Annotated in this window: 186 protein-coding genes, 1 tRNA gene and 1 pseudogene (1 of these 188 running past the window's edge); 132 read left to right on the top strand and 56 right to left on the bottom strand. The window is 57.6% G+C overall.

The annotated features are described in order from the left end of the window. Nucleotides 1-428: the 3' portion of a DedA family protein gene (locus H663_RS23590; RefSeq protein WP_053176544.1), read on the top strand. It extends 211 nt beyond the left edge of the window; the window shows 428 of its 639 coding nt (coding positions 212-639); its start codon lies off the left edge, out of view; the stop codon is at nt 426-428. A gap of 117 nt (nt 429-545) precedes the next feature. Here H663_RS23590 and H663_RS23595 read toward each other — a convergent pair whose 3' ends face one another. From H663_RS23595 to H663_RS23605, 3 genes are all read right to left on the bottom strand, one after another. Then, nucleotides 546-1,475: a PfkB family carbohydrate kinase gene (locus tag H663_RS23595; RefSeq protein ID WP_053176542.1), complete on the bottom strand. Its 930-nt coding sequence runs from the start codon at nt 1,473-1,475 to the stop codon at nt 546-548. A gap of 24 nt (nt 1,476-1,499) precedes the next feature. Next, a complete protein-coding gene (locus H663_RS23600; protein ID WP_053176540.1) occupies nt 1,500-2,444 on the bottom strand; it encodes an ABC transporter permease in 945 nt (314 codons plus the stop codon). A 158-nt stretch (nt 2,445-2,602) separates the two neighbouring features. Further along, nucleotides 2,603-3,607 carry a sugar ABC transporter substrate-binding protein gene (locus H663_RS23605; RefSeq protein WP_053176538.1) on the bottom strand — a complete coding sequence of 335 codons (1,005 nt, stop codon included), beginning with the start codon at nt 3,605-3,607 and terminating at the stop codon, nt 2,603-2,605. A gap of 167 nt (nt 3,608-3,774) precedes the next feature. On the opposite strand from H663_RS23605, the gene H663_RS23610 reads away from it, so the two are divergent. The 5 genes from H663_RS23610 (at nt 3,775) to H663_RS23630 (ending at nt 8,259) form a co-directional block, all read left to right on the top strand. After that, a complete protein-coding gene (locus H663_RS23610) occupies nt 3,775-4,563 on the top strand; it encodes an ATP-binding cassette domain-containing protein (RefSeq protein WP_053176536.1) in 789 nt (262 codons plus the stop codon). Further along, a complete protein-coding gene (locus tag H663_RS23615; RefSeq protein ID WP_053176534.1) occupies nt 4,557-4,997 on the top strand; it encodes an RbsD/FucU family protein in 441 nt (146 codons plus the stop codon). The genes H663_RS23610 and H663_RS23615 overlap by 7 nt, the downstream gene beginning before the upstream one ends. Before the next feature lie 20 nt (nt 4,998-5,017). After that, on the top strand, nt 5,018-6,241 hold the full coding sequence (locus tag H663_RS23620) for an ROK family protein (RefSeq protein WP_053176532.1): 1,224 nt from the start codon (nt 5,018-5,020) through the stop codon (nt 6,239-6,241). Further along, nucleotides 6,238-6,912: a transaldolase family protein gene (locus tag H663_RS23625; RefSeq protein WP_053176530.1), complete on the top strand. Its 675-nt coding sequence runs from the start codon at nt 6,238-6,240 to the stop codon at nt 6,910-6,912. The genes H663_RS23620 and H663_RS23625 overlap by 4 nt, the downstream gene beginning before the upstream one ends. Before the next feature lie 162 nt (nt 6,913-7,074). After that, nucleotides 7,075-8,259 carry a YbfB/YjiJ family MFS transporter gene (locus H663_RS23630; RefSeq protein ID WP_053176528.1) on the top strand — a complete coding sequence of 395 codons (1,185 nt, stop codon included), beginning with the start codon at nt 7,075-7,077 and terminating at the stop codon, nt 8,257-8,259. Nucleotides 8,260-8,334: 75 nt separating this feature from the next. Here the strand turns inward: H663_RS23630 and H663_RS23635 are convergent, their stop codons facing one another. Together H663_RS23635 and H663_RS23640 are read right to left on the bottom strand one after the other, a co-directional pair. Next, a complete protein-coding gene (locus H663_RS23635) occupies nt 8,335-9,042 on the bottom strand; it encodes a VOC family protein (RefSeq protein ID WP_053176526.1) in 708 nt (235 codons plus the stop codon). Then, nucleotides 9,039-9,590 (bottom strand): C40 family peptidase, encoded by a 552-nt coding sequence (locus H663_RS23640; RefSeq protein WP_053176525.1) that lies wholly within the window; start codon nt 9,588-9,590, stop codon nt 9,039-9,041. Before H663_RS23640 ends, H663_RS23635 begins: the two co-directional genes overlap by 4 nt. A gap of 123 nt (nt 9,591-9,713) precedes the next feature. On the opposite strand from H663_RS23640, the gene H663_RS23645 reads away from it, so the two are divergent. The 10 genes from H663_RS23645 to H663_RS23690 all read left to right on the top strand — a co-directional run bounded on the left by H663_RS23645 (nt 9,714) and on the right by H663_RS23690 (nt 22,891). Beyond that, nucleotides 9,714-10,319 (top strand): isochorismatase family protein, encoded by a 606-nt coding sequence (locus H663_RS23645; RefSeq protein ID WP_053177021.1) that lies wholly within the window; start codon nt 9,714-9,716, stop codon nt 10,317-10,319. Nucleotides 10,320-10,483: 164 nt separating this feature from the next. Then, nucleotides 10,484-12,382, top strand: a complete 1,899-nt coding sequence (locus tag H663_RS23650; protein ID WP_053177019.1) for a propionate--CoA ligase — start codon at nt 10,484-10,486, stop codon at nt 12,380-12,382. 216 nt (nt 12,383-12,598) lie between these two features. Beyond that, nucleotides 12,599-15,466, top strand: coding sequence for a 2-oxoglutarate dehydrogenase E1 component (locus H663_RS23655; RefSeq protein ID WP_053176523.1), 2,868 nt, complete (start codon nt 12,599-12,601; stop codon nt 15,464-15,466). A gap of 44 nt (nt 15,467-15,510) precedes the next feature. After that, complete coding sequence (gene odhB / locus H663_RS23660) at nt 15,511-16,788, top strand: 2-oxoglutarate dehydrogenase complex dihydrolipoyllysine-residue succinyltransferase (protein WP_053176521.1); 1,278 nt, start codon at nt 15,511-15,513, stop codon at nt 16,786-16,788. Nucleotides 16,789-16,795: 7 nt separating this feature from the next. Next, a complete protein-coding gene (locus tag H663_RS41240; protein ID WP_133239954.1) occupies nt 16,796-17,581 on the top strand; it encodes a hypothetical protein in 786 nt (261 codons plus the stop codon). A 13-nt stretch (nt 17,582-17,594) separates the two neighbouring features. Then, nucleotides 17,595-19,022, top strand: a complete 1,428-nt coding sequence (gene lpdA, locus H663_RS23670; protein ID WP_053176517.1) for a dihydrolipoyl dehydrogenase — start codon at nt 17,595-17,597, stop codon at nt 19,020-19,022. Between the two features lie 113 nt (nt 19,023-19,135). Next, nucleotides 19,136-20,233, top strand: a complete 1,098-nt coding sequence (gene zapE, locus H663_RS23675; RefSeq protein ID WP_053177017.1) for a cell division protein ZapE — start codon at nt 19,136-19,138, stop codon at nt 20,231-20,233. After that, entirely contained in the window at nt 20,230-20,568 is a 339-nt protein-coding gene (locus H663_RS23680) for a hypothetical protein (protein ID WP_053176514.1), read from the top strand. The genes zapE and H663_RS23680 overlap by 4 nt, the downstream gene beginning before the upstream one ends. Further along, a complete protein-coding gene (locus H663_RS23685) occupies nt 20,565-20,783 on the top strand; it encodes a DUF465 domain-containing protein (protein ID WP_053176512.1) in 219 nt (72 codons plus the stop codon). The genes H663_RS23680 and H663_RS23685 overlap by 4 nt, the downstream gene beginning before the upstream one ends. Then, nucleotides 20,780-22,891, top strand: a complete 2,112-nt coding sequence (locus H663_RS23690) for an ATP-dependent DNA helicase (protein ID WP_053176510.1) — start codon at nt 20,780-20,782, stop codon at nt 22,889-22,891. The genes H663_RS23685 and H663_RS23690 overlap by 4 nt, the downstream gene beginning before the upstream one ends. Here H663_RS23690 and H663_RS23695 read toward each other — a convergent pair. Next, nucleotides 22,857-23,663: an outer membrane protein assembly factor BamD gene (locus tag H663_RS23695; RefSeq protein ID WP_053176508.1), complete on the bottom strand. Its 807-nt coding sequence runs from the start codon at nt 23,661-23,663 to the stop codon at nt 22,857-22,859. The genes H663_RS23690 and H663_RS23695 overlap by 35 nt on opposite strands. A 23-nt stretch (nt 23,664-23,686) precedes the next feature. Here H663_RS23695 and H663_RS23700 point away from each other — a divergent pair, with 23 nt between their 5' ends. From H663_RS23700 to H663_RS23810, 22 genes are all read left to right on the top strand, one after another. Further along, nucleotides 23,687-24,721 (top strand): RluA family pseudouridine synthase, encoded by a 1,035-nt coding sequence (locus H663_RS23700; RefSeq protein WP_053176506.1) that lies wholly within the window; start codon nt 23,687-23,689, stop codon nt 24,719-24,721. Nucleotides 24,722-24,863: 142 nt separating this feature from the next. Beyond that, complete coding sequence (gene scpB, locus H663_RS23705) at nt 24,864-25,730, top strand: SMC-Scp complex subunit ScpB (protein ID WP_083451344.1); 867 nt, start codon at nt 24,864-24,866, stop codon at nt 25,728-25,730. Further along, nucleotides 25,727-26,932, top strand: a complete 1,206-nt coding sequence (locus H663_RS23710; protein WP_053176504.1) for a pseudouridine synthase — start codon at nt 25,727-25,729, stop codon at nt 26,930-26,932. Before scpB ends, H663_RS23710 begins: the two co-directional genes overlap by 4 nt. Nucleotides 26,933-27,056: 124 nt before the next feature. Further along, complete coding sequence (gene ndk, locus H663_RS23715) at nt 27,057-27,482, top strand: nucleoside-diphosphate kinase (RefSeq protein WP_053176502.1); 426 nt, start codon at nt 27,057-27,059, stop codon at nt 27,480-27,482. A gap of 32 nt (nt 27,483-27,514) precedes the next feature. Beyond that, a complete protein-coding gene (gene rlmN / locus H663_RS23720) occupies nt 27,515-28,660 on the top strand; it encodes a dual-specificity RNA methyltransferase RlmN (protein WP_053176500.1) in 1,146 nt (381 codons plus the stop codon). Continuing rightward, on the top strand, nt 28,660-29,598 hold the full coding sequence (locus H663_RS23725; protein ID WP_053176498.1) for a helix-turn-helix domain-containing protein: 939 nt from the start codon (nt 28,660-28,662) through the stop codon (nt 29,596-29,598). Before rlmN ends, H663_RS23725 begins: the two co-directional genes overlap by 1 nt. Then, nucleotides 29,595-30,893, top strand: a complete 1,299-nt coding sequence (ispG, locus tag H663_RS23730) for a flavodoxin-dependent (E)-4-hydroxy-3-methylbut-2-enyl-diphosphate synthase (RefSeq protein WP_053176496.1) — start codon at nt 29,595-29,597, stop codon at nt 30,891-30,893. The genes H663_RS23725 and ispG overlap by 4 nt, the downstream gene beginning before the upstream one ends. Next, entirely contained in the window at nt 30,890-32,227 is a 1,338-nt protein-coding gene (gene hisS / locus H663_RS23735) for a histidine--tRNA ligase (RefSeq protein WP_053176494.1), read from the top strand. Before ispG ends, hisS begins: the two co-directional genes overlap by 4 nt. A 24-nt stretch (nt 32,228-32,251) precedes the next feature. Beyond that, the gene (locus tag H663_RS23740; protein WP_053176492.1) at nt 32,252-32,923 is read left to right on the top strand and encodes a YfgM family protein; all 672 of its coding nucleotides are present in this window, start codon (nt 32,252-32,254) and stop codon (nt 32,921-32,923) included. Then, on the top strand, nt 32,920-34,047 hold the full coding sequence (gene bamB, locus H663_RS23745) for an outer membrane protein assembly factor BamB (protein WP_053176490.1): 1,128 nt from the start codon (nt 32,920-32,922) through the stop codon (nt 34,045-34,047). The genes H663_RS23740 and bamB overlap by 4 nt, the downstream gene beginning before the upstream one ends. 19 nt (nt 34,048-34,066) lie before the next feature. Continuing rightward, nucleotides 34,067-35,407 carry a ribosome biogenesis GTPase Der gene (gene der, locus H663_RS23750; protein ID WP_053176488.1) on the top strand — a complete coding sequence of 447 codons (1,341 nt, stop codon included), beginning with the start codon at nt 34,067-34,069 and terminating at the stop codon, nt 35,405-35,407. Nucleotides 35,408-35,494: 87 nt separating this feature from the next. Next, the gene (gene hfq / locus H663_RS23755; protein WP_053176486.1) at nt 35,495-35,740 is read left to right on the top strand and encodes an RNA chaperone Hfq; all 246 of its coding nucleotides are present in this window, start codon (nt 35,495-35,497) and stop codon (nt 35,738-35,740) included. A gap of 54 nt (nt 35,741-35,794) precedes the next feature. Continuing rightward, the gene (gene hflX, locus H663_RS23760) at nt 35,795-36,982 is read left to right on the top strand and encodes a GTPase HflX (protein ID WP_053176484.1); all 1,188 of its coding nucleotides are present in this window, start codon (nt 35,795-35,797) and stop codon (nt 36,980-36,982) included. A 56-nt stretch (nt 36,983-37,038) separates the two neighbouring features. Then, on the top strand, nt 37,039-38,415 hold the full coding sequence (gene hflK / locus H663_RS23765; RefSeq protein WP_053176479.1) for an FtsH protease activity modulator HflK: 1,377 nt from the start codon (nt 37,039-37,041) through the stop codon (nt 38,413-38,415). A gap of 11 nt (nt 38,416-38,426) precedes the next feature. Continuing rightward, entirely contained in the window at nt 38,427-39,326 is a 900-nt protein-coding gene (hflC, locus tag H663_RS23770; RefSeq protein ID WP_053176477.1) for a protease modulator HflC, read from the top strand. Between the two features lie 3 nt (nt 39,327-39,329). Then, the gene (locus H663_RS23775) at nt 39,330-39,515 is read left to right on the top strand and encodes a DUF2065 domain-containing protein (RefSeq protein WP_053176472.1); all 186 of its coding nucleotides are present in this window, start codon (nt 39,330-39,332) and stop codon (nt 39,513-39,515) included. Between the two features lie 66 nt (nt 39,516-39,581). Beyond that, nucleotides 39,582-40,742, top strand: a complete 1,161-nt coding sequence (locus H663_RS23780; protein WP_053176470.1) for an ATP phosphoribosyltransferase regulatory subunit — start codon at nt 39,582-39,584, stop codon at nt 40,740-40,742. Between the two features lie 17 nt (nt 40,743-40,759). Next, nucleotides 40,760-42,088 carry an adenylosuccinate synthase gene (locus H663_RS23785; RefSeq protein ID WP_053176468.1) on the top strand — a complete coding sequence of 443 codons (1,329 nt, stop codon included), beginning with the start codon at nt 40,760-40,762 and terminating at the stop codon, nt 42,086-42,088. Between the two features lie 57 nt (nt 42,089-42,145). Next, the gene (locus H663_RS23790; RefSeq protein ID WP_053176466.1) at nt 42,146-42,670 is read left to right on the top strand and encodes a phosphoribosyltransferase; all 525 of its coding nucleotides are present in this window, start codon (nt 42,146-42,148) and stop codon (nt 42,668-42,670) included. Nucleotides 42,671-42,742: 72 nt separating this feature from the next. Beyond that, the gene (locus H663_RS23800) at nt 42,743-43,999 is read left to right on the top strand and encodes a PLP-dependent transferase (RefSeq protein ID WP_053176463.1); all 1,257 of its coding nucleotides are present in this window, start codon (nt 42,743-42,745) and stop codon (nt 43,997-43,999) included. Nucleotides 44,000-44,115: 116 nt separating this feature from the next. Further along, a complete protein-coding gene (locus tag H663_RS23805) occupies nt 44,116-44,985 on the top strand; it encodes a DUF2189 domain-containing protein (protein ID WP_053176461.1) in 870 nt (289 codons plus the stop codon). A gap of 10 nt (nt 44,986-44,995) precedes the next feature. Then, on the top strand, nt 44,996-45,193 hold the full coding sequence (locus tag H663_RS23810; RefSeq protein WP_053176458.1) for a hypothetical protein: 198 nt from the start codon (nt 44,996-44,998) through the stop codon (nt 45,191-45,193). Between the two features lie 19 nt (nt 45,194-45,212). On the opposite strand, the gene mnmH is transcribed toward H663_RS23810, so the two are convergent. Then, entirely contained in the window at nt 45,213-46,271 is a 1,059-nt protein-coding gene (gene mnmH, locus H663_RS23815; protein WP_053176456.1) for a tRNA 2-selenouridine(34) synthase MnmH, read from the bottom strand. Beyond that, nucleotides 46,268-46,918 (bottom strand): arylesterase, encoded by a 651-nt coding sequence (locus H663_RS23820; protein WP_053176455.1) that lies wholly within the window; start codon nt 46,916-46,918, stop codon nt 46,268-46,270. The genes mnmH and H663_RS23820 overlap by 4 nt, the downstream gene beginning before the upstream one ends. Here H663_RS23820 and H663_RS23825 point away from each other — a divergent pair. Both H663_RS23825 and H663_RS23830 read left to right on the top strand, forming a co-directional pair. Next, nucleotides 46,917-47,606 carry an ABC transporter ATP-binding protein gene (locus H663_RS23825; RefSeq protein ID WP_053176453.1) on the top strand — a complete coding sequence of 230 codons (690 nt, stop codon included), beginning with the start codon at nt 46,917-46,919 and terminating at the stop codon, nt 47,604-47,606. The genes H663_RS23820 and H663_RS23825 overlap by 2 nt on opposite strands. 586 nt (nt 47,607-48,192) lie before the next feature. Further along, complete coding sequence (locus tag H663_RS23830) at nt 48,193-48,690, top strand: hypothetical protein (protein ID WP_053176451.1); 498 nt, start codon at nt 48,193-48,195, stop codon at nt 48,688-48,690. A gap of 30 nt (nt 48,691-48,720) precedes the next feature. Here the strand turns inward: H663_RS23830 and H663_RS23835 are convergent, their stop codons facing one another. Both H663_RS23835 and tsaE read right to left on the bottom strand, forming a co-directional pair. After that, nucleotides 48,721-50,127 (bottom strand): N-acetylmuramoyl-L-alanine amidase, encoded by a 1,407-nt coding sequence (locus H663_RS23835; RefSeq protein WP_053176449.1) that lies wholly within the window; start codon nt 50,125-50,127, stop codon nt 48,721-48,723. Further along, nucleotides 50,117-50,617 carry a tRNA (adenosine(37)-N6)-threonylcarbamoyltransferase complex ATPase subunit type 1 TsaE gene (tsaE, locus tag H663_RS23840; RefSeq protein ID WP_053177015.1) on the bottom strand — a complete coding sequence of 167 codons (501 nt, stop codon included), beginning with the start codon at nt 50,615-50,617 and terminating at the stop codon, nt 50,117-50,119. The genes H663_RS23835 and tsaE overlap by 11 nt, the downstream gene beginning before the upstream one ends. 138 nt (nt 50,618-50,755) lie before the next feature. On the opposite strand from tsaE, the gene queG reads away from it, so the two are divergent. Continuing rightward, on the top strand, nt 50,756-51,808 hold the full coding sequence (gene queG / locus H663_RS23845) for a tRNA epoxyqueuosine(34) reductase QueG (protein WP_053177013.1): 1,053 nt from the start codon (nt 50,756-50,758) through the stop codon (nt 51,806-51,808). Nucleotides 51,809-51,974: 166 nt separating this feature from the next. Here queG and H663_RS23850 read toward each other — a convergent pair whose 3' ends face one another. Next, nucleotides 51,975-52,880, bottom strand: a complete 906-nt coding sequence (locus tag H663_RS23850; protein ID WP_053177011.1) for an AEC family transporter — start codon at nt 52,878-52,880, stop codon at nt 51,975-51,977. Between the two features lie 154 nt (nt 52,881-53,034). Here H663_RS23850 and H663_RS23855 point away from each other — a divergent pair, with 154 nt between their 5' ends. The 3 genes from H663_RS23855 to H663_RS23865 all read left to right on the top strand — a co-directional run bounded on the left by H663_RS23855 (nt 53,035) and on the right by H663_RS23865 (nt 56,034). Continuing rightward, on the top strand, nt 53,035-54,009 hold the full coding sequence (locus H663_RS23855; RefSeq protein ID WP_053176447.1) for a tripartite tricarboxylate transporter substrate binding protein BugE: 975 nt from the start codon (nt 53,035-53,037) through the stop codon (nt 54,007-54,009). Continuing rightward, on the top strand, nt 54,009-54,917 hold the full coding sequence (gene xerD / locus H663_RS23860) for a site-specific tyrosine recombinase XerD (protein ID WP_053176446.1): 909 nt from the start codon (nt 54,009-54,011) through the stop codon (nt 54,915-54,917). Before H663_RS23855 ends, xerD begins: the two co-directional genes overlap by 1 nt. A gap of 400 nt (nt 54,918-55,317) precedes the next feature. Then, a complete protein-coding gene (locus H663_RS23865; RefSeq protein WP_053176443.1) occupies nt 55,318-56,034 on the top strand; it encodes an MgtC/SapB family protein in 717 nt (238 codons plus the stop codon). Nucleotides 56,035-56,568: 534 nt separating this feature from the next. On the opposite strand, the gene H663_RS23870 is transcribed toward H663_RS23865, so the two are convergent. After that, nucleotides 56,569-56,970 carry a luciferase domain-containing protein gene (locus H663_RS23870; RefSeq protein ID WP_053176441.1) on the bottom strand — a complete coding sequence of 134 codons (402 nt, stop codon included), beginning with the start codon at nt 56,968-56,970 and terminating at the stop codon, nt 56,569-56,571. A 43-nt stretch (nt 56,971-57,013) separates the two neighbouring features. Beyond that, nucleotides 57,014-57,898 (bottom strand): NmrA family NAD(P)-binding protein, encoded by an 885-nt coding sequence (locus H663_RS23875; protein WP_053176439.1) that lies wholly within the window; start codon nt 57,896-57,898, stop codon nt 57,014-57,016. A 74-nt stretch (nt 57,899-57,972) separates the two neighbouring features. Between H663_RS23875 and H663_RS23880 the strand changes: the two genes are divergently transcribed. Both H663_RS23880 and H663_RS23885 read left to right on the top strand, forming a co-directional pair. Beyond that, nucleotides 57,973-58,971 (top strand): LysR family transcriptional regulator, encoded by a 999-nt coding sequence (locus tag H663_RS23880; protein WP_133239955.1) that lies wholly within the window; start codon nt 57,973-57,975, stop codon nt 58,969-58,971. Between the two features lie 156 nt (nt 58,972-59,127). Further along, nucleotides 59,128-59,352, top strand: coding sequence for a hypothetical protein (locus H663_RS23885; RefSeq protein ID WP_133239956.1), 225 nt, complete (start codon nt 59,128-59,130; stop codon nt 59,350-59,352). Nucleotides 59,353-59,510: 158 nt separating this feature from the next. Here the strand turns inward: H663_RS23885 and H663_RS23890 are convergent, their stop codons facing one another. Next, nucleotides 59,511-60,287 carry a ferritin-like domain-containing protein gene (locus H663_RS23890; RefSeq protein WP_053177009.1) on the bottom strand — a complete coding sequence of 259 codons (777 nt, stop codon included), beginning with the start codon at nt 60,285-60,287 and terminating at the stop codon, nt 59,511-59,513. 86 nt (nt 60,288-60,373) lie between these two features. Between H663_RS23890 and H663_RS23895 the strand changes: the two genes are divergently transcribed. Beyond that, nucleotides 60,374-60,898, top strand: a complete 525-nt coding sequence (locus H663_RS23895; RefSeq protein WP_053176434.1) for a gamma carbonic anhydrase family protein — start codon at nt 60,374-60,376, stop codon at nt 60,896-60,898. Between the two features lie 66 nt (nt 60,899-60,964). After that, nucleotides 60,965-61,951 (top strand): Hsp33 family molecular chaperone HslO, encoded by a 987-nt coding sequence (hslO, locus tag H663_RS23900; protein WP_053176432.1) that lies wholly within the window; start codon nt 60,965-60,967, stop codon nt 61,949-61,951. 616 nt (nt 61,952-62,567) lie between these two features. Here hslO and H663_RS23905 read toward each other — a convergent pair. The 7 genes from H663_RS23905 to H663_RS23935 are packed head-to-tail and all read right to left on the bottom strand — an operon-like array spanning nt 62,568 to nt 68,225. Beyond that, entirely contained in the window at nt 62,568-63,233 is a 666-nt protein-coding gene (locus H663_RS23905) for an AAA family ATPase (protein ID WP_053176430.1), read from the bottom strand. Beyond that, nucleotides 63,230-63,802: a nicotinamide riboside transporter PnuC gene (pnuC, locus tag H663_RS23910; protein WP_053176427.1), complete on the bottom strand. Its 573-nt coding sequence runs from the start codon at nt 63,800-63,802 to the stop codon at nt 63,230-63,232. Before pnuC ends, H663_RS23905 begins: the two co-directional genes overlap by 4 nt. Next, a complete protein-coding gene (gene ftsB / locus H663_RS23915; RefSeq protein ID WP_053176426.1) occupies nt 63,799-64,074 on the bottom strand; it encodes a cell division protein FtsB in 276 nt (91 codons plus the stop codon). Before ftsB ends, pnuC begins: the two co-directional genes overlap by 4 nt. Before the next feature lie 6 nt (nt 64,075-64,080). Then, nucleotides 64,081-65,367, bottom strand: coding sequence for a phosphopyruvate hydratase (eno, locus tag H663_RS23920; protein WP_053176424.1), 1,287 nt, complete (start codon nt 65,365-65,367; stop codon nt 64,081-64,083). Nucleotides 65,368-65,416: 49 nt separating this feature from the next. Beyond that, the gene (locus H663_RS23925; RefSeq protein ID WP_053176422.1) at nt 65,417-65,704 is read right to left on the bottom strand and encodes a DUF1330 domain-containing protein; all 288 of its coding nucleotides are present in this window, start codon (nt 65,702-65,704) and stop codon (nt 65,417-65,419) included. Further along, the gene (gene kdsA, locus H663_RS23930; RefSeq protein WP_053176420.1) at nt 65,701-66,555 is read right to left on the bottom strand and encodes a 3-deoxy-8-phosphooctulonate synthase; all 855 of its coding nucleotides are present in this window, start codon (nt 66,553-66,555) and stop codon (nt 65,701-65,703) included. The genes H663_RS23925 and kdsA overlap by 4 nt, the downstream gene beginning before the upstream one ends. Before the next feature lie 23 nt (nt 66,556-66,578). Continuing rightward, entirely contained in the window at nt 66,579-68,225 is a 1,647-nt protein-coding gene (locus H663_RS23935; protein WP_053176419.1) for a CTP synthase, read from the bottom strand. Nucleotides 68,226-68,527: 302 nt separating this feature from the next. Here H663_RS23935 and coaBC point away from each other — a divergent pair, with 302 nt between their 5' ends. From coaBC to dut, 3 genes are read left to right on the top strand one after another with little or no spacing between them, the layout of a single operon-like run. Beyond that, the gene (gene coaBC, locus H663_RS23940; protein WP_053176417.1) at nt 68,528-69,739 is read left to right on the top strand and encodes a bifunctional phosphopantothenoylcysteine decarboxylase/phosphopantothenate--cysteine ligase CoaBC; all 1,212 of its coding nucleotides are present in this window, start codon (nt 68,528-68,530) and stop codon (nt 69,737-69,739) included. A 54-nt stretch (nt 69,740-69,793) separates the two neighbouring features. Next, nucleotides 69,794-69,925 (top strand): hypothetical protein, encoded by a 132-nt coding sequence (locus H663_RS42370; RefSeq protein WP_276309812.1) that lies wholly within the window; start codon nt 69,794-69,796, stop codon nt 69,923-69,925. Further along, entirely contained in the window at nt 69,922-70,371 is a 450-nt protein-coding gene (dut, locus tag H663_RS23945) for a dUTP diphosphatase (RefSeq protein WP_053176415.1), read from the top strand. The genes H663_RS42370 and dut overlap by 4 nt, the downstream gene beginning before the upstream one ends. A 154-nt stretch (nt 70,372-70,525) precedes the next feature. Here the strand turns inward: dut and H663_RS23950 are convergent, their stop codons facing one another. After that, on the bottom strand, nt 70,526-71,059 hold the full coding sequence (locus H663_RS23950; RefSeq protein WP_053176413.1) for an FKBP-type peptidyl-prolyl cis-trans isomerase: 534 nt from the start codon (nt 71,057-71,059) through the stop codon (nt 70,526-70,528). 86 nt (nt 71,060-71,145) lie between these two features. On the opposite strand from H663_RS23950, the gene H663_RS23955 reads away from it, so the two are divergent. Both H663_RS23955 and H663_RS23960 read left to right on the top strand, forming a co-directional pair. Continuing rightward, nucleotides 71,146-72,273, top strand: a complete 1,128-nt coding sequence (locus tag H663_RS23955; protein WP_053176411.1) for a JmjC domain-containing protein — start codon at nt 71,146-71,148, stop codon at nt 72,271-72,273. Nucleotides 72,274-72,629: 356 nt separating this feature from the next. Continuing rightward, nucleotides 72,630-72,809, top strand: coding sequence for a hypothetical protein (locus H663_RS23960; protein WP_053176409.1), 180 nt, complete (start codon nt 72,630-72,632; stop codon nt 72,807-72,809). A 108-nt stretch (nt 72,810-72,917) separates the two neighbouring features. Here H663_RS23960 and bamC read toward each other — a convergent pair whose 3' ends face one another. The 5 genes from bamC to H663_RS23980 all read right to left on the bottom strand — a co-directional run bounded on the left by bamC (nt 72,918) and on the right by H663_RS23980 (nt 76,997). Then, nucleotides 72,918-74,042: an outer membrane protein assembly factor BamC gene (bamC, locus tag H663_RS23965; protein ID WP_205872672.1), complete on the bottom strand. Its 1,125-nt coding sequence runs from the start codon at nt 74,040-74,042 to the stop codon at nt 72,918-72,920. 13 nt (nt 74,043-74,055) lie between these two features. Next, entirely contained in the window at nt 74,056-74,952 is an 897-nt protein-coding gene (gene dapA, locus H663_RS23970) for a 4-hydroxy-tetrahydrodipicolinate synthase (RefSeq protein ID WP_053176407.1), read from the bottom strand. A 107-nt stretch (nt 74,953-75,059) separates the two neighbouring features. Continuing rightward, on the bottom strand, nt 75,060-75,605 hold the full coding sequence (locus tag H663_RS23975) for a class I SAM-dependent methyltransferase (protein WP_053176406.1): 546 nt from the start codon (nt 75,603-75,605) through the stop codon (nt 75,060-75,062). A 9-nt stretch (nt 75,606-75,614) separates the two neighbouring features. Next, on the bottom strand, nt 75,615-75,770 hold the full coding sequence (locus tag H663_RS41515) for a hypothetical protein (RefSeq protein WP_165803850.1): 156 nt from the start codon (nt 75,768-75,770) through the stop codon (nt 75,615-75,617). Nucleotides 75,771-75,785: 15 nt separating this feature from the next. Then, nucleotides 75,786-76,997 carry an MFS transporter gene (locus tag H663_RS23980; RefSeq protein WP_053176404.1) on the bottom strand — a complete coding sequence of 404 codons (1,212 nt, stop codon included), beginning with the start codon at nt 76,995-76,997 and terminating at the stop codon, nt 75,786-75,788. 121 nt (nt 76,998-77,118) lie between these two features. On the opposite strand from H663_RS23980, the gene H663_RS23985 reads away from it, so the two are divergent. The 6 genes from H663_RS23985 to parC all read left to right on the top strand — a co-directional run bounded on the left by H663_RS23985 (nt 77,119) and on the right by parC (nt 83,510). After that, nucleotides 77,119-79,110: a DNA topoisomerase IV subunit B gene (locus H663_RS23985; RefSeq protein WP_053176401.1), complete on the top strand. Its 1,992-nt coding sequence runs from the start codon at nt 77,119-77,121 to the stop codon at nt 79,108-79,110. Between the two features lie 76 nt (nt 79,111-79,186). Beyond that, nucleotides 79,187-79,423, top strand: coding sequence for an AbrB/MazE/SpoVT family DNA-binding domain-containing protein (locus tag H663_RS23990; protein WP_108331973.1), 237 nt, complete (start codon nt 79,187-79,189; stop codon nt 79,421-79,423). After that, complete coding sequence (locus tag H663_RS23995; RefSeq protein WP_053176397.1) at nt 79,420-79,857, top strand: type II toxin-antitoxin system VapC family toxin; 438 nt, start codon at nt 79,420-79,422, stop codon at nt 79,855-79,857. The genes H663_RS23990 and H663_RS23995 overlap by 4 nt, the downstream gene beginning before the upstream one ends. A gap of 20 nt (nt 79,858-79,877) precedes the next feature. After that, nucleotides 79,878-80,471 carry a plasmid pRiA4b ORF-3 family protein gene (locus H663_RS24000; protein WP_053176395.1) on the top strand — a complete coding sequence of 198 codons (594 nt, stop codon included), beginning with the start codon at nt 79,878-79,880 and terminating at the stop codon, nt 80,469-80,471. Then, a complete protein-coding gene (locus H663_RS24005) occupies nt 80,468-81,052 on the top strand; it encodes a BRO-N domain-containing protein (RefSeq protein WP_053176394.1) in 585 nt (194 codons plus the stop codon). Before H663_RS24000 ends, H663_RS24005 begins: the two co-directional genes overlap by 4 nt. A gap of 88 nt (nt 81,053-81,140) precedes the next feature. Beyond that, nucleotides 81,141-83,510 carry a DNA topoisomerase IV subunit A gene (parC, locus tag H663_RS24010; RefSeq protein ID WP_053176392.1) on the top strand — a complete coding sequence of 790 codons (2,370 nt, stop codon included), beginning with the start codon at nt 81,141-81,143 and terminating at the stop codon, nt 83,508-83,510. A 182-nt stretch (nt 83,511-83,692) separates the two neighbouring features. Here parC and H663_RS24015 read toward each other — a convergent pair whose 3' ends face one another. Continuing rightward, nucleotides 83,693-83,968 carry a type II toxin-antitoxin system RelE/ParE family toxin gene (locus H663_RS24015; protein ID WP_053176390.1) on the bottom strand — a complete coding sequence of 92 codons (276 nt, stop codon included), beginning with the start codon at nt 83,966-83,968 and terminating at the stop codon, nt 83,693-83,695. A gap of 19 nt (nt 83,969-83,987) precedes the next feature. Next, nucleotides 83,988-84,260, bottom strand: coding sequence for a prevent-host-death protein (locus H663_RS24020; RefSeq protein WP_053176388.1), 273 nt, complete (start codon nt 84,258-84,260; stop codon nt 83,988-83,990). Nucleotides 84,261-84,613: 353 nt separating this feature from the next. On the opposite strand from H663_RS24020, the gene ptsP reads away from it, so the two are divergent. The 5 genes from ptsP to nagB all read left to right on the top strand — a co-directional run bounded on the left by ptsP (nt 84,614) and on the right by nagB (nt 91,210). Beyond that, nucleotides 84,614-87,193, top strand: coding sequence for a phosphoenolpyruvate--protein phosphotransferase (gene ptsP / locus H663_RS24025; RefSeq protein ID WP_053176386.1), 2,580 nt, complete (start codon nt 84,614-84,616; stop codon nt 87,191-87,193). Between the two features lie 18 nt (nt 87,194-87,211). After that, nucleotides 87,212-87,613 carry a PTS sugar transporter subunit IIB gene (locus tag H663_RS24030; protein ID WP_165803851.1) on the top strand — a complete coding sequence of 134 codons (402 nt, stop codon included), beginning with the start codon at nt 87,212-87,214 and terminating at the stop codon, nt 87,611-87,613. A 95-nt stretch (nt 87,614-87,708) separates the two neighbouring features. Beyond that, the gene (nagE, locus tag H663_RS24035) at nt 87,709-89,271 is read left to right on the top strand and encodes an N-acetylglucosamine-specific PTS transporter subunit IIBC (RefSeq protein ID WP_053176382.1); all 1,563 of its coding nucleotides are present in this window, start codon (nt 87,709-87,711) and stop codon (nt 89,269-89,271) included. Between the two features lies 1 nt (nt 89,272). Beyond that, a complete protein-coding gene (gene nagA, locus H663_RS24040; RefSeq protein ID WP_053176380.1) occupies nt 89,273-90,385 on the top strand; it encodes an N-acetylglucosamine-6-phosphate deacetylase in 1,113 nt (370 codons plus the stop codon). A gap of 54 nt (nt 90,386-90,439) precedes the next feature. Further along, complete coding sequence (nagB, locus tag H663_RS24045) at nt 90,440-91,210, top strand: glucosamine-6-phosphate deaminase (protein ID WP_053177005.1); 771 nt, start codon at nt 90,440-90,442, stop codon at nt 91,208-91,210. Nucleotides 91,211-91,360: 150 nt separating this feature from the next. Here nagB and H663_RS24050 read toward each other — a convergent pair whose 3' ends face one another. After that, nucleotides 91,361-92,587 carry a type II toxin-antitoxin system HipA family toxin gene (locus H663_RS24050; protein WP_053176378.1) on the bottom strand — a complete coding sequence of 409 codons (1,227 nt, stop codon included), beginning with the start codon at nt 92,585-92,587 and terminating at the stop codon, nt 91,361-91,363. Then, nucleotides 92,584-92,916: a helix-turn-helix domain-containing protein gene (locus H663_RS24055; protein WP_053177003.1), complete on the bottom strand. Its 333-nt coding sequence runs from the start codon at nt 92,914-92,916 to the stop codon at nt 92,584-92,586. Before H663_RS24055 ends, H663_RS24050 begins: the two co-directional genes overlap by 4 nt. Nucleotides 92,917-93,108: 192 nt before the next feature. Between H663_RS24055 and H663_RS24060 the strand changes: the two genes are divergently transcribed. Beyond that, nucleotides 93,109-93,516, top strand: coding sequence for a hypothetical protein (locus H663_RS24060; protein WP_053176377.1), 408 nt, complete (start codon nt 93,109-93,111; stop codon nt 93,514-93,516). A 71-nt stretch (nt 93,517-93,587) separates the two neighbouring features. On the opposite strand, the gene H663_RS24065 is transcribed toward H663_RS24060, so the two are convergent. From H663_RS24065 to H663_RS41520, 5 genes are all read right to left on the bottom strand, one after another. Further along, complete coding sequence (locus H663_RS24065; RefSeq protein ID WP_053177001.1) at nt 93,588-94,925, bottom strand: type II toxin-antitoxin system HipA family toxin; 1,338 nt, start codon at nt 94,923-94,925, stop codon at nt 93,588-93,590. A gap of 1 nt (nt 94,926) precedes the next feature. Then, complete coding sequence (locus tag H663_RS24070) at nt 94,927-95,196, bottom strand: helix-turn-helix domain-containing protein (RefSeq protein WP_420844034.1); 270 nt, start codon at nt 95,194-95,196, stop codon at nt 94,927-94,929. 155 nt (nt 95,197-95,351) lie between these two features. Next, nucleotides 95,352-96,146: a hypothetical protein gene (locus tag H663_RS24075; RefSeq protein WP_053176375.1), complete on the bottom strand. Its 795-nt coding sequence runs from the start codon at nt 96,144-96,146 to the stop codon at nt 95,352-95,354. A 29-nt stretch (nt 96,147-96,175) separates the two neighbouring features. After that, nucleotides 96,176-96,646, bottom strand: coding sequence for a hypothetical protein (locus H663_RS24080; protein WP_053176373.1), 471 nt, complete (start codon nt 96,644-96,646; stop codon nt 96,176-96,178). A 25-nt stretch (nt 96,647-96,671) separates the two neighbouring features. After that, the gene (locus tag H663_RS41520) at nt 96,672-96,830 is read right to left on the bottom strand and encodes a hypothetical protein (RefSeq protein ID WP_165803852.1); all 159 of its coding nucleotides are present in this window, start codon (nt 96,828-96,830) and stop codon (nt 96,672-96,674) included. Between the two features lie 414 nt (nt 96,831-97,244). Between H663_RS41520 and smc the strand changes: the two genes are divergently transcribed. The 4 genes from smc to def are packed head-to-tail and all read left to right on the top strand — an operon-like array spanning nt 97,245 to nt 104,571. Further along, nucleotides 97,245-100,772 (top strand): chromosome segregation protein SMC, encoded by a 3,528-nt coding sequence (gene smc / locus H663_RS24090; protein WP_053176367.1) that lies wholly within the window; start codon nt 97,245-97,247, stop codon nt 100,770-100,772. Nucleotides 100,773-100,807: 35 nt separating this feature from the next. Continuing rightward, nucleotides 100,808-101,842, top strand: coding sequence for a cell division protein ZipA C-terminal FtsZ-binding domain-containing protein (locus tag H663_RS24095; protein WP_053176999.1), 1,035 nt, complete (start codon nt 100,808-100,810; stop codon nt 101,840-101,842). Between the two features lie 14 nt (nt 101,843-101,856). After that, nucleotides 101,857-103,977 (top strand): NAD-dependent DNA ligase LigA, encoded by a 2,121-nt coding sequence (gene ligA / locus H663_RS24100; RefSeq protein WP_083451375.1) that lies wholly within the window; start codon nt 101,857-101,859, stop codon nt 103,975-103,977. 54 nt (nt 103,978-104,031) lie between these two features. Then, entirely contained in the window at nt 104,032-104,571 is a 540-nt protein-coding gene (gene def, locus H663_RS24105; protein WP_053176365.1) for a peptide deformylase, read from the top strand. A 6-nt stretch (nt 104,572-104,577) separates the two neighbouring features. Here the strand turns inward: def and H663_RS24110 are convergent, their stop codons facing one another. Genes H663_RS24110 through lptG form a run of 4 tightly spaced genes read right to left on the bottom strand, consistent with a single transcriptional unit; the run spans nt 104,578 to nt 108,294 of the window. After that, the gene (locus H663_RS24110; protein WP_053176363.1) at nt 104,578-105,747 is read right to left on the bottom strand and encodes a pyridoxal phosphate-dependent aminotransferase; all 1,170 of its coding nucleotides are present in this window, start codon (nt 105,745-105,747) and stop codon (nt 104,578-104,580) included. A gap of 54 nt (nt 105,748-105,801) precedes the next feature. Then, a complete protein-coding gene (locus H663_RS24115) occupies nt 105,802-106,743 on the bottom strand; it encodes a CysB family HTH-type transcriptional regulator (RefSeq protein ID WP_053176361.1) in 942 nt (313 codons plus the stop codon). 43 nt (nt 106,744-106,786) lie between these two features. Beyond that, complete coding sequence (locus H663_RS24120; protein WP_053176359.1) at nt 106,787-107,191, bottom strand: sirohydrochlorin chelatase; 405 nt, start codon at nt 107,189-107,191, stop codon at nt 106,787-106,789. Then, a complete protein-coding gene (gene lptG, locus H663_RS24125; protein ID WP_053176357.1) occupies nt 107,188-108,294 on the bottom strand; it encodes an LPS export ABC transporter permease LptG in 1,107 nt (368 codons plus the stop codon). The genes H663_RS24120 and lptG overlap by 4 nt, the downstream gene beginning before the upstream one ends. Before the next feature lie 167 nt (nt 108,295-108,461). Here lptG and H663_RS24130 point away from each other — a divergent pair, with 167 nt between their 5' ends. From H663_RS24130 to H663_RS24145, 4 genes are all read left to right on the top strand, one after another. After that, complete coding sequence (locus tag H663_RS24130; RefSeq protein WP_053176355.1) at nt 108,462-109,985, top strand: leucyl aminopeptidase; 1,524 nt, start codon at nt 108,462-108,464, stop codon at nt 109,983-109,985. 11 nt (nt 109,986-109,996) lie between these two features. Next, nucleotides 109,997-110,431: a DNA polymerase III subunit chi gene (locus H663_RS24135; RefSeq protein WP_053176353.1), complete on the top strand. Its 435-nt coding sequence runs from the start codon at nt 109,997-109,999 to the stop codon at nt 110,429-110,431. Further along, a complete protein-coding gene (locus H663_RS24140; protein WP_053176351.1) occupies nt 110,428-110,712 on the top strand; it encodes a hypothetical protein in 285 nt (94 codons plus the stop codon). Before H663_RS24135 ends, H663_RS24140 begins: the two co-directional genes overlap by 4 nt. 106 nt (nt 110,713-110,818) lie before the next feature. Beyond that, nucleotides 110,819-111,985, top strand: a complete 1,167-nt coding sequence (locus H663_RS24145) for a branched-chain amino acid ABC transporter substrate-binding protein (RefSeq protein ID WP_053176349.1) — start codon at nt 110,819-110,821, stop codon at nt 111,983-111,985. A gap of 116 nt (nt 111,986-112,101) precedes the next feature. On the opposite strand, the gene H663_RS24150 is transcribed toward H663_RS24145, so the two are convergent. Continuing rightward, nucleotides 112,102-112,192: transfer RNA gene (locus H663_RS24150), tRNA-Ser, on the bottom strand. 190 nt (nt 112,193-112,382) lie between these two features. Here H663_RS24150 and H663_RS24155 point away from each other — a divergent pair. Beyond that, a complete protein-coding gene (locus tag H663_RS24155; RefSeq protein WP_053176347.1) occupies nt 112,383-114,656 on the top strand; it encodes an arginine/lysine/ornithine decarboxylase in 2,274 nt (757 codons plus the stop codon). A 72-nt stretch (nt 114,657-114,728) separates the two neighbouring features. On the opposite strand, the gene fabI is transcribed toward H663_RS24155, so the two are convergent. Next, on the bottom strand, nt 114,729-115,544 hold the full coding sequence (fabI, locus tag H663_RS24160) for an enoyl-ACP reductase FabI (protein WP_053176344.1): 816 nt from the start codon (nt 115,542-115,544) through the stop codon (nt 114,729-114,731). A gap of 49 nt (nt 115,545-115,593) precedes the next feature. On the opposite strand from fabI, the gene H663_RS24165 reads away from it, so the two are divergent. The 12 genes from H663_RS24165 to H663_RS24220 all read left to right on the top strand — a co-directional run bounded on the left by H663_RS24165 (nt 115,594) and on the right by H663_RS24220 (nt 131,627). After that, nucleotides 115,594-117,465, top strand: a complete 1,872-nt coding sequence (locus H663_RS24165; RefSeq protein WP_053176343.1) for an extracellular solute-binding protein — start codon at nt 115,594-115,596, stop codon at nt 117,463-117,465. 3 nt (nt 117,466-117,468) lie between these two features. Beyond that, nucleotides 117,469-118,506 (top strand): microcin C ABC transporter permease YejB, encoded by a 1,038-nt coding sequence (locus tag H663_RS24170; RefSeq protein ID WP_053176340.1) that lies wholly within the window; start codon nt 117,469-117,471, stop codon nt 118,504-118,506. Then, nucleotides 118,503-119,558, top strand: a complete 1,056-nt coding sequence (locus tag H663_RS24175) for an ABC transporter permease (RefSeq protein WP_053176339.1) — start codon at nt 118,503-118,505, stop codon at nt 119,556-119,558. Before H663_RS24170 ends, H663_RS24175 begins: the two co-directional genes overlap by 4 nt. After that, a complete protein-coding gene (locus tag H663_RS24180; protein ID WP_053176337.1) occupies nt 119,555-121,159 on the top strand; it encodes an ABC transporter ATP-binding protein in 1,605 nt (534 codons plus the stop codon). The genes H663_RS24175 and H663_RS24180 overlap by 4 nt, the downstream gene beginning before the upstream one ends. Nucleotides 121,160-121,317: 158 nt before the next feature. Then, nucleotides 121,318-121,881 carry a ribosome maturation factor RimP gene (gene rimP, locus H663_RS24185; protein WP_053176335.1) on the top strand — a complete coding sequence of 188 codons (564 nt, stop codon included), beginning with the start codon at nt 121,318-121,320 and terminating at the stop codon, nt 121,879-121,881. A 72-nt stretch (nt 121,882-121,953) separates the two neighbouring features. Continuing rightward, nucleotides 121,954-123,438 carry a transcription termination factor NusA gene (gene nusA / locus H663_RS24190; protein WP_053176333.1) on the top strand — a complete coding sequence of 495 codons (1,485 nt, stop codon included), beginning with the start codon at nt 121,954-121,956 and terminating at the stop codon, nt 123,436-123,438. 26 nt (nt 123,439-123,464) lie between these two features. Next, complete coding sequence (gene infB, locus H663_RS24195) at nt 123,465-126,446, top strand: translation initiation factor IF-2 (protein ID WP_053176331.1); 2,982 nt, start codon at nt 123,465-123,467, stop codon at nt 126,444-126,446. After that, complete coding sequence (gene rbfA / locus H663_RS24200) at nt 126,447-126,827, top strand: 30S ribosome-binding factor RbfA (RefSeq protein WP_053176329.1); 381 nt, start codon at nt 126,447-126,449, stop codon at nt 126,825-126,827. It abuts the gene before it with no gap. Further along, nucleotides 126,824-127,807, top strand: coding sequence for a tRNA pseudouridine(55) synthase TruB (gene truB / locus H663_RS24205; protein WP_053176327.1), 984 nt, complete (start codon nt 126,824-126,826; stop codon nt 127,805-127,807). The genes rbfA and truB overlap by 4 nt, the downstream gene beginning before the upstream one ends. Nucleotides 127,808-127,818: 11 nt before the next feature. Further along, on the top strand, nt 127,819-129,636 hold the full coding sequence (gene typA / locus H663_RS24210; RefSeq protein WP_053176325.1) for a translational GTPase TypA: 1,818 nt from the start codon (nt 127,819-127,821) through the stop codon (nt 129,634-129,636). A 34-nt stretch (nt 129,637-129,670) separates the two neighbouring features. After that, nucleotides 129,671-130,552: a DMT family transporter gene (locus tag H663_RS24215; protein WP_053176322.1), complete on the top strand. Its 882-nt coding sequence runs from the start codon at nt 129,671-129,673 to the stop codon at nt 130,550-130,552. Continuing rightward, complete coding sequence (locus H663_RS24220; RefSeq protein ID WP_053176320.1) at nt 130,545-131,627, top strand: enoyl-CoA hydratase/isomerase family protein; 1,083 nt, start codon at nt 130,545-130,547, stop codon at nt 131,625-131,627. The genes H663_RS24215 and H663_RS24220 overlap by 8 nt, the downstream gene beginning before the upstream one ends. A gap of 530 nt (nt 131,628-132,157) precedes the next feature. Here H663_RS24220 and smpB read toward each other — a convergent pair. Further along, nucleotides 132,158-132,646, bottom strand: a complete 489-nt coding sequence (smpB, locus tag H663_RS24225; protein ID WP_053176318.1) for an SsrA-binding protein SmpB — start codon at nt 132,644-132,646, stop codon at nt 132,158-132,160. A gap of 105 nt (nt 132,647-132,751) precedes the next feature. Here smpB and H663_RS24230 point away from each other — a divergent pair, with 105 nt between their 5' ends. The 3 genes from H663_RS24230 to H663_RS24240 all read left to right on the top strand — a co-directional run bounded on the left by H663_RS24230 (nt 132,752) and on the right by H663_RS24240 (nt 135,060). Continuing rightward, nucleotides 132,752-133,192, top strand: a complete 441-nt coding sequence (locus H663_RS24230; protein ID WP_053176316.1) for a type II toxin-antitoxin system RatA family toxin — start codon at nt 132,752-132,754, stop codon at nt 133,190-133,192. Beyond that, nucleotides 133,185-133,550, top strand: coding sequence for an RnfH family protein (locus tag H663_RS24235; protein ID WP_240620349.1), 366 nt, complete (start codon nt 133,185-133,187; stop codon nt 133,548-133,550). The genes H663_RS24230 and H663_RS24235 overlap by 8 nt, the downstream gene beginning before the upstream one ends. Before the next feature lie 580 nt (nt 133,551-134,130). After that, the gene (locus H663_RS24240; protein WP_053176313.1) at nt 134,131-135,060 is read left to right on the top strand and encodes a class I SAM-dependent methyltransferase; all 930 of its coding nucleotides are present in this window, start codon (nt 134,131-134,133) and stop codon (nt 135,058-135,060) included. A gap of 657 nt (nt 135,061-135,717) precedes the next feature. On the opposite strand, the gene H663_RS24245 is transcribed toward H663_RS24240, so the two are convergent. The 4 genes from H663_RS24245 to H663_RS24260 all read right to left on the bottom strand — a co-directional run bounded on the left by H663_RS24245 (nt 135,718) and on the right by H663_RS24260 (nt 138,217). Beyond that, nucleotides 135,718-136,323: a 3'-5' exonuclease gene (locus H663_RS24245; RefSeq protein WP_053176311.1), complete on the bottom strand. Its 606-nt coding sequence runs from the start codon at nt 136,321-136,323 to the stop codon at nt 135,718-135,720. A gap of 226 nt (nt 136,324-136,549) precedes the next feature. Then, complete coding sequence (gene ylqF / locus H663_RS24250; protein WP_053176309.1) at nt 136,550-137,476, bottom strand: ribosome biogenesis GTPase YlqF; 927 nt, start codon at nt 137,474-137,476, stop codon at nt 136,550-136,552. 124 nt (nt 137,477-137,600) lie between these two features. After that, the gene (locus tag H663_RS24255) at nt 137,601-137,921 is read right to left on the bottom strand and encodes a hypothetical protein (protein WP_053176992.1); all 321 of its coding nucleotides are present in this window, start codon (nt 137,919-137,921) and stop codon (nt 137,601-137,603) included. Nucleotides 137,922-137,926: 5 nt separating this feature from the next. Then, nucleotides 137,927-138,217, bottom strand: coding sequence for a hypothetical protein (locus tag H663_RS24260; RefSeq protein WP_053176308.1), 291 nt, complete (start codon nt 138,215-138,217; stop codon nt 137,927-137,929). Between the two features lie 200 nt (nt 138,218-138,417). Between H663_RS24260 and H663_RS24265 the strand changes: the two genes are divergently transcribed. Both H663_RS24265 and H663_RS24270 read left to right on the top strand, forming a co-directional pair. Next, nucleotides 138,418-138,723 (top strand): hypothetical protein, encoded by a 306-nt coding sequence (locus H663_RS24265; protein ID WP_053176306.1) that lies wholly within the window; start codon nt 138,418-138,420, stop codon nt 138,721-138,723. Further along, nucleotides 138,724-140,811, top strand: coding sequence for a RecQ family ATP-dependent DNA helicase (locus H663_RS24270; RefSeq protein WP_053176304.1), 2,088 nt, complete (start codon nt 138,724-138,726; stop codon nt 140,809-140,811). It begins immediately after the preceding gene. A 593-nt stretch (nt 140,812-141,404) separates the two neighbouring features. Here H663_RS24270 and H663_RS24275 read toward each other — a convergent pair. After that, nucleotides 141,405-143,645 carry a YjbH domain-containing protein gene (locus H663_RS24275; RefSeq protein WP_053176303.1) on the bottom strand — a complete coding sequence of 747 codons (2,241 nt, stop codon included), beginning with the start codon at nt 143,643-143,645 and terminating at the stop codon, nt 141,405-141,407. A gap of 68 nt (nt 143,646-143,713) precedes the next feature. Then, a complete protein-coding gene (locus H663_RS24280; RefSeq protein WP_133239957.1) occupies nt 143,714-144,649 on the bottom strand; it encodes a hypothetical protein in 936 nt (311 codons plus the stop codon). A 480-nt stretch (nt 144,650-145,129) separates the two neighbouring features. Between H663_RS24280 and H663_RS24285 the strand changes: the two genes are divergently transcribed. From H663_RS24285 to H663_RS24380, 23 genes and pseudogenes are all read left to right on the top strand, one after another. After that, a complete protein-coding gene (locus H663_RS24285; protein WP_053176299.1) occupies nt 145,130-147,502 on the top strand; it encodes a polysaccharide biosynthesis/export family protein in 2,373 nt (790 codons plus the stop codon). 494 nt (nt 147,503-147,996) lie between these two features. After that, nucleotides 147,997-149,172 (top strand): GumC family protein, encoded by a 1,176-nt coding sequence (locus H663_RS24290; RefSeq protein ID WP_053176298.1) that lies wholly within the window; start codon nt 147,997-147,999, stop codon nt 149,170-149,172. 756 nt (nt 149,173-149,928) lie between these two features. After that, entirely contained in the window at nt 149,929-150,186 is a 258-nt protein-coding gene (locus H663_RS24295; RefSeq protein WP_053176292.1) for a FitA-like ribbon-helix-helix domain-containing protein, read from the top strand. Further along, nucleotides 150,183-150,617, top strand: coding sequence for a type II toxin-antitoxin system VapC family toxin (locus tag H663_RS24300; RefSeq protein ID WP_053176290.1), 435 nt, complete (start codon nt 150,183-150,185; stop codon nt 150,615-150,617). Before H663_RS24295 ends, H663_RS24300 begins: the two co-directional genes overlap by 4 nt. Nucleotides 150,618-150,679: 62 nt before the next feature. Continuing rightward, entirely contained in the window at nt 150,680-150,931 is a 252-nt protein-coding gene (locus H663_RS24305; RefSeq protein WP_053176288.1) for a UPF0175 family protein, read from the top strand. After that, nucleotides 150,928-151,404, top strand: a pseudogene (locus H663_RS24310) (PIN domain-containing protein). The gene H663_RS24305 and the pseudogene H663_RS24310 overlap by 4 nt, the downstream one beginning before the upstream one ends. A 256-nt stretch (nt 151,405-151,660) precedes the next feature. Further along, a complete protein-coding gene (locus H663_RS24315; protein WP_053176286.1) occupies nt 151,661-151,894 on the top strand; it encodes an AbrB/MazE/SpoVT family DNA-binding domain-containing protein in 234 nt (77 codons plus the stop codon). After that, nucleotides 151,891-152,292: a PIN domain-containing protein gene (locus H663_RS24320; protein ID WP_053176284.1), complete on the top strand. Its 402-nt coding sequence runs from the start codon at nt 151,891-151,893 to the stop codon at nt 152,290-152,292. Before H663_RS24315 ends, H663_RS24320 begins: the two co-directional genes overlap by 4 nt. Nucleotides 152,293-152,442: 150 nt before the next feature. Next, on the top strand, nt 152,443-152,697 hold the full coding sequence (locus tag H663_RS24325; protein WP_053176282.1) for an antitoxin: 255 nt from the start codon (nt 152,443-152,445) through the stop codon (nt 152,695-152,697). Next, entirely contained in the window at nt 152,694-153,005 is a 312-nt protein-coding gene (locus H663_RS24330) for a type II toxin-antitoxin system RelE/ParE family toxin (RefSeq protein WP_053176280.1), read from the top strand. The genes H663_RS24325 and H663_RS24330 overlap by 4 nt, the downstream gene beginning before the upstream one ends. 364 nt (nt 153,006-153,369) lie before the next feature. Then, the gene (locus tag H663_RS24335) at nt 153,370-154,515 is read left to right on the top strand and encodes an MraY family glycosyltransferase (protein ID WP_053176278.1); all 1,146 of its coding nucleotides are present in this window, start codon (nt 153,370-153,372) and stop codon (nt 154,513-154,515) included. A gap of 579 nt (nt 154,516-155,094) precedes the next feature. Further along, nucleotides 155,095-156,564: a mannose-1-phosphate guanylyltransferase/mannose-6-phosphate isomerase gene (locus H663_RS24340; RefSeq protein ID WP_053176276.1), complete on the top strand. Its 1,470-nt coding sequence runs from the start codon at nt 155,095-155,097 to the stop codon at nt 156,562-156,564. Nucleotides 156,565-156,580: 16 nt separating this feature from the next. Beyond that, nucleotides 156,581-157,702: a DegT/DnrJ/EryC1/StrS aminotransferase family protein gene (locus tag H663_RS24345; protein WP_053176274.1), complete on the top strand. Its 1,122-nt coding sequence runs from the start codon at nt 156,581-156,583 to the stop codon at nt 157,700-157,702. Then, nucleotides 157,699-158,415, top strand: a complete 717-nt coding sequence (locus H663_RS24350) for a WbqC family protein (RefSeq protein ID WP_053176272.1) — start codon at nt 157,699-157,701, stop codon at nt 158,413-158,415. Before H663_RS24345 ends, H663_RS24350 begins: the two co-directional genes overlap by 4 nt. A 16-nt stretch (nt 158,416-158,431) precedes the next feature. Further along, nucleotides 158,432-159,358 (top strand): DegT/DnrJ/EryC1/StrS family aminotransferase, encoded by a 927-nt coding sequence (locus tag H663_RS24355; protein WP_083451341.1) that lies wholly within the window; start codon nt 158,432-158,434, stop codon nt 159,356-159,358. Between the two features lie 41 nt (nt 159,359-159,399). Beyond that, nucleotides 159,400-159,822 carry a GNAT family N-acetyltransferase gene (locus tag H663_RS24360; protein ID WP_053176268.1) on the top strand — a complete coding sequence of 141 codons (423 nt, stop codon included), beginning with the start codon at nt 159,400-159,402 and terminating at the stop codon, nt 159,820-159,822. Between the two features lie 83 nt (nt 159,823-159,905). Further along, nucleotides 159,906-161,405: a lipopolysaccharide biosynthesis protein gene (locus tag H663_RS24365; RefSeq protein ID WP_053176266.1), complete on the top strand. Its 1,500-nt coding sequence runs from the start codon at nt 159,906-159,908 to the stop codon at nt 161,403-161,405. Nucleotides 161,406-161,491: 86 nt separating this feature from the next. After that, entirely contained in the window at nt 161,492-162,331 is an 840-nt protein-coding gene (locus H663_RS41245) for a hypothetical protein (RefSeq protein WP_133239958.1), read from the top strand. A 3-nt stretch (nt 162,332-162,334) separates the two neighbouring features. Continuing rightward, on the top strand, nt 162,335-162,892 hold the full coding sequence (locus tag H663_RS24370; protein WP_083451340.1) for an HAD family hydrolase: 558 nt from the start codon (nt 162,335-162,337) through the stop codon (nt 162,890-162,892). Further along, nucleotides 162,889-163,647 carry a hypothetical protein gene (locus tag H663_RS24375; RefSeq protein ID WP_053176263.1) on the top strand — a complete coding sequence of 253 codons (759 nt, stop codon included), beginning with the start codon at nt 162,889-162,891 and terminating at the stop codon, nt 163,645-163,647. Before H663_RS24370 ends, H663_RS24375 begins: the two co-directional genes overlap by 4 nt. 42 nt (nt 163,648-163,689) lie before the next feature. Beyond that, nucleotides 163,690-164,940: an oligosaccharide repeat unit polymerase gene (wzy, locus tag H663_RS41250; RefSeq protein WP_165803853.1), complete on the top strand. Its 1,251-nt coding sequence runs from the start codon at nt 163,690-163,692 to the stop codon at nt 164,938-164,940. A gap of 66 nt (nt 164,941-165,006) precedes the next feature. Then, nucleotides 165,007-166,005, top strand: a complete 999-nt coding sequence (locus H663_RS41255) for a glycosyltransferase family 1 protein (protein WP_133239960.1) — start codon at nt 165,007-165,009, stop codon at nt 166,003-166,005. Between the two features lie 45 nt (nt 166,006-166,050). Further along, complete coding sequence (locus tag H663_RS24380; protein ID WP_083451339.1) at nt 166,051-166,782, top strand: glycosyltransferase; 732 nt, start codon at nt 166,051-166,053, stop codon at nt 166,780-166,782. Nucleotides 166,783-166,816: 34 nt separating this feature from the next. On the opposite strand, the gene H663_RS24385 is transcribed toward H663_RS24380, so the two are convergent. From H663_RS24385 to H663_RS41525, 4 genes are all read right to left on the bottom strand, one after another. Further along, a complete protein-coding gene (locus H663_RS24385; RefSeq protein ID WP_133239961.1) occupies nt 166,817-168,196 on the bottom strand; it encodes a hypothetical protein in 1,380 nt (459 codons plus the stop codon). Beyond that, nucleotides 168,175-169,473 carry a methyltransferase domain-containing protein gene (locus H663_RS24390; protein WP_053176259.1) on the bottom strand — a complete coding sequence of 433 codons (1,299 nt, stop codon included), beginning with the start codon at nt 169,471-169,473 and terminating at the stop codon, nt 168,175-168,177. The genes H663_RS24385 and H663_RS24390 overlap by 22 nt, the downstream gene beginning before the upstream one ends. Beyond that, nucleotides 169,466-169,762 (bottom strand): hypothetical protein, encoded by a 297-nt coding sequence (locus H663_RS24395; RefSeq protein ID WP_053176257.1) that lies wholly within the window; start codon nt 169,760-169,762, stop codon nt 169,466-169,468. Before H663_RS24395 ends, H663_RS24390 begins: the two co-directional genes overlap by 8 nt. 163 nt (nt 169,763-169,925) lie before the next feature. Continuing rightward, nucleotides 169,926-170,072, bottom strand: coding sequence for a hypothetical protein (locus H663_RS41525; protein ID WP_165803854.1), 147 nt, complete (start codon nt 170,070-170,072; stop codon nt 169,926-169,928). A 279-nt stretch (nt 170,073-170,351) separates the two neighbouring features. On the opposite strand from H663_RS41525, the gene H663_RS24400 reads away from it, so the two are divergent. From H663_RS24400 to H663_RS24420, 4 genes are all read left to right on the top strand, one after another. Further along, nucleotides 170,352-170,717, top strand: a complete 366-nt coding sequence (locus H663_RS24400; protein ID WP_053176990.1) for a toxin-antitoxin system TumE family protein — start codon at nt 170,352-170,354, stop codon at nt 170,715-170,717. Beyond that, a complete protein-coding gene (locus H663_RS24405; RefSeq protein WP_053176255.1) occupies nt 170,714-171,061 on the top strand; it encodes an HVO_A0114 family putative DNA-binding protein in 348 nt (115 codons plus the stop codon). Before H663_RS24400 ends, H663_RS24405 begins: the two co-directional genes overlap by 4 nt. Nucleotides 171,062-171,521: 460 nt before the next feature. Then, nucleotides 171,522-171,812 carry a CopG family ribbon-helix-helix protein gene (locus tag H663_RS24415; protein WP_053176988.1) on the top strand — a complete coding sequence of 97 codons (291 nt, stop codon included), beginning with the start codon at nt 171,522-171,524 and terminating at the stop codon, nt 171,810-171,812. Then, nucleotides 171,800-172,090: a type II toxin-antitoxin system RelE/ParE family toxin gene (locus tag H663_RS24420; protein ID WP_053176251.1), complete on the top strand. Its 291-nt coding sequence runs from the start codon at nt 171,800-171,802 to the stop codon at nt 172,088-172,090. The genes H663_RS24415 and H663_RS24420 overlap by 13 nt, the downstream gene beginning before the upstream one ends. A 378-nt stretch (nt 172,091-172,468) precedes the next feature. On the opposite strand, the gene H663_RS42375 is transcribed toward H663_RS24420, so the two are convergent. Then, nucleotides 172,469-172,744: a toxin-antitoxin system HicB family antitoxin gene (locus H663_RS42375; RefSeq protein WP_083451337.1), complete on the bottom strand. Its 276-nt coding sequence runs from the start codon at nt 172,742-172,744 to the stop codon at nt 172,469-172,471. Between H663_RS42375 and H663_RS24430 the strand changes: the two genes are divergently transcribed. The 9 genes from H663_RS24430 to guaA all read left to right on the top strand — a co-directional run bounded on the left by H663_RS24430 (nt 172,667) and on the right by guaA (nt 182,502). After that, a complete protein-coding gene (locus tag H663_RS24430; protein WP_053176249.1) occupies nt 172,667-173,401 on the top strand; it encodes a type I phosphoribosyltransferase in 735 nt (244 codons plus the stop codon). The genes H663_RS42375 and H663_RS24430 overlap by 78 nt on opposite strands. Nucleotides 173,402-173,576: 175 nt before the next feature. Beyond that, nucleotides 173,577-173,855, top strand: coding sequence for a type II toxin-antitoxin system RelE/ParE family toxin (locus H663_RS24435; protein ID WP_053176247.1), 279 nt, complete (start codon nt 173,577-173,579; stop codon nt 173,853-173,855). 13 nt (nt 173,856-173,868) lie between these two features. Beyond that, nucleotides 173,869-174,177, top strand: coding sequence for a HigA family addiction module antitoxin (locus H663_RS24440; RefSeq protein ID WP_053176245.1), 309 nt, complete (start codon nt 173,869-173,871; stop codon nt 174,175-174,177). A gap of 987 nt (nt 174,178-175,164) precedes the next feature. Next, complete coding sequence (locus H663_RS24445; protein ID WP_053176242.1) at nt 175,165-176,313, top strand: ATP-binding protein; 1,149 nt, start codon at nt 175,165-175,167, stop codon at nt 176,311-176,313. 329 nt (nt 176,314-176,642) lie between these two features. Further along, the gene (locus H663_RS24450; protein WP_053176241.1) at nt 176,643-177,413 is read left to right on the top strand and encodes a YdcF family protein; all 771 of its coding nucleotides are present in this window, start codon (nt 176,643-176,645) and stop codon (nt 177,411-177,413) included. 1,420 nt (nt 177,414-178,833) lie between these two features. Continuing rightward, nucleotides 178,834-180,303 carry an IMP dehydrogenase gene (gene guaB / locus H663_RS24460; protein ID WP_053176237.1) on the top strand — a complete coding sequence of 490 codons (1,470 nt, stop codon included), beginning with the start codon at nt 178,834-178,836 and terminating at the stop codon, nt 180,301-180,303. A 28-nt stretch (nt 180,304-180,331) separates the two neighbouring features. After that, on the top strand, nt 180,332-180,592 hold the full coding sequence (locus H663_RS24465; RefSeq protein ID WP_053176236.1) for a DUF4160 domain-containing protein: 261 nt from the start codon (nt 180,332-180,334) through the stop codon (nt 180,590-180,592). 3 nt (nt 180,593-180,595) lie between these two features. Then, nucleotides 180,596-180,880, top strand: a complete 285-nt coding sequence (locus tag H663_RS24470) for a DUF2442 domain-containing protein (protein WP_053176234.1) — start codon at nt 180,596-180,598, stop codon at nt 180,878-180,880. An 8-nt stretch (nt 180,881-180,888) separates the two neighbouring features. After that, nucleotides 180,889-182,502 (top strand): glutamine-hydrolyzing GMP synthase, encoded by a 1,614-nt coding sequence (gene guaA, locus H663_RS24475; protein WP_053176232.1) that lies wholly within the window; start codon nt 180,889-180,891, stop codon nt 182,500-182,502. A 28-nt stretch (nt 182,503-182,530) separates the two neighbouring features. Here the strand turns inward: guaA and H663_RS24480 are convergent, their stop codons facing one another. Both H663_RS24480 and H663_RS24485 read right to left on the bottom strand, forming a co-directional pair. Further along, nucleotides 182,531-182,872 (bottom strand): HigA family addiction module antitoxin, encoded by a 342-nt coding sequence (locus tag H663_RS24480; protein WP_053176231.1) that lies wholly within the window; start codon nt 182,870-182,872, stop codon nt 182,531-182,533. Between the two features lie 11 nt (nt 182,873-182,883). After that, entirely contained in the window at nt 182,884-183,162 is a 279-nt protein-coding gene (locus tag H663_RS24485; RefSeq protein WP_205872676.1) for a type II toxin-antitoxin system RelE/ParE family toxin, read from the bottom strand. A gap of 104 nt (nt 183,163-183,266) precedes the next feature. Here H663_RS24485 and H663_RS24490 point away from each other — a divergent pair, with 104 nt between their 5' ends. The 5 genes from H663_RS24490 to H663_RS24510 all read left to right on the top strand — a co-directional run. Continuing rightward, the gene (locus tag H663_RS24490) at nt 183,267-183,881 is read left to right on the top strand and encodes an FMN-binding negative transcriptional regulator (RefSeq protein WP_053176227.1); all 615 of its coding nucleotides are present in this window, start codon (nt 183,267-183,269) and stop codon (nt 183,879-183,881) included. Continuing rightward, complete coding sequence (gene tadA, locus H663_RS24495) at nt 183,851-185,257, top strand: tRNA adenosine(34) deaminase TadA (protein WP_205872674.1); 1,407 nt, start codon at nt 183,851-183,853, stop codon at nt 185,255-185,257. Before H663_RS24490 ends, tadA begins: the two co-directional genes overlap by 31 nt. Before the next feature lie 70 nt (nt 185,258-185,327). Next, entirely contained in the window at nt 185,328-186,239 is a 912-nt protein-coding gene (locus H663_RS24500; RefSeq protein ID WP_053176222.1) for an LD-carboxypeptidase, read from the top strand. A 174-nt stretch (nt 186,240-186,413) separates the two neighbouring features. Further along, nucleotides 186,414-188,894 carry a penicillin acylase family protein gene (locus H663_RS24505; protein ID WP_053176220.1) on the top strand — a complete coding sequence of 827 codons (2,481 nt, stop codon included), beginning with the start codon at nt 186,414-186,416 and terminating at the stop codon, nt 188,892-188,894. Nucleotides 188,895-189,205: 311 nt separating this feature from the next. Next, on the top strand, nt 189,206-189,517 hold a 312-nt coding region (locus tag H663_RS24510; RefSeq protein ID WP_133239963.1), incomplete at its 3' end, for a transposase family protein.

The following is a 189,517-nucleotide window of genomic DNA, read 5'->3' on the forward strand; positions in this document are numbered from 1 at the left end:
TGACCATGGGGCTGTTGCTGGCGGCGGCCATTTTGGGTGATCAGACCAACTACACCATCGGTCGGTACTTCGGTCCCAAAGTCTTTCGTTGGGAAAACTCCCGTTTTTTCAACCGGCAGGCCTTCATGCAGGCCCATGCTTTTTATGAAAAATACGGCGGCGTCACCATCATCCTGGCCCGTTTCATGCCTTTTGTTCGCACCTTTGTGCCCTTTGTCGCAGGCGTGGCTGAGATGACGCGCAGCAAATTCACGTTCTTCAACGTGGTGGGCGGGGTGATTTGGGTGGTGGGCCTGATGCTGGCAGGTTATTTGTTCGGCAACTTGCCCTTTGTGCAGACCCACCTGTCCAAAATCATTTGGGCTTTGATTCTGGTGCCCGGACTGATCGCGATTTTCGGTGCCTGGCGGGCGCGCCAATCGGTTTGAGGCCCAGTTCGGGTAGGCATGTTCTTCAGTTCATGCCCGCCCGCGTCGGTGCAAAAGCCGCCGATCGATCAACAAACCATCGCGTAGGTCGGTAGCCTCAGCCCCGACATGGGGCGCTCAAAACGCCAGCACTTCAGCCCAGGTCGGCGGCTGGCAGCCCTGGCGGGTGCAATTGATGGCGGCAGCTTTCATGGACAGCTCGAGTGTCTTGTCCACACGCCCTGCGGCATCGGCAGGCTGCAATGCCCAGTCGGCAAGGGTGTTGCCCCAAAAGGTATCGCCTGCGCCCACCGTGTCGGCCACCTTGACAAGGTGTGCAGGCAGGTTGTGGTGTTGGCCGTCAATGTCCAGATCAGCACCATCACCCCCAAAGGTCAGGGCAATGCGGCTCAATGCACCGGGCCTCGCCATGGAGCGCAGTGCAGCAAGCACGGTGGCCGATTGGGTCCGTGTGACGTTCTCAAAGCCCAGCGTGTGCAGGTCTTCGTCGCTGGCCTTGAGCCAGTCGGCGTGCACCATGACCGATCTCACCGCCGCCACGTAGGCTGCTGGATCGTCGGCTAGTTTGGGGCGCAGGTTGATGTCCACGCTCACGGTCCAGCCCAGGGCTTTGACGCCCTGCACGATGGCCAGCACTTTTTCGTTCTCGGGGGGCACCAGGGCCAGAGAGCCTGTGTGCAGGATGCCGGGCGGGGCGTTTTTCAGTTGGGCCAGCAGACCGTCCACGCTGTAGTCGCGGTCGGCAATGCCTTCGCGGTAAAAGCCGTAGCTGGGCTGGCCATTGGTGACTTGCACCACGGCCAACGAGGTGGGTTTTGTCGAGGCCAGGGTCAGCACCTGAACGCCATTGGCCACCAGCTGCGCATGCAGTTGCTGGCCAAAGTGGTCGGCGGACAGCGGGTTCAGGTAGCTCACCGCGGCGCCGCGCAATGCGGCAGCACGGGCCATGTTGAAGGGGCTGCCGCCCATGAGGGGCAAGAGTCGACCGTCAGGCTGGGCGATGCAGTCCATCAGGGCTTCGCCCAACACAAAAATGGAAGTTGTCATGTTAAAAATCAGAAGAGGGGAGATTCACTTTTTGAGCAGGTGTTTGCGGCGCACCACGTCGATCCACACCGCGATGATCACCACCGCACCGATGGCCATCATTTGTTTGAACTGCGAGACTTCCATCAGGTTCATGCCGTTGCGGATCATGGTGATCAACACCGCGCCCAGCAAGCTGCCCCAGATGCTTCCGCGCCCGCCAAACAAAGAGGTGCCGCCCAAAATGACAGCGGCAATGGCGTCCAGCTCAAACATTTGTGCCATCTTGCCGCTGGACGAATCCATGCGCGCCATCAGCACGATGGCCGCCATGGCACAGGCCAGGCCCGAGATGACGTACACGCCCAGCTTGTACCAGCGGATGTTGATGCCCACTTGGCGGGCGCCCATTTCGTTGGAGCCCATGGCGTACACATAGCGGCCGATCTTGGTGCTCGACAGCACGCAGGCCATCACCACAAAAAAGATGCCCGTGATCAAAGTCGGCATGGGAATGCCGAACACGTCGCCATAGCCGATGAAAGGGAAGGGTGCGGGCAGGCCTGCGTTGTCAAAGCCGCCGGTCAGATCAAAAGCCAGGCCGCGCCACAGCGTCAGGCCGCCCAGGGTGACGATGAACGCGGGGATGCCCACGAACGCCACCAAATACCCGTTGAACAGCCCCACGGAAGCGCCAATGGCCAGCGCCACGAGCATGGCCAGGTAGGGGTTGACGCCGAGTTTGACCATCATGTAACCCGCCACAGCCCCCGCCAAAGCGGTCAGGGCGCCCACGGCCAGGTCGACACCGCCCGTGAGGATCACAAAGGTTTGTCCACCCGCGAGCAAGGCAATGACCGAGGCCTGCACCAGGATGTTGGACAGGTTGCCGGTGGTCAAAAAGTAGGGCGAGGCCAGGCTGAGCAAGACGCCCAAAACCAGCACGGCCACCAGTGCGCCGAACCACTCTTGTCGGGTGATGGATTTCATAAATTCTCGATGTTCATTGCGGGTTTTCTGCAGGAGCCCACCCCTGTGGGCGAATGCTCGCGGGGGCACAAACGCCCATTCGCCCACAGGGGGGGGCTCCTGCATCAAAAGGTCAGCCCGAACACGCAGGTCCGGGCGCGCCATTTCTCGGCCTTGACTTATTTGGCCTTGACCTTCATGAACTGGCCCACGCCGGAGTCGGTCGCGAACTTGTCCACGTTGGCCGGCAGCACCAGGAAGGAGCCGGTGTCGATGCGGGCTTCGACTTTTTCGCCTTTGGCTGCGGCAATGGCGGTTTGCACGCCCACTTCGCCGATCTTGGCCAGCATCTGCGCGGCGTTGGCTTGTTGCCAGCCGTCTTTCATCATGTCCAGGCCGCCGGGTGATCCATCAAAGCCCGCGATCAGGACCGCGCCGGGCTTTTTGCCTGCGGCCATCAAGGCTGCCTTGGCACCCAATGCACCGCCATCCCAAGCGCAAGCAATCACCTTGGCTTTGGGGTTGGCGCGCAGGGCTGATTCGACACCGTTTTGGGCCATGGTCTGGTCCCAGGTGGTGGGCACTTCCACGATCTTCACGTTCTTGCGCACTTCGTTGAGAGCGTCCACAAAGCCTTTTTTGCGCTCTTGTCCGGTGGACTGGCCTAGATCGCCGGTGACATAAATCACGGTGTCGCCGTCCTGGATTTGCTCGGCCGCCCACTTGCCCTGCACGTTGGCCGCTTTGATGTTGTCGGTGGCTACATACGAGGTGATGTTGGCACCGGTGATGCCGGTGTCCACTGCGATGACGGGGATGCCTGCAGCCAGGGCCTTGCTCACGGCAGGGGCGATGCCTGCAGAGTCCACCGGGGCGATGGCAATGGCGTTGACTTTGCGGGTGATCATGTCTTCGACGATGGCCAGCTGCTTGGACAGCTCGCCTTTTTCAGCGGCCAGCTCAATGAACTTCACACCGGGCACGGTACCCGCCTTTTTGGCCCCACCGTTGATCAGGGTCCAGCCTTCGTTGGTGTTGCCGTTGGTGATGTAGGCAATGGTCAGCTCGCTGGCCGCAGGCGCTGCGGCTGCGGGCTTGGCTTCTTCTTTTTTGCCACAGGCGATCAAGGAGGCGGCGACGGTGGCGGCCAGGGCCATGTGGCCGAGTGTGCGTTTGCTGATCATGGGGGTTATCTCCGTTGTTGAGGTGTTGTTTGGTCGTGAAAGCGCGTTTTCTGACCGCAAACGGATTGGAAGCGAAAAAGTCGACTAAGTAAACCTAGTAGTTTTACTAATGCGCATTGGCATGTGTTCCGGCATGCTTGCGCCCATTCACCGCGAAAGTAGCCGCCATGTCGACACCCACACCTGTTCTTGAAATTCAGAAACTGACCAAGCATTACGGCGGCGTCAAAGCGCTGACTGACGCGCAATTTCGCCTTCTGCCGGGCGAGCACGCCGCCATCGTGGGCGACAACGGCGCAGGCAAAAGCACCTTTGTGCGCCTGATCACCGGGGCCGAGCAGCCCAATTCAGGCGACATCCTGCTGGACGGCGGCAAGGTGAATTTCGAGTCACCCCTCGATGCGAGAGAGCAGGGCATCGAAACCGTGTACCAGACGCTTGCACTGGCCGAAGACCTGGATGTGCCAGCCAATATTTTTTTAGGCCGAGAGATCACCCGCCTGAACTTGGGGCCGCTGTCCATCCTCAACCACAAGGCCATGCGCGAAAAATCGGCGGCCATGTTGTCCACCACGGGCGTGAAGATTCAGGACATGTCCGAAAGCCTGCGCGGCATGTCGGGCGGTCAGCGCCAGTGCGTGGCGATTGCCCGTGCCGCCGGTTTTGCCAAAAAACTCATCATCCTGGACGAGCCGACCGCCGCGCTGGGGGTGCAGGAGACGGCCCGCGTGGAAGAAATCATCAAGGGCCTCAAGCAGCGCGGCATTCCACTCATCATCATCAGCCACAACCTGCGCCAGGTGTTTGATCTGGTGGACCGCATCTGGGTGTTCCGCCAAGGCCGCATCATCTGCAGCCGCCTGACCCGCGAGACCAGCCCCGAAGAAATCGTGGGCCTGATCACCGGGGCGATTGACCCGGCCAGCCTGCGCTCTGAAGAGGCCGCCACATGCTGAAGGGGATCGACCCGCTGCTCACACCCGAGTTGCTGATGCACCTGTGCGCCATGGGGCACGGTGAATGGGTGGCGGTGGTGGATGCGAACTTCACCGCCGACCATTTGAGTCAGCGCAAGCCCGTGGTGCGCCTGCCTGGCAACAGCCTGGAGCGGGTGAGCCGCGCCGTGCTGTCGGTGATTCCGCTGGCGGTGGATGTGGCGAAACCTGCGGCTTTCATGCGGGTGTGTCACAGCCCAGACGGTCACCGCACGCCTGCTCAGCAGGCCGTGGTGGATGTCGTGGTGGCCGAAGGCTTTCAACCCGAACAGGTCGAGGCGGTGGATCGCTATGCGTTTTACGAGAAAATCAAAGGGGCCAGCCTGATCGTGCAAAGCGGTGAAGGCACGGCCTATGGCAACGCCTTGTTTTGTAAGGGCGTGATTCTTGTTTAACTTATTCCAGCATTTCTGACATGAACAGCGCCACCCCGAATTCAGCCATGCGTGGGTCCAACCACGTCGGGATGCGCCAATTCAACGAGCGCATCGTGCTGCAGGCCATCCGTCACCACGGGGCCATCCCCAAAGCCGATTTGGCCCGCCTGACCCAGCTGTCCACCCAGACAGTGGCCATCATCGTGGGCCGTTTGCTCGACGATGGTCTGCTGCTCAAACAAGACCGGGTGCGCGGCAAGATCGGCCAGCCTTCGGTGCCGCTGTCGCTCAACCCGCAAGGGGCCTTCAGCGTGGGCATTCAGGTGGGGCGGCGCAATCTGGAGCTGTTGGTGGCCGATTTCACGGGCCAGCCGGTCCATCGCGTAGAGGTGCTTTACGACTATCCAGACCCCGACGAGCTGTTTCAGTCCATGGCGCAAGGCTTGCAGACTTTGCAAGCACGCATGGGCGATCTCTGGCCTCGCACCGTGGGGGTGGGCCTGACCGCGCCGCTGTCGCTGCACAAATGGGCTGACCTGATGGGCGGGCAAGCCGCACAGGCCTTGGCCCTCTGGGAACACATCGACTTGCTTGCACAAGTGCAGCGCCTGACCGATTTGCCGGTGGTGTTTGCCAAAGACACCACCGCCGCCTGCGTGGCCGAGCTGCTGCAAGGCCATGGTCGCAGCGAGCGCAGCTTTTTGTACGTGTTTGTGGGCACCTTCATCGGAGGTGGCCTGGTGCTGTCGGGCCACATCATGAACGGAGAGCGCGGCAACGCCGGGGCGATTGGCTCACTCCCCGTGGGTTTGGCCACGTCCGAGTCCAAGGGCTCAGGCATGCCGCCGCAGCTGCTGCAAAAAGCCTCGGGCTGGCAGCTCGAACAAGCCTTGCTGGCCGCAGACCACAACCCTTTGCTCATTCACCAAAGCGCCATCATGGATGCGGCTTATGCCGAATTCACCGGTCCGTGGATCGCCCAAGCCAGTCAAGCTTTGGCCATGACCGTGGCCAGTGCCGCCGCCTTGCTCGACCTGGACGCGGTGGTGATGGACGGCTCGCTCGGTGCACCCCTCATGACCGCCTTGATGGCTGCCACGCAAGATGCGCTGGGCCAGTACCGGTTTGACGGCATGCACCAACCCCCGCTGTTGGCGGGGCAGGTGGGGGCGCATGCCCGTGCTTTGGGCGGGGCCTTGTTGCCGCTGCACAGCCAGTTTTTTCCGGACAAAGACATCTTCCTGAAACAGGACGCCGCATGAAGTTCTACCTCGACTCGGCCGATGCAAGCCAATGGGCGCTGCCCGCAGGCTGCCCGCCTGTGCAGGGCGTGACGACCAACCCCACACTGGTCATGCAAGCCGGTTTGCCGGTCAGCCTGAGCGCTTATCTGCAATTGGTGGCGCAGGCGGGCGAGGCCCGCATGCCCGAGCTGATGCTGCAACTGCCCCGCGCCGACGTGGGCGAAGCCGCCCACTGGCTGGAAGTGCTGCTGCCTGCCGCCGTGCAGGCCCGCGTGCGCCTGAACATCAAGTTGCCGTGCCACCCCGACTGGCAGCCGGTACTGCGCGAGGTGCAGGCCTGGGGCGTGCCCACCTTGCTGACGGGCTTGTCCAACCCGGTGCAGTTGCTTTGGGCGCTGGCGCAGGGTGCCAATTTCGTCGCGCCTTATGTGGGCCGTCTGCAGGCCGATGGCCGTGATGTGTGGGCCTTGATCGAGGCTTGTGTCGCGGTACAGTCCGACGGCTTGCAACTGCTGGCCGCCAGCATCAAATCGGCCGATGTGCTCTCGCGCCTGATCGCCTGTGGTGCCCACGCGGTCACGGTGCGCCCGGAGTTTGCAGCAGGCTTGGCCACCGACCCCGTGACCCTGGATGCGATGGCGCAGTTTGACCGGGATGTGCAAGCTGGCTGGGTGCGCTCCTGTTCATGACAGGCAGCCTTCGGCAACAACGCTGACAAGCAAGGGGTCACAGACTCACAGGTCCTGGCTGCACAGGCTTGTCAGGGCGGCAACAGCTTGGGTCAGTGGGCTGCGTCACAATGTGCGCCCGAGGCTGCCGCAATGGCACTTGGTATTGAACACGAACAACACATGAGCACTGACGCATCGCATCTTCGACCCTGGCAGGTCATCATTGGCGGTATTTTTGGCTTGGTGCTGACCATCGGCCTGGCCCGTTTTGCCTACACCCCTTTATTGCCTGCTTTACAAATGCAAACCGGGCTGAACGACGCGAGTGCCGGGGCCTTGGCGGCGATCAATTACGCAGGCTACATGTCGGGCGCGCTGGCCGCAGCCTGGATCGACGACGTGCGCTGGCGGCACCGGCTCTACAGCATGGGCCTGTGGCTGTCACTGCTCACCGTGGCGGGCATGGCCTTGTCGAGCTGGATGCCCGCCTGGGCGCTGTGGCGTTATCTGGGCGGTTTGTGCGGGGCCACAGGCATGTTGTTGGGTGCCGGTCTGGTGTTGGGCTGGCTGATGCGTCAAGGGCGACGGCCCGAGCTGGGGGTGCATTTCATTGGTCTGGGTCTGGGCATTGTGGTGTCGGCGGTGGGTGTTTGGGCCGTGTCCAAAATCTGGGCTTTGTGGTCAGACCAGTGGTTGGCCATGGCGGCTATCGGGTTGGTGTTTTTTGTGCCCGCCTGGGCCTGGCGGCCACCCGTGCCGCCAGCACCCGCTGTGGTCAGTGGTGCGCAGCTCTCCAATAAGGTGTCGCGCCGCTGGATGCTGACCATGGCGGGCAGCTACTTTGCCGCCGGTTGGGGCTTTGTGATCAGCGCTACTTTTACGGTGGCGATTGTGGAGCGTGAACCGGCTTTGGCCGGGCAGGGCGCACTGGCCTGGGCGCTGGTGGGTTTGGCGGCCATGCCTGCGGTGTTTTTGTGGGACAAGGTGGCCCGGCGTTGGGGTGACACACGGGCTTTGTTGTTGGCTTTTGGCTTGCAGACGGTGTCGGTGATCTTGCCTGCGTTGTCGGGGACGCTTGCGGCTGCATTGGGCGGTGCCATTGGTTACGGTGCAACTTTCATCGGGATCGTGAGCATGACGCTGGCTTTGGTGGGGCGCCGGGCGCCGCAAAACCCCGGCAAAGCCATGGCCCGCCTGACTTTGAGCTATGGGGCCGCACAAGTGATTGCGCCTGTGGTGGCCGGGGCCATGGCGCAGGCCACTGGCACATTCAAGGGGGCTCTGTGGCTCACTGCGGCTGTCATGGCGGCGGGTATGGCCTTATTGGCCACGCTGCCCAACGACACGCACAAGCCAAGGGCTTGAGCCCTTGACTGCGCGGTGAGCAGCCCCAGTATTGACTGGATTGCCGGGCTTCGCTTGCAATAACTGCCTGTGGCCTCAGATGCCGAAACTGTGCAGCTGCACCAGGCCTTTGGGGGTCTTGAGGCTGGCCACGATGTCTGCAGGGCCGCTGTCAATGGGGATGCCTTCCAGGCCGATGGCGGCATAGGCCGTTTGCAGCTTGGCTCCGCTGGGGTGGCTCACCGTCAGACTTTGCAGGGTCACGCCCGATCGGGGCAGGCTGTTGCGCGGATGCAGGCGCAGCGGTTCGGTCGCGTCAGGTTTGCCCCATTGGATCAGGGTGGGCAGAGCACCATTGAAGAGGCGTTCGCCGTCTTCACGCACGGTGATTTGCCAGTTCAAAATACCTTTGCTGGATTTGCGGCTGGCGTGCACGATTTGGCCGCGCTCGATACCTTGCGTGCGCAGAGCATGCCGCGCGGCCTTGATGTCATCGGTGCTGGCCACAAAGGTGACGAGTCGGGGTTCATGTGCCACCGCCTTTTGCAAGATCGGATCGTCCATGTCAAACCAGCGGGCCACTTGTGTTCGCTTGGGCATCACGGCTTCGGGGTTGATGGCAATGATTTCAAAATAGGCCAGTGGATGGGCGGGCGAGGCGATTTTGAACAGGCGGTTGTGGGTGCCGTATTTTTCGTGCTCGCCGCCTGCGGCCGGTGTGATGCCCAGCGTGGCTTCACACCATGCTTGGCCTTGTTCCAGTGTGGCGGCCATGACCACCAGGTGGTCGATTTGTGTCTTCATGGTTTGGAGGATTCGGCTTCTACGGGCACCCTGCGGGCACCATTGAAGCGATTTTGCCAATAAGCGCTGCGCATGTCTTCAATCTTGACGGATTTGCCAGCTCTTGGGGAATGGATGAATTTGCCGTCACCGACATAAATGCCCACGTGGCTGAAGGCACGTTTCATGGTGTTGAAAAACACCAAGTCACCGGGCTGGAGATCGCTGCGGTCAATCACATCGGTGCTGCGAGCTTGCTCTTCTGCCCGGCGGGGCAAAATTTGGCCCACCGATTTTTCATAGAGGTGACGCACAAAACCACTGCAATCGAACCCGGAAGTTTCGCTGCTGCCGCCACGCCTGTAGGGCACGCCCAGCAAATCCATGGCCTGGGTGATGAGGCCCGTGGCCTTGTCACCGGCTTTGTCTTTGGTGTTGTAGAGGTGGCCCGTCAATTGAGACACCAAACCCTTGTCCGCCAAGGGTTTGAAGGCATCTTCGTCCACAGGGGCCGCCAGGGCGGCAGAGGACGACAAGAGCCAGAAAAGTGAAACGATGAACCTGCGCATAACGCCTGAGCATAACGGAAGTCGTTTATTGAAAATCGGGTGTACACCTTTGCTGTGCATGTTGATCGTTCATGGGGCGTGTTGGCTCCTGCGACAATCTCACCCATCAAAGATGGGGTGTTTATGTTGATGGATGTTCAAGCGTGTCAGTTGGTGTTAGTCGATTTGCAAGCCAAACTCAAACCCGTAATGGTCGACGCCGACGGCGTGTGGGCCAATGCCGCCCGGTTGGCGCAGTTGGCTCAAGTGCTGGAAGTGCCGACCTGGGGCACGGAGCAAAATCCTTCCCGTTTGGGTGCCATGCCGCCTGAAATCCGCAGCCATTGCCGTCAAGTGCTGGCCAAAATGCAGTTCAGTGCTGTCGAGGAGGGCTTGGGGGAATGGCTGCAGCCTGAACCTCCTCAGGCTCTGCGTGGCAATGCGCGCAGTTTGCCGCGCCATCTGCAAAAAAACCAAGCAGCCGTGCAGGAGCGCAAGAGCATTGTGCTGGCCGGTTGTGAGGCGCACATTTGTCTGATGCAAACCGCACTCGACTTGCTGGAAGACGAGTTCGAGGTGTGGGTCGTGACCGATGCCTGCGCATCTCGCACCGAGCGCAACCGCGATGCCGCCTATGACCGTCTGGCCGGAGCAGGGGCGGAACTGGTGACCGCCGAGATGGTGGCTTTTGAATGGTTGCGCTCGGCTGAACATCCAGACTTCAAGCTGCTGCAAAGCTTGTTCAAGTGAGTAAGTTGTTGCGGCTTTGAGGGTGAAGCCGGTACAGTCTTTCGGGTGACAAAGTCAGCTTCTTGCAAGTCCTTTGCTCATAATTATGAATTCAGAAGAGTGGAGTGACTGGCCGATGGCGCACACTCGATGAATTCATTTACGCAGGCATTCAGGAGACCTTCATGGGCAGCTTTGCTGACTTTCACGCACGCTCGATCAACGACCGCGACGCTTTCTGGGCCGAGCAGGCCAAGCTGGTGGACTGGAAAGTCCAGCCCCAGCAAATTTGCGACTACAGCAATCCGCCGTTTGCCAAGTGGTTTGTGGGCGGTGAAACCAACCTCTGCCACAACGCTGTTGATCGCCACTTGGCCGAGCGTGCCGATCAGCCCGCTTTGATCTTTGTGTCGACCGAAACAGACACGGAAAAAACCTACTCCTACCGTGAGCTGCACGCCGAAGTGCAGCGCATGGCCGCCATCTTGCAAGACCTGGGTGTGGTCAAAGGCGACCGCGTGCTGATCTACATGCCCATGATCGCCGAGGCGGCTTTTGCCATGCTGGCCTGCGTGCGCCTGGGGGCCATCCATTCGGTGGTGTTTGGCGGTTTTGCCTCACACTCATTGGCCTCCCGCATCGAAGACGCTTCGCCCAAAGTCATCATCAGCGCCGACGCGGGCTCGCGCAGTGGCAAGGTCGTGGCCTACAAGCCGCTGCTCGATGAAGCCATCCAGCTCTCAGCCCACAAACCTGCCAACGTGATCATGGTGGACCGCCAATTGGCTCCGTTCACGCCCGTGGCCGGCCGCGACATGGACTACGCCACCGAACGCGCCCAGCACATGGATGCGGTGGTGCCATGCGTGTGGGTCGAATCCACCCACCCCAGCTACACCCTCTACACCTCGGGCACCACCGGCAAGCCCAAGGGCGTGCAGCGCGACACCGGGGGCTACACCGTGGCCCTGGCGGCCAGCATGCCCAACATTTTTGAAGGCAAGCCCGGCGGCACTTTTTTCTGCACCAGCGACATCGGTTGGGTGGTGGGCCACAGCTACATCATTTATGGCCCGTTGATTGGCGGCATGGCCACCATCCTCTACGAAGGCCTGCCCATCCGTCCCGACGGCGGTATCTGGTGGAGCCTGGTCGAGAAGTACAAAGTCAACGTCATGTTCAGCGCCCCCACGGCGATTCGGGTGCTCAAAAAGCAGGACCCTGCGCTGCTGACCAAGTACGACCTGTCCAGCCTGCAAGCCCTGTTCCTGGCCGGTGAGCCGCTCGACGAGCCTACCGCCAAGTGGATTTCTGAAGGCCTGAACGGAAAAGCCATCATCGACAACTACTGGCAGACCGAGACTGGCTGGCCGATCTTGAGCATTTGCAACGGCGTGGAAAAAGCGCCCAGCAAGTTCGGCTCGCCCGGCAAGGCGATTTACGGTTACAACGTCAAACTGGTCGACGACCAGACGGGCGATGAATTGACCGGTGCCCACCAAAAAGGCGTGTTGACCATCGAGGGCCCCTTGCCCCCCGGCAACCTGCAAACCATCTGGGGCGACGACGAGCGTTTCGTCAAGACCTATTGGAAAACCGTGCCGAATAAGCTGGTCTACAACACCTTCGACTGGGCCGTGCGGGATGAAGACGGTTACTTCTTCATCCTGGGCCGCACCGACGACGTGATCAACGTGGCCGGTCACCGCTTGGGCACCCGCGAGATTGAAGAAAGCATCTCCAGCCACCCCAACATCGCCGAAGTGGCGGTGGTGGGTGTGGCCGATCAGCTCAAAGGGCAGGTGGCCATGGCGTTTGCCATTGCCAAAGACGCTTCGGGCCTGGGTGATGCAACTGCGCGTCTCAAGCTCGAAGGCGAAGTCATGAAAGTGGTGGACAAGCAACTGGGCGCGGTGGCTCGCCCCTCGCGCGTGTTCTTTGTCTCGGCCTTGCCCAAGACGCGCAGCGGCAAACTGCTGCGCCGCGCCATTCAGGCGGTGGCCGAAGGGCGTGAACCTGGTGACTTGACCACCATGGACGATCCAGCCGCTTTGCAGCAGATCGTCGATCAGATCAAAGGCTGATGCCCAAGGCCCCGCTTTGTCGGGGCCTTTTTTTATTCTGCAAAGGTTCTCTCTAACCGCCTGTAAGTTGGACATCGGACAAGCCATGGCACAATGCGTGCTGTACTTAGGCCCTTCCCCTGCCACAGTCGCATCCGCCAATCGGTCCAGCCGTGTCGCGGAAGGTAAATTTCAACCAACTAATGTTTCCCAGAGGGAAACGGAGGTCAGCGAATCATGAGCGAGACAAATTCCGTCTACTCCGCCTATTCAGGCAATACCCATCTCTTCGGGGGCAATACCCCCTACGTCGAAGAGATGTATGAGAACTACCTGGCCAATCCTGGCAGCGTGCCCGATTCCTGGCGCGACTACTTTGATGCCTTGCAGCACGTTCCCGCCCTCGATGGCTCCAACGCCAAAGACGTGCCCCACCAGCCGGTCATCAATGCTTTTGCCGAGCGCGCCAAAGCCGGCGGCACCAAAGTTGTCATGGCCAGCGCTGACGTCGAGATGGGCCGCAAGCGCACTGCCGTTCAGCAGCTGATCGCCGCCTACCGCAACGTGGGCCAACGCTGGGCAGACCTGGACCCGCTCAAGCGCACCGAGCGCCCCAATATTCCTGACCTTGACCCCGCTTTCTTCGGCTTCACCGATGCCGACCAGGAAACCGTGTTCGACACCAGCAACACGTTTTTTGGCAAGAACAACATGTCCTTGCGCGAGCTGCTCAATGCGCTGCGTGAGACCTATTGCGGCACCTTGGGTGCCGAGTACATGTACACCACCGACCAGGCTGAAAAGCGCTGGTGGCAGCAAAAGCTCGAGAGCATCCGCAGCAAGCCCAACTTCACATCGGACAAGAAAAAGCAGATCCTCGACCGCCTGACAGCCGCCGAAGGTCTGGAGCGCTACCTGCACACCAAATACGTGGGTCAAAAGCGCTTCTCCCTCGAAGGAGGTGAGAGCTTCATCGCCGCCATGGACGAGCTGATCCAGCAAGCCGGTGCGCAAGGGGTGCAGGAAGTCGTGATCGGCATGGCCCACCGCGGCCGCTTGAACGTCTTGGTCAACACCATGGGCAAGCTGCCGGCTGACCTGTTTGCCGAGTTTGACCACACCGCACCGGAAGAATTGCCTGCCGGTGACGTGAAATACCACCAAGGCTTCAGCTCTGACGTGAACACAGTGGGCGGTCCCGTCCACCTGTCGCTGGCCTTCAACCCCTCGCACCTGGAAATCGTGAACCCCGTGGTCGAGGGCTCTGTGCGCGCCCGCATGGACCGCCGGGGTGACCCCCTGGGCAAGCAAGTGCTGCCCGTTCTGGTCCACGGTGATGCCGCCTTCGGTGGCCAGGGCGTGAACCAGGAAACCTTTGCCTTGGCCCAAACCCGTGGTTACTCCACAGGCGGCACAGTTCACATCATCATCAACAACCAGATTGGTTTCACCACGTCTGACCCGCGCGACATGCGCTCGAGCGTGTTCTGCACCGACATCGTCAAGATGGTCGAAGCGCCGGTCTTGCACGTCAATGGTGACGATCCAGAGGCCGTGGTCCTGGCCACTCAGCTGGCTTTGGAATACCGCATGACGTTCCAAAAAGACGTGGTGCTGGATGTGGTGTGTTTTCGCAAACTGGGTCACAACGAGCAGGACACCCCTGCACTGACCCAACCGCTGATGTACAAAAAGATCGCGGCCCACCCCGGCACACGCAAGTTGTTTGCCGACAAGCTGGCCACGCAAGGCTTGGGCGAAACCATTGGCGACGACATGGCCAAGGCCTACCGCGCTGCTTTGGACGCAGGCAAGAACACCACCGAGCCGGTGTTGACCAACTTCAAAACCAAGTTCACTGTGGACTGGGCGCCTTTCATGGGCAAGAAGTGGACCGACGCGGGTGACACCTCCATTCCTTTGGCCGACTGGAAACGTCTGGCCGAGAAAATCACCACCATCCCTGAGTCGGTCACACCGCACCAGTTGGTCAAAAAGGTGTACGACGACCGCGCCGCCATGGGCCGTGGCGACATTCCGGTGGACTGGGGCATGGGCGAGCACATGGCTTTCGCCTCACTCGTGGCCAGCGGCTACCCTGTGCGCCTGTCGGGCGAAGATTGCGGCCGTGGCACATTCACCCACCGTCATGCGGTCATTCACGATCAAAAGCGCGAGAAGTGGGACACCGGCACCTACGTCGCCCTGCAAAACGTCTCTGACAAGCAGGCCCCCTTCACCGTGATCGACTCGATCCTGTCCGAAGAAGCTGTGCTCGGCTTTGAATACGGCTATGCCTCCAACGACCCCAACACCCTGGTGATCTGGGAAGCCCAGTTCGGCGACTTTGCCAACGGCGCTCAGGTGGTGATCGACCAGTTCATTGCGTCGGGCGAAGTCAAGTGGGGCCGTGTGAACGGCCTGACCTTGATGCTGCCGCACGGCTACGAAGGCCAGGGCCCCGAGCACAGCTCAGCCCGTGTGGAGCGCTTCATGCAGCTGGCGGCTGACACCAACATGCAGCTCGTGCAGCCCACCACGGCCAGCCAGATCTTCCATGTGCTGCGCCGCCAGATGGTGCGTGACCTGCGCAAGCCGCTGGTCATCTTCACGCCCAAGTCGCTCCTGCGCAACAAGGACGCCACCAGCCCGGTGTCCGAGTTCACCAAGGGCAGCTTCCAGACGGTGATCCCCGAGAACAAGGCGCTCAAGGCCGACAAGGTCAAGCGCGTCATCGCTTGCTCGGGCAAGGTGTACTACGACCTGGTCAAGCAACGCGAATCCAAGGGCTCTGATGACGTGGCGATCATCCGCGTGGAACAGCTCTACCCCTTCCCGCACAAGGCCTTCGCAGCCGAGATCAAGAAGTACCCCAACGCCACCGACATCGTCTGGTGCCAGGACGAGCCACAGAACCAGGGTGCCTGGTTCTTCATCCAGCACAACATCCACGAGAACATGCTCGAAGGTCAAAAGCTCGGTTATGCCGGTCGCGCAGCGTCCGCGTCACCTGCGGTGGGTTACTCACACCTGCACCAGGACCAGCAAAAAGCACTGATCGAAGCGGCCTTCTCGAAGCTCAAGGGCTTCGTGCTGACCAAGTGAACTACCAGAACAACCTTGCGTTTAACCTTTAAAGAGAATTAAAAATGGCTATCGTAGAAGTCAAAGTCCCACAACTGTCCGAGTCAGTGGCTGAAGCCACCATGCTGCAGTGGAAAAAGAAAGTCGGCGAGTCTGTTGCAGCCGACGAAATCCTGATCGACATCGAGACCGATAAGGTCGTGCTCGAAGTGCCCGCGCCTGCTGCTGGCGTGATCTCTGAAATCCTCGTGGCCGATGGCGGCACTGTGGCGGCTGATCAATTGATCGCCCGCATCGACACCGAAGGCAAAGCCGGTGCCGCTGCTGCGCCTGCAGCAGCCGCCCCCGCAGCCTCTGCAGCAGCCCCTGCGGCCGCAGCAGCTACCACAAGTGGCAGTATGGCCGGTGTGGCCATGCCCGCCGCTGCCAAGCTCATGGCTGACAACAGCCTGGCTGCTGGCTCGGTTGCCGGTTCCGGCAAAGACGGCCGCGTGACCAAGGGTGACGTGCTGGCCGCCGTGCAAGGTGGCGTTTCAAGTGCCGCTGTGGCCGGTGGCGTCAAGTCCACTGCCGCTGTGATCCCCACAGGCGTGCCCACCAAGGCCCTGGCCCAGGTGGCTGCACCGGCTGTGCACCTGGGCGACCGCCCAGAGCAGCGTGTGCCCATGACCCGTCTGCGCGCCCGTGTGGCCGAGCGTTTGCTGCAATCGCAGTCGACCAACGCCATCCTGACCACCTTCAACGAAATCAACATGGCCCCGGTCATGGACATGCGCAAGCGCATGCAAGAGCGTTTCGAAAAGGAACACGGCGTCAAGCTCGGCTTCATGAGCTTCTTCGTCAAGGCCGCTGTGCACGCGCTGAAGAAATTCCCGGTGCTCAACGCATCGGTGGACGGCAACGACATCGTCTACCACGGCTACTTCGACATCGGTATCGCGGTGGGTTCCCCACGCGGTCTGGTGGTGCCCATTTTGCGCAATGCCGACCAGATGAGCTTTGCCGAGATCGAAAAGAAGATTGCCGAGTTTGGCCAGAAGGCCAAAGACGGCAAGCTGGGCATCGAAGAGATGACCGGCGGCACCTTCTCCATCAGCAACGGCGGCACTTTCGGATCGATGATGTCCACCCCCATCATCAACCCACCCCAGTCGGCCATCTTGGGCGTTCACGCCACCAAAGACCGCGCCATGGTGGAAAACGGCCAGGTTGTGGTTCGCCCCATGAACTACTTCGCCATGTCGTACGACCACCGCATCATCGACGGCCGCGAAGCCGTCTTGGGCTTGGTGGCGATGAAGGAAGCGCTGGAAGATCCGGCTCGTTTGTTGTTCGATATCTGATTTCAACGTGAGTGAAAATAAACCGAGCGTTGAGCAGGTGGCTTTGAGTCATCTGCTAGATAACGCATATGAAGAGTTCAAGTTATCTATTCATTCAGCTAGTGCTCGGTTTGTTTTATGGGGATCTTTTCGGGATGCCGCGGACCTAAAACAGCACTACTTTGCAGCAAAGAATAAGAAGTTCCTTTTGGATGGAAGACGTAGTGCAAAGAGTTTTAGCCCCAGTGATTCGACTCTTAAAGAGGTTGTCGAGCTAGGTGCAGCAGAAGCAGAGGCGTATGTCGATTGGGTGCGAGAACAAAATGGGCAACCGATCCTCCGCGAAATGCTTGTGTCCTACTGCACAGTATTCGAAAACTGTTTGAAAAACGTTGCGCTTGTTTTTCTTCTCGCAAACAAGAAGAACCAAGGTCTCCGCGGTCAGGTTTTTGTACCTGGCGACGAGTTTAGGAAAGCGCTTCACAGCATCCAGGATCGATGGCGTGCAGCTGGTAGTGCTGAAAAAAGCCGGGCAGAACAGTTTTTTGATTCGAATATTCAAACAGTAAATGTGGACTGCTCCCGCTTTCAATTTCTGCCAATGAGTGCTCCTGAATGGTCCACATGTCGCGCGGCTTATCAAGCCCGAAATGCTTTGGTGCATCAATTGGGCCGACCCTTTGAAACTCTTGAAATTGATGGAACACCATTGCCTGCTGGTTGGGAAATTCAGCTTACCCCAGCGCAGTTGCTAGCCGTACAGAGATCATTTGAAAAAATCTTGTGGCCATTGGATCCACTGAACCAACTTTAATTTTGGAGTGAACATGTCTAAACAATTCGACGTCGTTGTCATCGGCGGTGGCCCTGGTGGCTACATCGCAGCGATTCGTGCTGCACAACTCGGTTTCCAAGTCGCTTGTATCGACGAGTGGAAAAACGCGGCCGGTGGCCCAGCCCCCGGCGGCACCTGTACCAACGTGGGTTGCATCCCCTCCAAGGCTCTGCTTCAATCGAGCGAGCACTTTGAGCATGCCAACCACCACTTCGCAGAGCACGGCATCACCGCCACGGACGTGAAGATGGATGTGACCAAGATGATTGCCCGCAAAGACACCGTCGTGAAGCAAAACAATGATGGCATCTTGTACCTGTTCAAGAAAAACAAGGTCACCTTCTTCCACGGTCGTGGCAGCTTTGCGGGCAAGGCAGAAGGTGGTTACACCCTCAACGTGGCAGGCAAGACCGAAGAGTCCATCACCGCCAAGCAAGTCATCATTGCCACCGGCTCGAACGCCCGTGCCTTGCCCGGCACACCGTTTGACGAAGTCAATGTGTTGTCCAATGATGGCGCTTTGCGCGTGGGCGCTGTGCCCAAGAAGCTGGCCTTGATCGGTTCCGGCGTGATCGGTCTGGAAATGGGTTCGGTCTGGCGTCGACTGGGCGCAGAAGTCACCATCCTCGAAGGCCTGCCCACATTTTTGGGCGCGGTGGACGAGCAAATCGCCAAAGAAGCCAAGAAGGCTTTTGACAAGCAAGGCTTGAAGATTGAACTGGGCGTGAAAGTCGGCGAAATCGTCAATGACAAAAATGGCGTCACCGTCAACTACACCAACGCCAAGGGCGAGGCGGTGGTGCTGGATGCGGACAAGCTCATCGTGTCGATTGGCCGCGTGCCCAACACCATTGGCTTGAACACCGAAGCTGTGGGCCTGCAGCTGGACGAGCGCGGCGCGATCGTGGTCGATGCTGATTGCAAAACCAACCTGCCCGGCGTGTGGGCCGTGGGTGATGTGGTACGTGGCCCCATGCTCGCGCACAAAGCCGAAGAAGAGGGCGTGGCCGTGGCCGAACGCATCGCGGGCCAACACGGGCACGTCAACTTCAACACCATCCCTTGGGTCATTTACACCAGCCCCGAGATCGCTTGGGTCGGCCGCACCGAGCAGCAGCTCAAGGCCGATGGCGTGGCCTACAAGGCGGGTTCGTTCCCGTTCCTGGCCAACGGCCGTGCCCGCGCCTTGGGCGACACGACCGGCATGGTGAAAATGCTGGCCGATGCCACCACCGACGAAATCCTGGGCGTGCACATTGTGGGGCCCTCGGCTTCCGAGTTGATCGCCGAAGCTGTGGTGGCCATGGAGTTCCGAGCGAGTTCGGAGGACATTGCCCGTATTTGTCACGCCCATCCCAGCTTGAGTGAAGCCACGAAAGAAGCGGCACTGGCCGTGGATAAGCGCACCTTGAACTTCTAAGTCCATGCCACACCCCGGACAGCTGTTGGGGGTGAGTTGGGTTAAAGTTCAGGATCCCTGAAAACCCGGGCATGGTCCCGGGTTTTGTTTTTGAATTGAAGAGCAAGTCACCCATGTCCGTTCGTGCAGTTTACGAAGAAGAACTCCAAAAACGCGGTTATCAAAGTGATCCGGCTCAACTGCGGGCCATAGAGGCCCTTGAGCACTGCGCCAGCGAGTGGGCGGCGTACAAGTCCAAGCGTTCAAGCCTGTTGGGCAAAATCATCAGCCGCCCCGAAATCCCCAAAGGGGTCTACATGTTTGGTGGGGTAGGGCGCGGCAAGAGCTTTTTGATGGACTGCTTTTTTGAAGCGGTGCCGATCAAGCGAAAAACCCGCCTGCACTTTCACGAGTTCATGCGTGAGGTGCACCGCGAACTGACGGCCATGCAGGGCACCGTCAACCCGCTGGACGTGCTGGGCAAAAAAATGGCCAAGCGCTACCGGCTGATCTGCTTTGATGAATTTCATGTGGCCGACATCACCGACGCGATGATCTTGCACCGCCTGCTGGTGGCGTTGTTCGACAACGGCGTGGGATTTGTCACCACCTCCAACTTCATGCCCGATGGTTTGTACCCCAATGGCCTGCACCGCGACCGCATCTTGCCCGCCATTGCCTTGCTGAACCAGCGCATGAATGTGCTCAATGTGGACAACGGCACCGATTACCGCCGCCGCACGCTGGAGATGGTCAAGCTCTACCACACCCCCCTAGGGCCACAGGCCGATGCCGAGATGGACGACGCCTTTAACCGCCTGGCCACGGGGCCGGACGAGGATTCGGTGCTGCACATCGAGGCGCGCAAGATCCAGTCGCGCCGCCGCTCGGGTGATGTGGTCTGGTTTGATTTCATGGCTATTTGCGGAGGTCCACGCTCGCAAAACGATTACCTTGAAATTGCCACCCAGTTCCACACGGTGCTGCTCAGCAATGTGCCGCAATTGCCTGTGAGCATGGCTTCAGAGGCGCGTCGTTTTACGTGGCTGATCGACGTGCTTTATGACCGTCGGGTGAAGTTGATCATGTCGGCTGCTGTGGAGCCTGAAGCCCTTTATCGAGAAGGACCGATGTCGCATGAGTTTCCGCGCACGATCTCGCGCCTGCACGAGATGCAATCCAGTGAATTTTTGGCGCTGGCGCACCGCACTGTGGACACGCACCTGACATGATCAAACGCTTGTGTGGGCTTGTGTGGGTGTTCAGTGTCTCAGGCGTCAGTGCACAGGCACAGTCGGCTTTGCCGGAGCACATTGTGTCGGGCCGTGAGGAATTGAACCGCCAGCGCCAAGCCGTCATGGCGGTCCATGAACAACAAGCCAGAGATTGCTGGCAAAAATTTGCAGTCAATGCCTGTTTGAGCGATGCCCGCAAAGTCCGCAGGCAGGCTCTTGAGCCCATTCGGCAGGAGGAATTGCGCCTGAACGCGGACGAGCGCCAGTGGCGCACGGAGCAGCGCGAGATTCGGCTCGAAGGTAAACAGACGGACGTTCGGGGGCAGCCATGATCGAGGGTTCAAGTGCCGATTTGCGTTCGCCGCAGCGTCAGCTCATCGAGTGGCAAATGGCGCATGCTGATCTGGATGCGCTGATTGACCAAGCTTGCCTGGCACCTTTGCCTCTGGATGAGTTGCTTTTGCGTCGCCTGAAAAAACGGCGTCTGGCCTTGCGTGACCACATCAGCAAATTGCGTCAACTGATGGAACCCAAGGAGCCCGCTTGAGTCTTTTGGGGCAAAGGGTGGCCGAGACCCTGTCTGACCACGGCGTTTTGGCGCAGGTCGTGCCGGGATTTCAGCCTCGGCAGGGACAAACCGACATGGCCATGGCTGTGAGCCAGACTGTTCAAGAGGGTGGCCAACTGGTGGTGGAGGCGGGTACAGGTGTTGGCAAAACCTATGCGTATTTGGTGCCCGTTTTGCTGAGTGGGCAAAGGGCCTTGGTGTCTACGGCGACCAAGGCGCTGCAAGACCAATTGTTTTCGCGCGATATCCCCCGACTGGTTGAGGTGCTGGGTTTGCCGATTCGTGTGGCCTTGCTCAAGGGGCGCTCCAACTACCTGTGTCTGCACCGCATGGAGCAAGCCCGGCACAGCCCTGAGGCGGCCGAGCCCGGCGCACAAAGGGCTTTGGCCAAGATTGAAACTTGGTCGCAGGCCACACGCACGGGCGACATGGCCGAGCTGACCGGTCTGGATGAACGCTCATCGTTGTGGCCTTTGGTCACATCCACGCGGGACAATTGTCTGGGCTCGAGCTGTCCACGCTTTAAGGCCTGCCATGTGATGCTGGCTCGCAAAGAAGCCATGGCGGCGGATGTGGTGGTCATCAACCACCATTTGTTTTTTGCCGACATGGCCGTGCGTGAATCCGGTGTGGCTGAATTGCTGCCTACGGTACGAGTGACGGTGTTTGACGAAGCCCACCAGCTCAACGAAATCGGGGTCAATTTTTTGGGCAAGCAGTTGTCGACCGTTCAATTGCTGGAACTGTCCCGCGATGTGCTGGCCACGGGTTTGCAACTGGCACGGGGTTTGGTGGATTGGCAGCTCTTGAGTGGGCAATTGGAAAAAGCATCGCGCGACTTGCGCTTGGCCGCGGGCATGCATCGAGGGTCTGTGCGTTTACGCTGGACACAGTCCTTGCCTGAGGGGGTAGACGCGTCTGAGTGGACGGGGGCCATGCAGACCTTGAGCCAATCGCTGCAATTGCTGGAGGCAGGACTGGAGATGGTGACCGAGTTGGCACCCGATTTTCAGCGGCTGTCTGATCGCACGCGCGAACTTCTACAGGCGGTAGCGTTGTTTTCCAGCTTGCCTGATCCGGAGGGTGTGCGTTGGGCAGAGGTCACTGCGCAGCTTCGGCTGGTGGAGTCGCCGCTGGACATTGCTGATGCTTTTTCGGCCTTGACTCAACCCATCGCCTTGCCGACGGCATCTGCGCCCACGAATGAAGAAGCGGATGCAGCGTCTGAACAAGATCAAGTGCATGCCTGGCCTCTTGAACCCTCTGCCGAGACCCATCAGGAGCCTGTGGTTCAGCGAGCCTGGGTCTTCACTTCGGCCACCTTGGGTGATGACCACACGCTGCGCTGGTTCACCCAGCCCTGCGGCTTGTCTTCAGCCACGGTGCTGCAGGTCAGCAGTCCTTTTGACTATGCCCGCCAGGCCGCTTTGTATGTGCCTGAGCATTTACCCAAGCCCGGTGATCCGGGTCATGCTGTGCAGGTGGCGCATCTGGCTGCCGAGTCGGCGCGTTTGCTGGGCGGTAGAACCTTGGTGTTGACCACCACCTTGAATGCGATGCGCACGATTGGCGAGCAATTGCAGTCGCAACTGGATGCCAGTGCGAATGTGGAGGTTCTGGTGCAAGGCCAAAGCCCCAAGCGCCGATTGATGGAACGCTTTCGTGAGGGGGCGTCTGGCGGTCGGGCCGGTTGCGTGTTGGTGGCTTCAGCCTCTTTTTGGGAAGGCTTTGATGTGCCTGGTGATGCGCTGCAACTGGTCATCATCGATAAATTACCCTTTCCTCCGCCCGGTGACCCCTTGTTTGAGGCGCGAAGTCAGCGTGTGACGCGTGAAGGCCGCAGTGCATTTTCCGACCACGCCTTGCCCGAGGCCGCCGTGGCACTCAAGCAGGGGGCAGGTCGGCTCATTCGCAGTGAAGCTGACAGGGGGGTGCTGGTGGTGTGTGACAAGCGCTTGACCAGCATGTCGTACGGGAGGCGCTTGATTCGGGGTTTGCCCGAGATGCGGCGATTGAACTCGAATGAGGAGTTTCAGGCCGCTTTGTTGCAACTCACCACAGACGCCACCAACTCGACGACTTTTTGATGCCGTTGGCCTGGATGAATTTGGACTGGGGGAAGTTTTTTTCCAGAATGCGCTGGGTATCGTCGCGCAAGACCGTCATGCTCATGGCGTCGTAGGACTTGATCAAAATCGCCAGAGCTTCCTCTAGGGCGGGCACACCTGGGTAATCCGTGAGGGCTTGTTGTGCACGGTTGATGGCGGCAATGTGGGCACCACGGCTGGCGTAGTAACGTGCCACATGCACCTCATAGGCGGCCAGCGAATTGACAATGTAAGTCATGCGCTGGCGGGCTTCAGGGGCGTATTTGGAGTCTGGAAAACGCGTCACCAATTCCCGGAAGGACTCGTAAGAGTCTTTCGCAGCTTTTTGGTCCCGCTCTGACAAGTCCTGGTTGGTGATGGCCGAAAACAGCCCCAGGTTGTCATTGAAGTTGACCAAGCCTTTGAGGTAGATGGCGTAATCCAGCGCCGGGCTGGTCGGGTGCAGGCGAATGAAACGGTCCAGTGTGGCTACGGCCTGAACTTTGTCACCGGTTTTGTACTGCGCAAAAGCCTTGTCGATCTGGGCTTGTTGTGCCAGCACAGTGCCCGCAGCGCGACCTTCGAGCTTTTCGTACAAGCGAATGGCTTTGTCCCAAGCACCAGCATTGACCTCGTCGCGTGCTTCGCTGTAGATCTTTTCGGGCGTCCATCCCGCCGTGATGTCTTTGGGCGTGTTGGAGCAAGCTGCCAGTAGGAGGCTCAAAGCCACCACCAAGCTGGCTGGAACCACCGATAATCTGAAGCTTTGCATCTCTGACGTCCTTGAACTGTTCAATGGAATCCATTATATCGACCACCACCCTCAGTCCAGCGGTCATTTCCGCTTTGGCAGACGACGCTGAACGTCTGGATGAAAGTCCGGAGCTGGAAGTTCGAAGCACCCAGGTGCCCATGGATTTTCACGGTCAGCGCCTGGACCGTGCACTGGCCCAAATGGTGCCTGAGTTTTCGCGCAGTTATTTGCAGCAACTGATCGAGCAGGGTGAAGTCTTGGTCGACGGGCGCGTGACCACCAAGGTTTCAACCAAGGTGAGGCTGGGGCATCGCGTGCAGGTGACTTTGCGTGCCACGCCGCAGTCACAAGCTTTTGTGCCCGAGGTCATGCCCATCCAGGTGGTCTATGAAGACGCCCATCTGCGCGTCATCCACAAACCTGCAGGTCTGGTGGTGCACCCTGCACCGGGCAATTGGCGAGGCACCTTGCTCAATGGTCTGCTGGCGCTTGATCCTGCAGCCGCCGATGTACCGCGTGCAGGCATCGTGCATCGGCTGGACAAAGACACCAGTGGCTTGATGGTGGTGGCCCGCACGCGTCAGGCCATGGACGCGCTGGTGCAGCAAATTGCCGCCCGCGAGGTCCATCGCCAATACCTGGCACTTGCGCACAAAGCCTGGACCTCAGCGTCGCCACTGACCATTGAGGCCGCCATCGGGCGTGACCCTGGCAATCGGTTGCGCATGGCCGTGGTTGATTTGACGCGGCAGTCGGGCAAAACAGCGGCTACCACAGTGGAAGTGCTGGAGCAAAATGGACGGTTTTGTCTGGTGCAATGCACCTTGCACACAGGCCGCACACATCAAATTCGGGTTCACATGGCGCATGTGGGGCATGCATTGCTGGCCGATGCTGTGTATGGCGGCGCGCCTGCACTGGGCATGCAGCGCCAAGCTTTACATGCTTGGCGTTTGGCATTCACCCATCCGATCACGGGGGCTGCCATTGAACTGCGCTCCGATTTGCCTGCTGACATGGTGCAAGCATTGGGCTTGGGAGGCCTCAGTTACAATGCGCGCTTCCAGGGAGCTTGAGCCGATCATCCGGTTTGGGCACATCCAGGGCTTGGCCATAGGGGTTTTAGCTCTCCAGAACGGGTTGGTTTTTAAACCGAATCAGCCACTACCTCTGCACCTTTGACGCCGTGAGGCGTCTTTTTCCCGAAAGATTGACACCATGAATACGGCGCAAGCCAAGCGTGTCCTTGAAACAGCGCTGCTCACAGCGGGCCAGCCTTTGTCATTGCGCGAGCTGCGCACCTTATTTGACGATGCACTCGGGGCCGACACTCTGCGGCAAATGCTGCAAGACATTCAATTGGAATGGGCCCAACGCGGCCTGGAACTGGCCTGTGTGGCCAGCGGTTGGCGCTTTCAGAGCCGCCCCGAGATGCGGCAGTTCCTGGACCGATTGCATCCGGAAAAACCCCCCAAATACACCCGAGCCGTGCTGGAAACGCTGGCCATCATCGCGTACCGACAACCGGTCACCCGCGGGGATATGGAAGACATTCGTGGGGTCACCATCAGTTCGCCCATCCTCAAACAGTTGGAAGACAGAGGCTGGGTGGAAGTCATTGGCCACCGCGAAACGGTAGGACGCCCGGGGCTTTATGCCACGACGCGTCAGTTTCTGGATGATCTGGGGCTGACATCGCTGGACCAGTTGCCCATGCTCACGCAGGCCGATGGCCAAGCCTCAGCACTCTCCAGTCTGGTCGAGGACTTGCCTGTACAACCCGCCTTGTCGCTCGAAGAGGCCATTGGGCAAGTGTCTGGTTCCTTGCCTTTTGATGAGCCTGAGGCCGGTGACGTGCACAACGCGCCAGGATCTGCGCAAGCTGCAGAACCTGAGCGAGAGGCATTGCCCGAGACGATGGTCGCTGACAACCCGCAGGCTGGAGTTCCCGACGTGCACGATGCGGCGCATGGGCTGGCTTCTTCCACTTCTTCTTTTTCATCTTTGGGTGCTGCCGATTCTGGCCTTGCTCAATCCTCTACACCTCAGAGCCCCTCCCACGGCGAAGAATCCGATCACCCATGACGCCCAAAACACACGACACCCCTTCAGCCGCATCTGGTGCGGACGAATCCCGCCCCCGCAAGGTCAAACCGACGCCTGCCCAGGCTGCTTACAAGCCCATTGAATTGTCCGATGTGGTTTCTGGACAGTTTGATGAAGACGAGGAGGCCTTGCCGGTTGCCGAGGCCGATTTGGGCAAGCGCGTTCTGGCCCCCGAGGTCGATTCACCCAAACTGCACAAGGTGCTGGCACAGGCGGGCATGGGCTCGCGCCTGGAGATGGAAAAGCTCATTGCCGAAGGACGTGTGGCTGTCAACAATGAACCGGCGCACGTCGGACAACGCGTGCAATACGGTGACCAGATCAAGGTCAATGGCAAGCCGATCCGCATCCGCATTGATCCGCCACCCGCACGCGTGATCGCCTACCACAAGCCCGCTGGCGAAATCGTCAGCCATGATGATCCGCAAAACCGTCCTTCGGTTTTTCGCAAATTGCCGCGGTTGATGAATGGCAAATGGCAGTCTGTCGGTCGTCTGGACCTGAACACCGAAGGTTTGCTGTTGTTCACCAGCTCGGGCGAGCTGGCCAATCAGCTGATGCACCCCCGCTTTGGTCTGGAGCGCGAATACGCCGTTCGGGTGCTGGGTGCGCTGAGCAAGGACGAAAAACAAAAATTGCTCGACGGCGTCATGCTCGACGACGGTCCGGCGCAATTTGGCTCCATCGAAGACGGCGGTGGCGAAGGCTCCAACTGCTGGTACCGCGTGACGATTTCGGAAGGTCGCAACCGCGAGGTGCGCCGCATGATGGAGTCGGTCGGGCATGCAGTGAGCCGCCTGATCCGCATTCGCTATGGGGCCATGGTCTTGCCGCATGGCTTGCGACGTGGTGCTTGGCTGGAACTGGATGAGGCGGACATTCGCGCCTTGATGCGTGCAGCGGGCACAACGGCTCGTCCGCGCCCGGTGACCGAGCCAGCTGCGCGGACCAATCGCAATGACCGTCGCCCCCGCACGGGTGGGCAAGGGCGCGCGGGTACGGCTGTGCCGCGTGCCAAACCTGCCCCCAAACCCAACAGGGTGCCTGGCGCAGCGGGGGAAGGGCAACCCGAATCCGCCAAGACATCGACGGGCTATATTGGCGCAGAAAGCTTTAACCGATTGAAGAAAAATCCGGGCGGCACGAGCCGGGGTGGTCGCGGTGGGAGTCGCAGCCGTTAAATTCAGCGTATCCCGTGGGGCCATGCGGCCTTTCTCGCCTTTGGGTGGGGGCTGCTCAGGTTAGAATCACAGGCTTTGCCCCATGGCAAAAATGCTTTAAAAACACTTCGTTACAGGAAATCACATGGCCATCGAACGCACACTCTCTATCATCAAACCCGACGCAGTTGCCAAAAACGTGATCGGTCAGATTTACGCCCGTTTTGAAGCTGCTGGTCTGAAGGTGGTCGCCGCCAAGATGGCTCACCTGTCGCGCGGCGAAGCCGAGCAGTTCTACGCTGTGCACAGCGCACGTCCTTTCTTCAAGGACCTGGTGGATTTCATGATCTCCGGCCCCGTGATGATTCAAGCCCTGCAAGGCGAGAACGCCATTGCCAAAAACCGCGACCTGATGGGCGCGACCGACCCCAAGAAAGCCGACGCAGGCACCATCCGCGCTGACTTCGCTGACAGCATCGATGCCAACGCCGTGCACGGCTCTGACGCTCCTGAAACCGCCGCCGCTGAAGTTGCCTTCTTCTTCCCCGGCATGAACGTTTACGCACGCTGATCGCGTCGCGGCTCCAGCGCGACCTCATCTGTATGACGGCCAACCTTCTCGAATTTGACCTGGAAGGTCTGGCCGTTTTTTGTGACGGATTGGGCGAAAAGCGCTTTCGGGCCACCCAGCTGTTCCGCTGGATTCACCAGCGGGGCGCTTCTGATTTCAATCAAATGAGCGATCTGGCCAAGTCCTTGCGCCAAAAGCTCCAATCTCACGCGCACATCTCTGCGCTGCCCGTGATCAGTCAACACATTTCCTCTGACGGCACCATCAAGTGGCTGTTTGATGTGGGGGATGGCAACGCCATCGAGTCGGTGTTCATTCCTGAAGATGACCGGGGCACCCTGTGCGTGTCCTCACAAGCCGGATGTGCCGTGGGTTGTCGGTTCTGCTCCACAGGGCATCAAGGCTTCAGTCGCAATTTGACGACCGGCGAAATTCTGGCTCAGCTGTGGTTTGCCGAACATTTTCTGCGCCAACACCTCAAGACAGACGAGCGGGTCATTTCCAACGTTGTGATGATGGGCATGGGCGAGCCCTTGCAAAACTACTCGGCTTTGGTGCCTGCCTTGCGCACCATGCTCGATGACCACGGTTACGGCTTGTCGCGCCGCCGTGTCACGGTTTCAACCTCTGGCGTGGTGCCGATGATGGAGCGCCTGTCGGCCGATTGCCCGGTGGCCTTGGCGGTGTCGCTGCACGCCCCCAATGACGCATTGCGTGACAACCTCGTGCCCCTTAACCGCAAATACCCGCTGGACGAGCTGATGCAAACATGCATAGCTTATCTGGCCCATGCGCCGCGAGACTTCATCACTTTTGAATATTGCATGCTGGACGGCGTGAACGACCAACCCGAGCATGCTGAACAATTGATTGATCTGGTGCAAAAGCACGCTCGCCAAGGGCTGCGCTGCAAGTTCAATCTGATCCCGTTTAATCCCTTTCCAGCTTCGGGCTTGTTGCGCTCGCCCCATGCGCGTGTGCAGGCATTTGCTAAAAAATTGCAAGATGCAGGACTGGTGACCACCATTCGCAAAACCCGAGGCGATGACATTGATGCCGCTTGCGGACAATTGGCCGGAGATGTCAAAGATCGTACCCAGGTTCAAACCCGGATTGCGCAGCAGCGCACCATTGCCCTGGTCCCTGTTTCTTCCCTTGATTACCCAAGAGATCAGTGATGTCAGAAATCCCCATGCTTGGCGAAGAAGGCATGCCGCAGCCTTCCCGACCTGATACCCCTGAGGCTGCCACTGCAGGCCAGTTGCTGCGTGCAGCCAGAATCCGTGCGGGAGTCGATTTGTCCGCACTGTCATTGACCTTGAAAGTGTCTGTGCGACAACTACAGGCCCTGGAAGACGACGAGCACGATCCTGCCAAGGGTCCTGTTTTTGTGCGCGCCTTGGCCGCCAGCGTTTGCCGCCATTTGCATGCAGACCCTGCACCCATTCTGGCTTTGCTGCCCAAGGCGGCAAGCCACGTGAGTGCCAGTCACTTGGTGGTGAAGTCGAGCATTGCCCATGCAGAACTGACCGTCTCGCGTCCGGCCTCGGCGCGGGTCTTGACCCCTCAGGCTTTGTGGGTGGCCGCTACCATGCTGGCATTGACCTTCGCACTCATTTGGCTGCCAGCCCCTTCGCAATGGGCCTGGTTTGAGCAGGTGAATGCCTGGTTCCAGTCCTCTTCACCGGAGTCGACCACCATGGTGAGTGAACCAGAGTCTGCGCCACCTGTGATCGTTTTTCCACCACCCGATGCCTTGCCTCAAGCCTCTGAAGCTGTGGTTGTCCCTTCCCAGGTGGCAGCAGTTGCTGCGCCTCAGCCTGTGTCTGTAGTGCCTGTTCAAAGCCCGGCACCCTCGCCATCGGTTGCTGCAAGCAAACCCGAGTTGTTGTTCGCTGCTTCCGATACAACCTGGATTGAAGTGCGTGGCGGACAAAATCAGCTCGTCTGGAGCGGTGTCTTGCAAGCGGGCGAATCCAAGAGCGTGCAAAACAGCTTGCCCATGAATGTCACGGTTGGGCGAGCGAATGTGGTCACGGTCAAGTACCGGGGGCAAGCCTTTGATCTCAAGCCCCACACCAAAGTCACCGTGGCGCGTTTTGAGGTGAAAGAATGAACTCTCCTGCCTTGCCCAGTTCTGCTCCTGATTCCAAGCCTATTTCGATCGCACTGCCTGCTCATCGCGTGAGTCGTCAGTCCCGTGTGGTCTGGGGTTCGCGCGTTGTCACCGTCGGTGGAGGTGCACCGGTGCGTGTGCAGTCCATGACCAACACCGACACTGTGGATGTGATTGGCACCGCCATTCAGGTCAAGGAACTGGCGATTGCCGGCTCCGAGATGGTGCGCATCACCGTCAACACCCCTGAAGCCGCTGAGGCGGTACCGCACATCCGTGACCAACTCGACAAGATGGGCATCGACGTGCCCCTGATCGGTGATTTTCATTACAACGGCCACCGTCTGTTGACCGATTACCCGGCGTGTGCCGAAGCGCTGTCCAAATATCGCATCAACCCCGGCAACGTGGGCAAGGGCGACAAGCGCGATGTCCAGTTCGGCCAGATGATCGAAGCGGCCATGCGTTACAACAAAGCCATCCGCATCGGCGTGAATTGGGGCAGCCTCGACCAAGAATTGCTGGCCGAGCTGATGGACACCAACAGTCAACGCGCCGAACCTTGGGAAGCTCGTCAGGTCATGTATGAGGCGCTGATTTCTTCGGCCATCTCCTCGGCCCAGCGTGCCGAGGCCATGGGCCTCGAGGGTGCGCAAATTGCGCTCTCGTGCAAGGTTTCGGGCGTGCAGGACTTGATCTCGGTCTATCGCGAACTCGGCCGCCGGACCGACTACGCCTTGCACCTGGGCTTGACCGAAGCGGGCATGGGCACCAAAGGCACGGTGGCTTCCGCGGCTGCCTTGTCGGTCTTGTTGCAAGAAGGCATTGGCGACACGATACGTGTGTCGCTCACTCCCCAGCCGGGGGAGGCCCGCACGCAAGAGGTGGTGATCGCGTCCGAGATTTTGCAGTCTCTGGGGTTGCGCATTTTTGTGCCCAGCGTGACCGCTTGCCCGGGTTGCGGTCGCACCACCAGTAGCACCTTCCAAGAGTTGGCCAAACAGATTGACGACTTCTTGCGCGCCCAAATGCCCGTGTGGCGCGTGCGCTACCCCGGGGTGGAAAAGCTCAAGGTAGCCGTGATGGGCTGTATCGTGAACGGCCCCGGCGAGAGCAAACACGCTGACATCGGCATCAGTCTGCCTGGCACTGGTGAAGCGCCTGCTGCGCCGGTCTTCATCGACGGCGAAAAGCGCCTGACTTTGCGCGGCGAAGGCATCGCGCAGGAGTTTCAGGTACTGGTCGAAAACTACATTGAGAACCGTTTTGGTTCAGGATCTGCCGAGAAAAAATGAGCGAACCGGTGAAAGAAAACACCCCCAAAGTCGAAAAACTGGCTAAGGCCCAAAAGCTGGTCGGCGTCAAGGGCATGAACGACATCTTGCCGCCCGACTCGGCGCGTTGGGAGTGGCTGGAGGGCCAAGTGCGCAGTTTGATGGCGGGCTATGCCTACCGCAATGTGCGCCTGCCCATCGTCGAGCCCACCGCGCTGTTTGTACGCGGTCTGGGCGAAGTGACCGACATTGTCGAAAAGGAGATGTACTCCTTTGAAGACCGCCTGAACGGTGAGCAACTGACCTTGCGCCCCGAAGGCACGGCCGGTTTGGTGCGCTCGGTGGTCGAGCACAACCTGCTGTATGAAGGTGGCAAGCGCCTGTATTACATGGGCCCCATGTTCCGCCACGAACGCCCACAGCGCGGTCGTTACCGCCAGTTCCACCAGATTGGCGCCGAGGTGCTGGGTTTTGGCGGGCCGGAGGTGGATGCCGAACTCATCTTGCTGGCCAACGATTTGTGGAAAGTGCTGGGTCTCAAGGATGTTCGCCTGGAACTCAACAGCCTGGGCCAGCCGGCCGAGCGCCAGGCCCACCGCGCGGCACTGATCGCACACCTCGAAAAGCACAGTGACGTGCTGGATGAAGAAGCCAAGCGCCGCCTGCACAGCAACCCGCTGCGCATTCTGGACACCAAAAATCCGGCCATGCAAAGCGTGGTGGAGGCGGCCCCGCGCTTGCTCGACTTTTTGGGTGAGGCGTCCTTGGCCCACTTCAATGCGGTCAAGGCCATTCTGGATGCCAACGGCGTGGCCTACAGCATCAACCCGCGCTTGGTGCGCGGCATGGATTACTACAACCTCACGGTGTTCGAATTCATCACCACCAGTTTGGGCTCGCAAGGCACCATCTGCGGTGGTGGCCGGTATGACTATCTGATTGAGCAGATCGGCGGCAAGCCCGCACCCGCTGTGGGCTGGGCCCTGGGCGTTGAGCGCGTGCTTGAACTCATCAAGGAGCAAGGCGAGGCTTTGCCCGATCTGGCTCCGGATGTGTACGCCATCATTCCCGAAACCACGGCCTTGCCCGTAGCCATGCAGGTGTTGCAGACCTTGCGCGCCTGCGGTGTGTCGGCCCAGATGCATGCGGGCAGTGGCGACGGCATGGGCAGCATGAAATCTCAATTCAAGAAAGCCGACGGTTCCGGGGCACGTTTTGCCCTGGTTTTTGGGGCTGACGAATTGGCTCAAGGTCAGGTAGCGATCAAATCGCTGCGCGACGGAGAAGGTGCCCAGCGCACCGAGTCCTTGAGCACGGTGGCCGACTGGGCCCACAGCCTACAATCTGCGCTTTAAAGCGCAATCAGCAGTAAATACAACATGGCCAAAGCACTAGACCTTGACGAACAAGAACAACTTGACCAGATCAAACATTTCTGGAAAAACTGGGGCAACCTGATTTCATGGGTGCTGATTGTGGTGCTGGGTGGCTACGCTGCCTGGAACGGTTACCAATATTGGCAGCGCAGCCAGGCGGTCAAGGCCTCAGCCCTGTACGACGAATTCGAGCGCGCCGTGGCGTCTGGTGATGCCTCTCGTGTGGAGCGCAGTTTTGCCGACATGAAAGACAAATTTGCGGCCACGCAATTTGCCCAGCAAGCCGGTTTGCTGGCGGCCAAAAGTTTGCAGGCGCAAGGCAAAACCGAAGCGGCACGCGATGCGCTCAACTGGGTTGCTGCAGGTGCGCCCGATCCGGCTTACCGCGACATCGCCCGTTTGCGTCTGGCGGGTCTGCAACTCGATGCCAAAGCCTATGACGAGGCCTTGAAGTCCCTGAATCAGGATTTCACCCCCGCCATGGCCGGGCTGGCCGCTGACATGCGTGGTGATGTGCTGCAGGCCAAAGGCCAGGGCGCTGACGCCATTGCCGCTTATCAAAAGGCCTGGACCGCATTGGCGGACACCCCCGATTACCGTCGCTTGGTTCAAGCCAAGCTCAATGCTTTGGGTGTAGACCCTGAATCTGCGACGGCCACGGAGAGCAAAAAGTGAACAAACGGAAGTCTTTGTGTTGGCCCTTGCTGGGCTTTGTGGTGGTGTTGCTGTCTGCCTGTTCCAGTGCGCCGGAAAAACCCAAACCCGCCGCTTTGCCGGCCGTCACAGGTCAGTTGGCAGTTGCAAAACTCTGGAGCACCAGCATTGGTCCGGTGACCACACCCCTGATCGCTTCGGTCAATGGCAGCCAAGTGGCGGTGGCATCCTCTGCCGGGCAAGTGGCAGTGCTGGATGCAGGCACGGGCAAGGACATCTGGCGTCTGAATTTGAATGTCCCTATTCAAGCGGGTGTAGGCGGGGATGGTCAGCGATTTGCGGTGATCACCGGTAAAAATGAAGTCGTGGCCATGGAGTCGGGCAAGGTGATGTGGCGCTATGCCTTGTCCGCCTTGTCGTACACGCCACCGGTGGTGGCCGGGCAACGTGTGTTTGTCCTGACGGCCGATCGCGCAGTCACTGCACTCGATGGTGCCACGGGTCAAAAGCTCTGGACTCAGCAACGCGCAGGCGACCCTCTGGTGCTGCAGCAGGCGGGTTTGCTGATGCCTTTTGGCGATACCTTGCTGGCCGGTTGGGGTGGCCGTCTGGCTTCATTGAACCCGACCACAGGCGCGGTGCGTTGGGAGACCTTGCTCGGCGCTTCTCGTGGTACCAATGAAGTTGAGCGTCTGGTGGACCTGGTGGCGGGTGTGAGCCGTCTGGGCAACACCGTGTGCGCCCGGGCCTTTCAGTCTGCTGTGGCCTGTCTCGATGGCCATCGGGGCACGATCCAATGGAGTCGCTCGGCTCAAGGTCACCAAGGCGTTGACGGGGATGACAAACTCATTTTTGGAGCGGAGTCTGACAGCAAAGTTGTGGCTTGGCAGCGCTCGAGTGGTCAAAACGCCTGGACCCAAGATGCCTTGCGTTTTCGCGGTTTGACAGCGCCATTGGTCATGGAACGTTCTTTGGTGTTGGGTGATGCTGATGGCCAGCTGCACTTTTTGTCCAAACAGGACGGTCAGGCTTTACAACGTTTGAGCACAGATGGCAGTGCCATCATGGGCCGACCGGTGTTGGCAGGGCAAATTTTGGTGGTGGTGACACGCACCGGGGGCGTCTTCGGATTTCGCCCTGAATGATGGATCGGAAAATTTTTAAGTGAAACCTGTTTTGGCCCTGGTGGGCCGCCCCAATGTGGGCAAATCCACGCTGTTCAACCGACTCACCAAAAGTCGTGATGCCATCGTGGCTGACTTTGCGGGCTTGACCCGTGACCGCCATTACGGCAATGGCAAACAAGGTCGTCAAGAGTTCATCGTGATTGATACGGGCGGTTTCGAGCCCGATGCCAGCACCGGCATTTACAAGGAAATGGCCAAGCAAACCCAGCAAGCGGTGGCCGAAGCTGATGTAGTGATTTTTGTGGTCGATGCGCGTGGCGGTTTGTCTGCGCAAGACCACGACATCGCCAAATACCTGCGCAAGATTGGCAAACCCACTTTGCTGGTCGCCAACAAAGCCGAGGGCATGCTCGAAGGCATCCAGCTGACCGAGTTCTATGAATTGGGTTTGGGTGAGGTGATTGCCATTTCGGCCGCGCATGGACAAGGCACGCGCGGCTTGGTGGAGCTGGCATTTGAGTTGCTCAACCTTCCGGATGAACCGGAAGAAACCGAAGAGGACCCTGCGGTCATCAAACTCGCCGTGGCAGGGCGCCCCAACGTGGGCAAGTCCACCTTGATCAACACCTGGTTGGGTGAAGAGCGCCTGGTGGCTTTTGACATGCCAGGCACGACGCGTGATGCGATTTCAGTCCCGTTTGAAAAGCAAGGCCAAAAGTTCGAGCTGATCGACACCGCGGGTTTGCGCCGCAAGGGCAAAGTATTTGAGGCCATCGAGAAGTTCTCGGTGGTCAAAACCTTACAAGCCATCGAGTCGGCCAATGTGGTGCTGTTGCTACTCGACGCGGAGCAGGGCGTGACAGACCAGGACGCGCACATCGCCGGTTACGCGCTGGAAAGCGGTCGTGCCATGGTCTTGGCCGTGAACAAATGGGATGCTGTTGACGAGTACCAGCGCCAGTTGGTGCAGCGCTCGATCGAGACGCGGCTTCCGTTTTTGAGCTTTGCCAACATGCACTTCATCTCGGCCAAAAAACGCCAGGGCCTGGGACCGGTTTGGGGCTCCATTGTTCAAGCCCACAAGGCGGCCATGTGCAAAATGAGCACACCGATTTTGACGCGTTTGTTGCTGGAGGCCGTGCAGTTCCAAAGTCCTCAGCGCGGCGGCATGTTCCGCCCCAAGTTGCGCTATGCGCATCAGGGCGGCATGAACCCGCCTGTGATCGTGGTCCACGGCAATTCGCTGGAGCATGTGACCGATTCCTACAAGCGTTTTCTGGAAGCGCGTTTCCGCAAAGCCTTTGATCTGTCGGGCACACCACTCAGGATCGAGATGAAAACCTCCACCAATCCGTATGCTGACAAGGATTCCTCCTGATTTTTGCGGATTTGTTTTTTTCAGCCAGTTCACCCGCAGCCCTGTGTTAAGGTCTGTACTTCACAACTTTTGAACACGGAGAATATCGTGAACAATAAAGGTCAACTTTTGCAAGACCCCTTCCTGAACGCTCTGCGCCGCGAACACGTGCCAGTGTCGATTTATCTGGTCAACGGCATCAAGCTGCAAGGTCAGATTGAATCCTTCGATCAGTATGTGGTTTTGTTGCGCAACACCCTCACGCAAATGGTCTACAAGCACGCCATTTCAACCATCGTGCCCGGGCGTTCTGTCACCTTCAGCACCCCAGAGTTGGGCGAAATAACCGCTTGATGCAGCCTCCAAACAAATGGTGGTGCCCCAAGGTACTGCCAGAGGTCGCTGACAGTGTCTGAAACCTCTTTCAACGCCCCAGCGCCGACCTTATTGGTCGGCGTTGACTTTGGGCGAGCACATTTCGATGCCGACTTGCAAGAGTTGGGCCTGCTGGCCGAATCCGGTGGCTTGAAACCTGTTGCTCGTTTGACCTGCAAACGCAAAGCGCCCGATCCAGCGCTGTTTGTGGGCAGTGGTAAAGCCGATGAAATCAAGGAGTTGGCCCTGATGCATGGCGCTGTCGAGGTTTTGTTTGACCAAGCCCTGAGCCCGGCGCAGCAGCGCAATCTGGAGCGTCACATCGGCTTGCCCGTGAATGACCGCACGCTGCTGATTCTTGAAATTTTTGGCCAGCGTGCGCGAAGTCACGAAGGCAAGTTGCAAGTCGAGTTGGCGCGTCAACAATACCTCAGCACACGTTTGGTGCGGCGTTGGTCGCACTTGGAGCGGCAAAGCGGCGGTATTGGCATGCGAGGTGGTCCGGGCGAAACACAAATCGAATTGGACCGCCGCATGATCAACGATTCGATCAAGCGCATCAAAGAACGCTTGGTCAAAGTCAAGCGCCAGCGCAACACACAGCGGCGTCAACGCGATCGCCGCGATACCTTCAACATTTCATTGGTGGGTTACACCAACGCAGGCAAATCCACCTTGTTCAATGCCTTGGTCAAGGCGCGCGCCTACGCGGCCGACCAACTTTTTGCCACACTGGACACCACCACCCGCCAACTGTATTTGGGCGAAGCAGGCCGGTCGGTGTCTTTGTCTGACACCGTGGGCTTCATCCGCGACTTACCCCACGGCCTGGTGGAGGCTTTTCAGGCCACCTTGCAAGAGGCCACTGATGCCGATTTGCTGCTGCATGTGGTGGATGCCGCCAACCCGGATTGGCCCGAGCAAATGGCCGAGGTACAGAAGGTGTTGACCGAAATCGGGGCCGAGGACGTGCCCCAGCTTTTGGTCTTCAACAAACTCGATGCACTGGACGCAGAACGTTACCCTGTGCAACTGCAAGACCAATACGAGATGGACGGTCAGCCCGTGCCTCGTGTGTTTTTGAGTGCCCAATCAGGCAAGGGCTTGGATTTGCTGCGTTCTGCCTTGTCCGACATTGTCAAAACCGCCTTGCCCCCCACTGTTTCTGAAGCCGCAGATCCCCGTGACTTGACCCGGGAATATCCGGGTGATCTGCATTGAAGTCCCACTGAATTCGGCACAATGCGAGTTCGTCATTTCGACAAAGACACTTCACCATGAATTTTCATCTGCCAGCGCTGCGTTGGTCTTTGCTCCCCGCCAAGATCCGAGGCATGTTCAATCTGAACGACCCACGTTGGGGTCGGGATGACGACAAATCCACCTCTGATTCGGGCAACAAACCCTCTGGCGATGTGCCACCCACTGGCCCCAAGCCAGATGCTTGGCAGCAACCACCCGGTCGTGGTTCACAGCAACAGCAAAACGGCCCACCCGATCTGGATGAACTCTGGCGTGATTTCAACCGCAAGCTGGGTCAGTTGTTTGGCGGTAAGGGTGGTCCCCAAAAGCCCCAAGGCCCTGGCGGTTCTGGCGGTCCAGGCATGCCTGTTTTCTTTAAAAACCTCGGCTTGGGTGTGATCCTGGCGGCTGCTGTGTTGGTTTGGCTCGCCACGGGATTCTTCATCGTGCAAGAGGGTCAGCAAGCCGTGATCACCCAGTTCGGCAAGTACCACTCCACCGTGGGGGCGGGTTTCAATTGGCGCATGCCTTACCCCGTGCAGCGTCACGAGTTGGTGTTTGTGACCCAAATCCGTTCGGTGGACATTGGCCGCGACAACATCATCAAAGCCACAGGCCTGCGTGAATCGGCCATGTTGACTGAAGACGAGAACATTGTGGAGATCAAGTTTGCGGTGCAATACCGTTTGAACGATGCCCGCGCCTATTTGTTTGAAAGCCGCAACCCCACTGAGGCGGTCGTTCAATCCGCTGAGACAGCTGTACGCGAAGTGGTGGGCAAGATGAAGATGGACTCTGCCCTGGCCGAAGAGCGCGACCAGATCGCGCCCCGTGTCCGCGAAAAAATGCAAACCATTTTGGACCGCTACAAAGTGGGTATCGAGGTGGTTGGCATCAACTTGCAGCAAGGTGGTGTGCGTCCACCCGAGCAGGTTCAGGCCGCGTTTGACGATGTGCTCAAAGCCGGTCAGGAACGCGAACGCGCCAAGAACGAAGCCCAAGCCTATGCCAACGATGTGGTGCCACGTGCCGTGGGTGCTGCGTCTCGCCTGAAGGAAGAAGCCGATGCTTACCGTGAGCGCATAGTGGCGCAAGCCGAAGGTGATGCCGAGCGCTTCAGAACCATCTTGCCTGAGTACCAAAGGTCGCCACAAGTCATGCGCGACCGCCTGTACACCGACACCATGCAACAGATTTACAGCAATGTGACCAAGGTGCTGGTGGACAGCAAGCAAGGCTCGAACCTCTTGTATTTGCCACTCGACAAAATCATGCAACAAGTCAGCAGTGTGGCACCGCCCGCAGTGGACAGCGCAGCTGCTGTACCTGCCACGACCAGTGGTGCCAGCACTGGGGCTGTGGACACGCGTTCGCGTGACCTGCAGCGTTCGCGTGACCGCGATCCACGATAAGGAAAAACAAAATGAATCGCATAGGATTGTGGATTTCGACTTTGCTGGTGGCCTTCGTGCTGTTCAGCTCTACCGTGTTTGTGGTTGATCAGCGCCAGTTTGGCGTGGTTTATGCCTTGGGGCAGATCAAGGAAGTGATCACCGAGCCCGGTTTGCACTTCAAACTGCCGCCCCCGCTGCAAAACGTCAACTACATCGACAAACGCCTGCTCACGCTGGACAGCCCCGACAACGAGCCCATGCTTACAGCTGAAAAGCAGCGTGTCGTGATCGACTGGTATGTGCGTTGGCGCATCACCGACCCACAGGCTTACATCCGCAACGTGGGCTTGGACGAAAAGTCCGGCACCAACCAGCTCAACCGAGTGGTGCGCAACGCCTTCCAGGAAGAAATCAACAAGCGCACCGTCAAGGAATTGCTGTCACTCAAACGTGAAGAGTTGATGGACGATGTCAAGGCCGCTGTGCTGCTGGTTGTCAAAGGTGCCAAGCCTTGGGGCGTTGATGTGGTGGATGTGCGCATCACACGAGCCGACTATGTGGACACCATCACCGAGTCGGTCTATCGCCGCATGGAAGCCGAACGCAAGCGGGTGGCCAACGAATTGCGCTCAACTGGTGGTGCCGAAGGCGAAAAAATCCGCGCCGATGCTGATCGCCAGCGTGAAGTGACCATTGCCAATGCTTACCGTGATGCCCAAAAAATCAAAGGGCAGGGCGATGCGCAAGCGGCTCGCTTGTATGCGGAATCGTTTGGCCGTGACCCCCAATTTGCGCAGTTTTACCGCAGCCTTGAAGCCTATAAATCCAGCTTCAACAGCAAGAGTGACGTGATGGTGCTCGATCCGAGCAGTTCCGAATTCTTCAAAGGCATGCGTGGCGCAGCAGGCAACGCAGCTGCTCGAAAGTAAGTTTTGCTCGATACCCTCCTGATGGCATTGGGCCTGATGCTCATCCTGGAGGGCTTGATGCCCATGGTCTCGCCGCTTCGTTGGCGCAGTCTGTTTGAGCAGTTGCTCAAGCTTGAAGATGGGCAGATCCGGTTTTTTGGCATGGTCATGGTCATCATGGGCATGTTGTTGTTCTGGTTGGTTTCCTGAACAGATTCCGGGAAACGTGCCTGCAACCCGGTAAAATCTCGTTTTTAACAGTCCCCCCTTATTCCCATGTCTGCTTGGGTCCTACCGGATCACATTGCCGATGTCTTGCCCTCCGAGGCTCGCCACATCGAAGAACTCCGCCGCGAACTGCTGGATACCGCCCGTAGCTATGGCTACGAGTTGGTCATGCCGCCGTTGCTGGAGTATCTGGAATCCCTGCTCACCGGCACGGGCGAAGCGCTCGATTTGCAAACTTTCAAGTTGGTGGATCAGTTGTCGGGTCGTACCCTGGGTTTGCGTGCAGACACCACGCCCCAAGTGGCCCGCATTGACGCCCACTTGCTCGGCCGTGCTGGCCTGACCCGCCTGTGCTACTGCGGCCCAGTTCTGCATACTCGGCCGGCACGCCCGCACGCCACCCGCGAACCTCTGCAATTGGGGGCCGAAATTTACGGCCATGCCGGGCCTGAAGCGGATCTGGAAATTTTGCAATTGGCGCTCGACAGCCTACGCGCCGCCCGCGTGGGCAATTTGCAGGTTGATTTGGCCGATGCCCGAATCGTGAACAGCTTGCTGCAGGCCGAACCCATGTCCGACGCGCTGCGTCACGACATCCATGCCGCTCTCGCGATCAAAGACGCCAGTGCCATTGTCCGTTTGACCGCTGACTTTGCACAGGCCAACCGCGACGGTTTGCTGGCCTTGGTCAATTTGTACGGCGATGCCAGCGTGCTCGAGCAGGCGGCACAATGTTTGCCCGCGACGCCCGCCATCACCGAAGCCTTGAGCCAACTGCGTGCCCTGGCTGAACAAATCCCGGGCGCAGCCATCAGTTTTGATCTGGGTGACTCGCGTGGTTACGCTTATTACAGCGGCATGCGCTTTGCGATTTACGCACAAGGCGCATCTGACGCTTTGGCGCGGGGTGGACGCTACGACGGAGTGGGCGCTGTGTTTGGTCACCGCATCGACCGCGATCGCCCCGCTGTGGGTTTCAGCCTCGATTTGAAAGAATTGGTGTCGGCCGTCAAGCCACTGGCTTTGCGAGCTGCCATCCGTGCACCGTGGGGCCATACCGCCAGCTTGCGCGCGGCGATTGCTTCATTGCGCAGCCGGGGCGAAACCGTGGTGTGTGTCTTGCCCGGGCACGAAAGTGAAATCGACGAATTCCATTGCGACCGCGAGTTGATCGAAGCGGCTGGGCAGTGGTTGGTACAGGCTCTTTGAGAAAGAACATTTCAAGCATGAACAAGTTGCAAGGCCGTAACGTGGTCGTCGTTGGCACCCAATGGGGCGACGAGGGCAAAGGCAAACTGGTCGACTGGTTGACCGAAAGCGCCCAGGGCGTGGTGCGTTTCCAGGGGGGCCATAACGCAGGCCACACCTTGGTGATCAACGGCGTGAAAACCGCTTTGCACCTGATCCCCAGCGGCATCATGCGCGCTGGCGTCAAGTGCTACATCGGCAACGGTGTGGTCCTGTCCGTGCCCAAGCTGCTCGAAGAAATTGCAGGCCTTGAAAAAGCCGGTGTCGAGGTGCGCTCGCGCTTGCGCGTGAGCGAAGCTTGCCCGCTGATCTTGCCCTACCACGTTGCTTTGGATGTGGGCCGTGAAGCCGCCAAGGAAAAAGCCGGTACCGCCAAAATCGGCACCACCGGCCGCGGCATCGGCCCCGCTTATGAAGACAAAGTGGCGCGACGTGCCCTGCGCGTGCAAGACCTCAAATACCCCGAGCGTTTTGCCACCAAGCTGCGCGAAAACCTGGCTTTGCACAACGAAATTCTGGTCAACATCCTGGGTGCCGCGCCTGTGGACTTTGACACCACTTACAACGAAGCCATGGCGTATGCCAAAGAGTTGCTGCCCATGGTGGCCGATGTCTCGCGCGAGTTGAACGACGCCCATGCTGCGGGTGCGAATTTGCTGTTCGAAGGCGCGCAAGGCACCTTGCTCGACGTGGACCACGGCACTTACCCCTTTGTGACGTCGAGCAACTGCGTGGCGGGCAATGCCGCTGCAGGCTCTGGCGTGGGGCCGGGCATGCTGCACTACATCTTGGGCATCACAAAAGCCTATTGCACCCGCGTGGGCGGTGGTCCATTCCCCACCGAACTCGATTGGGAAACCCCCGGCACACCCGGCTACCACATGTCCACCGTCGGCGCTGAAAAAGGCGTCACCACCGGCCGTTCACGCCGCTGTGGCTGGTTCGACGCCGCTTTGCTCAAGCGCAGTGCTCAGGTCAATGGTTTGAGTGGTTTGTGTATCACCAAGCTCGACGTGCTCGATGGCTTGAAAGAATTGTGGTTGTGCACCGGCTACGAGCTGGACGGCGAAACGATTGACATCCTGCCCATGGGCGCAGACGAAATCGCCCGCTGCAAGCCGATTTATGAAGTGATTCCCGGCTGGACGGAAACCACCGTGGGCGTGACCGAGATGGACAAGCTGCCGGCCACGGCCCGTTATTACCTGGACCGCATTGCCCGAGTGACCGGCGTGCCTGTGCATGTGGTCTCCACCAGCCCCGACCGTGACCACACGATCTTGCTGCACAACCCCTTTGCCGCCTGAGTCTTGGGTCAGGCAAACCGAGCTAGATTTGAAACCCTTATTTTTTGGAGTGACCCCATGTTGACCGAAGACGGCAAGCATCTGTACGTGAGCTACGACGAGTACCACAACCTGATCGAAAAACTCGCGATCAAAATTCACCAGTCCGGCTGGGAATTCGACACCATTCTGTGTCTGGCCCGTGGCGGCATGCGCCCCGGCGACATTCTCTCGCGCGTGTTCGACAAACCGCTGGCCATCATGTCCACCAGCTCCTACCGCGCCGACTCTGGCACGGTGCAGGGCCACTTGGACATCGCCCGCTTCATCACCACACCCAAAGGCGAGATCGCCGGCAAAGTGCTGTTGGTGGACGACCTGGCCGACACGGGTCACACCCTGCGTGCTGTGGTTGACCAGCTGAAAAACAATTACAAGCCGATCACCGAGCTGCGCACCGCCGTCATCTGGACCAAGGGCGTGTCCACCTTCAAGCCCGATTACTCGATTGAGGACTTGCCCACCAACCCCTGGATTCACCAGCCTTTCGAGCCGTATGACAGCATGCGCCCCGAAAAGTTGATGGAAAAGTGGCGCGTTTGAGTGGCGTCTAACTTTTCCTGAGTTGACCTCCAACAGCCTCCTTAGGGAGGCTGTTTGCATTAGGATGTCCGGATGCAAAAAGACCTCCAAAATCTGCCCTCCGAGACCAGCGTCACCGGTCTGATTCACCACCCCTACACACCACCTGCCGGGTTCGAAGCGCCACAGCCGGGCGTGTTCAAAGCCTCGACGGTTTACTTTCCCACCGTGGCCCACATGCGCCAGCGCGAGTGGAAAGACAAATCGGCCTACACCTACGGCCTGCACGGCACGCCCACCACTTATTTGCTTGAGGAACGTTTGTGCACGCTGGAGGGGGGCTTGCAATGTGTGCTGGTGCCCAGTGGGCTGGCTGCTTTGGCCCTGGTGGCTTTAGCGGTCCTGAAAACCGGCGACGAAGTCCTGATTCCGGACAACGCCTACGGCCCCAACAAAGCGCTGGCTGACGGTGAGTTGCGCCACTTCGGCATCACGCACCGCTTTTACGACCCGATGGACCCGCAAGATCTGTCCCGGCAGATCACGCCCCGTACCCGCCTGGTGTGGCTAGAAGCGCCCGGCTCGGTCAGCATGGAATTTCCCGATTTGCCCGAGATGGTGCGCCGCTGCCGCGAGCGCGGTGTCTTGTGCGCCCTGGACAACACCTGGGGCGCTGGCCTGGCCTTCAAGCCTTTTGATTTGCTGGGCGATGGCGCTGGCGGGGAGGGCAGCTTGGCGGTAGACTTCAGCGCTCATGCGCTCACCAAATACCCGAGCGGCGGTGGCGATGTGCTGATGGGCAGTGTCATCACACGCGACGCGGCCTTGCATCTCCAAATCAAACTTTGCCACATGCGCCTGGGCTTGGGCGTGGCGGCCAACGACGCCGAAACTGTGCTGCGCTCCTTGCCCAGCATTGCGCTGCGTTATGCCGCACATGATCAGACCGCCCGCACCTTGGCCGCCTGGTGGCAAAAGCAGCCGCAATGCGCACAGTTGCTACACCCTGCTTTTGAAGGTGCGCCCGGTCATGCACATTGGCAGGCCTTGTGTGATCATGCGCCCGGCGCAGGCCTGGCGGCGGGCTTATTCAGCGTCATGATCGATGCGCGTTTCAGCCAAGCCCAGGTGGATGCCTTCTGTGATGGCCTCAAGCTCTTCAAGATCGGCTACAGCTGGGGAGGCCCTGTGAGCCTGGTGGTGCCCTACGACATTGCCTCCATGCGCCAAGCCTGGCCAGGCCATTTGAAGCAGGGCACCTTGGTGCGTTTTTCGACGGGCCTGGAATCGGCGCAGGACCTGATGCTTGACTTGCATCAAGCCTTGCAGGCGCATTTGCCCATGGCCTGATTCCTTCAGACACTTGAAGGACACTTTTGGGTCAGGCCATACTGGTTTACTGGCTGTTCAAAGTCTACCGGTGGGGCTAATCTGAAATCCCTTGCCATTACAAATGGACTTTTCACATGAACGCTGACGCCAAGTCCCTTGAATCCGCCCAGGACCCAGGCCTGCCCACCATGGCCACGCCCTATGTGCCCCCGCCGCCCGTGGGGCCGCGCGCGCACATGCGGCCCTTGGGTTTCTCAGATCCTTTTCGATGGCTGGCACGGGGCTTGAAGGACATGCGCCAGCACCCGGGCATTGCTCTGTTTTACGGCCTGTGCTTTTGGGGCATGGCGCAAGTGCTGGCCCTGGTGTTCAAGCACAAGCCCGAATACACCTTGTCTCTGGTGTCGGGCTGCTTGCTGGTGGGGCCGTTCATGGCCATGGGCTTGTACGAGGTCAGCCGCCAACGCGAGCGCGGCGAGCGGCCCGAGATGGCGACGTCGCTCATGTGCTGGGTCCAACACATCCGCAGCATGGCCATGCTGGTTTTGGTGCTGATGGTGCTGGAGCTGCTGTGGGGCAGGGCATCCTTGGTGGTGTTTGCGGTGTTCTTCAACACCGGCATGCCGTCCACCACGGGCGTGATCGAAGCGGTGTTCAACCTGCAAAACCTCGAATTCTTGATGGTTTACCTGGCGGTGGGTGGCGTGTTCGCCGCCTTGGTTTATGGCCTGTCGGTGGTGTCCATCCCCATGATTTTGGACCGCGACACCGATGCGATTTCGGCCGTGATCACCAGCTTGCGGGTGGTTTTTTCGCACCCGGGCGTGATGCTGCTGTGGGGTCTGCTGCTCAGTGTGCTGGTACTCGCGGCCTTGTGGCCTTGGGCGCTGGGCATCATCGTGGTGGGGCCGTGGCTGGGTCATGCCAGCTGGCATGCCTACCGGGGCTGTGTCGAGTGGGAAGAAAACCCTGAAGAAGCTGTTACATTGGGCAGCTCAAATTAAAGGAGCCATCTTGGCCACACCCAACTACGGATTCGAAAAACGCCAGAAAGAACTGGCCAAGAAACGCAAAAAAGAAGACAAGCTCAAAGCCAAGTCCGACCGCAAGTCGGGCTTGCTGCCTGAAGACGGTTCTGAGGTTGATGGCGAGGTGAATGATGCGGGCACTGCGGCGCCCGATGCGGCGGATTCAAATGTGCCAGCTGCCTGACACGGCTGTCTGTTAACACTTACGGGACTTGCACCAGCTCACGCGCCAAAACCAGCATGTCTGCCATGCTGTGGCTCGCTGGGGTGACCAGCGGGGCTTGGGTGTAGTGCACAAAGTTGTGGCCCGTCGATGTCTCGTAGCCCGGGTCGTAGTGGCCTGAAAGCAACTCGGTCACCACCTCGCGCATTTCTCCCCGTTCAATCTGCTCTTGCCAGCCTTGCACCACGGCCTTGCCGCGCAGGGCCGTCAAGCGCTCCAAGCGGTCGGCAAACAAGGCGCGGTCTTGCGTGAAAAACGCATAGTCTTCCAGTAGCAAATTCACCCGGTTTTCCAGCGATAAATCGACGCGCAGGCAAGGGCTGGCACGCATGGCCACCATCAACTCGGCAGGCACTGCCAAGTTGCCCACTTTCTTGCTTTCGGCTTCCACAAACACCGGGCGATTGGCGCTGAAACCGCGCAAAGCGTCCCACACCTGCGTGTCAAATGCCTTTTGCGTGGGCTGCGGCGTGCCGGGGATCAGGCCCAGCACCGAGCTGCGGTGGCAGGCAATGGCCTCCAGGTCCAGCACCTGCGCACCTTCTTGCGCCAGTGCTTGCAACAGTCGCGTTTTGCCAGAACCGGTGGGCCCGCACAGCACCTTGAATTGCAGGCGCTGCGCCTGTCGCGGTGTGTCTTCCATCACCGCTTTGCGAAAGGCTTTGTAGCCGCCTTCGATCAGGTGCACCTTGAAGCCGATTTGCCCCAGGATCAGCGCCAGCGAGTTGCTGCGCTTGCCCCCGCGCCAGCAGTACACCAGCGGCTGCCAGTTTTTGGGCTTGTCCATCACCTGGGTTTCGATGTGGCGGGCGATGTTTTTAGCCACCAGCGCTGCGCCCACTTTTTGCGCTTCGAAGGGGTTGACCTGTTTGTACAGCGTGCCGACCCGGATACGCTCTTCGTTGTTGAGCGAGGGCCAGCTCAGGGCGCCGGGCAGGTGGTCTTCGGCGTGTTCGCCTTCGGAGCGCGCGTCGAGGAGGGCGTCAAACTGGTTCAGTTGGGCCATGGCTTGTTCGGCCGAGATCAGGTGAACGCTCATTTCAGTTGTTTCTTCAAGGTGGGCCAGACGTTGGCCAGCATGCGCGGTTGCGCCGCTTCATTGGGGTGGATGCGGTCGGCCTGGAACCATTTGAGCGGCTCGGGGTCGTCGCCTACGCCTTTTAAAAAGAAGGGCACCAGCGCCGCCTTTTGGCTTTTGGCCACTTGGACGTAGGCGGCTTCAAACTGACGGGCCATGTCGGGGCCGTAGTTGGGCGGCATTTGCATGCCCAGCAGCAGCACCTGGGCTCCGGCCGCTTGGGCTTGTTGGGTCATGGCCAGCAAATTGCCTTGTGTCATGTTCATGGGCAGGCCGCGCATGGCGTCGTTGCCGCCCAGCTCAATGACCACATGGCTGGGTTGGTGGCGCTTGATCAAGGCGGGCAGCCGTGAGCGCCCGCCCGAAGTGGTGTCGCCGCTGATGCTGGCGTTGATGACTTCCACGCCAGGCTTTTCTTGCGCCAATTGTTTTTGCAACAAGGCCACCCAGCCTGTGCCCCGGGCCAGGCCGTACTCGGCGCTCAAAGAGTCACCCAGCACCAAAATGCGTTGCGCTGAAGTGGCTTGGACCGACGCGGCAAAGCCCCAGCCGGCAAGGGCCAGCAGGGTCCAGTTAAAGTGGCGACGTCTCAACAAAGGTTTGTGCATGCCTGAATCCATCATTGCCGTGCGTGGCGTTTCTAAAAGTGTGCAAGATGCCAGTGGGCAACTGGACATTTTGCGCGATATCGATTTCTCATTGAACGCCGGGGAAACTGCCGCCATTGTCGGTGCTTCTGGCTCGGGCAAAAGCACTTTGCTCGCCATCCTCGCGGGCCTGGACACGCCAAGCAGCGGGCAGGTGGTGCTGGCAGGGCAGTCGCTGTTTGATTTGTCCGAAGACCAACGCGCCGCTGTGCGGGCCCAGCATGTGGGTTTTGTGTTCCAGAGCTTTCAGCTCATGCCCAACCTCACCGCGCTCGAAAACGTGATGCTGCCCCTTGAGCTGGCCGATCGGCCGGATGCCCGCAGCACCGCCACGGCCATGCTGCAGCGTGTAGGTCTGGGCGAGCGCCTGAAACACCTGCCCAAAGTCTTGTCGGGCGGTGAGCAGCAACGTGTGGCTCTGGCCCGCGCATTTGTGGTGCAGCCTGATCTGCTGCTGGCCGACGAGCCCACAGGCAGCCTGGACCACGCCACGGGCGAAGCCATCATGGACCTGATGTTCGCGCTCAACCGCGAGCAGGGCACCACCTTGGTGCTGGTCACGCACGACCGCCAGTTGGCCGCACGTTGCGAGCGCAGCCTGGTGATTCAGGCCGGACGGTTGACAGAAACGATCAGCGATCGCGTCTGAAACCACTCTGTGCAGACGACCGGCAGTTGATGTTTGTGATCGTTTTTCGCGGTGGGTCGCCGCTCCTCGAGCCCCCGTGAAGGCGTGTAAACAACAGCTTGAGAGTCCGTGTCGGGGTCAGCCAGGGCCAAGTAGTCGAAGTTCACTGCGTCGCTGTGAGCTTGGGTGGGGAGCAACCACAGACGAACTGGCGTTGTGCGGTAAAGCGAACCCGATTCGGCTGGGCGGGGCGATCCTTGTGCATCCTGAACGCAGTGAGCACGAAGACGCTCAACTTGTGGGTGACACCGCTGAGCGCCCGATGGCACATCCATGGTCGGGGTCTTCGAGCATCGACCTACAACATCGTTGAGCATTGAAAACTTCACAGGGCCGAATCAATGGGTTAAATACGCGCTGATTTGCTCTGGACTCCAAATCTCTTTCATTTTGTGATGGCCGGTGAGCATGTGAAAAATGTTTCATGGGTGTATGCCAACTCATGGGGTCATTCCAGCACCCAGACGGTCGCTTTTCAGTGGCCACCGTGCGATGTGCAGGTGTTTTCTTGAGGCATGATCGGCAACCCACATTTCCTCCAGCGCTCATGACTGACCACACCTCTGACATCCCCCTGATTCAAGAACCTCGCCTCTGGCAAAACGAGCAATGGACCGCCCAGGTCATCAAAAACGACGATGACGACGGCTGGGCGGTGGCCATGTTCAAGTCGGGGGAGTCCGAGCCTGCTCTGGTCGGCCCCTGGACCATGGGCCGCGACAAGAAGAACCCTAAGCCGCTCGACGGCTCGGCCTTCATCACCTTGGTGAAAACCGCCAGCGAATTTGTGCGCCGCAGCGAGCAGCAGCTGCATGCGCAGCTGCACCAGTCGGTGATTGTCAACGGTCAAGGGCAGGGCCGCGTGACGGTGCTGCTGGACATCGTGCCGGACGAGGACAACCCCTATGCCATGTTGAGTGCGCAGGACGAAGGGGGCGACATGCTGGCCGAGGTCAAGGTCGATGCCGGTTTCAAGCTCAACCGCCAGACCGCCCAAGCTTGGGTGGATGCCGATTTCGCCAAACCGGCCAGCGGTCGGCGATAAAAGTCGGCGAAAAAAAGGAACGCTTAGCCCTCACATGGCCCGGTTGCGCGCCAGCGGCGGGTTGCGTGCGAAGTAATGCACGATGCCGCGCATCAGCGCATCGGTCAGTTGCTGCTGGTAGGCGTCGCTGCGCAGTTTTTCTTCTTCTTGCGGATTGCTGATGAAGGCGGTTTCGACCAGCACGCTAGGGATGTCGGGGGCTTTGAGTACCGCGAAACCGGCTTGTTCAACACGGGGCTTGTGCAGGCGGCCCACGCCGCCAATTTCGCGCAACAAGCTGCCGCCCAATTGCAGACTGTCCTTGATTTGTGCGGCAGTGCTCATGTCCAGCATGGCGCGCTGCACTTGCGCGTCTTGAGCCCCAAGATTGAGACCACCGATCAGGTCGGCTTTGTTTTCCTTTTGCGCCATCCAGCGGGCAGCGCTGCTCGAAGCTGCGCCTTGGCTGAGTGCGAACACGCTGGCACCGCTGGCTTGGGGCGTAAAAAATGCGTCAGCATGGATGCTGACAAACAAATCGGCTTGCACACGTCGGGCCTTTTGCACCCGCACATGCAGGGGCACAAAAAAGTCGGCGTCGCGCGTCAAGAATGCCCGCATGGGGCTGCCATTGACGCTGCTGGCGTTGATGCGGTCACGCAGCAGTTTGGCAATTTTCAGCACCACGTCTTTTTCCCGCGTGCCGCCAGGCCCCACGGCACCTGGGTCTTCACCGCCGTGACCGGGGTCCAGGGCAATCACGATGAGCCGGTCTGTGGACTTGCCCGTGGCCGCTCTGGGGGGATGGTTGGGACTGTCCATCTCGGCTCCGGGGGGCTCGAAGCCTTGCTTGCGGGTGGAGGGGGCGGGCACCAGGGGCACTGAGGGCGCGGTGGGCGCGGCGGTAGGCAGGCTTTGCCGAGCGATCAACTCGCCCAAAGGGTCATTCAGCGGCGAAGGCGTGGGCAGTTGACCTGCAGCCGCAGGTTCAGCCTTTGCCAGGATGCGCTCTTGGATGAGTTGCTCCAGGGGGTCAATGGCTTTGCTGGGGTACAGATCGAGCACCAGCCGGTGCGCATAGTTGGCCACCGGCTGCAAGGTGAACACCTGTGGGGCGATGGGGCGTTTGAGGTCGATCACCAGTCGCACCACGCCGGGGCTGAACTGGCCCACTCGGATACCTGCAATGTTGGGGTCTGAGGCCTGCACTTTGCCCACCAGTTCGCGCAAGGCGGCATTGAGTTCCATGTCTTCAATGTCGACTGCGAGCCGGGGAGGCGACTGGATGAAGGTTTGCCGGGTTTTCAGCGCCGTGTCTGATTCAAGGGTGACGCGGCTGTAGTCGGGCGCAGGCCAGATGCGCACGGCCAGCATGCTGGCGCCGCGCGCCAAGTGCGAGACCCCCAGGCTCAGCACCACGAGCCCGGTTTGCAGGAGTTGGCGACGGTCAATCGGCATGGCAAACCCCGGGGGCTGAGGCCATCCATGCTTTCAGCCAATCTTGGCCATTCGGCGTTTGGGCGCTGATGCACACGCGGCGCTGGTCTTCGTCGATGGCCTCCAGACCAATCACCCAGTCGGCGGGGGGCAGTTGCCCGGCCACTTTGTCGGGCCACTCCATGAGCTTGAGGCCCGGCCCGGCAAAGATGTCCCGAAAACCCGCGTCTTCCCATTCTTGAGGGTCGTTGAAGCGGTAAAAATCAAAATGCCAGATCGACCAGGCACTCTCGCCCGAGCCCGCCAGGTGGGGCTCGACCACGGCATAGGTCGGGCTTTTGATGCGGCCTTGCACCCCGGCGGCGCGCAAAAGGTGGCGCACCAGGGTGGTTTTGCCTGCGCCCAGGTTGCCGCGCAATTCGATGCGGGCATCGCGCCCACCTGGCCAGCCGGGCAGGGCTGCGGCCAGCGCAGTGGCAAAGGCCTGTGTGGCGGCTTCGTCGGGCCAAATGCCATTCCAAACCAGCGTCTGCTCCGAATGGGGGGCAAGGGCTGAGTCGGTGGTGTGGGCAGGGGAGCCGGGGCTTCCTACAATCGGCGGGTGACTGCTCAACGTATTCAAATCGACCTTCTTGAACTGTGGCCCCAGATCCAGATCTGGGCGCGTGAGTTGGGATTGTCCCAAATTGCCGTGACGGGTATCGATTTGTCCTCGGCAGAGCCCGGATTACAGGCCTGGCTGGCAGCTGGGTTTCACGGCAGTATGGGCTATATGGCCAGTCACGGCATGAAGCGCGCGCGACCCGCCGAGCTGGTGCCGGGCACGGTGAGCGTGATCACGGCCCGCATGGATTATTTGCCGCAGGACACGCCGCCCGACTGGCTGGCCCACGAAACTGCGCGCAGCCTGCAGCCGGGTGAGGCGGTGGTGTCGGTTTATGCCCGAGGTCGCGACTATCACAAGGTTTTGCGCAGCCGATTACAAAAGCTGCAAGACCGCATTGCTGAGGCGATTGGCCCTTTTGGCCACCGCGTGTTCACCGATTCGGCCCCTGTGCTGGAGGCTGAGCTGGCCACCCGCAGCGGCCTGGGCTGGCGCGGCAAGCACACCTTGGTGCTGAGCCGCGAGGCGGGGTCGATGTTCTTTCTGGGCGAGTTGTTTGTGGACTTTGCGCTGCCTGAAACGCCAGCGGTGTCGGCACATTGCGGCCAATGCACCGCCTGCATGGACCTGTGCCCCACGCAGGCCATCGTCGGGCCTTACCGGCTGGATGCACGGCGCTGCATTTCTTATCTGACGATCGAGCACGCCGGGCCGATTGATGAAGCGCTGCGCCCGCTGATCGGCAACCGCATTTATGGCTGCGACGACTGCCAACTGGCCTGCCCCTGGAACAAGTTTGCACAAGTCAGCGCCTTGCCCGACTGGCAGCCCCGGGATGGCCTGAAGGCTTCGAGCATCGTCTCTCTCATGCGTTGGGACGAAGCCGAGTTCCTGCGCCGCACCGAAGGCAGCGCCATCCGACGCATTGGCCATGACCGCTGGCTGCGCAACTTGGCACTGGCAGCGGGCAATGCGCTGGCGTCGATGGGCATGAATACAGAGGACCGACTGGCTTTGCAACAAGCCCTGACCACACATGCGGCGCATCCCGACCCGGTGGTGCAAGAGCAAGTAGCTTGGTCTCTGGCCAAGGTTTGATGCAAAGATCAACCCCGAGATTGGCGGCTTGAGCCCCGACATGTGCCTGAAGTCCTTCAACCCAAGTTGCTGCTGAAACTTGCGTTCTGCAAAGTCAGTTGCTTGATCACTCAACGCTCAACGCTCAACGCTCAACGCTCAACGCTCAACGCTCAACGCTCAACGCTCAACGCAAAACACCTAAAGCAAATGGCAGGCTCAGCATGCCCGAAAGGGTGGACAGCGTGACCAGGCCAGCCACGTAAGGGCCGTTGTAGCCCATGCGGGCAGCCAGCACGTAGCAAGTCGATGCTGTGGGCAAGGCCGAAAAGGCCAGCAAAACGGTGGTTTGTGCGGAGCCGAGATGAAAAACATGGGACATGCCCAGCGCCACCAAGGGCAGCAGCAGGTGTTTGATGCTCAACACGCTCAGGCCCAGCAGCTTGCCCTGGCGCAGCGTGCCCAATTGCATGCCGGCACCTGCAGCCATCAGACCCAGTGCCAAAGAGGCCGCGCCGATGCGGCTGATACTGGGGTCCAGCCAATCGGGGATGCGAAAGCCCAGCAAATTGCCAATCAGTCCCGAGCAGGTGGCGATGATCAAGGGGTTGCGCACCAACTCTCGCAGAAAGCTGGAATTGGCATGCCGTGCCATCGGCCAGACCGCACCCACGTTGAACAGTGGCACACAGACGCCAATCAGCATCGAGATCATCAACAAACCTTCAGGGCCTGCCAGTCGGTCAGCCAGTGCCAAGGCGATGAAAGAGTTGAATCGAAAGGCCACTTGCGCACTGGCGGCGTGGTCACGCTTGTCCAGTCGTTTGCCCAGAAGTGGCCAATAGGGCAGGCTGTAGGACAAAGCAATGGCACACAGCCCCAGGCATACCCCTGCACCGATCAGGCTGGAGGCGGCATTCAAGTCGATGGGGCTTTTCAAAATCGAATGAAACAGCAGCACCGGGAACAGGAAAAAATAGACCAGGGTTTCAACCTGTTGCCACAGCGGCCGGTTGAGCGCCGTGAAGCGGCAAATCAGATAGCCGCACAAGATGAGGGAAAAGTCGGGGAATAGAAGTTGCGCGAAGTTCACATGCATAGGATAACCGGCTGTGTTCGCGACGGGCTTGGCAGACTGTCGCTTCGGCGCATGAATTGCGCATGGCTTGCTGGTTTTGTGGGTTTCCCCTTTGTCGCTGGCCTGATTAATTGCCTATGATCGAAGGATGTTTATGAGGAGTTATGACATGAAGCGTCGTGAATGGATTTCGGTGGCCGCTTTGGCTGCATCGGCTGTGGCCAGTGGTTCTGTGTGGGCGCAGGCCTATCCCAATCGAGTGATCAAGTTGCAAGTGCCTTTTGCGCCAGGCGGCACCACCGACATCGTGGCTCGGGTGATTTCCGAGCCCTTGGCCAAAGCCTTGGGGCAGTCCGTGATCGTTGAAAACAAGGCGGGTGGCGGTGGCGTGGTGGGCGCAAACGAGACAGCCAAAGCAGCCCCCGATGGTTATTCACTGGGCATGGCCACGGTGTCCACCACCGCTGCCAACCCGGCCATCAACCCCAGGATTCCGTACAACGTCCTGACCGACTTCACGCCCATCATCAATATTGCGGCGACGCCCAATGTGATTGCGGTGCACCCCAGCTTTCCGGCCAAGGATTACGCGGGTTTTGTGGCTGAGTTGAAGAAAAACCCCGGCAAATATTCCTACGCTTCTTCGGGCACGGGTGGTATCGGCCACTTGCAAACCGAGTTGTGGAAGAGTTTGTCGGGCGTTTTCATCACCCACATCCCTTACCGTGGCGCAGGCCCTGCACTGAACGACACTGTGGCCGGCCAGGTGCCGATCATTTTTGACAATCTGCCCTCGGCATTGCCTTTCATCCAAACCGGCAAGTTGGTGCCGATTGTGGTGGCCGCGCCTCAGCGCTTGCCCCAGTTGCCCAATGTGCCTACCTTCAAGGAAATTGGTCTGGAACCCGTCAACCGCATGGCTTATTACGGCATCCTAGGGCCCAAAAACTTGCCCAAAGAAGTGGTGGACAAGGTCAGCGCCGGCGTGAAAAAAGCCCTGCAAGATCCTGCTGTCGTCAAGCGCATCAACGACACCGGCTCTTTGGTGATCGCCAATACGCCTGATGAGTTCACAGCCCAAATCAAGGCCGAGTTTGAGGTCTACAAGAAAGTCGTGGACCAGCAAAAACTCAAGCTCGATTGATGCACGCAGCCAGCCTGGGGGCGATTGACCGCTTTGCAGACGCCCTCTGGCTGGAGGATGGTCTGGCCGCCAACACCTTGGCGGCTTACCGCCGGGACCTGGGGCTTTTTGCCACTTGGTTGTTTATGCAGCACCGCCTGGCACTCGACGATACGCAAGAGCACCATCTGCAAGCTTATTTTGCCGAGCGCCACGGCCAGACCAAGGCCACTTCGGCCAATCGGCGTTTGACGGTGTTCAAACGCTATTTCCGCTGGGCTTTGCGCGAACGCCTGATGTTGCAAGACCCGACGCTGCGCCTGCTGGCTGCCAAACAGGCTTTGCGGGTGCCCAAGACTTTGGGTGAGGCGCAAGTGGACGCCTTGTTGCGTGCACCGGATGCGGCCACCGATCTGGGCTTGCGAGACCGCGCCATGCTGGAGCTGATGTATGCCAGTGGCCTGCGCGTGAGCGAGTTGGTGGGCCTGAAGACACTTCATGTGTCGCTCAATGAGGGCGTGCTGCGCATCATGGGCAAAGGCAGCAAAGAGCGCCTGGTGCCCTTTGGCGAGGAAGCGCGTGAGTGTTTGCAGCGCTACATGGGCCGAGCCCGACCGGCCTTGCTTGGGGGACGTCAGACCGAGGACCTGTTCATCACCACCAGCGGCCCCAAGCCCGGCACGGGGATGTCGCGCATCATGTTCTGGAGCCTGGTCAAGCGCTACGCTATTGAGGCGGGCATCACCTCGCCACTGTCGCCGCACACCCTGCGCCACGCCTTTGCCACGCATTTGCTCAACCACGGGGCCGATTTGCGGGCGGTGCAGATGCTGCTGGGCCACGCCGACATCTCGACCACCACCATTTACACCCATGTGGCCCGTGAACGGCTTAAAACCCTGCACGCGCAGCATCATCCGCGCGGTTGATGTGTTGTGCATGGGATTTTCTTTGCAAGCGATTTGGCGGGCATGCTTTTATTCTGTCATTGCGAGGAGCGCAGCGACGCGGCAATCCAGCATGGGGCGCATGCAAAAGGCTTGAATGGCGGATTGACCTCACAAGCTGGATGGCCACGCTCCGCTCGCCATGACGGGAAATGAAAGCTGGATGACAACGCATAACTGTTCATGACGAACAGGGGCAATGTCGGCGATGAAGGACCTCAAGAAAGGGCGCTTCCTGGCAATCGATTGGTAAAGGCCTGCTCATCGTTAGATTTCGGGCCATTGTTTGCCCACCCATGCCAGCACCCTCTTGGTTGTCCAGCGGCGTTTGTTAGGGTCAAGTCTTATATGCTTGTCGCTTGAATCGTTCAATGGAGTCCCTATGCAAGCCATCGAGAACATCAACCTTTTATCGGCACTGGACACGACAGTGAGCCTGGTCGCCGCCTTCATATTGGGGGGACTCATTGGCTTGGAGCGACAGTACCGCCAGCGGACAGCGGGCCTGCGAACCAATGTGTTGGTCGCCGTAGGGGCCGCTATTTTTGTGGATATGGCCAATCGTCTCGGTGGCCACGAAAGCGCAGTTCATGTCACGGCATATGTCGTGTCGGGCATTGGTTTCCTGGGTGCCGGTGTGATCATGCGGGAGGAGGGCAATGTCCGAGGGCTGAACACGGCCGCGACTTTGTGGGGTTCTGCAGCGGTTGGGGCCTGTGCTGGTGCAGATTTACTCATTGAAGCGCTGCTTGCAACTGTTTTTGTTCTTTCCGCCAATACCTTGTTGCGTCCTGTGGTCAACAAAATCAATCGCAAGCCCATCGACACGGAGGCTGTTGAAGCTACCTACACCGTATATGTGATCTCCCCTAAGGGAATGCAGCGTGTGGCATTGACGCAATTAGAAGAGGAGCTTGAGGCCGCTCAATTTCCAATACAAGACCTCAACATGCACGCTTTCGGTTCTGATGCGGTGGAGATCGAGGCGGTGTTGGCGTCCACATCCATTGAGGGCGATCAGCTTGACAGTGTCATTGCAAAACTTTCAGGGTTGCCGTGTGTGACGCAGGCGTTCTGGAGTCCCTCGACAGCCGAATAAAGGCGCTGCGATGCTGTTGGTTTGGGGGTCTCCACCGTAACTGGTTGCCACCACGAATGCTTGCATTGCACATCACAACAAAAATACCTAGCCCTTCATCTGGACAAAATAATCCGCGACATTTTGGAATAGGCCATTTGTGTCAAAAGCAAATTATTGATCCGGCACTTTGAAGTCTGCAGGATCAATTCAATCTTGCACCTTGTGGGAGCAAGACCTGCTGGCGATCAGACGCTTGTAGACCACAGGCATTTCGCTTGGCTGGCAAACTCCAAAAAAATCCTCTCAACGGGCAACACAAGGCTCAGACTTCATCGGGCTGAATCTATAAATTCCAAACAGAATGAAACACGGCACTATTGATGTGGCCCGTTGATGTTTGCATCAACGCTTTTTTGTGAGAACGGTGCCCACGCAGCGATGGAGCCTTGCAGGCCAATACACATCGCCCAGGCGGTGGGGCTCCTACACTGATTGTGTAGCTGATCGCTCTGCCCAAGACAAGATCTTCACTTCAAACTTCACAGGGACGGATCAACAGGTCACTGGCCTCGCCAGCACCGTGAGCCGCTCATAATTTGCGCGAAACAGAGCCAGGGTATTTTCGCAGTGTGTGGGGTTGGTAATTTTCACTTGTGTCCAATGCCGATAGGTGGGGTCAGCGCGGTAGCGAAAGGGCTGGGCCTTGCCTTGTTCTATGAAGGATTGGCTTATTTGCGCATCGGTGGCGACGTGGGCTTCACCATCGAAGTGGATGTGACCGATTTCATTGTCGCCAATGTAAAAGTCAGCACCATCAGCCACGCTGGGTCGGTAAAGATCCCAGTGTGTGGCAGAGATGACACCAGGCCATTTTTGAATCGTTTCGACCAAGTCACCCAAGAGGCCGGGCATGGTGGGTGGCGGCTTGATGGGGCCTTTGTCAGACAGTTTCATCGTGTGCGGTAGGTAAATTTTTTGGGGTAAAAATTGTTTGAGTTTATGCATGAGATGTCGCAAACTTCAACAGGGCAGTTATGGCTTCGTGAAGTGTGACCGTACCTCGTCTGGTTTCATGTTGGCCATCGAATGCGATCCATCCAGAGTTGAAGCCTGCAAACATCTCCATAAACGCGCTGACTGTTTTCTCGGGAAATCCTTTGGCTGTCATGATGGCTGACAGCTTATCTGCGCTGTCTTGCACCGCCTGTACCGGGCGACCTAACAACGCTGAAAGCACAGTGGCGGCATCGTTGGGAGAGTAGTCTTGTGGGCCATGCAGTTCGATCAAGCGCCGCGCTGTGGGGCGCTCGATCATCAGTGTCGCAGCGGTACGTCCGATGTCCGTCGCACTGACCATGGGCAAGGCTTTGTCCAGCGGGTGGAACATGGAAGGGAGCACACTGTTTTCCAAAACGGGGTGCAGTGACCAGGCCCAGTTTTCTATGAAGTTGGCCGCTCGCAAAATGGTCAACTGGCCTTTGTAGTTGTGCAGTTGATGCTCAAAGTCGTTGGTCGTCAAGATGTTGCCCGTGCCTTGCGGATGCTGGGCTCCAACCGAGGACAGTGCGACGGCATAGGGCACGTTTGCCGCATTGGCTGCAGCCACCAGGTTCGCATGAACTGCATGAGCATGCGCAAACATGTCAGGCACAAAGTAGGCTGGTGGATTCATGAGGTAGACCACCTCAGCCTGATGCAAGGCACGGGTGAGGCTGTCTACATCGGTGACATCGGCCACAACCACTTGAGCGCCTTTGGCGCGCCATGTTTGGGCTTGCTCATCATCTCGGCGAACGATCATGCGAATAGGCTTGCCCGCATCGAGCAAAGTTTGACTTAAAGCGAGGCCGGTTTGCCCGAAGGCTCCTGTGATGGCGTACATGGGTGATATCTTTCGAACTTGAGTAGGGTTTACTTGGAGATCAGTTGCGGCAGGGCTTAGATCCGGTCTTCAACTTGCAGAGCTGGATTTTGGGCCTTTGCGAGATAATCAAAAAGATCAATACCGGGATGTTGAGCATGCATAAATCGAATGTTGATGTGGATTTGGACACCTTTGACATTGGGTTGCTCAAGTTCCTGCAAGCCCTGTTGGATACCCGCGGTATTACACGCGCGGGTGAATTGCTTGCGATGACGCAACCTGCGGCTTCGAGGGCCATGACCCGATTGAGGCAGCATTTTGGCGATCCTTTGTTGGTCCGGACATCGCGCGGTTATGTGCTCACACCCGTGGCCGAATTGCTGCGCCCGTCTGTGCACGCATGTTTGGACAGCATGCATGCTTTGTTCGACGTGGCCGCATTTGACATTGCGGACACCGCGCGCACTTTTCGAATCGCCAGTACCGATTACGGTTTGTCAGTCGTCCTTCAGCCTCAGTTGGCGAGTCTTCGTCAGATCGCCCCTTTTGTCGCATGGCAGACAGACCCGTGGTCGGATGACACCATGGCCAAACTTGAGCGTGGAGAGCTCGACTGCGCTTTGTATTCAGATGAGCCGCTGTCCCCTGATTTCCATTACCGAACGCTGTTTACTGATGGTTATGCTTTGGTGTGCCAGCCCAATCATCCATTGGCTTCACTGGGGAAAATGGACAGCAAATCACTGCTTGAAGATGCAGCCCACTATCCGCAGTGGGCACCGCGCTACCTCAGTTCAAGGCGCTACATGACGGACAATGTTTATGAGCGTTTGGGACTCAAGTCTTCAAACATCGTGCTGGCCACCCCAAGTTTTCATACGGCTTTGGAATGTATCTTGCAAAGCGATTGGCTGGCGGTGGTGCCCGAACGGTTGGCCCGTATATGGGCCAAAACCTTTGTCATTGCGGTGCTGCCGATCCAAGAAAAAAACCTGCGATTTGAATACAGGCTCATTTGGCACGAACGTGCTCATCGCGACAAGGGCTTGCAATGGTTCAAAGAGCAATTGGTTCGAAATACTGTGTCTTGATGCGGCACATTGGATGTTGCGCTCAAGGGGCGGTCCATCCATTCAGCTTAAAGGCTTTTTCCTCAGGCCCGATGACTGTCAAGCATTTGCCAACGGCCGCCATCAAGTCGTGGTGGAGTCTTTATTTGGCCTCATTCATGGTCCTGGAAAACGCAGTTGACCGCTTTGAACCCGCTGGAAACCCTGATGTATCCTCATCTTTGTGAGCACGAAGACGCTCACCTTGTGGGTGATTCCGCGATGCACCCGATGGCACAGCCCTGGGGGGCACTGGCGGCGTTGCTCGTCGTTGCAGGGGTGCAGCCTGCGGCCTTCTCGCGCCTGGCCATTGCCCCCAATGGCAGCACCCTCGGGCGCGTTCAACTGCGTTTTCTAGGATAAAGGCTGGTTTCTCGCTGTGGCAAGCAAGCGGTGCGCCCATCAGTGACAAGCGGGCTGCCTATCGTAAACGAGCGTTCGCGAAGGTGGACTCATTGCGCAGCAGGCCGGTTCTTGCGAGGGCGTTTGTCACAAGAGATGGACAGCGCTTGACTGGCGCTTCATCCCATTGCTGCCAACTCGGCCTCTTCAAACCCCGCCAGCCGCCGCGCCGCCATGTTGAAGGGCGGGCGCAGTTTGGGGGCGTCGTATTGCGCGATCAATTCGGCATAGGTGTGCACCGGCTCCAGGCCCCGCTCTTTGCACAGGTAGCGGTACCAGCGGTTGCCTGCGGCCACATGGCCGATTTCTTCTTCCAGAATGATGTCAAGGATCTCGCCTGCCCGGTGGTCGCCCACACTGACCAATTTGTTTTTCACGCCGGGTGAGGCGTCCAGGCCCCGCGCTTCCATGGTGCGCGGCACGATGCCGATGCGGGCCAGGATGTCGTCCTTTGTTCGCTCGGCCATGTCCCACAAGGTGTTGTGGGCGGGAAAGTCGCCGTAGTCAAACCCCAGGCTGACCAAATGCTGGCGCAGCAGGCTGTAATGCTTGGCCTCTTCTTGGGCGATGCGCACCCAGTCGGTATAAAAAGCCTCGGGCATGCCCGCAAAGCGCCAAACCACGTCGAGCGCCAGGTCGATGGCGTTGAGCTCGATGTGGGCGATCGAATGCACCAGCATGGCCCGGCCCTCGGGCGTGGCCATGGATTTGGCTTTGAGCTGGGTGTGCGGCACCAGCAGCGGGCGGGCAGCGCGGCCGGGGCCTGCATTGGGTGCGCTCAGGCTGTCGAGCGCGCCCACGGGCAGGCTCAGGTCCAGTGCCAAAGTGGCCTGGGCCTTCAGGTTTGGGTCGGTTTGCGCCCAAGGGATCAGGGCGGAGGAGCGCAGGGTTTGCATGGTGATCGCTGGCAGCGCCCACGGCAGGTGGTGGGCTTCCCTACAATTGTAGGTTTTCAAGAAAACCCAACCGACAGGAAACCGCCATGACCATTTACCAGCTGGATGATCAAACCCCCGACGTGGCCGACACCGCCTGGGTGGCCGACAACGCGCAGGTCATGGGGGCGGTCAAGATCTCGGCCGACGCCAGTGTCTGGTTTGGTGTGACGGTGCGTGGGGACACCGAGACCATTGAGATTGGCGAGGGCAGCAACATCCAGGACGGCAGCGTCATGCACGCCGACCACGGCAAACCCATCGTGGTCGGCAAGCACGTCACGGTGGGCCACATGGTCATGCTGCACGGCTGCACGATTGGCGATGAGTCGCTGATCGGCATTGGCGCGGTGGTGCTCAACGGTGCCAAAATTGGCAAGAACTGTCTGGTAGGTGCTGGTTCGCTGGTGACCGAAGGCAAGGAATTCCCAGATGGCTCGATGATCATGGGCACGCCTGCCAAGGTGGTGCGTGAACTCAGCCCCGAGCAGATCGAAGGCCTGCGCCAAAGCGCCAAACATTACGTCGAGAACGCCCGCCGATTCAAGGCGGGCCTGAAAAAAATCAGCTGATTGGTTGGTTGTCGCGAACGCTTTTTAACTTTTGAGGATCGGCCCCATGGGGCTGTTGATTGAACTTTGTCTGAACTCCATAAATTCATTTTCGAAGGCCTGCCGGTGCGCGGCATGCTCGTGCGCCTGACCGATGCCTGGCAAGACATCCTGGCGCGGCGCGCCGCCAATTCCGAAACCGGCGCTTACCCCGCGCCCGTGCGCCAGTTGCTGGGCGAGATGGCCGCGGCCGGTGTGTTGATGCAGGGCAACATCAAGTTCAACGGCGCTTTGGTGCTGCAGATTTTTGGCGATGGACCGGTCAAGCTGGGTGTGGTCGAGGTGCAACCGGATTTGAGCTTGCGCGCGACTTGCACCCAAGTGGGCGAGGTGGCCGAAGACGCCACCTTGAGCCAGATGGTCAACGTGAACAACGAAGGCCGCTGCGCCATCACCCTGGACCCCCAAGACCGCTTGCCCGGCCAGCAGCCCTACCAAGGCGTGGTGCCGCTGTTTGGTGACCGGGGCGAAAAATTGGAAAACATCAGCGAGGTGCTGGAGCACTACATGCTGCAGTCTGAGCAGTTGGACACGGTGTTGGTGCTGGCGGCCGATGACAAGGTGGCGGCCGGTTTGTTGATCCAGCGTTTGCCCATCGAAGGTGAGGGCAACCTGGCCGGTCAAACCGATTCACTTTTGCGTGAGTCGGTGCTGGGCCAAAGTGAAGACTTCAGCCGCATTTCGATTTTGACCAAGAGCCTCAAGCGCGAAGAGCTGCTGGGGCTGGACGCCGAAACCATCTTGCACCGTCTGTATTGGGAAGAGCCGCTGGCGCGTTTTGAACCCTTGATGGGCGAGACCGGCCCGCGCTTTGCCTGTCGATGCAACCGTGAGCGTGTGGGCCACATGATTCGTAGCTTGGGCACCGAAGAGGTGGAAGGCATCATCGCCGAGCAGGGCCAAGTGGAAGTGGGCTGTGACTTTTGCGGTGCGCAATACCGTTTTGACCCGGTGGATGCGGCGGGACTTTTCACGGGCTTGCCTACAGATATCTCGGGAGGCTCGCTGCACTGAAAACGTCGGACTCTGCGAGTGCCGACCTGCGGGGTGTTGCCATTTTGTAGGTCGGCGGTCGAAGACCCCGACATGGTGCCTATGCCTCAGGCTGAAAACGTCGGACTCTACGAGTGCCTACCTACGGGGCGTTGCCTTTTTGTAGGTCGGCGGTCGAAGACCCCGACAGGGGACCTGTGCCGGAGGCTGAAAACGTCGGACTCTGCGAGTGCCGACCTACGGGGCGTTGCCATCTGGTAGGTCGGCGGTCGAAGACTCCGACATGGTTTGAATCACTGCTGATGCTTGTTTCAATCGACGAAGCTTGAGCAGGCCATTGTCGGACTCTGAGAGTACCGACCTGCGGGGCGTTGCCATCTGGTAGGTCGGCGGTCGAAGACTCCGACATGGGCGTGTGCCTATTGATTCGGCCCGATGAAGTCTGAACCGTGTGTTGCCAGTTGGAGGATTTTGTGGGAGCTTGCCCTGCAAGCGAAGAGCCTGCGGTCCACAAGTGTCTGATCGCCAGCAGGGCTAGCTCCCACAAGGTGCAAGATTGAAGTCATTCTGCAGACTTCATAGGGCCGGATCCATAAGGCTGTCATCGTCGGACCCCTGAGTGTGTCGATTTGCGAGGTCAAGTTGAACGCTGCGCCAGCAGACCCGTGAACAGTTTGTGTTCGCACTCGGGGTCGCTGCATTCATTGCATTGCCACACGGTGCGGCCTTGGTTGATGGCATATTGCGCGTTTTCACGGATCAGGCGGGCGGCTTCGTCTTCGCCCGGCAAGCCCAGGGCCAGCAGGGCATTGTTGAGCCGTTGATGGCCTTGTCCGTAAACCACGCGGTAGTTGATGCCTGCTCTGTCCAGTGCCTGGCGCACAAGGGTGTCCACCGGGCCTCGAACATGCGGGCCATCGCGCTGCAGGCCATCGGCCACCCAGGGTAAATCCAGGCCGGTGATCAGGGTGTGGTCGTACAGGGCCTGATGCGCCAAAGCCATGGTGTAGAGGCTCTCGTCTGCAAACAGCATGTGGCTGTAGACGGCGGTCATCAGGGGTGTGGTGTCTGAAATGACCCACCCCGGCGGCGCCTGTTCCACGGCCTGGGCTTGCGTGTGTGCAATGCCCGCTTGTTCATGGGGCAGGGGTGTGCGGCCTTCACGGTCGCACCAACTGCGCAGGACTTCATCCACGGTGTGCACCGTTTGCCCACGCAGGCGAATCACAGCGGTCAATGCTTGCGTCAGCCAGGATTTGCCGGTGCTCTCGGCACCGACGATGGCAATGCGCCGGGCGTTCATGGATGCGCTGCCTTGAGCCGGGCTTGCCAAACGCGCCAACCCCACACACTCATGAGCGTGAACAGCGCATACAACACACAAGTCAGCCACAGCCCTTTGTGGGCAAACAGCGCCACACTGATGACGTTGACCACCAACCAGACCAGCCAGTTTTCGATGTATTTGCGCCCCAGCAGGGCTTGGCCCACCAGGCTCAGGGCTGTGGGCAAGGCGTCCCACCAGGCCACATCGCTGTCGGTGAAGTGTTGCAGCAGCAGGGCCAGCGTGGGCCACAACAATGCGCTGGTGATCAGCACCAGCCACCAGCCACGGGTTGGCAGCCGCTGGATCACGAGAGCAGGCTGCGCATCATCGCCCAGGCGCAGCCATTGCCACCAGCCCCACAAAGCCAAAGTGGCAAACACCAGTTGCAAGCCGGCTTCGCCATACAACAGGCTGTCCTTGAACACAAAAAAGTAGAGCAGGGAGCTGAGGATGGCCAGTGGCCAGCTCCAGTGCAGTTCGCGGATGCTGCACACCACCATCACCAAGCCCAGCGCGAAGCCGGTGATCTCGGTCAAGGACATCATTTGGCGATTTGCACGAAGATTTCGTTGGGCTTGACCATGCCCAGCTCGTGCCGGGCCCGCTCTTCCACCATGTTGAGGCCTTCCTTGAGGTCGTTGACCTCGGCGCTCAGCTGCTCATTGGTGCGGCGGGCTTCTTCATTGGCGGCTTTTTGTTGCTTGACCTGACGTTCCAAGTCTGCCGCGTTGGGCAAGCTGCCCCGTCCGAACCACAGTTGGGCCTGAATGATCGCCAGCAAGGCGATCAGCACAATTGGAACGAGGCGGTTGCCCATCGGGTTTTAACGCAAGTTGTAAAACGCGCTGCGTCCAGGGTACACGGCCACGTCGCCCAGGTCTTCTTCGATGCGCAGCAGCTGGTTGTACTTGGCCATGCGGTCCGAGCGGCTCATCGAGCCGGTCTTGATCTGGCCCGCGTTCAGGCCCACGGCGATGTCAGCGATGGTGCTGTCTTCGGTCTCGCCCGAACGGTGTGAGATGACGGCGGTGTAACCGGCGCGCTTGGCCATTTCGATGGCTTCAAAGGTTTCGGTCAAGGTGCCAATCTGGTTGATCTTGATCAGAATCGAGTTGGCGATGCCTTTGTCGATGCCTTCCTTGAAGATCTTGGTGTTGGTCACGAACAGGTCGTCACCCACGATTTGCACGTTTTTGGCCAAGCGGTCGGTCAGCACTTTCCAGCCGTCCCAGTCGCTTTCGGCCATGCCGTCTTCGATGCTGATGATCGGGTACTTGTCACACCAAGTGGCCAGCATGTCGGTCCACTGCTCGGACGTCAGGCTGTTGCCACCTTCACCGGCGAGCACGTACTTGCCGTCTTTGTAGAACTCGCTGGCTGCGCAATCGAGGCCAATGGCGATTTGCTCGCCAGCGGTGTAGCCGGCGGCAGCAATCGCGTCCAGCACCATCTGAATGGCCGCTTCGTGGCTGTCCACGTTGGGGGCAAAGCCGCCTTCGTCGCCCACGGCAATGCTCATGCCTTTGTCGTGGATGATTTTCTTGAGCGCGTGGAACACTTCAGCGCCCCAGCGCACGGCTTCGCGGAACGACGGTGCGCCCACGGGGATGATCATGAACTCTTGCAGGTCCAGGTTGTTGTTGGCGTGTGCGCCGCCGTTGATGACGTTCATCATGGGCACGGGCAGCTGGTTGCCGTTCATGCCGCCAAAGTAGCGGTACAGGGGCAGGCCGGACTCTTCGGCCGCAGCACGGGCCACCGCCATGGACACAGCCAGCATGGCGTTGGCACCCAGACGGCTCTTGTTGTCGGTGCCGTCCAGGTCGATCAGGGTGCGGTCCAAAAAGGCTTGCTCAGAGGCGTCGAGGCCCAGGACGGCTTCGGAAATTTCGGTGTTGATGTGCTCAACGGCCTTGAGCACGCCTTTGCCGAGGTATCGGCTCTTGTCGCCGTCACGCAGCTCGATGGCTTCGCGGCTACCGGTGGATGCGCCGGATGGCACAGCGGCGCGGCCCATGACGCCCGATTCCAGCAGCACGTCGCATTCGACGGTAGGGTTGCCACGGCTGTCGAGGATTTCACGGCCGACGATATCAACGATTGCACTCATTTTTGAACTCTCTCAATTTAAAACAAAACGGGTTGGACATGCCAGCGGCTCAAACGCCTTCGATGGCCACCATGCGCATGATGGCAGCACCTTCTCGGGCTTCGCGGGCTTTGAGGTATTCGGGCAGTTCGTGAAAGGCCTTGGCGGCTTCAAAAGACGGAAATTTCAGGATGACGATGCGCTCCGGGGCCCAGTCGCCTTCGAGCACATGCACCTGGCCACCGCGCACGCACACTTCGGCACCTGCGGTTTTCATGGCGGCTGTAGACCACTTTTTGTACTCTTCGTACTGGGTGGGGTTGGTCACCTGAACGTGGGCGATGATATAGCCGCTCATGCGAAATCTTCCTCTAAAAACTGGTTCTTTTTGGTGACGGAATCGAGCTGCACCAGGGTCTCCAGCAAGGCCTTCATTTTGCCCAAAGGCACCGCGTTGGGACCGTCAGACCAGGCCTCTGCGGGCTTGGGATGGGTTTCCATGAAGAGACCCGCCACGCCCACGGCCACGCCTGCGCGGGCCAGCACCGGCACCATGTCGCGGGCACCCCCGCTGCTGGTGCCTTGGCCACCGGGCTTTTGCACCGAGTGGGTCACGTCGAACACCACGGGTGCGCCGGTCTTGCGCATCTCGGCCAGGCTCGTCATGTCTGCTACGAGGTTGTTGTAGCCAAAGCTCACACCGCGCTCGCAGGCCAGGAAGTTGTCTTCGGGCAGACCCACTTCACGCGCTGCGCTGCGGGCTTTGTCGATGACGTTTTTCATGTCCCAAGGCGCCAAAAACTGGCCCTTTTTGATGTTCACCGGCTTGCCCGACTGGGCCACGGCGCGGATGAAATCGGTCTGGCGGCACAAAAACGCCGGAGTCTGCAACACATCCACCACGCTGGCCACGGTTTTGACCTGCGACTCATCGTGCACGTCGGTGAGGATCGGCACCCCAATCTGGCGGCGCACTTCATCCAGAATTTTCAGGCCCACATCGATGCCCACACCGCGCTGGGTACTGCCCGATGAGCGGTTGGCCTTGTCGAAGGAGCCTTTGTAAATGAGGGGAATGCCCAGCGCCGAGCAAGCCTCTTTGAGGCGGCCTGCCACCTCAATGGACATCTCCAGGCCTTCGATGGAGCAGGTGCCCGCGATCAAAAAGAAGGGTTGGTGCAGGCCAACGTCAAATCCGCAGAGTTTCATGGAGCTGTCCTTGATCTGGTGTTTCAGGCGGCAGCCTTGTGCGCAACGGCCGCCTTGACGAAGGCGTTGAACAGAGGGTGGCCATCCCACGGTGTGGACTTGAATTCGGGGTGGAACTGCACGCCCACAAACCAGGGGTGCACACTTTGCGGCAGCTCGACGATTTCGGTCAGATGCTCGCGTTGGGTCAGGGCCGAAATCACCAGACCGGCTTTGCGCAGGTCGTCCAGGTAATTGACGTTGGCCTCGTAGCGGTGGCGGTGACGCTCGGTGACCACGTCGCCGTAGATCTGGTGCGCCAGGGTGCCCTTGGCCACGTCGGAGCTTTGTGCCCCCAGGCGCATGGTGCCGCCCAAGTCGGAGTTTTCGTCGCGCTTTTGGATCGAGCCGTCGGCATCTTTCCATTCGTTGATCAGTGCGATCACGGGGAAGGGCGTCTCGGGCTCGAATTCGGTGCTGTTGGCGTCCTTCATGCCAGCCACATGGCGGGCGTATTCGATGGTGGCCACTTGCATGCCCAGGCAGATGCCCAGATAGGGCACTTTGTGGGTGCGGGCGAATTGCGCGGTTTCGATCTTGCCTTCCACGCCGCGCTTGCCAAAGCCACCGGGCACCAACACGCCGTCGAAGTGGGCCAGGCTGGCCACGGTCTCGGGGGTGATGGTTTCGGAGTCGATGTGCTCGATCTTCACGCGCACATGGTTGCGCATGCCCGCGTGGCGCAGCGCTTCGTTGACCGATTTGTAGCTGTCCGACAGCTCGACGTATTTGCCCACCATGGCAATCGTCACTTCGCCCTTGGGGTTGGCGGTCTCGTACACCAAATCGTCCCAGCGCTTGAGGTTGGCCGGCGGCGTGTTCAGGCGCAGTTTGTCGCAGATGAGGCCATCGAGGCCTTGTTCGTGCAGCACGCGGGGCACTTTGTAGATGGTGTCCACATCGGGCATGGAGATCACACCCCAGCCTTGAACGTTGGTGAACAATGAAATCTTGTCGCGCTCGTCATCGGGGATGTAGCGGTCAGCGCGGCACAACAGCGCATCGGGCTGGATGCCGATTTCGCGCAGTTTTTGCACCGTGTGCTGGGTGGGTTTGGTCTTGAGCTCGCCTGCAGTGGCAATCCAGGGCAGGTAAGTCAGGTGAACAAAGGCCGAGTTGTTGGGCCCCAGACGCAGGCTGAGTTGGCGCACGGCTTCCAGAAACGGCAGGGACTCGATGTCGCCCACGGTGCCGCCGATTTCGACGATGGCCACATCGACCGCTTCGGGCGTGCCGTAGCCCGCGCCGCGCTTGACGAAGTCCTGGATTTCATTGGTGACGTGGGGGATGACCTGCACGGTCTTGCCCAGGTAGTCGCCACGGCGCTCTTTTTCGAGCACGCTTTTGTAGATTTGGCCGGTCGTGAAGTTGTTGGCCTTCTTCATCCGGGTGTTGATGAAGCGCTCATAGTGGCCCAGGTCCAGGTCGGTTTCAGCGCCGTCGTCGGTCACAAACACCTCGCCGTGCTGTATGGGCGACATGGTGCCGGGGTCGACGTTGAGGTAGGGATCGAGCTTGATGAGGGTGACAGACAGGCCGCGCGATTCAAGGATGGCGGCGAGCGATGCGGAGGCGATTCCCTTGCCCAGGGAAGACACCACACCGCCGGTGACGAAGACGAATTTGGTCATGTCCAAGACGGGAACCAGGGGCTCCCGGAAGGTGGAAATCGTGATTATAGACAGTCGGGGTCGGGGTTTTCCCGGTGAACGCTGAATCTTGCTTGTTTCCGTCTTGGCATCAGATTGCGCCCGACGTGGGCTTGGGTGCAGATTCAAGCAGAGGCTGCCAATGTTGGACTCTGCGAGTGCGACCAACTGCAAGGCCTGTGGTTTTCCGCAGGTCGGCAGCTTCAGCTCCGACATTGCGGGATCCGGCGCCACTGCTTGTTGTTACCGGGGGCGCTTGCGTGCTCTCTGCTACATTCCCCGCCATGAGCACATTGGCTGGAAAACACATCGTTCTGGGCTTGTCGGGCGGTATTGCTGCCTTCAAGTCGGCAGAACTCTGCCGCGCCTTGGTCAAGGCTGGCGTCACGGTGCAAGTCGTGATGACCGAGGCGGCTGAGCACTTCATGACGGCAGTGACCATGCAAGCCCTGTCGGGCAGGCCCGTTTACACCTCGCAGTGGGACCCGCGTGAGGCCAATAACATGGCGCACATCAACCTGAGCCGAGAGGCCGATGCGATTGTGGTGGCGCCTGCCAGTGCCGATTTCATGGCCAAGCTGTTGCACGGCGGTGCCGACGAGTTGCTCAGCCTCATGTGCCTGGCCCGGCCGCTGGACAAGGTACCGCTGATCGTGGCCCCGGCCATGAACCGCGAAATGTGGTCCAACCCCGCCACGCAGCGCAATGTGGCGCAGCTCAAGGCCGACGGCATCCATGTGTTGGACGTGGGGCAGGGCGACCAGGCCTGCGGCGAGACGGGCGACGGGCGCATGCTCGAAGCCGATGAAATTCTGGAAGAACTCGAAGCGTTTTTCACACCCAAGGTGCTGGCGGGCAAGCAAGTGCTGGTCACGGCCGGGCCGACCTACGAAGCCATCGACCCGGTGCGCGGCATCACCAATTTGTCGAGCGGCAAGATGGGCTTTGCGATTGCCCGTGCAGCGCGCATGGCCGGTGCCCGGGTCACGCTGGTGGCAGGGCCTGTGCATTTGCCAACGCCCAGGGGCGTTGAGCGTTTGAATGTCCAGTCAGCCCGCCAGATGCTGGACGCGGTGGCGCTGCATGTGGGTGAGGCAGACGTGTTCATTTCTACAGCGGCTGTGGCCGATTGGCGCCCCGCAAATTCAGCCGATCAGAAAATCAAGAAAGACGGCTCGGGTCAGACGCCCCAGCTGAGTTTCGTTGAAAACCCGGACATTCTGGCCACTGTGGCGCACTCGTCCCGAGCCGTGTCGGGTCAATTGTTTTGCGTGGGTTTTGCCGCCGAAAGCCACGATTTGCTGGCCCATGCCACCACCAAGCGCATCCGCAAGGGTGTGCCGTTGTTGGTGGGTAATATTGGCCCGGCCACCTTCGGTCAAGACGACAACGCCTTGCTGCTGGTGGACGAGGCCGGCGCGCGTGAGCTGCCCCACGGCCGCAAGCAGGATCTGGCCGTCCAATTAATCGCCGACATTGCCACCCGTTTGATCTAGCATCCGGGTTCGTCCGGCGTTGAGGGTTCAGCGTTCAGCGTTCAGCGTACAGTGTTGAGCGTTCAGCGAAAAAACCTGAAGCCAACGCCCAACACTCAGCGCTCAACCCTCCACGCTCAACGCCCAACGCCCAACGCCCAACGCCCAACGCCCAACGCCCAACGCCCAACGCCCAACCTCACATGAACATTGACATCAAAATCATCGACACCCGCATGGCCGAACAACTGCCTGCCTATGCCACGCCAGGCAGCGCAGGCCTGGATTTGCGGGCCTGTCTGAACGAGCCGTTGACCCTGCATCCCAACGCCTGGCAGCTGGTGCCCACGGGCATTGCGGTGCATCTGAAAGACCCAGGTTATGCCGCCATGCTGCTGCCGCGTTCCGGTTTGGGCCACAAGCACGGCATCGTGCTGGGCAATCTGGTGGGCTTGATCGACAGCGACTACCAGGGGCAGCTCATGGTCAGTGCCTGGAACCGCAGCGATGTAGCCTTCACCATCGAGCCCATGGAGCGCATTGCGCAAATGGTCATCGTGCCGGTGGTGCAGGCCACGTTCAATGTCGTGACTGAATTTGACGCACCCAGTGAGCGCGGTGAGGGCGGTTATGGTTCGACCGGCAAAAGATAAGGTCGGGGTGAAGATGTCGGACTCTTCGAGTGCCGACCTGCGGGATGATCTTTTGTAGGTGGGTACTCGAAGAGTCCAACGACGACTTTTGATGGGCCGGTGCATGTCGCTGCGTAAGCCGCCGACATGCCTCTGTCGGAATTGCCCTGATGGATCAGTGCAAAGTAGGCCCGGTGGGCAGGCCTTCATCACCCACTTCGATTTTGAAGAATCCCGTGCCGCAGCTGCCGCTGCCCACTTCGGCCTCGGTGGGCTCGCGCACCGACTCCACCTTCAGGCTCAAGCGCAGGGCGATGCCTGACAGCGGGTGGTTGCCGTCCAGCACCACGTGCTCGGGATAGATTTCGGTCACGGTGTAGAGCACATTGCGCGGCGCATCGGGGTGGCAGCCTTCGGGCAAGGCGGTGCCTTCAATGGTCAGGCCTTCTTCCAAGCCTTCAGGAAACAGCGCGAGCGGCTCCAGAAACAGAAGATTTTCATCAAAGTCGCCAAAGGCATCTTCGGGCTCCAGATGCAGGTCGAGCTTGGCGCCTTTTTCGTGGCCTTGCAGGGCTTCCTCGATCTTGGGCAGCAAATCTTTGCCGCCAATGAAAAATTCAACGGGTTCGTTCAGGGTGTCCAGAATTTCGCCCAGTGTGTCTTTGAGTGTCCAGGTCAGTGCGACCACGGAAGGTGTCTTGATTTCCATAGGACAATTGTCGCAGTTTGGCGGCCAGTTTTGGCCGCTTGCGTTTTTATGAGGCCGCTCCATGGCGTCCTCAAAGGAATAGACAGATGAACACAGAACACCCCTTGGCCCTCTTGGGCGGCCTGACACCCAGCCAATTCATGAAGCGCCATTGGCAGAAAAAGCCATTGCTGGTGCGCAATGCCATCCCGGGTTTTGTGCCCAGCGTGGGCCGCGCCGACTTGGTGGTGCTGGCGGAGCAAGAGGGTGTGGAGTCGCGTTTGATTGTGGATTCGCCCAAGGGCTGGAAGATGAAGCACGGCCCATTGCCGAAGCGGAGTTTGCCGCCCTTCAGTCAGAAAAAATGGACTTTTCTGGTGCAGGGCGTCGACTTGCACCACGATGGCGTGCACGCGCTGATGCAGCAGTTTCGCTTTGTGCCCGATGCACGGCTCGATGATCTGATGATCAGTTACGCCACCGATGGCGGGGGCGTTGGGCCGCACTTTGACAGCTACGACGTGTTTTTGTTGCAGGCCCACGGTCAGCGCAAATGGCGCATTGGCCGCTCAAAAGACCTGAGCCTGCAGCCGGGCGTGCCGCTCAAGATTTTGCAGAACTTTGAAGCCGAAGAGGAATTCATCCTCAATCCCGGCGACATGCTGTATCTGCCGCCCAAATATGCGCATGACGGCATTGCCCAGGGCGAATGCATGACCTGGTCAATTGGCTTTCGCTCACCGCAAGAAGGGGAGTTGGCCCGTGAGTTGCTGCTCGGTTTGGCCGATGAAGCCTTTGATGGCTTGGGTGATGCGCTGTACCGTGACCCGAAGCAGGCCGCTGTCAGCGAGCCTGCAGCCATGCCCTCTGAATTGGGCGATTTTGCGCGGCAGGCCATTGCCAAGGCTTTGAACGACCGGCATTTGATCGACAGTTTGCTCGGTGAATACCTCACAGAGCCCAAGGCCCAGGTGTGGTTTGAGCCCGTGGACGCTGAGCCCGATTTGTCGGTAGGTGTGCAATTGGATCGGCGCACCAAAATGATGTACGACGAGCGTCATCTGTTCATCAATGGCGAGAGCTTCAAAGTGGGTGGACGCGATGCCCGGCATTTGCGTCAATTGGCCAATGAGCGCCAGTTGCCTGCCAAGGCGCTGTGCGCATTGAGCCCGGCGGCACAAGAGGCCTTGCGTGATTGGATCGCGGCGGGTTGGATGAAAGCCCTGAAGCATTAGGCCTATTGATCCGGCCCTGTGAGGTCTGCCGTGTGACTTCAATCTTGCGCCTTGTGGGAGCTAGCCCTGATGGCGATCAGACGCTTGTGGACCACAGGCTTTTCGCTTGCATTGCAAGCGCCCACAAAATCCTACCAACCGGCCACACACGGCTCAGACTTCATCGGGTTGAATCTACTGGAATGCTTCAATTTGAAGGTTTGGTGTCAGCTTTTCATTTTTGTTTAGGGAAAACGCTATAATTTGAGGCTGAGTACAAAAGAGCTCGAGTGCTTTTGCCTCAGTCCAGACAAACTCAAAAGTCTGTCTAACAATTTCCGGAAATTGTTTTTAACCCCCATCAAGGAAAAATCATCATGAACAAATCCCTCGTTCTGGCCGCCGTGATCGCTGCTGCTGCTTTGGCCGCTTGCGGTAAAAAAGAAGAAGCCGCTGCACCCGTGGTTGCTCCTGCTCCTGCCGCTGAAGCTTCGGCTCCTGCTGCTGACGCATCTGCCGCTGCTGCGCCTGCTGCTGACGCATCTGCTGCCAAGTAATTGGCCAGTGCTGCCCCGACCTCAGTCGGGCGGACATGAAAAAAACCCCGCATTGCGGGGTTTTTTCATGTCTGCGCCCCTGGCCCTTGAGGGCCTCAGGGCTGGGGATTACTGCAACTCGTTGGCGATGAGCTTCAAGATAGTGCTGGCGTTGGCAGTGCTTTCAGCCTGTCCTGCTGCATTGAGTACACGAATCTGGCTGCTGTCATTGCCTTTGTCCGACAGCGCGATCCGGTAGCGGGACAAGGTCGAAACTTCCTTGGGACTGCTGAACAAACGGGCAAAAAAGCCTGGTTCCTTGTCGGCGGTGCCAGGGGCCACGTAACGCACAAAATAAATTCCTTTGGCACGGTCACGGTCTTCAACCGTGAAGCCGCTGCGGTCCAAGGCCACGCCTGTGCGACGCCATGCGCGGTCCATGCTGTCAGTCAGTGCCAGGGTCGGTTGGCCATCAACTGTAGTGACCTCGATGCCCTTGGGCGCTCTGGCGGTCAGGGTTTCAGCTTTGGCTTTTTCGGGGGAAGCCCCCAGTTTGACCATCAGGCGGCGCAAGAATTCAATTTCCAGTTCGGGATCTGTAGCACGAGGCTTCCAGATGGTTTTGGTTTTTTGGGCGTCCGCGTAGTCTTCGACCATGCCGCGATGGGTGATGTAAATTTCCACACCGCCTTGTGCATTGCGTTCTATACGGGTGCGGAATTTGTCGCGCTCGCCGGTGGAATACAAAGAGTCGAGCACCTTGCCCAAAGTTTTGCGAATGAAGTCCTGCGGCAATTTGGCGCGGTTTTCAGCCCACTCGGTTTCCATGATGCCCACTTCGGGCGAATCGGTGACCAAAACAAACCCATTACTTGTCCAGAATTCGCGCAAAGGATCCCAGAGCTTGTCAGCTGAACGCGACACCACCAGCCAGCGCTGATTGCCTTGGCGTTCCATGCGAACATCGCCCAAAGTATTGGTTGCTGTGCCTGCATCGGAAACCTTGCCCGCAGCGCTTTGGAAGCCGGAGGCTGTGGCAGAGGTACTTTCCAGTGCATAGCGCGATTCTTTGCGCAGTTGCGTCAGATCGGGTGGTATCTCCAGCGTCGGCGCTTTGGCCGCGCTTTTGTAATTGATTTTGTCTTCTTCGAGAAGAGAGCAGGCACTGAGCAAAACAGCCAAACCCAACACCGATAGGGTGCGTGTCGAGTGCAATTGAGAGGTCGTGCGATGGTTGGAAAATTTCACAGGCATCCTTGGGTGGAAATCAAATCAGGCCGCTGGCCTTGAGTGCGGCTTCGAGCACGGGTCGTTGAGAATCAGACAGTTCGGTCATGGGCAAACGCAAAGTGGGGCCACTCAGTCCCATGCGGGTCATGGCCCATTTCACGGGAATAGGGTTGGCTTCAACAAACAGATTTTTGTGCACGGGCAAAAGCTGAAACTGGATGCGCATGGCCTCGGCAATGTCGCCACGGATGGCGGCCATGCACAACTCGTGCATCAGGCGCGGGGCCACGTTGGCCGTCACGCTCACATTGCCAGCGCCGCCGCACAGCATCAAGGCCACAGCGGTGGGGTCATCGCCCGAATACACGGCGAATTCTTTGGGCAGATCGCGGATCAGCCATTGGGCGCGTTCGATGTTGCCGGTGGCTTCCTTGATGCCGACGATGCCGGGCACCTGGGCCAGGCGCAGCACAGTGTCGTGCTGCAAATCTGCCACCGTGCGGCCTGGCACGTTGTACAAAATCACGGGCAGGCCGGGCACGGCTTCGGCGATCGCCTTGAAGTGCTGATACAGGCCCTCTTGGGTGGGCTTGTTGTAGTAAGGCACCACCTGCAACTGGGCATCAGCGCCAACTTTTTGGGCAAAACTTGCCAATTCAATGGCTTCGGCTGTGGAGTTGGCACCACAACCTGCAATGATCGGGATGCGTTTGGCAGCTTGCTCGACCGAGACACGGATGATCTCGCAATGCTCGTCCAATGTCACGGTGGGTGATTCCCCCGAAGTACCCACAACCACGATGGCATCGGTGCCTTCTGCGATATGCCAGTCGATGAGTTTTCGCAAGGTGGGGTAATCCACTTTGCCGTCTTCAAGCATGGGGGTGATCAGGGCAGGGATGCTGCCTTTGATGGGGCGAAAATCGGAGGTCATGTCAGGTGCTTCTGAATGAAAAAAGACATTCTAACGATTGCAGCCCGTTTTTTCGGGGGCTGCGCGTGAGCTTGTCACAGGAAGTGACAACTTAGGTCTCGCCAAAATCAGGCAGGACGCAAATCAAAGCGTTTGAGACCGTTGTCGGTGTGTTGGCGAACGGCCGCGATGCGTTGCACAAATCGATCAGGCGAGGTTTCAAAACCATCTTCATAGGCCACGGTGTGCAAGTCGACAGACACACGCAGCAGTTCTCCTGCTTGCAGCAAAAAATCGGGCCGCGAGGGTTTACCCACCGTCTCGTTGCCAGCGGCAAAAGTTTCGTAAATCAGCACGCCTCCTTCGGCCACGCTGCCGATGATGTCGGGCCACAAGGGGCGCCACAGGTAATTCGTCACGATCACGGCATCAAAAGTTTGACCGGCAAAGGGCCAGGGGCCGTTTTCAATGTCTGCCAAAACGGTGTCGCCGCAAGCGGCCACCAGCGCCAAAGCTTCGGGGTTGCGGTCCACCCCCGTGACGTGGTGTCCCCGTGCTGCCAACCAGCGCATGTGACGGCCTGCACCGCAGGCCACATCCAGAACGCGCCCGCCCGGGGCTATCAGATGGGCCCAGCGCTGGACCCAGGGGGAAGCTTGTTCAGTACCGTGCATGAAAGTAGCTCAGAAACAGGCCCACAGCTGGTCTGACAACTGGATCAGCATTTCCGGGCGTTGATAAAGAAAAAACACAATGGCTGACACACCCGCTACCAGGCCCCAGGCCAAGGCGCGGGCCCACCAGCGTTGCTGCATGGGGCGGTGTCGTTGCGGGATCATGGCGTGCAAATCAGGTCAGGCCGCCTGGGCTTGGCGGCGGGCAATCGGGCTTTCTCGCACCGGTAAATTCACCAGTGCAGCCATCACGCCCAAGGCAATGGACAGGTACCACACGATGTCGTAGCTGCCCGTTTTGTCATACAGATAGCCGCCCAGCCAAACACCCAAAAACGAGCCAATTTGGTGGCTGAAAAAGATGAAGCCGCTGAGCATGGACAGGTGCGAGATGCCAAAAATCTGGGCTACAGCCGCGTTGGTTGGCGGCACGGTGGACAGCCACAGCAAGCCCATGACGGCAGAAAACAGGTACACGCTGGTGGGCGTCAGGGGTGCCCACAGGAACAACACAATCGCCACAGAACGGGCTGCATAAATGAAGGCCAGGATGTTCTTTTTGGCAAACTTCTGACCGAGCGTGCCTGCAATGTAGGTCCCAAACACGTTGAACAAACCGATCAAGGCCAGCGCGTAACTGGCCACCTGCGGGGCCAAACCGTGGTCCTTCAGGTAGCTGGGCATGTGCACGCCAATGAATACCACCTGAAAACCACACACAAAATAACCCGCCATCAGTAGCTGGAAACTGGGGTATTTGAAAGCTTCCTTCAAAGCCTGGCCAATGGTTTGGTCTCGCTTGACTTGGCCGGGTGCGTTCAGGGCAGGTTCGCGCAGGCCCCAGGCCAGAGGGATGATCAGCATCGCTGCCGCCGCCAATATGACCAGAGCGGTTTGCCAGCCCATTTGGCTGATCAACAAGCCCTCAACGGGCACCATCAAAAACTGGCCAAAACTGCCGGCTGCCGCCGCCACGCCCATGGCCCAGGAGCGGCGTTCGGCGGGCACATTGCGGCCAATCACGCCGTAAATGACCGCGTAGGTCGTGCCCGCTTGGGCTGTGCCGATGATCACCCCGGTGAACAGGGCAAACACCCACGGGTCGGTGGCCCAGGCCATGCCCAGCAGGCCCACCCCGTAGACCACGGCACCCAAGGCAATCACGCGGAACGCGCCAAATTTGTCGGCGACCATGCCCGCAAAAATGCCCATGAAGCCCCAAGCCAGGTTCTGGATCGCCATGGCAAAACCAAACTCCTGGCGGCCCCAACCTTGGGCTTGGGTGATGGGCTGCAGCCACAGGCCAAAGCCGTGGCGAATGCCCATGGAGAGGGTGACGATGGCAGCGCCGCAAATCAGCACCTGCGTCAGGGAAAGGGGTTTGTGTTGCATCCCCTGACTTTAACCAATGTCACGCAACCCGAGGTCGCGCAGATGCCTGCACGCGATGCAAAGATTGAGTACTGTCTATGCATCCAGTGCGTGGCGTGAAATCCCACTACAATTCGCCACCATGGCTACCCAATCAACTGTCAAAACCTCTAGCGCCTCGAGTGAATATTCCGAAGGCTCCATCCGCGTCTTGAAGGGCCTTGAGCCCGTCAAGCAACGCCCGGGCATGTACACCCGCACCGACAACCCCCTGCACATCATCCAAGAGGTGCTGGACAACGCCGCCGACGAGGCGCTGGCGGGTTACGGCAAAAAGATCAAAGTCATCTTGCACGCCGACGGCTCGGTCAGCATCGAAGACGATGGCCGGGGCATTCCCTTTGGCTTGCATCCCGAAGAAAACGCCCCGGTGATCGAGTTGGTCTTCACCCGCTTGCACGCAGGTGGCAAGTTCGACAAGGGCAAGGGCGGCGCCTACAGCTTCTCGGGCGGCTTGCACGGCGTGGGCGTGTCGGTGACCAACGCGCTGTCCAAGCGCCTGGAAGCCACCAGCTACCGCGAAGGCCAAGTGGCGACCTTGGTGTTCTCGGGCGGCGACGTGACCGAGCCGCTGGTCAAACGCGCCACAGGCGAGGGCGACCGCAAACAGGGCACCACGGTGCGTGCTTGGCCTGACGCCAAATATTTCGAATCCAGCGCTCTGCCCATGAACGAGCTGACCCACCTGCTGCGCAGCAAGGCGGTGCTCATGCCCGGCGTGACGGTGACTTTGGTGAACGAAAAAACCAAAGAAACCCAGCAGTGGCAATACAAAGCCGGTCTGCGCGACTACCTGACCCAGACCCTGAACGGCGACCCGGTCATCCCGTTGTTTGAAGGCGAAGGTTTTGCCGACGGCAACAGCGAGAGCTTTGCCGAAGGTGAGGGCGCAAGCTGGGCCGTGGCTTTCACCGAAGACGGTGCGCCGGTACGCGAGAGCTACGTGAATTTGATCCCCACCAGCGCAGGCGGTACGCACGACAGCGGCTTGCGCGACGGCTTGTTCACGGCCGTCAAAAGCTTCATCGAGCTGCATGGCTTGCTGCCCAAGGGCGTCAAGCTCATGCCCGAAGACGTGTTTGCCCGCGCCAGCTATGTGCTGAGCGCCAAGGTGCTGGACCCGCAGTTTCAGGGCCAGATCAAGGAACGACTGAACTCGCGCGATGCGGTGCGCCTGGTCTCCAGCTTTGTCCGTCCGGCCTTGGAGTTGTGGCTGAACGAGCATGTGGATTACGGCAAAAAGCTGGCCGAACTCGCCATCAAGGCCGCACAAACTCGCCAAAAGGCGGGCCAAAAGGTGGAAAAGCGCAAGAGTTCGGGCGTGGCCGTGCTGCCCGGCAAGCTGACCGACTGCGAGAGCAAAGACATCCTGCACAACGAGGTGTTTTTGGTCGAAGGCGACTCGGCTGGCGGCAGCGCCAAAATGGGCCGCAACAAAGAAAGCCAGGCCATCTTGCCCCTGCGTGGCAAGGTGCTCAACACCTGGGAAGTGGACCGCGACCGCTTGTTTGCCAACAACGAAATCCACGACATCTCGGTGGCCATTGGCGTGGACCCGCACGGCCCCAACGACAACCCCGATATGAGCAACCTGCGCTACGGCAAGGTCTGCATCTTGTCGGACGCGGACGTGGACGGCTCGCACATCCAGGTGCTCCTTCTCACCTTGTTTTTCCGTCATTTCCCCAAGCTGATCGAAGCGGGCCACTTGTATGTGGCCAGGCCGCCCTTGTTCCGCGTCGATGCGCCTGCACGCGGCAAAAAGCCCGCGTCCAAAGCCTATGCGCTGGACGAGGGCGAGCTGACCGCCATCATCGACAAGCTGCGCAAAGACGGCGTGAAAGAAGGCGGCTGGAGCATCAGCCGCTTCAAGGGCCTGGGCGAGATGAGCGCCGAGCAGTTGTGGGACACCACGCTCAACCCCGACACGCGCCGCTTGCTGCCGATTGAGCTGGGCCCCTTGGACAACGCGGGCACCGAAAACCTCATGACCCAGCTCATGGGCAAAGGCGAAGCCGCTGCCCGCCGTGAGCTGATGGAGTTGCACGGCGACTCGATTGAGATCGACGTGTAAATCGGTGTCAATTCTTACTCGGTAATACAATGCAATGGTGCTTTCACCAGCCCCCAGATCAACCCGGATGTCAACCATGCTTTCCACACTGACCAGCAAAGGCCAAGTCACCATTCCGCAAGCCCTGCGCCAGCAACTGGGCTTGATGCCGGGGCAAGCGGTGACGTTTGACCTCAGCGCCGACGCCAGTTGTATCACCTTGCGCCCCGCAGTCCCTGCCAAAAAGTCGCCCCAACCCGGTTTTGGCATGGTCAAAGTCAAGGGGCCGCACGTGGCTGCCGATTGGGATGCAGCCCAAGCGCTCAAGCCATGAAGCAACGCACCTCGCAGCTGACGGCGTTGGACACCAATGTGTTGGCGCGTTATTACGTGCAGACCGAGCAAACCGATGCCGCCACGGCGCTCCAATGTGAGCATGCCCGTGCCTTGCTGGAGAGTGGCAAACCCCTCTTCGTGGCCACCACCGTGGCCTTGGAGTTGGAGTGGGTTTTGCGTGGCTTCTACAAACTGGAGCCACGCACGGTGGCCAAGGTGTTCCACCACTTGCTCAGCATTCCCCAGGTGCAAATGCAAGACCGCCAAGCCTTGCAAAGTGCCTGCGATGCCTTGAGCCAAGGTTTCGACTTTGCCGATGCCTTACACCACGCCAGCAGCCGCCAATGCGATGCGCTGGTCACCTTTGATGCCAAAGGCTTTGCCAAGCGGGCCACTGCAAAAGGTTGGGTGCCCAAGGTGCTCGTTCCCTAAACCCTGAGTTTCAATCGCCCATGACTTTGGCTTACCAACTGCGCATTGAATTGCGCGATTTCAAACCCGCTATTTACCGCGATGTGCTGGTTGATCCGGCCACGCCATTGCCCAAGTTCCACAAACTGATCCAGGCGGCCATGGGCTGGGAAGACGAGCACATGCATGGTTTTGCTGTGCCAATCAAAAGCGAACGCTATTACAGGGTTCAGGCCAACCGCCGCTTTGAAAAGCCCTATGCCGACAACTGGGGCGAACCGTCCAACAACGAATCACGTTTCAAACTTCAAGACGTGATGGCCGCCCCCAAAGACAAACTGCTTTATTTGTATGACTTTGGCGACGACTGGGAGCACGTCATCACCCTCAACGCAGTGGTGGAGACCGACACCTCGCTGCCGCACTTGCTCAAAGCGCAAAACGGCTGCCCGCCCGAGGACTGTGGTGGCCCCGTTGGGGCTGAGCATTGGGCCAGCGTCTGGAGCGACAAAGCCCACGCAGACCATCGCGTGGCACTGGAGATGTTTGGTGAACATGAACCCGGCTGGCTGGACTTTGAGGCGCTGCAAAAAGCGGTGACCAAGTTGCAGCCCAAATCGCGCCGAGTCAAATGAATTCGCACACTCAGGCATGCCAAGCTGTCAAACTGTTTGAGTCCACCCGCGTGCGCTCGCATGGGGATGCCGCGCAAGAGAAGTGGTATTGCTCTGTGGTGGATGTGGTGCAGGTGCTGACCGATAGCATCATTCCCAAACGCTATTGGAGTGACTTGCGTCGCAAGCTGGAGAAGGAATCAGGTCAACCGTACGAAGAAGTCGTACGGTTGAAAATGCCCGCAGCCGACGGACGTTTGCGCGAAACCGACGCCGCCGATGTGCCCACACTCTTGCGCCTCATCCAGTCCAACCCCTCACCCAAGGCCGAACCGTTCAAGCGCTGGCAGGCCAAGGTGGGTCATGAGCGCATGCAAGAAATGGCAGGCTCCGCGCAAAGCCAGGACCGCGCTCGTGAGAACTGGCAAAAGCTGGGACGCAGCACCAAGTGGATTCAGCAGCGCATGACGGGGCAAGAAACCCGCAAGAAGCTGACCGATGACTGGAAAGAAAGCGGTGTTGAAAAGACGGATGAATTCGCACTGCTGAACCACATCATTCACCAAGAGTGGATGGGTTTGAGCGTGCAGGCGCACAAGTGACGGGCATTAACTTTTTGCCGCCCGGCCAATCAAAGCCCACCCAACTCCCCACCACACCCCAACGCAAAACCAACAATTCGCAGAAAAAATGACCGATTTGCTGACCCCTGAAGCTTCACTTCAACCTGCCGCCCCTGAAGGCGACCACCTGGGCGCCTACGCCCAGCGGGCCTATCTCGAATACGCGCTGTCCGTCGTCAAAGGCCGCGCCTTGCCCGATGTGTGTGACGGCCAAAAGCCGGTGCAGCGCCGCATTTTGTATTCGATGGACCGCATGGGTTTGTCTTACAGCGGCCCCAACAACAACACCGCGGCCAAGCCCGTCAAAAGCGCCCGCGTGGTGGGCGATGTGCTGGGTCGTTACCACCCGCACGGCGACACCGCCGCCTACGACGCGCTGGTGCGCATGGCGCAAGACTTTTCGCAGCGCTACCCGCTGATCGATGGCCAGGGCAACTTTGGCAGCCGTGACGGCGACGGCGCAGCGGCCATGCGTTACACCGAGGCGCGTTTGTCGCGCATCACCAGCTTGCTGCTCGACGAGATCGACATGGGCACGGTGGACTTCATCCCCAACTACGACGGCTCGACCGAAGAGCCGCGCCAGCTGCCCGCCCGCTTGCCCTTCAGCTTGCTCAATGGCGCCAGCGGCATTGCCGTGGGCTTGGCCACCGAAATCCCCAGCCACAACCTGCGCGAAGTGGCCGATGCCTGCGTGGCCTTGATCAAAAACGACAAGCTGAGCGACAGCGAATTGATGGCCATCATTCCTGGCCCCGACTACCCCGGTGGCGGCCAGATCATCAGCCCGGCCAGTGACATTGCCGACGCTTACCGCACGGGTCGTGGCAGCCTGAAAGTGCGCGCCCGGTGGAAGATCGAAGAACTCGCCCGTGGCCAATGGCAACTGGTGGTGACCGAGTTGCCGCAGGGCGTCAGCTCCCAGCGCGTGCTGGAAGAGATCGAAGAGCTCACCAACCCCAAGGTCAAGGCCGGCAAAAAAGCGCTCAGCGCTGACCAAGTCCAGCTCAAAGCCAGCATCCTGAATGTGCTGGATGTGGTGCGTGACGAATCCAGCAAAGACGCCGCTGTGCGCCTGGTTTTCGAGCCCAAAACCAGCCGCATTGAACAGCAAGAACTCATCACCGCCTTGCTGGCCCACACCAGTCTCGAAACGTCTGCGCCGATCAACATGACCTCGGTCGGCATCGACGGCAAACCGATTCAAAAGTCGCTGCGCCAGATGCTGGTGGAGTGGATCAGCTTCCGCCAGACCACCATCACCCGCCGCAGCCAGCACCGCCTGAACAAAGTGCTGGACCGTATCCACATTTTGGAAGGCCGCCAGCTGGTCTTGCTGAACATCGACGAGGTGATCCGCATCATCCGCCACAGCGACGAGCCCAAGCCCTCGCTGATCGAAGCCTTCAAGCTCAGCGACCGCCAGGCGGAAGACATCCTTGAGATTCGCCTGCGCCAACTGGCGCGCCTGGAGGCCATCAAGATCGAGCAAGAGCTGAGCGAACTGCGCGGTGAGCAGGGCAAGCTCGAAGAAATTCTGGGCAGCCCCGCCGCGCTGCGCCGCCTGATGATCAAAGAGATCGAGGCCGATGCCAAAACCTTTGCCGATCCGCGCCGCACGCTGATTCAGGAAGAGAAAAAAGCCGTGGCCGAAGTCAAGGTGGTGGACGAACCCGTGACCGTGGTCGTGTCGGAAAAAGGCTGGGTGCGCGCCCGCACGGGCCATGGCCACGACGCCACGAGTTTTGCCTTCAAGGCGGGCGACGGCTTGTATGGCACCTTCGAGTGCCGCACGGTGGACACGCTGCTGATCTTTGGCAGCAACGGAAGAATCTACAGCGTGCCCGTGGCCACCTTGCCTGGCGCACGCGGCGACGGCCAGCCGATCACCACCCTCATCGATCTGGAAACCGGCACGCAACCCGCCCACTACTTTGCAGGCCCCGCCAACGCCACGCTGCTGCTCAGCGGCTCAGGCGGCTACGGCTTCAAGGCCTCGGTCGAGAACATGATTTCGCGCAACAAAGCGGGCAAAGCCTTCATCAGCCTGGGCGAGGGTGAAACCATCTGCGCGCCCAGCCATGTGAGTGGCAGCAGTGCCACTGTGCCTGCCGACAAACAGCCTATGCCCGCCGCCACCAGCGTCTGCTGCGCGAGTACCGGCGGCCGAGTGCTGACGTTTGAGATCAGCGAACTCAAGATCATGGAAAAAGGCGGCCGGGGCTTGATGCTCATCGACCTCGAAGCCAAAGACACCTTGGCGGGTGCTGCGGCCTACACCCGCAGCGTCAAGATAGAAGGCATTGGCCGTGGCGGCAAAGAGCGAGAAGAAACGCTGGAGATCCGCAGCCTCAACAACGCCAAAGCGGCGCGGGCCAAGAAGGGCCGCGTGGCGGACTTGGGCTTCAAGCCGAACCGGGTGACGCGGGTGGAGTAACCCGGGCAGCGTGATGCTTTTTTAAGCACGCCCCGCCAGCCCTTACGGGGCGGGGCTTTTGCGGCTTGTCCCTGCACTTGTCCACAGCTTTGGGCACGGGGTTTGGGGACAGTTGACGGGTTGTAACAACAAGTGCGTTCTATGCCTCTCGCTCAGGACGTCCAAGGGCCTGGATCAATCACTCAATACACCGCATCGTGGTCGCCCACATTGATGGGGATGATTTGTTGATCCTGAATCAGCAGTTCCAGCGTGATGCGGTAGGACAGGTTGATCGACACCGAATGCATGCCCGTCAGTCGTCCAGACAGGGCGTGCAAGCGCAGCGAGGGGTGGTGCGGGTTCAGTTCCAAAAGAGCCAATGTTTTAGCGTATGGGGTGCGAAGTTCAGGATGTCGCCTGATGAAGCGCACGGCTCGGCGCATATAGGCGTCTGTAAAGACCAGCGTGTAGGGCATGCTTTACTCGCCGATGGGCTCAGTGGGCTGCTTTGTTCAGGAGTGCATCCAGGCGGGCCATGTGGGCTTCGGCGCTTTCTTGTACGGCGCGGCCAGCGGCCAGGTCGGCGCGGCTTTGGATCAAGGCCGCGTCCAGCTCGCATTCGCGCAGGTAGTGGTATTGCGCCATGTCCATCACCACAAACCGGTCTTTTCCCCGCACCGAGATGGTGGCTTCGGTCTGGTCGGCCAGGGCAGATTCAATCGCAGCAATGCCGCGAACTTTGAGGTCATTGGCGGTCAGTTGGGTCATGGTTGTTGGGTGGATGGGGTGATGAAGTGTGTGATTTTAAGTGCTGTCAATCACGCTGTAAATCGTGTGATGCACGTTTGTGCCAAAAGATTCAGCACGCCCTGCCAGTCCTTGCGGGGCGGGGCTTTGGCGGCTTGTCCCTGCACTTGTCCACAGCTTTGGGCACGATGTTTGGGGACAGTTTCAGGGGGCTTGCGCCCCTTGTGTGTGTTGGTTCACACAAACCCTGCTTGGGAGGGAAAAGTACCGGTCCATGTTGATTGTTAAGCCTCATCGACTTCGATAGGATGAATCAGACCAGCTGCTTTGACTTTTTGCTTGAAGCGGCTCAAACAAGCAACAAGGATCGAAGGATGGGTGCTTCTCGGGGTCAACTTGTGATCATGGCGCCCTTGTCGGGTGTTTTGGTGAGTTTGGATTCGGTGCCCGATCCGGTGTTTGCCCAGAAGTTGGTGGGTGATGGTGTCTCCATAGACCCGACCTCAGATGTGCTCCTGGCCCCCGTCGCGGGCACCATCACTCAGCTGCACAAAAGCCACCACGCCCTGACCATCACCACGGCACAAGGTGTTGAAGTCTTGCTGCACATTGGTGTGGACACCGTCACCCTCAAGGGCGAGGGGTTTACGGCTTTGGTGCATGTGGGCGATGCGGTGACTGTAGGGCAAGCCTTGGTGCGCTTTGACATGGACTTTGTGGCCCGCAATGCGCGCAGCTTGCTCACGCAAGTGGTGGTTGCCAATGTCGACAAAGTGTCTCGCTTTGTGCCTGCCACTGGTTTGGTTGAGGCAGGCCAGTCAGTGGTCTTGACCTTGGAATTGGCCGATACCGAGCCCTCACTGGAGTCGGTGTCACAAGACCTGGTCTTGGGTGATCCTGTGGTGTTGCCCAACCCGGCGGGTTTGCATGCACGCCCCGCAGCGGTGCTGGCGGCGCAGGCCAAACAGTTTCAATCCGATATTCGGTTGGTGTTGGGGACGCAAGAGGCCAATGCCAAGTCCTTGGTGGCCATCATGGGCCTGGGCACAGCGCATGGCGATGTGCTGCACGTCAAAGCCCAGGGCGTCGATGCGGCTGAGGCGGTGCGCTGCGTATCTTCCATGCTGGCCCAAGGTTGCGGGGAGGAGGCTGGGGCGGTGCCAACACCACTCATGCCCGTGCTCGAATCCGCTGCCCCCATGTTGGCCAGCACCGTCAAGACCTTGGGGGCTGTCACTGCAAGTGTGTTGACGGGCGTTTCGGCCTCGCCCGGCTTGGCGGTCGGGCAGATTGTGCAGTGGCGTGCCCCCAGCGTGGAGGTGGTCGAGCAGGGCGGCACCGTTGATCAAGAGCTGGCCAAGTTGGACGCCGCACTGGCGCAAGCGCATGAGCAAATTGATGCGCTCAAAAGCACGTTCAAGGATGCTTCGCAAGTGAATATTTTGGCGGTGCACCAAGCCCTGCTGGAAGACCCGGATTTGCTGGAGCAGGCGATACAAGTGATCTCGAAGCAAAAAAGTGCCGCCTTTGCCTGGCAATCCGCTTTCATCAATCACGCCGAGCGACTCGAAAATTTGCAGGGCAGCAGCAATGCCTTGTTGCGCGAGCGGGGCAAAGATATCCGCGACGTCGGCGGGCGTGTTTTGGGTTTGCTCGCGGGGGTTGAACACCGGCAGGCCACGCTGCCAGAACAAGCCATTGTGATGGCCGAAGACCTCTCGCCCTCTGACATTGCAGGCGTTGACCGCAGCAAACTGCTGGGGTTTTGCACGGTCAGCGGCGGGGCAACCAACCATGTGGCCATTTTGGCGCGCTCTTTTGGCATTCCGGCCATTTGTGGCATGGACCAAGCAGTGCTGTCATTGGTGCCAGGCACGACCGTGGTGCTCGATGGTGACCAAGGGCTTTTGTACACGCAGCCCAGTGCGCAAGTGCTCAGCCAAGTTCGCCAACGCATCGCTGAGCAAGCCGATTTGCGTGCTCAGGAAAAACGGGGGGCGCAAGCACCGGCCAGCACCACAGATGGGCAAGCGATGGACGTGGTGGCCAATGTGCGCAATCTCCAGGAGACGCAAGAGGGCGTGGCCCATGGCGCGCAGGGCGTTGGCTTGCTGCGCTCAGAGTTTTTGTTCGATGACCGTGCCAGCGCGCCCGATGAGAACGAACAAGCCGCAGCCTATATGGCCATCGCCCAGGCCTTGGGGCCGCAACGCAGCTTGGTCGTTCGCACGCTGGATGTGGGGGGCGACAAGCCCTTGTCCTATTGGCCAATACCGCCGGAAGCGAACCCTTTTTTGGGTTTGCGCGGTATCCGCGTCAGCCTCGATCAGCCCGAGATGCTGCGCACCCAGTTGCGGGCCATTTTGAGGGCGGCACCGCTGGTGCAGATGCACATCATGTTTCCCATGGTGGCCTTGGTCGAAGAGTTGCGCCAGGCCAAAGCCATCTTGGCGGAAGAACAAAAGGCGCTCGGGCAGCCCCGTGTTCAGGTGGGCATGATGGTGGAGGTGCCTTCTGCGGCCGTGATGGCGGAGCAGTTTGCCCGGGAAGTGGATTTTTTCTCCATTGGCACCAACGATTTGACGCAATACACCCTGGCAATGGACCGGGGCCATCCCAAGTTGGCCAAGCTGGCCGATGGCTTTCATCCTTCGGTGCTGAAGATGATTGCCCTGACGTGTGCCGGCGCCCGGCAGCATGGGAAATGGGTGGGCGTGTGCGGTGGCATGGCCTCCGAGCGCATGGCGGTGCCGGTGTTGATCGGTTTGGGCGTGCGCGAATTGTCTGTGTCTGTGCCCGCCATTGCGGCCATCAAAGCCTGTGTCCGAAGTTTGTCGTTGACGGCTTGCCAAGCCTTGGCCCAAGAGGTGCTGCAAATGTCCACCAGTGCCGAAGTGCGTGCCCGGTTGGCGTCTTTTGCAGAAGGACTGTCCCCCCATGCAAGCCTGCGATGAAAACAAGGAGTGATGCAGATGTTTGACAAAGCACTTTCGCGGCTGAAGAACATCGGTCAAACGCTGCACAAGGCCCCAGCAGGTGGGCAAGAAGCGGCGGTGGCAGCGCATGCCGCAGCCCAATTGCAGGGCGCAGTCCTTGCCCAAACGCAGACACCCGATGCCCCCGCATTGCGCCAGACGGCCGATGCCATTTGGGCCTGCCTGGGCGGGCCAGGCAATGTGCGTGCGTTCGAAGCCGTGGCCGGTACAAGGCTGCGGGTGGAACTGGCAGATGCCACCCAATTCAAGCCACAGCAGGCCAAGCTGGCGGGTGTGTTGGCGGTGGCCCAAGTGGCCACACAGGTCATGCATTTGATTGTGGGACCCCAAGCACCTTTGATCGCGGCAGATTGGCGTGCGCGCTGGCGTGTTCCATGAATCAGTCAATCGCTCATGTGTGACGCCTCAGGGCATGCAATGGGCATGGCCTGCTGGTTCAAGCATTTTTTCAATGTCAGAAAAGGGGAACTGTCATGAATATTCTGGGTTACCTTCAAAAAATTGGCCGAGCCCTCATGGTGCCGGTGGCCACACTGCCTGCAGCGGCCATCATGATGGGCGTGGGGTATTGGATGGACCCCAATGGCTGGGGCTCGGGCAATGTCGTGGCGGCCTTCTTGATCAAGGCGGGTGGGGCCATCATTGAAAACATGTCGATCTTGTTTGCGGTCGGGGTGGCCTACGGCATGTCCAAAGACAAAGATGGTGCCGCCGCATTGACCGGGTTGGTGGGCTTTTTCGTGCTGACGACGCTGCTGTCACCTGCGGCCGTGTCGCAAATACAGGGCATCGCTTTGGAGAAGGTGCCCTCCGCTTTTGGCAAGATCAACAACCAGTTTGTGGGCATTTTGACCGGCGTGATTGCGGCCGAGCTTTACAACCGCTACAGCCATGTGGAGTTGAACAAGGCCTTGGCGTTTTTCAGCGGCCGCCGCCTGGTGCCCATCCTGATGTCGTTTGCCATGATTGCGTTGTCGGTGGTGTTGATGGCTGTCTGGCCCTGGATTTACAACGGACTGGTGCAGTTTGGGCTGAGCATCAAGGACATGGGGCCTGTGGGGGCTGGTATTTATGGATTTTTCAACCGTTTGTTGATTCCTGTCGGTTTGCACCATGCCTTGAACTCGGTGTTCTGGTTTGACGTGGCGGGCATCAATGACATTCCCAACTTTTTGGGCGGTGCCAAGTCACTGGCTGAGGGGAAAGCTGTGCTCGGCGTGACAGGCATGTACCAAGCCGGATTTTTCCCCATCATGATGTTTGGCCTGCCCGGCGCTGCGCTGGCCATCTACCAGATGGCCCGGCCCGAGAACAAAGTGCGTGTGGCATCCATCATGGTGGCAGCGAGTTTGGCCTCATTTTTCACGGGCATCACAGAGCCGCTGGAGTTCGCGTTCATGTTCGTCGCCCCAGTTTTGTATGGCTTGCACGCGCTGCTCACGGGCATCTCGGTCTACATCGCGGCCTCCATGCACTGGATTGCGGGCTTTGGCTTCAGTGCTGGCCTGGTGGATTTGGTGCTGTCGTCCAAAAACCCCTTGGCCACCCAGTGGCCCATGCTGCTGGTGCAAGGCTTGGTGTTCTTTGGCATTTACTACCTCGTTTTCCGTTTTGCCATTTCCACCTTCAATCTCAAAACGCCGGGACGCGAGGATGCCGAGATCTTGGCAACCTCTTTGGCCACCTCCAAGGACATTGCGCCTGCGAGTCCGGCCACTGCGCTCACGGCTGCGGCCGTGGCTCAAACGGCCCCTGTGACGAAGAACCGCACCATGGCCGAGTTGGGTCAGGCCTATGTCGACGTGGTGGGTGGGCCCGAGAATTTGGTGAACATCGATGCCTGCATCACGCGTTTGCGTTTAACGGTGGTGGACTCCGAGCGGGTCAATGCCGCCAGCGCCAAGGCCATTGGCGCGAGTGGGGTGATCAAATTGGACAAGCAAAACGTGCAAATCATCACCGGCACCCAAGCCGAACTGATCGCCGGGGAGATGCGCAAACATCTGGAGGGTTTGGCTTCTGGCAATAGGACATGACATGACTCAAACAGTTGCGGGCTGCATTTTGACCCCTCAAGGTTGGGTGCGTGGACAAATGCTTTTCACGGACCGCATTCATGCGATTGAAGGCACGCCTGTTGCAGAGCCAGCTTTTGACGAAGCATTGGTCTTGCCAGGCTTCGTGGATTTGCATGTGCACGGCGGCGGAGGGGCCGATGTCATGGATGGACATGGCGCGATGGACACCATTGCACGCATCCACGCAAGCCATGGCACTACCAGTTTGCTGGCCACCACCATGACAGCGCCACGCAGCGCTATTGAACTAGCCATGGCAGATGTCGGCCGCGCGATGCAAAACCCCATGCCCGGTGCGGCCCACATCCTGGGCGTGCACTTGGAGGGGCCCTTCATCAGTCCCGCCAAATTGGGCGCGCAGCCCGACGTCGTTCGATTGGGCACCACACAAGAGGTGAGCGCATTGAGCGCCTTGGCCCGTATTCGGGTGTTGACTCTGGCACCAGAAATGGCGGGGCATCTGGACTTGATTCGTGAGCTGGGGGGCATGGGCATCCTGGCTCAAATCGGGCACAGCAGTGGCAGCTATGAAGACGGTGTGGCGGCTTTGAACGCGGGGGCGAGCGGCTTTACCCATTTGTTCAACGCCATGAGCCCTTTGCACCACCGGGCTCCCGGCATGGTGGGCGCGGCCTTGGCGCATGCGCAATACGCCGAACTCATCCCCGACTTGCTGCATGTACACCCTGGTGCGATTCGCGCTGCCCGCAGGGCGATTCCCAAATTGTTTTGTGTGACCGATGCCACTTCGGGCACGGGCATGCCCGATGGCACCTATCACCTGGGTTCGCACACTGTCACCAAGTGCATGGGCGGCGTACGCCTGGCCGATGGCACCTTGGCCGGCAGCGTCTTGACCATGGACCAAGCCTTGCGCAACCTGGTGTCCATCGGCATACCGCTGCGCGATGCGGCGCTGCATGTGTCGACCCATGCGGCCGACTATGTGGGCGAACACGAGCGCGGTCGTCTTCAGCGGGGGGCTCATGCGGATGTCGTCGTGATGTCGCCCGACCTGCAGCTGCGCCATGTTTTTGCCCAAGGTCATGCCGTGAACTTGGCCGTCCATTGATTTGTTGCCTCTTGGCCCGCTTGAGCCTTGAAGGTGTTGTTGTGGGAGCCCGCCATGGAAATCATCATTCAAGCCTCAGCCCAGGCGGCCACTGAGATCGCCTCACGCACCATTGCACATGTGTTGCGCCGTAAGCCGAATGCGGTGCTGGGACTGGCCACGGGCAGCACCCCTGTGCAACTCTACAAATTGCTCATAGACATGAACTTGGACTGGCGCCAAGTGAGCACCTTCAACCTCGACGAATATGTGGGCTTGCCCAAAGCGCATCCGCAGTCTTACCACAGCTTCATGTGGGCCAATTTGTTCAAACACATCAACATCGACCCGCAAAACGTCCACATTCCCGACGGCAATGCACCAGATATGGCCTTGCATTGTTTGGCATACGAGCAAAAAATCCGCCAAGCCGGGGGCATTGATTTGCAAGTGCTGGGCATCGGCACAGATGGGCACATTGGCTTCAATGAGCCCTCGTCCTCACTGGGCTCGCGCACTCGCATCAAAACCCTGACCCGACAAACGCGGCAAGACAATGCCCGCTTTTTTGGCAACGAAGACCAAGTGCCCAGCCACGTCATCACCATGGGCATAGGCACCATCATGGATGCTCGGCAACATGTGCTGCTGGCCTTTGGCCCTCACAAAGCCCGCGCTGTGGCCCTAACCGTCGAAGGCCCCATCACCGCAATGGTCCCAGCTTCAATCTTGCAGATGCACCCAGATACCCGGGTCTATCTGGACCCAGAAGCCGCAGCGCAACTTCAGCGGTCCGATTACTACCGCTGGGTTTTTGAACACAAACCACTTTGGCAGCGGGTCTGACAAGGGCTCGGGTTTTTACTGCTCACAGGTAGAAGACTTCGGCGTTCACGACTTGTGCTCAGGCCTGCTTCACGCGCTGGTGCTCAGTTGCAAGGCGTTGGTGGGCAGTATCACCACCACATCGGTGAGGTTTCCATGGTTTGCGTCTGTTCAGCTCAGCCGCTGGATGTGGCTTTGAATGACTTGTGCAATTCGCTTGACCGTATCTTTGCGGATGGGGTGTTGCATGGCCAGTGCTTGGAAATGGGTGGCTTGCGTGCAAATGTCCGACATCATTGCTTGGCATGTCGGGGCGTGAAGCCCGGCTTTGTCGGCCAGGCGCAGGAGCTGTGTTCGAGTGGGGGTCAGGCCTTCGCCTTCGATGTCCATTTGGTGTTCGCCGCGTGGGCTTTCGCAATAGGTCAGGTCGTAGCCGGGGGCCAGTTGCCAGTGGCCTTGCGGGTTGAGCAGGTAAGAGAAGTTTTTGGTGTGGTCGTCGCGGTTATGGAAGACGACATTGAAGACGCAGCGGCGAAAGGCTTTGAGGACTTCGTGCTCGCTGCGTGTCATGAGGCGTGTCATGCGCAGCAAGGTGAGGTAGTCGCAACTTGGGATGCGGTAGTCCGCATGCAGGGCTCCGGCCAAGGTGTGCATGGGCACGCGCATGGGGCCTGCGCGGTCAAAGCGCTGTACGGCAAATGCGGCCAGTGAATGGGCCAATTCAAAGTACCGGGTGGGTGGCATGTCGATGCCGCACAGACGGGCCATTTCGGCATAAACGTGTTCCAGTGCGCAGACTTCAGGGTGTTCGTTTGCAGCCGGAAATTTGACCATCCACGCTTGGCCAGGGGCGCTGGCCAGGGTGCTCATGTGGCCTGTGTCGGGTTCGAATTGCACCAGGGCTTTGGGGCGTGCTCCTTGAGGTGAGCCGCCCAGGGTGATGAGCTGTTGGAGTGTTTCGCTGTCTTGTCCTTGCACAACGCTTTGCACTTCTTGTGCGAGTTGTTGCAGCGCCCAATCGACGGGGGTGTGCGGGTCATCGCTGGCAGGTTCAAAGCTGAGCGCACCCATGGCGCGGTCACCCAGAAAAGCCAGGCGATCGAGTGGGCTGATGTGGTGGCGTTCGAGGTGTCGGTGGGCTTTGAAGAAGCGGTCCATCAAGAGCAGGCCCCATCCGTCGGGCAGGCTGTCGGCCACCAGGCCAGGCAGTTGCATTTGATGGGCCGGAAAATTGCCGTAAGTCTGCGGCCTGAGTTTGAGGTGCAGGGGCGAGAGTTCAAGGCCGCGTTGCAGTGCTTGAGGGCTGTACTCAAAGAGCAGTTGGCGTGAGTCTTGTGCCAGTGTGCCCAGAGGCCAGTGTTCACCCCAGCCTTGGTAGTGGACGGTGATTTTTTTCATGTGCCAGGCGGCCAGGCTGTGCCGCTGCGTTTGGTGGCGCGTTGTCGGGGTTTGTGGGCGGCGGCTTGTTCCATGGCGGCAATGGATGTGAGGGGGATGTTGAAGATTTCGGTCAGTTCGCTGGCCAGGCCCAGGGCCATCACGGTGCGCAGAAAGTTTTCGAGGGTGCTGCCGTGCCCGGCTTCCAGTCGTTGAAGGGTGAGCACGCTCAGGCCTGCACGTTGAGCCAGATCGGTTTGGCTCAGGTTTTGGTGCAGGCGTTGAGCGCGCAATTTTTGGCAGAGTGTCTGGCGAATTTCGCGTTCGCTGGCCAGTCCAAAGTCGAGCATGGGTGCATGTTTGAATTGAAAAATCAATGATAAATAATTGTTGCATTGAAGTCAAATATGGCTGTCAATGCAACAAAAATGGTGTTTTGTTTTATGGCTTGATCTCTTTGCCTTTGTGCATGACACGTCCTTGTGTGTAATGTGGATAAATGGTGCGCAATTGGTGCATTGCTGTTCGTTGGAAGTCCATTAATGCAAACAACCGCTCTTCAATTTTCCCCTGCACTCAGCCATGGCTTTGAAGGGTTTATCGATTTCTTGCGCGACAAAGACGCGGGGGCCTCAACGCTTTCACCCAAGCGATTTGGCGACGTGCTGAGCATCGATGTCCAGACGCTGGCCACTCAGGCCCACGTTCATCGAAACACGATCAGTCGTGCCCCGGCGTCGGAGAGTGTCCAGAAATTTTTGCGTGAGGCTTTGCGCGTCATGCGAGCGGCCCATGATCTGTCAGGCGATGTGGGTCGTTCGATTTTTTGGTACCGCAACGAACCATTGCCGCCATTTGGCTACAAAACCGCAGAGCAGTTGGTCATCGAAGGGCGCACCGAAGATGTACTGCGCTATGTCAGTTCGCTCGAAGCGGGTGCCGCAGGATGAAGTTGACCGCACTGACCGATGCCACTGCGTACCGGATGCATGTGCCGCGTTGGGCTGTAGTGCCAACCTGATCACTGTGCGGGCATAGACGCTAACTGAGCCACCGCTTGTTCCAAACCACCCAGAATACGATCCAACACCACTTGAGAAAATCCGGGCGGTAGATCGCGTTGAACCGAGGCCATTGCCTGCGGTGTCTTGGCAATCAAGTCTTCCATGATGGCCTCGGCATCAGGACCCCATCCAACTTGCTTGGCCGTGCTGTTGAAATGCCTGCGCTGAATGCTGGCCATTTGGTAATGCTTGTTTTTGCCAAGCAAAGCCATGGCCAATTTCACTTCCCGACCGGACCACAGATTGGGGCCATTTCCAATGATCGGATAGGCCGACATCACGTCATACAAAGGTGTGAGCTGAAATGCCCCGCCGGGCAAAAGATGGATGCTGAAATTTTTGCCATGACCGTCCGGCGCCTGAAGAAGCCAAAACAAAATTTGGGCCGCCATCAATGTGCGCATGTCCAATTCCGGTGCGCGAGATTGTGCAAGGAGCGAGAAAATTTTGCGCAAGCCAGGTCCGCCCTCATGTTCATACTTGATCAACGCAGAAGTCCCCGTTGCCTGGCAGAAATCTTCTTGGGGGAGTCTGAAAATTTGGCCTGCGACAAGCCTGCGGTCAAACCGTTCGACAACAAGTACACGTTGCGAGCCAAAGCTGGCAATTTCTGCCGAGGCTACTGGCAAGCCATAAGCCTTGAGCAAGCGCAAGCACAACCATTCGTTGTCGACCGATGTGCTGAAGTCAGCCTGCCTGCCGCCCACCAAGCCCAGCGCAAGTTTGAAGATATGTGTGGTGGGTGTCGACCCGCGAGGTTTATGCCATGCATTGTTCCACCACAGGTAAGCATCTTTTTCTTGTGCGCCCGCTAAGGAAATCCGGAAGTCATCATCAGATTCAAAAGCTGCATCCGAGGCATGTGGCGTGACAACACTCTTCAAGTGACGCTCAATCGCATCATCATCAACGGGCACGGCCTCAACCTTGTCCACATTGTGCGGAACTTCAGATTCATCAAGAAGCTGTACAGCACCCACACAGTCGCGCCCGATGGCTCGCAACAAATCAAATGCGGCAATAGATCCCGTTTTGAATCGGATGGCCACCCGTTTTCGGATGCTGTCGCTGTCGGGCAGAAGATTTTCAAAGTAATGAGCAACCGCATCACCCTTGATCGCCTCATTAAACGGGGTGAATGGCAAAGACAGCGATATGGGTCTGCCTCGTGGGGACCGGACCCAGGCATCGTCATATTGCAGTTCCATGTCGCCGCGCGCCGTCACTGTCCAGCGACCCATGCGTTCGCCGTTTGCCCAAAGTCCTAAAGTTTGACTGCCCGATTTGCGCCCCATGTCACCACTCCGCAGCATCACTGTCCAATGCAGTCGCAGTGTCACGGGCCCCCAACCTCAGATCAAGCCCCAGCGCTGAGCACCAAGCCAGAAGTTGAGAAAAGCTCAATGTGTCGGGATGGAGCTCCAGATAGGAAACACGGTTTTGACTCAAGTTCAAACGGTTTGCAATCGCTGTTTGCGACAACTTCAAACCTTTGCGCGTGCTGCGCAAAAGATGACCCAGTTGATCACCAGAAATGAGAATTTGTGGGGGTAGTGGTGACATCATTTTTAGCTGTTAAGCAGATATTTGCATCATAGCTGTATTTGAGCTAATTTGAAAATATCCTGATTTCAGCTAAGTATGTGATGCACCAGTTTGCTTGCAAATGGGTGTGCCGCATAGCCCTCCCATGCGGCGGCTCACCTTGTCCATGCTTTAAATTACTTGATTTCCTTGTCCTGGAACGTGACGCGGCCTTGTGCGTAGCGGTAGGTTTCTTTGCTCATGGCGGCTTGGCGTTGTTCTTTTTCCGAGCCCATGGGTCCGAAGTAGCCGAGCATGTCGATGGTGATGGTTTGCTGGCCGTCCCAGCGGGGGTAAATGATGTCCGAGCAGCTGCCAAATTCAGGTGTGGCTTTGACGCTGCCTGCTTGCACGATGATGAACTGGTAGAGCGCCGGGCAGGCGCTGCCGCCGGTGTTTTGCAGCAAGATCACGTCCTGGTTGCCGATGCTGTAGTCCATGACGATGCTCAGGAAGTTGTTGCCTTGCACATGGGGCAAGATGGGTTTGCCGCGCAGGCGCAAGGTGTTGTCTTCGGCAATGACCAGCGGCCCTTGGCGTGTGCCGACCGCTTGGCGGGTGTTGGACAGGGCTGAGGTCATGCGTGGGTCGCGCCCGGACGTGATGTCGTACCAGCCCATGGCTTGGCTGCTGAACTTTTGCGGCACCTGGCCCTCCAGGGGGCGACGTTGGCCTTGCTCGATTTGGCAAGGCATGTCGGGTAGGCAATGGGCCAAAATGGTTTTACCCAAGGCTGATTGGTTGCGAAAAATCTGGCCGATGCTGTCGCCCGATTCGCCACTGACGCTGAAAAGTGATGACCATGTGGCGCCTTTCTCAAGGACGCCGTTGATGGTTTCAGCATGCAGGGCTGAACTGCTGATGGACAAAAGAGCCCACACGGTGGCGGACAGCAGCAGGTGTTTTTTCGGTGGGTGTTGGCGATGCGTCATGGTTCTCCCTTTTTGATGTATGCGATGTATCAGTGCGCCGCAGAGGATGCAGCTTGCAGCGGCTGGAGCTTTTCCAGGCGGACTTCCCATTGGTCAATCTGGGCTTGCAGGCGATGGGTTTGCGCCTCGTCTTGGTCGAAGTCCTTTTGCAATTGGTCTTGCCTCGCTTGCAGGCTGCCCCACATCTCGTCGTCCTTGAGTACGCCCAAAAAATTGAGCAGGACTTCTTTGGGGGTGAATGCTTGGCTGCTATTGACGCGCTGGGTGGAGGCGCTCAGTGACTGCCGGACCTGTTGCCAATAACGCACATTGGCCTGCTGGAGTGCTTGTTCTGCAGTAGCGATGTCTTCGGAGCAGATGTGTGCGCTCAGGATGTCCAAGCTGGTGGTGACTGGAGCGGCATCCAGCCATGACATGCGTTCTTCAAAGCTGTTGGCGGGCAGGCTGGTGCGGGGGGATGGCTGGGTGATGGCTGTTATATGGGCGGGTGGGGTGTTCACGGGGGCTCCTCGGGGTGAATGGATTTCAGGCTTGTGCCACAACGCGCCATGCCAAATAGATCAACAGTGCCATGAGTAACCACGGCAAAAGCAGTCGCAGCACGGCCAGGAAGACGAGCAGCAAAATCCAGGTCAGGTGCAAAGCTGTTGCAAGGACAAAGATGCGGATCAAGGTTTTGTGCATGCCAGTTTTCCAGGTGCGGGGTGGTCTGAAAATTCTAAAAATCCCCTGCGACAAGGTGTGTCGGTTTTGAAGGATCCGAAATTATTTTTTTAAGTTGAACCTGGCCGAGCCGATCAGCCAGATTTATACAAAATCAGGGCGCTTCATGATGTCGGTCAACTTGATGGCAGTCCTGCGGGGGGGGGGGCGAACTAGCGGTCTTAAAGCGGATGTTGACCAGGGTGCCCTCATTTGCAGCGGACTCACGGCAAGTCTGTGCCATGGGGCCATATGGCTGGGTTAACATCTCAGACTCTTCCGAATCGGGGATTGAATCCTTTGATTCGTGATTTTTTGAGGGTTTTGGCAATGTCTTGACGGCTTGCAGCCAGCCCTTGGGTTTTTTCAGCTTTTCATTGGATCGACCAGACCGCCGTGCGTCTCAATTCCATCAAGCTTTCGGGCTTCAAATCGTTCGCCGAACCGACCAACTTCTTGCTGCCCGGGCAGCTGGTGGGCGTGGTCGGCCCCAACGGTTGCGGCAAATCCAACATCATGGACGCGGTGCGTTGGGTGTTGGGTGAGTCCAAGGCGTCTGAATTGCGTGGCGAATCCATGCAGGACGTCATCTTCAACGGCACCAACACCCGCAAACCGGCCAGCCGGGCCAGCGTGGAGCTGGTGTTCAGCAACGAAGACCACCGCGCAGGCGGCCAATGGGGCCAGTTTGCCGAAATCGCCGTCAAACGCGTGCTCACGCGTGACGGCAACAGCAGTTACTTCATCAACAACCAGCCGGTGCGCCGCCGCGACGTGCAGGATGTGTTTTTGGGCACCGGTTTGGGCCCACGCGCCTACGCCATCATCGGTCAGGGCACCATCAGCCGCATCATCGAGTCGCGTCCTGAAGAACTGCGCTTGTTTCTGGAAGAAGCTGCAGGCGTGTCCAAATACAAAGAGCGCCGCCGCGAGACCGAAAACCGCCTGTCCGACACGCGTGAGAACCTGACCCGTGTCGACGACATCTTGCGCGAGCTGAACGCCAACCTGGAAAAGCTCGAAAAGCAGGCCGAGGTCGCCCACCGCTACAACAACCTGCAGGCTGACAGCACGCTCAAGCAGCACCAGCTGTGGTTTTTGAAGCGCCGCGATGCTGAGGCCGACCAGGGCCGCATGAAGTCCGATGTGGACCAAGCTGTCAACGCCCTGGAGTCGCGCATGGCCGACCTGCGCCATGTGGAGGCCGATCTGGAGACCATTCGCCAGGCGCACTACGACGCGGGCGATCAGGTCAACCAGGCGCAAGGCAAGCTGTATGAAGCCAGCGCCGAAGTGGGCCGGCTGGAAGCCGAAATCCGCTTTGTGGTCGAAGGCCGCCAGCGTGCCGAACAGCGCTTGCAGCAGCTGATTGAGCAAACCGCCCAATGGGGCACCCGCAGCGAAGACGCCCAGACCGAGCTGGAAACCTTGTCCGAGCAGGCCGCCATGGCCGAAGACCAGAGCATGACGCTGGCCGCCCAGGTCGAAGACCAGGCCATGGCCTTGCCCGATCTGGAAGAAGCCCTGCGCAAAGCCCAACACGACGCCAATGCCCAGCGCGCCAGTGTGGTGCAGGTGCAGCAGCAAATTGGCGTGCTGGCCGCTGACCAGCGCAACGTCGAAGAACAATCGCGCCAGCTCGAAAACCGCCGCGAACGCCTGCTGGCCGACCGCAACGCCTTGGCCGCCCCCGACGAGGCCCGTCTGCACAATCTTCAGGAACAGCTGGCCACCGCCGAAGCCCAGGCCGCCGAATCTGAAGCCCGCCTGCACGAGCTGCAAGAGCGGGTGCCCGCGCTGGACGAAGACCGCCGTGAGCGGCAAAAGGCCGTCAACGATGAATCGGCCCGCTTGGCCGATCTGAGCGCCCGCATCGAAGCGCTCAAGGCCTTGCAGGAAAAAGTGCGCACCGACGGCAAGCTCAAACCCTGGCTGGCCAAGCACGGCATGGACGGGCTCGAAGGCCTTTGGAGCCGCATTCACATTGAATCGGGTTGGGAAAACGCCCTCGAATCAGCCCTGCGTGAACGCCTGTCTGCGCTGGAGGTGTCGCGCCTGGACATGGTGCGGGCCTTTGCCAATGACGCGCCCCCGGCCAAGCTCTCGTTTTTCAGCCCGCCGCTGGCGTCCAAAGCCGTCTCGCGCAGCGGCTTGCCTGCAGGCTGCCGCCCGCTGGCCGATTACCTGCGCATTCCCGATGCGGGGCTTTTGGCCCTGGTGACTGATTGGCTGCAAGGCTGTTACACCGCGCCCCAGATCGAAGATGCGCTGGCCTGGCGCAGCCAGCTGCAGCCGGGCGAAACCCTGTTGGTGCAGGCAGGCCACGCGGTGGATCTGAACAGCGTGGTGTTTTACGCGCAGGACTCCGAACAAGCCGGTTTGCTGGCCCGTGCGCAAGACATTGAAAACCTGGAAAAACAGCAACGCGCCCAGACCCTGATTGCCGAAGAAAGCCGCAGCGCCTTGGTGCGGGCCGAAGCCGCCTATGCAGACGCCTCGCAGCGCCTGGTCAGCGTGCGCCGCGAAGCGGCCGAAAGCCAGTCGCGCACCCATGAGCTGCAGGTCGAAACCCTGCGCTTGTCGCAGCTGGTGGAACAAACCCGCGCCCGCAGCGCACAAATCAACAACGACCTGGCCGAAGTCGACGCCTTGCTCGATGAATTGCAAGAGCGCCGTGTCACGGCCGAAGCCCGTTTTGAAGAGCTGGACATGCAGTTGGCCGACAGCCAGGAGCGCCACGCCCAGCTGGACGAACGGGTGATCGACTCCGAGCGCAAGCTGGCCGAATGCCGCGAACAGCAGCGCAGTCTGGAGCGCCTTGCCCAGGAGGCGCAGTTCTCGCAGCGCAGCCTGGACGCCCGGCGGGCCGAGCTGAACCGCACCATCGAAACCGCGCAGCAGCAAGTGGCCAGCATCGCCGCCGAAATGCAGCGGGCCCGCGACGAACTCAGTCGCCTGACCGATGCCGCCGCGCAGGCTGGTTTGCAAAACGTGCTGGCCGTCAAGATGGAGCGCGAGCAGGCACTGGGCGCTTGCCGCAGCGCCTACGACGACCTCACGGCCAAATTGCGTGCCAGCGATGAACGCCGCGTGGCCTTTGAGCGCGAACTCGACCCCCTGCGCCAACGCATCACCGACTTGCAGCTCAAGGAACAAGCCGCCCGATTGGGGCTTGAGCAATACACCCAGCTGCTGGCAGATGCACAGGCCGACCTCGAAGCCGTGGCCCAGTCCATCGAAACCGGCCAGGTGCGCGTGACGGGCCTGCAAGGCGAGATCGACCGCATCCACCGCGAAATCACGGCTTTGGGCCCGGTCAACCTGGCGGCTTTGGAAGAGCTGACCACCTCGCGAGAGCGCAAGACCTTCCTCGACTCGCAGTGCGCCGACCTGACCGATGCCATGAACACGCTGGAAGACGCCATCCGCAAGATCGACGCCGAAACCCGCGAGCTGCTGGGTGGCACCTTCAAGATCGTCAACGAGCATTTCAGCCGCATGTTCCCCGAGCTGTTTGGCGGCGGCAATGCGCGTTTGGTCATGACCGGTGACGAAATTCTGGACGCCGGGGTTCAGGTGCTGGCCCAGCCGCCGGGCAAGAAAAACCAGACGATTCACCTGCTGTCGGGTGGCGAAAAAGCCCTGACCGCGATCGCGCTGGTGTTTGCGATTTTTCAGCTCAACCCGGCCCCGTTTTGCTTGCTGGATGAGGTGGACGCGCCGCTGGACGACGCCAACACTGAGCGCTACGCGAAGCTGGTGGCGGGCATGGGCAAGGAAACCCAGTTCCTGTTCATCAGCCACAACAAGATCGCCATGGAAATGGCTGAGCAGTTGATTGGTGTGACCATGCAAGAGCAGGGCGTGTCCCGCATTGTGGCTGTGGACATGGAGTCCGCAGTGTCTATGGCCGACATGGCCTGAACCCGAGAATTTTTATGTTGGATTTGTTGAGTGCATTGAGTCCATTGCAAGTCAGCCTGGTGGCCCTGGGGGGCCTGACGGTGGTCGGGGTGGTGGCCTATAACTACTGGACCTCGCGCAAGAGTTCGCCCAGGTTGCCTGAGCCCCTTTCCGAACCCACCCACACCCTGGAGCCCCTGCTCGATCTGTCTGGAGCCACAGAGCCTGTGCTGGATGAAGACTTTGCCAATTTGCCCCAGCCCGAGCGCAAGCCCCTGCTGGATGCCTTGATCGATGTGATCTCCACCATCGAGGTCGATCAGCCCGTGTCGGGTGACGCCGCACTCGCGGCGCTGCCCAGCACGCGCCGTGTGGGCACCAAACTCTTCACGGTCGAAGGCTGCAGCCAGCTCAGCGGCGAATGGGAAGCCATCGTGCCCGGTCAGCGTTATTCGGCCTTCCAGGCAGGTGTGCAGTTGGCCAACCGCATGGGGGCGCTCAATGACATCGAGTTTTCTGAATTTGTGGTCAAAACCCAGGCATTTGCCGATGCCGTGGGGGGCACAGCCACCTTCAGCGACATGCTCGAAGAGGTGGCCCGTGCGCGTGAACTTGACCAGTTTGCCAACGCCCACGACGCCCAACTGAGCGTCACCCTGTGCGCACGTGATGCCGCCTGGAGCCCGGGTTACATCCAGCAGCATGCGGCTCGCCTGGGCTTCATTGCAGGCTCCATTCCCGGCCGCATGGTGCTGCCTGGGGCAGTGCCCGGCTTGCCGCCAGTGCTGTCCTTGGCTTTTGACATGCAAGCGGCCTTGGCCGAAGACCCGGCCTTGTCGGCGGTGCGTGAGTTTTCCCTGAGCCTGGATGTGCCTCAAACGGCGCGCGAAGACCAGCCCTTTGACCGCCTGCGCCAAGCGGCCCGTTTGCTGGCCCAGTCCATGGACGGGGTGGTCACCGATGGCCGTGGGCAGGTGCTGGTCGATGAAGCACTCGACGACATTGCCCATGACCTGGAGCGGCTGTACAGCGCCCTGGATCAGCGCGAGTTGTCAGCAGGTTTGCCACAAACCCGACGTTTGTTTTCGTGATGGGACTTGAGCACATGCCGCAGTCAGATTTGTTTGGTGACGCATCGCCTGCCGCTGCCCATGGGGTGGCCAGTGCTGCCACGTCGCCTGCTGAACGTGCGGCCAGCTTGCGCAAGGCCTTGCACCACCACGCCCATTGCTACTACACGCTTGACGCCCCCGAGGTGCCCGATGCCGAGTACGACCGCCTGTTTCGGCAATTGCAGGCGCTGGAAGCTGAGCACCCCGAGCTGTTGACGCCAGACTCCCCCACGCAGCGCGTGGGCGGCAAAATTCTGGCCGAATTTGCCCAGGTCACGCACCGCGTGCCCATGCTCAGCATCCGCACCGAAACCGACACCGAAGCCAGTGGAGCCGAGGCGTTTGACACCCGCATCCGCAAGGAATGGGGCCTGACGGATGCAACGCCGGTGGAATACGTGGCGGAGCTGAAGTTTGACGGCTTGGCCATGAGCCTGCGCTACGAAGGCGGTGTGCTGGTGCAAGCGGCCACCCGGGGGGATGGTGAAACCGGTGAAGACGTCACCACCAACATCCGCACCATTGGCCAAATTCCGCTGCGCCTGCCCGCCGATGCGCCCGCCGTGCTCGAAGTGCGCGGCGAGGTGTACATGCGCCGGGATGATTTTGAGGCTCTCAATGAGCGCCAGCGCCAGCGTATTGCTCAAGGCATGAAGGGTGAAAAAACTTTTGTGAACCCGCGCAACGCGGCTGCCGGAGCGGTGCGACAGCTCGACTCGGGCATCGCCGCCGAGAGGCCCTTGAGCTTTTTTGCCTACGGCTGGGGCGACGTCAGCGCACCGTCTGAAGGCGGCCCCGTCTGGACCACGCACTACCAGGCCTTGCAGCAACTCAAACGCTGGGGTTTTCCTGTGGCCGAGCAAACCTCTTGCGTGCAGGGCGCAGCGGGCCTGGTCGGTTTTCACCGGCGCATGGCGGCTGAACGTGATGCATTGCCCTACGACATTGATGGCGTGGTCTACAAAGTCAACCGCCTCGATGGGCAGCAGCAACTGGGCTTTGTCAGCCGCGAGCCCCGTTGGGCAGTGGCCCACAAATACCCGGCACAAGAAGAAATGACCCAGGTGCTGGCCATCGACGTGCAGGTGGGTCGCACCGGCAAGCTCACCCCGGTGGCCAAACTGGCCCCCGTATTTGTGGGTGGCGTGACGGTGACCAATGCCACGCTGCACAACGAATTGGAGGCCCGCCGCAAAGACGTGCGCGTGGGCGACACCGTGATCGTGCGCCGGGCAGGCGACGTGATCCCCGAGGTGGTTTCGGTGGTGCTGGACAAGCGCCCGGCAGGTGCCGTGTTGTTCACCATGATGAGCCACTGCCCGGTGTGCGGTAGCCTGGCCGAACGGGAAGAGGGCGAAGCTGACCACCGTTGCACGGGCGGGCTGTTTTGCAGCGCGCAGCGCAAACAAGCCGTGTGGCACTTTGCGCACCGCCGCGCCATGGACATCGAGGGCCTGGGCGACAAACTGGTGGACCAGCTGGTTGATTCGGGCCGCGTCAACACCTTGGCCGACCTTTACAGCCTGCAGCTGCAGGACCTGGCGGGCATGGACCGCATGGCCGAAAAATCAGCCCGAAACCTGCTCGATGCGCTGGAGAAATCCAAGCACGCCACACTGCCCCGCTTTTTGTTTGGCCTGGGCATACGCCATGTGGGCGAGGCCACGGCCAAGGAGCTGGCCCGGCACTTTGGCCAACTGAATGCGATCATGGCGGCCAGCGAAGACGCGCTCTTGCAAGTGTCCGATGTCGGTCCCATCGTCGCCCACAGCATCCGCACCTTTTTTGACCAGCCCCACAACCGCGAAGTGGTGCAGGCCTTGCGCGATGCTGGCATCATCTGGGCTGAGGGTGATGCCTTGGCCCCGACCGAAATGCCGCTGGCAGGCGTCACGGTCGTGTTGACCGGCACTTTGCAAAGCATGGGCCGCGACGAGGCCAAAGACAAACTCGAAGCCCTGGGTGCCAAGGTGGCCGGCTCGGTGAGCAAGAAAACGAGCTACGTGGTGGCGGGCACGGAAGCGGGCAGCAAGCTCGACAAGGCGCAGGCCCTCGGTGTGCCGGTGCTCGATGATGCGGGCTTGGCGGTGCTGTTGTCGGGCAACAAGCCATGATGAACTGAATGTTGAGCCCGTTCGCTCAGTAGATTTTTGGAAGGGGAAGCAGAGATGGCGATCCGTGAAATTCTGAAAATGGGCGATCCGCGTCTTTTGCGTGTGGCTCAGGCCGTGTCACCGCAGCAAATGCGGGGCTTGGGCCAACTCGTGCAGGACATGCAGGACACCATGGCGGCCGTCAACGGTGCCGGTCTGGCTGCGCCGCAAATCGGGGTCGATTTGCAGGTCGTGATTTTTGGCACTGATCGCGTCAATCCCCGTTATCCCAATGCACCCGCCATCCCGCGCACGGTCTTGATCAACCCTGTCATCATCCCGCTGGATGATACTGAAGTAGAGGATTGGGAGGGTTGCCTGTCGGTGCCGGGACTGCGGGGGGTGGTGCCCCGCTATGCGCGCATCCGCTATGCCGGTCTGGACGAGTCCGGCGACATGATTGACCGCACGGTCGATGGTTTTCATGCCCGGGTGGTGCAGCACGAATGCGACCACCTGCAGGGCAAGCTGTACCCGATGCGCGTGCGGGACTTCACGCGCTTTGGCTACACCGAGGTGCTGTTTCCGGGCATCAACGCGGTCGAGGACGACTGAACCCGCTCACAGCCTGGCCAGTCGCTGCAGCGCCAGTTGCAGTGTTTCATCTTTCTTGGCAAAGCAAAACCGGATGACTTTCTGGTCAAAACCGTTGCCGTAAAAGGCCGACAGCGGAATGGCGGCCACCCCGATGTCGCTTGTGAGCCATTGGCAAAACTGGGCTTCACTCAGGTTTTTCTCGGGCACATCCAGACCCGAGATGTCCACACACTGGAAGTAGGTGCCTTCACCGGGCAGCAGTTTGAATTTGGTTTGCGCCAGACCTTGGCGGAACAGGTCACGCTTGCGTTGGTAAAACGCAGGCAGCTCCAGATAGGGTGCCGTGTCGGCCATGAAGCGCGCCAAGGCGTGCTGCATGGGGGTGTTGACGGTGAACACGTTGAACTGGTGCACCTTGCGAAATTCGGCAGTGAAGGCTGCCGGTGCCGCCACGGTGCCGATTTTCCAGCCCGTCACATGGTAGGTCTTGCCAAAGCTGGAGACGATGAAGGCGCGAGCGGCCAGGCCGTCAAAGTGCGCCGCGCTCCAGTGCTGGTTGGGCGCGTAGACCATGTGTTCATAGACCTCGTCGCTGATCAGCACGATGTCGGTGGGCGCCAGAATCTCTTGCAGTGTGAGCATGTCCTGGCGTGACCAGATCATGCCGCTGGGGTTGTGGGGCGAGTTGATGAGGATGGCGCGGGTTTGGGGGCTGATGGCTGCTCGGATTTTGTCAAAGTCGGGGCGAAAGGTTCCCGGTGTGAGCGGCACACGCACCACCACGCCGCCGGCCAGTTCGATGTTGGGCACATAGCTGTCGTAGCAAGGCTCCAGCACGATGACTTCGTCGCCAGGGTGCACGATGGCCAGGATGGCGGTCAGGATGGCCTGGGTGGCCCCTGCGGTCACGGTGATTTCGCTGGCCGGGTCGTAGTGGCGGCCATAAAGGGTTTCAATTTTTTTCGACACAGCTTCGCGCAGCGGGGCCACACCGGGCATGGGTGGGTATTGGTTGAGCCCTTCGCGCATGGCACCATCCACCAGATCGAGCAACTTGGACTCGCACGGAAAGTCTGGAAAGCCCTGGCCCAGGTTGACCGCGTTTTTCTCGGTGGCCAGGGCCGACATGACCGTGAAAATGGTGGTGCCCATGTTCGGGGCTTTGGAGACCAGCTGGGGCGTGCGTGCATTCATGGTGCGGCCAGAAAAGTAAAGGGTTGAAAAAAAACGTGCTCAGGGGCAGAGCACTCACAACTCGTAATCGTTGACGTGCCCGGTCATGGCTTTGGCGATCAGGGGAGCGGTGAGCCGGTCGCTGAGCAGTTCGGCGAAATGGTAGACAAAGTGGCGCAGGTAAGCGCCTCGCTTGAAGGCCACGCGGGCCACGTTCAGGCCCAGCAAGTCGGCCAGAGGCCGCACGGCCAGGTCTTGCACGGGGTCGTCCTTGACGGCCATCTCGGCCACGATGCCAATGCCCAGCCCCAGCCGCACATAGGTCTTGATCACGTCTGAGTCGATGGCTTCCAGTGCAATACGCGGGTGCAGTTTTTTGGCCGTAAAAGCGTGGTCAATGCGGCTGCGCCCGGTGAACGAGGGGTGGTAGGTGATGATGGGCTCGCTGGCAATGTCTTCTAACGACAAGTGCTCTTTTCGGGCCAGCGGGTGGTCCATGGGCAGCACCAGAACGTGTTGCCATTCATAGCAGGGCAGGGTGACCAGGTCTTCGTAAGCCGACAGGGACTCGGTGGCGATGCCGATCTCGGCCGTGTCGTCGAGCAGCATTTTGGCCACCTGATCGGGGGCACCTTGGTGCAGGCTGATGTTGACCTTGGGGTATTTTTCGCGCAGCTTGGCCACCGGCATGGGCAGCACGTAGCGTGCCTGGGTGTGGGTGGTGGCAATCGACAGGGTGCCGCTGTCCTGTGCACTGTATTGGTCACCAATTTTGCGCAGGTTGCTCACTTCGCGCAGGATCGCTTCGATGCTGTGCAGCACATGCTGGCCGGGCTCGGTGATGCGTTTGAGCCGTTTGCCGTGGCGGGCAAAAATTTCGATACCCAGCTCTTCTTCGAGTTCAATGATGGCCTTGGAGACACCCGGCTGCGAGGTGTGCAGAGCCTTGGCCGTTTCCGTCAGGTTGAGGTTGCGGCGTGCGGCTTCTTGGACAAAACGAAATTGGTGCAGGTTCATACGCTCAAGGCTATATTGAATTGCATCATTATGCTTTAGCTGTCTATGACTGCTTTTTCTCAGCGTTTCTGGTTTGACCTGCTGCGATGTCGGCCATGAGGGCTGTCATGGCTGGGTGTTCGCCAATGGCGGGCATCAGCTCGAAGTGCATCTGCGGATAGGCTTGTTGCAAGTCTTGCACCAATGCAGGCAGGTCTTCACGGGCATGACGTCCCACCCCCAGAAACATGGGCACGATGCGGATGTGCGACAAACCCTGCGACATCAGTTGCTCGACGGTCGTGTTCAGGTCAGGCGCGGTCAGCTCTAAAAAGGCGCATGCCACTGCCAACTCAGGCCAGCGGGCTTTCATGTTGTCGGCCACGGCGTCGATGGGCAAACGCCACAGGGGGTCGCGTGAACCGTGGGCAAAAAGAATCACGCCCGTTTGGGCCGGGTTGTTGTTCATCGTCTTAAAACCATCCACCAAAATGCGCCCAAAGAAACAGCGCTGTAAATCAAGGCCGGAGCCGCCGAGGTCAGCCAGGGCTGCCAGTTGTGCAGGTTACCCACAAAGCCAAACAAGTTGCTCAGCAGCGTAAAGCTGATGCCGGCTAGCACGCCCAGAAAGACGTGCCCCGCAATTTGCCCCGAGCGAAAGTGCAAATAGGCAAAGGGCATGGCCAGGACCAGCATCACCAGGCAGCTGAGCGGGTAAAACACCTTGCGCCAAAACTCGATTTCATAGGCTTGGGCATTTTGTTTGTTCTGGGACAGGTGGCGCATGTACCTGAACAGTTCCCAGGTACGCATGCGCTCGGGGCTGAGCAAGGCGGCTGCCACCATGTCAGCGCTGATTTGGGTGGGCCATACCTGTTCTTTGGCATGTTCGACTGTGAAGTTGAGCTGCTTGGCATCTGCGGTGGGCGCAATCGTTTGGCGCTCCACATCCGAGAGCAACCAGGCCTTAGGCTGGATCAGCGCTTTGGACGCAGTGCTGATGCTCAGCAATTTGCCTTGTGTGTTGAACTCGTGAATGCGGATGTTTTCCATGTGTTCAAGGCCATCGAACAAGCGCACATTGACCGCAAAGTGTCGCTGCCCTTGAGTTTCTTTGAGCCAAGCACCGGTTTGACCGATGGTCAGTCGCCCCTGAAATTGCCCTTTGAGCTGGATGGCCTGCCGATCTGCCCAAGGCGCAGCATAGTCGCCAATCAAAAAGGTGAGGGCGACAAAAATAAGGCCCAAGCTCATCAAGGAACTCAAGGCACGCATAGGGTCCAGGCCGCCCGTTCGCAAGATGGTGAATTCCGAACTTTGCGCCAAGCGGGCCATGACCAAAATGGTGCCGATCAACACCGAAATGGGCAAAAGCTCGTACAGGTGAACCGGAATTTTCAGGGCAATGAACAGCAAGGCATGGTGCAGTCGATAGCCTTGGGCTTCGTAGCGGTTGAGCTCTTGCAGCTCAGCCACCATGTCAAAAAAGCCAAACAAGGCCAGAAAACTGGCCGCGACAAAAGCCACAGCCCGCAATATCTCGCCATGCAGCAAACGCCGTACGGTTTTCATGTGCGGGCCTCAGTGGGCGTGGTGGCAAAGTTCAAGGGCAGAAGCTTTTAGGTTGTCGCAATTCAGATGGCCTGCCAGCAGCTGGGGCTGCACAGCTTGGAAATCGTGAGCCAAGGCTTTGCGAAGGGGAGAATGGAATAACATCGGCGAGAAGGAAACCCTCAATTATGAACTTCGAAATCCAAAAACGCGCACTTTCACGCATCATCCGCGACGATCACGATGCACTGGTTGTCTTGTGGCCCGCTCAGCTGCCTGAATCGGTGGACGTGTCCAACCCGATTGTCGCCGTGGTGCGTTCGGCCATCGCGCGTGGTGATTTGGAACTCAAGGCGGGCGCGCTCCTGTCTTTGTATGCCTTGGCAGGTGTGAAGGCGCGTCAGGTGGTGGTGGTGTGCACGCAAGACGGCACCTCCCGGCACATGCGCACCGCCATGACGGCAGCTTGGGGAGCCTTGAAGGCCCTCAAGCTCACCAATCTGGGCGTGCATGCGCTGGTGGATTTGAGCGCGCAAGCACTGGAATCGGCTGCCAGCGCCTTGGCCGATGCCTCCTACAGCTACGCCAGCACGCTGAGCAAGCCCAAACCCAGAACCCTGAAAAACGTCGTCTTCACCTTGGAGACAATGGAGGCCGCTCACCGTGGTGCCGTGGTGCGTGCACAGGCCTTGGTGCAGGGCATTGAAGTGGCCAAAGAGTGGGCCAACCGGCCTGCCAACCACGCCACGCCCACCCTGCTGGCGCAGGCGGCCCAAGCCATTGCCAAGGGGCCAGGCTTCAAATGCGAGGGCTTGGGCATTCGTGAAGTCACCAAACTGGGCATGGGTTCCTTTTTGGCTGTGGCGCAAGGTGCGGCCGAGCCGCTCAAATTCATCGTCATGCGCTACAGCGGTGCAGCGACAAGCCAAGCGCCAGTTGTGCTGGTGGGCAAGGGCATCACCTTTGACACGGGCGGTATTTCCATCAAGCCAGCGGCTGAAATGGATGAGATGAAATACGACATGAGTGGCGCTGCCAGTGTTTTGGGTGTGTTCAAGGCCTTGGCCCAATTGCGGCCCGCCATCAACGTGGTGGGGTTGATTCCTGCCACCGAGAACATGCCCAGCGGTCAGGCCGTCAAGCCTGGTGATGTGGTCACCAGCATGAGTGGGCAGACCATTGAAATCCTCAACACCGATGCAGAAGGCCGTTTGGTCCTGTGCGATGCACTGACATATGCCGAGCGTTTCAAGCCCAAGGCGGTGATCGACATCGCCACCTTGACCGGTGCCTGTGTGATTGCCTTGGGCGCTGTCCGCTCGGGGCTTTTTTCCAGCGATGATGACTTGGCTTTGGCCTTGCAAAAAGCAGGCGAAGACTCGGGCGATGTGTGTTGGCGCATGCCATTGGACGAGGACTATGCCGAGGGGCTGAAAACCCGTTTTGCCGATGTGGCCAACGTGGGGGGCAGGGCTGGCGGCTCCATCACGGCTGCCAAATTCCTGCAGCGTTTCGCCACGCAATTTCCTTGGGCACATCTGGACATCGCAGGCACTGCGTGGCGCAGTGGTGCGGCCAAAGGGGCCACGGGTCGGCCGGTGGGCCTGCTGCTGAACTACCTGTTGGCACAGACCGCTTCCAGCACCGCGACCCCAGCACGCGTGAAAGTGGCTGCCAAAACCAAGGGCAAAGCCAACACCGAGCGCACTTGACGGTGACGTGCATGACCCGCATCGAATTTCATTTCAACGCCCCTGAGCGATTGCAATACGCCTGTCGGCTTTTGCGAAAAGCCCATGGGCGCAGTCTGCGCGTGGGCGTTGTCGGGGCACCAGCGACTTTGCGTCAACTCGATGCCGCGTTGTGGACATTTTCAGCCACTGATTTTTTGCCGCACAGCACCACCGCCCATCCCGCTGACATTCAGGACGCCTCGGCCATCTTGCTCAGCCACAACACCACCGATTTGGGCGTATTGGATGTGCTGCTCAATTTGGGCGATGAAGTCCCCGAGGGTTTTGAGCGCTTTGAACGCTTGATTGAAATTGTCGCGATGGACGACCACAGCCGAATGTGCGCGCGCCAACGCTGGAAGCACTACACCGCGCAGGGCTATGATTTGTTGCAACATGACTTGTCCAAGGTTTCTGCACCATGACCCTGCCATTGACCTCAACTGATGCGCCAGGCGGCATGCCGGACGCGGCAGGCATTCCCACTCTGACACTGGCGCTCGAGACATCCAGCATTCCAGAAGCCGTTCGTGTGGCGCTGGATGTGCGCGAAGCCGAACGAGCCGCCTTGTTTGCCATGTCCCATGAATTGCTGGACGGATTGCGGCCTGAGTTGGACCGCTTGACCACCGAGTTGGTGCGCAAAAGCATTCAAGGCTTGTGGGAAAAACGTTCTGAAAAATATGAAAATCCGCGCACCCAGTGAATGTAAAAAAACGCACAGACTTTTGGTTTTCCCTGAGGCACAGTGTTCGTTTTTGCAGTATCTTCAGAGGCTGCTTGATTGAAGCAATTTTTTCTTCGGAGTTTCTATGAAAATTTCAGGTAATCGTTCTTTGACTTTTGTCGCTGTGGCCGTTGCTGCAGTCGTTTTGGCCGCTTGCGGCAAAAAAGAGGCTGCGTCTGACGGCGTAGTGGTCAAAATCGGTCACGTCGGACCGGTCAGCGGTGCCATTGCCCACCTGGGTAAAGACAATGAAAACGGTGCCCGCATGGCCATCGAAGAACTCAACGCCGCCGGCCTGAAATTCGGCGACAAGGCTGTCAAGTTCGAATTGCTGGCGGAAGACGACGCAGCTGACCCCAAGCAGGGCACCGCTGCGGCCCAGAAGCTGGTCGACGCCAAAGTCAATGGCGTGATCGGTCACCTGAACTCGGGCACCACCATTCCTGCTTCGCAGATCTACAACACTGCAGGCATTCCCCAAATTTCGCCATCGGCCACCAACCCCAAGTACACCCGTCAAGGTTATGCGGGCGCGTTCCGTGTGGTGGCTGACGATGTGCACCTGGGCGGCACCCTCGGTAAATACGCTGTGGAAACCCTCAAGGGCAAAAACATCGCCGTCATCGATGACCGCACCGCTTACGGCCAAGGCGTTGCTGAAGAATTCAAAAAAGCCGCCACAGCTGCTGGCGGTGCCATCGTCGGCCACGAGTTCACCACCGACAAAGCCTCTGACTTCAACGCCATCCTGACCACCCTGAAAGCCAAGAAGCCTGATGTCGTGTTCTTCGGCGGCATGGACGCTGTGGCTGGCCCCATGTTGCGCCAAATGAAATCCTTGGGCATTCAGGCCAAGTTCATGGGTGGTGACGGCATCTGCACAGCCGAGCTGGCCAAACTGGCTGGCGACGCCATGAAAGACGAGACTGTCTTCTGCGCTGAGGCAGGTGGTGTGGAAGGCGAGCAAAAAGCTGGCATGGATAAATTCCGTACCGACTTCAAAGCCAAATTCAATGCCGACGTGCAGGTGTACGCACCCTACGTGTATGACGCTGTGAAAGTCATGGCCACCGCCATGGTGACTGCCGGTTCTTCCGATCCTGCCAAGTACCTGCCAGTCCTCAAAGCCATCAGCTACAAAGGCGTGACGGGCGACATCGCGTTTGACGAAAAAGGCGACATCAAAAATGGCGCTTTGACCTTGTACACCTACAAAGGTGGTGAGCGCACTCAGTTGGCTGTGGTTCGCTGATCCAAACGCCCCCGAAATTGGGGGGCGTTGTTCAAACCCCAGCCCGGCTGGGGTTTGGATGCAAGGCCAATACAGACGAAAAAAAGCCTGCACATGTGCAGGCTTTTTTTGGTTTTTGGCGGAGCAGGCGGGATTCGAACCCGCGGTGGGCTATTAACCCACACACGCTTTCCAGGCGTGCGACTTAAACCACTCATCCACCGCTCCGAAGCCTTGTATTGTAGCAGTGTAAACACGCATTTTTCCCTCTTCGCATTCACAAGCGATGAACTTTGTCAGTCAATGGCTGCACGGTGGTTTTTTCATGAATTCTCAATGACAGCTGCACTACGGGGCAGTTTTGTCCTTAAACTTCGCGCCTGTTTGTCTTTCTTTTGGCCTTTACCCACTTCTGCCCATGAAATTCCGTTTCCCCATCGTCATCATTGACGAAGATTACCGCTCCGAGAACACATCGGGTCTGGGCATTCGCGCTTTGGCAGACGCCATCGTCAGCGAGGGGCTGGAGGTCTTGGGCGTGACCAGTTACGGCGACTTGTCGCAGTTTGCGCAGCAGCAAAGCCGCGCCAGTGCGTTCATCCTGTCCATCGACGACGAAGAGTTTTCACCCGGACCCGATTTGGACCCGGCCGTGATCAACTTGCGGGCCTTCATTGATGAAGTGCGCCGCAAGAATGCCGACGTGCCCATTTACATCTATGGCGAGACCAAAACCTCGCGCCATTTGCCCAACGACATCCTGCGCGAGTTGCACGGCTTCATCCACATGTTTGAAGACACGCCTGAGTTTGTGGCGCGCCACATCATTCGTGAAGCCAAGAGCTACCTGGAAGGCGTGCAGCCACCATTTTTCAAGGCGCTGCTCGACTATGCCGAAGATGGCTCCTATTCGTGGCATTGCCCAGGGCACTCCGGTGGCGTGGCTTTCCTCAAAAGCCCCGTGGGCCAGATGTACCACCAGTTTTATGGCGAAAACATGTTGCGCGCCGACGTGTGCAATGCGGTGGAAGAGTTGGGCCAATTGCTCGACCACAACGGCGCCATTGGCGAGAGCGAGCGCAATGCCGCTCGCATCTTCAACGCCGACCATTGCTTTTTTGTGACCAACGGCACCAGCACCTCCAACAAGATCGTTTGGCACCACACCGTGGCTCCGGGTGACGTGGTGGTGGTGGACCGCAACTGCCACAAGTCCATCTTGCACGCGATCATCATGACGGGTGCCGTGCCCGTGTTCATGAAGCCCACGCGCAACCATTTCGGCATCATTGGCCCCATCCCCAAAAGCGAGTTCGAGCCTGCCGCCATCATGACCAAGATCAAGGCCAATCCCTTGCTCAAGGGTATCGACCCCAAGAAGGTCAAGCCGCGTGTGATGACACTCACACAGTCCACCTACGATGGTGTGCTCTACAACACCGAAACCATCAAGAGCATGCTCGATGGTTACGTGGAAAACCTGCACTTTGACGAAGCCTGGCTGCCGCACGCCGCCTTTCATCCGTTTTATGGCCCGTACCATGCCATGGGCAAAAAGCGCGCACGCCCCAAAGAGTCCATGGTGTACGCCACCCAATCCATCCACAAGCTGCTGGCCGGTATCAGCCAGGCCAGCCACGTGCTGGTGCAAGACGCGCAAAGCGTCAAACTCGACAGGCCGCTGTTCAACGAGGCCTATTTGATGCACACCTCGACCTCGCCGCAGTACAGCATCATCGCCAGTTGCGATGTGGCGGCTGCCATGATGGAGCCACCCGGTGGCACTGCGCTGGTGGAAGAAAGCATTGCCGAGGCCCTGGATTTCCGCCGCGCCATGCGCAAGGTGGATGAGGATTACGGCAAGGACTGGTGGTTCAAGGTGTGGGGCCCCGAGAAGTTTGCCGAAGAAGGCATTGGCCGTGCCGACGATTGGATCTTGCGCAACGACCCTCGCAAAAAGGCCAGCAAGTGGCATGGCTTTGGCCAGCAGCTGGCCGATGGCTTCAACATGCTCGACCCCATCAAGTCGACCATCGTGACGCCGGGCCTGAACCTGGACGGCAAGTTCGACAAGACCGGCATCCCCGCATCCATCGTCAGCAAGTTCCTCACCGAGCATGGCGTGGTGGTCGAAAAGACCGGCCTCTACAGCTTCTTCATCATGTTCACCATCGGCATCACCAAGGGCCGCTGGAACACGCTGCTCACCGCTTTGCAGCAGTTCAAGGATGAATACGCCAAGAACCAGCCCATGTGGAAAATCATGCCGGAGTTCTGTCAGAAGCACCCACGCTACGAGCGCATGGGCCTGCGCGATCTGTGCCAGCATGTGCACGAGATGTATGCCAAGTACGACATCGCCATCTTGACCACCGACATGTATTTGTCGGACCTGGCCCCGGCCATGCGACCTTCAGACGCGTACGCCCACATTGCCCAACGTAAAACCGAACGTGTGGAGATCGACCACTTGGAAGGCCGCGTCACCGTGGGCCTGGTGACGCCTTACCCACCGGGCATTCCTTTGTTGATTCCGGGTGAAGTCTTCAACAAGAAAATCGTGGACTACCTCAAGTTCGCGCGCGAATTCAACGAGAAGTGCCCCGGCTTTGAAACTGACATCCACGGCTTGGTGGAGATCAAGGATGAAGACGGCAAGAAACGTTACTACGCCGATTGCGTGAAGGCTTGAACGCTGTGTGGCAGGTGACAGAATAAAAAAAGCGGCCTTGGCCGCTTTTTTTTTATTCTGCACAGCGTAACTTCAAGCTGCAGCCGCAGGCTCCGCAATGCCACCGACCACCTGGCTGAAACCACCGTCCACATAGGTGATTTCGGCGGTCACGCCCGCAGCGAGATCGCTCATCAAGAACGCGGCCACATTGCCCACGTCCTCAATGGTCACATTGCGGCGAATGGGCGAGGCTTCGGCCACCACCGACAAAATCTTGCCAAAACCCTTGATGCCGCTGGCGGCCAGCGTTTTGATGGGGCCGGCCGAGATGCCGTTGGCGCGTAGGCCACGGTTTTGGCTGCCCAGCGATTCGGCCAGGTAACGCACCGAGGCTTCCAGACTGGCCTTGGCCAAGCCCATGGTGTTGTAGTTGGGCACGGTGCGGATGGCACCCAGATAAGTCAGGGTCAGTACAGCCGATTTGTCGTTCAAATAGGGCAGGGCAGCCTTGGCCATGGCGGGGAAGCTGTAGGCGCTGATGTCGTGCGCGATCTTGAAGCCTTCGCGGGACAAGCCGTCCAGAAAGTCGCCAGCAATCGCCTCGCGGGGTGCATAACCAATGGCATGTACAAAGCCGTCCAGCTTGGGCCAGGTGGCCGACAAGTCAGCGAACAGTTTTTCAATTTGTTCGTCGCTGCCTACATCGCAGTCAAAAATCAATTTGGAATCGAAGTCAGCCGCAAATTCGGTGATGCGGTCCTTGAAACGTTCACCCACATAACTGAAGGCCAGCTCTGCGCCTTGTGCGTGACAGGCTTTGGCGATGCCATAGGCAATGGATCGGTTGGACAAAACGCCGGTGATCAGCAATTTTTTACCCGCCAGAAATCCTGTTTTTGTACTCATGTCTTCAACTCCAAGAAAATGTGGGCAGAATTGTCGCATGCGAAGACCCATGGCCCGATTTTTGAAAAACTGCTTGCTGGCCCTCGGGCTGTGGATGTCGGGCACCGCCTGGGCTGCACATGCCTATGCGCAGTTTGGCGACATCCGCTACCCCGCAGGTTTTGCCCATTTTGCTTATGTCAGCCCTGATGCGCCCAAAGGCGGAGAGATCGTTTTGGTGCCGCCCACGCGGCAGACCCATTTCGACAAGTACAACCCCTTCACGCTCAAAGGCAGTGCGCCGCCGTCCATGCTGAACATGTTGTTCGACACCTTGCTGGTGGGCAATATGGACGAGCCGAACACGGCCTATGGCTTGCTGGCCTCCGACATTCAGGTGGCCACCGACCGCATGTCGGTGGTTTTTCAAATTCACCCACAAGCGCGTTTCCACAATGGTGACCCGGTGTTGGCCGTCGATGTTCGCCACACCTTTGAACGCCTGACCAGCAAGCAGGCAGCGCCCCAGTACCGCACTTATTTCGGTGAAGTCAAAAGCGCCACGGTGTTGGCCGAGCGCAGCATACGCTTTGATTTTGTGCGGCCCAACAGCGAATTGCCCTTGATCGTGGGCTCCATGCCGGTGTTCAGTCGCAAGTGGGGTTTGCAGGGCAACACGCACAAGGCATTTGATCAAATGGTCATGGACATCCCCATCGCTTCCGGCCCCTACCGCATCGGCCCGGTGCAGTTTGGCAAAGACATCACCTATGTGCGTGACCCGGCTTATTGGGCCCAGGACCTGAATGTGCGCAAAGGCCAGTTCAACTTTGACCGCATCACCTACAAAATTTACAAGGACAGCACCGCCCAGCTCGAAGCCTTTAAAGCGGGCGAGTTCGATTACATGCAGTCCTTTGTAGCGCGTGAATGGGCCCGGGCTTTCACGGGCAGGGCGTTTGAGCGCGGGGCATTGATCAAGGCCGAACTGCCCCATGGCAATGCCGGTGACTTTCAGGGCTTTCAGTTCAATCTGAGGCGCGAACAGTTCAAAGATGTGCGGGTGCGCCAAGCGATTGCCTTGGCCATGGATTTTGAATGGCTGAATCGGCAATTGTTCTACAACGCCTACAGCCGGGTACGTGGTTTTTTTGTGGCCAGCGATTTCGAGGCCAAGGGCTTGCCCGGCCCGGATGAGTTGGCACTGTTGCAGCCCTTGCGTGCCCAACTGCCTGCCGCCGTGTTTGAGCAAGCCGTGCCCCAACCGCCCCAAACCGCGCTCGACCCCGCATCGGGCCACACGCTGCGTGACCATTTGCGCCAAGCGCGGGATTTGCTGAAAGACGCGGGATGGACCTACCGCGATGGCGCTTTGCGCAATGCCAAGGGCCAGGCCTTCAGCATCGAGTTTCTCGACAGTTCAGGCTCCATGGGGCGCGTGGTCACGCCCTTTGCCAAGAACCTGGAAAAACTGGGCATTCAGGTGCGTTACAAAGTGATCGACTTTGCACTGCTGCAAAAGCGCATGGACGTGTTTGACTTTGACATCGTGAGCAACCGCAGCGTGGGCAGCGAGGCACCGGGCACGGAATTGCTCGAGCGCTTTGGCGCCAAGTCGGCCGACGTGGAAGGTTCGGGTAATATTTTGGGCCTCAAAGACCCGGCCGTGGACGCGCTGCTCGACCAAGCTGTCAGCGCCACCACCCGACCCGAACTGGTCACTCGGCTGCGTGCACTTGACCGGGTGCTGCGCCATGGGCATTACGTGGTGCCACATTGGTACGGTGCGGTGCACCGGGTGTCTTGGCGTGCGGCAGCATTTGAGCGCCCGGCCGAGCTGCCGCGTTTTTACCAACCTGAAAAACTGGTGACTTCAGTGTGGTGGTCTCCGGCTGCGGCACGGCCCAAAGCGCCATCTTCAGCCACCCAGAAAGCCCCTTGACCCATGTTGGCCTACATCTTCAAACGTTTGCTGCTGATGATCCCGACCTTGTTCGGGGTGCTCTTGATGACCTTCGTGGTGATCCAGTTTGTGCCCGGTGGCCCGGTGGAGCAAATGGTGGCGCAGCTGCAGGGGCGCGACACAGGCGGGGAGGGCGCTGCGGCAGCGGGCAGCGGTTACCGCGGTCGACAAGGCGTGGACGCCGCCCGCATTGCCGAAATCAAAACCCTCTACGGCTTTGACAAACCACCGGTCGAGCGGTTCTGGATGATGCTCAAACAGTTTGCCCAATTCGATCTGGGCAAGAGCTTCTTCTACCCCAAGGACGTCTGGAGCCTGATTCAGGAAAAACTGCCCGTGTCCATCAGTTTGGGCTTGTGGACGTTTTTTCTCAGTTACTTGATATCCGTGCCTTTGGGCATTGCCAAGGCGGTTCGCGCCGGCTCGCGCTTTGACACCCTCACCAGTTTGCTGGTGTTGGTGGGTTATGCCATTCCGGGCTTTGTGCTGGGCGTGGCTTTGCTGGTGGTGTTTGGCGGGCAGTTGCAGTGGTTTCCCTTGCGCGGCTTGACCTCTTCCAATTGGGAGCAGCTCAGCTGGGGCAGCAAGGTGGTGGACTATCTTTGGCACATCGCCTTGCCTGTGCTGGCCAGTGTGCTGGGCGCGTTTGCGGTCATCACCATGCTGACCAAAAATGCCTTTCTCGAAGAAATCCGCAAGCAATACGTGCTGACCGCCCGAGCCAAAGGCCTCAGTGAGCGCCGCGTGCTCTACCGCCACGTCATGCGCAACGCCCTGATTCCCTTGGTGACCGGTTTCCCGGCTGCCTTCATCGGGGCCTTTTTCACAGGATCGCTGCTGATAGAAACCTTGTTCTCGCTCGACGGCCTGGGCTTGCTCAGCTATGAATCGGTGATCCGCAGGGACTACCCGGTTGTTCTGGGCACCCTGTATCTGTTCACCCTGATCGGCCTGGTCACCAAACTCATCAGTGACCTGTGCTACTTGTGGGTCGATCCCCGCGTCAAGTTTGACCAATGACCGCATCCACTTCAACGCTTTCTTCGCCGCAGTTGTCCCCTTCGCGCAGGGCCTGGCTGCGTTTCAAGCGCAACCGCCTGGGCTTTGGCAGCCTGATCATCTTTGCCTCGCTGTTTGTGCTCAGCCTGGGCGCTGAACTGTTGTCCAACGACAAACCCTGGGTGGTCCGCTACGAGGGGCACTGGTACTTTCCGTTTGTGCAGCAACTGCCCGAGACCGTGTTCGGGGGCGATTTTGAAACCCCCACGGATTACCTGGACCCCTTCATCCAGCAGCAATTGGCGCGGGATGGCCACTGGGCCTTGAGAGCGCCCAACCCTTATCACCACGGCACGCTCGATTACTTTGCCCCCTTGCCCAATCCCGCACCGCCTTCGGCACGCAACCTGCTGGGCACCGACGACCGGGGGCGCGACGTGCTGGCGCGCTTGCTCTATGGCTTTCGGGTCTCGGTGCTGTTTGCCTTGGCCTTGACGCTGTTTGGCGTCGTGCTGGGCGTGCTGACGGGGGCCGTGCAAGGCTTTTTCGTGGGCAAGACCGATTTGGTGTTCCAGCGCTTCATCGAAATCTGGAGCGCCATGCCCGAGCTGTATTTGCTCATCATTTTTTCGGCGGTGTTCGAGCCCAGCGTCGGCCTGTTGCTGGTTTTGCTCAGCTTGTTCGGCTGGATGGGCTTGTCGGACTATGTGCGTGCCGAATTTTTGCGCAACCGCCAGCTCGACTACGTCAAATCCGCCCGGGCGCTGGGCCTGGGGCACTGGCCCATCATCTGGCGGCATGTGCTGCCCAACAGCATGACGCCGGTGGTGACCTTTTTGCCGTTCCGCATGAGCGGTGCCATTTTGGCGCTGACCTCGCTGGACTTTCTGGGCCTGGGCGTGCCCCCCGGCACGCCGTCGCTGGGCGAATTGCTCGCGCAGGGCAAAAACAACATCGACGCCTGGTGGATTTCCCTGTCCACCTTTGGCGTGCTGGTGGTGACCTTGCTGCTCTTGACCTTCATGGGCGATGCCTTGCGCGACGCGCTTGACCCCCGAAAGGTGGATGCATGAACAACACCACGCCCTTGCTGCAGCTCAAGCAACTGCGCGTCGCCTTTGGCGACACCGAAGTGGTGCATGGCATCGACCTGAGCATCCAGCCTGGTGAGCGCCTGGCCTTGGTGGGTGAATCGGGCTCCGGCAAATCGGTCACGGCCCTGTCTGTGCTGCGCTTGATGGAATCGGCCCGGCTGAGCGGCCAGGTGCTGTGGCAAGGGCAGGATTTGCTGCAGCAGCCGCTGGCCGAAATGCAGCGCATCCGGGGCGATGACATCGCCATGATCTTTCAAGAACCGATGACGGCCCTCAACCCGCTGATGACCGTGGGCCAGCAAATCTCCGAAGTCCTGCAACTCAAAAAAGGACACATCAGGCGCGATGCGGACTTGCGGGCCGTGGCTTTGCTGGGCGAAACCGGCATCGATGAACCCGAGCGCCGCTTTCAGGCCTATCCGCACCAACTGTCGGGCGGTCAACGCCAGCGGGCCATGATGGCCATGGCCTTGGCCTGCGAGCCCAAACTCTTGCTGGCCGACGAACCCACCACCGCGCTGGACGCCAGCTTGCGTCTGCAAATGCTGGCGCTTTTGTCTGCGCTACAAGAAAAAACGGGCATGGCCGTCTTGCTCATCACCCATGACCTGGCCTTGGTGCGGCATTTCGCACACCGCGTGGCCGTCATGGAAAAAGGCCACCTGGTCGAGCAAGGCGAGTTGCGGGCCGTGTTTTCCAGCCCGCAGCATGCCTACACCCAAAAACTCTTGGACAGTCGCCCTCGTCGCGATGATTTGCACGAAGCCGACGCTCAGGCCAAGCCCGCATCGGTGGTGCAAGCCAGAGGTCTGCGCGTGCGCTATCCCATGACAGTGCCCGGCTGGCGCGGCTGGTTTCAGAAAAACCACTTCACCGCACTGCAGGGCGCTGATTTCAGCATCTCGGCGGGCACCACCTTGGGCGTCATGGGCGAATCCGGTTCGGGCAAATCCAGCTTGGCTCAGGCGGTGCTGGGGTTGATGCCATTTGAAGGTGAGGTCACTTTTGCCGGGGACCGCTGGCAAGGCCAACCACGCCAAGACAAAGCTTTGCGTCAACGTGTGCAGGTGGTGTTTCAAGACCCTTATGGCAGCCTCTCGCCGCGCATGACCGTGGGCGAAATCGTCTCGGAAGGCTTGAAGCTTCACCAGCCTCAACTGACAGCGGCGCAAATCGAGCAACGCGTCCTGGCCACCTTGGCGGAAGTGGGCTTGTCGAGTGACGATTTTCCGCAATTGCTCAACCGTTACCCGCACGCTTTTTCAGGTGGGCAACGCCAACGCATCGCATTGGCCAGGGCCTTGGTGGTCGAGCCTGCGCTCTTGGTGCTCGACGAGCCCACCAGCGCGCTCGACGTCACGGTGCAAAAGCAAATCCTGACATTGCTCAAGTCCTTGCAAGTGCGCAGGGGTATTGCATATTTAATGATTACCCACGATGTGGACGTGCTGCGAGCCATGGCGCATCAAGTGCTGGTTTTGCAAGGCGGCAAAGTGGTCGAGTCCGGACCCGCCATGCAAGTGCTTGGCCAACCGCAACATGCTTACACCCGCCAGTTGATCGACGCCTTCCCGGATTAATGGGGATAACGGCCATTTTTGTGTGTCTTGTTTTCCTTAAAAATCACACACTTAGCACGTTTTTCAGTTAGAATACGAGCTTCACGACCAAACGGGCGGGTTTTCACCGCCCGTTTTTTTTGGGTCTTTCCTTTTTAAGTTTGGCATTTCGAAGTTCTGTGGCATTGCAGCAAATCGTTGAAGAAACCGTAACCGGCCTGGGCTATGACCTGGTTGAAATAGAGCGCTCTGCGGGGGGCTTGTTGCGCATCACCATCGACTGGCCCTGGCAGCCCGGATCTGACCTGTTCATCAACGTGGAAGACTGCGAAAAGGTCAACCGGCAACTGCAGTTTGCCCTCGAGGTGGACGGTGTGACCTACAACCGGCTGGAAGTCTCCTCGCCCGGCATTGACCGCCCCTTGCGGCATGAAAAAGATTTCGAGCGTTTTGTCGGTGAATTGATCGACATCACCCTCAAAGCCCCCATGGGCGAAAACGCGGCAGGCATGGTCAGTGCCAACCGCAAAAAATTTCGTGGCACGCTCGAGCGCGATGCCACAGGTGCTGGCTGGCAGATCGTCTGGAGCGATGAGCCTGCCGTCAAGCCCGGACAAAAAATCAGCAAGAAACGAGTCCCTGCGCCACTGCATGCGCTGGGCTTCACGCTGGATGAATTGCAGGCTGCCCGACTGGCACCCGTGGTCGATTTCAAAGGGCGCAAGCCCAAGGGTCAAGCCTGAATTCAGGCTTGATTGGTTAAGCATTTTTATCGGGTCTGAATTCCAGACCCAGTGGAACAGGAGAGTCGAGTCATGAATCGCGAAATGTTGATGTTGGTCGAAGCCATCTCACGTGAAAAGAACGTTGAGCGCGACGTGGTGTTTGGAGCTGTGGAAGCCGCCTTGGCGCAAGCCACCAAAAAGCTGTACGCCGGAGAGGTGGACATCCGTGTGTCCGTGGACCGAGACAGCGGCAATTACGACAGTTTCCGCCGCTGGCACGTCGTGCCCGATGAAGCCGGTCTGCAGCAGCCTGACCAGGAAATTCTGTTGTTTGAAGCCAAAGAGCAAATTCCCGACATCGAAGTCGACGAATACATCGAAGAGCCCATCGAGTCCCTGCCCATTGGCCGCATTGGTGCCATGGCCGCCAAGCAGGTCATCCTGCAAAAAATCCGCGACGCCGAGCGCGAAATGCTGCTCAACGACTTCATGTCGCGTGGCGAGAAAATTTTTGTGGGCACCGTCAAGCGCATGGACAAGGGCGATCTCATCTGTGAAGCCGGCCGCGTCGAAGGCCGCCTGCGTCGCAGCGAAATGATCCCCAAGGAAAACCTGCGCAGCGGGGACCGTGTGCGCGCCATGATCATGGAAGTGGACCTGACCCTGCGCGGCGCCCCCATCATCTTGTCGCGTTCGGCCCCCGAATTCATGATCGAGCTGTTCCGCCAGGAAGTGCCCGAAATTGAGCAAGGCTTGCTCGAAATCAAGACCTGTGCCCGTGACCCCGGCTCCCGCGCCAAAATTGCTGTGCTCTCGCATGACAAGCGCGTGGACCCGATTGGCACCTGCGTTGGCGTGCGCGGCACCCGCGTGAACGCCGTGACCAACGAACTCGCTGGTGAGCGCGTGGACATCGTGTTGTGGAGCGAAGACCCCGCTCAGTTCGTGATTGGTGCCTTGGCCCCTGCCAACGTGCAGTCCATCGTGGTGGACGAAGAAAAGCACGCCATGGACGTGGTGGTGGACGAGGAAAACCTGGCCATTGCGATCGGTCGCGGTGGTCAGAACGTGCGCCTGGCTTCTGACCTCACCGGCTGGAAAATCAACATCATGGACGCGGCCGAGTCTGCCCAAAAGCAGGCCGAAGAAACCACCGGTATCCGTCAGCTGTTCATGGAAAAGCTCGACGTGGACCAGGAAATCGCCGACATCCTGATCGACGAAGGTTTCACCAGCCTGGAAGAAGTGGCCTATGTGCCCCTCCAGGAAATGCAAGAGATCGAAAGCTTCGACGAAGACACGATCAACGAATTGCGCGCACGTGCCAAAGACGCCTTGCTGACCATGGAAATCGCTCGCGAAGAAAGCGTCGAAGAAGTGTCGCAAGATTTGCGTGACCTGCCGGGCCTCACGCCTGAGCTGATTTCCAAGCTGGTCGAAGCGGGTATCCACACCCGTGACGACCTGGCTGACCTTGCCACTGACGAACTGACCGATATCTCGGGTCAAACTTCCGAAGAGGCCACCGCCCTGATCATGAAAGCCCGCGAACATTGGTTCGCAGGCCAGGCCTGAAGTCTGATGGAGGCTTGAACAAAATTATGTCCAGTACCACTGTTGCCGAGTTCGCCAATGAACTCAAAAAATCTGCCGATGTCTTGTTGGAACAATTGCGTTCAGCAGGCGTTGCCAAAAGCTCTGACAGCGACGCACTCAACGACGCTGACAAGCAAAAACTGCTCAGCTACTTGCAAGCCAGTCATGGCACGCAAGCCGGTGATCGCAAAAAAATCACCTTGGTGAAAAAATCCACCAGCGAGATCAAGCAAGCCGACGCTTCTGGCAAGGCCCGCACGATTCAGGTGGAAGTGCGCAAAAAACGCACCCTGATCAAACGCGAAGACGAACCCGAGTCGCAGGTGCAAGAGGCTCAAGAGCCCGTCATCGACCATGCCGATCTGGCTCGCCGCGAAGAAGAAGCCCGTCGTCAAGCTGAGCTGATCCGCCGTCAGGAAGAAGAGCTGTCTGAAAAACGCCGAATTCGCGAAGAGCAAGAAGCTGTCCAACGCGCACAAGCATTGGCACAAGAGCAGCAAGCCCAAGCCGAAGTCAAGGCCGCAGCACAAGCTGCTGCCGATGCGCAAGCAGCCAAACCTGCATTGACCCGCGAAGAGCGTGAACAATTGGCCCGCGCCGAAGCGGCCAGCATCAATGCCGCTTCGCAGCAGCAAGCCAAGCCAGCTGTGCCCGTGGTGTCTGCCGCTGAAGCAGCCGCCATCAAAGCGACCAAAGCAGCCGAACAAGCCGCTGAAAAAGCCAAAGCCGACCAGCAAGCGCGTGACGCGGCCGCCCAAAAAGCCGCCGCCGAATCCAAAGCCCGCGCCGATGAAGAGGCGGCCCGCGCACGCGATCTCGATGAGCGCCGCCGCAAAGCACTGGCCGAAGCCGAAGCCATTCGCAACATGATGAACGCCCCCAAGAAGGTCTTGGTTGCGAAAAAAGAAGAGCCCAAAACCGAAGCCAAAGCTCCGGTCAAGGGCACCTTGCACAAGCCTGCTGGCACACCCGCGCCTGGCGCCCGTGCAGCTGCCGCTGCTGCAGCCAAAGCTGCCGAGCCCGCATCGCCAGGTGCCAACAAGGAAGTCAAATCTGCCAAGCTGTCGTCCAGCTGGGCTGGTGATCCGGCCAAGAAGAAAGCCATCCCCACCCGTGGTGACACGAGCGGTGGTGTGGGCCGAAACAACTGGCGCGGTGGTCCCCGTGGCCGCCGTGGCAACGAGCGTGATCGCGATGACTCGCATGGCCAGTCAGCACCGGCTGAAGTGCGCGTGCTCGAAGTCCATGTGCCAGAAACCATCACGGTGGCCGAGCTGGCGCACAAGATGGCCATCAAAGCCTCCGAGGTCATCAAGCATCTGATGAAGCTGGGCCAGATGGCCACCATGAACCAACCGCTGGACCAAGACACCGCCATGATCGTGGTGGAAGAAATGGGCCACAAAGCGGTGGTGGCGGCACTGGATGATCCGGAAGCCTTCACCGACGACGAAGTGTCGGACCAACACGCTGAATTGCTGCCACGTGCCCCTGTGGTCACGGTCATGGGTCACGTTGACCACGGCAAAACCTCGCTGCTCGATTACATCCGCCGTGCCAAAGTGGCCTCGGGTGAAGCAGGTGGCATCACGCAGCACATTGGTGCCTACCACGTCGAAACGCCACGCGGCATGATTTCTTTCCTGGACACCCCCGGTCACGAGGCCTTCACGGCCATGCGTGCACGTGGTGCGCAAGCCACCGACATCGTCATCCTGGTGGTGGCGGGTGACGACGGCGTCATGCCCCAGACCAAGGAAGCCATCAAACACGCCAAAGCGGCCGGTGTGCCCATCGTGGTGGCCATCAACAAGATGGACAAGCCCGATTCGAACATCGAACGCGTGCGCGCTGAGTTGATTACCGAAGAAGTCGTGCCCGAAGAATTCGGCGGTGATTCGCCTTTCGTGTCCGTGTCTGCCAAAACCGGCATGGGCATTGATGACCTGCTCGAGCAAGTGCTTTTGCAAGCTGAAGTGCTTGAACTCAAAGCCCCGGTGCAAGCCGCGGCCAAGGGCTTGGTCATCGAAGCGCGTCTGGACAAAGGTCGCGGTCCCGTGGCCACCATCCTGGTGCAGTCGGGCACCTTGAACACTGGCGACGTGGTGCTGGCCGGTCAAACCTTTGGTCGCGTGCGCGCCATGCTGGACGAAAACGGTCAGACCATCAAAACGGCCGGCCCTTCGATCCCGGTCGAAATTCAGGGCCTGACCGAAGTTCCGCAAGCTGGCGACGAATTCATGGTCATGGGCGACGAACGCCGTGCCCGCGAAATTGCCACCTACCGTGCAGGCAAGTTCCGCAACACCAAGCTGGCCAAGCAACAAGCTGCCAAGCTCGAAAACATGTTTACCGACATGGCGGCGGGCGAGATCAAGATGCTGCCCATCATCGTCAAGGCCGACGTGCAAGGCTCGCAAGAAGCCCTGGGCGCTTCCTTGCTCAAGCTCTCGACCGACGAAGTCAAAGTGCAGATGGTCTACTCCGGCGTGGGTGGCATCAGCGAATCGGACGTGAACCTGGCCATTGCCTCCAAGGCCATCGTCATCGGCTTCAACGTGCGCGCCGATGCAGGTGCCCGCAAGTTGGCCGAAGGCAATGGCGTGGACATCCATTACTACAACATCATTTATGACGCTGTAGATGAACTCAAAGCGGCCATGTCCGGCATGTTGGCCCCCGAGCAACGCGAAGAAATCATGGGTATGGCCGAAATCCGCACCGTGTTCGTCGCGTCCAAGATCGGCACCGTTGCAGGTTGTATGGTCACTTCGGGTCAAGTCACCCGCAATGCCAAATTCCGTCTGCTGCGTGACAACGTGGTCATCTACACCGGTGAACTCGACTCGCTCAAGCGCCTCAAGGACGACGTGCGCGAAGTCAAAGAAGGCTTCGAGTGCGGTATCAAGCTCAAGAACTACAACGACATCAAAGAAGGCGATCAGCTCGAATTCTTCGACGTCAAGGAAATCGCGAGAACGCTGTAAATGGCCCGCAAGAAGGTTTCATCCGTTCCAAACCGCGGTTTCCGCGTGGCCGACCAGATCCAGCGCGATCTGGCCGAATTGATCGCTCGCGAGTTGAAAGACCCGCGTGTGGGCATGGTCACGATCAACGCTGTCGAGGTGACGCCAGACTACGCACACGCCAAAGTGTTCTTCAGCGTCTTGACGGGCAACCCCGACGAAGCCACTGAAGGCCTGAACGCGGCAGCCGGTTTCTTGCGCAACGGATTGTTCAAGCGACTGCACATCCACACCGTGCCCACGCTGCACTTCATGTTTGACCGCACCACCGAGCGTGCGTCTGACATGAATGCACTGATCTCCAAGGCTGTGGCTTCACGCGCAAAAGACGACGACGAATGACCACAGCGCCACGCACCCGGGTGCAACGGCGCCCTGTGCATGGGGTGATGTTGCTCGACAAACCACTGGGACTCTCCAGCAACCAGGCTTTGCAAAAGGTCAAGTGGTTGCTGCGTGCGGAAAAAGCGGGTCATACAGGCACGCTCGACCCCTTGGCCACAGGCGTGTTGCCTTTGTGCTTTGGTGCGGCGACCAAATTCAGTCAGCAGCATTTGGATGCTGACAAGGTGTATGAAACCACCGTCCGCTTGGGGGTGAAAACCACCACGGCAGATGCAGAAGGCGATGTGACTTCTGTCCGCGAAGTGTCATGTACACCGGGTATGGTTGTTGAAGTTTTAGACCGGTTCGTGGGGCCGATCAGCCAGGTGCCGCCGATGTACAGCGCCTTGAAAAAGGACGGCAAAGCCCTGTACGAATACGCCCGGGAGGGCGAAACCGTGGAGCGCGAGCCGCGCAACGTGGTGATCCATGACCTGGAGTTGCTGGACATGGGGCTGCAGGGCGATGCGCCTTTTTTGCAATTGCGTGTGCATTGCAGCAAAGGCACCTACATCCGCACGCTGGGCGAAGACATCGCCGAGGCCCTGGGTTGTGGTGGTCATTTGAGCGCGCTGCGCCGAGTGGTCACCGGGCCGTTTGAAGCGTCACAGTGTGTGACGCTGCCCGAGCTGGAGGCCATGGCGCAAGACGCTCGCCTGGATGCATTGCTGCCGGTCGATGTGCTGCTGCCGGGCTATACCGAGGTGAGCCTTAACAGCGAGAGCGCTGGAAGATTTTTGAGTGGGGTGCGCAGACGCGGCCCTTGGGTTGATTGTGATCAAGTCGTGGTGTATGGAGAACATCCTCGTGCCTTGCTGGGAACAGCGCATGTGCATGGCGGCGAATTGATTCCGGGTCGATTGTTGAGCCCGATCGAAATTCAACAGATTTTGGAAAGATCACCTGTTCCCGAGCCGTTGCTGGCCGCGCAGGTTTAAAGGAAGAAAGCATGAGCAAGCAAATTCGCAACATCGCCATCATCGCGCACGTTGACCACGGTAAAACCACCATGGTCGACCAACTGCTGCGCCAATCCGGTACCTTCGCTGACCACGAAAAAGTCGTGGACACCGTCATGGACAACAACGCCATCGAACGTGAGCGCGGCATCACCATCCTGGCCAAAAACTGCGCCGTGAGCTGGGAAGGCACCCACATCAACATCGTGGACACCCCCGGACACGCGGACTTCGGCGGCGAAGTCGAACGCGCTTTGTCCATGGTCGACGGCGTGGTCTTGCTGATCGACGCCCAAGAAGGTCCCATGCCCCAGACTCGCTTTGTGACCAAAAAGGCCTTGGCCTTGGGTCTCAAGCCCATCGTGGTCGTGAACAAGGTCGACAAGCCCGGTGCCAACCCCGACAAAGTGGTCAACGCCGCTTTCGATTTGTTCGACAAACTTGGTGCCAACGACGAGCAACTCGACTTCCCTGTGGTGTATGCCTCGGGCATCAATGGCTGGACCTCTTTGGAAGAGGGCGCACCCGGTGAGCAGTGGGGCCCTGACATGTCGGCCCTGTTCAACACCGTGCTCAAGCACGTCAAGCCCAACGCGGGCGATCCAGCAGCTCCCCTGCAATTGCAAATCTCGGCACTCGACTTCTCGACCTTTGTCGGCCGTATCGGCGTGGGCCGCATCAGCCAGGGCACCATCAAGCCCAATATGGACGTGGTCGTCATGGAAGGCCCAGACGGCTCGACCATCAAAGGCCGTGTCAACCAGGTGCTGACCTTCCAGGGTCTGGACCGTGTGCAAGTGACCCAAGCCGGTCCTGGCGACATCGTCTTGATCAACGGCATTGCAGACCTGAACATCGGCGTGACGGTGACCGATCCCACCAATCCTGCACCGCTGCCCATGCTCAAGGTGGACGAGCCCACGCTGACCATGAACTTCTGCGTGAACACCTCGCCTTTGGCTGGTCGTGAAGGCAAGTACGTCACCAGCCGACAAATCTGGGACCGCCTGCAAAAAGAGCTGCAACACAACGTGGCCCTGCGCGTCAACGAAACCGACGAAGAAGGCATCTTTGAAGTCATGGGGCGCGGTGAATTGCACTTGACCATCTTGCTGGAAAACATGCGCCGTGAAGGCTACGAGCTGGCCGTGTCCAAGCCCCGCGTGCTGTTCCGTGATGTCGATGGCGAGCGCCATGAGCCTATCGAGCTGGTCACCGCCGACATCGAAGAAACTCACCAGGGCGGCGTCATGCAAGCCTTGGGCGAGCGCAAGGGCGAGCTGGTCAACATGGAACCCGATGGCCGCGGTCGTGTCCGTCTCGAATACCGAATCCCGGCCCGTGGCCTGATCGGTTTCTCCAACGAATTCCTGAACCTGACCCGTGGCTCCGGCCTGATCTCCAACATCTTTGACGGCTACGAGCCACACAAAGGTGACATCGGCGGTCGCAAAAACGGCGTGCTGATCTCCATGGACGACGGTGAAATCTTCACCTATGCATTGGGCAAGCTCGACGACCGTGGCCGCATGTTCGTCAAGGCCAATGACCCGGTGTACGAAGGCATGATTGTGGGCATCCACAGCCGTGACAACGACCTGGTGGTCAACGCCACCCGCACCAAGCAGCTGACCAACTTCCGTGTGTCCGGCAAAGAAGACGCGATCAAGATCACGCCCCCGATTGACCTGACTCTGGAATACGGCGTCGAATTCATTGAGGACGATGAGTTGGTCGAAATCACGCCCAAGAGCGTGCGTCTGCGCAAGCGCTTCCTCAAGGAAAGCGACCGCAAGCGCAACAAGTGATCTGTCCACAGTGATGCAAAGCAGGGCCTGAATCATGAAACTCCGGCATGGCCAAGCAGTGGCGATGATGGTCTTGATCACCGCCATGTGGTCCATGGCGGGTGTCGTTACCCGCCATCTGGAGCAGGCCCGCAGCTTTGAGGTCACTTTCTGGCGCAGCTTCTTCACGGCGCTGTCGCTGGTGATCATCTTGCCGCTGTGGCAGGGCAGGGGCGTGTGGTCGCGCATGCCTTGGCGAAGCCCCTATTTCTGGCTCTCTGGCGTGTGCTGGAGCGTCATGTTCACCGCCTTCATGGTGGCCCTCACGCTCACGGCGGTGGCCAACGTCCTCATCACCATGGCGCTGGGCCCCTTGCTCACCGCCTTGATCACCCGAGTCTTTTTGGGGCACCAGCTGCCCCGGCGCACCTGGGGTGCCATCGTGCTTGCGGGCATCGGCATTGGCTGGATGTATGGCAGTCAAATGAGCCTTGGCGCACCCAACTTCCTGCTCGGGACTGCATTGGCCCTGTGCGTGCCGATTGCAGGCGCTGTGCAATGGACCTTGGTTCAAAAAAGCCACGCCGAAGGTCTCGATCTGGACCTGGTGCCCTCGGTCTTGCTGGGTGCAGTTCTTTCTTCACTGTTCACCTTGCCGCTGGCCATGCCATTTCAGGCTTCAGCCCATGATGTGGGTCTGCTGGCCCTGCTTGGCCTGTTTCAGTTGGCCATTCCCTGTGCCTTGTCAGTGATCTGCGCCCGTGTGCTCAAAGCGCCCGAAGTGTCCCTTTTGGCATTGCTTGAAATCGTTTTTGGAATTGCGCTCGCCTGGTGGGGGGCACACGAAGCCCCGCAGCCCAGCGTCTTGCTCGGCGGTGCCCTGGTGCTGAGCGCCTTGCTCATGAACGAATATTTAGCCTGGAAAAACAATGTCTGATGTCATCGCCACCATCGAAGGCCGTATCGGCTGCATCACGCTGAACCGTCCCAAGGCGCTCAACGCTTTGTCGCTGGGCATGGTGCGGCAAATCACCCAGGCACTGCTCGACTGGCAGCAGCATGAGCAAGTTCTGGCAGTGGTCGTTCGCGGCACCAACAAGGAAGGGCCATTTGGCGCCTTTTGTGCCGGTGGTGACATCCGCTTCTTTCACCAGGCGGCCACCTCGGGCAATCCGCAACTGGAAGACTTCTTCACTGAAGAGTACCGCCTGAACCACCTGATTCACACCTACCCCAAGCCCTACATCGCCTTGATGGACGGCATCGTCATGGGCGGCGGCATGGGCATCAGCCAGGGCGCCAGTGTGCGCGTGGTGACCGAGCGCAGCAAAATGGCCATGCCCGAGACCCACATTGGCTTGTTCCCCGATGTCGGCGGCGGCTATTTCCTCAGCCGCTGCGCAGGCCGCCTGGGCGAATACCTGGGCCTGACAGGCCATATGCTGCAAGGTGAAGACGCGGTGCATGCGGGTCTGGCCGATGGTTTGGTGGCCTCCGGCAAATTGGCCCACCTGTGGCAAACGCTGATCGAAACCCCTTTTGAAAACGGCGAAGCCGTCGAACGCTGGGTGCGCACACGCTTTGACCATTTGCAAAAAACCGGCTTGCCACACCGCGCAGAGATGGACGCCGCCTTTGCCATGCCGCATGTGAACGACATCGTGCAGCAGCTGGAATCGGCCAGTGATGAATGGTCTCAAGACACCGCCAAAACCTTGCGTCAGCGTTCGCCCCTGATGCTGCATGTGGTGCTGGAACAAATTCGCCGCGCCCGCACCATGAGCCTGGCCGATGACCTGCGCATGGAGCGTGATTTGGTCCGCCACTGCTTTTCCCTGCGTCCTGTGGTTGACAGCGAAACGGTGGAGGGCATCCGCGCCCTGGCGGTCGACAAAGACCACAGCCCCCAATGGAAGCCCGCACGTGTCGAAGAGGTGGATGCCGCCGAAGTGGCCGCGTTTTTTGTCAGCCCCTGGCCCGCACACGCCCACCCGCTGCGCGAATTAACCTGAAACCGTAGGTCTGTCTCCTTAGCTCGGCACTCGAAGAGTCCGACGTTTACAGCCTTTGGCTCAGGCCCATGTCGGAGTCTTCGACCACCGACCTGCCAATCAGCCAATAACAGTCGCATATCGTAGGTCGGCACTCGAAGAGTCCGACGTGTGCAGCCTTCGGCACAAACCCATGTCGGGGTCTTCGACCACCGACCTACCAATCAGCCAATGACGGTCGCAGCTCGTAGGTCGGCACTCGAAGAGTCCGACGTTTACAGCCTTTGGCTCAGGCCCATGTCGGGGTCTTCGACCACCGACCTACCAATCAGCCAATGACGGTCGCAGCTCGTAGGTCGGCACTCGAAGAGTCCGACGTTTGCAGCCTTCGGCACAGCCCCATGTCGGGGTCTTCGACCACCGACCCACCAATCAGCCAATAACGGTCGCATATCGTAGGTCGGCACTCGAAGAGTCCGACGTTTGCAGCCTTCGGCACAGCCCCATGTCGGGGTTTTCGACCACCGACCTACCAATCAGCCCATCGAGCTTTAACGGTGGCGGCTTTTCATCACGCGTTCGACTTCGCGTTTGCCTTCTCGGTCCTTGATGGTGTTGCGCTTGTCGTGCTCGGCCTTGCCCTTGGCCAGCGCGATGTCGCATTTCACCTTGCCTGATTTCCAATGCAGGTTGATCGGCACCAGGGTGTAGCCCTTTTGTTCGATCTTGCCGATCAGGCGCTTGATCTCTTCCTTGTTCAGCAGCAGCTTGCGCGTGCGTGCGGCCTCGGGGTTGATGTGGGTCGATGCCGTTTTGAGCGGGTTGATCAGGCAGCCGATGATGAACAACTCGCCATTACGGATCACCACATAACCGTCCGTCAGCTGCACCTTGCCTTCACGAATCGCCTTGACCTCCCAGCCTTCAAGCACCATACCCGCCTCGTAGCGTTCCTCGAAGAAATAGTCAAAAGCCGCCTTCTTGTTCTCGGCGATCTTGGCAAAAGTGGGGGCGGCTGTTGATTTTTTGGAGGTGGCCATGGTGAGCAAATAAGGACGGACTGGCCGTTCGCAAGAGCGTGCAGATGAGTTGCAGCCCAAAGGGGCGGAATGAAAAAACTACAATCCCAGCACTCTAAGCATTGTATGAAGAATATCCACAAGTCCGTCCTCATCTGGTACAGCCCGGATGAAATGTTTCGCCTCGTCACCGACGTGGCCCGATACCCCGAATTTTTGCCATGGTGCGATCAAGCCCGCGTGCTTGAAAGCGATGAACACGGCATGCTCGCCGAAGTGGGCATCAGCCTGGGCGGCATCCAGCAAAGCTTCACCACCCGCAACACGCACGAAGCCGGGCGCTCGGTGGGCATGAGTCTGGTCAAGGGGCCGTTTTCCAACCTCAGCGGCATTTGGCAATTCATCCCCGTGGGCGATGGCACGCAACGTGCCTGTAAGGTCGAGCTGGACCTGCAATACGGCTTTTCCAGCAAAACCCTGGCCGCGCTCGTGGGACCGGTCTTCGACAAAATCGCCGCCAGCCTGGTCGACGCTTTCGTCAAACGAGCCGAAACGGTCTATGCCTGAGACGCCCGCCATGGTCGAGGTCACGCTGTGCTGGAGCCTGCAGCCCCGGAAGGTGCACGAACTCACGGTCAGCGTGGCAGCAGGCAGCAGCGTGCAAGCGGTGGTTGAGCAGTTCATCGCAGGGCAGGGCCATGTGTTGTCATCAGCCGAATCGGCACAATTGAAATTCATGCAGCCCGGCATCTGGAACCGCAAAGTGGCCTGGACAGCACCCGTGCACGCTGGCGACCGCGTAGAGCTGTACCGCCTCCTCAAAGTCGACCCCAAAGTCGCCCGCAGGCAACGCTTCAAACGCCAAGGCAAAGGCCGCACCGGCCTGTTTGCCAACCGCAAAAGCGGCTCAGCAGCGGGTTATTGAGTGCAAGTCCACAACCCATAGGTCGGTAGCTTCAGCTCCGAAGTTTGTCCGCTTCGCCAAAGGCCTAAGTCGGGGCTGAAGCCGCCGACCTACAAATTCAGTTTCCCCGTAGGTCGGCACTCGAAGAGTCCGACATAGGCTGTTGACCGGTGTAGCTGCTTTTTGCCGCTGTTGCTGAACAAAAATCTGTCGGGGTCTTCGACCACCGACCTACGACACTGCGATGGCTTCACGTAGGTCGGTACTCGAAGAGTCCGACATGGGCTGTTGACCTCTGTCGCTGCTTTTGCCGCTGTTGCTGAACAAAAATCTGTCGGGGTCTTCGACCACCGACCTACGGCAATGCGATGGTTCCTCGTAGGTCGGTACTCGAAGAGTCCGACATGGGCTGTTGACCTCTGTCGCTGTTTTTGCCGTTGCTGCTGAACAAAAATCTGTCGGGGTCTTCGACCACCGACCTACGGCAATGAAGCCGCTGCAAGAATCTGTCGGAGTCTTCAACCACCAACCTACGACAATGCTGTCATCGGATTGGCTTATCAGCCACCGATTCATCAAAACATATTGAACCCCCAATCCCATGCAAGCCCTTTTGACCGCCATCGCCCACATGCACAACACCCCCGACGCGCAGCGGGTGTTTCATGGTCGGGGTGGTGTCTATCCCGACAGCGAACAATGGAGCCTGGACTGGTTTGCGCCCGTGTGGGTTTTGACCAGCTTCAAGCCGGTCACCGACGAAGAACTGGCGCAATGCCACCATGCACTGCAAGAACGCTGGCAAACGCTGGTGCCGGGTGAGCCGCTCAACTGGGTCTTCCAGTGCCGCGCCACCGGGCAGACCGAAACACGCCTCATGGCCGGCAGCGTGCCTGAGCCCCATGTGGTGACAGAGCAGGGCGCCCGTTACCTCGTGCATGTGCTGCGCGGCCAAAACCACGGCCTGTTTCTGGACATGGCCCATGGCCGCGAATGGCTCAAAAGCCACGCCCAACACGAAAACGTGCTCAACCTTTTTGCCTATACCTGCGCGTTTTCGGTGGTCGCCCTTCAAGGCGGCGCGGCCCAGGTCGTCAACGTCGACATGAGCCAGGGTGCACTGGCCATTGGCCAGCAAAACCACCGCCTCAACAACTTGCCCCTCAAGGCCCGATTTCTGGGCCACGACATCTTCAAAACCTGGGGCAAGATCAACAAAATGGGGCCTTACGGCATCATCATCATCGACCCGCCCAGCTACCAAAAAGGCAGCTTCATCGCCACCAAGGACTACATCAAACTGATCCGCCGCCTGCCCGACCTGCTCGAACCCCAAGGCCATGTGCTGCTGTGCCTGAACGCCCCCGAGCTGGGCACCCAGTTCCTGCACACCCAGGTGGCCGAAGCGGCACCTAGTTTGCAATTTATTGAGCGCCTGTCCAACCCGGCCGCATTTGTAGACACAGACCCCGAAAAATCCCTCAAAGTGCTGCATTACAGACTGGGGGCGGAGGACGCGCACCCTTATTGATTCGGCCCAGTGAAGTTTTCAATGCGCGACGATGTTGTAGGTCGGCGGTCGAAGACCCCGACATGAGGCTGTGCCGAAGCCCATGACGTCGGACTCTGCGAGTACCGAGCTACGGTGGCCATTTGTAGGTCGGCGGTCGAAAACCCCGACATGGGCCTGTGCCGAAACCCATAACGTCGGACTCTGCGAGTACCGAGCTACGGGGGCCATTTGTAGGTCGGCGGTCGAAGACCCCGACATGGGCCTGTGCCGAAACCCATGACGTCGGACTCTGCGAGTGCCGACCTACGGGGTCCGTTTGTAGGTCGGCGGTCGAAGACCCCGACATGGGCCTGTGCCGAAACCCATAACGTCGGACTCTGCGAGTGCCGACCTACGGGGTTCATTTGTAGGTCGGCGGTCGAAGACCCCGACATGAGCCTGTGCCGTAACCCATAACGTCTGACTCTGCGAGTACCGACGGGATCCATTTGTAGGTCGGCGGTCGAAGACCCCGACGTGGGCCTGTGCCACAACCCATCATGTCGGACTCTGCGAGTGTTGACCTGCGAGACGACATTGCTCGCGCATTTCCAACTTCAGCGTGCCGGATCAATAGGTGGACATCGATTTGGGCAGTGGCGACCGCGAGGGACTGGACGCCATCTCTCAGCGCATTCAAGACTGTGGCTCAAGCCCCAGCGCCTGCCAGACCCTGAACGCCGCATAGGCGTCATTGGCGGCGTAGACCAGTTGCGCTTCACTCAGCCTGGCATTGGCCCAGTTGCTGGTGGCGGCTTTTTTGGACTTGATGAAGCGCTGGTTGAACAACACGGCCACAGCGCCTTTGACGCCCATGTCTTTGCGGTAGCCGCGTTGATGGAACACGGTGTTGAGTTCCAAAATGCCTTGGGGCTCGATTCCCAGTTTGTGGATGATGCGTTTGCGGTCATCACCCAGACCAAAACCGGCTTTAGCAGTGCCGCCCAGCGCCAGCAAGTCGGCTGCCACGGCGCGGCATTCGGGCTCGTGCAGCTGAAAGACCCACGCTCGCTCAGCGGTGGACAGTTGAAGAATGTGCGGGCCGTCAGAGGCCTCGCCCACCCGAAACGTGGGTTTGGATTCGGTGTCAAAACCCCAGGCACTCGCTTGCGTCAGATGGCTGTGAGCTTGGCGAGCTTGCGTGGCGTTGCTGACCAGCGTGATGCGGTCAAGCCCCAGCCGTTCAAACGGCGGGAGCAGGGCGATGGCGTCTTTGTCGGGCGTGGCGAGTCGGGTGTTCATGCAGGCGTTTCAAAATCCCAAAGGTGGGACTCTATCGCCTTGGGCAAGCACTTGCGCCAGCATGGTTTGAACCCTGACGGTTTTTTGCCTATTGATCCGGCTCGTTGAGGTGTGAAGTTTTGCCACCGCGACCCCCAGTGCTGTGGCAACATCCTTGACCATTGAACTCAGGGCCGGATCAATAGGGCGCAAACGACACTGGCGGGGAATCAAGGCAAGCGGCCTTTCATTTGCGGGGAGACTTCTTGGTCTTGTCGATGGCTTCCTTGCGCAAGGCGCGCTCGGCATCGGCCTTTTTGCCTTCGGCCAGCCACTGGGCAAATTGGGCGGGGGTTTCAAGCGTGATGCGTCCCAGCGCCGCTGAGCGGAAGTCGTGGATCACGATGTGTGCGGCCTTGGTGGTGTTGATGCGCCCGCCGCTTTGCATGGCACCGCGCACACGGCCAATGGCTTCGAGCAGGGTTTCGTCGGTGTGGCTGGCCACGTTGACGATTTTGTAGCGTTCGGCCAGCGCCTCGGGGTAATGCGGGATCAGGTAGTTCAGCAGTTCCAGCGCCACGACTTCTTCGTCAAACGCATTCACGCCAATCGCACCACTGGCAGCCAGGTTGTAGCCGCTTTGCTCGACGATGATGCGCGGCCACAGCACGCCGGGGGTGTCGTAGAGGTAAAAATCGTCGGCCAGCGCGATGCGCAGCTCTTGTTTGGTCACACCGGCTTCGTCACCGGTTTTGGCGGCGCGTTTGCCTTTGAGGGTGTTGATCAGTGTCGATTTGCCCACGTTGGGGATGCCGCAGATGAGCACGCGCATGGGCTTGACCATGCCGCCCCGGTTGGGCGCAAGTTGACGGCAAGCGTCGATCAAGGCCTTGGAGGGTGAGACCATGCTGGTGTCCAGACCCAGCGCGCTCACGCCAGGCAGGGCGTTGTAGTGGGCCAGCCAGAGGGCTGTGCGGGTCGGATCGGCCAAGTCTTGTTTGCTCAGGATTTTGAGCGCGGGCTTGCCCTTGATCAGCTCGGCCAGCATGGGGTTGGCGCTCGAGCCGGGAAGGCGGGCGTCGAGCATCTCAATGACGACGTCGATGTCTTTGATGCGCTCCCCGATCGCCTTGCGCGTGAGGTGCATGTGTCCGGGGAACCATTGAATCGCCATAGAAAACCGCTGTTGACTGAAAGTGCCAAAGGGGTGATTGTCGGGCAGTTCGGTGCCAGGGTGGCTGTATTTCCAGGTGTGGCCACATCACTGCGCCCTGTTTGCGTCAGCCGTGCAGCTGTGTTTACTTGCGCCCGTAAGTGCTGTCGTGGTCTGGAGACACCGTCAACAATCGCATGAAATCCCCGTCGCGGTGTGCTGTGCAGCGACGGCTCTGGGTGATTCGCAATGAATAGATGGCGTCAATGCCTGGCGGTGGTTTGACGCTGGCGATCTTTTCCCATTTCAGCCCGTTGTCGCGGTAGAGCTGGTTCCAGCTCATTTGCCGGATTTTTCTCAAAGTATCTATGGCTGCGTTGCGTTCCGGTTTTTGTAAACCGAACAGGTTTTCTTGAAACACCGGGTTGTTCAAATCCAGGCGAATGGGGTTGTCGTTTGCGCCCATCGCCATCACTCGCTGGGGGATGCGGACGACAAAACAGAGGAAAACAGGGCGTCGGTTTGTGCGTCCGAGGCCGGGTTATTTGCAGACCAAGCCAAAGCATTTGAAAGGTCGGCTGCGGCTTGCGGTTCATGCAGCCACCGTTCGTTGTCCGGAATGACGGTGGCCGTGCGAATCAGCCAAACGCCGGCCTCTTTTTCTTCGACCAAAACCTGACGGCCCGCAAACTGCTTGCCCAAGGAAATTTGGCCGTTGGCACCGATGATTTTGACGCTGGGGGATGAAGTGAGGGCGGGCATGGCAACTCCTGATTAAATTTCTAAATTCGTGCGGCACGAAAATAGTGTACGTCAAGGGTTGGGACTGTCAAGTTGTTGTGTGGGCCAAGGCTGGCGGCTTTGAGGGGAAGGCCATGGCCCGCCAACCGCAGATTGCCAAGGACGCTTGGCGCACCGAGCCCAACGACCGCATCACTCAGCTGCAAACCGGGCGGGCTTAAGTGCGGGCCCAACTGGCCGCCACGGCGCAGGGCTTGTCGATGCACCCCTTGTTGCAGTCCTTGCAGGAATACCCCGAGCAAAAACCGCATTACCATGCCGTGCACCAGTTGCTGGGCCCTTCTGAGCGCTGGCATACGATGCAGATGTGGACGCGGCTGAGTGACGGCCCCGCGATTGGCCCGTCACCGCGCCGTGGTCTGAAATCGCATGTGCGCAGGGCGTCATGGGCTGGCGGTGGTGGGGGTTTTGGCCCCAAAATAGCCCTCCAATACAAACGCCGCAAAAGGCGACAGGGGAGCTTTTAAATGACCACCACCGACAGGGTTGAGCGCGAATTTGCAGAGCAGCACATGCACACCATCTTGGCCCGCTTGGCCGGGCCGGGCGCGGTGCCTCGCGCAGATCAGGTGGACGCGGTACACGCCGTGCTGCAGCCCGCCTCGCGGGTGCTGGTGGTGCAGGCCACGGGCTGGGGCAAGTCGGCGGTGTACTGGGCAGCCACGCACGCCATCCGCAGCACAGGCGCAGGGCCCACGCTGGTGGTGTCGCCGCTCTTGGCGCTGATGCGCGACCAGGTCAGTGCGGCCGAACGGGCGGGCCTGAAGGCGGCCACCGTGAATTCCACCAACATCGACGACTGGGACGATGTGTTCCAGCGGCTGGACGATGACGTCATTGACGTTCTGCTGGTCTCGCCCGAGCGCTTGGGCAACCCGCGCTTTGCGGCGCGGCTGGGCGCTTTGCTGGCCCGGGTGGGCCTGATCGTGATCGATGAGGCGCATTGCATCAGCGACTGGGGTTTTGACTTTCGGCCCGACTACCAGCGGCTAGCGCGGGCGCTTTTGTCCACGCCCACGGCCAGCGTGTTGGCCACCACGGCCACGGCCAACGAGCGGGTGACGCTAGACATTGGCAAGCAGTTGGGCGAGTCCACGGTGACTTTTCGCGGCACGCTGGCCCGCACCTCGCTCACCCTGTCGGTGGTGCCGGGTTTGTCGCCCTTGCAGCGCTACGCCTGGATCGCCGATGCCCTGGAGCAGCTGCCCGGCTCGGGCATTGTGTATGTGCTGACGGTGGCCGAGGCCGAGCGACTCACAGCGTTTTTGCGCAGCTGTGGCCATGCGGTCGACGCCTATACCGGGCAGATCGACGCCGACACGCGGCTGAAAGTGGAAGACCGTTTGCGCCACAACCAGGTCAAGGCGGTGGTGGCCACCTCGGCGCTGGGCATGGGTTACGACAAGCCCGACTTGGGCTTTTGTGTGCATGTGGGCTCACCCTCCACCCCGGTGGCCTATTACCAGCAGGTGGGCCGGGCGGGCAGGGCGGTGGCGCATGCCGAAGGGGTGTTGCTGCCGTCTGATGCCGATGAGCGCATTTGGGATTACTTCGCCACCGCCTCGATTCCCGATCCGACGACGGCAGCCAAGGTTTTGCAAAGCCTGGGCGGTGACGAACGCAGCCTGATCGAGATCGAAGCCGACACCGGCGTGCGGCGGGGGCGACTGGAAGCCTTGCTCAAAATTTTGGCGGTCGAAGGTGTGGTGGCCAAAGACGGCTCGGCCTGGCAAGCCACCGGCGTGCCCTATGTGCACGACACGGCCAAATGGACGGCGCTGGCCCTGGTGCGCCAGCAAGAGGCGGGCATCATGCGCCAGTACGCGCACGGTGCGGGTTGCCTGATGGCGTATTTGCAAACCGCGCTGGACGACCCGTCGCCTGCGCCTTGTGGGCGTTGCTCAGTGTGCACCGGGCATGTGCCGTTTCCGGGCTTAACGCCTTCGCAAGAGAAGCTGATTGCAGCCCGCAACTTCTTGCGCGGCATGGACGTGGACATCGAGCCGCGCAAACGCTGGCCCGCCGGGGTGGGGCGTAAAGGTGCGATTCGCGGGTTTGATGCGGGCCGTGCCGTGGCCTTTGCCGACGATCCGGGTTGGGTGGTCGAGCTGCAGGCCTTGCGAGGGTCTACACACGGGGAGGGCGCTATATCTGGGGATGTGCCGCCCGAGCTGCTGGCCGGGGCCTTGTCCACCCTGGGCCGTTGGGCGAAAACCTGGCCCGCTCGGCCAGTGTGCGTGGTACCGCTGCCTGCACCGAGCATGGCCGCCAACCAGCAATTGGCAGCGCACATCGCCCAAAAAGGCCGCTTGCCCCTGCACGACGTGTTCAGCTGGCGCGGCGGTCCCGCGCCCGACGACACCGCCTCCACCCCCGTGGTGGCCCACCTGGAGGCAGCCATCCGTCTGTCACCCGATGCCGCATTGCCCGAAGGGCCGGTTCTGCTGGTAGCCACCCACGTTCGTACCCGCTGGGCCGCCACGGTGGCGGCAGCGCTTTTGCGCGAACACGGCGTCACGCAGGTCATCTTGCTTGCTTTGCATTTGCAGCCCTGATAGCAAACATCGACAGGGCAGGCACGTCATGTCAGTGCTGTCAGCAGCGCTTTTGTCGCGTTTGCCCATGGCAACGTCGGACTCTGCGAGTTCCGACCTACGGGAATGCATTGGTAGGTCGGCGGCTTCAGCCCCGACATGGGGCCTGAGCCGAAGCGGACAATCGTCGGACTCTTCGAGTGCCGATCTACAGGTATGCATTCGTAGGTCGGCGGCTTCAGCCCCGACATGGGGCCTGTGCCGGAGCGGGCAAACGTCGGACTCTTCGAGTGCCGACCTACGGGGATGCATTGGTAGGTCGGTGGCTTCAGCCCCGACATGGGGCCTGTGCCGAAGCGGGCAAACGTCGGACTCTTCGAGTGCCGACCTACGGGGATGCATTGGTAGGTCGGTGGTCGAAGACCCCGACAGGGGCCTGTGCCGAAGCGGACAATCGTCGGACTCTTCGAGTGCCGAGCTACGGGGATGCATTGGTAGGTCGGCGGTCGAAGACCCCGACAGGGGCCGTTGCCGAAGCGGACAAACGTCGGAGCAGTAGCTGCCGACCTGCGGGACGTATGCGTCGGCGGCAACAGAGCCGACTTGCCAATGGTTCATTGCGTCGTTTTCATGACCCAGCGTTGATACGCGTAGCGCAAGCGTTCCAGCTTGCCCGAAAAATAGCTCGCGTTGGCGCGGTCTGAATCGAGCAGTACATGGCTCACATAGTTGGGAATGGCGGGCTCTACCCAGGCTTTTTGGTAAATCGGTGCGCCGTTTGAATAGGCCAGCCAGTTTTCCGTTTCCCGGTTGATCGGGCTGAGCAAACTCAGGCCCAAGCGCGGCGTTCCCTTGATCTGCCAGCCCGAATCTGCGTTCATGGCCTTGCGGGGTGTCAACGGCAAGGTCAGCTCCACCCCTGCCACGGTGATGGACTGTTTGCCCGGCCAAAAGCGCTCAGGTGGGACCGAGTGGCGCACAAAATAGCTGAACTTGGTATCCCCGAACCAATGGCTTGAGCTTGCTGTCATCCCTTTGTCCTTGAACCAATACTCGCCCCCGGACACCTCCAAACTCCAGTCGCTGCCTGTGGGCGCATAGCGAACAAACCCCAGCTTGGTGCCGCCGGTCGGCATGCTGGTGGTGTTTTTGGGGGCTTGCCAATGCGACACATTCACACCCATGGCCCACTCACCGCTCTTGGCATCCCAGCGGGTTTCAGTTTGGCCGCCGCGCAAATTGCCCTGCATCAACTCACCCGCGCTCAGGCGAACCGACACGCCATGTTTGAGCTTTTGCATGTGGTGCAGCAACACCCGGCGATTGGCGTCAGGAATGCGGCTGTAATGCAAATTGCCGCCGGGCTGAAACTCTTTGCTGCTGGTCATGTGCGCCGAGCGCGAAAACTCCAGCGCCCCCCCATCCCACAAGTGAATGAAGGGGTTGATGTTCAAGCCCATCGAATAGTCCAGCAATGAATACTCAATCGCCCAGTAATAGTTGTAAATCGGGTTCACCTTCACCCGCAGCTTGTAGCGGTAGGGCGCATGGTCGCGCACCCGCCAGTCCACACCCGCCAAAGCCGCATCCAGATCTCTGAAGACCGGTTGCACCGCCTCATGGGCAGAGCAGGGCAGCACCAAGAGCCACTGCGCCAGGCAAGCCAGTTGCCCATTGAAGCCCACACTGGGCGTGCCCCAGCGAGCTTGCACCAAACGGTAATTGTCAAATTCACCGGCCAACTGGCTCAGCAGGCCCAGGGCCACACCGGCGCCATCGAGCAGGCTGTGCTCGTACACAAAGTCGGACACCTTGACAACCAAAGTGTTGCCCGACTGCCCCACATCAATGCCTTCAAACCCATGCTCTGCCAAAGCCTGGGCCAGGCGTTCCATGGCTGCGAGTCGGCTGCCCGGTGCGGGTGCAGGAGAAGACGCTGCCTCACTCAAGGGCAGCGCAACTGTGGCGACAGGCGCTTGCGCCAGCACTTTTTCAGCCGGACTGGTTTCGGCTGAGGCCACAGCCAAATCCACAGCCGGGGCCGTCGACAAGGCTTGAATGGTTGGCGGGGACACCGCTTGCGCCTGACGGCTGGGTGCACTTTGCCGCCCCAGGCTCCAGTCCAGCGGCAGGCTCACACCCACACCCAGCCAGGGCTTGCGACCTTCGGCCGTGGCCACACCGCGCACCTGCTGATCCACATTCAAATACACAGAGGCACCCACCGGCGCATTGATTTTGGCCAGCCAACTTTCGTTGGACAGCGTCAACCCCGCCCAAGACCGTTCCTCGTTCGATTCGGCCCGCACCCGCAACCAGGGCGTGGCCTGAAGCGCTGCACTGCCAAACACCCCATGAATCGGGTTGTTCGGGTTTTTTTCGGCACTGGCATAGCCCAGCGATGCCGCCCACTTCGGCTGGTCATGCGTGATCACCGCATAGTTGGACCGAAAATTCGTGGCCGCACCCCCGTGGTCAGTCGCCCCGACCGCCAGCTTCCATGGCGAATCTTTCAACCCCAGAAAAGGGTTGAACTGCAGCTTTCCCGACGCCGACAAGTCCCTGATGCCACCGCCGCCGTCATACATGCTCCGCTTGGTCGTGGTGTCGGCCGTTCGTATGCCCAGTTCTGCAAAACTGTTCAAGCCCACCGCCAAAGAGTGGTTTAAACCCTGTCTCCCGTCCGAATCCATCACCCGGTTTTGGTATTGGTACACCAACGACCCCGTCGGTATGGTTGCCATCGGAAACACCGTCAAGCCCGCCACGCCGTTAGAGCCCACCCCCAAATCGAGTGCCGCAGCAGGGGAGGCCATGACCACATAAAGCGTGGCTTGTAAATAACTGGATCGCATCTTGTATCACTGCGCGTTTCACGCAGCCTCCCTGAATATGTGAATGAATCAGAACCTGTGACAGAGGCTCAGTTGAAGGTGCTGGTGCTGCCGCTTGTGAAACTGGCGCTCCCGCCAGCACGGGGCACCACAGGGGCAGTCGGCACCACGGGCGGGGCCAAACTGGCCCGAACGGAGGGTCTGATCAAAGCCACTTGCTGCGCCAAGCGTGCGGGGTCATTGATCAAAGCCTGCGCATCTGAAATCTCAATGCCCATGGCCCCAGCCGATGCCTGCAAAGCCAGGTTCAAGTCCACCAGCGTCTGAGCGCTGGCCACCACCCCTTGGCGGGTGATGGCTTGCGCCAAACTGGCCGCTTGTGTGAAGGCGTTGTTGCCAGGCCCCGCATTGATGGCCAATTGGGCCAACAACTTGCCATACACCGAAGCCGGATTCTTGTTGTTGGGGCTGGCCGCCACGGGCGCTGCAAACAAGTCAAAGTCGGCCGGCAAACCCAACACCGCCATCACCGTGGCCACCGCATCAGCCAGCTTGTCCAAAGACAAGGCACCCGCTGCGCTGGTGCCCAGCATCTCGGGCTCAATGCCTGCCAGCCGCACCGCCATATTGCTCAGCGCCGTGATGCCCACCTCAGCCGAAGTCGTTGTGGCCACCGACAACATGGTCAAGCTCTCGTTGGGGGCCACCGTGACCACCGCATCCAGACCCTCGTCGTAATAGCGACTGCCGCCTGACAACACCACCTTGTAAAGAAATGGCCCCAAAGCCGCAGAAGACACCGACAAGCTTGCCTTGCCCGTGACGGCGTCCGTGGTGCCCGTGCTCAGCAACTGCCCGGCCGTGTTGTAAACATAGACCGAGGCGCCATACACCGCCCCCAATGCGGGCACAGAAGTGGTTTGCACATTGCTGGCCACGGGGCTGTCAGGGCTGCCGCCGCCGCATGCCGTCATCACAACACTGACCGCCAAACCGCTCAAGAGAGCACTAAATGAGGTTTTCATGAATTTTTACGCCACCAGATGTTTAAGTTTTGCCAAATCTTAAACGTATGAATTGTAAAAATCAACAAAAGATCATCTTTAAGGTTTTTTGTGTTCCGTGAGCGTTTGTGTTTTTGAAATTGCAAATTTGTTGAAAAACTTGATTTTTCACAGGATGCAATGAATTGTGGTTCTTGGTGTTTCGTTTGAAAAGTGAATGTTTTGACAAAATTTATCGATAAAAGACTGTTCGTTTGGTAACAAAAGAATGTGTTTTAGGAGACAGAAAATTCCATTTTTTAGTCTTTTGTAATTATTTTTGGAACTCCAAGCCACTAGAATCCAGCTTCCTCTCAAAACCGCGTGTTGACGTCACTTGCGTCAGCCGCCAGACAGTTTCAGACCCTGCCCAACTGTGAAAACAGCCCCGGGCACTGCGGTAGCCTGCACGCTCCATGTTGGGGCCCAGCGCACCCTCCTCAAATTTTGTTTCTCGACGCCATGAAAATTTCACCCCCCCTGAAATCACTCATCCAGCTTGGTCTGGGGGTCTTGTGGGTTGCAGGAACAGCCCCGCAGGCCTTGGCACAGCGCAACTGGGCTACAGATGCCAGCTACACACCCGCCGTCACCGTTGCTGCCCTTGCACCCTCGGCAGTAATACCTGCTGCCACGGGCGGCATGCTGGGCATGGAAGGCGCATCTGCCAGAGGCAACGGTTTGCCCGGCTTGCAAAGCCCCAACGCTGCGGATGCCGCCCGCACACCCGGCGCTGGTTTTTCTGACATGGGGCAGGGCACCGGTCCTGTCGCTGTCCAGGGTCTCAAAAATGATGGGGGCCCCCTGGCCGTCAACCAATTTCAGCGCTTTGTGGCCTCCGCCTCGGGCCAAGCCCTGCCGCTTTATGGCTACAACCTGTTCAACGGCAACAACTTCAATTCGCTGACCAACGTGCCCGTGCCGGCCAACTACGTGGTCGGCCCCGGCGACGATATCGACCTCAAACTCTGGGGCTCCATCGACACCGCCATTCGCCTGACCGTCGACCGCAACGGCCAAATCACCATCCCCAAAGTCGGCCCCGTCACCGTGGCAGGCATCCGCGCCGACCAGCTCGAAAAACAACTAAAAGCCCAAGTGGGCCGCGTGTTCAACAACTTCGAACTCAACGCCACCCTCGGGCGCCTGCGCAGCATCCAGGTCTATGTGGTCGGTCAGGCGCGCAAACCCGGGGCCTACACCGTCTCGGGCCTGTCCACCCTCATCAGCACCCTGTTTGAAAGCGGTGGCCCCGCTGCCACCGGCAGCATGCGCCAAATCCAGCTGGTGCGCGATGGCAAAACCATCACCACCCTCGACCTGTACGCCTTCATCCACAGCGGAAAAACCGCAGCCGACGCACAGCTTTTGCCCGGAGACGTGATCGTCATCCCCCCCGCAGGCCCACGCGTGGCCATGCTGGGCGCACTGGACACCCCGGCCATTTACGAACTCAAATCCCCAGAAGAACCACTTCAGGCCGTGCTGGGCTACAGCGGCGGGCTCAATGTGCTGACCACCCCGCACAAAGCCCTGGTCGAACGCATCGACAACGCCAACAGTCAGGCCCCCCGCAGCGTGCAAGAACGCAGCCTGGACGCTGCTGGCCTGAAAACCACCGTGCGCAATGGCGACATGGTCACCTTGCTGCCCATCGCCGCCCAGTTCTCCAATGCCGTCACCCTGCGCGGCAACGTGGCCGCGCCCCTGCGCTACAGCTTCAAGCCTGGCATGCGCGTGTCCGATTTGATTCCAGAGCCAGCTGCGCTGATTCAAGGCGACTACTACACCCGCAAAAACAGCATGGTCCAGTTTGAAAGCGGCAAAGCCATCAGCGTGGACCGTGTGGCGGGCGATGTCAAAAACCTGCTGACCGAAATCAACTGGGACTACGCCGCCATCGAACGGCTGGACGCCAAAGAAGTCAAAACCGTGCTCATTCCCTTCAACCTGGGCAAAGCCATCAAAGACAAAGACCCCGCCAACAACCTGCAACTGCAGCCTGGCGACGTGGTCACCATCTTTGGCGTGAACGACTTGCCCGTGCCCATTGAAAAGCGCAACCAGTTTGTGCGCCTGGCCGGTGAAGTCATGGTGCCCGGTGTTTACCAAATCGCCCCCGGCGAAACCTTGCCCGACGTCGTCAAGCGGGCAGGGGGCCTGAGCCGCAATTCATTCCTGTATGCCACGGTGCTCACCCGCGAAAGCACCCGGCTGCAACAACAAGCCAACCTCGACAAAGCCACCCGCCAGCTTGAAGCCAACATCGCCAGCCAATCGGCCAGCCTGGCCCAAAACGCCAGCGACGCCGAAAAAATCAGCCAACAAGCCCAAGCCGCCGCCCAAAAAGCGCTGCTCGATCGCGTTCGCAACCTCAAAGCCAGTGGCCGCATCAGCCTAGAGATGGAGCCCACCGACCCCGTCATGCCAGCCCTGGCCCTGGAAGACGGCGACAGCATCGTCATTCCGCACAAGCCCAGCTTTGTGGGCGTGTTTGGCGCCGTGTTGTCTGAAACCAGCTTCATCCACAAAGCCACCCACACCGTGGGCGACTACCTTGAAAAAGCAGGCCCCACACGCGAAGCCGACCTCGAAGCCGTCTTGCTCATCCGCGCCGACGGCAGTGTGCTGGCCAACAAAGCCCAACGCAGCTGGCTGGGCTTTGGCCACGGCACCTTTTTGCGCACCCCCATGTACCCCGGCGACTCACTCTTTGTGCCCGAATTGGTGGACCGCCGCACCGCCTACACCCAGTTCATTCAGGGCGCCAAAGACTGGACGCAGCTGTTTTACCAATTTGGTTTGGGGGCCGCAGGCCTGAAGACATTGCGTTGATGATGCTTGACCCAACACGTCGGGGTCTTCGACCACCGACCTACAAAAACCAAGTGTCGCTTCGCGAAATGAACGAACGTCGGGGCTGAAGCCACCGACCTACAACACCAAGTGTCGCTTCGCGAAATGAACGCATGTCGGGGCTGAAGCCACCGACCTACAAAACGCCAACACCTCGTAGGTCGGTACTCGAAGAGTCCGACATCAATCGCCAGCCAACCTGAAGCCTCTGGGCACCACACGTCGGGGTCTTCGACCACCGACCTACAAAAACCAAGTGTCGCTTCGCGAAATGAACGCATGTCGGGGCTGAAGCCACCGACCTACAACGCCAAGTGTCGCTTCGCGAATTGAACGAACGTCGGACCTAAAGGTGCCGACCTACAAAAACCAACACCTTCGTAGGTCGGCGGCTTTAGCCCCGACATTGATCGCAAAACCCCAACACCCCATCCCCCGTAGGTCGGTGGCTTTAGCCCCGACATTGACCGCACATGACAGACACCCCATATAACCCCGCAGACACAGAAGAAGACGAAATCAGCCTGCTTGACCTGCTGCAAACCGTCGTCGACAACCTGCGTCTGCTGGTGCTCGGCCCCTTGGCTGTGGGCGTGTTGGCCTTGGCCGTCACCTTTGTCATCCCCCCCATCTACACCGCCAAAACCCAATTTCTGCCCCCCCAACAACAGCAAAGCGCTGCCGCCAGCATGCTCGCCAGCCTGGGCGGTTTGGGGGGACTGGCCGGTGCTGCCGCAGGTCTTAAAAACCCGTCTGACCAATACATTGCCTTCATGAAAAGCAATGCCATCGAAGACGCCCTGATCGAGCGCTTTAAATTGCAAGAGCGCTACAAAGCCGACTTCAAAACCGACGCCCGCAAAAGCCTGGAAGCCAACACCCGCATCACCGCAGGCAAAGACGGCCTGATCAGTGCCGAGTTTGACGATAAAGACCCCCAGTTTGCCGCTGATGTGGCCAATGCCTATGTGCAAGAGCTGCGCACCCTGCTGGGCAAATTGGCGGTCACCGAAGCCCAGCAACGCCGCGTGTTCTTTGAAAAACAACTGCTTCAGTCCAAAGACAAACTCATCCAGGCCGAAGCCGCTTTGAAATCCACAGGCATCAGCGGCAGCGTGCTCAAATCCAACCCCGCATCGGCCGTGGCCGGTGTGGCCGCATTGCAGGCGCAAGTCACCGCCCAAGAAGTCAAGTTGGGAGCCATGCGTGGCTACCTGGCCGAAAGCGCCCCCGACTTCAAGCAAGCCATGAACGAGCTGGCCACCTTGCGCGCACAGCTTGGCAAACAAGAAAAAGACACCACGGGCGACGCCGCAGGGCAGGGCGACTACGTGGCCAAATACCGCGACTTCAAGTACCACGAAACCCTGTTCGACCTGTTCGCCAAACAGTACGAACTGGCCAAGGTCGACGAAGCCCGCGAAGGTGCCGTCGTCCAGGTGCTCGACGCAGCCCAGCCCCCCGAACGCAAAGCCAAACCCAAAAAAGCCCTGATCGCCATCATCGCCACCCTGGCCACCGGCTTTGCATTGCTGCTGTTCGTGTTCATCCGCCAAGCCCTGCGCAACGCCAACCAAGACCAAGAATCTGCCCAAAAACTCAGCGCCCTCAAAGCCTCTTGGCACAAAGCCATCGGCAAAACCCGCTGAACTTCACCCGTAGGTCGGTACTCGAAGAGTCCGACGTTTACAAGCTCTGGCGCTGGCCCCATGTCGGGGTCTTCGACCACCGACCTACAAAACTCAACACCTCGTAGGTCGGTACTCGAAGAGTCCGACGTTTCCAAGTTCTGGCACAGGCCCCATGTCGGGGTCTACGACCACCGACCTACAAAAAACCATCTCCCCGTAGGTCGGCGGCTTCAGCCCCGACAAACGTACAAAAACCATTCCCTGTAGGTCGGCACTCGAAGAGTCCGACGTTTACAAGCTCTGGCACAGGCCATATGTCGGGGTCTTCGACCACCGACCTACAAAAAACCAACTCCCCGTAGGTCGGCGGCTTCAGCCCCGACAAACGTACAAAAACCATTTCCCCGTAGGTCGGCACTCGAAGAGTCCGACGTTTCCAAGCTCTGGCGCAGGCCCCATGTCGGGGTCTTCGACCACCGACCTACAAAACCAACACCCCCTAGGTCGGCGGCTTCAGCCCCGACGAAAGCCAACAGATGATTACAATGAAATCATTGCAATCATTTAAACACCCCACCCCATGAGCAGCATCACCATACGCAACCTCGACGACAAGCTCAAAGCCAGTTTACAAGCTCTGGCACAGGCCCCATGTCGGGGTCTTCGACCACCGAACTACAAAACCAACACCCCCTAGGTCGGCGGCTTCAGCCCCGACGAAAGCCAACAGATGATTACAATGAAATCATTGCAATCATTTAAACACCCCACCCCATGAGCAGCATCACCATACGCAACCTCGACGACAAGCTCAAAGCCAGCCTGCGCCTGCGTGCTGCACGTCACGGTTTGTCCATGGAGCAAGAAGTCAGGAACATCTTGCAAAACACACTCGCTGCTGAAACCACCCCCTCCAGCGGCCTGGAGTTTGCACTTCGTATCAACCAGCGCTTCAAAGGCCTGGGTGCCGAAAACCTGCCTGTGCCAGAACGCTTGCCCGCACGTCCGGTCCCGAACTTTGACCCCGCATGAGCGCAGGATTCCTCATTGACACCAACGTCCTTTCGGAACTCATGCGCGAAAACCCGGCACCCCAAGTGCTTGCTTGGTTCGCAGGACAAAACGCCAATTTGATGCAAACCAGTGTCATCACCCAAGCAGAAATTTTGGCAGGCATTGCACTCTTGCCCGCAGGCAAACGCCGCGAAGCCATGGCGCTGGCGGCATGTCAAATCTTTGAAGAAGACTTTTTGGGCAGATGCATCGATTTTGGAGGGCAGGCCACAGGCCGCTACGCCATGATCAGGGCGCAACGCCAGTTAGCTGGCAGACCCATAGACACCGCCGACGCACAAATTGCCGCCATCGCCTTGCAAGCCAATTTGACCCTGGTGACTCGCAACACCAAAGACTTTGAAGGCATCGATGACTTGCAACTCATCAACCCTTGGCTTCATCATTGAGCATCAGGCCGAAAATAGTCGCGGTACACTGACTCGATCCACGCAGCAAGCAGGAGTCCATCATGCAAATTGCCATTGACCTTCCTGATGACTTTGTTTTTCTTCAAGGGGCGAGCCAAGTCCAAAAAGAAATCCGTATTTCTTACGCACTATGGCTGTTTCAACAAGCGCGTGTGACTTTGGCAAAAGCAGCCGAATTGGCCGACATGGACATTTATGAATTCATGAGCGTTTGTAAATCCAATCAAGTGCCTACATTGGACATCAGCCCGGAAGAGTTGGCGCAGGAACTGACCGACTTCAGAACTGCATGATTTTGGTTGCAGATGCTTCAGCGCTCATCGCGCTTGCAACGTGTGATGGGCTGGTTTGGCTTGACATGCTTTTTGGGGAGGTGCTGGTTCCAGAAACAGTGTTTCAAGAAGTCGCAGTCTCCCCTAAACCACAATCGAAGCGATTGCATGGGTAATTGCAAGGCAAAGTCCGCAAGGTTGACATGACGGGTTATGTTTATTTGGACGCATATGCTGATGCAGGCGAAACACAGGCCATGCTGCTCTACAAAGCAGTCAATGCAGACTATCTTCTGATTGATGACAGGAGGGGGCGCAAAGTTGCACAGATCAATCAAATCAAGATCATCGGATCACTCGGTGTACTGATACAGGCAAAAAATGCAGGCTTGATCACCCAAGTCAAGCCAAGTCTTGACCTGATCGCTGGTAGTCAAATTCACATTGCCCCTAGTTTGCTCAATGCCGTACTTGCCATGGCTGGCGAGCAATAAACTGATAAAAACGTGCAATAAACAATGTCGGACTTGAAAGCCCCGACCTACAAAAACCAACTCCCCGTAGGTCGGCGGCTTCAGCCCCGACAAACGCACAAAACCAACTCCCCGTAGGTCGGTACTCGAAGAGTCCGACGTTTACAGGCTCTGGCACAGGCCCCTGAACGGCAACTACCTTTGGATCAGCCCACAAACCAACACCAGCCTTGGGTGGATATACAATTAAATTTTGTATATCCATGAGGACTCAAACATGCAAGTCGCTAAATGGGGAAATTCTCTTGCAGTGCGTTTTCCGGCAAGCCTGGTCGCCGCGCTCGACCTCAAAGAAGGTGAAGAAATCGAGCTGCATCTGGTTGGTGAAAAAAACTTTGAAGTCAGCAAAAAACCGGGGCGAGTCGAATTGCTGGCCCGTCTGCGCCAAATGCGAGGCCGACTTCCTGCCGACTTTCACTTTGACCGTCTGCAAGCCAACGAAGAACAATGACCATCACGTTTTTGGACAGCAACGTCATTCTTTATTTGCTTTCCGCAGACACGCGCAAGGCAGACATTGCAGAGACCTTGTTGAGCTCAATGCCCAGCATCAGCGTTCAAGTTCTCAATGAAGTCACTTCCGTCTGTTTGCGCAAACTCAAGCTATCCTGGCCAGAGATTCATGACGTGCTGAACGCCGTCAAAGCCCACTGCCAAATTGTGCCCCTCACGGTTGAAACTCACGCCCAAGCTATGCAGATTGCAGAGCAACACCATTTGTCTTTTTATGACGCCCATATAGTGGCCGCTGCAAAAGCCTGTGGAGCCAACACGCTCATGAGCGAAGACATGCACAACGGCCAAACGCTGCTGGGCATACACATCAAAAACCCGTTTACCCAGCTTTAAGCGGCAAACCAACACCCCGTAGGTAGGCGGCTTTAGCCCCGACTTGAAATCAAAGGGCAGCCAAATTGTCCGACGTACCTCACCACATATGCACAAACCCACATTTGTGAAATACTGGCACCCACTTCAAACGATTTCGGAGCCAACAACATGAGCCGACTCACCATTGACGTCACCGAGCAACAGCACCAATCGCTCAAAGCTCTTGCCGCTTTGGCCGGAAAAAGTATCAAGCAATACACCTTGGAACGCCTTTTCCCATCTGCAACCACAGAAGATGAGGCCTTGCAAGAAATCAAAGCTCTGCTTGCTGAGCGTGTTGCACAAGCTCAGCGCGGAGAATGCGTTCAAGACAGCATTTCAGCCATTGCTGAGGCCGAGTTGAAAACAGCCCTCAGACAATGACACTGCCATACATCCTCACCCGAAGTGCTGCCGCTGATTTACGAAATATCGTTCGTTACAGTATCCAAACATGGGGTGAGGCACAGTGCAGAGCCTATGTCGCTCAAATCGAAAGCGCTGCGACAGAAGTGGCGCTGAGCAAGGGTGTCTTTCGCACAAGAGACGATCTCTATCCAGGTCTTAGGGTGAAATGGGTCGGTCAACATTTCATTTTTTGCCTACCGCAAGTTGGACAGCCCGCGCTCATTCTTGCCATATTGCATGAGCGCATGGAGATGGTTGATCGTTTGAAATCAAGATTGAAGTGATCGACATTGCCAATAACCAATCTGGCAAATAAATAGCTTCTGAAAAAAATGTCGGACCTGAAGGTACCGACCTACAAAAACCAATACCTCGTAGTTCGGCGGCTTCAGCCCCGACAAACGTACAAAAACCATTCCCCCGTAGGTCGGTACTCGAAGAGTCCGACGTTTACAAGCTCCGGCACAGGCCCCATGTCGGGGTCTTCGACCACCGACCTACAAAAAACCAACACCCCGTAGGTCGGTACTCGAAGAGTCCGACGCTTCCAAGCTCTGGCGCAAGCCCCATGCCGGGGTCTACGACCACCGACCTACAAAGCTCCCCCATCACCCCCGACCCATTCGGTGGTGCATGCCTCAACGTTTCATGAACATCATCCAAGCCGTCAACGGCGTATTTCATTCGCCCGCCATCACCGCGGCGGCATGGGGCTTTGTGTCCAGCTTTGCCCTGTGTGTGTTGTTGGTGCTGACCAAGCGTTGGCATGGTGTGTGGAGCATGGACTTCACCGACGGCGTGCAAAAATTTCACACCGCGCCCACACCCCGCGTGGGCGGCATCCCCATTGTGCTGAGCCTTGGCGTGGCATGGACTCATGCGCCCGCCAACGTGCAAGCCATGCTCACCCCGCTGCTGATTGCGGGCATGCCCGCCTTCATCTTTGGTGTGGCCGAAGACATCAGCAATCGCGTGGGCGTCGCGCTGCGCCTGCTGGCTACCATGGCATCGGGCATGCTGGCCTGGTGGCTGACCGATCAGTCACTGCACCGGGTCGACATCTGGGGTGTGGACTGGGTGCTGCACTTCACCATCGTGTCCGTCATCTTCACCGCCTTTGCCGTGGGCGGCGTGGCCAACGCCATCAACATCATCGACGGATTCAACGGGTTGGCCAGCACCATGTCCACCCTGGCCTTTCTGGGCTACGCCATGATCGCCTGGCAAGTGGGGGACACCACGCTGGCTGGCGTGTCGCTGCTGCTGGCGGCCTGTGTGTGGGGCTTTTTCTGGGTCAACTGGCCATTTGGCAAACTCTTTTTGGGCGACGGCGGCTCTTACTTCATTGGCTTTGCATTGGCTTGGGTGGCTGTCTTGTTGCTGGAGCGCAATCCGTCTGTGTCAGCCTTTGCCGCCTTGGCCGTTTGCGTACACCCGGTCACCGAAGTGCTGTTCAGCATCTACAGGCGCAAGGTCAAAAAAGCCAACCCCGGTCACCCCGACCGCCTGCACTTTCACAGCCTGGTCAAGCGCCGCTATGTGGCCCGCTGGTTTGGGCAATACACAGCAAACATCAGAAACTCCATCACTGGCGTGTTGATCGGTCTCTTGACCTTGACGGCCATTGTCCTGGCCAACCTGACTTATGAATCAACGGCGCTGTCAGTGCTGGCCTTTGTGGGGCTAGGGCTGGGCTATGTGGCCTTCTATGCACGCATGGTGCGGCACAGCTGGTGTTCACCCCTTGCATTTTTGCTGGTCAAACGCAAACCACCTATTGATTCGGCCCTGTGAAGTTTTCATTGCTCAAACATGTTGTAGGTCGGCGGTCAAAGACCCCGACATGGGCCTGTGCCGAAACCAAAAATGTCGGACTCTGCGAGTACCGACCTACGGGAATACCGTGTATTCGTAGGTCGGTGGTCGAAGATCCCGACAACTGCATGCACGCCAATGTGCTGCGCAAAGAGGCTACCGGCCTGCCCACAACGTCGGACTCTGCGAGTACCGACCTACGGGAATACCGTGTATTCGTAGGTCGGCGGTCGAAGACCCCGACATGGGCCTGTGCTGAAACCAAAAATGTCGGACTCTGCGAGTACCGACCTACGGGAAAACCGAGTATTCGTAGGTCGGTGGTCGAAGACCCCGACAACTGCATGCACGCCAATGTGCTGCGCAAGGAGTCTACCGGCCTGCCCACAACGTCGGACTCTGCGAGTACCGACCTACGGGAATACCGTGTATTCGTAGGTCGGCGGTCGAAGACCCCGACATGGGCCTTTGCCAAAACCAAAAATGTCGGACTCTTCAAGTACCGACCTATGGTGTGACAGTGTCATCCACCCGATTCGTTTTCAGTACCTTTTATCCATGATCCAAGTTACCCCAGTCATCCTTTGCGGCGGCTCTGGCACACGCCTTTGGCCGCTGTCTCGCACAGGTTTTCCCAAGCAGTTTTTGTGTCTGACGGGCCAAGACAGTTTGTTTCAGCAAGCCGCACAACGACTCAATGGTCTGGGCAATGCCAGCATTCAAATGGCTGCGCCGGTCATCGTCAGCGGTGAAGATCATCGCTTTTTGGCCGCTGAGCAATTGCGCGAAGCGGGGATTGCACTGGGCACCGCACTGCTCGAACCCGTGGGCCGCAACACAGCCCCCGCACTCACATTGGCCGCCCTGGCTGCCACAGAAAACGGACAAGACCCCGTGCTGGTCGTCACCCCGGCAGACCAGACCGTGACTGATAGAGCCGCATTCACAGCCGCAGTCCAACAAGCCATCGCCCAAGCAGAGCAGGGCAGCATCGTCATATTGGGCGTCACCCCCGACAAACCCGAAACCGGCTATGGCTACATCCAGGCTGCCCCCCACGCCCGTCATTGCGAGGAGCGCAGCGACGCGGCAATCCAGTGCCAAGCCGTCCTCAAGTTCGTCGAAAAACCCGACCTGCAAACCGCCCAGCAATACCTTCAAGAAGGCAACTACTTCTGGAACGCCGGCATGTTTGTGCTGCGTGCATCGGTCTGGCTCAAAGCCCTGCAAACCTTTCGCCCCGACATCGCCCAAGCCTGCCAAGCCGCATGGGCCGTCAAAAAACAAGACGCCCAATTCATCCGGCCTGGCAAAGCAGAATTTGCCGCTATTCCCTCAGAGTCGGTGGACTACGCAGTCATGGAACACTGCCCCGGCAGCGTATTCCCCATCCAGATGGTGCCCCTGAATGCAGGCTGGAGCGACCTGGGCGCATGGGACGCCGTGTGGAGCGTGCAGGGCAAAGACGCCAACGGGAACGCCCACACCGGCGACGTGCTGGCCACCGACAGCCGCAACACCCTGGTGCACGCCAGCAGCCGCCTGGTCACCCTGGTGGGCGTGAGCGACCTCATCGTGGTGGAAACCGCAGATGCGGTGCTGGTGGCCGACAAAAGCCGCTGCCAGGACGTGAAACACATCGTGGCCCAGCTGCAAAACAGCCAGCGCGAAGAACACACCCTGCACCGCAAAGTGCACCGCCCCTGGGGCTGGTACGACAGCATTGACGAAGGAGGGCGCTTCAAGGTCAAGCGCATCCAGGTCAAGCCCAAAGCCAGCCTGAGCCTGCAAATGCACCACCATCGCGCAGAGCACTGGATCGTGGTCAAAGGCACAGCCGAAATCACCAATGGCGACAAAGTGCTTTTGCTCACCGAAAACCAGTCCACCTACATCCCACTGGGCGAGGTGCACCGCCTGGCCAACCCCGGCAGCATTCCACTCGAAATCATCGAAGTGCAGTCGGGCAGCTATCTGGGCGAGGACGACATCGTCCGGTTTCAAGACACCTACGGGCGCTCAGTATGAGCTGGGAATCTAAAAAATGAATAGCAAACCAATCTACGTAACACAGCCTTATCTTCCGCCATTGGAGGAATTCACGCCTTATCTCGAGCAAATTTGGGAAAATAAAATCCTCACCAATGGGGGACAATTCCACCAGCAACTTGAAAAATCCCTCTGTGAATACCTTGGAGTAGAACATGTGGCACTTTTCTCGAATGGCACGTTGGCGCTGATCACAGCGTTGCAAGCCCTTCGGATTACTGGAGAGGTCATTACAACGCCTTACAGCTTTGTTGCCACAGCGCACTCCTTGCTCTGGAATGGCAATAAACCAGTGTTTGTAGATATAGAGCCTGAAACACTAAATCTTGATCCGACCAAAATTGAGTCAGCGATTACCCCTCAAACCACGGCAATCATGCCTGTGCATTGTTACGGTAACCCTTGTGACGTGGATGCGATCCAGAAAATTGCTGACAACTACAACCTGAAGGTTATTTACGATGCCGCTCATGCCTTTGGTGTCCAGTGTCATTGCGGTAGTGTGCTCAATCATGGCGATCTGTCTGTGCTCAGCTTTCATGCAACTAAGGTATTCAACACTTTTGAAGGTGGAGCAATCATCTGCCCGGATGCAAAAACGAAACAACGCATTGACCACTTGAAAAACTTTGGTTTTGTGGATGAGACAACTGTGGTAGCGCCAGGTATCAACGGAAAGATGAGCGAAATCAACGCTGCCTTTGGTTTGTTGCAACTGAAGCATATGCCGTACATCATCGAGAGACGAGCTTTAATTGATGCAACCTACCGAGATGGTTTAAAAGGTGTACAAGGAATTCGCTGCTTGCCGCAAGCGGGTCAAATCGTAGCTAATCATTCGTATTTTCCAATCCTAGTAGATGATGATTACCCGCTAAGTCGCGATACGCTTTACCAAAAGCTCAAAGACCATGGCGTAAATGGACGACGATACTTTTACCCATTAATATCAGACTTTTCAATGTACAGAGGAATGCCATCCTCGAGTAAAGGAAACTTGCCAGTCGCAACAGATGCAGCAACGAGAGTACTATGCCTGCCAATTTATCCGAACCTACAAGACGCTGAAGTGGAAAAAATAATAAATTTAATTTGTATGATGGGGGTGCAAAAATGAAAAAAATTGGAATAATGCAGCCGTATTTTTTTCCATATCTTGGATATTATAGCTTGATTAAAAAAACAGATTTATTTATTTTATTTGATACGGTTCAATTTATTAGACACGGCTGGATAGAAAGAAATCGAATCTTAAAGCCACAAGATAGTTGGCAATATATCGCAGCACCACTTGAAAAATTTAATCTTGGAACGAAGATTCAAGATGTCAAAACTAGAACAAATGAAGATTGGCAAGAAAAAATAATAAGACAGCTAGATCATTACAAAAAAAAATCTCCATTCTATCACGATACACTGGCAGTTATACGGGAGTCGTTAAAATCGGAGAAGACAAGCATAACTGAAATCAATAAAAACATTTTAGAAAAAACTTGCCAATATATAGGATTAACTCCAAAAATTCACATATACAGCGAGATGGATTTGAAAATAGAGGAGGTAACACACCCAGGAGAGTGGGCCTTAAATATATCAAAATCAATGGGTGCAACAGAGTACATAAATCCTACCGGTGGAGTTGAAATATTTAAAAGAAAACAATTCGATGAAGCTGGAATAAAGCTGTCGTTTATGGGTAATAATTTACCACCTTATCCGCAGAGACGACCAACATTTGAAAATGGACTCTCAATCATCGATGTTATGATGTTTAACTCGCCAAAAGATATTTGTGAAATGCTGGATAACGTTTTCTTCTTGAATGAATGAAATGAGCGATTAAAATATGAATAAAAATCCAACATCTATTGAAACTTGTAAAACAAGAGCAATTTTCACCAAAAATGCTCGAACGGCTTGGGCGAAGATTATCTCCAGTGCATCAGGCCAAGAGAAGAAAAAAATTCTTCTGCCTTCTTACATTGGATACACAGATCGAGAAGGCTCTGGAGTGTTTGATCCAATTCAATCCAGTGCATCTGACTTTGTATTTTACAAACTGAAGGAAGATTTGAGTCCAGATTTAGAGGACTTACAGCAAAAAATGAATTCAGATATTGATATTGTTCTAATTATTCATTATTTTGGATTTTGTAGAACCAATCTAAAATTCATAAGAAAACTATGTAATGATAATGATGCAGTAATGGTGGAGGATTGCGCTCATGCATTTTATCTTTCAACCAATCCACTTGAATTGGGTGAAGTTGGCGATTACAGCTTCTATTCAATCCATAAATATCTTGCAACACAGACTGGTGGATTGCTAAAGGTAAACAACGGCCAACTGTCGATACCTGAAATACATGGACACGAAGCTGCTACGGCTTCTGTAGTTGAAGCTTATGCACTCGCGAATTTTGAGCAGATAGCAGAAATAAGAAGAATAAATTATAGAATATTTTTCGAACAGCTTCAAGATATTCAAGAAATCGAAATACTATTCGAGCTCCAAAATCATGAAATACCACAAACTTTTCCGATTAAAGTTGCGAATAATCTTAGAGAAAAATTATATTTTTATTTAATGGATCGTAAGCTCGAGACCACCGCATTATACTATCGTCTTATTACGGAAATCTCTGAACAAGAATATCCAACTTCGCACTCAATATCAAAGTCGATCCTAAATCTACCGATTCATCAGGACATTAGTATGGACCAGGTTGATAGCATGTGCGCTGAAATAAAAAAATTTTTCAAAACGCATTAACAGTTTTTTTAAATTATATTCAATCGGATTAGTAGGATTGTATGAGTATTTCAGCGCTTATAGAGGAGCTATTAAACGATGTCTCCGATGACTTCACACCACCTCTTAAAGAGGAAATAAAATTAAATGAGTACGCTGAAAAAATTACGAGACACGCAACGATATTTTCAATAATTGAAGGTGGAAAATTAGCGGGTTTTATTGCTGTATATTGTAATGATCCCGAAAAACAGATTGCATACGTAACAATGCTCGCAGTATCTAAATCGCACAGAATTAATGGTATAGGAACTCAACTGATTGAAATGACTGTTGATTACTTGAAAAAAATCGGCTTCGGAAAAATTACCCTAGAGATTTACAAAACAAATCTTAAAGCAGTCAATTTCTATAGAGGATTAGGTTTTTTAATTGAAAAAGAAACAGATAAATCATTTATTGCTTACAAAAATATTTTTAATTAAAAATAAAATTTATTCTAAAAAACGCAGAAAAATAATAAAAATTTGCAATCTAATTAATAATATAAAGAACAGAAAATTGTTTAATGGAATTAAAGAAAAAAATTACAGCTAATATTGTCGCGCAAGTGTATATGGCCGGCACCGGCATAATCGTGACCCCCATTTACTTGAAATTAATGGGCCCCGAAGCATATGGTCTTATCGGAATATTTACGTTAATTCAAGCAATATTTAACATTCTAGACCTCGGGTTGACGCCGACGCTAGCCCGCGAAACTGCACGTGCAAGGGGAAACGAAAAAAGCAAGTCCGAGTATTTTGATATTCTTTCCGCAATTAAAAAGATTTTTATTGTAATTTCGATATCTGGTTGTTTGGCATTAGTAATAGGAACTGATTTTATTGTAAATAATTGGTTGAAAATAAACCAATTGGATAAATTTGAGGTTCAACAAGCCCTGGTGGCTATTGCTGTTTGCGTGTCTTTACGCTGGATGTCAGGACTCTACCGTGCGTCCATCACGGGATTTGAAGAATTCCAATGGCTAAGCTATTGGAATATATTTATTACTACATTGAGATTCTTAATTGTGATCCCAATTTTATACATCACCGAAGGATCTTTTGTAGTTTTTTTTGTCTATCAAGTAGCAATCGCATGTCTTGAAATATATGGATTAGCAAATAAAAGCCAGCGCCTGATAAGGTGCAATTTAGGTGAAAACAACAGCAGTCGTCACGCTAATCCTATGCAAGCGATACGACCATTGATGGGATTCTCTGGCGGCGTGGCATTCACGTCTGCTATATGGGCGCTTATAACTCAAACTGATAAAATTGTCCTCTCAAAATTGCTTACACTCAGTGACTATGGCTATTTTTCTATCGGTGTTTTGTTAGCTAGTGGGATTACCGTAATTGGAGGACCAATAACAAGTACAGCTATTCCAAAACTTGCGTTATTGTATTCAACGCAAGACATTGTGGGAATGAAGTTTATTTATAGGAAAATAAGTCAATATACGTCCATTGCCGTGATACCAGCAACTTTAATTTTGTGTTTTTTTCATGCGCAAATCATCGAAATATGGACTGGGGATTCAATAGCCGCTGAAAGATCCGGATATGTTCTCGCGTTTTATGCTGCTGGCAACTGCCTGATGACAATTGCTTCCCTTCCATTACTTTTGCAGTATGCAGAAGGTAAGTTGAAACTACACGTAATAGGGAATACACTATATGCACTAATTCTTTATCCAACACTAGTATGGTCAGTTTCCATTTATGGGATTAGTGGTGCTTGCTGGAGTTGGCTGATTGTCAACTCTCTATCATTTTTGTTCTGGACACCGATTGTGCATCGGAACTTTTTTAAAAATGAACATTTCAATTGGTTATGGAATGACATAATTAAAGTTATTTTTTTTCCATTTATTGTCATAGTTACTGCAAAAATAATTGTCCCTTTGACGGATGATAAATTATTAAACTCCATATCAATAATAACAATATATGTAGCAGCGCTACTCTTCAGCCCAATCGTAATTAAGTTCTTTTCCAAAATAATTTTATCGAAATTTTGATTTTTAAATAACAAATGACATATACAATCTCAAAAAAAATAGCCTACTTAAGTCGTCGAGGTGAGTCTCTCTTGAATAGGCACACAATGTTGGTTAAACTTAAAGATTCAAGTTTGGTGCATGTTGGAAGGCGACTAAAGAAATTGGTTAATCAGTTAAAACCGAATAGGATTAAATTAGGGCGCACCTCTGAGTTGAACGACTTGATTATTATATTTAGGCATGTATATATCAATAGTGACGTCACTCGCTTTCCCCACAAATCAAGGCCAGCAGCATTTTCTCATCTTGGCTGTCTGCAAAACTTAGTTGAGACTATTTTGGCGAGTAAATACACTCACAGAGTACAATTGCATATATTTTATAACGGTACCTTAGATGAGTTTCAAAGTGACGAAATATCGACTTTTCTTGCAAGCTCAGATGTGAATGCTTCCATAAAACTAGTAGAGGCGAAATCAGCCGTTGAATCCGCATTAGTGATGCTAGAAACTATTGATGAAATATCTAAAAATAATAATGATTTAATATATATTTTGGAGAATGATTATATTCATGCTACTAATTGGATAGAGGAAGTCATCGATGTATACTCATCTGATATAAGTTTTGACTATCTATCCTTATACGATCACCCTGATCGTTATAAATTTCCCCAAAATTACAAAAATTCGTGCTTGTACGCAACCAGTAAAAGGCACTGGATTTCTGCGCCTTCAACATGCGGCACATTTATATTTAAAAAGTCCGTTTATATTCGAGATTTCCAATGGTTATTTTCAACGAAAAATGATCATCAAATGTTCAAAAAATTAACAGTCAAGTTAAAAAGAACACTTATAACGCCAATCCCAGGTCTATCCGTCCACTGTATGAATGATCATCTGGACCCCGTTCAGCAGTTTGAAAAATATTTCAGGAATTGAAAAATGACTGATTTGATAGTTTTTGATGTAGATAAAACTCTTGTGAAGGGAAATTTGCATGAAATTATTATTAAATATTGGGTGGGTGAAAATAAATCAAGAGTATTGTCCCATTCAATATTTTCTTATTTTGTCAAGTTATTGCCTCATTCGATGTTAAGGCGGAAATTTGAATATTTTCCGATAAATTTAATATCCGAAGAAGATTTTAAAAAATTGACGATTAACGTGATTGATCAAAGCATGTTAATTAATACAGAAGTATTGCGCAGGATTAATCGGTATAAAAATAAAGGTGTTGCTATTGCGCTTGTTACTGCAGCACCAACAAAGGTAGTGAGACACCTTTCTTTACATTTTGAGATTCCAGTGTACGCAAGTAAGTCTTTCCTAGGGGTAATATATGATGATCTACTGGCTAAAAAAAGTAAAGTATACGGCAAGCTAACAGCTCAAGGCTATATAATTAGATCAATTTATTCGGATAGTCATTTGGATTTTAAAATAGGGTCGAAAAATTTCTTGATTTCTGATGCCTTTAAAATAGAAAAGCCGCTATGAAAGAAATTTTTTTAGGACTGGTTCCTGGATCAGTTTTTCTCTATAGGTACACACCAAAATTTTCTCTCGGTACAGTGAGTGGTTTGTTTTTAATGGAGATTATGCCATTTTTAATTATATCCTTCATTGAGTCAATAAGCCTAATTTATGTTCTTATTGGATTTTTATTATTATATAGCGTTTATGATCTTGGGTACTTGGATAATGATTCTAAGGCAGGCCAGGAAAAAATTGGTGCTACAATTCGAAATCAATTTTCAAAATTCAATTACAAACTATTTTTTCTGATACGCATACCACTTATCGCATATGCATTTATATACGTCACTACGATGAATGTAGCCATATCAGGCTTGAGCCTTGGAACCATCCTAGCAATAATTCCGGTTTTTATTCTTCACAACAGGTTGGAAAATAGGATGCTTCGGATATCGACCTTCATAGCATTAAACAACCTAAAAATTATTGCAAGATTACTTTTATTAAGCCCCTTACTGGGCTATTATTTACTTTCTGCTATTCCACATCTTTTCATAAAGTCATTGCATTACATGAATACTAAGGGATTGATAGCCATCGACGACGCCTGCATCAAGGCTATTACCTTGCCTATATACATAGGCTTCTTTTGTGGCTTCATATTTATTGATCCATGGCTTATTGTTGTCTCTACTCCATATTTTATAAATCATACCAAATCAATCTTATTTGGAATAATCCTCAATAAGTCTAAGTTTTTCATTGAAAAAGACTGAAATTAACCCAATGTACATCATTTTAACATTAATTTCTATCGCATGAAATTAAGGATATTTTTTCAGAGAAATCCCAGGTTAATTTGGCTTGCTGGCCATTTGGCACTTAATATTCTTTATACCATAATCATACTGAACTTGGGAAAGCTGTTCGGCGAAGCAAGTGCGATAGCTATCAGTTCGGATACTCCGATAATTTTTATATCCATATTGCTATTTTTTTCTTTCATTTACTTTAATATATTTTTATTTAATATTACTTTTAAATTTTCACTTATTCCAATTAAGTTTAAAGCTAATGAGGCTGGAAAAAATAGGATTGGGCTAGTTCTACTGGTTCTCCAACTTCTATATTTTGCTTATTTCTTGATGAGTGGAGTAGGGGTTGCAGGCTCCACTGAGAAACACCAATCTATACTTTCGCAAATTTGGGTATTGATACCTGTTGATGTGCTATTCTTGCTATATTATTCAACGTATAGAGGTTCAAAATATTTCCTCCTAAACTTAATTGTCAATATTGTGTCTAATTTGATACGTGGTTGGAGCGGATTTTTGCTTACAATTATATTTATTGAGTCATGTATTTTAATTAGGCAAGGGCGAGCAAGTTGGCCTAAATTATTTTATTTTTCTTTGGTGATTATTTCACTCTATCCAGTTTTATATTACGGTAAAATTTTTTCAAGATATTACGGACTTTCAAGTGATGCATCATTTGATGACTTTTTAAATACATTATCTTCTTTTGATTTAATTAATCTTCTTCAAGAAGCAATTATTCAGGTCGGCGATCGAATTCAACTGATATCCAGTGCTATTTCAACCTACGAAATCTCTAATCAACTAGGCGATCTTATCGCTATTGAGATAGTTGCTCCTTTCTGGAACGAAGGAATTCACACATTGGCATGGGATCGTCTTTTTTCAGAAACGCAAAGACTTGATGTTGGAAAAGCTATCGCAAATATCTTAGACCCTTATTCTTTAAACATTAATTGGAATTCAAACCCTACATTCATTGGATGGTTTTTCATAATTCCGATTCTAAGTTTTTTAAATATAATTTATGCGTCTTTATTGGTGTGCATTACCTCTATGCTTATTAAGCCAATATCGACGGCTGAAGTTACAAAAGACTTTTTATGGTATATGATACTGGTTTTAATAATTCCTGGATGGTACGGGGCCTACGTTTTATTTGTTTATGGATGTTTTCTATATTTTCTTCTGCACATTTTATTTATTTCAAAAATCAAGGTGGTTAAATCCTGTCAGAATCGACCCACGTGAAATGGATGATATTGCTTAAAAATTTTTCAGCAAGCTATTTAACTGATTAACACTTTCTAATTTGAAATGATTGTTGCGAATTTATATCATATAAAAAATACTAATGGTTTGTTTTACTACGGACTTGACTATCTTCGAGAGAATTTAGATCTCGTGCGTCTAATTTTAGTGCGGCCGTCCATGGAGAATCAAGTTCGTGCGGCCTTACCCCGCAGTAATGTCATTGTTTGCTCTATCAGCCGCTACGTGCTTGAATTCTCTCGGGCCGCTTGGCGACATGATTTACTTTACACACCAACTTCCCATCCTATCCCGGGCATCAGCCGTCAATTGATTGTTTTACATGATTCTTATCCATTCGAAGTTGGTGCTATTTCCACTTTGAAACTTCTGTTGCTCAGGTGGTCCTTGTCGTTATCCCGCTGTCGTGTTGCCTACATCAATTGCACTGATGCCAAACCATTTTTGGTCAAACTGGGGGTACCAAATCAACGCATGATCTTTGCCCCGAACAAATTTCCTCCACCAGCAGTTCGAATACCTTCTGTTGACGCGACTGCAGGGCCGACGACGGTAGGTCTGTTGGGAACTGATTCTAAAAAAAAGAACTATGAATGCCTTTTTGCTGCTGTTAGGCTGGCTGATTTATCGTCTCGTCTAGTTTTCCGTGTATATGGTCATCAATCCACTTATTTCCGTGATCTTTGTCAGCAGTTTCCCGACCTTCGGATTCAACTCGCCAAAAGTGATGAGGTGAGTCTTGACCAGTTCATGAATTACGTAGATGTGTTGGCGTCTGCGGCAGAGCGGGAAGGTTTTGGGCGGCCGATTGCATCGGCTTTGCTATCAGGTCTTCCTGTGGAATTGCTTGATCGTCCAGTGTTTAGAGAGTTCTTTAGTGGTGGTGCGAACTTCCACACCACAATCCATATGCTCGTGGGTGCCCTCGCTTCACATTCTGGCAAAAGGTTGCAAACAGCATATAGCCCACCTGCACACGTTGTTGACGCTTACGTTACAGCCAATTATGAGATTCGACAACTCGGTTCGGCCAGTCTAAACTGATGCTGTTTTATCACTCTTAGACACGTTAAGTGACATCGAGAATACATGTTTCATCCATCTAACGAAATTACACTATCCATCGTTAGCCATGGCCAAGCGGCCCTGATTAGTTTACTCTTATCAGACTTGGCACATTTGTCACAGCAAAATTTTCAAGTATTGATCACCATCAATATTCCAGAGGATGAGTCGGTGTATCAAGGACATTCTTTTCCTGTACGCATTATTCGCAACACCCTACCTAAAGGTTTTGGTGCGAACCATAATGCGGCATTTTTGCACTCTAACACCCCATGGTTTGCAGTCGTCAACCCAGACATTCGAATTGAAACCCTTAACTTTGATAGATTACTATCACCCTTTGATAATCAAACCATAGCTGCAGTGGCTCCCTTGGTTCTCTCAGCCGATGGTAAAATTGAAGACAGTGCAAGGCGCTTTCCTACCTTTATGCGTTTTGCTAAACGGGTTTTATTGAGAATTCGCGAACCGGATTATACCGTCCAAGCCAGGCCTTATTCGGTTGATTGGGTGGCCGGTATGTTTGTTGTTTACAGAAGAGGCGCATTTCATAAAATAGGAGGATTTGATGATCGTCGTTTTTTTATGTATTTAGAAGATGCTGATATTTGCCTTCGTTTATATAAAAAAGGGTGGAAAATTTTTTTGAATCCTTGTGTGAGTGTAATCCATATGGCACAACGTGAAAGTCATCGAAATTTAAAGCATATGCGGTGGCACGTAGTTAGCGCTTTACGTTATTTAACTGGTTTGTAAATATAATCTAATACTTTTATCTGATTTAACTCAATTATTTGAACAGCAAATCAAATACAGCTTGATTTTTCTTTATTTTTTTGTGAGCTGGTGTTTCCACAGACGGAGTGGCAATAATTAAAGGTACTTTGGTTGATATTTGTGATGCATCTGGCGTGCATCCAAATTCTATGTATTGCTTACCTGCGCACCATATTTCGGGTCGCAAGGGGTGATCAGAAAAAATGATAATTTTGAAGTCGTTGCCAAATACCAATTTGGCTTTTTGAGCCACAAGTTTGACCAGTCTAGCGCCATTGGCGATGTTGTCGGTGTATTCATCACTTAATGACTTCATAGGAACGCCCATGAGTGGGTGTGGGACCAATAAGTGCGCAAACAGAATCCCACCTTTTTGCCAGAAAGGTGCTTCTAGTAGAGAGTTCTGCATGCTGTCGCGCATGGATATGGATAACGCTCTGATATCTGTCTTCTCATCACATCCCAAAAACTCCAACATGCTGAGTCCAGGGAAACTGCAGGCCAACCCTGAACCATCGGTCGCTGTAGGAACAGGGAAAGAACAGGACCTCAGCCCCTGTATGGAGCAATAGCGGTGAAAGAACCCCACGATGTCGATATTCGCTGAGCTGGCTCGCACTTTGGCAAAGTCCAGCACATGACTTGCGCTGCACAGTTGGGTGGGGCCACAGGCCACAGACTGATCAAAATTGCTTCGTGTCCAAATGGCGGGGATCACGTTGATGGTGTTTTTGCCTGCTGGGTCTATGCTGGTTGATGTGACATGTAGCCCAGCATCTTTCAGTTGGTCCACCACTGGCCCGGCTGCGCTGGCACTGAACTCGTCTAACAACAAAACAATGGTGTTTTGCGCTGGCAACTTGGGTGCTTGTTGTGTTGGCGGTTGATCGCTTGGGCTTGGCCAATAGACCGTGGGGGCAAGGGTGTTGGCCAACACAACTGGGAGTAGGGTGAAGATCAGCCCCCCCACGATGACGGCCAAGTGAAGGCGTTTCCAAATATCTTGTCTGATTTTGAGGGTCAACAGGCCTGCAGCAAGCCCTGATGCAAGGGCCAGCGTTTTGTGCAGGGTTGTTGGGTGCGCAGGAATCAGCTCAATCTGTTGCAAGTACCTGAACACGACAAGGCTGAACACCAGGGCAATGCCCACGTTGGTCACTTTGTAGCTGATGGCTTGGCCCAAAATAAGGCGCAGCAGTGCCACACCAGCTATGACCCAGACAAGCATCAGCCCCAGTGCGATGACGACCTCGGCCAAGGTGTGATGTTGAAAGTACAGGCTACCCCATATCCAGCTGGTTTGCTTTACCAGCAACAGGGTGCTGAGGGCCAGCAGCGCTGTTAAGAGTGGCTGCTGCGCACTCGGTTGGCTTAAATTTTCTTGAGTAGACACAGCGTGCGCAACGTGTTGGGTATGGAGTAGCTGGCAACGGTGGAGAAGTATTGGCCAAAGGCTGCCATTTGCGCCGCTACAGAAAAATCTTGCGGATTGCGTTTTCGTTGGTTGCAAAGGTGCTGAACCATGGGGTCTGATTCGTCCAGCATTTCCACGATGGTAAATTCACGCGTGATGTGCGCCGCCATCTGTGCAATTTTTTGCAAGTAAACGCCTTCTGATATGGCCAGGTGATGGGTCAGGGCCAGCATCATCACCATGTCGGCCTGCTGGTGCAGCCGTGTCATGAGCGACGGAAACTCATCGCCACACCATCCGCGCCCGCCCACCATGTCGCCCAGGTTGGAGACGAGGGGGTGAATGTGGGTGGCCTTGCTTTGTGAAAGCACAAGCTTTTGAATGGAGTCGTGGTCCAGGTCAATGGCGATCACGTCCGCCCCGGTGCCGGCCGCGAGCTTTGTAAATTCTCCAGTGTTGCAACCCAGGTCCACCACCCATTTGGGCTTTGTGCTTTCTAGCCATTCGCCTACTTTTTGATATTTGTCTGCTGACGCTGCGTCTGTGTAGTGGTGGCGAGTGTCGGTGTAGTCTGCCCAGTGGCTGCCTGCCTGGTTGGGTTTGCCTCCATTGAGCAGGAATTGGCTGAAGCCGTAGAGGCTCCCGTGCAGGGGTTTGCCGTCTTTGGGGGGCATTGGCTTGGCGTGCTGTGCATCACGCTTGCTGGCCAGCATGAGTGGCCAGTAGCGTGTCAGGTACCGGGACAGGCCCAACATGTCGCTGGCCACGCTTGGCTGAATGCCGTCGCGGTAGGTGCTGTAGCTTTGGTGGGGCTTAAGGCCGCGCTGTTGTGACACTGCCAAGGGCAGCAAGAAATGACGCACAAACTGCCCAAACGCCCACCACTGCGGTGTTGCGATTGGCTGAAAAGACAGGTGGTCACAGAACATGGGCCGATTGCCCTGAAAGATCACGTTCCAGGCAGAGGCGTCTTTCAGCTCATAGCCTTGAGCGAGGATTTCACGCGAAATATCCAGGCTGAGTTGTCCGGCCAAATAAAGTTGCGCGTCACACCACTCGAATGGATAGCTGACAAAGGGCAGGCGGGGTGATTCGACGGTATCAGGGGCCGTGAACGCATATGGCACAAGCTGGCCCTGATCTACAAGCGCTGCAGCTTGTTTGGATTGCAAAAACGGTTTGGCTGCCGCTTCGGGGTGAATTCGACGAACAACTTGGTTGCCCAAGAATTCGATCACACCCTCAGGGTCACGCATCGTTTTTCTCGCTTGTCTTTTTCCGACTGAAAATTTTGGCAATCAGCTGCCCAGGCTTCTTGAGGAAAACCAAGGCTGCACCGATGGCTGCAAACGCGCCCTGAAGCAGCAGCAGAGCCGTGCCGCCATCTACATAAGCATGGGCAGTGGAGGAAAATAATGTACTCAAAATTAATATTTCCGAGATAAAATATATTTTATTCATAAAATGTAATTTTTTATTAGTTCCAATGATATGGAGAACGATGACTATATCATGCACTAAAGTATTCTTTTGGATGAAATTCATCAGAGTCAGTTACCAATTGTGTCCAAAGCAGCTGCTTTGTTGGTCTTGATCACCAGCACCCCATCTGCCCAGCTGGTCCAATTCATTCACAACCCCCACATGGGCCTGTGCCGAACCCTTCATGTCGGACTCTGCGAGTACCGACCTACGAAGTAAATTGGGGTCAGATCCCCATTTCCGGATTGCGAAAGCGCCTCTCGGCTCTTTTGTCGTTTGTGGGCTCTGAATAATGTGCCTCTGTTCGTTTTTCCAGATTGATGTCTGCCGTCACCCAGCCTTTGATTTTCTTGAAGGGGGCGGCGGCGATCAATGAGTCCGTCATCGCGAGGAGCTTGCGACGCGGCGATCCAGCTGCGGAGCTTGCCGGGCACTGGATTGCCACGCTTCGCTCGCAATGACGGGGTTGGGGGGCGCAATGACGGGGTTGGGGGGCGCAATGACGGGGTTGGGGGGCGCAATGACGGGGTGGGGGAGCAATGACGTAAAAGCCGCCTTTGGGTGGCTTTGCTGTATGTGGGACCTCGATTTGCAGGAGATGCTGGTGAGGAAAGCCTATTGAAAACTTTATCATCGGATGATACATTTTCGTATGCGTGATGATCTTGGCATAACCATTCTCATCGATCTCCATGATCAGATCATTGATCAGGGAGACGGGTATTGGGTCAAGTTCGAGGCTTGGGTTGTCCCAGTTTCAAAGGACATTCCGCATGGGGTTCGTTATGCACTGACTCTGCACGAGCCCTATGGCAAACGAATTCTTGGATACGACAATGCCCATGCGGTGAAGCCTCCCAAGAAATTCAAGTATGCCGGGACAAAGTTGCCGTATGACCACAAACATCAACATGTCAGCGATAAGGGTGTGCCTTATGAGTTCAAGGATGCACATCAATTGTTATCCGACTTTTTTGTGGAAGTCGATCGTGTGTTGAAGGAGGCTAGGAAGTCATGAAGACAATCGTTGTTGGAATCTTGTCGCAAGAGAAAATTCGCGAGCGGATGTTGTCTATCGCTCGTGGCGATTACAAGCCAAAATCATCCGACCCCAAAATATGGTTCACATCTATGAGATCGTTGGCAGAGGTTTTGAGTGATGACAACCGCGCTTTGCTCAAAGTGATTCAGGATTCAAAACCACAGTCAATTTCCTCTTTGGCTGACATCACTGGGCGCAAGCCAGGTAACCTTTCTCGAACATTGAAAACAATGTCCAACTACGGATTTGTTGAAATGAAACGTGAGAACAGGCACGTTCGTCCGATCGTGAAGGGAACGGACTTTCGTATCGTTGCCTGACAAGAATTAATGGGGTTCCGATAACGCATGCACCGGTCAATGACCGAGTTCGCGGCGGTGGGTCGCCGGGTGACGGCGTATCCAACAGTTGAGCTTATCCTGGCACTGGATTGCCACGCTCCGCTCGCAATGACGGGGTGGGGGCGCGCAATGACTTGGTTTCGTCATCGCGAGGAGCCGCCTTTAGCCGCGAGGAGCGAAGCGACGTGGCGGGACGCGGCGATCCAGCAGCTGAGCTTGTCCTGGCACTGGATTGCCACGCTGCGCTCGCAATGACAGGGTGACTATGCCACGCCCTGAACCGAGTATTCGTTGGCCCGCTGCTTGTTGCTGTGTCAAACCGTTTTGCATGAGTGGCTGGGCTTGGGTGTGTATGGGGTGACGCGGTGAGGGATGGAGAGGGGAGCTTTGCAGATCGATATGGTAAGGTGATACCTTGAAATACACGATGGAGTCTGACATGACTGCTGCTCTGATTCGCCCTGTGGCAATCAAGCTTGATGAGGTGACGAAAGCCCGGGTTAAACGCTTGGCTGAAGCCCGTCATCGCACGTCCCACTGGTTGATGCGCGAAGCGATTACCCAGTACGTGGACCGTGAAGAAAAGCGAGAGGCTTTTCGTCAGGATACGCTCAGGGCTTGGGACGAGTACCGCTCCACAGGTTTACATGTGCGCGCCGATGAGGCCGATGCTTGGCTGGCTGAGCTGGAGCAGGGCAAGGATATCGAGCCGCCGCCATGCCACAAGTGATTTGGTCGCCTGAGGCGTTGCTGGATGTTCAGCGCCTCTATCGTTTCCTCGCACCCAAGAATATGGATGCCGCCAAGCGGGCTGTAAGAGCTGTGCGTCATGGTGTGAAGGTGCTGGGGCTTCAGTCGAGTGTTGGACGGCCCATTGAGGACATGCCGGTCGATTTTCGTGAGTGGATCATTGATTTTGGTGATAGTGGTTATGTCGCCCGTTACCGGATCAATTCAGATGTGGTCATTATTTTGGCTGTACGGCATCAAAAAGAAGTGGGTTTCTGAGCATCGAAAATTGGATTACTTGGAGTCGTTAATTGGGGTCAGATCCCAATTGTTTTGCAGCCATGTTATTGATCCGTGCCTTTGAAGTTTGCAGGATGACTTCAATCTTGCACCTCGTGGGAACTAGCCCTGCTGGCGATCAGACGCTTGTGGACCACAGGCTTTTCGCTTGCAGGGCAAGCTCCTACAACCCCCCCCAACGGGCAACACACGGCTCAGACTTCATTGGTCGAGATTAATTGGGGTCAGATCCCAATTGTTCTAAAAGCCAGCCCGCCTTTGGGTGGTTTTTTGGGCGCCTTGTTTGTTTCTGGGGTTTGTTTTGTCCAGAGATCGGCCAACTATCGTGACAGAGGGGGTCAGCTGCGACCCTTGAGTTCAGGTGCGCACTTCAGCGCGACGTCCCAATCCCTCGGCAATGAATGCCAGCACCAAAGAATTGAGTGACACGCCTTCAGTTTTTGCCCTTGCAGTCAACTGAAGGTGCATAGAGCGGGGCAGACGGGCAAGAACTTTTCCCGATGCCGATGCAGGTGCTCTTTGCGGCCGTATGATTTGCAAAAAGGGCTCGAAAAGATGATTCGTTCCAAAGGCTTTTCCTCGGAGATGGCGTTGTTGTTCTTGTTCACACAAGTTCAACAGCTCAAAGTGCATCCCGCGTATAAGTTGGCCAAGGCAGGTGATCAAGATGCTGCTTTGGAGTTGGTCATTGATGTTGCTGTGCCTTGGCTTTACGAACAGCGTTACCGCTTTGGGTCAGGCTTGTTGTTTGTTGCGCCTCATGCGCAAGAGGCGACAGGGGATAATGCCATTCCACAAACATTGTCTTCGGTTTGTGCTGAGATTTTTGACGGCACCTCAGATACGGAAATTGTTCAGTCTGATAGGGTTTATCACACCGGTGCTGACCCGATGGAGCGCATGGCAGCGCGTGCTCAGTTTGTTGGTCGTGTGCTGCCTGGGGCTGAGTATGTTCTTGTCGACGATGTGACCAGTTTGGGTGGCACTCTGGCAGAATTGGCCAATTACATCCAGCTTTATGGCGGTATTGTCAAAGGTGCAGTGGTCTTGGTGAATGCTGGCCGCAACCCTGAATTGGTGCCTAAAGCGAAGTTTGTTCAACTGATCAAAGAGAGGTTTGATGATGAATTCACAGATGTTTTCGGCATCGAGCCAAATGCACTTACCGCCAACGAGGCTCAATACCTCGCGGGCTTCCGATCTGTTGACGCCATCCGAAATCGACTTGTTGCGGCAGAGCAAGAAATCGATCGCCGATTACGTTCAAAAGGAATTACCCGTACGCCTTAAACAGCGTCACTTGGATCATTTGTTGAACAAAACTTGAGTTCATCTGGGGTAGATCCTAATTTTTTATAACAAGAGAGCCGCGTGGCTCTTTTGTCGTTGGATTAATTGGGGTCAGATTCCAATTGTTCGTGGTAGTGGGGTGTCGTTTACCGATCATCGGTATAAAATCTAAGTCATGATCATCTCATTTGCATGCGCTGACACCAGAGCCCTTTTTGAGGGCGGTAAGGTCAAGAGGTTCAATGCGATGAAAACGGTTGTTGAACGCAAGTTGCAGATGCTCGACAGTGCCGCATCTTTGGAGTTTCTGCGTTCACCCCCTGGCAACAGGTTAGAGGTTTTGCGCGGTGATCGTACTGGGCAGCACAGCATCCGGGTCAATGATCAGTTTCGCATTTGCTTTGTCTGGACTGAGCGTGGCCCGATGAGTGTGGAGATTGTGGATGACCACTGAGTTTGGAGTTTTTATGAAAAATCAAATGCGTGCCATTCATCCTGGGGAGGTCCTCAAAGAGGAATACCTCGTGCCCTTGGGCTTGAGTGTCAATGCGTTGGCCAAGGCGCTTCATGTGACGCCGTCTCGAATGAACGATATTGTGTTGTGTCGACGCGGCGTGTCGCCAGATACGGCATTGCGTTTGGCCCGTTACTTTGGTGGGGATGCGCAGTCGTGGCTCAATTTGCAGCAAAGTTATGACCTCAAAGTGGCCGAGCAGTCGATGCTCAAGACCATCCTCAAAACGGTGATCCCCATGGGCCGTGTTTCGTTGGCTTGAACGCCAGTTGACGGCGCAACACGAAGGGGCCTGCGGGCCCTTTCGTCGTTTCTGGCGCCCAAGATTAATTGGGGTCAGATCCCAATTGTTTGAAAACAAAAGAGCCAGATGGCTCTTTTGTTGTTTGTGCGCTCTGAAAAATTTCCCTATGTTTGTTTTCTCCAAATTAATGTCTGCCATCACCCAGCCTTTGTTTTTCTTGCAGGGGGGCGGCGGCGATCTATGAGTCCGTCTTCGCGAGGAGCTTGCGACGCGGCGATCCAGCTGCTGTGCTTGTCCTGGCACTGGATTGCCACGCTTCGCTCGCAATGACGGAGTGGGGGCGCTCAATGACGGGGTGGGGCGATAAGACTTGGTTCCGTCATCGCGAGGAGCCGCCTTTAGCCGCGAGGAGCGAAGCGACGTGGCGGGACGCGGCGATCCAGCAGTTGAGCTTGTCCGGGCACTGGATTGCCACGCTTCGCTCGCAATGACGGAGTGGGACTGCAAACATCATGGGTATTGATCTATTGAGCCGTCCCGGTGAAGTTTGCGGGGTGACTTCAATCTTGCACCTTGTGAGAGCTAGCCCTGCTGGCGATCAGGCGCTTGTGGACCACAGGCTTTTCGCTTGCAAGGCAAGCTCCCACAAAATCCTCCTCGTTGACAACACACGGCTCAGGCTTCAGCGTGCCGGATCAATAAGTTTGGCTGCAGCGTTTCGCAACAATTCAGCTCAAGTCTCTTCATTGCGAGCGGAGGGCGGCGATGCAGCGGTTTTTGGGGCTTGAAGATCGCAAATGAATATAGATGGCGTATTTGCCGCTTTACACACCCGAGCAGACCCGCCGCCACGAGGTGCGCGTTGGTGCGTGATGTCATGAGCAAGGCGGGCGAGGCGACGATGCCGAGGTTTGAAGGCAGTACACGAAAGGGTGTTGTCACCGGGCCAGATGAGTCTATTAAATACAATAGACTCATCTAGTAAATTGTTGAATCACGCTATCCATGACCTACCAACGTCCGTTTGTTGCCACCTTGAGCGAGCGTTTTACGGCTGAGCGGCCTTTGATCCAGGTGTTGGCGGGGCCGCGCCAGGTGGGCAAGACCACGGGAGTGCGGCAGTTGATGGCGCAAGGGGTGTGGCCGCACCATTACGCCAATGCCGATGACGTGTTGGTGAGTGACCGCAATTGGTTGCTGGAGCAATGGCAGAAGGCGCTGTTGTGGGGCGATGGCGCTTTGCTGGTGATTGACGAGATTCAGAAGGTGGTCAATTGGCCCGAAACGATCAAGGCGCTTTGGGATGCACAACCAGGCAGGCTGAGGGTGCTGTTGCTGGGTTCGAGCGCATTGCAGATTCAGGCCGGGGTGACGGAGAGTCTGGCGGGGCGGTTTGAGTTGCTGCGGGTGCACCATTGGACCTTTGCCGAACTGCAGGCGGCTTTTGGCTATGACTTGCCGCGCTATCTGGCGTTTGGCGGTTACCCGGGGGCGGTGGCTTTGGAGAGTGACCCCGATCGGTGGTATGCCTATATGAAAGACGCGATTGTGGAGGCGGTGATTGGCAAGGACATCTTGCAAAGCCACAAGGTAGCGAATCCGGCCTTGTTTCGCCAAGCCTTCCAGATTTTGTGTGCGTATCCGGCTCAGGAGATCAGTTACACGAAGCTGCTGGGTCAGTTGCAGGACAAGGGCAACACGGATTTGATCAAGCATTACATCGATTTGTATGGCGGGGCTTTTTTGCTGCACGCGCTGCAAAAGTATTCACCCAAGGCATGGCTGGCGCGAAGTTCGAGCCCCAAGATGCTGCCGGCTTGCCCGGCGCTTTACAGCATGGCTGCGGGTGTAAATGTGGTGCAAAACGCCGAGCAGCGTGGACGCGCTTTTGAGCTGGCGGTGGGGGCCGAGTTGCTGCAGCAGCCGGGGCAAGTGTTTTATTGGCGCGAGCGAAACGATGAGGTTGATTTTGTGTACCAGTACCGTGATGCTTTGTACGCCATTGAAGTGAAGTCGGGTCGCAAGAAGTCTGCCAAGGGATTGGCCACATTTTGCGCACAGGTGCCACAGGCTTTGCGGGTGATCGTGACCTTGGAAAACTTTCCTCATTTCTCAGCCAACCCGCGTGGCTTTTTGGCGCAAGTGGCGGTGTAGTGGTGGGGCGCAAACGCAATGAATATTAATTGGGGTCAGATCCCAATTTTGGGTAGCAAAAGTGCAGCCTATTGATCCGGCCCTTTGAAGTCTGCAGGGTGACTTCAATCTTGCACCTTGTGAGAGCTAGCCCTGCTGGCGATCAGGCGCTTGTGGACCACAGGCTTTTCGCTTGCAAGGCAAGCTCCCACAAAATCCTCCTCATTGACAACACACGGCTCAGACTTCATCGGCCAGAATAAATAAGCAGTGAAGGCGCAAAAAAATCAAACTTCAACGTGCCGAATCCATAGCTCTTTTGTCATTTGAATTGCTGAAAAATTTTCCCTATGTTCGTTTTCTCCAAATTGATGTCAGCCATCACCCAGCCTCTGTTTTGGCTGGCTGTGTGGTGGTGCGCGGCGCTTTGCCTGCTGAGTTTGTCTGTGTCTTGGCGGCGGGCTGCGCTGCGCATGTTGTGGGCTGGCTTGGCTGTGCTGGGGCTGTTGGGTTTCGAGGCTTTGCCGCATGCGCTGTTGCGGCCGCTGGAAAACCGATACCCCGTGCCGAGCCCGCAGACCGTTGGGCGCCATGTGGGGGTGATTGTGTTGGGCGGTGCCACGCATAACCATGCCAGTTTTCTGGCGCATGGGCAGGTGCCTTTGAGTGATGCGGCAGAGCGTTTGACGGTGTCGGCGGAGCTGATGCGCCAGCATCCGAATTTGCCATTGATTTTCACGGGTGGGGAAGGGCGTTTGCTGGCCACGGGGGTGACCGAGGCCGAATTGGCCCGGATTTTTTATTCACAGCAGGGCCTGGACACGGCCCGCGTGCAGTTGGAAGCCGCCTCTCGCACCACCCGCGAAAACGCCCGCCAAGTGGCCAAGCTGCTGGGGCCGCGCTGCCAAGAGCCGTGGTTGCTGGTGACTTCGGCCTGGCACATGCCACGGTCAATGGCCGAGTTCGAGGCGGTGGGTTGCCGGGTGACGGCCTATCCGGTGGATTTCAGAACCGGCGATGCCACACCCTGGACGGAGTATTCATTGGCCCGCAGCTTGCTGCTTTGGCAGACGGCTTTGCATGAGTGGCTGGGGTTGGGGGTGTATGGGGTGACGCGGTGAGGGATGGATGTGGGGCCTATGGATTAATTGGGGTCGATTAATTGGGGTCAGATACCAATTTATTCTTGATCCGGCAAGCTGAAGTTTGAAATGTGTGAGGAATGTCATCTCGCAGGTCGGTACTCAAAGAGTCCGACATGATTCGGTTCACCATAGGGCCATGTCGGGGTCTTCGACCGCCGACCTACAAAATCCGCTGACTATGGTGCTTGATGCTGTGGCCCGACAACCGCTCGCGACACATGGCCGTTTGGGCTGAGGCGTGGTGTCGCCGTTCTCTATCAAGGGCCTATGAATGCGCTTGTCAGACGCCTTGGGCAGTGTGGCGCTCATTCTTTTGAGATGCAATGGGCAAGGCCTGTTTTTGCCGCAAAGGACAGTTGCGTCCTTGGTTGCAGTCGTACTGAGTCGTTACACAGCAGCTGTTGGGGGCTGTGATGGAGGTTTTAAGGGCCTGTAAAAGACGGAATATTTTCATGATGGGTCCCTTCCTAACTGCAATGCTGTGGTGTGTGTCTAGTGTTTGAATTGCGGCTTTTTTGATGTTTTATTGAATTAAATCACAAATACAAATTTTTCGTCAATTTCTCTTGATGGTGGATGTTCTGTTGATTGATGTTGGGCGACTTGAATCCCCGGGAAGGGGAACATCTTTTTTTGTAGCAAAAGTGCCAGAGGCTCTTTTTGTCTTTTTTGACTTGCTTTTGATGAAGACTATTGGTTCGGCCCAGTGAAGCTTTCAATGCTCAAAGATGTTGCAGGTCGGCGGTCAAAGACCCCGACATGAGCCTTTGCCGAAATCAAAAATGTCGGACTCTGCGAGTGCCGACCTTCGAGATGACGGTGATTGGTAGGTCGGTGGTCGAAGACCCCGACGTGGGCCTGTGCCGAAACCAAAAGTGTCGGACTCTGCGAGTGCCGACCTACGAGATCAATGCTCAAAGATGTTGCAGGTCGGCGGTCGAAGACTCCGACGTGGTCCTGTGCCGAAACCAACAACGTCGGACTCTGCGAGTACCGACCTACGTGATCAATGCTCAAAGATGTTGTAGGTCGGCGGTCGAAGACTCCGACGTGGGCCTGTGCCGAAACCAACAACGTCGGACTCTGCGAGTACCGACCTACGTGATCAATGCTCAAAGATGTTGTAGGTCGGTGGTCGAAGACCCCGACGTGGGCCTGCGGCGACACCAAAAATGTCGGACTCTGCGAGTACTGACCTGCGAGATGACATTTCTCGCACATTTCAAACTTCAGCGTGCCGAATCAATAGGCAGCGAGTTCAAACTGTCGGTCTCTTTGAGTGCCCAGTTGCAAAATACCTAATCGTTCTGGTGACGAGCAGCACAAAAGACCCGCAAAGGCTGTGCGGGGACGCCATTTGGGCGCGGGTACAATCCATCTTTTGGAGCCCTAGCTTATGCGCCTACTCGGTAAAGCCCTTACCTTTGACGACGTTCTCCTCGTCCCCGCTTATTCCCAAGTCCTGCCCAAGGACACATCGCTGGCGACGCAATTCACCCGCAACATCCGCTTGAACCTGCCTCTGGTGTCTGCCGCCATGGACACCGTGACAGAGGCCCGACTGGCCATTGCCATCGCGCAAGAAGGCGGCATCGGCATCGTGCACAAAAACCTCACTGCGCAAGAGCAGGCCGCCCAAGTGGCCAAGGTCAAACGCTATGAGTCGGGCGTGCTGCGCGACCCGGTCGTCATCACCCCCGACACCACCGTGCGCCAGGTCATGGCCTTGAGCGACGAGCTGGGAGTTTCGGGGTTCCCGGTGTGTGACGGCGGCAAAGTCGTCGGCATTGTGACCGGCCGAGATCTGCGTTTTGAAACCCGCTACGACCAGAAGGTCAGTGAGATCATGACGCCGCGTGAGCGCCTGATCACCGTGCCCGAAGGCACTACGCCAGAGCAAGCCAAGCAGCTGCTGAACAAACATAAATTGGAGCGCCTGTTGGTGGTCAACGATGCCTTCGAACTCAAGGGCCTGATCACTGTCAAGGACATCACCAAACAGCTCAATTTTCCCAACGCTGCACGCGACGGAGCAGGCAAACTGCGTGTGGGCGCGGCCGTGGGTGTGGGCGAGGGCACTGAAGAGCGTGTGGAAGCGCTCGCCCGTGCTGGCGTGGACGCCATCGTGGTGGACACCGCGCACGGCCACAGCAAAGGCGTGATTGACCGTGTGCGCTGGGTCAAGCAAAACTACCCGCACATCGAAGTCATTGGCGGCAACATCGCCACGGGCGCTGCGGCTTTGGCCTTGGTTGAGGCCGGTGCTGACGCGGTCAAGGTGGGCATTGGCCCCGGATCAATCTGCACCACCCGCATCGTGGCGGGCGTGGGTGTGCCGCAAATCATGGCGGTGGACTCTGTGGCCACAGCACTCAAAGGAACAGGCGTGCCGCTGATTGCTGACGGCGGTATCCGCTACAGCGGCGACATCGCCAAAGCCATTGCTGCAGGCGCAGGCACGGTGATGATGGGCGGCATGTTTGCGGGCACCGAAGAAGCGCCCGGCGAAATCGTGTTGTTCCAGGGCCGCAGCTACAAGAGCTACCGCGGCATGGGATCGATTGGCGCCATGCAGCAGGGCAGCGCTGACCGCTATTTCCAGGAGTCCAGCACTGGCAACCCCAACGCCGACAAACTGGTGCCCGAAGGCATCGAAGGCCGCGTGCCCTACAAAGGCTCGGTCGTTTCCATCATTTACCAAATGGCCGGCGGTTTGCGGGCCAGCATGGGGTATTGCGGATGCGCCACCATTGAGGCCATGCACAACGAATCGCAGTTTGTGGAAATCACCGCAGCGGGTATCCGCGAAAGCCATGTGCACGACGTGCAGATCACCAAGGAAGCGCCGAATTATCGGGCTGAGTGAGCTTGATAAACGGCCTCTGTGAGCAACCATGCCTGAAATCAGTCGCTTCTTCGGCATCATCATCACGATGTACTACGATGACCATAACCCGCCACATTTTCATGTGCGTTACAACGAACACAAGGCAGAAATTTCGATTTCCAACCTGGCTTTGTTGGCAGGGCGATTACCGCCTCGGGTGATGGGCATGGTCATGGAATGGGCCAGTCTTCATCAAACAGAGTTGGTAGCAGATTGGGCCTTGGCTTGCGAAGAAGCTGAACTCAAAAAAATTGCCCCCTTGGAGTGAAACATGTTTCTCATTGATGTTGTCGGTGTGCGTCATGTGCAAGGACACCAACTTGAACTCAAATTTGCAGATGGTCTGTGTGCCGAAGTCGACATGGACAAGGTCATCAAGCGTTATTCGGGTGTGTTTTTGCCACTCAAAGACGATGCTTACTTTGCGCAAGTTCGTGTAGATCCCGAACTGGGCACCATCACTTGGCCCAACGGGGCCGATGTTTGCCCGGATGTCTTGTATTCCTTTGCCTCAGGTCGGCCCATCGTGGTCAATGGTGAGCGCGTTCTCAACTGATTTTTTATATGTCCCATTCCAAAATCCTCATCCTCGATTTCGGCTCACAAGTCACCCAGCTGATTGCCCGCCGCGTGCGCGAAGCGCATGTGTTTTGCGAAGTGCACCCCTGTGACGTGAGCAGCGACTGGGTGCGCGAATACGCCAAAGACGGCAACCTGAAAGGCATCATTTTGTCCGGCTCGCACGCCAGCGTGTACGAAGTTGATGACCGCGCACCGGATGCCGTTTTTGAATTGGGCATTCCGGTGCTGGGCATTTGCTACGGCATGCAAACCATGGCCGAACAACTGGGCGGCAAGGTCGAAGCAGGGCACACCCGTGAATTTGGCTATGCCGAAGTGCGGGCGCACGGCCACACCGAGCTGCTCAAGGGCATCGAAGACTTCGCCACGCCTGAAGGCCACGGCATGCTCAAGGTGTGGATGAGCCACGGCGACAAAGTCACCCAGTTGCCCGAAGGCTTCAAGGTCATGGCCTCGACACCGGCTTGCCCGATTGCGGGCATGGCAGATGAATCGCGCCATTTCTATGCGGTACAGTTCCACCCCGAAGTCACGCACACCGTGCAGGGCCAGGCGCTGCTCAACCGCTTTGTGCTCGACATTTGCAAGGCCAGCCCCGACTGGATCATGGGCAACTACATCGAAGAAGCCGTGGCCAAAATCCGCGAGCAAGTGGGTGACGAAGAGGTCATTCTGGGCTTGTCCGGTGGCGTCGATTCCTCCGTTGCCGCCGCACTGATCCACCGCGCCATCGGCGACAAGCTGACCTGCGTGTTTGTGGACCACGGCCTGTTGCGGCTGAATGAAGGCGACATGGTCATGGACATGTTTGTGGGCAAGCTGCACGCGAAAGTGATCCGCGTCGATGCCAGCGACTTGTTCTTGGGCAAGCTGGCAGGCGTGAGCGAACCCGAAGCCAAACGCAAAATCATTGGCGGTTTGTTTGTGGATGTGTTCAAAGAACAAGCTGCAAAACTGAAGGCTGGCGACGGTGGTCACAAGGGAGCGACATTCCTGGCCCAAGGCACGATTTACCCCGACGTGATCGAGTCGGGTGGTGCCAAGAGCAAAAAAGCAGTGACCATCAAGAGCCACCACAACGTGGGTGGCTTGCCCGAGCAACTGGGCCTGAAACTGCTGGAGCCTTTGCGCGAATTGTTCAAGGACGAAGTGCGCGAACTCGGTGTGGCGCTAGGCTTGCCGCGTGAAATGGTCTACCGCCACCCCTTCCCAGGCCCAGGTTTGGGCGTGCGCATTTTGGGCGAAGTCAAAAAAGAATACGCCGACCTGCTGCGCCGTGCGGACGCGATCTTCATCGAAGAGCTGCGCAACTTCACGGATGAGAGCGGCAAGACTTGGTACGACCTGACGAGCCAAGCTTTTACGGTGTTCTTGCCCGTGAAAAGCGTGGGCGTGATGGGCGACGGCCGCACTTACGACTATGTGGTGGCTTTGCGCGCCGTGCAAACCAGCGACTTCATGACCGCCGACTGGGCCGAGCTGCCTTATGCGCTGCTCAAGAAAGTCTCGGGCCGCATCATCAACGAGGTGCGCGGCATCAACCGGGTGACTTACGACGTGAGTTCAAAACCACCGGCGACGATCGAGTGGGAATGAACAAAAGGCACCTCAGGGTGCCTTTGTTTTATCTGGCCTGCACAGGCTGATATTCCCGAATCCTGTCCAGCGCATCCTGAATCGACGGGCGAGCCACGGCCATGTCAAAGTCGGTTTGCAGGCCCATCCAGAATTCGGCGCTGTTGCCAAAAAACTTGGCCAGACGCAGAGCTGTGTCCACAGTGATGGCTCGTTTTTCGCGCACGATGTCGTTGATGCGCGGGGCGGGCACTTGCAGCGCCATGGACAGCGCGTGCGCCGTGAGTTGGTAGGGCATTAAAAACTCTTCGCGCAGCACTTCGCCGGGATGAATCGGGCGCATGCCGTTAACGGGTACGAAGTAGGACGGGGTGGCTTCTTCAACTTTCATTGCAATTCCTTTCAGTGGTCATCCACGATCTCGACATCGAACACATGGCCGCTTTCAAAGCGAAAACAAATTCGCCACTGGTCATTGATGCGGATGCTGTATTGACCAAAGCGATTACCTTTGAGCGCTTCAAGCCGGTTGTTCGGCGGGACCCGCAAGTCATCCAACCGTACCGATCGATGCAACATGGCCATTTTGTGTTCAGCAACTGCTCGGATGTTGACGAAACGTGCAACCGGTTGGCCTGAAAACAAGGCCGATGTGTCTTTGCAGCGAAACGATTCGATCATGCGGCGCATCGTATAACGTCAGGCGTTAAACGTCAAGGAAATTTGCGGTTCCAAGTGATGGGGGAGTCGCTAGACTCATACCCGGGTTTGGTACATTCATCTGCATGTACTTGCCCCAACAATTCAACCACCCCCAGCACGCTGCGGCCATCATGCGCGAGCACCCGTTTGCCAGTCTGGTCTCTACAGACGGCGATGGTTTTCCTTTTGTCACGCATTTGCCGCTCAAACTGATCGAGGAGGGCGGCCAACCCGTCACGCTGCTGGGCCACTGTGCGCGTGCCAATCCGCATGCCAAATTTCTGCAAGACCGGCCGCAGGCGCTGGTGACCTTCATAGGGCCACAGGCTTACATGTCGCCAGCCGTTTACCCTGATCTGCAGCGCGTGCCGACCTGGACTTACTTGGCGGTGCATGCCCGGGTAGAGGCCCGCATGCTCGATGGCGACGATGCGAAAGACGCCATGCTCAAGCAAATGATCGCCGACCACGAACCTGCTTACGCCGATCAGTGGCGAGCGCTGCCCGAGAGCTACGCCCACGGCATGTTGAACGGCATCGTGGCGTTTGAGTTGAAGATTCTGGACCTGAAAACCAAGGTCAAAATTAACCAGCACCGCCCCGAGGCGCATGCCGCCATGCACGCGGCCTACGCCCAGGGCGGCGAACAAGAGCAAGCCCTGGCGCAATGGATGCAGCGTTTGGGCATGGTGGCTTGACCGTGGACACTGCAACTCAAGACGCCCACTGGATGGGCTTGGCGCTGGAGCAGGCCCGCCAGGCTGCCGCAGCGGGCGAGGTGCCTGTGGGTGCAGTGGTCGTCAAGGATGGCCAAATCATCGCCACAGGCCGCAACGCCCCCATAGCCAGCCACGACCCCACAGCCCACGCCGAGGTGGTGGCGCTGCGCGAAGCGGCCCGGGTGCTGGGCAATTACAGGCTCGACGGTTGCACGCTGTATGTGACGCTGGAGCCCTGCGCCATGTGCAGCGGCGCGATGCTGCACGCCCGTGTGGACCGGGTGGTGTTTGGCGCGGCCGACCCACGCACGGGCGTGGCGGGCTCGGTGCTCAACCTGTTTGGCCACACGCAGCTGAACCATCAGACGCAGGTGACGGGCGGTGTGCTGGCCGGGGAATGCGGACAGTTGCTCAAGGATTTTTTCAGGCCCAAACGCGTGAATGTCGACCCGGTGCGCGAAGACGCGCTGCGCACGCCCGATGCCGCGTTTGCCGAATTGCCCGATTACCCCTGGCAGCCGCATTACGTGAACGACCTGCCCAGCATCGCGGGCTTGCGCATGCATTACCTGGACGAGGGCGACACGCATGCGCCGCTGACTTGGCTGTGCTTGCACGGCAATCCAACATGGAGTTACCTTTACCGCAAGATGATCCCGGTCTGGCTGGCGGCGGGACACCGAGTGGTGGTGCCCGACTTGATCGGCTTTGGCAAGAGCGACAAGCCCAAGAAGGACAGTTTTCACCAGTTTGAAATCCACCGCCAGTCTTTGCTCGATTTGATCGAGCGCCTTGACCTGCAGCGCGTGGTGCTGGTGGTGCAAGACTGGGGCGGCATTTTGGGCCTGACTTTGCCCATGGCTGCGCCGGAGCGTTACAAGGGTTTGCTGGCCATGAACACCACACTGGCCACGGGCGAACAGCCACTCAGCGATGGCTTTTTGGCCTGGCGCGATTGGTGCCAGAGCCAGCCGCTGTTTGACGTGGGCAAGTTGTTCAAGCGCGGCAACCCCGGCATGTCGCCACAAGAGACGGCGGCTTACAACGCACCGTTTCCTGACAAGGGATTTCGGGCCTCGCTCAGGGCTTTTCCGCCCATGGTGCCGGAGTTTGCCGATTCACCCGGCGCAGCCATTTCGCGCCAAGCGCAAGCCTTTTGGCGCGATGCCTGGCAGGGGCAAAGCTTGATGGCCATTGGCCAGCAAGACCCGGTGCTGGGCGAGCCCGTGATGCGCCAGTTGCAAAGCCGGATTTTGGGCTGCCCCGAGCCGATGCTTCTGCCCGATGCAGGCCATTTTGTGCAGGAACAGGGTAGGGCAATTGCGCAGGCGGCTGTGCGACACTTCAAGCCTTGATACGTTCGCTTTTCAAGGGCAGCCGAGCCAGGCCAGAGCGTGACATCAGCCTCCAATCCACAAAATAATCATGGCCCACATTTACATTTTTTCCCCCTCTAGCGCCGTGCGCGACAAAGCCGCTTTTCGCAGAGGCGTGAAGCGCCTGAAAGCCCAAGGCCACGAGGTGGAAGTCGACGAAGCCGCTTTGGCCAGCCACATGCGCTTTGCAGGCGACGACGCCACGCGCATAGCCGCCATCAGCCGCGCGGCGGCCAGTGGCGCCAACGTGGCGCTCATCTCCCGGGGCGGCTACGGCCTCACGCGCATCCTGCCCGCCTTGCCCTACAAACAGATTGCCAAAGCCATTGACGGCGGCACGCAGTTTGTGGGCCTGAGCGATTTCACCGCGTTCAACCAGGCCGTGTTTGCCAAGACCGGCCGCATCAGCTGGCAGGGCCCGGCGCTGGGCGGAGACTTTGGCACCGAACAAGAGCCGGACGACATCATGCAGGCCTGCTTTGACGACCTGCTGCTGGAGCAAGGGGAGGGCACGGGCTGGCAACTGCCCAAAGCCGAGGCCGAGCGCCGCGTGGTGGTGAAAGACGCGCCGCTGTGGGGTGGCAACTTGGCGGTGCTGACCTCTTTGCTGGGCACGCCATACTTTCCGCCAATCAAGGGTGGTGTGCTGTTCTTCGAAGACGTGGGCGAGCACCCTTACCGCGTTGAGCGCATGCTGACCCAGCTGCTGCATGCAGGCGTTTTGGCCCAGCAAAAGGCGGTGCTGATCGGCCAGTTCAGCAACTACAAACTGGTGCCCACCCACGACAAAGGCTTCAAACTGGCCACCGTGGTCGACTGGCTGCGCAGCCAGATCAAAGCCCCAGTGCTCACGGGCCTGCCCTTTGGCCATGTCGAGACCAAGGTGTTGCTGCCAGTGGGTGCCAAGGTGGACCTTGTCACCGAAGGACGTGACGCGCTGATGGTTTGGGGCCATATTTGATTTTGATATTGCGGGGTCTTTGAAGGACAAATGTCGGACTCTTCGAGTGCCGACCTACGGCAAAGCATTCGGACCTTTGCAATGCTGACCTTTGGGCTGCCTTGTAGGTCGGCGGTCGAAGACCCCGACATGGGTGCCGACAAGGGCAAATGCCCCTAAAAACAGGAGACACACATGAAATGGTTTGGACGATTGGCGCTTCTGTGCGTGGTGGCAGCATTGGCAACTGGCGGCGTGGTCAGTGTGCACCTCTTGCGCAGCATGCCCAAGCTGGACGGCCAAGCCTCGCTCAAGGGTTTGAAAGGCCCCGTGCAGGTTGCGCGTGATGCCTCGGATGTGACCCACATCAGCGCTGGCAGTGCCATGGATGCCTGGCGTGCCATGGGTTTTGTGCATGCGCAAGAGCGCGGCTGGCAACTCGAATTCAACCGCCGACTGATGCGCGGCGAGTTGTCTGAAATTCTGGGTGCTGCCACGCTGGACACCGACAAATTGATGCGCACCCTGGGCATCATCGGCATGGCCCGCCAGCAACTGAAGGGTTTGTCGCCCGCTGCCCAGGCCGCTTTGCAGGCTTACAGCGAAGGGATTCAGGACGCCTGGCAAAGTGGTCAGGTGCGGCCTTCACCAGAATTCAAACTGCTGGGCACGCAGGCCGGTGGCCAAAGCGGCCAGGCCTGGAGCCCTGAGGACAGCGTGGGCTGGGCACTCATGATGGCGCTGGATCTGGGCGGCAATTGGGGCCAGGAATTTGCCCGTTTGTCGGCTTCGCAGGTGCTGAAACACGAACAACTGTGGCAATTGTTGCCCGCCTACCCCGGCGAAAAACCCGCCACCGCGGTGGACTTGCCCGCCTTGTATGCCCGACTGGGCGTGTATGCGCCAGCCACCGCCAAAGCCGCGCAGGTCCAGCCACCCGTCTCGGCTTTGGCCCAGTGGTCGGATGATTGGGTGCGAGACATGGGCATTCTGGAAGGCAAGGGCAGCAACAACTGGGTGGTGCCCGGCAACCGAACGGTGTCGGGCAAGCCTTTGCTGGCCAATGACCCGCACCTGGCCCTGAGTTCCCCTGCGATTTGGTACTTTGCCCACCTCAAGGCACCGGCAGGGGAGTTGCCCGGCGGCCAAAAACACCCCGCGCTGAACGTGATGGGCGCCACATTGCCGGGCTTGCCTTTTGTGGTGCTGGGGCGCACGCTGGGCGTGGCCTGGGGCTTTACCAACACCGGGCCCGACGTACAAGACCTTTATCTGGAACAACTCGACAGCGCCAAGCCCGATCAGTACCGCACACCTGAGGGCTGGGCCAATTTTGAGCAACGCAGCGAAACCATCCGCGTCAAAGGGCAGGGGGATGTGGTGCTGTCCGTGCGCAGCACCCGCCACGGCCCGGTCATCAGCGATGTGCAGCCCCAATACCGGGGCTTGATCAACGCGCAGCGCTATGCCGTCAGCCTGCGCTGGTCGGCCCTGACGCCTGACAACAAAACCGTGGAAGCGGGCATGCAGGCCAATTGGGCGCAGACCGTGCAGCAATTGCAGCAGGCCTTTGCCGATCATCACGCGCCGATGCAAAGCGTGGTCATGGCCGACACCCAAGGCACCGTGGCTTTTCGCGCAGTGGGTAAGCTGCCCACGCGTGCGGCCAACAACAACATCCGTGGTGTGGCCCCATCGCCGGGCTGGCTGGCGAAATACGACTGGACGGGCTGGTTGCCTGTGGCCCAAAACCCAGGGTTGGATGCCGCGCACATTGAAAAGAAAGGCTGGCACGCCACGGCCAACCAGAATATTTTGCCGCCCGATTACCCCCACTTCATAGGCGGTGACTGGACCACGCCCGAGCGCTTTGAACGCATCGAGCAGCTCTTGGAGGCCAAACCCCAACACAGCCGCGAAAGTCTGCAGGCCATTCAAAACGATGTGTTGTCATTGGGCGTCAAAGCCTTGTTACCTGACTTGATGCGCGCGCAACCTCAACACCCTTTGGGCGCGCAGGCATTGAAAGTGCTGGCCACATTTGACGGCCAGATGCGCAAGGACAGTGCGTCCGCCTTGATTTTCAATGTCTGGGCCGATGAATTGACGCGGGTTTTGCTGGTGCCGCAACTGGGCGCAGAGCGCTTTCAGGGCCTGTACGGCAAGCGCCATTTCCGCGCAGCTGTGGAAGGCATCTTGAGTCGCAATGATGCTTTCTGGTGCGGTGCTCAGTCTTGTGTGCCTCAAGTTTCAGCGGCTTTGGACCGAGCCCTTGCGCGCATTTCGGCCCGGCAGGGACAAAATTTGTCGCAATGGCGCTGGGGTGCCTGGCACCCGGCCATCAGCGGACACAAGCCCTTTGGCAAGGTGCCGTATCTGAATGCCCTGTTTGATGTGCGCACCGAAAGTGCAGGGGATTTGTTCACTGTCAACGTGGGCCAGTACTGGGCCAATGACAAGCAAGAGCCGTTTGCCAACCGGCATGCCGCGTCTTTGCGGGCGGTCTACGACCTGTCTGCGCTTGACGCCTCGCAATTCATCTACCAGACCGGTCAAAGCGGGCATGTGTTTTCACCCCGCAGCCGTGACATGGCCGCTGCTTGGACACAAGGAACATACCGCGATTTGCGATTTGAGCCCGCCTATTGGGCGCATCAGATGGTCTTGTACCCTTGAGCAAAGCGCTCCAAAAAGTCGACCCCTTCGAGCAAATGACCGTCGGGGTGACTTGTCGGTGGCCTATGGAGCAGGCACGCTGAAGTTTGAAATGCGTGAGAAGTGTCATCTCGTAGGTCGGCACTCGCAGAGTCCGACATTTTTGGTTTCGGCGCAGGCCCATGTCGGGGGCTCTTCGTCATTTCGTGTGGAACTTGACTTGAAAAATACAATGCAGTAACCGAGCCCGGTGGTGTTTGTTGGCCACAGGCGCAGTCGGCTGCTCACAAATCCTGATGGCGGATGTCCGTTCATCAACTGAAGATCCGTAAATGGCTATTGGAATCGAATCTTTGTTCACCAGTGCGCTGGGCTTGTCTGCCCCGTGGCGCGTTGAAAACGTCAACCTCGACATGGCCCGCCGTCGCATTGACTTTGATCTCACCTGCGATGCCAAACGTCTGGCCTGCCCCGTGTGTGGCTTGCTCGATCAAGGCATTCATGACCGACAAAAACGCCAATGGCGGCACTTGGACTTCTTCCAATACGAAGCTTGGCTGCACGCCGAGGTGCCACGCGTGGCCTGCAGCGACTGCGGCAAGACAACACAGGCACAGGTCCCCTGGGCGCGCGAGGGCAGTGGC

Origin of the sequence: Limnohabitans planktonicus II-D5 (genome assembly GCF_001270065.2) — a bacterium.
Taxonomy (GTDB): Bacteria; Pseudomonadota; Gammaproteobacteria; order Burkholderiales; family Burkholderiaceae_C; genus Limnohabitans_A; species Limnohabitans_A planktonicus.

Coding starts and splice junctions, on each gene's coding strand:
- H663_RS23595 (WP_053176542.1), bottom strand. CDS start 1,475: ATGACAACTTCCATTTTTGTGTTGGGCGAAGCCCTGATGGACTGCATC.
- H663_RS23600 (WP_053176540.1), bottom strand. CDS start 2,444: ATGAAATCCATCACCCGACAAGAGTGGTTCGGCGCACTGGTGGCCGTG.
- H663_RS23605 (WP_053176538.1), bottom strand. CDS start 3,607: ATGATCAGCAAACGCACACTCGGCCACATGGCCCTGGCCGCCACCGTC.
- H663_RS23610 (WP_053176536.1), top strand. CDS start 3,775: ATGTCGACACCCACACCTGTTCTTGAAATTCAGAAACTGACCAAGCAT.
- H663_RS23615 (WP_053176534.1), top strand. CDS start 4,557: ATGCTGAAGGGGATCGACCCGCTGCTCACACCCGAGTTGCTGATGCAC.
- H663_RS23620 (WP_053176532.1), top strand. CDS start 5,018: ATGAACAGCGCCACCCCGAATTCAGCCATGCGTGGGTCCAACCACGTC.
- H663_RS23625 (WP_053176530.1), top strand. CDS start 6,238: ATGAAGTTCTACCTCGACTCGGCCGATGCAAGCCAATGGGCGCTGCCC.
- H663_RS23630 (WP_053176528.1), top strand. CDS start 7,075: ATGAGCACTGACGCATCGCATCTTCGACCCTGGCAGGTCATCATTGGC.
- H663_RS23635 (WP_053176526.1), bottom strand. CDS start 9,042: ATGAAGACACAAATCGACCACCTGGTGGTCATGGCCGCCACACTGGAA.
- H663_RS23640 (WP_053176525.1), bottom strand. CDS start 9,590: ATGCGCAGGTTCATCGTTTCACTTTTCTGGCTCTTGTCGTCCTCTGCC.
- H663_RS23645 (WP_053177021.1), top strand. CDS start 9,714: ATGTTGATGGATGTTCAAGCGTGTCAGTTGGTGTTAGTCGATTTGCAA.
- H663_RS23650 (WP_053177019.1), top strand. CDS start 10,484: ATGGGCAGCTTTGCTGACTTTCACGCACGCTCGATCAACGACCGCGAC.
- H663_RS23655 (WP_053176523.1), top strand. CDS start 12,599: ATGAGCGAGACAAATTCCGTCTACTCCGCCTATTCAGGCAATACCCAT.
- odhB (WP_053176521.1), top strand. CDS start 15,511: ATGGCTATCGTAGAAGTCAAAGTCCCACAACTGTCCGAGTCAGTGGCT.
- lpdA (WP_053176517.1), top strand. CDS start 17,595: ATGTCTAAACAATTCGACGTCGTTGTCATCGGCGGTGGCCCTGGTGGC.
- zapE (WP_053177017.1), top strand. CDS start 19,136: ATGTCCGTTCGTGCAGTTTACGAAGAAGAACTCCAAAAACGCGGTTAT.
- H663_RS23680 (WP_053176514.1), top strand. CDS start 20,230: ATGATCAAACGCTTGTGTGGGCTTGTGTGGGTGTTCAGTGTCTCAGGC.
- H663_RS23685 (WP_053176512.1), top strand. CDS start 20,565: ATGATCGAGGGTTCAAGTGCCGATTTGCGTTCGCCGCAGCGTCAGCTC.
- H663_RS23695 (WP_053176508.1), bottom strand. CDS start 23,663: ATGCAAAGCTTCAGATTATCGGTGGTTCCAGCCAGCTTGGTGGTGGCT.
- H663_RS23700 (WP_053176506.1), top strand. CDS start 23,687: ATGGAATCCATTATATCGACCACCACCCTCAGTCCAGCGGTCATTTCC.
- scpB (WP_083451344.1), top strand. CDS start 24,864: ATGAATACGGCGCAAGCCAAGCGTGTCCTTGAAACAGCGCTGCTCACA.
- H663_RS23710 (WP_053176504.1), top strand. CDS start 25,727: ATGACGCCCAAAACACACGACACCCCTTCAGCCGCATCTGGTGCGGAC.
- ndk (WP_053176502.1), top strand. CDS start 27,057: ATGGCCATCGAACGCACACTCTCTATCATCAAACCCGACGCAGTTGCC.
- rlmN (WP_053176500.1), top strand. CDS start 27,515: ATGACGGCCAACCTTCTCGAATTTGACCTGGAAGGTCTGGCCGTTTTT.
- H663_RS23725 (WP_053176498.1), top strand. CDS start 28,660: ATGTCAGAAATCCCCATGCTTGGCGAAGAAGGCATGCCGCAGCCTTCC.
- ispG (WP_053176496.1), top strand. CDS start 29,595: ATGAACTCTCCTGCCTTGCCCAGTTCTGCTCCTGATTCCAAGCCTATT.
- hisS (WP_053176494.1), top strand. CDS start 30,890: ATGAGCGAACCGGTGAAAGAAAACACCCCCAAAGTCGAAAAACTGGCT.
- H663_RS23740 (WP_053176492.1), top strand. CDS start 32,252: ATGGCCAAAGCACTAGACCTTGACGAACAAGAACAACTTGACCAGATC.
- hflK (WP_053176479.1), top strand. CDS start 37,039: ATGAATTTTCATCTGCCAGCGCTGCGTTGGTCTTTGCTCCCCGCCAAG.
- hflC (WP_053176477.1), top strand. CDS start 38,427: ATGAATCGCATAGGATTGTGGATTTCGACTTTGCTGGTGGCCTTCGTG.
- H663_RS23780 (WP_053176470.1), top strand. CDS start 39,582: ATGTCTGCTTGGGTCCTACCGGATCACATTGCCGATGTCTTGCCCTCC.
- H663_RS23785 (WP_053176468.1), top strand. CDS start 40,760: ATGAACAAGTTGCAAGGCCGTAACGTGGTCGTCGTTGGCACCCAATGG.
- H663_RS23790 (WP_053176466.1), top strand. CDS start 42,146: ATGTTGACCGAAGACGGCAAGCATCTGTACGTGAGCTACGACGAGTAC.
- H663_RS23800 (WP_053176463.1), top strand. CDS start 42,743: ATGCAAAAAGACCTCCAAAATCTGCCCTCCGAGACCAGCGTCACCGGT.
- H663_RS23805 (WP_053176461.1), top strand. CDS start 44,116: ATGAACGCTGACGCCAAGTCCCTTGAATCCGCCCAGGACCCAGGCCTG.
- mnmH (WP_053176456.1), bottom strand. CDS start 46,271: ATGAGCGTTCACCTGATCTCGGCCGAACAAGCCATGGCCCAACTGAAC.
- H663_RS23825 (WP_053176453.1), top strand. CDS start 46,917: ATGCCTGAATCCATCATTGCCGTGCGTGGCGTTTCTAAAAGTGTGCAA.
- H663_RS23820 (WP_053176455.1), bottom strand. CDS start 46,918: ATGCACAAACCTTTGTTGAGACGTCGCCACTTTAACTGGACCCTGCTG.
- H663_RS23830 (WP_053176451.1), top strand. CDS start 48,193: ATGACTGACCACACCTCTGACATCCCCCTGATTCAAGAACCTCGCCTC.
- H663_RS23835 (WP_053176449.1), bottom strand. CDS start 50,127: ATGCCGATTGACCGTCGCCAACTCCTGCAAACCGGGCTCGTGGTGCTG.
- H663_RS23855 (WP_053176447.1), top strand. CDS start 53,035: ATGAAGCGTCGTGAATGGATTTCGGTGGCCGCTTTGGCTGCATCGGCT.
- xerD (WP_053176446.1), top strand. CDS start 54,009: ATGCACGCAGCCAGCCTGGGGGCGATTGACCGCTTTGCAGACGCCCTC.
- H663_RS23865 (WP_053176443.1), top strand. CDS start 55,318: ATGCAAGCCATCGAGAACATCAACCTTTTATCGGCACTGGACACGACA.
- H663_RS23870 (WP_053176441.1), bottom strand. CDS start 56,970: ATGAAACTGTCTGACAAAGGCCCCATCAAGCCGCCACCCACCATGCCC.
- H663_RS23875 (WP_053176439.1), bottom strand. CDS start 57,898: ATGTACGCCATCACAGGAGCCTTCGGGCAAACCGGCCTCGCTTTAAGT.
- H663_RS23890 (WP_053177009.1), bottom strand. CDS start 60,287: ATGCAAACCCTGCGCTCCTCCGCCCTGATCCCTTGGGCGCAAACCGAC.
- H663_RS23895 (WP_053176434.1), top strand. CDS start 60,374: ATGACCATTTACCAGCTGGATGATCAAACCCCCGACGTGGCCGACACC.
- H663_RS23905 (WP_053176430.1), bottom strand. CDS start 63,233: ATGAACGCCCGGCGCATTGCCATCGTCGGTGCCGAGAGCACCGGCAAA.
- pnuC (WP_053176427.1), bottom strand. CDS start 63,802: ATGATGTCCTTGACCGAGATCACCGGCTTCGCGCTGGGCTTGGTGATG.
- ftsB (WP_053176426.1), bottom strand. CDS start 64,074: ATGGGCAACCGCCTCGTTCCAATTGTGCTGATCGCCTTGCTGGCGATC.
- eno (WP_053176424.1), bottom strand. CDS start 65,367: ATGAGTGCAATCGTTGATATCGTCGGCCGTGAAATCCTCGACAGCCGT.
- H663_RS23925 (WP_053176422.1), bottom strand. CDS start 65,704: ATGAGCGGCTATATCATCGCCCACGTTCAGGTGACCAACCCCACCCAG.
- kdsA (WP_053176420.1), bottom strand. CDS start 66,555: ATGAAACTCTGCGGATTTGACGTTGGCCTGCACCAACCCTTCTTTTTG.
- H663_RS23935 (WP_053176419.1), bottom strand. CDS start 68,225: ATGACCAAATTCGTCTTCGTCACCGGCGGTGTGGTGTCTTCCCTGGGC.
- coaBC (WP_053176417.1), top strand. CDS start 68,528: ATGAGCACATTGGCTGGAAAACACATCGTTCTGGGCTTGTCGGGCGGT.
- dut (WP_053176415.1), top strand. CDS start 69,922: ATGAACATTGACATCAAAATCATCGACACCCGCATGGCCGAACAACTG.
- H663_RS23950 (WP_053176413.1), bottom strand. CDS start 71,059: ATGGAAATCAAGACACCTTCCGTGGTCGCACTGACCTGGACACTCAAA.
- H663_RS23955 (WP_053176411.1), top strand. CDS start 71,146: ATGAACACAGAACACCCCTTGGCCCTCTTGGGCGGCCTGACACCCAGC.
- H663_RS23960 (WP_053176409.1), top strand. CDS start 72,630: ATGAACAAATCCCTCGTTCTGGCCGCCGTGATCGCTGCTGCTGCTTTG.
- bamC (WP_205872672.1), bottom strand. CDS start 74,042: ATGCCTGTGAAATTTTCCAACCATCGCACGACCTCTCAATTGCACTCG.
- dapA (WP_053176407.1), bottom strand. CDS start 74,952: ATGACCTCCGATTTTCGCCCCATCAAAGGCAGCATCCCTGCCCTGATC.
- H663_RS23975 (WP_053176406.1), bottom strand. CDS start 75,605: ATGCACGGTACTGAACAAGCTTCCCCCTGGGTCCAGCGCTGGGCCCAT.
- H663_RS41515 (WP_165803850.1), bottom strand. CDS start 75,770: ATGATCCCGCAACGACACCGCCCCATGCAGCAACGCTGGTGGGCCCGC.
- H663_RS23980 (WP_053176404.1), bottom strand. CDS start 76,997: ATGCAACACAAACCCCTTTCCCTGACGCAGGTGCTGATTTGCGGCGCT.
- H663_RS23985 (WP_053176401.1), top strand. CDS start 77,119: ATGGCTACCCAATCAACTGTCAAAACCTCTAGCGCCTCGAGTGAATAT.
- H663_RS23990 (WP_108331973.1), top strand. CDS start 79,187: ATGCTTTCCACACTGACCAGCAAAGGCCAAGTCACCATTCCGCAAGCC.
- H663_RS23995 (WP_053176397.1), top strand. CDS start 79,420: ATGAAGCAACGCACCTCGCAGCTGACGGCGTTGGACACCAATGTGTTG.
- H663_RS24000 (WP_053176395.1), top strand. CDS start 79,878: ATGACTTTGGCTTACCAACTGCGCATTGAATTGCGCGATTTCAAACCC.
- H663_RS24005 (WP_053176394.1), top strand. CDS start 80,468: ATGAATTCGCACACTCAGGCATGCCAAGCTGTCAAACTGTTTGAGTCC.
- parC (WP_053176392.1), top strand. CDS start 81,141: ATGACCGATTTGCTGACCCCTGAAGCTTCACTTCAACCTGCCGCCCCT.
- H663_RS24015 (WP_053176390.1), bottom strand. CDS start 83,968: ATGCCCTACACGCTGGTCTTTACAGACGCCTATATGCGCCGAGCCGTG.
- H663_RS24020 (WP_053176388.1), bottom strand. CDS start 84,260: ATGACCCAACTGACCGCCAATGACCTCAAAGTTCGCGGCATTGCTGCG.
- ptsP (WP_053176386.1), top strand. CDS start 84,614: ATGGGTGCTTCTCGGGGTCAACTTGTGATCATGGCGCCCTTGTCGGGT.
- H663_RS24030 (WP_165803851.1), top strand. CDS start 87,212: ATGTTTGACAAAGCACTTTCGCGGCTGAAGAACATCGGTCAAACGCTG.
- nagE (WP_053176382.1), top strand. CDS start 87,709: ATGAATATTCTGGGTTACCTTCAAAAAATTGGCCGAGCCCTCATGGTG.
- nagA (WP_053176380.1), top strand. CDS start 89,273: ATGACTCAAACAGTTGCGGGCTGCATTTTGACCCCTCAAGGTTGGGTG.
- nagB (WP_053177005.1), top strand. CDS start 90,440: ATGGAAATCATCATTCAAGCCTCAGCCCAGGCGGCCACTGAGATCGCC.
- H663_RS24050 (WP_053176378.1), bottom strand. CDS start 92,587: ATGAAAAAAATCACCGTCCACTACCAAGGCTGGGGTGAACACTGGCCT.
- H663_RS24055 (WP_053177003.1), bottom strand. CDS start 92,916: ATGCTCGACTTTGGACTGGCCAGCGAACGCGAAATTCGCCAGACACTC.
- H663_RS24060 (WP_053176377.1), top strand. CDS start 93,109: ATGCAAACAACCGCTCTTCAATTTTCCCCTGCACTCAGCCATGGCTTT.
- H663_RS24065 (WP_053177001.1), bottom strand. CDS start 94,925: ATGGGGCGCAAATCGGGCAGTCAAACTTTAGGACTTTGGGCAAACGGC.
- H663_RS24070 (WP_420844034.1), bottom strand. CDS start 95,196: ATGATGTCACCACTACCCCCACAAATTCTCATTTCTGGTGATCAACTG.
- H663_RS24075 (WP_053176375.1), bottom strand. CDS start 96,146: ATGACGCATCGCCAACACCCACCGAAAAAACACCTGCTGCTGTCCGCC.
- H663_RS41520 (WP_165803852.1), bottom strand. CDS start 96,830: ATGCACAAAACCTTGATCCGCATCTTTGTCCTTGCAACAGCTTTGCAC.
- ligA (WP_083451375.1), top strand. CDS start 101,857: ATGCCGCAGTCAGATTTGTTTGGTGACGCATCGCCTGCCGCTGCCCAT.
- def (WP_053176365.1), top strand. CDS start 104,032: ATGGCGATCCGTGAAATTCTGAAAATGGGCGATCCGCGTCTTTTGCGT.
- H663_RS24110 (WP_053176363.1), bottom strand. CDS start 105,747: ATGAATGCACGCACGCCCCAGCTGGTCTCCAAAGCCCCGAACATGGGC.
- H663_RS24115 (WP_053176361.1), bottom strand. CDS start 106,743: ATGAACCTGCACCAATTTCGTTTTGTCCAAGAAGCCGCACGCCGCAAC.
- H663_RS24120 (WP_053176359.1), bottom strand. CDS start 107,191: ATGAACAACAACCCGGCCCAAACGGGCGTGATTCTTTTTGCCCACGGT.
- lptG (WP_053176357.1), bottom strand. CDS start 108,294: ATGAAAACCGTACGGCGTTTGCTGCATGGCGAGATATTGCGGGCTGTG.
- H663_RS24130 (WP_053176355.1), top strand. CDS start 108,462: ATGAACTTCGAAATCCAAAAACGCGCACTTTCACGCATCATCCGCGAC.
- H663_RS24135 (WP_053176353.1), top strand. CDS start 109,997: ATGACCCGCATCGAATTTCATTTCAACGCCCCTGAGCGATTGCAATAC.
- H663_RS24140 (WP_053176351.1), top strand. CDS start 110,428: ATGACCCTGCCATTGACCTCAACTGATGCGCCAGGCGGCATGCCGGAC.
- H663_RS24145 (WP_053176349.1), top strand. CDS start 110,819: ATGAAAATTTCAGGTAATCGTTCTTTGACTTTTGTCGCTGTGGCCGTT.
- H663_RS24155 (WP_053176347.1), top strand. CDS start 112,383: ATGAAATTCCGTTTCCCCATCGTCATCATTGACGAAGATTACCGCTCC.
- fabI (WP_053176344.1), bottom strand. CDS start 115,544: ATGAGTACAAAAACAGGATTTCTGGCGGGTAAAAAATTGCTGATCACC.
- H663_RS24165 (WP_053176343.1), top strand. CDS start 115,594: ATGGCCCGATTTTTGAAAAACTGCTTGCTGGCCCTCGGGCTGTGGATG.
- H663_RS24170 (WP_053176340.1), top strand. CDS start 117,469: ATGTTGGCCTACATCTTCAAACGTTTGCTGCTGATGATCCCGACCTTG.
- H663_RS24175 (WP_053176339.1), top strand. CDS start 118,503: ATGACCGCATCCACTTCAACGCTTTCTTCGCCGCAGTTGTCCCCTTCG.
- H663_RS24180 (WP_053176337.1), top strand. CDS start 119,555: ATGAACAACACCACGCCCTTGCTGCAGCTCAAGCAACTGCGCGTCGCC.
- nusA (WP_053176333.1), top strand. CDS start 121,954: ATGAATCGCGAAATGTTGATGTTGGTCGAAGCCATCTCACGTGAAAAG.
- infB (WP_053176331.1), top strand. CDS start 123,465: ATGTCCAGTACCACTGTTGCCGAGTTCGCCAATGAACTCAAAAAATCT.
- rbfA (WP_053176329.1), top strand. CDS start 126,447: ATGGCCCGCAAGAAGGTTTCATCCGTTCCAAACCGCGGTTTCCGCGTG.
- truB (WP_053176327.1), top strand. CDS start 126,824: ATGACCACAGCGCCACGCACCCGGGTGCAACGGCGCCCTGTGCATGGG.
- typA (WP_053176325.1), top strand. CDS start 127,819: ATGAGCAAGCAAATTCGCAACATCGCCATCATCGCGCACGTTGACCAC.
- H663_RS24215 (WP_053176322.1), top strand. CDS start 129,671: ATGAAACTCCGGCATGGCCAAGCAGTGGCGATGATGGTCTTGATCACC.
- H663_RS24220 (WP_053176320.1), top strand. CDS start 130,545: ATGTCTGATGTCATCGCCACCATCGAAGGCCGTATCGGCTGCATCACG.
- smpB (WP_053176318.1), bottom strand. CDS start 132,646: ATGGCCACCTCCAAAAAATCAACAGCCGCCCCCACTTTTGCCAAGATC.
- H663_RS24230 (WP_053176316.1), top strand. CDS start 132,752: ATGAAGAATATCCACAAGTCCGTCCTCATCTGGTACAGCCCGGATGAA.
- H663_RS24235 (WP_240620349.1), top strand. CDS start 133,185: ATGCCTGAGACGCCCGCCATGGTCGAGGTCACGCTGTGCTGGAGCCTG.
- H663_RS24240 (WP_053176313.1), top strand. CDS start 134,131: ATGCAAGCCCTTTTGACCGCCATCGCCCACATGCACAACACCCCCGAC.
- H663_RS24245 (WP_053176311.1), bottom strand. CDS start 136,323: ATGAACACCCGACTCGCCACGCCCGACAAAGACGCCATCGCCCTGCTC.
- ylqF (WP_053176309.1), bottom strand. CDS start 137,476: ATGGCGATTCAATGGTTCCCCGGACACATGCACCTCACGCGCAAGGCG.
- H663_RS24255 (WP_053176992.1), bottom strand. CDS start 137,921: ATGGGCGCAAACGACAACCCCATTCGCCTGGATTTGAACAACCCGGTG.
- H663_RS24260 (WP_053176308.1), bottom strand. CDS start 138,217: ATGCCCGCCCTCACTTCATCCCCCAGCGTCAAAATCATCGGTGCCAAC.
- H663_RS24270 (WP_053176304.1), top strand. CDS start 138,724: ATGACCACCACCGACAGGGTTGAGCGCGAATTTGCAGAGCAGCACATG.
- H663_RS24275 (WP_053176303.1), bottom strand. CDS start 143,645: ATGCGATCCAGTTATTTACAAGCCACGCTTTATGTGGTCATGGCCTCC.
- H663_RS24280 (WP_133239957.1), bottom strand. CDS start 144,649: ATGAAAACCTCATTTAGTGCTCTCTTGAGCGGTTTGGCGGTCAGTGTT.
- H663_RS24285 (WP_053176299.1), top strand. CDS start 145,130: ATGAAAATTTCACCCCCCCTGAAATCACTCATCCAGCTTGGTCTGGGG.
- H663_RS24290 (WP_053176298.1), top strand. CDS start 147,997: ATGACAGACACCCCATATAACCCCGCAGACACAGAAGAAGACGAAATC.
- H663_RS24295 (WP_053176292.1), top strand. CDS start 149,929: ATGAGCAGCATCACCATACGCAACCTCGACGACAAGCTCAAAGCCAGC.
- H663_RS24300 (WP_053176290.1), top strand. CDS start 150,183: ATGAGCGCAGGATTCCTCATTGACACCAACGTCCTTTCGGAACTCATG.
- H663_RS24305 (WP_053176288.1), top strand. CDS start 150,680: ATGCAAATTGCCATTGACCTTCCTGATGACTTTGTTTTTCTTCAAGGG.
- H663_RS24315 (WP_053176286.1), top strand. CDS start 151,661: ATGCAAGTCGCTAAATGGGGAAATTCTCTTGCAGTGCGTTTTCCGGCA.
- H663_RS24320 (WP_053176284.1), top strand. CDS start 151,891: ATGACCATCACGTTTTTGGACAGCAACGTCATTCTTTATTTGCTTTCC.
- H663_RS24325 (WP_053176282.1), top strand. CDS start 152,443: ATGAGCCGACTCACCATTGACGTCACCGAGCAACAGCACCAATCGCTC.
- H663_RS24330 (WP_053176280.1), top strand. CDS start 152,694: ATGACACTGCCATACATCCTCACCCGAAGTGCTGCCGCTGATTTACGA.
- H663_RS24335 (WP_053176278.1), top strand. CDS start 153,370: ATGAACATCATCCAAGCCGTCAACGGCGTATTTCATTCGCCCGCCATC.
- H663_RS24340 (WP_053176276.1), top strand. CDS start 155,095: ATGATCCAAGTTACCCCAGTCATCCTTTGCGGCGGCTCTGGCACACGC.
- H663_RS24345 (WP_053176274.1), top strand. CDS start 156,581: ATGAATAGCAAACCAATCTACGTAACACAGCCTTATCTTCCGCCATTG.
- H663_RS24350 (WP_053176272.1), top strand. CDS start 157,699: ATGAAAAAAATTGGAATAATGCAGCCGTATTTTTTTCCATATCTTGGA.
- H663_RS24355 (WP_083451341.1), top strand. CDS start 158,432: ATGAATAAAAATCCAACATCTATTGAAACTTGTAAAACAAGAGCAATT.
- H663_RS24360 (WP_053176268.1), top strand. CDS start 159,400: ATGAGTATTTCAGCGCTTATAGAGGAGCTATTAAACGATGTCTCCGAT.
- H663_RS24365 (WP_053176266.1), top strand. CDS start 159,906: ATGGAATTAAAGAAAAAAATTACAGCTAATATTGTCGCGCAAGTGTAT.
- H663_RS41245 (WP_133239958.1), top strand. CDS start 161,492: ATGTTGGTTAAACTTAAAGATTCAAGTTTGGTGCATGTTGGAAGGCGA.
- H663_RS24370 (WP_083451340.1), top strand. CDS start 162,335: ATGACTGATTTGATAGTTTTTGATGTAGATAAAACTCTTGTGAAGGGA.
- H663_RS24375 (WP_053176263.1), top strand. CDS start 162,889: ATGAAAGAAATTTTTTTAGGACTGGTTCCTGGATCAGTTTTTCTCTAT.
- wzy (WP_165803853.1), top strand. CDS start 163,690: ATGAAATTAAGGATATTTTTTCAGAGAAATCCCAGGTTAATTTGGCTT.
- H663_RS41255 (WP_133239960.1), top strand. CDS start 165,007: ATGATTGTTGCGAATTTATATCATATAAAAAATACTAATGGTTTGTTT.
- H663_RS24380 (WP_083451339.1), top strand. CDS start 166,051: ATGTTTCATCCATCTAACGAAATTACACTATCCATCGTTAGCCATGGC.
- H663_RS24390 (WP_053176259.1), bottom strand. CDS start 169,473: ATGCGTGACCCTGAGGGTGTGATCGAATTCTTGGGCAACCAAGTTGTT.
- H663_RS24395 (WP_053176257.1), bottom strand. CDS start 169,762: ATGAATTTCATCCAAAAGAATACTTTAGTGCATGATATAGTCATCGTT.
- H663_RS24400 (WP_053176990.1), top strand. CDS start 170,352: ATGCGTGATGATCTTGGCATAACCATTCTCATCGATCTCCATGATCAG.
- H663_RS24405 (WP_053176255.1), top strand. CDS start 170,714: ATGAAGACAATCGTTGTTGGAATCTTGTCGCAAGAGAAAATTCGCGAG.
- H663_RS24415 (WP_053176988.1), top strand. CDS start 171,522: ATGACTGCTGCTCTGATTCGCCCTGTGGCAATCAAGCTTGATGAGGTG.
- H663_RS24420 (WP_053176251.1), top strand. CDS start 171,800: ATGCCACAAGTGATTTGGTCGCCTGAGGCGTTGCTGGATGTTCAGCGC.
- H663_RS24430 (WP_053176249.1), top strand. CDS start 172,667: ATGATTCGTTCCAAAGGCTTTTCCTCGGAGATGGCGTTGTTGTTCTTG.
- H663_RS42375 (WP_083451337.1), bottom strand. CDS start 172,744: ATGCACTTTGAGCTGTTGAACTTGTGTGAACAAGAACAACAACGCCAT.
- H663_RS24435 (WP_053176247.1), top strand. CDS start 173,577: ATGATCATCTCATTTGCATGCGCTGACACCAGAGCCCTTTTTGAGGGC.
- H663_RS24440 (WP_053176245.1), top strand. CDS start 173,869: ATGAAAAATCAAATGCGTGCCATTCATCCTGGGGAGGTCCTCAAAGAG.
- H663_RS24445 (WP_053176242.1), top strand. CDS start 175,165: ATGACCTACCAACGTCCGTTTGTTGCCACCTTGAGCGAGCGTTTTACG.
- H663_RS24450 (WP_053176241.1), top strand. CDS start 176,643: ATGTTCGTTTTCTCCAAATTGATGTCAGCCATCACCCAGCCTCTGTTT.
- guaB (WP_053176237.1), top strand. CDS start 178,834: ATGCGCCTACTCGGTAAAGCCCTTACCTTTGACGACGTTCTCCTCGTC.
- H663_RS24465 (WP_053176236.1), top strand. CDS start 180,332: ATGCCTGAAATCAGTCGCTTCTTCGGCATCATCATCACGATGTACTAC.
- H663_RS24470 (WP_053176234.1), top strand. CDS start 180,596: ATGTTTCTCATTGATGTTGTCGGTGTGCGTCATGTGCAAGGACACCAA.
- guaA (WP_053176232.1), top strand. CDS start 180,889: ATGTCCCATTCCAAAATCCTCATCCTCGATTTCGGCTCACAAGTCACC.
- H663_RS24480 (WP_053176231.1), bottom strand. CDS start 182,872: ATGAAAGTTGAAGAAGCCACCCCGTCCTACTTCGTACCCGTTAACGGC.
- H663_RS24485 (WP_205872676.1), bottom strand. CDS start 183,162: ATGATCGAATCGTTTCGCTGCAAAGACACATCGGCCTTGTTTTCAGGC.
- H663_RS24490 (WP_053176227.1), top strand. CDS start 183,267: ATGTACTTGCCCCAACAATTCAACCACCCCCAGCACGCTGCGGCCATC.
- tadA (WP_205872674.1), top strand. CDS start 183,851: ATGGATGCAGCGTTTGGGCATGGTGGCTTGACCGTGGACACTGCAACT.
- H663_RS24500 (WP_053176222.1), top strand. CDS start 185,328: ATGGCCCACATTTACATTTTTTCCCCCTCTAGCGCCGTGCGCGACAAA.
- H663_RS24505 (WP_053176220.1), top strand. CDS start 186,414: ATGAAATGGTTTGGACGATTGGCGCTTCTGTGCGTGGTGGCAGCATTG.